The sequence below is a fragment of the Campylobacter sp. US55 genome, from assembly GCF_004378955.1.
Classification (GTDB): domain Bacteria; phylum Campylobacterota; class Campylobacteria; order Campylobacterales; family Campylobacteraceae; genus Campylobacter_D; species Campylobacter_D jejuni.
The window spans coordinates 1-187,203 of record NZ_RYYF01000002.1 but is presented as its reverse complement, the minus strand read 5'-3'; the positions used below and the strand labels follow the sequence as shown (position 1 = coordinate 187,203).

187 protein-coding genes, 13 tRNA genes and 2 pseudogenes are annotated in these 187,203 nt (G+C 31.3%); 113 read left to right on the top strand and 89 right to left on the bottom strand.

Features of this window, described 5'->3' with window-relative positions:
- Positions 1-201 precede the first annotated feature (201 nt).
- The 3 genes from ELQ07_RS02625 to ELQ07_RS02615 all read right to left on the bottom strand — a co-directional run bounded on the left by ELQ07_RS02625 (position 202) and on the right by ELQ07_RS02615 (position 4,523).
- Positions 202-1,233 carry a type II asparaginase gene (locus tag ELQ07_RS02625; protein WP_257841180.1) on the bottom strand — a complete coding sequence of 344 codons (1,032 nt, stop codon included), beginning with the start codon at positions 1,231-1,233 and terminating at the stop codon, positions 202-204.
- A 100-nt stretch (positions 1,234-1,333) separates the two neighbouring features.
- Positions 1,334-2,905, bottom strand: a complete 1,572-nt coding sequence (gene recJ / locus ELQ07_RS02620; RefSeq protein ID WP_134224683.1) for a single-stranded-DNA-specific exonuclease RecJ — start codon at positions 2,903-2,905, stop codon at positions 1,334-1,336.
- The gene (locus ELQ07_RS02615; protein ID WP_002934195.1) at positions 2,892-4,523 is read right to left on the bottom strand and encodes a CTP synthase; all 1,632 of its coding nucleotides are present in this window, start codon (positions 4,521-4,523) and stop codon (positions 2,892-2,894) included. Before ELQ07_RS02615 ends, recJ begins: the two co-directional genes overlap by 14 nt.
- 119 nt (positions 4,524-4,642) lie before the next feature.
- Between ELQ07_RS02615 and thyX the strand changes: the two genes are divergently transcribed.
- Both thyX and ELQ07_RS02605 read left to right on the top strand, forming a co-directional pair.
- Positions 4,643-5,266, top strand: a complete 624-nt coding sequence (thyX, locus tag ELQ07_RS02610) for an FAD-dependent thymidylate synthase (protein WP_002860160.1) — start codon at positions 4,643-4,645, stop codon at positions 5,264-5,266.
- Positions 5,267-5,385: 119 nt separating this feature from the next.
- Positions 5,386-6,771: a cation:dicarboxylase symporter family transporter gene (locus ELQ07_RS02605; RefSeq protein ID WP_134224682.1), complete on the top strand. Its 1,386-nt coding sequence runs from the start codon at positions 5,386-5,388 to the stop codon at positions 6,769-6,771.
- Positions 6,772-6,809: 38 nt separating this feature from the next.
- On the opposite strand, the gene ELQ07_RS02600 is transcribed toward ELQ07_RS02605, so the two are convergent.
- Positions 6,810-9,179 (bottom strand): ribonucleoside-diphosphate reductase subunit alpha, encoded by a 2,370-nt coding sequence (locus tag ELQ07_RS02600; protein ID WP_134224681.1) that lies wholly within the window; start codon positions 9,177-9,179, stop codon positions 6,810-6,812.
- 15 nt (positions 9,180-9,194) lie between these two features.
- Positions 9,195-10,523, bottom strand: coding sequence for an adenylosuccinate lyase (purB, locus tag ELQ07_RS02595; RefSeq protein WP_044261804.1), 1,329 nt, complete (start codon positions 10,521-10,523; stop codon positions 9,195-9,197).
- A gap of 77 nt (positions 10,524-10,600) precedes the next feature.
- Here purB and ELQ07_RS02590 point away from each other — a divergent pair, with 77 nt between their 5' ends.
- The 6 genes from ELQ07_RS02590 (at position 10,601) to dsbI (ending at position 17,075) form a co-directional block, all read left to right on the top strand.
- Positions 10,601-11,503 carry an RluA family pseudouridine synthase gene (locus tag ELQ07_RS02590; protein WP_070316625.1) on the top strand — a complete coding sequence of 301 codons (903 nt, stop codon included), beginning with the start codon at positions 10,601-10,603 and terminating at the stop codon, positions 11,501-11,503.
- A 113-nt stretch (positions 11,504-11,616) separates the two neighbouring features.
- Positions 11,617-12,483, top strand: coding sequence for a fumarylacetoacetate hydrolase family protein (locus ELQ07_RS02585; RefSeq protein ID WP_070316624.1), 867 nt, complete (start codon positions 11,617-11,619; stop codon positions 12,481-12,483).
- 97 nt (positions 12,484-12,580) lie between these two features.
- Positions 12,581-13,495, top strand: a complete 915-nt coding sequence (locus ELQ07_RS02580; RefSeq protein WP_070316623.1) for a cytochrome-c peroxidase — start codon at positions 12,581-12,583, stop codon at positions 13,493-13,495.
- A complete protein-coding gene (locus tag ELQ07_RS02575) occupies positions 13,485-15,263 on the top strand; it encodes a methyl-accepting chemotaxis protein (RefSeq protein WP_070316622.1) in 1,779 nt (592 codons plus the stop codon). Before ELQ07_RS02580 ends, ELQ07_RS02575 begins: the two co-directional genes overlap by 11 nt.
- A 106-nt stretch (positions 15,264-15,369) precedes the next feature.
- Positions 15,370-15,537, top strand: a complete 168-nt coding sequence (gene dba, locus ELQ07_RS02570) for a disulfide bond formation protein Dba (RefSeq protein ID WP_002779270.1) — start codon at positions 15,370-15,372, stop codon at positions 15,535-15,537.
- An 11-nt stretch (positions 15,538-15,548) separates the two neighbouring features.
- The gene (gene dsbI / locus ELQ07_RS02565; RefSeq protein ID WP_070316621.1) at positions 15,549-17,075 is read left to right on the top strand and encodes a disulfide bond formation protein DsbI; all 1,527 of its coding nucleotides are present in this window, start codon (positions 15,549-15,551) and stop codon (positions 17,073-17,075) included.
- Between the two features lie 19 nt (positions 17,076-17,094).
- On the opposite strand, the gene ELQ07_RS02560 is transcribed toward dsbI, so the two are convergent.
- Positions 17,095-17,523 (bottom strand): GNAT family N-acetyltransferase, encoded by a 429-nt coding sequence (locus ELQ07_RS02560; RefSeq protein ID WP_002837854.1) that lies wholly within the window; start codon positions 17,521-17,523, stop codon positions 17,095-17,097.
- 2 nt (positions 17,524-17,525) lie between these two features.
- Positions 17,526-18,212, bottom strand: coding sequence for a 7-cyano-7-deazaguanine synthase QueC (gene queC / locus ELQ07_RS02555; RefSeq protein WP_070316620.1), 687 nt, complete (start codon positions 18,210-18,212; stop codon positions 17,526-17,528).
- 76 nt (positions 18,213-18,288) lie between these two features.
- On the opposite strand from queC, the gene ELQ07_RS02550 reads away from it, so the two are divergent.
- Both ELQ07_RS02550 and ELQ07_RS02545 read left to right on the top strand, forming a co-directional pair.
- Complete coding sequence (locus tag ELQ07_RS02550) at positions 18,289-19,515, top strand: HD domain-containing protein (RefSeq protein WP_052859121.1); 1,227 nt, start codon at positions 18,289-18,291, stop codon at positions 19,513-19,515.
- A gap of 91 nt (positions 19,516-19,606) precedes the next feature.
- Positions 19,607-20,131, top strand: a complete 525-nt coding sequence (locus tag ELQ07_RS02545; RefSeq protein ID WP_070316619.1) for a YagU family protein — start codon at positions 19,607-19,609, stop codon at positions 20,129-20,131.
- Between the two features lie 11 nt (positions 20,132-20,142).
- Here ELQ07_RS02545 and ilvD read toward each other — a convergent pair whose 3' ends face one another.
- The gene (gene ilvD / locus ELQ07_RS02540; protein ID WP_134224680.1) at positions 20,143-21,819 is read right to left on the bottom strand and encodes a dihydroxy-acid dehydratase; all 1,677 of its coding nucleotides are present in this window, start codon (positions 21,817-21,819) and stop codon (positions 20,143-20,145) included.
- A gap of 159 nt (positions 21,820-21,978) precedes the next feature.
- On the opposite strand from ilvD, the gene ELQ07_RS02535 reads away from it, so the two are divergent.
- From ELQ07_RS02535 to ELQ07_RS02525, 3 genes are all read left to right on the top strand, one after another.
- Positions 21,979-22,626 carry a ferritin family protein gene (locus ELQ07_RS02535; RefSeq protein WP_002855562.1) on the top strand — a complete coding sequence of 216 codons (648 nt, stop codon included), beginning with the start codon at positions 21,979-21,981 and terminating at the stop codon, positions 22,624-22,626.
- Positions 22,627-22,690: 64 nt separating this feature from the next.
- Positions 22,691-22,930, top strand: coding sequence for a ComEA family DNA-binding protein (locus ELQ07_RS02530; RefSeq protein ID WP_002855574.1), 240 nt, complete (start codon positions 22,691-22,693; stop codon positions 22,928-22,930).
- Positions 22,931-22,963: 33 nt separating this feature from the next.
- Positions 22,964-23,539 (top strand): ribonuclease HII, encoded by a 576-nt coding sequence (locus tag ELQ07_RS02525; RefSeq protein WP_134224679.1) that lies wholly within the window; start codon positions 22,964-22,966, stop codon positions 23,537-23,539.
- Here the strand turns inward: ELQ07_RS02525 and ELQ07_RS02520 are convergent, their stop codons facing one another.
- The 3 genes from ELQ07_RS02520 to ELQ07_RS02510 all read right to left on the bottom strand — a co-directional run bounded on the left by ELQ07_RS02520 (position 23,540) and on the right by ELQ07_RS02510 (position 30,927).
- Positions 23,540-24,985 carry a glutamate synthase subunit beta gene (locus ELQ07_RS02520; RefSeq protein WP_134224678.1) on the bottom strand — a complete coding sequence of 482 codons (1,446 nt, stop codon included), beginning with the start codon at positions 24,983-24,985 and terminating at the stop codon, positions 23,540-23,542.
- A gap of 10 nt (positions 24,986-24,995) precedes the next feature.
- The gene (gene gltB, locus ELQ07_RS02515) at positions 24,996-29,486 is read right to left on the bottom strand and encodes a glutamate synthase large subunit (protein ID WP_002877914.1); all 4,491 of its coding nucleotides are present in this window, start codon (positions 29,484-29,486) and stop codon (positions 24,996-24,998) included.
- A gap of 133 nt (positions 29,487-29,619) precedes the next feature.
- On the bottom strand, positions 29,620-30,927 hold the full coding sequence (locus tag ELQ07_RS02510; RefSeq protein WP_134224677.1) for a Na+/H+ antiporter family protein: 1,308 nt from the start codon (positions 30,925-30,927) through the stop codon (positions 29,620-29,622).
- Between the two features lie 203 nt (positions 30,928-31,130).
- Here ELQ07_RS02510 and ELQ07_RS02505 point away from each other — a divergent pair, with 203 nt between their 5' ends.
- Complete coding sequence (locus ELQ07_RS02505; RefSeq protein ID WP_134224676.1) at positions 31,131-32,369, top strand: sulfite oxidase; 1,239 nt, start codon at positions 31,131-31,133, stop codon at positions 32,367-32,369.
- A 2-nt stretch (positions 32,370-32,371) separates the two neighbouring features.
- Positions 32,372-32,713, top strand: a complete 342-nt coding sequence (locus tag ELQ07_RS02500; protein ID WP_134224675.1) for a monoheme cytochrome C — start codon at positions 32,372-32,374, stop codon at positions 32,711-32,713.
- A gap of 26 nt (positions 32,714-32,739) precedes the next feature.
- Here the strand turns inward: ELQ07_RS02500 and gyrB are convergent, their stop codons facing one another.
- From gyrB to dnaA, 3 genes are all read right to left on the bottom strand, one after another.
- The gene (gyrB, locus tag ELQ07_RS02495; protein ID WP_002866804.1) at positions 32,740-35,049 is read right to left on the bottom strand and encodes a DNA topoisomerase (ATP-hydrolyzing) subunit B; all 2,310 of its coding nucleotides are present in this window, start codon (positions 35,047-35,049) and stop codon (positions 32,740-32,742) included.
- 28 nt (positions 35,050-35,077) lie between these two features.
- On the bottom strand, positions 35,078-36,145 hold the full coding sequence (gene dnaN / locus ELQ07_RS02490) for a DNA polymerase III subunit beta (protein ID WP_134224674.1): 1,068 nt from the start codon (positions 36,143-36,145) through the stop codon (positions 35,078-35,080).
- A gap of 159 nt (positions 36,146-36,304) precedes the next feature.
- Positions 36,305-37,627 carry a chromosomal replication initiator protein DnaA gene (gene dnaA, locus ELQ07_RS02485; protein WP_088303444.1) on the bottom strand — a complete coding sequence of 441 codons (1,323 nt, stop codon included), beginning with the start codon at positions 37,625-37,627 and terminating at the stop codon, positions 36,305-36,307.
- Positions 37,628-37,722: 95 nt separating this feature from the next.
- Here dnaA and ruvC point away from each other — a divergent pair, with 95 nt between their 5' ends.
- The 4 genes from ruvC to ELQ07_RS02460 all read left to right on the top strand — a co-directional run bounded on the left by ruvC (position 37,723) and on the right by ELQ07_RS02460 (position 42,394).
- Positions 37,723-38,205 (top strand): crossover junction endodeoxyribonuclease RuvC, encoded by a 483-nt coding sequence (gene ruvC, locus ELQ07_RS02480; protein WP_011050020.1) that lies wholly within the window; start codon positions 37,723-37,725, stop codon positions 38,203-38,205.
- A 198-nt stretch (positions 38,206-38,403) separates the two neighbouring features.
- Positions 38,404-40,977: a flagellar hook protein FlgE gene (flgE, locus tag ELQ07_RS02475; RefSeq protein WP_088303443.1), complete on the top strand. Its 2,574-nt coding sequence runs from the start codon at positions 38,404-38,406 to the stop codon at positions 40,975-40,977.
- Between the two features lie 245 nt (positions 40,978-41,222).
- Positions 41,223-41,606, top strand: a complete 384-nt coding sequence (gene queF / locus ELQ07_RS02465; RefSeq protein ID WP_088303442.1) for a preQ(1) synthase — start codon at positions 41,223-41,225, stop codon at positions 41,604-41,606.
- Positions 41,607-41,746: 140 nt separating this feature from the next.
- Positions 41,747-42,394 carry an outer membrane beta-barrel protein gene (locus ELQ07_RS02460; RefSeq protein ID WP_088303441.1) on the top strand — a complete coding sequence of 216 codons (648 nt, stop codon included), beginning with the start codon at positions 41,747-41,749 and terminating at the stop codon, positions 42,392-42,394.
- Between the two features lie 27 nt (positions 42,395-42,421).
- Here the strand turns inward: ELQ07_RS02460 and ELQ07_RS02455 are convergent, their stop codons facing one another.
- Positions 42,422-43,051 (bottom strand): hypothetical protein, encoded by a 630-nt coding sequence (locus tag ELQ07_RS02455; protein ID WP_052785408.1) that lies wholly within the window; start codon positions 43,049-43,051, stop codon positions 42,422-42,424.
- A 320-nt stretch (positions 43,052-43,371) separates the two neighbouring features.
- Here ELQ07_RS02455 and leuA point away from each other — a divergent pair, with 320 nt between their 5' ends.
- Genes leuA through leuD form a run of 4 tightly spaced genes read left to right on the top strand, consistent with a single transcriptional unit; the run spans position 43,372 to position 47,983 of the window.
- Entirely contained in the window at positions 43,372-44,907 is a 1,536-nt protein-coding gene (leuA, locus tag ELQ07_RS02450) for a 2-isopropylmalate synthase (protein WP_070316609.1), read from the top strand.
- The gene (gene leuB, locus ELQ07_RS02445; protein ID WP_134224673.1) at positions 44,904-45,980 is read left to right on the top strand and encodes a 3-isopropylmalate dehydrogenase; all 1,077 of its coding nucleotides are present in this window, start codon (positions 44,904-44,906) and stop codon (positions 45,978-45,980) included. Before leuA ends, leuB begins: the two co-directional genes overlap by 4 nt.
- Positions 45,967-47,379, top strand: a complete 1,413-nt coding sequence (leuC, locus tag ELQ07_RS02440; RefSeq protein WP_075888397.1) for a 3-isopropylmalate dehydratase large subunit — start codon at positions 45,967-45,969, stop codon at positions 47,377-47,379. The genes leuB and leuC overlap by 14 nt, the downstream gene beginning before the upstream one ends.
- A 1-nt stretch (position 47,380) precedes the next feature.
- Positions 47,381-47,983: a 3-isopropylmalate dehydratase small subunit gene (gene leuD / locus ELQ07_RS02435; protein WP_052785404.1), complete on the top strand. Its 603-nt coding sequence runs from the start codon at positions 47,381-47,383 to the stop codon at positions 47,981-47,983.
- Here the strand turns inward: leuD and ELQ07_RS02430 are convergent.
- The 5 genes from ELQ07_RS02430 to ELQ07_RS02410 all read right to left on the bottom strand — a co-directional run bounded on the left by ELQ07_RS02430 (position 47,963) and on the right by ELQ07_RS02410 (position 49,972).
- A complete protein-coding gene (locus ELQ07_RS02430) occupies positions 47,963-48,493 on the bottom strand; it encodes a GNAT family N-acetyltransferase (RefSeq protein ID WP_070316608.1) in 531 nt (176 codons plus the stop codon). The genes leuD and ELQ07_RS02430 overlap by 21 nt on opposite strands.
- Positions 48,494-48,520: 27 nt before the next feature.
- Positions 48,521-48,596: transfer RNA gene (locus ELQ07_RS02425), tRNA-Val, on the bottom strand.
- 3 nt (positions 48,597-48,599) lie between these two features.
- A tRNA-Ala gene (locus ELQ07_RS02420) sits at positions 48,600-48,675 on the bottom strand.
- Between the two features lie 139 nt (positions 48,676-48,814).
- A complete protein-coding gene (locus ELQ07_RS02415) occupies positions 48,815-49,771 on the bottom strand; it encodes a glycosyl transferase family 90 (RefSeq protein WP_070300166.1) in 957 nt (318 codons plus the stop codon).
- A 113-nt stretch (positions 49,772-49,884) separates the two neighbouring features.
- A tRNA-Ser gene (locus tag ELQ07_RS02410) sits at positions 49,885-49,972 on the bottom strand.
- A gap of 134 nt (positions 49,973-50,106) precedes the next feature.
- Here ELQ07_RS02410 and ELQ07_RS02405 point away from each other — a divergent pair.
- A tRNA-Met gene (locus ELQ07_RS02405) sits at positions 50,107-50,183 on the top strand.
- 13 nt (positions 50,184-50,196) lie between these two features.
- Here the strand turns inward: ELQ07_RS02405 and ELQ07_RS02400 are convergent.
- Genes ELQ07_RS02400 through ELQ07_RS02390 form a run of 3 tightly spaced genes read right to left on the bottom strand, consistent with a single transcriptional unit; the run spans position 50,197 to position 51,921 of the window.
- Positions 50,197-50,295, bottom strand: coding sequence for a hypothetical protein (locus ELQ07_RS02400; RefSeq protein WP_070240248.1), 99 nt, complete (start codon positions 50,293-50,295; stop codon positions 50,197-50,199).
- On the bottom strand, positions 50,292-51,362 hold the full coding sequence (gene rlmN, locus ELQ07_RS02395) for a 23S rRNA (adenine(2503)-C(2))-methyltransferase RlmN (RefSeq protein ID WP_134224672.1): 1,071 nt from the start codon (positions 51,360-51,362) through the stop codon (positions 50,292-50,294). The genes ELQ07_RS02400 and rlmN overlap by 4 nt, the downstream gene beginning before the upstream one ends.
- A gap of 22 nt (positions 51,363-51,384) precedes the next feature.
- Positions 51,385-51,921 carry a purine-nucleoside phosphorylase gene (locus tag ELQ07_RS02390; RefSeq protein WP_134224671.1) on the bottom strand — a complete coding sequence of 179 codons (537 nt, stop codon included), beginning with the start codon at positions 51,919-51,921 and terminating at the stop codon, positions 51,385-51,387.
- Between the two features lie 80 nt (positions 51,922-52,001).
- Here ELQ07_RS02390 and rsmA point away from each other — a divergent pair, with 80 nt between their 5' ends.
- From rsmA to ELQ07_RS02260, 26 genes are all read left to right on the top strand, one after another.
- A complete protein-coding gene (rsmA, locus tag ELQ07_RS02385; RefSeq protein ID WP_002937496.1) occupies positions 52,002-52,802 on the top strand; it encodes a 16S rRNA (adenine(1518)-N(6)/adenine(1519)-N(6))-dimethyltransferase RsmA in 801 nt (266 codons plus the stop codon).
- Positions 52,771-54,765, top strand: coding sequence for a ribonuclease J (locus ELQ07_RS02380; RefSeq protein WP_134224670.1), 1,995 nt, complete (start codon positions 52,771-52,773; stop codon positions 54,763-54,765). Before rsmA ends, ELQ07_RS02380 begins: the two co-directional genes overlap by 32 nt.
- Positions 54,766-54,800: 35 nt before the next feature.
- Positions 54,801-55,562: a pseudouridine synthase gene (locus ELQ07_RS02375; protein ID WP_002853086.1), complete on the top strand. Its 762-nt coding sequence runs from the start codon at positions 54,801-54,803 to the stop codon at positions 55,560-55,562.
- Between the two features lie 197 nt (positions 55,563-55,759).
- Complete coding sequence (gene rpsJ / locus ELQ07_RS02370; protein WP_002779353.1) at positions 55,760-56,071, top strand: 30S ribosomal protein S10; 312 nt, start codon at positions 55,760-55,762, stop codon at positions 56,069-56,071.
- 9 nt (positions 56,072-56,080) lie between these two features.
- The gene (gene rplC, locus ELQ07_RS02365; protein ID WP_002779987.1) at positions 56,081-56,656 is read left to right on the top strand and encodes a 50S ribosomal protein L3; all 576 of its coding nucleotides are present in this window, start codon (positions 56,081-56,083) and stop codon (positions 56,654-56,656) included.
- Positions 56,653-57,267 (top strand): 50S ribosomal protein L4, encoded by a 615-nt coding sequence (rplD, locus tag ELQ07_RS02360; RefSeq protein ID WP_057033979.1) that lies wholly within the window; start codon positions 56,653-56,655, stop codon positions 57,265-57,267. The genes rplC and rplD overlap by 4 nt, the downstream gene beginning before the upstream one ends.
- 2 nt (positions 57,268-57,269) lie before the next feature.
- The gene (locus tag ELQ07_RS02355) at positions 57,270-57,551 is read left to right on the top strand and encodes a 50S ribosomal protein L23 (RefSeq protein WP_002856384.1); all 282 of its coding nucleotides are present in this window, start codon (positions 57,270-57,272) and stop codon (positions 57,549-57,551) included.
- 1 nt (position 57,552) lies between these two features.
- Positions 57,553-58,383 carry a 50S ribosomal protein L2 gene (gene rplB, locus ELQ07_RS02350; RefSeq protein WP_002825501.1) on the top strand — a complete coding sequence of 277 codons (831 nt, stop codon included), beginning with the start codon at positions 57,553-57,555 and terminating at the stop codon, positions 58,381-58,383.
- 1 nt (position 58,384) lies between these two features.
- Positions 58,385-58,666, top strand: coding sequence for a 30S ribosomal protein S19 (gene rpsS, locus ELQ07_RS02345; protein ID WP_002851509.1), 282 nt, complete (start codon positions 58,385-58,387; stop codon positions 58,664-58,666).
- Positions 58,667-58,676: 10 nt separating this feature from the next.
- Entirely contained in the window at positions 58,677-59,120 is a 444-nt protein-coding gene (gene rplV / locus ELQ07_RS02340; protein WP_057033978.1) for a 50S ribosomal protein L22, read from the top strand.
- Positions 59,120-59,821 (top strand): 30S ribosomal protein S3, encoded by a 702-nt coding sequence (gene rpsC, locus ELQ07_RS02335; protein WP_002851138.1) that lies wholly within the window; start codon positions 59,120-59,122, stop codon positions 59,819-59,821. The genes rplV and rpsC overlap by 1 nt, the downstream gene beginning before the upstream one ends.
- Before the next feature lie 2 nt (positions 59,822-59,823).
- Complete coding sequence (rplP, locus tag ELQ07_RS02330) at positions 59,824-60,249, top strand: 50S ribosomal protein L16 (protein WP_002779441.1); 426 nt, start codon at positions 59,824-59,826, stop codon at positions 60,247-60,249.
- Positions 60,236-60,421: a 50S ribosomal protein L29 gene (rpmC, locus tag ELQ07_RS02325; RefSeq protein ID WP_002851566.1), complete on the top strand. Its 186-nt coding sequence runs from the start codon at positions 60,236-60,238 to the stop codon at positions 60,419-60,421. Before rplP ends, rpmC begins: the two co-directional genes overlap by 14 nt.
- Before the next feature lie 9 nt (positions 60,422-60,430).
- Entirely contained in the window at positions 60,431-60,682 is a 252-nt protein-coding gene (rpsQ, locus tag ELQ07_RS02320) for a 30S ribosomal protein S17 (RefSeq protein ID WP_002851549.1), read from the top strand.
- A complete protein-coding gene (gene rplN, locus ELQ07_RS02315) occupies positions 60,682-61,050 on the top strand; it encodes a 50S ribosomal protein L14 (protein WP_002779438.1) in 369 nt (122 codons plus the stop codon). Before rpsQ ends, rplN begins: the two co-directional genes overlap by 1 nt.
- Complete coding sequence (rplX, locus tag ELQ07_RS02310) at positions 61,050-61,283, top strand: 50S ribosomal protein L24 (protein ID WP_002779437.1); 234 nt, start codon at positions 61,050-61,052, stop codon at positions 61,281-61,283. The genes rplN and rplX overlap by 1 nt, the downstream gene beginning before the upstream one ends.
- A gap of 3 nt (positions 61,284-61,286) precedes the next feature.
- Positions 61,287-61,832, top strand: a complete 546-nt coding sequence (gene rplE / locus ELQ07_RS02305; RefSeq protein WP_002851453.1) for a 50S ribosomal protein L5 — start codon at positions 61,287-61,289, stop codon at positions 61,830-61,832.
- 1 nt (position 61,833) lies between these two features.
- The gene (locus ELQ07_RS02300) at positions 61,834-62,019 is read left to right on the top strand and encodes a type Z 30S ribosomal protein S14 (RefSeq protein ID WP_002851478.1); all 186 of its coding nucleotides are present in this window, start codon (positions 61,834-61,836) and stop codon (positions 62,017-62,019) included.
- A gap of 9 nt (positions 62,020-62,028) precedes the next feature.
- On the top strand, positions 62,029-62,424 hold the full coding sequence (gene rpsH, locus ELQ07_RS02295) for a 30S ribosomal protein S8 (protein ID WP_002851353.1): 396 nt from the start codon (positions 62,029-62,031) through the stop codon (positions 62,422-62,424).
- 78 nt (positions 62,425-62,502) lie between these two features.
- On the top strand, positions 62,503-63,039 hold the full coding sequence (gene rplF / locus ELQ07_RS02290) for a 50S ribosomal protein L6 (protein WP_057033977.1): 537 nt from the start codon (positions 62,503-62,505) through the stop codon (positions 63,037-63,039).
- A 9-nt stretch (positions 63,040-63,048) separates the two neighbouring features.
- Positions 63,049-63,405, top strand: coding sequence for a 50S ribosomal protein L18 (gene rplR / locus ELQ07_RS02285; RefSeq protein ID WP_002785535.1), 357 nt, complete (start codon positions 63,049-63,051; stop codon positions 63,403-63,405).
- Between the two features lie 11 nt (positions 63,406-63,416).
- The gene (gene rpsE / locus ELQ07_RS02280) at positions 63,417-63,860 is read left to right on the top strand and encodes a 30S ribosomal protein S5 (RefSeq protein WP_052777998.1); all 444 of its coding nucleotides are present in this window, start codon (positions 63,417-63,419) and stop codon (positions 63,858-63,860) included.
- A gap of 4 nt (positions 63,861-63,864) precedes the next feature.
- Positions 63,865-64,257 carry a 50S ribosomal protein L15 gene (gene rplO, locus ELQ07_RS02275; RefSeq protein WP_002922071.1) on the top strand — a complete coding sequence of 131 codons (393 nt, stop codon included), beginning with the start codon at positions 63,865-63,867 and terminating at the stop codon, positions 64,255-64,257.
- Positions 64,257-65,522, top strand: a complete 1,266-nt coding sequence (secY, locus tag ELQ07_RS02270) for a preprotein translocase subunit SecY (RefSeq protein WP_134224669.1) — start codon at positions 64,257-64,259, stop codon at positions 65,520-65,522. The genes rplO and secY overlap by 1 nt, the downstream gene beginning before the upstream one ends.
- 190 nt (positions 65,523-65,712) lie before the next feature.
- Positions 65,713-66,966 (top strand): MFS transporter, encoded by a 1,254-nt coding sequence (locus tag ELQ07_RS02265; protein WP_070316603.1) that lies wholly within the window; start codon positions 65,713-65,715, stop codon positions 66,964-66,966.
- Positions 66,950-68,962 carry a CocE/NonD family hydrolase gene (locus ELQ07_RS02260; protein ID WP_134224668.1) on the top strand — a complete coding sequence of 671 codons (2,013 nt, stop codon included), beginning with the start codon at positions 66,950-66,952 and terminating at the stop codon, positions 68,960-68,962. The genes ELQ07_RS02265 and ELQ07_RS02260 overlap by 17 nt, the downstream gene beginning before the upstream one ends.
- Positions 68,963-69,020: 58 nt before the next feature.
- On the opposite strand, the gene ELQ07_RS02255 is transcribed toward ELQ07_RS02260, so the two are convergent.
- A complete protein-coding gene (locus ELQ07_RS02255; protein WP_070316601.1) occupies positions 69,021-70,292 on the bottom strand; it encodes an MFS transporter in 1,272 nt (423 codons plus the stop codon).
- 194 nt (positions 70,293-70,486) lie between these two features.
- Here ELQ07_RS02255 and topA point away from each other — a divergent pair, with 194 nt between their 5' ends.
- The 6 genes from topA to ELQ07_RS02225 all read left to right on the top strand — a co-directional run bounded on the left by topA (position 70,487) and on the right by ELQ07_RS02225 (position 77,620).
- A complete protein-coding gene (gene topA / locus ELQ07_RS02250) occupies positions 70,487-72,589 on the top strand; it encodes a type I DNA topoisomerase (protein WP_134224667.1) in 2,103 nt (700 codons plus the stop codon).
- A 1-nt stretch (position 72,590) separates the two neighbouring features.
- Complete coding sequence (locus ELQ07_RS02245) at positions 72,591-73,427, top strand: biotin synthase (protein ID WP_134224666.1); 837 nt, start codon at positions 72,591-72,593, stop codon at positions 73,425-73,427.
- Positions 73,408-74,583, top strand: a complete 1,176-nt coding sequence (locus ELQ07_RS02240) for a cation:proton antiporter (RefSeq protein ID WP_070300798.1) — start codon at positions 73,408-73,410, stop codon at positions 74,581-74,583. The genes ELQ07_RS02245 and ELQ07_RS02240 overlap by 20 nt, the downstream gene beginning before the upstream one ends.
- A gap of 113 nt (positions 74,584-74,696) precedes the next feature.
- The gene (locus ELQ07_RS02235) at positions 74,697-75,965 is read left to right on the top strand and encodes a citrate synthase (RefSeq protein WP_070316600.1); all 1,269 of its coding nucleotides are present in this window, start codon (positions 74,697-74,699) and stop codon (positions 75,963-75,965) included.
- 80 nt (positions 75,966-76,045) lie between these two features.
- Positions 76,046-76,810: a 3'(2'),5'-bisphosphate nucleotidase CysQ gene (locus ELQ07_RS02230; RefSeq protein WP_044306343.1), complete on the top strand. Its 765-nt coding sequence runs from the start codon at positions 76,046-76,048 to the stop codon at positions 76,808-76,810.
- Positions 76,811-76,849: 39 nt separating this feature from the next.
- A complete protein-coding gene (locus ELQ07_RS02225) occupies positions 76,850-77,620 on the top strand; it encodes a hypothetical protein (RefSeq protein WP_079862121.1) in 771 nt (256 codons plus the stop codon).
- Positions 77,621-77,643: 23 nt separating this feature from the next.
- Here the strand turns inward: ELQ07_RS02225 and ELQ07_RS02220 are convergent, their stop codons facing one another.
- Genes ELQ07_RS02220 through ELQ07_RS02210 form a run of 3 tightly spaced genes read right to left on the bottom strand, consistent with a single transcriptional unit; the run spans position 77,644 to position 79,558 of the window.
- Positions 77,644-78,420, bottom strand: a complete 777-nt coding sequence (locus ELQ07_RS02220; protein WP_070316598.1) for a UDP-N-acetylmuramate dehydrogenase — start codon at positions 78,418-78,420, stop codon at positions 77,644-77,646.
- Positions 78,417-78,686, bottom strand: a complete 270-nt coding sequence (gene fliQ, locus ELQ07_RS02215) for a flagellar biosynthesis protein FliQ (RefSeq protein ID WP_002851290.1) — start codon at positions 78,684-78,686, stop codon at positions 78,417-78,419. Before fliQ ends, ELQ07_RS02220 begins: the two co-directional genes overlap by 4 nt.
- 11 nt (positions 78,687-78,697) lie before the next feature.
- Positions 78,698-79,558: a menaquinone biosynthesis family protein gene (locus tag ELQ07_RS02210; protein ID WP_052794989.1), complete on the bottom strand. Its 861-nt coding sequence runs from the start codon at positions 79,556-79,558 to the stop codon at positions 78,698-78,700.
- A gap of 106 nt (positions 79,559-79,664) precedes the next feature.
- Here ELQ07_RS02210 and recA point away from each other — a divergent pair, with 106 nt between their 5' ends.
- From recA to ELQ07_RS02150, 12 genes and pseudogenes are all read left to right on the top strand, one after another.
- On the top strand, positions 79,665-80,696 hold the full coding sequence (gene recA / locus ELQ07_RS02205; protein ID WP_002851424.1) for a recombinase RecA: 1,032 nt from the start codon (positions 79,665-79,667) through the stop codon (positions 80,694-80,696).
- A complete protein-coding gene (gene eno / locus ELQ07_RS02200; RefSeq protein ID WP_134224665.1) occupies positions 80,696-81,940 on the top strand; it encodes a phosphopyruvate hydratase in 1,245 nt (414 codons plus the stop codon). The genes recA and eno overlap by 1 nt, the downstream gene beginning before the upstream one ends.
- 65 nt (positions 81,941-82,005) lie before the next feature.
- Positions 82,006-82,209, top strand: coding sequence for a hypothetical protein (locus tag ELQ07_RS02195; RefSeq protein ID WP_002839177.1), 204 nt, complete (start codon positions 82,006-82,008; stop codon positions 82,207-82,209).
- Positions 82,199-82,861, top strand: a complete 663-nt coding sequence (gene cgpA, locus ELQ07_RS02190; protein ID WP_052794987.1) for a glycoprotein CgpA — start codon at positions 82,199-82,201, stop codon at positions 82,859-82,861. Before ELQ07_RS02195 ends, cgpA begins: the two co-directional genes overlap by 11 nt.
- Positions 82,861-83,709, top strand: a complete 849-nt coding sequence (locus ELQ07_RS02185; RefSeq protein WP_134224664.1) for a DNA ligase — start codon at positions 82,861-82,863, stop codon at positions 83,707-83,709. Before cgpA ends, ELQ07_RS02185 begins: the two co-directional genes overlap by 1 nt.
- Positions 83,710-83,751: 42 nt before the next feature.
- Positions 83,752-83,829, top strand: a tRNA-Pro gene (locus tag ELQ07_RS02180).
- Between the two features lie 24 nt (positions 83,830-83,853).
- Positions 83,854-83,930: transfer RNA gene (locus ELQ07_RS02175), tRNA-His, on the top strand.
- A 4-nt stretch (positions 83,931-83,934) separates the two neighbouring features.
- Positions 83,935-84,011 (top strand) — tRNA-Arg (locus ELQ07_RS02170).
- A gap of 14 nt (positions 84,012-84,025) precedes the next feature.
- A tRNA-Arg gene (locus tag ELQ07_RS02165) sits at positions 84,026-84,102 on the top strand.
- 5 nt (positions 84,103-84,107) lie between these two features.
- A tRNA-Leu gene (locus ELQ07_RS02160) sits at positions 84,108-84,192 on the top strand.
- Between the two features lie 83 nt (positions 84,193-84,275).
- Positions 84,276-84,723, top strand: a pseudogene (locus ELQ07_RS02155) (hypothetical protein).
- 279 nt (positions 84,724-85,002) lie between these two features.
- The gene (locus ELQ07_RS02150; RefSeq protein ID WP_002858990.1) at positions 85,003-85,440 is read left to right on the top strand and encodes a DUF411 domain-containing protein; all 438 of its coding nucleotides are present in this window, start codon (positions 85,003-85,005) and stop codon (positions 85,438-85,440) included.
- A gap of 9 nt (positions 85,441-85,449) precedes the next feature.
- On the opposite strand, the gene traF is transcribed toward ELQ07_RS02150, so the two are convergent.
- The 9 genes from traF to ELQ07_RS08210 form a co-directional block, all read right to left on the bottom strand.
- Positions 85,450-85,953, bottom strand: a complete 504-nt coding sequence (gene traF, locus ELQ07_RS02145) for a conjugal transfer protein TraF (RefSeq protein ID WP_134224663.1) — start codon at positions 85,951-85,953, stop codon at positions 85,450-85,452.
- Complete coding sequence (locus ELQ07_RS02140) at positions 85,914-86,402, bottom strand: TlpA disulfide reductase family protein (RefSeq protein WP_070316595.1); 489 nt, start codon at positions 86,400-86,402, stop codon at positions 85,914-85,916. Before ELQ07_RS02140 ends, traF begins: the two co-directional genes overlap by 40 nt.
- Positions 86,399-87,052 (bottom strand): ABC transporter ATP-binding protein, encoded by a 654-nt coding sequence (locus ELQ07_RS02135; RefSeq protein WP_079862120.1) that lies wholly within the window; start codon positions 87,050-87,052, stop codon positions 86,399-86,401. Before ELQ07_RS02135 ends, ELQ07_RS02140 begins: the two co-directional genes overlap by 4 nt.
- The gene (locus ELQ07_RS02130; RefSeq protein WP_096702751.1) at positions 87,049-88,167 is read right to left on the bottom strand and encodes an FtsX-like permease family protein; all 1,119 of its coding nucleotides are present in this window, start codon (positions 88,165-88,167) and stop codon (positions 87,049-87,051) included. The genes ELQ07_RS02135 and ELQ07_RS02130 overlap by 4 nt, the downstream gene beginning before the upstream one ends.
- Positions 88,157-89,446, bottom strand: coding sequence for an ABC transporter permease (locus ELQ07_RS02125; protein ID WP_096702749.1), 1,290 nt, complete (start codon positions 89,444-89,446; stop codon positions 88,157-88,159). Before ELQ07_RS02125 ends, ELQ07_RS02130 begins: the two co-directional genes overlap by 11 nt.
- Positions 89,436-90,839: a Fe-S-containing protein gene (locus ELQ07_RS02120; protein WP_070316591.1), complete on the bottom strand. Its 1,404-nt coding sequence runs from the start codon at positions 90,837-90,839 to the stop codon at positions 89,436-89,438. The genes ELQ07_RS02125 and ELQ07_RS02120 overlap by 11 nt, the downstream gene beginning before the upstream one ends.
- An 82-nt stretch (positions 90,840-90,921) precedes the next feature.
- Positions 90,922-91,461: an iron transporter gene (locus ELQ07_RS02115; protein WP_002778842.1), complete on the bottom strand. Its 540-nt coding sequence runs from the start codon at positions 91,459-91,461 to the stop codon at positions 90,922-90,924.
- Positions 91,458-93,548 carry an FTR1 family protein gene (locus ELQ07_RS02110; protein WP_134224662.1) on the bottom strand — a complete coding sequence of 697 codons (2,091 nt, stop codon included), beginning with the start codon at positions 93,546-93,548 and terminating at the stop codon, positions 91,458-91,460. The genes ELQ07_RS02115 and ELQ07_RS02110 overlap by 4 nt, the downstream gene beginning before the upstream one ends.
- Before the next feature lie 347 nt (positions 93,549-93,895).
- Positions 93,896-94,066, bottom strand: coding sequence for a hypothetical protein (locus ELQ07_RS08210; protein ID WP_166738573.1), 171 nt, complete (start codon positions 94,064-94,066; stop codon positions 93,896-93,898).
- A gap of 330 nt (positions 94,067-94,396) precedes the next feature.
- Here ELQ07_RS08210 and ELQ07_RS02105 point away from each other — a divergent pair, with 330 nt between their 5' ends.
- The 6 genes from ELQ07_RS02105 to map all read left to right on the top strand — a co-directional run bounded on the left by ELQ07_RS02105 (position 94,397) and on the right by map (position 99,018).
- The gene (locus ELQ07_RS02105) at positions 94,397-94,579 is read left to right on the top strand and encodes a YjfB family protein (RefSeq protein WP_002856010.1); all 183 of its coding nucleotides are present in this window, start codon (positions 94,397-94,399) and stop codon (positions 94,577-94,579) included.
- Positions 94,580-94,720: 141 nt separating this feature from the next.
- Positions 94,721-95,869, top strand: coding sequence for a Na+/H+ antiporter NhaA (nhaA, locus tag ELQ07_RS02100; RefSeq protein ID WP_070300797.1), 1,149 nt, complete (start codon positions 94,721-94,723; stop codon positions 95,867-95,869).
- On the top strand, positions 95,866-97,035 hold the full coding sequence (gene nhaA, locus ELQ07_RS02095; protein WP_038816441.1) for a Na+/H+ antiporter NhaA: 1,170 nt from the start codon (positions 95,866-95,868) through the stop codon (positions 97,033-97,035). The genes nhaA (ELQ07_RS02100) and nhaA (ELQ07_RS02095) overlap by 4 nt, the downstream gene beginning before the upstream one ends.
- Positions 97,036-97,043: 8 nt before the next feature.
- Positions 97,044-97,505, top strand: a complete 462-nt coding sequence (locus tag ELQ07_RS02090) for a C40 family peptidase (protein WP_070316587.1) — start codon at positions 97,044-97,046, stop codon at positions 97,503-97,505.
- A 1-nt stretch (position 97,506) separates the two neighbouring features.
- Positions 97,507-98,250 carry a glutamate racemase gene (gene murI / locus ELQ07_RS02085; RefSeq protein WP_004298135.1) on the top strand — a complete coding sequence of 248 codons (744 nt, stop codon included), beginning with the start codon at positions 97,507-97,509 and terminating at the stop codon, positions 98,248-98,250.
- Between the two features lie 9 nt (positions 98,251-98,259).
- Positions 98,260-99,018: a type I methionyl aminopeptidase gene (map, locus tag ELQ07_RS02080; protein WP_002868878.1), complete on the top strand. Its 759-nt coding sequence runs from the start codon at positions 98,260-98,262 to the stop codon at positions 99,016-99,018.
- 369 nt (positions 99,019-99,387) lie between these two features.
- On the opposite strand, the gene ELQ07_RS02075 is transcribed toward map, so the two are convergent.
- From ELQ07_RS02075 to dnaG, 13 genes are all read right to left on the bottom strand, one after another.
- Positions 99,388-99,888: a flagellar FLiS export co-chaperone gene (locus ELQ07_RS02075; RefSeq protein ID WP_002871263.1), complete on the bottom strand. Its 501-nt coding sequence runs from the start codon at positions 99,886-99,888 to the stop codon at positions 99,388-99,390.
- Between the two features lie 55 nt (positions 99,889-99,943).
- Entirely contained in the window at positions 99,944-100,543 is a 600-nt protein-coding gene (locus ELQ07_RS02070) for an ABC-type transport auxiliary lipoprotein family protein (RefSeq protein WP_070316585.1), read from the bottom strand.
- Positions 100,543-101,433, bottom strand: a complete 891-nt coding sequence (locus ELQ07_RS02065) for an MlaD family protein (RefSeq protein WP_070316584.1) — start codon at positions 101,431-101,433, stop codon at positions 100,543-100,545. Before ELQ07_RS02065 ends, ELQ07_RS02070 begins: the two co-directional genes overlap by 1 nt.
- Positions 101,434-101,435: 2 nt before the next feature.
- Complete coding sequence (locus tag ELQ07_RS02060; protein ID WP_070300793.1) at positions 101,436-102,158, bottom strand: ATP-binding cassette domain-containing protein; 723 nt, start codon at positions 102,156-102,158, stop codon at positions 101,436-101,438.
- Complete coding sequence (locus ELQ07_RS02055; RefSeq protein WP_070316583.1) at positions 102,159-103,268, bottom strand: MlaE family lipid ABC transporter permease subunit; 1,110 nt, start codon at positions 103,266-103,268, stop codon at positions 102,159-102,161.
- A gap of 1 nt (position 103,269) precedes the next feature.
- Entirely contained in the window at positions 103,270-105,168 is a 1,899-nt protein-coding gene (tkt, locus tag ELQ07_RS02050) for a transketolase (protein WP_134224661.1), read from the bottom strand.
- 9 nt (positions 105,169-105,177) lie between these two features.
- Positions 105,178-106,023, bottom strand: a complete 846-nt coding sequence (locus ELQ07_RS02045; RefSeq protein WP_134224660.1) for a polyprenyl synthetase family protein — start codon at positions 106,021-106,023, stop codon at positions 105,178-105,180.
- On the bottom strand, positions 106,020-107,114 hold the full coding sequence (locus ELQ07_RS02040) for a PDZ domain-containing protein (RefSeq protein ID WP_134224659.1): 1,095 nt from the start codon (positions 107,112-107,114) through the stop codon (positions 106,020-106,022). The genes ELQ07_RS02045 and ELQ07_RS02040 overlap by 4 nt, the downstream gene beginning before the upstream one ends.
- Positions 107,111-107,422 carry a YbaB/EbfC family nucleoid-associated protein gene (locus tag ELQ07_RS02035; protein ID WP_002851172.1) on the bottom strand — a complete coding sequence of 104 codons (312 nt, stop codon included), beginning with the start codon at positions 107,420-107,422 and terminating at the stop codon, positions 107,111-107,113. The genes ELQ07_RS02040 and ELQ07_RS02035 overlap by 4 nt, the downstream gene beginning before the upstream one ends.
- 3 nt (positions 107,423-107,425) lie before the next feature.
- Positions 107,426-108,709, bottom strand: a complete 1,284-nt coding sequence (locus ELQ07_RS02030) for a UDP-N-acetylmuramoyl-L-alanyl-D-glutamate--2,6-diaminopimelate ligase (RefSeq protein ID WP_070316580.1) — start codon at positions 108,707-108,709, stop codon at positions 107,426-107,428.
- Positions 108,693-109,244 (bottom strand): hypothetical protein, encoded by a 552-nt coding sequence (locus ELQ07_RS02025; protein WP_002855727.1) that lies wholly within the window; start codon positions 109,242-109,244, stop codon positions 108,693-108,695. The genes ELQ07_RS02030 and ELQ07_RS02025 overlap by 17 nt, the downstream gene beginning before the upstream one ends.
- Positions 109,231-109,503 (bottom strand): NifU family protein, encoded by a 273-nt coding sequence (locus ELQ07_RS02020; RefSeq protein ID WP_002871253.1) that lies wholly within the window; start codon positions 109,501-109,503, stop codon positions 109,231-109,233. Before ELQ07_RS02020 ends, ELQ07_RS02025 begins: the two co-directional genes overlap by 14 nt.
- 81 nt (positions 109,504-109,584) lie before the next feature.
- Positions 109,585-111,402 (bottom strand): DNA primase, encoded by a 1,818-nt coding sequence (dnaG, locus tag ELQ07_RS02015; protein ID WP_070316579.1) that lies wholly within the window; start codon positions 111,400-111,402, stop codon positions 109,585-109,587.
- Between the two features lie 69 nt (positions 111,403-111,471).
- On the opposite strand from dnaG, the gene ELQ07_RS02010 reads away from it, so the two are divergent.
- The 6 genes from ELQ07_RS02010 (at position 111,472) to ELQ07_RS01985 (ending at position 122,061) form a co-directional block, all read left to right on the top strand.
- Entirely contained in the window at positions 111,472-112,458 is a 987-nt protein-coding gene (locus tag ELQ07_RS02010) for a CDC27 family protein (RefSeq protein ID WP_070316578.1), read from the top strand.
- Entirely contained in the window at positions 112,445-112,885 is a 441-nt protein-coding gene (gene rnhA / locus ELQ07_RS02005; RefSeq protein ID WP_002851277.1) for a ribonuclease HI, read from the top strand. The genes ELQ07_RS02010 and rnhA overlap by 14 nt, the downstream gene beginning before the upstream one ends.
- Positions 112,872-113,546, top strand: a complete 675-nt coding sequence (gene rnc / locus ELQ07_RS02000) for a ribonuclease III (RefSeq protein WP_070307044.1) — start codon at positions 112,872-112,874, stop codon at positions 113,544-113,546. Before rnhA ends, rnc begins: the two co-directional genes overlap by 14 nt.
- On the top strand, positions 113,546-114,634 hold the full coding sequence (gene aroC / locus ELQ07_RS01995) for a chorismate synthase (protein WP_070316577.1): 1,089 nt from the start codon (positions 113,546-113,548) through the stop codon (positions 114,632-114,634). Before rnc ends, aroC begins: the two co-directional genes overlap by 1 nt.
- Positions 114,635-114,823: 189 nt before the next feature.
- Positions 114,824-120,400 (top strand): hemagglutinin repeat-containing protein, encoded by a 5,577-nt coding sequence (locus tag ELQ07_RS08420; RefSeq protein ID WP_134224658.1) that lies wholly within the window; start codon positions 114,824-114,826, stop codon positions 120,398-120,400.
- A gap of 8 nt (positions 120,401-120,408) precedes the next feature.
- On the top strand, positions 120,409-122,061 hold the full coding sequence (locus ELQ07_RS01985) for a ShlB/FhaC/HecB family hemolysin secretion/activation protein (RefSeq protein ID WP_079862118.1): 1,653 nt from the start codon (positions 120,409-120,411) through the stop codon (positions 122,059-122,061).
- Positions 122,062-122,063: 2 nt separating this feature from the next.
- On the opposite strand, the gene ELQ07_RS01980 is transcribed toward ELQ07_RS01985, so the two are convergent.
- Positions 122,064-123,047, bottom strand: coding sequence for an MnmA/TRMU family protein (locus ELQ07_RS01980; RefSeq protein ID WP_134224657.1), 984 nt, complete (start codon positions 123,045-123,047; stop codon positions 122,064-122,066).
- A gap of 119 nt (positions 123,048-123,166) precedes the next feature.
- Between ELQ07_RS01980 and ELQ07_RS01975 the strand changes: the two are divergent.
- Together ELQ07_RS01975 and ELQ07_RS01970 are read left to right on the top strand one after the other, a co-directional pair.
- Positions 123,167-123,363: pseudogene (locus ELQ07_RS01975) on the top strand (hypothetical protein).
- A gap of 53 nt (positions 123,364-123,416) precedes the next feature.
- On the top strand, positions 123,417-124,295 hold the full coding sequence (locus ELQ07_RS01970; protein ID WP_134224656.1) for a hypothetical protein: 879 nt from the start codon (positions 123,417-123,419) through the stop codon (positions 124,293-124,295).
- Between the two features lie 19 nt (positions 124,296-124,314).
- On the opposite strand, the gene ELQ07_RS01965 is transcribed toward ELQ07_RS01970, so the two are convergent.
- Genes ELQ07_RS01965 through exbB form a run of 3 tightly spaced genes read right to left on the bottom strand, consistent with a single transcriptional unit; the run spans position 124,315 to position 125,802 of the window.
- Complete coding sequence (locus ELQ07_RS01965; RefSeq protein ID WP_070316573.1) at positions 124,315-124,998, bottom strand: energy transducer TonB; 684 nt, start codon at positions 124,996-124,998, stop codon at positions 124,315-124,317.
- The gene (exbD, locus tag ELQ07_RS01960; protein ID WP_002851470.1) at positions 124,995-125,384 is read right to left on the bottom strand and encodes a TonB system transport protein ExbD; all 390 of its coding nucleotides are present in this window, start codon (positions 125,382-125,384) and stop codon (positions 124,995-124,997) included. The genes ELQ07_RS01965 and exbD overlap by 4 nt, the downstream gene beginning before the upstream one ends.
- Entirely contained in the window at positions 125,377-125,802 is a 426-nt protein-coding gene (exbB, locus tag ELQ07_RS01955; RefSeq protein ID WP_070316572.1) for a TonB-system energizer ExbB, read from the bottom strand. The genes exbD and exbB overlap by 8 nt, the downstream gene beginning before the upstream one ends.
- 159 nt (positions 125,803-125,961) lie before the next feature.
- Here exbB and ELQ07_RS01950 point away from each other — a divergent pair, with 159 nt between their 5' ends.
- The 4 genes from ELQ07_RS01950 to ELQ07_RS01935 all read left to right on the top strand — a co-directional run bounded on the left by ELQ07_RS01950 (position 125,962) and on the right by ELQ07_RS01935 (position 130,076).
- Positions 125,962-126,705, top strand: a complete 744-nt coding sequence (locus ELQ07_RS01950; protein ID WP_044306321.1) for a DUF4261 domain-containing protein — start codon at positions 125,962-125,964, stop codon at positions 126,703-126,705.
- Positions 126,706-126,769: 64 nt separating this feature from the next.
- Positions 126,770-127,186 carry a PepSY-like domain-containing protein gene (locus ELQ07_RS01945; RefSeq protein WP_002856602.1) on the top strand — a complete coding sequence of 139 codons (417 nt, stop codon included), beginning with the start codon at positions 126,770-126,772 and terminating at the stop codon, positions 127,184-127,186.
- Positions 127,187-127,446: 260 nt separating this feature from the next.
- Positions 127,447-128,697 carry a serine/threonine protein kinase gene (locus tag ELQ07_RS01940; RefSeq protein WP_070316570.1) on the top strand — a complete coding sequence of 417 codons (1,251 nt, stop codon included), beginning with the start codon at positions 127,447-127,449 and terminating at the stop codon, positions 128,695-128,697.
- 14 nt (positions 128,698-128,711) lie between these two features.
- The gene (locus tag ELQ07_RS01935; RefSeq protein WP_134224655.1) at positions 128,712-130,076 is read left to right on the top strand and encodes an L-serine ammonia-lyase; all 1,365 of its coding nucleotides are present in this window, start codon (positions 128,712-128,714) and stop codon (positions 130,074-130,076) included.
- 8 nt (positions 130,077-130,084) lie between these two features.
- Here ELQ07_RS01935 and ELQ07_RS01930 read toward each other — a convergent pair whose 3' ends face one another.
- The 7 genes from ELQ07_RS01930 to ELQ07_RS01900 all read right to left on the bottom strand — a co-directional run bounded on the left by ELQ07_RS01930 (position 130,085) and on the right by ELQ07_RS01900 (position 132,997).
- Entirely contained in the window at positions 130,085-130,606 is a 522-nt protein-coding gene (locus ELQ07_RS01930; RefSeq protein WP_134224654.1) for a hypothetical protein, read from the bottom strand.
- Positions 130,587-131,597 carry a bifunctional diaminohydroxyphosphoribosylaminopyrimidine deaminase/5-amino-6-(5-phosphoribosylamino)uracil reductase RibD gene (gene ribD, locus ELQ07_RS01925; protein ID WP_096702731.1) on the bottom strand — a complete coding sequence of 337 codons (1,011 nt, stop codon included), beginning with the start codon at positions 131,595-131,597 and terminating at the stop codon, positions 130,587-130,589. Before ribD ends, ELQ07_RS01930 begins: the two co-directional genes overlap by 20 nt.
- Positions 131,598-131,799: 202 nt before the next feature.
- A tRNA-Ser gene (locus tag ELQ07_RS01920) sits at positions 131,800-131,887 on the bottom strand.
- Positions 131,888-131,908: 21 nt separating this feature from the next.
- A tRNA-Cys gene (locus tag ELQ07_RS01915) sits at positions 131,909-131,982 on the bottom strand.
- An 18-nt stretch (positions 131,983-132,000) separates the two neighbouring features.
- Positions 132,001-132,089, bottom strand: a tRNA-Leu gene (locus tag ELQ07_RS01910).
- Positions 132,090-132,098: 9 nt separating this feature from the next.
- Positions 132,099-132,173 (bottom strand) — tRNA-Gly (locus tag ELQ07_RS01905).
- Positions 132,174-132,244: 71 nt separating this feature from the next.
- Positions 132,245-132,997 (bottom strand): hypothetical protein, encoded by a 753-nt coding sequence (locus tag ELQ07_RS01900; protein WP_134224653.1) that lies wholly within the window; start codon positions 132,995-132,997, stop codon positions 132,245-132,247.
- 73 nt (positions 132,998-133,070) lie between these two features.
- On the opposite strand from ELQ07_RS01900, the gene mutY reads away from it, so the two are divergent.
- On the top strand, positions 133,071-134,090 hold the full coding sequence (gene mutY, locus ELQ07_RS01895; RefSeq protein ID WP_052858794.1) for an A/G-specific adenine glycosylase: 1,020 nt from the start codon (positions 133,071-133,073) through the stop codon (positions 134,088-134,090).
- Here mutY and ELQ07_RS01890 read toward each other — a convergent pair.
- Positions 134,076-135,335, bottom strand: a complete 1,260-nt coding sequence (locus ELQ07_RS01890; RefSeq protein WP_134224652.1) for an MFS transporter — start codon at positions 135,333-135,335, stop codon at positions 134,076-134,078. The genes mutY and ELQ07_RS01890 overlap by 15 nt on opposite strands.
- 165 nt (positions 135,336-135,500) lie before the next feature.
- Between ELQ07_RS01890 and ELQ07_RS01885 the strand changes: the two genes are divergently transcribed.
- The gene (locus ELQ07_RS01885; RefSeq protein ID WP_208357099.1) at positions 135,501-136,358 is read left to right on the top strand and encodes a radical SAM/SPASM domain-containing protein; all 858 of its coding nucleotides are present in this window, start codon (positions 135,501-135,503) and stop codon (positions 136,356-136,358) included.
- On the opposite strand, the gene ELQ07_RS01880 is transcribed toward ELQ07_RS01885, so the two are convergent.
- From ELQ07_RS01880 to ELQ07_RS01865, 4 genes are read right to left on the bottom strand one after another with little or no spacing between them, the layout of a single operon-like run.
- A complete protein-coding gene (locus ELQ07_RS01880; RefSeq protein ID WP_070241013.1) occupies positions 136,355-137,161 on the bottom strand; it encodes an ABC transporter substrate-binding protein in 807 nt (268 codons plus the stop codon). The two genes, ELQ07_RS01885 and ELQ07_RS01880, sit on opposite strands and share 4 nt — an antisense overlap.
- Complete coding sequence (locus ELQ07_RS01875; protein WP_134224651.1) at positions 137,158-137,934, bottom strand: ABC transporter ATP-binding protein; 777 nt, start codon at positions 137,932-137,934, stop codon at positions 137,158-137,160. The genes ELQ07_RS01880 and ELQ07_RS01875 overlap by 4 nt, the downstream gene beginning before the upstream one ends.
- Entirely contained in the window at positions 137,934-138,920 is a 987-nt protein-coding gene (locus tag ELQ07_RS01870) for an iron ABC transporter permease (protein ID WP_134224684.1), read from the bottom strand. Before ELQ07_RS01870 ends, ELQ07_RS01875 begins: the two co-directional genes overlap by 1 nt.
- Positions 138,895-141,018, bottom strand: coding sequence for a TonB-dependent receptor (locus ELQ07_RS01865; RefSeq protein WP_134224650.1), 2,124 nt, complete (start codon positions 141,016-141,018; stop codon positions 138,895-138,897). Before ELQ07_RS01865 ends, ELQ07_RS01870 begins: the two co-directional genes overlap by 26 nt.
- A 193-nt stretch (positions 141,019-141,211) precedes the next feature.
- Here ELQ07_RS01865 and ELQ07_RS01860 point away from each other — a divergent pair, with 193 nt between their 5' ends.
- On the top strand, positions 141,212-141,967 hold the full coding sequence (locus tag ELQ07_RS01860) for a HugZ family heme oxygenase (protein ID WP_052793662.1): 756 nt from the start codon (positions 141,212-141,214) through the stop codon (positions 141,965-141,967).
- Between the two features lie 12 nt (positions 141,968-141,979).
- Here the strand turns inward: ELQ07_RS01860 and prfA are convergent, their stop codons facing one another.
- From prfA to ELQ07_RS01830, 6 genes are all read right to left on the bottom strand, one after another.
- Entirely contained in the window at positions 141,980-143,047 is a 1,068-nt protein-coding gene (prfA, locus tag ELQ07_RS01855) for a peptide chain release factor 1 (RefSeq protein ID WP_002858952.1), read from the bottom strand.
- Between the two features lie 18 nt (positions 143,048-143,065).
- Positions 143,066-143,329, bottom strand: coding sequence for a 30S ribosomal protein S20 (gene rpsT / locus ELQ07_RS01850; RefSeq protein ID WP_002856547.1), 264 nt, complete (start codon positions 143,327-143,329; stop codon positions 143,066-143,068).
- 78 nt (positions 143,330-143,407) lie between these two features.
- Positions 143,408-143,908 (bottom strand): phosphatidylglycerophosphatase A, encoded by a 501-nt coding sequence (locus tag ELQ07_RS01845; RefSeq protein ID WP_002858951.1) that lies wholly within the window; start codon positions 143,906-143,908, stop codon positions 143,408-143,410.
- Positions 143,909-143,912: 4 nt separating this feature from the next.
- Positions 143,913-145,073, bottom strand: coding sequence for a sulfate adenylyltransferase (locus ELQ07_RS01840; protein WP_096702725.1), 1,161 nt, complete (start codon positions 145,071-145,073; stop codon positions 143,913-143,915).
- Positions 145,051-145,938: a response regulator gene (locus ELQ07_RS01835; protein WP_002862251.1), complete on the bottom strand. Its 888-nt coding sequence runs from the start codon at positions 145,936-145,938 to the stop codon at positions 145,051-145,053. The genes ELQ07_RS01840 and ELQ07_RS01835 overlap by 23 nt, the downstream gene beginning before the upstream one ends.
- Positions 145,935-147,050, bottom strand: coding sequence for a bifunctional 2-C-methyl-D-erythritol 4-phosphate cytidylyltransferase/2-C-methyl-D-erythritol 2,4-cyclodiphosphate synthase (locus tag ELQ07_RS01830; protein WP_002877789.1), 1,116 nt, complete (start codon positions 147,048-147,050; stop codon positions 145,935-145,937). Before ELQ07_RS01830 ends, ELQ07_RS01835 begins: the two co-directional genes overlap by 4 nt.
- Positions 147,051-147,172: 122 nt before the next feature.
- On the opposite strand from ELQ07_RS01830, the gene ELQ07_RS01825 reads away from it, so the two are divergent.
- Together ELQ07_RS01825 and ELQ07_RS01820 are read left to right on the top strand one after the other, a co-directional pair.
- Complete coding sequence (locus ELQ07_RS01825; protein ID WP_038816157.1) at positions 147,173-148,279, top strand: Mrp/NBP35 family ATP-binding protein; 1,107 nt, start codon at positions 147,173-147,175, stop codon at positions 148,277-148,279.
- 25 nt (positions 148,280-148,304) lie between these two features.
- On the top strand, positions 148,305-149,465 hold the full coding sequence (locus tag ELQ07_RS01820; RefSeq protein ID WP_002866583.1) for a 2,3,4,5-tetrahydropyridine-2,6-carboxylate N-succinyltransferase: 1,161 nt from the start codon (positions 148,305-148,307) through the stop codon (positions 149,463-149,465).
- A gap of 23 nt (positions 149,466-149,488) precedes the next feature.
- Here ELQ07_RS01820 and hisIE read toward each other — a convergent pair whose 3' ends face one another.
- From hisIE to ELQ07_RS01740, 16 genes are all read right to left on the bottom strand, one after another.
- The gene (gene hisIE / locus ELQ07_RS01815) at positions 149,489-150,112 is read right to left on the bottom strand and encodes a bifunctional phosphoribosyl-AMP cyclohydrolase/phosphoribosyl-ATP diphosphatase HisIE (RefSeq protein ID WP_096702721.1); all 624 of its coding nucleotides are present in this window, start codon (positions 150,110-150,112) and stop codon (positions 149,489-149,491) included.
- Position 150,113: 1 nt separating this feature from the next.
- Positions 150,114-150,881: an imidazole glycerol phosphate synthase subunit HisF gene (gene hisF, locus ELQ07_RS01810; protein WP_044778665.1), complete on the bottom strand. Its 768-nt coding sequence runs from the start codon at positions 150,879-150,881 to the stop codon at positions 150,114-150,116.
- Entirely contained in the window at positions 150,882-151,838 is a 957-nt protein-coding gene (locus tag ELQ07_RS01805) for a COG2958 family protein (RefSeq protein ID WP_002851346.1), read from the bottom strand.
- Positions 151,823-152,554 (bottom strand): 1-(5-phosphoribosyl)-5-[(5-phosphoribosylamino)methylideneamino]imidazole-4-carboxamide isomerase, encoded by a 732-nt coding sequence (hisA, locus tag ELQ07_RS01800; protein ID WP_096702719.1) that lies wholly within the window; start codon positions 152,552-152,554, stop codon positions 151,823-151,825. The genes ELQ07_RS01805 and hisA overlap by 16 nt, the downstream gene beginning before the upstream one ends.
- A complete protein-coding gene (hisH, locus tag ELQ07_RS01795; protein WP_002862245.1) occupies positions 152,551-153,138 on the bottom strand; it encodes an imidazole glycerol phosphate synthase subunit HisH in 588 nt (195 codons plus the stop codon). Before hisH ends, hisA begins: the two co-directional genes overlap by 4 nt.
- Positions 153,135-154,193: a bifunctional histidinol-phosphatase/imidazoleglycerol-phosphate dehydratase HisB gene (hisB, locus tag ELQ07_RS01790; protein ID WP_134224649.1), complete on the bottom strand. Its 1,059-nt coding sequence runs from the start codon at positions 154,191-154,193 to the stop codon at positions 153,135-153,137. The genes hisH and hisB overlap by 4 nt, the downstream gene beginning before the upstream one ends.
- Positions 154,190-155,476, bottom strand: a complete 1,287-nt coding sequence (gene hisD / locus ELQ07_RS01785) for a histidinol dehydrogenase (RefSeq protein ID WP_134224648.1) — start codon at positions 155,474-155,476, stop codon at positions 154,190-154,192. Before hisD ends, hisB begins: the two co-directional genes overlap by 4 nt.
- A gap of 7 nt (positions 155,477-155,483) precedes the next feature.
- Positions 155,484-156,383: an ATP phosphoribosyltransferase gene (gene hisG / locus ELQ07_RS01780; protein WP_134224647.1), complete on the bottom strand. Its 900-nt coding sequence runs from the start codon at positions 156,381-156,383 to the stop codon at positions 155,484-155,486.
- A gap of 171 nt (positions 156,384-156,554) precedes the next feature.
- Positions 156,555-156,908 carry a 50S ribosomal protein L17 gene (gene rplQ / locus ELQ07_RS01775; protein ID WP_002851332.1) on the bottom strand — a complete coding sequence of 118 codons (354 nt, stop codon included), beginning with the start codon at positions 156,906-156,908 and terminating at the stop codon, positions 156,555-156,557.
- Between the two features lie 3 nt (positions 156,909-156,911).
- Positions 156,912-157,925, bottom strand: a complete 1,014-nt coding sequence (locus ELQ07_RS01770; RefSeq protein ID WP_002932419.1) for a DNA-directed RNA polymerase subunit alpha — start codon at positions 157,923-157,925, stop codon at positions 156,912-156,914.
- Positions 157,926-157,937: 12 nt separating this feature from the next.
- Entirely contained in the window at positions 157,938-158,564 is a 627-nt protein-coding gene (gene rpsD / locus ELQ07_RS01765; RefSeq protein WP_002856574.1) for a 30S ribosomal protein S4, read from the bottom strand.
- Between the two features lie 27 nt (positions 158,565-158,591).
- Positions 158,592-158,984: a 30S ribosomal protein S11 gene (gene rpsK / locus ELQ07_RS01760; protein WP_002779544.1), complete on the bottom strand. Its 393-nt coding sequence runs from the start codon at positions 158,982-158,984 to the stop codon at positions 158,592-158,594.
- A 9-nt stretch (positions 158,985-158,993) separates the two neighbouring features.
- Positions 158,994-159,359 carry a 30S ribosomal protein S13 gene (gene rpsM / locus ELQ07_RS01755; protein ID WP_002800121.1) on the bottom strand — a complete coding sequence of 122 codons (366 nt, stop codon included), beginning with the start codon at positions 159,357-159,359 and terminating at the stop codon, positions 158,994-158,996.
- 2 nt (positions 159,360-159,361) lie between these two features.
- Positions 159,362-159,475, bottom strand: coding sequence for a 50S ribosomal protein L36 (gene rpmJ, locus ELQ07_RS01750; protein ID WP_002781429.1), 114 nt, complete (start codon positions 159,473-159,475; stop codon positions 159,362-159,364).
- A gap of 171 nt (positions 159,476-159,646) precedes the next feature.
- Entirely contained in the window at positions 159,647-159,865 is a 219-nt protein-coding gene (gene infA, locus ELQ07_RS01745) for a translation initiation factor IF-1 (protein ID WP_002781436.1), read from the bottom strand.
- A gap of 87 nt (positions 159,866-159,952) precedes the next feature.
- A complete protein-coding gene (locus ELQ07_RS01740) occupies positions 159,953-160,750 on the bottom strand; it encodes an MBL fold metallo-hydrolase (protein WP_134224646.1) in 798 nt (265 codons plus the stop codon).
- An 87-nt stretch (positions 160,751-160,837) separates the two neighbouring features.
- On the opposite strand from ELQ07_RS01740, the gene ELQ07_RS01735 reads away from it, so the two are divergent.
- Both ELQ07_RS01735 and ELQ07_RS01730 read left to right on the top strand, forming a co-directional pair.
- Entirely contained in the window at positions 160,838-162,133 is a 1,296-nt protein-coding gene (locus tag ELQ07_RS01735; RefSeq protein WP_134224645.1) for an MFS transporter, read from the top strand.
- Between the two features lie 49 nt (positions 162,134-162,182).
- Positions 162,183-163,814 carry a multidrug ABC transporter permease/ATP-binding protein gene (locus ELQ07_RS01730; RefSeq protein ID WP_057042598.1) on the top strand — a complete coding sequence of 544 codons (1,632 nt, stop codon included), beginning with the start codon at positions 162,183-162,185 and terminating at the stop codon, positions 163,812-163,814.
- 19 nt (positions 163,815-163,833) lie between these two features.
- On the opposite strand, the gene cgb is transcribed toward ELQ07_RS01730, so the two are convergent.
- The gene (gene cgb / locus ELQ07_RS01725; protein ID WP_057042597.1) at positions 163,834-164,256 is read right to left on the bottom strand and encodes a single-domain globin Cgb; all 423 of its coding nucleotides are present in this window, start codon (positions 164,254-164,256) and stop codon (positions 163,834-163,836) included.
- 91 nt (positions 164,257-164,347) lie between these two features.
- Positions 164,348-166,411, bottom strand: coding sequence for a Cache 3/Cache 2 fusion domain-containing protein (locus ELQ07_RS01720; protein WP_070316550.1), 2,064 nt, complete (start codon positions 166,409-166,411; stop codon positions 164,348-164,350).
- A 172-nt stretch (positions 166,412-166,583) separates the two neighbouring features.
- Between ELQ07_RS01720 and ELQ07_RS01715 the strand changes: the two genes are divergently transcribed.
- From ELQ07_RS01715 to ELQ07_RS01620, 20 genes are all read left to right on the top strand, one after another.
- Positions 166,584-168,119 (top strand): ABC transporter substrate-binding protein, encoded by a 1,536-nt coding sequence (locus ELQ07_RS01715; protein WP_070316549.1) that lies wholly within the window; start codon positions 166,584-166,586, stop codon positions 168,117-168,119.
- Positions 168,119-169,063 (top strand): ABC transporter permease, encoded by a 945-nt coding sequence (locus tag ELQ07_RS01710; protein ID WP_096702717.1) that lies wholly within the window; start codon positions 168,119-168,121, stop codon positions 169,061-169,063. Before ELQ07_RS01715 ends, ELQ07_RS01710 begins: the two co-directional genes overlap by 1 nt.
- Complete coding sequence (locus ELQ07_RS01705; protein ID WP_079862115.1) at positions 169,050-169,844, top strand: ABC transporter permease; 795 nt, start codon at positions 169,050-169,052, stop codon at positions 169,842-169,844. Before ELQ07_RS01710 ends, ELQ07_RS01705 begins: the two co-directional genes overlap by 14 nt.
- Positions 169,841-170,551 carry an ATP-binding cassette domain-containing protein gene (locus tag ELQ07_RS01700; protein WP_057042635.1) on the top strand — a complete coding sequence of 237 codons (711 nt, stop codon included), beginning with the start codon at positions 169,841-169,843 and terminating at the stop codon, positions 170,549-170,551. Before ELQ07_RS01705 ends, ELQ07_RS01700 begins: the two co-directional genes overlap by 4 nt.
- Positions 170,544-171,209 carry an ATP-binding cassette domain-containing protein gene (locus ELQ07_RS01695; protein ID WP_134224644.1) on the top strand — a complete coding sequence of 222 codons (666 nt, stop codon included), beginning with the start codon at positions 170,544-170,546 and terminating at the stop codon, positions 171,207-171,209. The genes ELQ07_RS01700 and ELQ07_RS01695 overlap by 8 nt, the downstream gene beginning before the upstream one ends.
- A 112-nt stretch (positions 171,210-171,321) precedes the next feature.
- A complete protein-coding gene (locus ELQ07_RS01690; RefSeq protein WP_002824972.1) occupies positions 171,322-171,711 on the top strand; it encodes an NAD(P)H-quinone oxidoreductase subunit 3 in 390 nt (129 codons plus the stop codon).
- Positions 171,693-172,196: an NADH-quinone oxidoreductase subunit B gene (locus ELQ07_RS01685; protein WP_002851253.1), complete on the top strand. Its 504-nt coding sequence runs from the start codon at positions 171,693-171,695 to the stop codon at positions 172,194-172,196. The genes ELQ07_RS01690 and ELQ07_RS01685 overlap by 19 nt, the downstream gene beginning before the upstream one ends.
- Positions 172,193-172,987 carry an NADH-quinone oxidoreductase subunit C gene (locus tag ELQ07_RS01680; RefSeq protein ID WP_134224643.1) on the top strand — a complete coding sequence of 265 codons (795 nt, stop codon included), beginning with the start codon at positions 172,193-172,195 and terminating at the stop codon, positions 172,985-172,987. Before ELQ07_RS01685 ends, ELQ07_RS01680 begins: the two co-directional genes overlap by 4 nt.
- Position 172,988: 1 nt before the next feature.
- Complete coding sequence (gene nuoD / locus ELQ07_RS01675) at positions 172,989-174,215, top strand: NADH dehydrogenase (quinone) subunit D (protein ID WP_002862216.1); 1,227 nt, start codon at positions 172,989-172,991, stop codon at positions 174,213-174,215.
- Positions 174,212-174,439: an NADH-ubiquinone oxidoreductase subunit E family protein gene (locus ELQ07_RS01670; protein ID WP_052834354.1), complete on the top strand. Its 228-nt coding sequence runs from the start codon at positions 174,212-174,214 to the stop codon at positions 174,437-174,439. Before nuoD ends, ELQ07_RS01670 begins: the two co-directional genes overlap by 4 nt.
- On the top strand, positions 174,436-175,128 hold the full coding sequence (locus ELQ07_RS01665) for a hypothetical protein (protein ID WP_057042639.1): 693 nt from the start codon (positions 174,436-174,438) through the stop codon (positions 175,126-175,128). Before ELQ07_RS01670 ends, ELQ07_RS01665 begins: the two co-directional genes overlap by 4 nt.
- Positions 175,125-177,587 carry an NADH-quinone oxidoreductase subunit G gene (locus ELQ07_RS01660; RefSeq protein WP_070300787.1) on the top strand — a complete coding sequence of 821 codons (2,463 nt, stop codon included), beginning with the start codon at positions 175,125-175,127 and terminating at the stop codon, positions 177,585-177,587. Before ELQ07_RS01665 ends, ELQ07_RS01660 begins: the two co-directional genes overlap by 4 nt.
- Positions 177,580-178,578, top strand: coding sequence for an NADH-quinone oxidoreductase subunit NuoH (gene nuoH / locus ELQ07_RS01655; RefSeq protein WP_002866861.1), 999 nt, complete (start codon positions 177,580-177,582; stop codon positions 178,576-178,578). Before ELQ07_RS01660 ends, nuoH begins: the two co-directional genes overlap by 8 nt.
- A 9-nt stretch (positions 178,579-178,587) precedes the next feature.
- The gene (nuoI, locus tag ELQ07_RS01650) at positions 178,588-179,229 is read left to right on the top strand and encodes an NADH-quinone oxidoreductase subunit NuoI (protein WP_002873772.1); all 642 of its coding nucleotides are present in this window, start codon (positions 178,588-178,590) and stop codon (positions 179,227-179,229) included.
- Complete coding sequence (locus ELQ07_RS01645) at positions 179,226-179,744, top strand: NADH-quinone oxidoreductase subunit J (RefSeq protein ID WP_002856161.1); 519 nt, start codon at positions 179,226-179,228, stop codon at positions 179,742-179,744. Before nuoI ends, ELQ07_RS01645 begins: the two co-directional genes overlap by 4 nt.
- Positions 179,741-180,037 carry an NADH-quinone oxidoreductase subunit NuoK gene (nuoK, locus tag ELQ07_RS01640; protein WP_002851490.1) on the top strand — a complete coding sequence of 99 codons (297 nt, stop codon included), beginning with the start codon at positions 179,741-179,743 and terminating at the stop codon, positions 180,035-180,037. Before ELQ07_RS01645 ends, nuoK begins: the two co-directional genes overlap by 4 nt.
- A 1-nt stretch (position 180,038) precedes the next feature.
- The gene (gene nuoL, locus ELQ07_RS01635; RefSeq protein ID WP_057034799.1) at positions 180,039-181,829 is read left to right on the top strand and encodes an NADH-quinone oxidoreductase subunit L; all 1,791 of its coding nucleotides are present in this window, start codon (positions 180,039-180,041) and stop codon (positions 181,827-181,829) included.
- Between the two features lies 1 nt (position 181,830).
- Positions 181,831-183,318 carry an NADH-quinone oxidoreductase subunit M gene (locus tag ELQ07_RS01630; RefSeq protein ID WP_057034800.1) on the top strand — a complete coding sequence of 496 codons (1,488 nt, stop codon included), beginning with the start codon at positions 181,831-181,833 and terminating at the stop codon, positions 183,316-183,318.
- Positions 183,308-184,696, top strand: a complete 1,389-nt coding sequence (locus ELQ07_RS01625) for an NADH-quinone oxidoreductase subunit N (protein ID WP_070316543.1) — start codon at positions 183,308-183,310, stop codon at positions 184,694-184,696. The genes ELQ07_RS01630 and ELQ07_RS01625 overlap by 11 nt, the downstream gene beginning before the upstream one ends.
- Before the next feature lie 21 nt (positions 184,697-184,717).
- Entirely contained in the window at positions 184,718-187,084 is a 2,367-nt protein-coding gene (locus ELQ07_RS01620; protein ID WP_134224642.1) for a flagellar protein, read from the top strand.
- The last annotated feature ends 119 nt before the right edge of the window (positions 187,085-187,203 follow it).

Below are 187,203 nucleotides of genomic sequence, written 5' to 3'. Positions count from 1 at the left end.
AAAGTATAACCAATTAAACTTAAAAGGGGATTAAATAAAGGATTAAATAGTATAAATATTTGTGTAAGTATTTATATAAGTATAATGGGGGCTATATTTTAATGATAATAAAAAATGCAAGATATAATATACTATTATTAGGATTAAAAGGCTTGACTTAGGGAAGATAATTTCCCTAAGTTTTAGAAATATTTAAAAATTTTAATATTTTAAAAAATACTCTTGAATTTTTTTAGGATCACTTGTTTTTGTAAGCGCTAACATAAGTAAAACTCTTGCTTTTTGAGGATTCAAATCTTCAGCACTAATAAAACCTAATTTTTCATCTGAATCACTCACAGCAACACGACCTGCTACAACCCTTGAACTTACAACAACATCAAGTCCTTTTTTCATAAGCTCTTTTAAAACATTTTTTTGATCTTCATGTATACTTCCTGCACCACTTCCTGCAACAACTATACCTTTAGTTCCATGTTCAAATAAAGCTTTTGCAGCGACACCACTACCATCATTTGAATAGCTATAAAGAATATCTACTTTTGGCAAACTTGCGAGTTTGCTTACATCAAAAGGAGCGTTTTTTGTATGAGCTTTAATAACATTATTATAGAAAAAGACTTTACCATCTACTATATAACCCAAATCCCCAAAATCAGGAGAAGAGAAAGCATCAACATTTAAACTATGGGTTTTTACCACGCCTCTAGCACTTAAAATTTTATCATTCATAGCTACCATAACACCCTTGCCCTTAGACTCTTTATCAGCAGCTAATGCTACAGCATTGTAAAGATTTTTTGGCCCATCTGCACTTATAGCAGTTGATGGACGCATAGCGCCAACTAAAACTACAGGCTTATCGCTTTTAATGGTTAAATTTAAAAAATAAGCAGTTTCTTCCATGGTGTCAGTACCATGAGTTATAACCACACCATCCACCCCTTCGGCAAAAAGCTTATTGATTTCTTTAGCGAGCTTTAGCCAAATTTCATCACGCATATTTGAACTATCAATATTTGCTATTTGTTCCCCACTAATATTAGCTAAATCTTGAATTTGTGGAACCGCTTTGATTAAAACATCTACGCCAACAACTCCAGCCGTATAACCTGTTGTGGCAACAGCACTATCAATAGAACCTGCTATCGTTCCACCTGTTGCTAAAATAGCAATCTTTGGTTTAGCTTCTGCCATACATGCTCCTATAGATAAAAATACTAATACACACAATAGTAACTTTTTCACAATTCTCCCCTTATTTTGTTAAAATTCGTTTCATTAATGAAACCTATATAATATTAATAAATAATAAATAAAAATTTTATAAATTTTATAAAATTTCTTTAATAATAAATTGTGGAGTTACTAATCCTCTAAATTCATTCTTAGAAATACTTCCAAGCAAAGAAATATTTTGATTCAATTCTGGCTCTTTATCAAAATTAAAAAATAAAGCTTCTATGGTTTTATTTTCCTTGGTTAAAATAAGCTTTAAGTGTTTTTCATCTTTACCTAGAAGTTTTTTATTTTTTACACAAAGATTTTCTAAAACAAAAAAAGGTCGTGGATTTTTATGTCCAAAAGGTTCAAAAGATTCTAAAATTTCAAGCATTTCAAAATCAATTTCACTAGGTTCTAAGATTCCTAAAATTTCATCTGTATCCAAAAATTCACTTTCAGAAATTTGCGAACATTCTTTTTTGATTTTATTTTTAAATTGTTCAAAATTTTCAGAGTTTAAACTGATTCCAGCAGCACCTTTATGACCACCATAATTGCTTAATATAGAATTTGTCTTAGAAATTAAAGCTAAAATATCAATCTTGCCAACACTTCTTGCGCTACCTTTTAAGTGTTCTTCATTTTGAGAAAATACAAAAGCAGGTTTATTAAAATGTTTAGCTAAACGACTTGCCACAATCCCTAAAACCCCTTCATGCCAATTTAAACCCGATACCACAATACAAGAATCGTTTTCATCGATTTGATTTAAACTATCTTCAAAAAGCTGTTTTTCTTCATCTTTACGACTTTCATTAAAACTAACAATTTGCTCTAGATATTCTAAAGCTTTATTAAAATCTTTAGTGTGTAAAAATTCATAAGAAATACTTGCATCATCCATTCTTCCAGCACTATTTATAAGCGGAGCAATTAAAAATCCTATATTATCAAGGGCAAATTTATCCTTTTGATAATAATGCTTAATAGCCCGAAAAGCAGCTCTTTTAGATTTGTTAATATGATCTATACCACGCCTTACTAAAGCACGATTTAAATCTCTAAGCTCCATCATATCTGCAATAATTGCAATCGCCAAAAGTTCTAAAAATTTACTCATATCGTATTTAAGCTTGCAAACTTCTTTTAAAGCTGCTATCAAATACCATGCCACTTGAGCTCCACAAATTTCAATTTCTGGAAAATCACAATCTTTTTGCTTTGGATTGATAATGGCAAAAGCATCAGGTAAAACATCTTGAGGCATATGATGATCAGTGATAATCAAATCTATATTTTTTTCTTTACAGAGTTTGGCTGCTTCAAGAGCAGCTATTCCATTATCTACTGTTATTATTAAATTCACATCAAGTTCGTTGATAATCTCAGCATTTAATCCATATCCATCTTTAAAACGATTTGGAATTCTTACTATATAATCAAAACCTATATCATCGAAAAATTCTGCCATAATAACACAAGAAATGATTCCATCAACATCATAATCCCCTACTATGGCGACTTTCTCATTTTTTTCTACAGCTTCTTTGATGCGATTAGCTGCTTTATATGCATCCTTTAAACAGCATGGCAAAGGCAGATCGCAAAGTTTGGTATGCAAATCTTTTTCAAAGCGTGAAGCCAAATTTTTTTTAATTTCATTTTTATTAATTATCTTCATAGTTTATAGCTGCCTTGATAAAACCGTAAATCACAGGATTAACATGCTCAAGTCTTGATGTAAATTCTGGATGAAACTGCACAGCCAAGAAAAAAGGATGACAGTTAAGCTCAACCGCTTCGATCAATCCTTTGCTTTCACCACTTACAATCAAACCGTGTTTTTCAAAATCTGCTCTATATTTTGGATTTGCTTCATAACGGTGGCGGTGGCGTTCTTTTACACTTTTTGCTTCATTATAAACCTTAGCCAAAAGGGATTTTTCCTTAATATCGCATTTATAAGCTCCTAAACGCATAGTTCCGCCTAAAGGAGTTTTTGCAGTACGAATTTGTTTTTCTCCATTTGTATCCATAAATTCATCAATCAAATAAACCACAGGATTTTGGCATTTCTCATCAAATTCACTTGAATTTGCATCTTTAAGTTTTAATACATTTCTAGCAAATTCCACCAAAGCAAGCTGCATACCCAAACAAATTCCTAAAAAAGGAATTTTATTTTCTCTTGCGTATTGAATGGCTTTTATCTTACCTTCTACACCACGATATCCAAATCCCCCTGCAACTAAAATTCCACTCACATCTTTAAATACTTCAGCACTTTCCATATTTTCAAGTTTTTCACTATCTACCCATTTTAACTCCACTTTAGTATCTAGAGCTGCACCTGCGTGTATAATAGCTTCAGTAAGGCTTTTATAGCTTTCTTTTAAATCCACATATTTGCCTACAAAAGCGATTTTAACTTCATTGCTTGGAGCTATAACTCTTTTTACCAAAGAGTCCCAATTTTCCATATTAGGTTTTAAATTTTTCAAATCCAAAATTTCAGCAATAGGACTTAAAATATCTTGCTTTAAAAAATTAAGTGGAATTTGATAAATACTAGCCGCATCAACACTTTCTATTACACAATTTTTTTCCACCCCACAAGAAATAGCAATTTTATCTTTTAAATCTCTATCAAGAGCTTTTTCACTACGACAAATAATCATATCAGGACTAATACCTATGCGTCTTAACTCGCCTACACTATGTTGAGTTGGCTTTGTTTTTAATTCCCCTGCAGCCTTGATAAAAGGCACTAGAGTAAGATGAATATTCATAGCATTATTTTTACCCACTTCCAAACGCAAAGCACGAATAGCTTCTAAAAAAGGCAAACCTTCTATATCCCCAACAGTTCCGCCTATTTCAACGATGAGTATATCTTTGCCTTCTCCTGCTTTTTTAATGCGATCTTTGATTTCTCCTACTATATGAGGGATAACTTGAATGGTTTTGCCAAGATATTCTCCACGCCTTTCTTTTTCAATCACACTTTGATAAACGCGTCCTGTAGTAAAGTTATTATCTTGAGATAAACTCTCATCCAAAAAACGCTCATAATGCCCCAAATCAAGATCCGTTTCTGCTCCATCATCAGTTACAAAAACTTCCCCATGCTCAAAAGGACTCATAGTGCCCGGATCGACATTGATATAAGGATCAGCTTTTAAAATACTCACTTTAAGCCCTGAATTTTTTAAAAGTGTTGCGATAGAAGCAGCGGCTATTCCTTTACCTAAAGAACTTAAAACTCCACCTGTTACAAAAATATATTTTGTTTGTTTCATTGATAATAAGCCTTATTTTTTTATCTAATTATAACTTGATAAAACTTTTTATTTCATTAGAATTTTAAGTAAAAAATGCAAGAATTACAAAAAATATTTTTATCAAAAAAGGAATAAGCATGCAAATCACTTTACTTTTTCACACTCCATTATCTGTTTGTTCTCATGCAACAAGAACTTGTTGGCAAAGCTTTGAAAAAGGCGATTGCGGTGGCGAAAAAGATAAAGAACTTATCGATCGCGTGGGCAATAAATTCAAACACGCTTCAACCTTAGAACATCTAAACTATACTTTTTATATACAAGGAATTTCAAGAGCTTGTTTACAAGAAGTTGCAAGACACCGTCACACTAGTCCTAGTGTAAAAAGCACGCGTTATACCTTAAAAGAACTTCGCAATGAAGGTGAGTTTAAAATAGGAGATTTTGAAAATGCAAGCCGTTATCTTGTGCTTTGTGGTAATGAAGAGGTTGATAACGCAAGCATTAAAGCCTTAGAAAATTTACGCACTATTTTACAAAAAAGTATTAGCCTAGATATAGCCAAATACTGCTTACCAGAAAGCTATAAAACCGAACTTACACTAACGATTAATGCAAGAAGTTTACAAAATTTTATATCTTTGCGTAGTTCAAAATCAGCTCTTTGGGAGATTAGAAATTTAGCAAATGCTTTATTTGAAGCCTTACCACAAGAACACAAATTTATATTTGAACATTGCCTACATAAAGATATAGAATAAATCATACTAATTTTATCTTATTTAAAATATTTTTATGCTACTATTTATAAAATCAAGCTTTATGCAAGTATATTTTCATATACCTTGTGCTTGATTATAGTTTCTTATAAGGACTTTTTATGAATAAACAATTTTTTCAAGATTTTCTAATGCTTTCACAAGCTCATACTATAGCTACTCTTGCTATACTTTGTGTTGTTTTTTACGCATTAAAAAAAATGCGGGATATAAAAATCAATTTTTCTCTTCGCATGCTATTTGCGCTTTTAATGGGTTTGGGGTTTGGTTTTGCTTTGCAATATTTGGCAAATTTTCCAGATGCTGAAGAAGCAAGCAATATTCTTTGGTATAGTGAAACAAAACATTGGTTTGCATTTGTAAGTTCTGTTTTTGTAGCTTTTATAAAAATGCTAGTTGTTCCTCTTGTAAGCATTTGCATTATAAAAGTAATTATAGAAATTGATAAAAATATCAAAATATCTTCCTTACTTGGAATAAGTCTTTTTTGGATACTCTTTAGCACAGCCATAGCTGCAACCTTGGGTATATTTTTAGGTTATAGTTTTGATTTAGGAAGTAATTTTGCTATACATGAAGGAGATAAACAAATTCGCGAAATTCAAACTTTTTCAAATATTATACTAGGGCTAATACCTAGCAACATCATTACAGCTATTGATAAAGAAAATATTATAGCTATTGTCATTTTTTCTTTTTTTATAGGAATTAGCGCTAAAAAAATTTCTAAAAAAGAAGAGTATGAACAAGCCTTTAAAAGTTTTCATAATTTTATCCTAACCTTTTATAATATTATGATGAACATGACTGCTACAGTTATTAGATTTATGCCTTATGCTGTAGTTTGTATGATGGCTAATGTGCTTTTAAGCAATGGTTTTGAAGCTATCAAAACAGCTGGACTTTTTATAATGCTTATTTATATGGCTATGTTTATAATGTTTGGGGTGCATTTTTTGCTTCTTGCTTCACAAGGGTTAAACCCTATAAAATATGCAAAAAAAGCCTTTCCTGTATGGTTATTTGCATTTAGCTCAAGATCTTCTTTAGGCACTTTGCCTATGACCACTTCAACTTTGCAAAATAAATTTGGAGTTAATTCAGCTATAGCTAATTTTGTAGCATCTATAGGTACAACAACAGGACTTAATGGTTGTGCGGGATATTTTCCAGCTTTAGCGGCAGTTTTTGTAGCTTTTGCTACACATACACATATTGATTTTACATTTGCTTTAATGATAGTTTTGGTAGCTGTTATTGGATCCTTGGGTATAGCTGGGGTACCTGGAAGTGCAACTATGGCAGCTTCTATTATGCTAGCAGGGATTGGATTTGGTAATAATTTTGTCATGCTAAGTTTGATTTTAGCCATAGATCCTGTTATAGATATGGCAAGAACAGCAAGCAATGTCTCAGGAGCTATGACTTCGGCACTTTGTACTGCAAAAAACCTAAAAGCTCTAGATAAAGAAATTTACAATTCTTAATCTTTTAAAACCCAATGCTTTTCATTGGGTTTTAGTATTTATTGGCAACCTTCACATTCTATGCTACGATCTGCAACATTGACTTTTTCACTATCAGGGCTTTCACTTCTTAAATAATAAGTAGATTTTACTCCAAGCTCCCAAGCAAGTTGATAAATTTCATTTAAATATCCCCCACTTGCTTTATCAAGTGATAAAAAGATATTTAAACTCTGCCCTTGATCGATCCATTTACCACGCACAGCAGCAGCCTTTACAAGAATTTTTTGATCAAGTTCGTAGGCTGGAGTATAGTATTGCCAAGTATCAAGGCTTAAATTTGGCACAACAACAGGTATCATACCACTTAAATTTTGTTCAAACCACTTTCTTTTGTAAACAGGTTCTATAGTCTGCGTAGTACCCACCAAGATAGAAATAGAAGAAGTAGGTGCAATGGCCATCAAATAACCATTTCTCATACCATCTTTTTTAACTTTTTCTCTAAGTTTAACCCAGTCGCATTCACTTTGATCAAATAAGCCTTCTCTTAAAGTTAAAGCTTTAGCCTTAGGACTTGCTACATCAATAGGAAAAATCCCCTTGCTCCAATTTGATCCTTCAAAATCTTCATAAGAACCTTTTTCAAGAGCTAAATTTGAACTCGCATTAATAGCCTCAAAGCTAATTTGCTCCATAATCTCATCGATTTTATTTAAATGCTCATCGCTTCCCCAATGAATCTTAGCCTCAGCAAGCATTTGTGCTTCACCCATGACTCCAAGACCTATGGCGCGAGATTTTAAATTTGTATCTTTTACTTTTCTATGAGGATAAAAATTTAAATCAATTACATTATCAAGCATACGAATAGCCGTTGGCACAACACGCTCTATATCTTCTTTAGTATACACTTTGCTAAGATTTATACTTGCTAAATTACAAACGGCTGTTTTTCCATCATTTTTATATTTTTCCACTATATAAACTTTATTACCATTAATACTATCTAAAGTTGAGATTTTTTTGGCTGGTTTTTCATATCCCCCATCGATCACAATCTTTTGCTCTTCATCAAAATGAAGCTCATCTCCATTTTCAAAAACTACTTTAATTTGATAATAATTTGGCTCGGTATTTTGAAAAATTTCAGTACATAAATTTGAACTTCTAATAATTCCTACATGAGCATTTGGATTTGCTCTATTAGCACTATCTTTAAAACATAAAAATGGCAAGCCTGTTTCAAAATAATTTAGTAAAATTTTCTTCCAAAGCTCTTTGGCTTCTACAATTTCTTTTACAATGCTTTCATCTTTTTCGTATTCTTCATAGCGTTTTTCAAAAGCCTCACCATACAAATCGCATAAATCTGCTGTATCTGCAGGATCAAAAAGAGTCCATTTATCATTAGCCCTTACTCTTTTCATGAAAAGATCATTAATCCATAAAGCAGGGAAAAGTTCATGTGCACGGCGTCTTTCTTCACCTGAATTTTTACGCAAATCGATAAAATCACTTATATCCATGTGCCAAGGTTCTATATAAACGGCTATAGCTCCTTTTCTAGTTCCTAGTTGATCTACTGCTACGGCAATATCGTTGGTAATTTTCAAGAAAGGTATAATCCCTCCTGCAGCATTTTTATGCCCATCTATGCTTCCACCCATAGCACGCACTTTAGACCAATCCCAACCTATGCCGCCACCAAATTTAGAAAGCAAAGCCATTTCTTGGTAAGAATCAAAAATACCTTCAATATTATCAGGAGTTGAACCTATATAACAAGAACTAAGCTGATGGCGTGTTGTTCTTGCATTAGATAAAGTCGGAGTTGCAAGCATGAGTTCAAATTTAGAAATTAAATCATAAAATTTCTTCGCCCATTCTTGAGGATTAAATTCATTCTGCGCTAAAAACATCGCAATGGCCATAAACATTTGTTGAGGAAGTTCTATAGGCATACCTTTACTATCTTTAATCAAGTATCTATCATATAAAGTTTTAATACCAAGATAAGTAAATTGCATATCGCGTTCAGGTTTAATATAAGCATTTAAATCATCTAAATCATATTTTTCTTTAAGACCAAGTAAAATTCTTCCTTCTTTTTCACCCTTTTGAAAATACTCACGCAAATGATTATAGCGATTCATACCATTAACTTTTTTATATAAATCAAATAAAAAAAGTCTAGCTGCAACAAAGGTCCAATTTGGACAATCAATATCTATCTTATCTACTGCAGTTTTAATTAAAGTTTTTTGAATTTCTTCAGTTGAAATTCCATCACGAAATTGAATCTTTGCATCAAGTTCAAGTTCGCTTAAATTCACACCTTCTAAATCTTTTACAGCATCAGAGGTGCATTTTTTGATCTTAGAAACATCCAATTCTTCTGTACGACCATTTCTTTTAATAACTTTCATTGCCTTCCTTGCTTTTTATTTAAATGTTCTTTTAAAAATTGCATCAACATTTTTTGTATAGTAGTTATAATCGAAACATTTTCTTACATCCTCTTCACTCAAACTTTTTCTTAAATCTTCATCACTTAAAAGCGCTAACAAAAACAAACTTTCATTTTTTTCATTGATAGCAGCCTTGCCATTTTGCAAATCTGCCCAAACTTTCATAGCGTTTCTTTGAACTATTTTATAAGCTTCTTCACGACTAATGCCTTTAAATGGAAGTTCTAAAAGCACCCTTCCTGAAAATACAAGTCCGCCTGTAAGATTTAAATTTTTCATCATATTTTCAGGATAAACCAAAAGCTTATCAATCAAATTTGTAAGACGCATAAGCATAAAATCAGCCGTGATAAAAGCATCAGGCAAAATAAATCTTTCAACACTAGAATGAGATATATCTCTTTCATGCCAAAGTGCGACATTTTCTAAAGCTGGAGTTACAAAAGATCTAAGCACACGACAAAGCCCTGTGATATTTTCACTTAAAACAGGATTTCTTTTATGTGGCATAGCTGAACTTCCTTTTTGTCCTACACTAAAATACTCTTCAGCCTCATAAACTTCAGTTCTTTGAAAATGTCTTATGGCTACAGCGATTTGCTCACAACTTGAAGCTAAAATCGCAATAGCAGAAATAACCTGAGCATAACGATCTCTTTGGATCACTTGATTTGAAACAGGAGCGGCCTTAAGACCTAAATTTTTACAAACTTCTTCTTCAAATTCTAAAGGAGCATGAGCAAAATTTCCCATTGCACCGCTGATTTTTCCATAGCTTATCACTTCTTTTGCATGTTCTAAAAGCTCTTTTGCATGCGAAATTTCATCATACCAAATAGCTAGCACCAAACCAAAAGTAATAGGTTCTCCATGAATTCCATGACTTCTTCCTACCATTAAGGTGTTTTTATGCTCCAAAGCACGCTTTTTGATCGCTTCTAAAAGCAAAGAAACATCTTCTAAAATAAGCTCCAAACTCTCTTTTATCTGTAAAGCAACAGCTGTATCTATACAATCAGAACTTGTCATTGCATAATGCACAAAACGACTCTCTTCTCCCAAACTTTCACTTACACTTGTAAGAAAAGCTATAACATCATGTTTTGTGGTTTTTTCTATTTCATCTATTCTTGCAATATCAAATTTTGCATTTTTAAGAATTTTTTCGCAGTCTGTGTCATTAATGAGACCGAGTTTATTCCAAGCTTTTACAGCGGCTAATTCTACTTTCAGCCACGCATCGTATTTTGCTTGCATGTCCCATTTTTTAGCCATGATTTCTCTGCTATATCTTTCAACCATCTTTGAAACCTTTTTAGCTATAATTTTATATTTTAAAAAACAGAAATTATATCAAATTATCCTAAGAAAGTTATTAAATGGCCTACATAAAAATAAAACTCTCAAACAATGGAAAAAAGGCGTTTCAAGTCCTTATGGAAAATTTAAAAATTAGCATAAATGAAGCACAAAAACTCATAGACAAAAAAAGGCTTTTTTGTGATGGAATTTTAGTAGAAGAAAAGAATAAAATTTTAAATGGTTTAGTAGAGCTTATAGTCTATGAAAACAATCCCAAAGGAGTAGAAATTGTCTTTGAAAATGAAGACTTTGCCATACTTGAAAAAGAAAGTGGGATCTTAAGCCATCCAAATGGTAGACATTGTAAATACAGTCTTAGTGATGAAATTTGGCATCTTTGGGGAAAAGAAGCTTGCGTAGCACACAGGCTCGATAAAGAAACGAGCGGACTTATACTTATAGCCAAAAATAAAAAAGCTCAAATTGATCTTAAAAGCTTGTTTGAAAAAAAACTAGTTCAAAAAGAATACCTTGCTCTAGCTCATGGAAAAATAGAAGAAAATTTTATAGTTGATAAAGCTATAAATTTAACTAAAAACTACGATGATATAAAAACAAGAATGCAAATTTGCAAAGAAGGAAAACAAGCTATCACTGAATTTGAAATTTTAGAATACTTTCCTAAAATCAACGCTACTCTTTTACTTTGTAAACCCTTAACAGGCAGACAACATCAAATAAGAGTACATTTGCATTATAAAAATCATACCATTTTAGGCGATCCACTATATGGGCTTAGCAAAAAACAAATCGAAAGTATTTTAGATGAAAAATTAAATCCTAAAGAACGCTTAAAACTTACAGGTGCCTTGCGTTTGTGTTTGCATTCTTATCGTTTGAAATTTCAATATAAAAATCAAAATTTTGATATCAACTCAAAAATAAACATAAAAGAAATTTTCAACAATTCCATAAAATAAAATGATGTTTCACTACGCTACAATCAATCACTTTTTTACCAAATTTTAAAACAAAAAAATAATTCTTGCTAAAACTTTAAGTATAATTAAATAAAAAAAAGCGAGATTTTCCAATGAAATTTGTTAATTTTATACAGGGTCAAAAACACAATCTAGGAGTACTAAATTCTAGTGGAAAAATTGTAAGTTTTACTGATCTTGGCATTGAAACTAACGATATGAATGAATTTATTATCTATTTTGATAAATTTAAACACAAGCTTACAGACTTGGATTCTAAAATAGCCTATGAAATTCCAAAAGAAAATTATCTAGCCCCTATTATAGAACCTCGTCAAGATATTATATGTCTTGGGATTAATTTTTTAGATCATGCCAAAGAATCTGCCAAATTTAAGGGTGAAAAATTTGAAGAAAGAGAATATCCTGTATATTTTGGAAAACGCTGCAATCAAGCCACACCACCTTTTGGTGATATACCTTTACATGCAGATGTAACTTCTCAGCTTGATTACGAATGTGAGCTTGCATTTATTTTAAGTAAAGATGCTTATAAAATCAAAGCTAAAGATGCAAAAGATTATATCTTTGGTTATACTATTATCAATGAAATTTCAGCTCGCGAACTTCAAAAACGCCACAAACAATTCTACCGAGCAAAAAGTCTTGAAGGCAGCACTATAATGGGACCTTATATCACAAGCGTAGAAGAAATTTCTTACCCTCCTAAGCTCCAACTTCAAAGCTATGTCAATGATGAACTACGCCAAAATTCTAACACCCAATTGTTTATTTTTGATATTGCTTATGTCTTAGAAGAACTTAGCACGGGCATGCTTTTAAAAGCTGGAAGTATTATATCTATGGGAACTCCTAGTGGAGTAGGCATGGGGTTAAATCCACCTACTTTTTTAAAATCAGGAGATAAAGTACGTTGTGTCATAGAAAATTTAGGAGAACTTTGCAATAAAATAAAATAAAAAAACTTTAAATAAAAAATATCAATTATTAAACAATTTGCTAAAATTAAAGTATAATGACATTCTTAGAAATTTAAACTTAAGGTAGAAATTTGTTATGAAAAAAATAATAATAATTTTATGTTTATCTTATGCAAATATAGTCTTTGCAGTAGATATGATAACCCCTATTCCAAATTCCATCTCTTATGATAAAGAAAAAGCTAAACTTGGAAAAAGTCTTTATATGGATAAAAGTTTATCCAAAGATGGAAAAGTTTCGTGCAATACTTGCCATAGACTTGATCAACACGGCGTTGATGGACTTGAATTTTCAATAGGAACTGATAATCAACTTGATAAACCCTTTAACACTCCTACAACTTTTAACTCTGTATTTAATTTTGTGCAATTTTGGAATGGTAGAGCCAAAGATTTAGCAGAACAAGCAAAAGTGCCTTTTTTTAATCCAAAAGAAATGGGACTAAGTCCTGAACTTCTTTTGCAAAAAGTTAATTCTAATGAGGATTATGTAAAAACTTTTAAAAAACTTTATGGAGAAGTTACGGTAGAAAACATAGCTCTTGCAGTTGCTGAATTTGAAAAAACCTTAATCACTCCAAATTCTCCTTTTGATCGCTATCTTAACGGAGATCAAAATGCTATTTCAGCTCAAGCTAAAAAAGGTTATAAAGATTTTAAAGCTAATGGCTGCATTTCTTGCCATCAAGGTCAAAATATAGGTGGAAATATGTTTCAAAAAATCGGTATTTTTGAAGAATACCCAAATCAAGAAGATTTAGGACGCTATGAAATCACAAAAAGAGAAGTTGATAAAATGGTATTTAAGGTTCCTAGTTTAAGAAATATAGCCAAAACTGCGCCTTATTTTCATGATGGTTCTATACCTACTTTAGATGCTTGTGTTCAGTTTATGGCTTACTATCAACTAGGAAAATTTTTAGATCAAGAAACAGTTGATAATATAGTTGCATTCTTAGAAAGCTTAACAGGAGAATATCATGACAAATAAAAAAAGTTCATTTTTGATAAAATTTATTATTTTATCTACGCTAGTTTTAGCTTTCATTCTTGTTTTATTAGGTATTATTTTTAATAACTACTCCTCATCTAAAGATAATAAAAACTTGATAAACACAGTTCAGCAGCTACAAATTTCAGATGAAAAAATCAATTTCGTTTTTCAAAATAGTTTTAATTTTATTAACTATGATCCAAGTGTTCAGGCAATAAAAAAAATGCAAGAAAACTTTAAAAAGCTTAAAAATTTTGGGATTGACATAAGTAAAGCAGAAGAAATTTTTAATGCCAAACTAATCCAGCTTAATTATTTCAAATCTGCAAATTCCATAGCGGTAAATTCAAAACTTTACTTGTTTGAATTGGCTAAAAATTATTTTGAAGAATTAGAACAAAACCATGAAACAAATAAAAACAACTATAAAACAATGAACTCTATGTTAAGCGTTCTTTCAACTGAAAGTATTTTGCAAAAAACAACACTCAATCAACTCAACAGTCTTATGAAAGAAATCAAAAACGATACAAAAAGTGAAAATTTACAACTTTTTTTAAAACACTATAAAATGATTGTAAAACAAATTTCTGTTATGCAAGATAATTCTTCTATTTATGAGAATAATTCTCTTATGAAAGAGTTAAAACAACTTAACACTTTCACCCAAAATGCTATAGAGCAGTCCAATTTATTTAAATTTTATATCGCTTTAACAGTGTTTGGAATTACTATCATATTATTTGTATTTTTTATTTTATTAACACTAAAAAAAGTCATCATGCCAATTCATACTTTAGAAAAATTAAGCGCTAATTTAGCTAGTAAAGAAGCCAATCTACACTCTCGTTTAAATATAGATCCAAAAAGCGAGCTTGGACAAAGCGCTCAATATATTAATTCATTTATTTCCACCGTTCAAAACTCAATCATAGAAGCCATAGAAAACGCCAAATCAAGTCATCAAAATTCACAAAAGCTCAAAAATAATTCCATGATGCTTGAAAACAGTTCTAATTCACAACATGAACAAATTCAAGGCGTTAAAGAAATCACCTATGTCTTAGATGATCATATCAATCTTGCGGGAAATTTAGCACAAGAAAGCATAGAAAATATGCAAGATATGCACATACTGATGGATAAGGTAGAACTTACTCTATCTGAACTTGTAAATTTAATAAATGAAAATAATAAAAAAGAACAAAATATAGTAGCCAATATGGACAATCTAACCCAAAGTGCAGATAATATCATAGAAATTACAAGTTCTATTAGAGATATAGCCGATCAAACCAATCTACTTGCTTTGAATGCAGCTATTGAAGCTGCAAGAGCGGGCGAACATGGACGGGGTTTTGCAGTTGTTGCTGATGAAGTAGGTCAACTTGCCGATAAAACAAGCAAATCTCTTTTAAATATCAATGCTACTGTTAATGCTATAGTCCAACAAATCAATGACAACAAAGCCTTGATGGATCTTATCCATGATTCTATGAAAGAAACCTCTTTAAAAACCAATGATTTACAACAAGAACTTGTAAATTCTATGCATAAACTAGAAAGTTCTATAGAATCAACCCAAACCATGAAAGATAAAAGTATGGAAGTAAAAGATAGAATGCTTATCCTAGGAACAAGCATAGACAAGGTTAATGAGCTTGCAAATTCTGTTAAAGATTTATCATGCGAAATCAATAACATCTCTCAAAATGTTCTAAATGGTGCGTCTAAACTCTCTGAAAAATTAAGTAGATTTCAGTAACTTTTTTCGTGTTAATTTAAATTAACACGAAATTTTAATAAAAAATTTATTTTTAATTTATGTTTTTAAAGTAAAATTAACAGTTTTTATTTCATAAGGAGATACTATGGAGTTTCTTGAACTTTTATTAGTTTTAATCGCCTTGATACTGATTATCAAAAAACCAGAAAAAGAAAATTTGGCTTTTGGTTTGGTAATGGTAGCTTGGCTTTTAATGGTTTTTTTCTATGTTGGCCACAAAACAGGCGCACTATTAACAATAATGAATCTGTAAGGAAGGGCTAAATGAACGAAATCAATAAAACAAAAAATTTCTACACACTAATGTGTTTAGCAGGCTTTTTGATCATACTCTTGCCTGTAGGTATCGCAAATTTTGTATTTGGTTATATGTTGGGCGATAGTCCTTGCACGCTTTGCTGGGGACAAAGAGAAGCAATGATCTTTATTGGTGTGATGGCACTTTTCATTGTTCGTTATGGCATGAAAGGTAAATACCTTGCTGCTCTTTTAATCATGACAGCAATAGGGCTTTATCAATCTTTTGCTCACTATGGTAATCACGCTCATAGAGATTTAGATCAAGGTTTTGGTTTAGCAGTTTTTGGTATCCATACTTATTTTTGGGCCGAAGTGGTATTTTGGGCTGTTGTATTGCTTTTAGGTGTGATTTTTGCTTTTGCTCCTAAATTTAATGCTTTTGAATTAGAATTAAACGGAGAAAAATTTAGAAAATATACGAAATTTTCTCTCGCAGCTGTAGTTATCAGTGCGATTGTAGTAGCTTCAAATGTTTTCCAAGCTTTTGTAAGCACAGGAATTCCTCCTTATGTAGGACAAGGCGATCCTGTAAGATTTAGCTTAAATCCAAAATACATCATTTGGAGTAAAGAAGGTTGGAATGGTTTGTGGCAAAATATTTCTTTCTTAGGAAAACGCGATGTTAAAGCTCCTGATTATGCTTTTGCACCTGCAAGTGAAAAACTTGGCATAAAATTTGATAATGATATCAACAATGCTCCATTTGCAAAAATCAATGATGAACTTAAAATCACAAATGAACAAACCATAAATTTTAATAAAGCAATCAATACTCTTGATTATATCAACAATGAATTTGTAATAAGCTCTAAATGGGATGTGGCTTTCTTAGATAATAATTTTAGCGTTAAAGAAGGTTTTGAACTTGATCCTTATTTTTCAGCTTCTATTGATCCAATCATTGGTATCATACCTTATATGAATGATAAATTCATTCTTATGGGCTCAAACAAATCTTTCTTAAGATTTGCAAAAAATCCTAATGCAAGTGAAGAAGATATCGCTAAACAATACGCTGATTTTGCAAAAGGCAATGATAAATTTAAAGGCCAAGGAGAAGGTTTAGGTCGTGGAAGACTTGATACTGTAAGAGCGAAATTTAACCATGTAGCAAGCATGACTACAGATGGAAATTATCTTTATCTTGCAACTGTTCCAAACAACAAAGACGCTAAAACTTTTGTAATCTCTAAAGTTTCTTTAAAAGATCGTGTTCTTTCAGGAGAATTTACTCCAAAAGCAAATCTTAAAGAAGGTAAAACTTTAGGCGATCTTTATGTAACTTCTATGACTTTTAAAGATGGAGAAATTTATGCACTTAGCAAAAACCACAATGTGATTGCCGTAATTAATCCAGTTAAAGAAGAAGTAGTAAAAACCATCGCTTTCCCAAGCTCTATCACTAATGCTAGAAGCATTTTCTTTAAAGATGGAAAAATCAACATTCTTTCTTATCAAGATGGAGCAAACAAACTTTATACTCTAAACTAAAAAATAAAAGCCCTAATTTCTAGGGCTTTTGCATTTTGAGCAAAGTAAAACCGAAATTATCTTTGTATTCTCCTACTTTTTCAAACCCAAATTTTTGATAAAATTTTAAAGCATTTGGATTGTCAAGATTAACTTCTACTTTCTTGATCTTAAAATCATCTAAAGCTTTTTGCAAAAGCTTGGAACCAATTTTTTTACGGAAATATTCTGGTTTAACAAAAAGCATTTGAATACACTCTTCATCTGCCCCTAAAAATCCTACAAATTCATCATTTTCATAAGCAAATAAAAAGTTTAAATCTTTAAAATCGGCATTTTGTAAATATTCTTTGATGGTCTGAAAATTTTTTTCATCCAAAAAATCATGCGTTGCCTTAACACTTTGCTCCCAAATTTCTAAAAGTCCTTTGGTTTGTTCTTGATTTAAATTTTCATAATGTTTTATCATTTTCACAATGCTTTATATTTTTTATATTTAATCTTATCTTTAACCCCTGCTTTTTCAAAACCTCTTAAACGAAGCAAACAGCTATCACACTCCCCGCAAGCTTCATCTTCACTCTCATAACAAGACCAAGTAAGTTCTAAAGGCACATTTTCTTTTAAGGCTAGTTCTACAATTTTAGCTTTGTTCAGTCTAACAAGCGGAGTTTTTATACAAACTTTAAAATTCTTACTCGTGCCTTCATTGATAAATTCTTGTGCTTTTTGTATAAACTCATCAGTACAGTCAGGATAACCACTGCCATCTTCTTCTACCACCCCTATAAAAATACTCTCACAATTTTCCTTTTCAGCCAAAGATCCTGCTATGCTTAAGAAAATTCCATTGCGAAAAGGCACATAGGTGATAGGTGGGGTATCACTTATGCAAAGCTCATTTTTAGGAATGTCTATACTTTTATCGGTTAAGGCATTACCCCCTATATCTTTGATAAAACTCACATCTAAAATATAAGATTTTTCTACTTTTAAAGCCCTGCAAATTTGTTTAAAGCATTCTTTTTCTTTTTCTTGAGTGCGTTGTTCATAGTCAAAATGCAAAGCGATGATTTCATAACCTTCTTTTTTGGCTAGATAAGCACACAAAGTACTATCCATACCGCCACTTATGATACAAAGTGCTTTTTTACTCATTTTTATCCTTAAATCTGCTATAATTTCGCAATTTTAACGAAAATTTTTAAATTTAAATTGCAAAAAAGGCAAAAGCATGGTAAACATAAAACTCATAGAACACATTTTTAAAGCCGCTTCTATCAGTCGTTGGAATGATTATCCAAGAATGGCAAATTTAGTGGAACTTGACAAACAAGCTCATAAATTCATCATTGCATATTTTATCGCTAAAATGGAAAAAGATGTGGATATGAGAGTGATTATAGAAGGGGGAATTTTTGAGTTTTTAAGTCGTGTGGTAGTAACTGATATACGCCCTGATGTGTATCATGAAATCGTGCGTCAAAAAAAAGCTGAAGTTAATGCTTGGGTTTTAAGCAAAATCGAACCTATGATAGAAGATATAGAAGAAGGAGAGTTTTTAAAGCGTTTTGAAGCGTATTTAAACGGCAATGCTTATGCTAAAGAAAGACTTATCTTAAAAGCAGCTTCGTATTTTGCTACAAGATGGGAATTTAACATAGTTTATCAAACCTCAGCTTTTTTAAATGATATTGATGAGATTAAAAACAAAGTTGAAGAAGAATTAGAAGATTACTATGAACTTATAGGAGCTAGAAAAATCGCTTTAAATCAAAAAATTGCAAAAATTATTGATCTTAGCGGAAGACTTCGCTTTCAAAAGCGTTGGGCTCAAACTCCACGCATACCAGAAACTGCAGTTTTAGGACATATGCTTGTGGTGGCGATTTTGGGATATTTTTACTCACTAAAAATCAAGGCTTGCGATAAAAGACTTGAGAATAATTTTTATTGTGCTTTATTTCATGATTTACCAGAGTCTTTAACGCGTGATATTATAAGCCCTGTAAAATACGGCATTGATGGGCTTCATGATATCATAAATGATTATGAAATGAAACTTATTAATGAAAGAATTTTACCCTTTGTACCTGAGGGTTTAAGGGCTGAGTTTTCTTATATTTTAGGCATTAGAGAAGGTAGAAACGATGAGTCAAATTTTGTAAAAAATGAGTTTGAAAATCGCACCTATAAAAATGCTAAAATAGAACTTTGCAGCGGAAGTTTAAGTTCTTTTAATGAAAATGAATTTGGTGCTATAGATGGTAAGGCGCTTAAATACTGCGATAAAATTGCTGCTTATATAGAAGCAGGACTTAGTATAAGCTATGGTGTAAAGTCTAAAGAACTTGAAAGTGGTTTTTTAGGAATGCATGAGTTTTTTAAAGAAAATCCTACTATAGATGGGGTGAATTTTTTTGAAATTTGTGAAAGTTTAAGAGAGTATTTTAAAATTTAAATAAGATTTTTATACTCCTATTTTCAATATATTTTAAATAAAAATATTATAAATTCAAATTTTATTTTGTATAAAATATAAAGGAGTTATTATGAAAAAATACTTTCAAAAGCGCTATACTTTAGCCTTTTTTATAGGTATATTAGCGGGTATTTTCGGAGCTATTGTTAAATGGGGTTGGGAAGTACCTTTTCCTCCAAGAAATCCCAATGTTTTTTGGCCAGTAGATGCCTTAGAACGCGTTACTCCGCCTAAAATTTTTCTAGAACAACTAGGCTTGCCTACTGATTGGACTTATATGTTTTCAGGTATGCAAATGCCTTTGTCAATTTTTATAGTGCATGTCGGTTTTTCTATTGTTTTTGGAGTGGCTTATTGTATGATAGCAGAAAAATGGCGCCGTATTACTATGTGGCAAGGTGCAGTTTTTGGATTTTTTGTTTATCTTTTTGCCCATGTTATTGTAATGCCTTTAATTGCAGAAGTTCCACCACTTTCTGAAATTCCTTTTGATGAACACCTGTCTGAAATTTTTGGCCATATTGTTTGGCTGTGGGGTATGGAAATAGTTCGTAGAGATATAAGAAATCGTATAACTAAAGAAATAGAAGAATGAAAGGTTTCCTTTCATTCCATATCTAAAACTGCACCTTTACTAGCATTGCTGACAAGTTTTTGATACATTCTAAGCCATCTTGAAGGCACTTCTTTTTGAGGTAATACAAATTCTTTTTTGCGTTTAGCGATTTCTTCTTCGCTTAAATTTGCATGGATGGTATAAGCATCTACATCAATTTCTATTTCATCTCCATCTTTTAAAAGTCCTATAAGACCACCTTCAGCTGCTTCAGGGGAAATATGACCCACGCTTAAACCCCTTGTAGCCCCGCTAAAACGACCATCAGTGATTAAAGCCACATCAGCACCCAAACCCATACCCATTAAAAGTGAAGTAGGGCTTAACATTTCTTGCATACCAGGACCCCCTTTTGGACCTTCATAGCGTATTACACAAACATTTCCTTTTTGTACCTTGCCTTTGATAATGCCTTTAATAGCTTCATCTTGAGAGTTAAAACAAACAGCTTTGCCTTTAAATTTTCTTTCTCCGATTATTCCTGCGGTTTTTATAACACAACCTTGCTCAGCTAAATTTCCAAACAAAATAGCAAGCCCACCTACTTTTGAGTAAGCATTATCTACTTTACGAATGATATTTTCATCTTTGATTTTGGCATTTTTTAAGCGTTCTTTGAGACTTTCTCCTGTGATAGTCAGTGCATCAAGTTCTAAAATATGTCCTTGTCTGCTTGAAATTTCAGCCATAACTGCACTCACACCACCTGCTTTGTGGACATCATCCATATAAACACTATTTAGCGATGGGGCTATTTTTGCTATGTGTGCAACTTTACTTGAGATGAAATTTAAATCTTTAATATCTAGTGCCACCCCTGCTTCACGCGAAATGGCAAGCATGTGTAAAACAGTATTGCTACTTCCACCCATTGCCATATCTACTACCATGGCATTACGCACGGCTTTTTGAGTGATGATATTGCGAATTTTAAAACGCTCATCTAAGGCGATTTCACAAATACGACGCGCTGCTTTTCTTAAAAGCTCTTCTCTTTCTTTGCTTAAGGCTAAGATGGTTCCATTACCTTCTAGTGCTATACCCATAGCTTCGCACAAGGTATTCATGGAATTTGCTGTAAACATTCCCGAGCAAGATCCACCACTTGGACAGGCTGAACATTCTATATCTTTAAATTCTTCTTCGCTAATTTTTTTGGCTTCATAAGCTCCTACAGCTTCAAAAACAGAGCTAAGACTGATCTTTTCTCCTTTTTTGGTTACTCCTGAAGCCATAGGCCCACCACTTACAAAAATGGTTGGAACATTAACCCTTAAAGCTCCCATTAACATACCAGGAGTGATTTTATCGCAGTTTGGGATACAGATTAAAGCATCAAGTTGATGAGCATTCATCACCGTTTCAATAGAATTTGCGATGATTTCACGACTTGGTAAAGAATAAAGCATACCTTCATGCCCCATAGCTATACCATCATCTACACCTATGGTATTAAACTCAAAAGGCACACAACCATTTTTGCGTATCTCATCTTTAATGATTTTAGCATAATCATTTAAAAAATAATGCCCTGGGATTATGTCTATATAGCTATTTGCTACACCTATAAAAGGTTTGTCAAAATCTTCATCTTTCAAACCACAAGCACGAAGTAAAGAACGATTAGGCGCTTTTAAATGTCCTTTTTTTATCGCATCGCTTCTCATTGTAACTCCTGATAATAATTTTTTAAAATTATATTTAGCAAAGCTTAATTTTTGTGAAATTTATTTTGATATACATTTTCATAAATGATAAAAATTATTAATTGACAAAAATATTTTTTTATAATACAATGCTTTTTGATAATCAAAAAAGGAGTCAAAATGAGACAATATGAAACCTATAAATGCCAAAAATGTGGCAATGAAGTAGAAGTTCAAAATGTAGGTGGCGGTAAGCTTAGCTGTTGTGGTGAAGAAATGAAATGTATCACTACAGATTTAACTGCAGTAAATTTGATGAAAGCTTTTGCAGGTGAATCTATGGCAAGAAACAAATACGATTTGTTTGCTGATGTGGCTGAAGAAGAAGGTTGGCACGCGGTTGCTAGACATTTTAGAGAAGCAGCTGAAAATGAAAAATGGCATGCAAGAGCAGAATTTAAAGCTTATCATGAAATCGTTGATGGCAAACCTTTAGAAGTAACTACTAAAAACCTAGTAAGTGCTGCAGAAGGTGAAAACTATGAACACACAACTATGTATCCAAATTTTGCAAAAATCGCTGAAGATGAAGGTAAAAAGGCTATAGCAAGATTATTTACAGCTATTGGTAAAGTAGAAATCGAACACGAAAGAGAATATCTAGCACTTAAAAAAATGCTTGAAGAAGAAGAATTTTTTAATAGCGAAGTAGAAGAATTATGGGTTTGTGAAGTGTGTGGACATATACATCGTGGCAAAAAAGCTCCAGCAGCCTGTCCTTTATGTAAAGCACCAAAAGAGTATTTTAAACGCGAATTTTTGGGTTAAGTTAAGAAATTCTTATCCTTTTTAAGATAATATTATAATTATTTTTTAATAAAAGGATAAGAAAATGAAAAAATTACTATTTTTATTTTTTGCTTTAACGGCTTTTCTCTTTGGTGCTGTAAATATCAACACTGCAACACTAAAAGAATTAAAAAGTTTAAATGGTATTGGCGAAGCTAAGGCTAAAGCGATTTTAGAATACCGCAAAGAAGCAAATTTTACAAGTATTGATGATCTTAAAAAAGTTAAAGGCATAGGTGATAAGCTTTTTGAAAAAATCAAAAATGATATCACAGTAGAATAAAAGGGCATTTTTGCCCTTCTTTTTAGAAAAATTTTGAAAACTTTATTTGACACAAAAGAACTTTTAAACGAATTTGATATAAATTTAATCGGTATTGATGAAGCAGGACGCGGTGCTTTAGCAGGTCCTATGATGATGGCGGCTTGTAAACTGAACAAAAAACTTGATGGGTTGTGCGATTCTAAAAAACTAAGCGAAAAAAAACGCGAAGAACTTTATGAAATCATCATCAAAAATTCAAATTATCTCATACTTTCTTTTTCTTCAGAACAAATCGACGCACTAGGCTTAAGCACTTGTTTAAAAACAGGCTTAAAGCTTATAAAAAAGCATTTTAAAGCAGAAAATAACTTCTTATATGATGGAAACACCAACCTAGGCATAAACGGAATAAAAACACAAATCAAAGCCGATGCTAGCATTTTGCAAGTAAGTGCAGCTAGCATACTTGCAAAAGTTAGTAAAGATAGGGCGATGAATTTCTTAGCTAAAGACTTTCCTTGTTATGAATTTGAAAAAAACAAAGCCTACGGCACAAAAGCTCATAAAGAACTTATAGCTAAATTTGGAATTTGCAAACTCCACCGAAAAAGTTTTAAACTTTTATGATTATTTTGCTAAATTTTGATGCAAACTCAAAGCACATTCTATACCATCTTTTATAGCCCAAACAACTAAAGATTGTCCTTTTCTAGCATCTCCACAAGCAAAGATTTTTTTATGAGTGGTTTGGAAATTTTCTGTGCTTATGTTGTTTTTCTCATCTAATTTCACTCCAAAATTTTTAGAAATAGCTTCTTCGCACCCGCTAAAACCCATAGCTAAAAGTACTAAATCCGCTTTATAAGTTTTTTTAGAATTTGAAATTTCGACATTTATAGCTTTGCCTTCTTTAAACTCGCGTTTTAAATCATTTGCTTCAACACCTTCTACATGAGTTTTTCCTAAAAATTTCTTTGTCATTTTTTGATATTCCCTAGGATCTTTGCCATATACACCAATGGCTTCTTCTAAACCATAATCAGTAGTAAAAATGTCAGCTTTTAAAGGCCAAGGATTGTTTTGGCCTCTTTGCAAAGGTCTTTTTGGACTTCTTTCAAAACGCACTATAGATTTAGCTCCTTGTCTTGTCGCTACAGCGATACAATCCACACTTGTATCCCCGCTTCCTATAACCAAGACATTTTTACCTTTGGCCGTATCTGCACCCTTGCCTGTTTTTAACAAAGTTTTGGTATTTTGCGTTAAAAAATCAAGAGCAAATTCAACCCCTTTTAGTTTTCTACCTTCTATATCAAGATCTATAGGCTTACTTGCTCCTGTACAAAGTACCAAAGCATCAAATTCTTTTAGAAGTTTTGAAACCTTATCTTTGCTGTCTATATTTTCATTCACTTTAAATTCAATCCCACTTTTTTTAAGCAAATCCACCCGTCTTTGAACTATACTTTTATCAAGCTTCATATCAGGGATGCCATACATCAAAAGTCCGCCTATTTTATCGCTTCTTTCAAAAACACTCACTTTATAACCTAGTGAATTTAAAGTATTAGCACAAGCAAGCCCAGCAGGCCCACTTCCTATGATAGCGATTTTTTTGCCATTGTATTGCTTAGGTTTATTTACTCTTACTAAATTTTCCTTAAAAGCATTTTCTATGATGGATAATTCATTATTTTTTATGCTCACACTAACACCATTTATCGCACACACACAAGAATCCTCACAAGGAGCAGGGCAAACACGACCGGTAAATTCAGGAAAAGGATTGGTAAGATCAAGTCTTTCATAAGCTTCTTCCCATAAAGAACGATAAATAAGATCGTTCCATTCAGGAATGAGATTATTTAAAGGACAGCCCACATCTTTTCCTTCGCTCATCACACCCGTATGACAAAAGGCCACACCACAATCCATACATCGTCCGCCTTGAATTTCTTGTTCTTTTTTATCCAAAGGTATAGTAAATTCTTTGAAATTTAAAACCCTTTCCTTAGGAGCAATTTTTTTAAAATCCATTCTTTTAAAGTCTAAAAAACCTCTTGCATTTCCCATTTTTTACTCCTTATTTTTGTGTGATTTTCAAAAATGCTGCTAAATTTGGATCTTTTTCATTTTTACAAAGATCAAGCATTTTTAACATCTTTTCATAATCTCTTGGCATGACTTTAAAAAAGTCTTTTTTATCGAATTTTTCTAAGATATCTTTAGCCTTTTTAGAATCTGTATAAGCGATATGTTTTTCTATCACAGCTTTTAATTCTTTTTCATCCTTAGCATTAAGATCTTTAATATCCACAAGCTCGGTATTTACATGAGCTTCATTGTGTCTTCCAAAGATATAAACAACGCCCCCACTCATACCAGCAGCGAAATTCGCACCCACATCTCCAAGAACTACAACTTGCCCACCTGTCATATATTCACAACCATGCACGCCTGTTCCTAAAACCACAGCCAAAGCTCCTGAATTTCTTACACAAAATCTTTCCCCTGCTATACCATCTAAATACACTTCGCCTTTTGTAGCTCCGTATAAACAAGCATTTCCTGCGATGATATTTTCTTCAGGTGAAAAAGTGGCTTCATTTGAAATTTTTGCTATGATTTTACCACCACTTAAACCCTTGCCTAAATAATCATTGCTATCGCCTATAATCTCAAGTTTAATACCCTTTAACAAAAACGCTCCAAAGCTATTGCCTGCATTGCCTATAGCTTTGATATGGATACTATCCTCATCTAAAGCATCTTTTCCATAAGTTTTTAAAATTTCACTTGAAAGCATAGTCGCAAAAGTACGGCTTTGATTTCCTACTTCTAAAGAAAGTTTGATAGGCTCTTTTTTCTCCACAGCATTTTTACAAAGCGGAAGTAAAATTCTATAATCAATCGTTTTTTCAAGCTTGTTATCTTTATAGTCTTTAAAATGCACAGCGGTTCTATTATAAGTAGGCAAGGATTTTAAAATTTTATCCAAATTTAGCTTTCCTGCTTTACCTTGCACACTTTTTTGGCGGAGTTTATCCACACGACCTATCATATCATCTAGGCGTTCAAAACCAAGCCTTGCCATGTATTCTCTAAGCTCCTCAGCTATAAAATACATAAAATTAATCACATCATCTACTTTGCCTTTGAAGCGATCTCTAAGTTCTGTATCTTGAGTGGCTATACCAAAAGGACAGGTATTTAGATGACAAACTCTCATCATCGTACAACCTAAAACAATCAAAGGCGCGGTTGCAAAACCAAATTCTTCAGCTCCTAAAAGTGCCGCTATGGCTAAATCACGCCCATTCATAAGCTTTCCATCAGTTTCTAATCTTACCCTATCTCTAAGCTTATTTAAAATCAAAGTTTGATGTGTTTCAGCCAAACCTAACTCCCAAGGAATTCCTGCATGCGGTATAGAGGTTCTAGGACTTGCACCCGTACCTCCATCATAACCTGAAACAAGGATTAAATTCGCTCCTGCCTTAGCCACACCTGCAGCAACCGTTCCTATGCCATTTTCGCTTACAAGTTTTACTGAAATTTTAGCGTCTTTGTTAGCATTTTTTAGGTCATAAATAAGTTGAGCCAAATCTTCTATAGAATAAATATCATGATGAGGAGGTGGGGAAATAAGCGTCACACCTGCAGTAGAATGTCTAGCCTTAGCTATCCAAGGATAGACTTTAAAGCCCATTAATTGTCCGCCTTCTCCTGGTTTTGCGCCTTGAGCGACTTTGATTTGAATTTCTTTTGCATGACTTAAGTAGTTTAAATCCACGCCAAAACGCCCACTTGCTACTTGCTTAATGGCTGAGTTTTTATCCACACCCTCTTTGATTTCATAGCGTTCTTCATCCTCGCCACCTTCACCTGAATTTGATTTAGCACCTATTTTATTCATAGCTTGTGCTAAACACTCGTGTGCTTCTTTGGAAATAGAACCATAACTCATCGCCCCTGTTCTAAAGCGTTTAACTATACTTTCTACACTTTCAACCTTATCTATACTGATAGCTTCACTAAAATCAAATTCCATCAAAGAACGCAAATTAACTTGTTTTTCATCTACTAAAGCCGAGTATTTTTTAAAGCTTTTATAGTCTTTGTTGCGACAGGCTTGCTGAAGATTAAAAATCACAAGCGGATCGATTAAATGTTCTTCTTTAGCACTTCTAAAACCATGAATTCCTTTAGAATCTAAAGCCTTATGTGTATCATTAAAAGCATGTTTGTGTAAAGCAATGAGTTCTTTTTCAAAATCTTCTAAATCCATACCTTCAATGCGTGAAGTTGTAGAAGTGAAGTATTTATCAATCACCTTAGAGCTTAAACCCAGACATTCAAAAAGTGCAGAGCCATTATAACTTTGCAAGGTAGAAACCCCCATTTTAGAAGCAATTTTGACTATACCACTTGAACTTGCCTTGATGAAATTTTCTACCGCCTTTTCATAACTTAAATTTAAATCTTTATTGGCAATGAGTTTTTGTATGCTCTCATAAACCAAATAAGGATTAATAACAGTCGCACCATAACCTAAAAGACATGCAAAATGATGAATTTCTCTAGGTTCACCACTTTCGATGATAAGACTTGTGTGTGTTCTTAAATTTTTTCTTACTAGATGATTATGCACTCCAGAAACAGCAAGCAAAGCGGGGATATAAGCGTTTTTTTCATCCACTCCTTTATCGCTTAAAATGATAATAGAAACACCTTTTTTAACCTCATCTTCTATCTTAACGCAAAGCTCATCTAAAGCCTTTTCTAAAGTTTTTTTAGAATAATCATAAAGTATAGAAAATTCTTTAACTTGAAATTTATTTAAAGCCTTAACTTCAAAAAGTTCTTCATTGCTTATCACAGGCAGGGCTATTTTTACGCGTTTTGCATTGTTTTCATCGGGTTTTAATAAATTGCCTTCGCTTCCTAGATAAATCCTTGTAGAAGTAACGATCTCTTCTCTTATGGCATCAAGAGGAGGATTAGTTACTTGTGCAAAAAGTTGTTTAAAATAATTATACAAAGGTTGATAAGTTTTAGAAAGTATAGCCAAAGGAGTATCTACACCCATAGCTGCTATAGCTTCTTTGCCATTTTGAGCCATAGCAGCCACACTCATTTTAAGCTCATCATAACTCCAACCAAAAGCTTTTTGGAGTTTTAAAACCTCATCTTCTTTTAAAAACTGATGTTTATAAACTCCGCTTTTTTGTTTTTCAAGTTCAACTAAATTTTTAAGCCATTTTTTATAAGGCTTAGCATTAGCATAATGCTCTTTGATTTCATTATCAGCTATAACCCTACCTCTTGCTGTATCAACGAGTAAAAGTTTTCCAGGTTCTAAGCGTTTTTTAGCTTTGATATTTTTTTCATCAAGTTTTAAAGCCCCTGTTTCACTTGAAAGTATGAGCATATCATCTTTTGTAAGATAATACCTTGAAGGACGAAAACCATTTCTATCCAAACTCGCCCCCATAATCACTCCATCAGTAAAAACTATAGCAGCAGGTCCATCCCAAGGCTCCATCAATAAAGAATGATATTCATAAAAAGCACGCTTTTTGCTTTCCATATTTTCATTTTTATGCCAAGGTTCTGGCACCATCATCATAAAAGCTTCTTCTAAAGTGCGACCATTTAGAGCTAAAAATTCTAAAGTATTATCAAACATTGCAGAATCACTGCTAGGTTTAGCTATAATGGGAAAAATTTCATCTAAATTTTCAAAATACTCACTTTGCATCAAGCCTTCTCTAGCTCTTATGCTATCAACATTTCCGCGTATGGTATTAATCTCTCCATTATGCACCATATAGCGGTTTGGATGTGCTCTTTCCCAACTTGGAAAGGTATTAGTCGAAAAGCGAGAATGCACCAAAGCGATGGCTGATTTCATATTGACATCTTTAAAATCAAGATAAAAATCGCTCAATTGAGTTGAAAGAAGCATTCCTTTATAAACTATGGTGCGTGAAGAAAAACTTGAAAAATAAAATTTTGGCACATTAATAGCTCTTTTTTCTATAAGGCGACGCGTACTATAAAGCACTCTTTCAAACTCAAGTCCTGCACTTATTTTACTTGGTTTTTTCACAAAGGCTTGTAAAAAATAAGGCATAGCTTTTAAAGCACTTGCACCTATATCGCTAGGATTAAAAGGCACTTCTCTAAAACCTAAAAATTCAAGTTTTTTATCCTTTAAACCTTGTAAAAATATCTCTTTTGCTTCTTCTTTTGCATCAGTATTGGGTGATAAAAACATCTGTGCTACGGCATAATCACCCTTTTTAGGAAGTTCAAAACCCAATTCTTGAGTTTTAAAAAAATCATGTGGAATTTGGATCAAAATCCCCGCCCCATCACCTGAATTTTCTTCAGCTCCTGCACCACCTCGGTGCTCAAGATTCATCAAAATTTCTAAAGCATCACAAATAACCTTATAAGAAGCAATACCGCGTATATTAGCAACTGCAGCGATACCACAGGCATCGTGTTCGTTCTTTGGGTGATATAAACCTATGCTTTGATTATTTTCTAGGATATTTTCTAAATCCATTTTGCTCTCCTTATAAGACTGATTTAAATTTTGTTAGCTTTATAAGGATTATAGCATATATTTTTTTAAAATCGATATAATTTTTATCTTAAAAATAAATAAATTAAAAAATATTTTAATAGATTTGCAAAAATTATAAAAACATGGCGATAATACTACCTAAAATCAATAATGGGCCATTATAAAAAATAAAAGTTGGTATGCAAGTATCTTTAATGTGATCGTGTTGTTTATCAGCATTTAATCCTACAGTAGTTCCCATGGTTGTTTCACTGGCTGGACTTCCTGCATCTCCTAAAGCTCCTGCTACCCCTAAGATAAATATAATAAGTGCTGTACTAAAACCAAGTTCCAAACAAATAGGACAAAAAAGCGTAGCTATGATAGGTATAGTTCCAAAAGAAGTACCTATACCCATAGTGATGATAAGTCCTATTAAAAGCATGAAAAATACTGCTAAAAATTTACTTTGCTCCATCCAAGGAACGACTGAATTTACAAGATCTACTACTGATCCACTTTCTTTTAAAACTTCTCCATATCCTGCAGCAACAAGGATAACAAAAGCTATAAAACCCATCATTTTAAGCCCATCATCAAAAACTTCATTGACTTTTGAAAATTCAACTCCACCCAAAATAACCATTAAAACAAAACCCAAAAGCCCTGATAAAGGTAAATTCATAGTCAAAATTTGCAAAATTAAAGTTAAAACAAGCCCAACTAAAACGCCCCATTCCTTACGCGTCATTTCAAGATTTTCTAAATCCACTTTAGCAATTTCTACTTCTTGATACTCTCTTGGCTTACGATAAAACACAAAAAGCGCTAGAAAAAGTCCTGCTATCATACAAATAGCAGCAAAATACATAGTATTTGTAACATCATTTAAAGATACACTTACATTATTTGCATTTAAATTATCTTTTAAAAGATCTTGAAAAGTAAGCCCAAAACCTACTGGCAAAACCATATAAGGTGTAGTAAGGCCAAAAGTTAAAGCACAAGCAACCGCTCTACGATCAATTTTAAGTTTATTAAAAAGACTTAAAAGAGGTGGAATCAACAAAGGTATAAAAGCCACATGAATAGGAATTAAATTTTGAGAAAAACAAGAAATCAAAGCTATAGACAAAAGCAATAAATATTTTTTATGAGATATAAAATGACTTACTATCTTGATCAAATATGCAGTTAAATTTGTCTTTGAAATCGCTGCAGCAATGGCCCCTAAGAGTATATAGCTAAGAGCTGTTTTTAAATTTTCTTTCATTCCGCTTATAAGTATATTCATAGTATCTACGAGTTCAAGATGAGAAAATACACCTGCAACAAGAGCTGAGATCAAAAGACTCAAAAGCACATTAAAACGAAACAAACAAAGTAAAGTCATCAAAACAACACTGATAATGATAGGATTAGTAAGTAAAGTCAAAATCATTCCTTAAATAATTTTAAAAATTTAATTGTAGAAAAAACTTAGTTAAAATGTAATAAAACTCGAACATATAATGATTTTATTTTAATATGCAAAATTATAAAAATAATTAATTTTTTTAATCAAAAAGATTAATATAATCAATTATTTAAATTCCTAAAATTTATAATAAAATAAAAAAATCATAAAAATATAAGGATATTTCAATGAAACAAAACAATCAAAAAGAAGATCGCAGAGATTTCTTAAAAAATATAGGATTTGGTTTGCTTGGTATCAGCGTATTGTCAAATTTTTCTTTTGAGAATTTTTTAGGAAGTAAGGCTTTGGCAAAAGAATTGCATGATTTTAAAATAGAAGGTAAAAAAGATCTTATCTACCATGGCGAAAAACCATTAACAGCAGAAACTGAAATTTATGCTCTTGATTCTGATTTTACCAAACCTGAAAATTTCTTTGTTAGAAATAATGGCTTACCACCAAGCCTAGAAACGATAAAGGAAAGACTTCATAAAGGTTGGACTTTAGAAATCGATGGAGAAAGCATTATCAATAAAAAATCTTACACCATAGAAGATTTAAAAAAGAAATTTAAAACCTATACTTATGCCTTAACAGTTGAATGCGGTGGAAATGGTAGATCCGAAGTTATACCTAGCACAAAAGGAACTCAATGGGGTTATGGTGCAGTAGCTTGCGGTAGATGGACAGGAGTACGTTTAAAAGATATTTTAAAAGATTGTGGCATCAAAAATGATGCGGTTTATATCGGATATTATGGCATAGATACAAAATTAAATGGTGAAGAAACTTCACCTATTAGTAGAGGAGTTCCTATTTCTAAAGCTTTACAAGATGAAACTCTAATAGCTTGGGCTTATGAAGGCAAAGATATTCCTTTAGTCAATGGCTATCCACTTAGACTTGTTTGTGGTGGTTACCCTGCAAGTACAAGCGGTAAATGGCTTTATAAAATTTCAGTAAGAAATAAAATTCACGATGGTGAAAAAATGGAAGGTTCTTATAAAGTTCCTGTAAATCCGGTAAAACCAGGAGATTTTAACTATAAAGGCGAGATGAAAATCATAGAATCAATGCCTATAAGATCTGTAATTACTAATATCAAAAATGGTTCTGAAATAAAAGCAAATAAAAAATTTGAAGTTAGAGGTAAAGCTTGGGCTGGAGAACTTGAAGTTAGTGAAGTTTATGTAAGCAATGATTATGGCGTAACATGGACTAAAGCAAAGGTAGAAAAACCATTAAATAGATTAGCATGGCAAAAATGGAGTGCTCAAATATCAATACCAACAAAAGGATATTATGAAATTTGGGCAAGAGCTATCGATAGTCAAGGTAACAGTCAACCTATGGTTTTAGCACAGTGGAATCCAGGAGGATATATCAATAATGCATGCCATAGAGTTAATGTTTATGGAGTTTAAGTATGAAAAAAATTATATTGATCTTAGCATTGTTTTTTAGTGCAAGTTGGGCTCAAAATCTTGAAATTAACCCTGATACAGGATTGATTATCGATCCTGATTCACCTTTAGTGGAAGCAAATTGTTTAGCTTGTCATGGATCCAATCTCATTACCAATATGCATGCAAGTAGAAAAGCTTGGTTAGCAGCTATAAGATGGATGCAAGATAGTGAAGGACTTTGGGAAATAGAACCTGAAGATGAAGAAAAAATTTTAAATTATCTTGAAAAATATTATGGAGAAAAATACGATACAAGAAGAAGAATTCCTCTAGCTATACTCTTACAAAACAAAACTCATTGAAGAAATGATTTCTTCAATGATAAATTTTACACATCTAAATGCTTTACATCTTTAGCGTGTGCTTGGATATAATCGCGTCTTGGTTCAACCTCATCACCCATAAAGAGATTAAAGGTATCATTTGCACTTTGTGCATCTTCAATAGTGATTTTTAAAAGTCTTCTTACGCTTGGATCCATTGTGGTTTCCCAAAGTTGCTCAGGATTCATTTCCCCTAAACCTTTATAGCGTTGTATAGTAGCACCTTTTTTAGCATTGGTTTCAACATCTTCAAGAACTTCTAAAATATCTTTATCAAATTCCAAACCTCTATCTTTAATCTTATCAAAAATATAACTTGCTTCTTCATATAGTGGATGAGTGAAAAGTTCTTCATTGATCACAAGTTCTTCTAAGCCATTTTGAGTTTGAACGAAAGCTCGAATTTCATTTTCGTTGATATAATGATTTAAGATATTGTGTCCTTGTGTTTCTAAAAATTGTTTGATTACACTAAATAATTCTTCATTATTTCCTTTAACTAAATTTGAATTTTCTATCATATAGCGTATCACAGAAATCACATTAAAACGCTTTTCAAGATCTTTTAAAATCGCACGATAAGCTGCGACGATTTTTAAATAATCTTTTAAATCATTCATTCCTATACCTTCATAGTTTAAACCTTCTATTCCCGTTTCTATCAGGTATTCGCTCAAAGCTTTTTCATCTTTTAAATAAATTTGCTTTTTAGCTTTTTTATAAAGATATAAAGGTGGTTGTGCTAGATAAATATGTCCATTTGCCACAAGTTCATTCATAAAACGGAAGAAGAAAGTTAAAAGCAAGGTTTGTATATGAGATCCATCAACATCCGCATCTGTCATGATGATGATTTTATGATATCTAAGTTTTGAAAGATCAAAATCTTCACCTATACCACAGCCAAAAGCGGTAATCATATTTTGAATTTGCTCAGATTTTAAAATTTTATCCAGTCTTGCTTTTTCAACATTTAAAATTTTACCACGCAAAGGCAGTATAGCTTGGAAAGATCTTTCTCTACCTTGTTTTGCAGAACCTCCTGCAGAATCCCCTTCCACAAGATAAATTTCACTTTCACTTGGATCTTTACTTTGACAATCAGCTAATTTCCCTGGTAAAGTTCCTACGCTTAAACTTTCTTTTTTACGCGTTAATTCTCTAGCTTTTTTCGCTGCTTCTCTTCCGCGTGCTGCCATTAAGGCTTTGTTCATTATAGCTTTAGCTTCGATAGGATTTTCTTCAAAATATTTAGTCAAATACTCAAAACTTGCTTTTGAAACTATAGGACGCACATAAGTTGAACCAAGTTTTCCTTTGGTTTGTCCTTCAAATTGTGGTTCAGGCACCTTTACACTCACAACAGCGATCAAACCTTCACGCACATCTTCACCCGTGATTTTATTATCCTTTTCTCTAGCACTTGCATTTGCTTCTATATAGTTACTTATCACACGAGTTAAGCCCATTCTAAAACCAGCTTCGTGTGTTCCACCATCTGGAGTTTTGATATTATTTACAAAAGAGAGTAAATTTTCACTATAAGTATCATTGTAAAGCAAAGCTACTTCAACATTCACATCTTCTTCATCTACGCTAAAGAAAATTGCTTTAGTTAAAGCTTCTTTTTTATTTAAGTCTGTAACAAACTGAGAAATTCCACCTTCAAAGTGAAAACTTTCATGTTTGCCTACGCGGTTATCTTTAAAATTTATAGTGATTTTTGGATTTAAGTATGCAAGTTCACGAAATCTTTTAGCCAAAATTTCATAATCAAATTCAGTCACTTCAAAAATTTGATCATCAGGCCAAAATTCTATAGTTGTTCCTGTTTTTTTACTTTTTCCTATTACACCAAATTCACTGATAACTTTACCTTCTGAAAATTCTTGACGATAAATTTCTCCATTTCTTTCAACTGTAGCTACAAGTTTTTTAGAAAGTGCATTTACAACAGAAACCCCAACACCGTGCAAACCGCCTGAAACTTTGTAAGTATCTTTATCGAATTTTCCCCCTGCATGAAGGACAGTTAAAACAACAGTTAAAGTTGGCATATTTTCAGTTGGGTGCATATCAACGGGAATACCACGACCATTATCACTAACTATACAGCTTCCTTCAGTAGTGATTTCTACATCTATAGTATCACAATGTCCTGCCATAGCTTCATCGATAGAATTATCCACAACTTCATAAATCATATGATGAAGTCCGCCTATGTTTGTATCTCCTATATACATACCTGGGCGTTTTCTAACAGCTTCTAGGCCTTTTAGGACTTTAATATTACTTGCACCGTAATTTTCTTGCATATTTTTCCTTTATCTTTTACTTGTTTTATTATAAAACCATAGGCATGATAATCATTGATAGTCCTTGGGATTTGACTATAAATGCTGAATTAGGTTCATTTATACTTAAAGTGAATTTTTCTTCTTCTATAGAAGTTAAGAAATCAAGTAAATATTTGATTTTTATAGTAAGATTAAATTCTTCACTTACTCCTGTTTGAATTTCAAGCTCTGTTTTTGCTTCCATATTGTCTAAACTTATACCTTCAAAGATAATTTTATCTTTGTTAAAATGAAGTTTCATTTTTTCAGTTACAACGCTGATTTTTTTAAGACTATCTATAAAATCTTCAGTTGAAAAGCTGAGCTCTTGTTTGAAAGTTTTTGGTATAACTTTTTCATAATCTGGAAATTTATCGTTAATAAGTTTTGTAAAGAATTCAAAGTTTTCATTTTTAGCGATGAGCATATTTTGATCATAAAAAATTTCTATTTTTTCATAGAAAAGTTTTTGCATTTCCATGATAGCCTTTTTAGGGATACTAAAACTAAATTCTTGATTATTTGCTTTTTCTAAAGTATAGATTGCAAGGCGTTTTGTATCAGTTCCTACGAAGTTAATTTTATCTGTTTTTATATCTAAAAATGCACCATTTAAGGAGTATTTTGGGTTGTTTGTATCAATACTTGGTAATATCTTTTTAAGAGAACGACTTAAGTCACTTGAATCAATGTCAAATTGGTTTTTTCCTTCTGTATTTGGAAAATTTGGAAAATCTTCATGGTTAAACATAGGAAGTTTATATTTTGTGCTTTTTTGTCTTATAAATAAGAAATTATCAATGGTTTCTAAAACAACTTCTTCATTGTTTAAGCTTTTAATAACATCTGCAATACTTTTTGCGTTTGCAGTAGCAAAACCACTTGATTCTACGCGGATTTTTTTTATCTTATAGTTGATACCTATTTCATAATCACTAGCTCTAATAAGAAGTTTATCTTCATCAGCATGAAAAAAAAGATGAGAAGTAATGGTGCTTGAATCTTTTTTTTCTACATAAGCATTACATAAAATCACTGCAGATTCTAAAGTATTTTTATTGATACTTAACTTCATTTTTTCTCCTTGGTTTATTTTAATTTTAAATTCGTTGTAATAATAAGCTTGTTGAAATTGTGAAATTCTTCAAAGCAAAATAATCAAATTTGTATTTTATCATACTTTGCTTAATTTCTTTTTTTCACACCCTAGAATTTATTTTTCACATCCTTTCACTTAACTTTGACTTTTAACAAGAATTTTGTTTTTAAGTTCTTCGATTTTTGCTTTTAAAGAAGCATCATTTTCTATCATTTCTGTGATTTTTTTAACATTATGTGAAATAGCTGTATGATCTTTCATTTCAAAATAATTTGCAAGTTGTGGCATAGTCAAAGCTGTAAGTATCCTAGCTAGGTAAATCACAATGCGTCTTGCTGTGACTATATTTTGAGTTTTTTTATTGGATTTCACATCACTTGGTTTGATGTTAAATTCCTTACATACCAAAGATAAAATGTCATCTATAGTGATATTTTCTTTCTTTTCTTTGATATGATCTTTCATCACACTTTTGGCAAGTTCGAGTGTGATTTCTTGTCCTAGTATGGTTGCATAAGCATTTAAACTTATAATGATACCTTCGATTTCTCTTATATTATCCCCTAAAGAAGTGGCGATATAGTTTATGATATCATTAGAAAGATTGATATCATTAAATTCACATTTTTTTCTTATGATGGCTATTTTTGTATCTAGTTGAGGTGGAGTTATATCAGCTATGATCCCATGTGCAAAACGACTTTTTAAGCGTTCGGTTATACCTTTTAGCATGTTGGGTGGATTGTCTGAAGTCATGATGATTTGTCCATCGTTATTTTTGATTTCATTAAATATAAAGAAAAATTCTTCTTGAATTTTATCGGTTTTTCCTAAAAACTGCACATCATCTATAAGCAAAACATCGCAGTTTCTATACTTTTCATGAAATTTATCTAAAGAGCCATTTTTTAAATTTGAAGTAAAATCATTGATAAAATTTTCACTTGTAGCGTAAATGACTTTTTTTCCCATTTCTAAGCTTGCATTTCCAACTGCTTGAAGTAAATGTGTTTTTCCAAGTCCTGTAGGCCCATAAACAAAGATAGGATTATAAAGTTTTCCAAGCTTGTCTTTATGTGTTATAGCTTTACATGCTCCATAAGCGTATTTGTTAGAATCCCCCACAACAAAACTTTCAAAAGTAAAAGAAGGATTTAAAATCGTGCTTTGTGCCTTTATATGAGCTATGTCGATTTTTGTGCTTTTGTTGCTTTGCTTAGCACTTTGTGCTTGTATGTTTATGATAGCTTTATTTCCGCTTTGCACTTCATAAAAATGCGCGATTTTTTTGCCGTATTTTGTTTGTATGAATTTAGCCATGAGTTCATTTGGAGCGTTAAAAACCAAAAGATCTGCTTTGCTTTGCTTTTCGTTGAATTTTAAATTTGATAGATAGTTTTCGTATTCGTTTTCGCTTAATTCTTTTTTTAAATTTTCAAGTATTTGACTTGGATTCATAATCTCTCTTTAAATTTTGCATAATGTATAAATTTTATCTTAAATTTCATAAAAAAAGGTTAAAATCCGCTTTTGTATTTTATTTTTCAAAAGGTATGAATTTGAAAATTTTAGGTATAGATCCAGGTTCGAGAAATTGCGGTTATGCTATCATAGAAGCCAACAAAGGAAAAAACATTCTCATAGAAGCAGGACTTATAAAGATAAAGCCAAGCACTTTACAGTATCAAATCACAGAGCTTTGTGAGGGTTTGGATTTAATTTTTAAAAACCATTCTTTTGATGAGGTAGCCATAGAAGATATCTTTTTTGCTTACAATCCAAAAACCGTTTTAAAACTCGCACAATTTCGCGGAGCCCTATCTTTAAAAATTCTTCAAATTCATGGAGACTTTGCAGAATACACTCCCTTACAAGTGAAAAAAGCCGTTACAGGAAAAGCCAAAGCAACCAAAGAACAAGTTGCTTTTATGGTAAAAAGGCTTTTAGGACTTAGTAAAGATATCAAGCCTTTAGATATCACAGATGCGATTGCAGTGGCTTTAACTCATGCGGCAAATTTGAGAGTTAGGGTATGATTTTGGTAATTTTCATTACATAAAAGCCTAAAGCTCCATAAACTCCTAAAATACCTTTAAATTTTTTCTATAAATTTTTAAAAAATTCATAAAAAATTTCAAAAGTTGGAACAGAACTTGCTTATAAATCTCATATAAACGCAAAAATTTCTAAATAAAGCGTTAAAATTTAAAGCAATATTTTATAAAGGATTTAAGATGATGAGATCACTTTGGTCTGGCGTAAGCGGACTACAAGCACATCAAGTTGCGATGGATGTTGAAGGTAATAACATTTCAAATGTTAATACCACTGGTTTTAAATACTCTCGTGCAGATTTTGGAACTATGTTTAGCCAAACAGTAAAAATCGCTACAGCACCAACTGACGGAAGAGGTGGATCAAACCCACTTCAAATCGGTCTTGGCGTTTCAGTAAGTTCTACAACAAGAATTCACTCTCAAGGTTCAGTTCAAACTACAGATAAAAACACTGACGTTGCTATCAATGGTGATGGTTTTTTTATGGTAAGTGATGATGGCGGACTTACAAACTATCTTACAAGAAGCGGAGACTTTAAGCTTGATGCTTACGGAAATTTTGTAAATAATGCAGGCTTTGTGGTTCAAGGATGGAATATCAACTGGGATGATCAAACCATAGATAGTTCAAGAAGTCCACAAAATATTTTCATCGATCCAGGTATGCACATCCCTGCAGCAAAATCAACCGAAGTGGCTATAAAAGCAAATTTAAATAGCGGTTTAAATATTGGCACTTCTAGTACAAATTTATACGGGCTTGACTCTGTTCATGGTTGGAATACGAAAACTAATAGAGCCGAAGATGAAAATGACACAGGAACTACTCAGTTTTATACTACTTCTAAAAACTCAGTAGAAGTAACAGAAAAAGGTGTGGATGCGGGAGCACTTTTTAATGCTAGTGGAACAGGACTTAATCTAAGAGATGGGCAAGGAATTTGGGTTTCATACGCAGATGCAAAATATTCAACCAATAAAGTAGGTGTAAGTGCTTTTGATTCAAATTTACAACAAAATCAAACAGCAGCTTTTTGGGGAAATGCAGATCAAAAAGTAACTTTAGACATTACTTTAAATGGTGTAAGAATTACAAATAATGAAATTCAAAGTATAGATGAAGCTATAGCTTATATCAATACTTTTACTGCCCCAACTGATACTAGAGATGGAACTGGGGTAAAAGCGGTTAAAAATTCTGATGGCAGTGGTATAGAATTTGTCAATACAAATTCTGATGGCACTACAGACAATATGAAAAATATAAATCTTGTAGTCGCTTCTACTAATACAGCGGGAGAACTTTGGAATGCTAAATGGAGTGCACAAGAACAAAAATTTACTTTTAATCAAAATGATCCTGCAATAACAAAAAATAATACTTCTTTATGGACAGCTACAAATATAACCGGTACTCCAAATGGTAATACAGCTATAACATTAACGGGTAAAGATAGAGTTGAAGTTATTACAGCACATAAGTATATCTATAGTTCAAATCCTGTGAATATAGGTCCTATGTATAATCCAGATGGTGGTCCTTCTTTCATTGATAATGATAATAATGCTACAACTAGACCAACTGATCCTGCTTCAGGAGCTTACTATGATGCGGTAAATGGCGGACTTTTAAATACAAATGCAAGGACTTTTAGAACTACAGAGGATTTAAGAGAACTTTTGCAAAGAGATGCTAGATATGGGGTGGATTATGATGGGAGTGGAGATTTTGCAGTAGCAGATATTAATCAAAGTGTAAAAGTAGTTGTAAATTCAAGCGGACATTTTGCTATCTCTAATGCTAATGAAACATCAACTGTTCCAGGAAATGCAATTAATAATGTTACAAATAATACTACAACAAATCCAAAAACAATGAGTTTTAATATTACGGCTTATTCTAATAAAGAAGGTACTGTAAGCACCAATGATGCTTTTACAGCCATCTTTAAAGCTTGGGATGGTCCTTTAACAGTAGGTGGATCGATCAAAGAAAGCGAGCAACTTAAACTTTCAGCTTTTTCAGCAGGACTTGAAATTTATGATTCTTTAGGTTCAAAACATACTTTAGAAGTGCAGTTTGTCAAACAAAGCACCACTCAAGATGGGGGTAATGAATGGCAAATGATTATCCGTGTGCCAGAACCTGCAGAGATCAACACTACAGGCGAAGGTCCTACGAACATCATCGTGGGTAGTGCAAGATTTAATAATGATGGATCTTTGGCAAGTTATACACCAAAAACTATAAACTTTTCGCCAAACAATGGTGCCGCACCAAATCAACAAATCAAACTTTCTTTTGGAACAAGTGGAAGCAATGACGGCCTTGTAAGCTCAAACTCTGCTTCAACTCTAACAGGACAAGCAACTGATGGTTATACTTCAGGAAACTTAAAACCTGATGCTATCCGCGTTGATGATAAAGGAAATATCTTAGGTGAATTTACCAATGGTAAAACTTTTGCTGTAGCAAAAATCGCAATGGCTTCAGTAGCAAACAACTCAGGCCTTGAAGAAATCGGCGGAAACCTTTTTAAAGTTACTGCAAATAGTGGTAATATTGTAGTAGGTGAAGCAGGAACAGGGGGTCGTGGTGAGATGAAAACCTCAGCTCTTGAAATGTCAAATGTGGATTTGAGCCGTTCTTTAACAGAACTTATCATTATCCAAAGGGGTTATCAAGCAAATTCAAAAACCATTTCAACCAGTGATCAAATGCTTCAAACCTTGATCCAGCTTAAACAATAATTTAAGCTTAGCATTCTATAAAATATTGTTTTTTGCTCCCTTAAAGGGAGCAAGCCTTGCTTTACAAGCCTATCTTGGTAGTCTTGTAATACTAGGCTTAGGCTTGAACTGCCTTCAATTTATTGCTAACTCACTCTTGCTAGGGGTGAGTTGCAATAAAATTGCATTTTCTTATCTGTATCATAATCGTTTTAAAAACTTATTTTGTTATAATTTTTGCTTGAATTTAAATTTAAGGAAAATCTATGCGTTATGGTGAAAAAGAAATCAAAGAATTTGATGTAGAAAATATGGAAATTTGGCCAAATGATGCGAAAAATGACTATATCATTAAAATCACTTTGCCTGAATTTATGTGTTGTTGTCCGCGTTCGGGCTATCCTGACTTTGCAACGATTTATCTTGAGTATATGCCTGATAAATTTGTGGTTGAGCTTAAGGCGATAAAGCTTTATATCAATACTTTTATGTATAGAAATGTTTCACATGAAGCAAGCATCAATGAAATTTATGATACTTTAAAAGATAAATTAAAACCAAAATGGATTAAAGTTGTGGGGGATTTTAACCCGCGTGGAAATGTGCATACGGTAATAGAATGTCGTAGTGATATAGTTGTTCCAAAATAATATTTGAGTAAAATATTCACATATTTTTATGTAAAGATTAAATATTTTATAAAAAGATCTTATTTAATCTTTGAAGAATATATAATATAAAAAGATCTAAATTTTTTAGATCGAATTTTATTAATATAAGGAGTTAGGTTATGAATAAAAAATTATTAAGCATTGTCGCAAGTGCTACTTTGTTTTCAAATTTGGCTTTAGCAGATGAGAATTCTGGTTTTTTTATAGGTGCTGATGCAGCTTTTTTACATACTAAAGTAAAAAGCGATCTTAAACATAATGGGAGTAAAAGTTCAGTGATCAATGGAGATATGATAGAAAATATTCCAGTTTTAGATTTGAAAATAGGATATCGTTTAAATCAACTTCATAGAATTTATTTTCTTTATGCTAATTCTGATGACTTTGATGATTTTATTACAACTCCTCAGTTTAATATAGAAGCTGATTTTTCTATAAATAAATTTTTATTAGGTTATGATTTTACTCCAGAACTTTTTGAAAAAACAAGAGGAGTTTTAGGTGTGTATTCTGGTTATGCAAGAACAGATATTGATTTAAAAACTTCGCGTTTATCTTTATCTAAAAAATTTGATGGTTTTGTTTATGGAGTTAAAGCAGGTGCTATATATGAGCTAACTGAACACAATGAAATAGAACTAGGTGTTAAAGCTGAACAAATAAGATATAATTCTAGAAATTTTTATGAAAATAGCATCGGATCAAATTTTTATGATCCTAAACAAACAAACTATAGTATTTATTTAGGATATGCTTATAAATTTTAAAAAAATGCAACTTTAAGTTGCATTTTATCAACCTCCACCGATAAAGTATTTTTCAACATCATCAAGTAATTTTTCACAAATTTGAGAATCTGTGCTTTTTTCTACTATAAGATTTATATAAGTTTTAGTATCTCTAAAGCTTCCTGCTGATTTTGAATTTTCGCGAGTGAGTTTTTGAGTATCTCTAGTGTATTCTATATTGATGTTAAATTTTAGTGCAGCACTTGCTTCACCTAAATTCGTTTTTACTACTACATTCATTTTAGAAGCTTTAGCGAGTGTAGCTTGGGTTTTATTTATGATTTCTTTAAAGCGTTGGCAAGATCGTATGAGCGTAGCAATAAATTTGTTATCAAGTCCCTCATAAGCTACTTTGAGTTTGTTTTTGATATCTTTTGTACTTTCCTTTTCAGGGGCGACAAAAACCATGTAAAAACCGTTTTTTATAGCTACATTGTCTGTTTTTACATCGCGTCCACTTGACATAACTTTAACATAAATGGCATTATCAAGATAAACACGATCTACCATAGGGCCATAAATTTCGTATTCTTTTTTTCGGACTATGACTTCACGGGCTAGCATATTTAATTTTACATTGGCTTCGTGAATAACAGGTTCCATTTCTTTTTTAATCTCTAAGAGTTCTTTTAACATCAACATCCTTTTTGTTACTTAAAATTACAATTATATCAATAATTTTCTTAATTTAAGAATTTTACAAATACATTTACTAAAAATATGATACATTAAGGATTGATTTTAAACAAAGGAGGAAAAGATGAAACAAATTTTTGAAATTTCAAATTCAGTCCAACAAAAAAGTAAAGATACTTTTAATCTACTACTGCAACTCTCACTCTAAAACTCAATTTTATTTTTAATCATATTTTATATTTTTAAGTTTTTATCATTGTTTGTCAAGTTTTTGAATTTTTTAAATTCATTTAGTCTGTTTGGTTTTAAAGGATTAAATCATGAAAGATAATAAAATCATAATCTTTGATACCACTTTGCGTGATGGAGAACAAGCTTTAGGCAGTTCTTTGGGTATCAATCAAAAATTACAAATTGCTTTAGCGCTTGAAAATTTAGGCGTAGATGTGATAGAAGCAGGTTTTCCGGTATCTTCACAAGGGGATTTTAAAGCGGTGCAAAATATCGCTTCTAAGGTTAAAAATTCAACCATTTGTGCACTTTCTAGGGCATTGGATAAAGATATAGATATGGCTTATGAAGCTTTAAAAGTGGCAAAGCATTTTAGAATTCATACTTTTATAGCCACTTCGACTTTACATATACAAGATAAATTAAAAAAAGATTTTGATGAAATTTTGTCTATGGCAAAAAGAGCGATTATAAGAGCAAGATCTTATACTGATGATGTAGAATTTTCATGTGAAGATGCAGGAAGAACTCCTATAGACAATCTTTGTTTTATGGTAGAAAATGCGATAAAAGCAGGCGCTAAAACCATAAATATCCCAGATACTGTGGGCTATACCTTGCCAAGTGAATTTGCTAATATCATCAAAATTTTATTTAACAAAGTGTCAAATATAGACAAAGCTATCATTTCTGTGCATTGTCACAATGACTTAGGTATGGCAACGGGCAATAGTTTAAGTGCTATTTTACAAGGTGCAAGACAGATAGAGTGCACTATAAATGGACTTGGCGAAAGGGCGGGCAATTGCGCTTTAGAAGAAGTGGTTATGGCGATAAGAACTAGGAAAGATTATTTAAAAGGTTTTTATACTGATATTAAATGTGAAAATATCTCTAAAACTTCAAAATTAGTTTCAGCTATCACTAATGAAAGCATACCTTCGCATAAAGCTATAGTTGGTAGCAATGCGTTTTCTCATAGTTCAGGCATTCATCAAGATGGAGTGCTTAAAAATAGGCAAACTTACGAGATCATAAGCCCTAGTGCCATAGGAATTCATGAAAATCGTATGTTAATGACGGCAAGAAGCGGGAGGGCTATGATAAAAACTTGCCTTGAAAATTTAGGCTATGATGAAAATGCTTATAATTTAGATGATGTTTATGAGCGTTTTTTACGCCTTGCGGATAAAAAGGGTCAAGTGTATGATTATGATTTAGAAGCTTTGATGTTTTTAAGCTATGAAAATGAAGAAGAAAATGAATTTATACTTGAAAAATTAAGCGTGATTAGTGGCAATATCCCAACCGCTTGTGTTTGTATGCGTATTAAAGAAGAGCTAAAAACTGAAGTTTGCACAGGAAATGGTCCTGTTGAAGCAGTTTTTAACTGCATTACTAGGATAACAAATTTAAAGCCCGTACTAAAAGCTTATAGTATCAATGCAAAAAGTTCAGGGGTAGATGCTCAAGGACAAGTGGATGTGGATTTGGAATTTAAAGGGAGACAATTCCATGGAAAAGGACTTTCAACAGATGTTATAGAAGCTTCAGCACAAGCTTTTGTGAGTGCTTATAATGCGATTTATCGCTCTTTAAAAGTAGAAGAAAGGAAAATGGCATGAAAACTTATAAAGTAGCTGTCCTAGCAGGAGATGGCATAGGGCCTTTGGTAATGAAAGAAGCTTTAAAAATTTTAACTTTTATCGCACAAAAATACAATTTTAATTTTGAATTTAACGAAGCTAAAATAGGTGGTGCAAGTATAGATGCTTATGGAGTGGCTTTAAGTGATGAAACTTTAAAGCTTTGTGAGCAAAGTGATGCGATTTTATTTGGTTCTGTGGGTGGGCCTAAGTGGGATAATTTGCCCATAGATCAAAGACCTGAAAGAGCCTCGCTTTTGCCTTTAAGAAAGCATTTTAATTTGTTTGCAAATTTGCGTCCTTGTAAAATTTATGAAAGTTTAACTCATGTTTCACCTTTAAAAAATGAGATTATCCAAAAAGGAGTGGATATTTTATGTGTTAGAGAACTTACAGGTGGGATTTATTTTGGTAAGCAAGATTTAGGCAAAGAAAGTGCGTATGATACTGAAATTTACACTAAAAAAGAGATAGAAAGGATAGCTCATATCGCTTTTGAAAGTGCAAAAATAAGAAAGAAAAAAGTACATTTAATCGATAAGGCGAATGTTTTAGCAAGTTCTATTTTGTGGCGAGAAGTGGTGGCAAATGTTGCAAAAGATTATCAAGATATAAACTTAGAGTACATATATGTGGATAATGCTGCGATGCAGATTGTAAAAAATCCTAGCATTTTTGATGTTATGCTTTGTTCAAATCTTTTTGGTGATATTTTGAGTGATGAGTTAGCTGCTATTAATGGATCTTTAGGTTTGTTAAGTTCAGCAAGTTTAAATGATAAAGGTTTTGGACTTTATGAGCCAGCAGGTGGAAGTGCACCTGATATAGCTCATTTAAATATAGCCAATCCCATAGCTCAAATTTTAAGTGCAGCTTTAATGTTAAAGTATAGTTTCAAAGAAGAACAAGCCGCACAGGATATAGAAAATGCTATATCTTTAGCATTGAAACAAGGAAAAATGACTAAGGATTTAAATGCTAAGTCGTATTTAAATACCGATGAAATGGGGGATTATATTTTAGAAATTTTAAAGGAGAATAACAATGGCTAAAACTTTATATGAAAAAGTCTTTGATGCTCATGTGGTTTATGAAGGCAAAAACGAACTTCCTATACTTTATATCGATAGACATTTAATCCATGAAGTAACAAGCCCTCAAGCATTTTCAGGACTTAAAATGGCTAAGCGTAGAATGGCAAGAGCGGATTTAACTTTGGCTACTATAGATCATGATGTTTCAACTAAAAGTGTAGATTTAAATGCTTGCTCTGATATGGCAAAAGAGCAAATTACAACTTTGATGCAAAATACTAAGGAATTTGGAGTAAGACTTTTAGGACTTGGAGATAAAAATCAAGGCATAGTTCATATAGTAAGCCCTGAGCTTGGCTTTACTTTACCTGGGGTTACTTTAGTTTGCGGGGATTCTCATACAGCAACTCATGGAGCTTTTGGAGCTTTAGCTTTTGGTATAGGCACAAGTGAAGTAGAACATGTCATGGCAACGCAAACTTTAAAACAAGCCAAACTTAAAACTATGAAAATCGAATGTAAAGGGCAGTTTCAAAAAGGCGTTTATGCTAAGGATTTGATTTTATATTTGATCGCACAATACGGCACGGCAAAAGGCACAGGCTATGCTATAGAATTTTGCGGAGAACTTATAAAAAATTTAAGCATGGAAGCTAGAATGACTCTTTGTAATATGGCTATAGAATTTGGAGCGAAAGTAGGTATGATAGCTCCTGATGAGATCACTTTTGAGTATATTAAGGGAAAGGAATTTACACCTAAAGGAGAAGAATTTCAAAAGCATTGTGAGTATTGGAAGAGTTTAAGAAGTGATGAAGGAGCAAAATATGATGAGAGTATTACTCTAGATGTAAGCAAGATAAAACCACAAATTAGCTATGGAACAAATCCTTCGCAAGTGATTGGCATAGATGAAAAAATTCCAAAAATAAGCGATTTTAAAAATCAAAGTGAGCAAAAATCTTTGCTTGATGCTTTATCTTATGTAAATTTAGAGCAAGATCAAGTTATAGAAGGGGTAAAAATCGACATTGTATTTATAGGATCTTGCACAAATGGGCGCTTAGAAGATCTTAAAATAGCCGCTGATATCTTAAAAGGGCATAAAATTCATAAAAATGTTAAAGCTTTAATCGTGCCTGGTTCAATGCAAGTAAGAAAAGAAGCTGAAAATTTAGGACTTGATAAGATTTTTATCGAGGCAGGGTGTGAGTGGAGATATGCAGGGTGTTCTATGTGTCTAGGCATGAATGATGACAAGGCAAATTCAGGTCAAAGAGTTGCTTCAACTTCAAATCGTAACTTTGTAGGCAGACAAGGTAAAGGTTCTATCACTCATTTGATGAGTCCTGCAAGTGCGGCAGCTTGTGCCATAGAAGGTGTTATTTGTGATAATAGAAAGTATTTAGGAGTCTAATATGCAAAAATTTATTATACATAAAGGTATAGCTTGTCCTTTAGAATATGCCAATATAGACACAGATCAAATTATACCTAAGCAATTTTTACTTGCAGTGTCTAAGCAAGGTTTTGGTAAGCATTTGTTCCATGATTTGCGCTATTTGGATGATAAAGAAAGTGTTTTAAATATGGATTTTAATCTTAACAAAGAAGAATATCAAAATAGTTCTATTTTGGTAAGTTTTGAAAATTTTGGTAGTGGATCTTCAAGAGAGCATGCGCCTTGGGCTTTGGTTGATTATGGTATTAGAGCTATTATCGCACCTTCTTTTGCAGATATTTTTAAAAACAATGCCTTAGGAAATGGTTTGCTTACCATAGAACTTGCTAAAGATGAGGTTGTGGGAATAGTTGATGAGTTAAAAAAATCTCAAGATAAAAATATAGAAATTTCTTTGTTGGAAAAAAGAGTAATTTTTAAAGATAAGATTTTTTCTTTTGATTTAGATGATTTTCGCAGAATTTGTCTTTTGGAAGGACTTGATAATATAGCTTTGACTTTAAAACATGAAGCACAAATCAAAGCCTATGAAAAAAACTCAAAAAGCTTTTTGGTTTAGAATTTTTTCATAAGCTAAAAAAGGATCTTGGTAATTAGGTATGTCAAAGTTTCCACAAAAATTAAAATCAAGCTTTTTAAAAAGCGAATTCATAGGAAAATTTTTACTATGAGTATCTGCTCTTAAACTTGCCTTGTGATTTTCCAAGGCAAAATTTTTGCAAAAATTTAAAAGTTTTTGTGCCACGCCTTTGCCTTTTGCATTTTGTTTGACGGCTAAACGGTGTAGATAAAAGGCTTTATCATCATAATTTTTGTTAAAAATAACTTGTTTGTAAAATTCAGGTTCAAATTTTTCATTGATGCAGATAAAGCCTAAAATTTCATCATTTTCTTTAAACACATAAAGTTCTTGTGCTTGTATATCTTCTTGAAAAACTATTTCATTGGGATAATTCTCATCCCATTGGTGAAAATTCATAGCTTTCATAGCATTTAAAGCATCTTTTGTGATTTCAAGTATAGAATTTAAATCTTTATGGACGGCTTTTTGTATGATAGTGTTTTGCATGATAATCCTTTGTATAAGGAAGGGTGATGGTGGCTCCGATTGGACTTGAACCAACGGCCACTACCATGTCAAGGTAGTGCTCTACCAGCTGAGCTACGGAACCATATGGTGGAGCATAGCGGGTTCGAACCGCTGACCCCAACGCTGCCAGCGTTGTGCTCTCCCAGCTGAGCTAATGCCCCTTTATAAGTCTGAGATTTTATCGCAATATTACTTGTTTTTGGCTGAAAACTAAAATCAAATTTTTAATTTATGATGTAATATATGTATAAAAAGATTTATTTTTTATGAAAAATTAGAGAATTAATGAGAGTAATTTTACTATTTGATTAATTCTAAAATATCTCTTTTTTTGTTAAGTTCAAGTTGTCTAGAATAATAAAAATATTTGGTCAAAACCAAAATTCCTATATGGAATTCTTTTTTCTTATCTAAAAATTTCTTAATATATTGATGAGCATTATTAATAATTTCCAATGCATCTTTTGGGCGACTTTTAAAATATTCAATTACTGCTGACAAATTCTCATTATCAATCAAAGCAAAGTGATAATTTGGTTTTAAAGTTCCTTCCATAAACCAAGTTTCGCAAGTTATTTTTGGAGCTAAAACTAAAGAATTAGAATTCATAGCCCATTTTAAGTTGCTTGCTACATCGTTACCCTCTAAAGAAATTATAAATTTATATTTCATTTGTTCTTTTTTGTTTAAAAAGTTTTTTTTCCATTGGCTAGGTTGTTTTGAAGTATCTCCTATATCGCAAAAAGTTCTACTAAAATAAGAATCAAAAAATTCTTTTCTATGTTTTTGATATACTGCTCCTCTAAATATTGCTATATCCTTTTTATTTTCATAGTTTATGTTATCTTTTAAAAAGCAAAAGTGCCTATTTTTATCAAGTTTTAATAAAATATTATTTATATTATTTTCCAAAGATCTCGATTTGCAAATAGTTGCTTCTTTAAAAGTATATCTTACATCGCCAAATTCTTTATTCCATAAAAATTCATCTTTAAAGTATTTACTGATTTCATAAGCATCAAAAGCATAAGAGGTGCTTTTAAAAGGAAATTTTCCTATTTTTTCCTTTGCTGTAGGTGTAAAAAATTCATTTATTTGATTATAATATTTAACTCGAGCTTGTATTTCTTCTAAGTCTTTAATATTGTATTTTAAAATATCATTAAAAATTTTATCTAAATTTATTTGAAAAAAATATCTTGGTATAAAAGATATTCCTATTCCTTTTAAATTCATCAAAAGTCTTGATTGTAGCATTATAAAAAACCTGATAAATAAAATTTTTAAAATTTTATCAAAAATTTAAGAATTTATAAACAATAAAATAACTTTTGACAAAACAATAATATTTTAAATATTAAAAATAAGAATGGCAGACAGGAAGGGATTCGAACCCTCGAAAGCTTGCACTTTACACGCGTTCCAGGCGTGCTCCTTCAACCGCTCGGACACCTGTCTATGAAATAAAGAATTCATTATATCTATAAAAGCTTTAAAAATAAAGAAATTTTTTAAATATTGAAAATAAAATTATTTTTTAAAAAATCAGAAAATTTTTAGTAAAAAGTAGTATAATTATATTTTTATTTTTAGTCAGGGTAGCTCAGCTGGTTAGAGCGCTGGTCTCATAAGCCGGAGGTCGGGAGTTCAAGTCTCCCCCTTGACACCATTAAGTGTAATAATTATTTTTTTTCTTTTGTTACTACAAAAACAATTCCACCAAAACCTATAATCACAACAGCTGTTATAAAAACGATTTCGAAAATATCTAGTATTGTCATTGTTCTTTTGCCCTTTCTTTAAGCTGTCCACAAGCAGCTGAGATATCAAGTCCTTTACTTTCTCTTATAGTGCAAGTTACACCTTTATTGCTGAGTAAATCTTGGAATTTAATCGCATTTTCTAAACTAGGACGTTTATATAAACTTCCTTCATGTGGATTAAAGAGTATTAAATTTACTTTAGCTTTAATGCCATTTAAAAGTTTAACTAATTCTTTGGCGTGTTCAAGCTTATCATTGATACCATCGATCAAAAGATATTCAAACATTATTCTTTTTCTTTGATCTATAGGAAATTCACGCACCGCATCCATAATCGCAGCGATATTATAAGCTTTATTGATAGGCATGAGTTCGGTTCGAAGCTCGTCATTAACCGCATGTAATGATATAGCAAGTAAAACACCTAAATTCATTTGACCTAATTCTTTGATTTGTTTTGCCAAACCGCTAGTACTGATGGTTTGACGGCGAGGACTTATGGCAAGCCCATCATTTTGTGCTAAAATTTTTACCGCTTTAGAAACATTTTTAAGATTATCCAAAGGCTCGCCCATACCCATATATACTATATTTACACGGTGTTCATAAGGGATATTATTTTGTTTTTTGATCCATAAAATTTGTCCGACTATCTCCCCTGCACTTAAATTTCTTTTCAAACCACCCTTGGCAGTAAGACAAAAACTACATCCACTTTTACAACCCACTTGAGAAGAAACACAGATAGTGTATCTTGCATGAGAAATTCTTTTGCCTTCTGCATCTATTTTTTCTTCTTTCATAGGCAAAAGCACACTTTCTACCCTTAAACCATCAACGAGTTCAAAAAGATATTTTATACTTCCATCTTTACTTTGCTCATTTTTAACACATTTTACAGGGGAAAAATGAAAATTTTGCGCAAGTTCTAAACGCAAATCTTTTGGCAAACTTGACATATTGGAAAAATTATTGGCATATTTTTGATAAATCCATTGATAAATTTGTTTCACGCGAAACATCGGTTTGATTTTTTCTCCTAATTCTTCAGGTAAAAAATCTAAAATATTAACAAGCTCTTTCAAAATTATTTTCCTTTTTGAATTTTTAAATATAATGATATTTTTTTAAGTATTCTTCTAATTTTTCTTTTGCCTTTTGATGATTTTTTATAAAATCTTCGTGAGCGTTTTCATTGCAAAAATTTGTTGCACACAAAATACACTCTGCATCAATATTTAAATTTTTAGCTACACTTAAAACAGAAAAGGCTTCCATATTTTCTGCAAAAAAATCTAATTTCGAAAATTCTTTTGCTGCTTTTGAATTTTGACAAATATAATTTGAAGAATTGATCTTGATTGTTTCACGAGAAACATTTTCTTTTTCTAAACAAATTTCATATTTTGCAGGAGTATAAAAAGCATGTGAAATTTTAGAAAATTCTACATTAAAAGCGTGTGAACTTTTGTAAATTTCTAAAATTTTACCCTTATCGTAAAGCCCACAAGTTCCTATAAATATAAGTTTTGATGGTTTTTCTTTGAAGCAAAGTTGACTCAAATGAAAAGCTGATTCAACCAAACCTATACCTATAGCTTTTGCAAAAGAAAAATTTTCATTTCCACCCGCACAAACAATCATTTTGATCCTTATGAAATTTTACAAAAAATAATTCTACCTAAAAAGACTTAATTAAGAATTTTTAGATAAAATTATTTCTTATGGTTAAAGCAAAAAAACAATACGGACAAAATTTTTTAATCGATAAAAGCGTATTAGCAAAAATCATCCAAGCCATACCCAAAGAGATGAACAATATCATTGAGATTGGGCCTGGCTTAGGTGATTTAACGCAAGAACTTTTAAAAATTTCTCAAGTAAAAGCTTATGAAATCGATAATGATCTCATACCTATTTTAAAAAAGAAATTTCAAAAAGAACTTGAATGTGGAAAATTTAACTTGATCCATCAAGACGCAAGCGAAGCTTTTAATCCTAGTCTTGATGAAAAACCATATTTTTTGGTTGCAAATTTGCCTTATTATGTTGCAAGTCACATTATATTAAAAGCCTTAGAAGATAAAAATTGTCTAGGGCTTATTGTAATGGTGCAAAAAGAAATGGCTGAAAAATTCTGCGCTAAAGAAGGAAATAGTGAGTTTTCTTCCTTAGGTGTTTTAAGTGCAATGATTTGCGAAAGAAAAATGCTTTTTGATGTTGATCCACAATGTTTTAATCCTCCACCAAAAGTTATGTCAGCGGTGATGAGTTTGATTAAAACTAAGGATTTTGATGAACTTTGCGAAATAGAAAATTTCAAAAATTTTCTAAAAGACTGTTTTAAAGCTCCTAGAAAACAACTCTTAGGAAATTTAAAAACATATAAAGCAAAAGTTTTAGAAGTTTTAAGCACTCTTGGCTTAAAAGAAAACATCAGACCACATGAAATTTGCGTTGATTCATACCTTAAAATTTATGACAAATTAAAGGATGAATATGGACGAAAACAAAGAGATAAATAAAAACGAACAAAATCCGAACTCAAATTCAAAAAACAATAAACGCTATAAATATAAAAATCGCAGAAAAAAATTAGCCGATTCTTTGCAAAATGAAAATGATACTCCAAAAATTGATCAAAATTCCAACAAGGAAATTTCTGAAAACTCAGAGAATAAAACTGAGAAAAAAAAGAAAAAAAATCGCAATCTTCCTTCAAAACTCACAGGTAATGAAGATTGGCAAATCGCTCTTGCAGAATGTATAGAAGCTAACCGTGTTTCACATGAAAACCGCTTACACCCTTTAAAATATAATAATTCTAGCGAACATAAAATCTGCATCACTCCTTTAGGGGGTTTAGGAGAAATTGGTGGAAATATCAGTGTTTTTGAAACCAATAAAGATGCAATTATAGTAGATATAGGTATGAGTTTTCCTGATGGAACTATGCATGGGGTAGATATTATCATCCCTGATTTTGACTATGTAAGAAAAATTAAAGATAAAATTCGTGGTATAGTAATTACCCATGCGCACGAAGATCATATCGGTGCGGTGCCTTATTTTTTTAAAGAATTTCAATTTCCTATCTACGCTACACCTTTGGCTTTAGGGATGATTTCAAACAAATTTGAAGAACATGGCTTAAAAGCAGAACGCAAATGGTTTCGCCCTGTAGAAAAACGCAAAGTTTATGAAATAGGTGAATTTGATATAGAGTGGATCCACATCACACATTCTATCATTGATGCTTCAGCACTTGCGATCAAAACAAAAGCAGGAACTATCATCCACACAGGTGATTTTAAAATCGATCAAACCCCAATCGATGGCTATCCAACAGACTTAGGACGTTTGGCACATTATGGAGAAGAAGGAGTTTTATGTCTTTTAAGTGATAGTACAAATTCTTATAAAGAAGGTTATACAAAAAGTGAAAGCTCTGTAGGACCAACTTTTGATCAAATTTTTGCGCGTACTAAGGGTAGGGTGATTATGAGTACTTTTAGTTCTAATATCCACCGTGTTTATCAAGCTATCACTTATGGTTTAAAATACGGCAGAAAAGTTTGTGTTATCGGACGTTCTATGGAAAGAAATCTTTATACCACTATGGAATTAGGCTATATTAAACTTGATAGAAAAATTTTCATCGATGCTGATGAAGTAAGCAAATATAAAGACAATGAAGTGCTTATCGTAACTACAGGAAGTCAAGGCGAAACCATGAGTGCGCTTTATAGAATGGCAACTGATGAGCATAAATTTATAAAGATTAAGCCTACAGATCAAGTAATCATTTCAGCTAAAGCTATACCAGGAAATGAAGCAAGCGTTTCTGCAGTACTTGACTATCTTTTAAAAGCAGGGGCTAAAGTAGCGTATCAAGAATTTAGCGAAATTCATGTAAGCGGACACGCTAGCATAGAAGAGCAAAAGCTTATGCTAACCCTTACTAAGCCTAAATTTTTCTTGCCAGTTCATGGAGAATACAATCACATCACTAAACACAAAGAAACAGCGATGAAGTGCGGTATCCCAGAAAGAAATATCTATCTTATGAGCGATGGCGATCAAGTAGAACTTTGCCAAAAATATGTCAAACGCATAAAAACCGTAAAAACAGGTAAAGTTTTTGTGGATAATCAAATCAACAAACAAATCGCCGATGATGTAGTTATAGATCGTCAAAAACTTGCAGATAGTGGTATAGTGGTTATTATCGCACAAATTGACAAAGCCACAAAAACACTGATCAACAAACCAAGAGTATTTAGCTATGGGCTAGTAGCTGACAAACACGATCATGCTTTTAGCAAAGATATGGCTGAAGTTTTAGGACAATTTTTCATCAATGTTAAAGATGAAGTGCTCAATGATCCAAGATTTTTAGAAAATCAAATCCGCCAAGTTTTAAGAAAACACATCTTTAGAAAGATTAAAAAATACCCAACCATAGTTCCAACTATTTTTGTAATGTAAAAAAGGGCAAAAACGCCCTTTTTAAGGAAGATCAAATGAGAATTAATAAATTTATATCCCATAACACCCGCTATTCACGCCGTGAAGCTGATGAGCTTATCAAACAAGGCTTAGTAAAAATAAACAACAAAATTGCCCTTTTAAGCGATGAAGTTAAATTTGATGATAAAGTCTTTGTTAAAGGTAAAAGAGTACAAAAAAGAACGCAATTTAGCGTGATAATCTACCATAAACAAAAAGGTGAAATTGTCAGTAAAAAAGACGATCGTGGAAGAAAAACTATATACGATACCTTGCCAAGACAATTTAGTACTTGGCTTAGCGTAGGTAGGCTGGATTATGCAAGTGAAGGCTTACTTTTGCTTACAGACTCTCCTGTGATTGCCGATGCTTTAATGCATAGCGATTTAGAAAGAGAATACTACCTTAAAGTTAAAGGCACGGTGAGCAAACAAGTCATCGAAGCCATGCAAAATGGACTTGAGATTAAAAATGAAAAAAAAGGCGCACATGCAAAAACTAAAATTACCTCTATGAGTTTTGCTCCTTTTATAGACTTTGAAATTTTTGGATCAAGCGGAGGCTATACCAAGCTTAGAGTGGTTATAAATGAAGGTAAAAATAGAGAGCTTAGACGCTTTTTTGGACATTTTGATCTTGAAGTCATGGATCTTAAGCGTGTTGCTTTTGGGGCCTTAGATCTTGGTATGTTAAAGGCAGGAAAACATCGTTATTTAGAAAATGGCGAATATGAAAAATTAAGAGATTTTTTAAAATTTAATGAAATAAGATATTGACCATTATATATAAAAATTTAAAAAATAATGATAATTTTTAAATTCTAAAAATTCTATTTTTATCCTTTTTAAAAGGAAAATAATAGAAAAATTTCATCAAATTCCTTGACTTTGAAAACAAGATTTTATATACTCTCATTTCAATTTTTATAAATTGGTTAGTTTTTAACTAACGAGTTCTTTTTAAAGGAAATATTATGGAAAGAATTAGGCTTAAGCTAAAAGCTTATGACCATCGAGTACTAGACAGAACAGTTGCAGCAATCGTAGAAGCTGTTAAAAGAACAGGTGCGGATATCAGAGGTCCGATACCAATGCCTACTAAAATCAAACGCTATACAGTTTTAAAATCTCCACACATTAACAAAGATTCTCGTGAGCAGTTTGAAATAAGAATTCACGCGCGTATGCTAGATATAGTAGCAGCGACTCCAGATACAGTTGATTCTTTAACTAAGCTTGATTTAGCGCCAGAAGTAAGCGTTGAAGTAAGAGCTATGGGTAAGTAAGGATAAGATATGGAATATATTGTAGAAAAAATCGGAATGAGCAGAACAATTACTAATCCAAGTATCGCTGTAACTTTACTAAGAGTTGTAAATGCAAAAGTATGTGAAGTTGAAGGCGGAAAGGCTTTAGTAGCATATCCAAAAGGCAAAGCAAGTAATAAATGTGTCGCAGGACAACAAAAAAAGTATAATCTTTCTGCAGAATACAATAGATTTGCGACTTTAGAAGTAGCAAATACTGAAGCAGGAGATTTAGATGAAACTCCATTAAATGAAGCAAAAATTTTAAAAGTAAGCTTTAACACTAAAGGTAGAGGTTATAGCGGTGTTATGAAAAGACATAACTTCGCAGGGGGTCCAGCAAGTCATGGTTCGAGATTTCATAGACGCCACGGATCTATTGGTAATAGAGAATGGCCAGGTCGTGTTCAACCAGGTATGAAAATGGCAGGACATTATGGAAATACTAAAGTAACCGTTAAAAACGAAGTTGTATCTTATGATGCTGAAAACAAAATTTTAGTAGTTAAGGGTGCAGTACCAGGTTATAATGGTGCTATGGGTAAAATAAGGATTGCAAAATGAGTAAAGTAGTTGTTTTAAATGATAAATTAGAAAAAGCAGGTGAACTTGATTTACCTTCAAAATATGCGGAAGTAAATCCACACAATCTTTACTTATATGTAAAATCTTACCTTGCAAGTTTAAGAGCAAATACAGCTCATACTAAAGGTAGAAGTGATGTAAGTGGTGGTGGTAAAAAACCTTGGAGACAAAAAGGTCGTGGCGGTGCTAGAGCGGGTTCAACAAGAACTAACGTTTGGGTAGGCGGTGCGGTTGCTTTTGGTCCAACAAATGAAAGAAACTACTTCCAAAAAGTAAATAAAAAACAAAAAAGATTGGCGCTTGAAAGAGCTTTAGCAGATAAAGCAGCTAAGGGTGCGTTATTTGCTACTGATTCTTTAGCTATTGAAAGTGGCAAAACAAAAGATGCAAACGCTGTGATTAAAAAACTTGGCGTCAAAGATGCTTTAATCGTTAAAGATTTACTAGATGAAAAAACACTTTTAGCTTACAGAAATTTAGCAAATTGCTATGTAGTTGATGTAAGCGAAGTAAATGCTTATTTAGTATCTGTATTTAATGCTGTTATCATAGAAAAATCAGCGTTAGAATCTATTACAAAAGAGGGATAATTATGGCAGATATTACTGATATAAAGACTATACTTTACACAGAAAAAAGTTTGAATTTGCAAGAGCAAGGTGTCGTAGTTATTCAAACTTCACCAAAGATGACTAAAACAGGCTTAAAAGCGGTTTTAAAAGAGTATTTTGGTGTAACTCCAAAAAGCATCAATTCTTTAAGAATGGATGGAAAAGTTAAGCGTTTTAGAGGTCGTTTAGGTCAAAGAAACGATTACAAAAAATTCTATGTTAAGCTACCTGAAGGTGTTAGCTTAGAAAATACGGAGGCTTAAGATGGCAATTAAAACTTATAAACCATATACTCCAAGTAGAAGATATATCACAGGTTTAAGTTCTGAAGATATTACAGCTAAACCAAGTGTACGCTCACTACTTGTTAAACTTCCAGCACACGCAGGTCGTAACAGCTATGGAAGAATTACAAGTCGTCATAAAGAAGCAGGTGCTAAAAAACTTTATAGAATTATTGATTTTAAACGTCGTAAATTCGGTATAGAAGGCAAAGTAGAAGCAATCGAGTATGATCCATATAGAAATTGTAGAATTGCTTTGATTGCTTATAAAGATGGGGAAAAAAGATATATTCTTCAACCACGTGGATTAAGCGTTGGAGATATTGTTGCAGCTGCTGAAAGCGGACTTGATATTAAACCAGGTAATGCAATGAAACTTAAAAATATTCCTGTGGGTACTATTGTTCATAATGTTGAGTTAAAGCCAGGTAAAGGCGGTCAAATGATCCGTTCTGCAGGTGCTTACGCACAACTTATGGGTAAAGAAGAAAAATATGTTATTTTAAGACTTGCAAGTGGCGAAATGAGACAAGTTTTAGCTGAATGTATGGCAAGTATCGGTGAAGTTGGAAATGAAGAATGGGCTAACGTAACTATCGGTAAAGCAGGTAGAAATCGCCATAGAGGTATCCGCCCGCAAACTCGTGGTTCTGCAATGAACCCAGTAGATCACCCGCACGGTGGGGGTGAAGGTAAGAAAAATTCAGGCCGTCATCCAGTAACTCCATGGGGTAAACCAACCAAAGGTGCGAAAACTCGTCGTAAAAAAGCTAGCGATAAGCTAATAATTTCAAGAAGAAAAGGAAAGTAAGATGGCTAGATCACTAAAAAAAGGTCCTTTTGTTGATGATCATGTAATGAAAAAAGTCATCGCTGCTAAAAAGGCTAATGATAATAAACCAATTAAAACTTGGTCAAGAAGAAGCACAATTACTCCTGATATGATAGGACTTACATTTAATGTTCATAATGGTAAAAGCTTCATTCCAGTTTATATTACTGAAAATCACATCGGTTATAAACTTGGTGAATTTGCTCCAACACGCACATTTAAAGGGCATAAAGGCTCTGTGCAAAAAAAAATTGGTAAGTAAGGGATAAGATATGAGTAAAGCATTAATTAAATTCATAAGATTATCTCCAACTAAAGCAAGATTGATTGCTAGAGAAGTTCAGGGGATGAATGCAGAATTAGCTATGGCTAGTTTAAAATTTATGCCAAATAAAGGTGCAAAATACATCGCAAATGCAATTTCAAGTGCAGTAGCAAATGGTGGCTTTGAAGCAAACGAAGTGGTTGTAAAAAGTTGTCGTGTTGACGCAGCTGCGGTATTAAAAAGATTTAGACCAAGAGCTAGAGGAAGTGCAAGTCGTATTAGAAAGCCAACTTCACATATTTTAGTAGAAGTGGCAAAAGCAGAAGTGAAAGCTGAAGAGAAAAAAACAGTAGCTAAAAAAGCTCCAGCAGCTAAAAAGACTACTACAACAAAAGCTCCAGCTAAAAAAACAACAAGCGCTAAAAAAGCAACAGCAAAAAAGGAAAGCTAATGGGACAAAAAGTTAATCCAATTGGTCTAAGACTAGGAATCAATAGAAACTGGGAATCAAGATGGTTTCCAACTAAAGCAAATTTAGTAGAAAATATCGGTGAAGATTACAAAATCAGAGCTTTCTTAAAAAGAAAACTTTATTATGCAGGAATTAGCCAAATTTTAGTAGAAAGAACTGCTAAAAAACTTCGCGTTACTGTAGTTGCTGCAAGACCAGGTATCATCATCGGTAAAAAAGGTAGTGATGTTGATAATTTAAGAAAAGAATTGCAAGATTTAATCGGTAAAGATGTAAATATCAATATCAAAGAAGAAAGAAAAGCAGGAGCTTCAGCTCAACTTGCTGCTGAAAGTGTTGCAACTCAACTTGAAAAAAGAATTGCTTTTAGAAGAGCGATGAAAAAAGTAATTCAAGGTGCGCAAAAAGCAGGTGCTAAAGGGATTAAAGTTTCAGTTTCTGGTCGTTTAGGCGGTGCTGAAATGGCAAGAACAGAATGGTATCTTGAAGGACGCGTTCCACTTCATACTTTAAGAGCAAAAATCGATTATGGTTTTGCAGAAGCTAGAACTACTTATGGAAACATAGGGGTTAAAGTATGGATCTTTAAAGGTGAAGTATTACACAAAGGTATGCAACCTGAAAAAACTGAAGAAAGTGCTCCAGCTAAAAAGCCAAGACGCACAAGAAGGGGTAAATAATCATGTTAATGCCAAAAAGAACTAAATATCGCAAAATGATGAAAGGGCGTAACAGAGGTTATGCTAATCGTGGAACAGAATTTACTTTTGGTGAATTTGCATTAAAAGCAACTGAAGCAGGACGCATTAACTCACGCCAAATTGAAGCAGCGCGTATCGCTTTAACTCGTTTTGTTAAAAGACAAGGAAAAACTTGGATTAGAGTTTTCCCAGATAAGCCTTTGACAAAAAAACCTTTAGAAACTCGTATGGGTAAAGGTAAAGGTGCTGTTGAAGAATGGGTAATGAATATCAAGCCAGGTCGTATCATTTATGAAATGGCAGGAGTAAGCGAAGAAATGGCAAGAGAAGCATTGACTTTAGCTATGCATAAACTTCCATTTAAAACTAAGTTTGTTACAAGAGAGAGCCAAAATGAAATATACTGAGATTAAAGATAAAACAGCAGCTGAGCTTGCAACAATGCTAAAAGAAAAAAAGGTGCTTTTATTCACTTTAAAACAAAAGCTAAAAACAATGCAACTTACTAATCCAAAAGAGATTAGCCAAGTAAAAAAAGACATTGCTAGAATAAATACAGCAATTAACGCTTTAAGATAAGGATAGAAAATGGCATTTAAAAGAGAAATTCAAGGCGTTGTTGTTAAAATCGCTGGTGAAAAAACCGCAAGTGTTTTGGTTGAAAGAAAAGTGGTTCATCCAAGATATAGAAAAATTGTTAAACGCTTTAAAAAATATCTAATTCATGATGAGAGAAATGAAGTTAAAGTGGGTGATACTGTTGTTGCAGTAGAATGCAGACCACTTTCAAAAAGAAAATCATTTCGCTTAAAATCTGTATTAGCTACAGGAGTTGAGTAATGATTCAAAGTTTTACAAGACTTGCAGTTGCTGATAATAGCGGTGCAAAAGAATTAATGTGTATCAAGGTTTTAGGGGGTAGCAAAAGAAGATACGCTACCGTAGGTGATGTAATCGTTGCATCTGTTAAAAAAGCTTTACCAAATGGAAAAGTTAAAAAAGGTCAAGTGGTAAAAGCGGTTATCGTTAGAACTAAAAAAGAAATTCATAGAGATAATGGTTCTTTGATTCGTTTTGATGAAAACGCTGCAGTTATTCTTGATAACAAAAGAGAGCCTATCGGAACTCGTATCTTTGGGCCAGTGGGCAGAGAAGTTAGATATGGTGGCTTTATGAAAATCGTTTCACTAGCACCGGAGGTATTATAATGGCGGTTAAATTAAAAATCAAAAAAGGTGATAGCGTTAAGGTTATCACAGGTGATGATAAAGGTAAAACAGGTAAAGTTTTAGCGGTATATCCAAAAACACTTAAAGTGGTAGTTGAAGGATGTAAAATCGCTAAAAAAGCTATTAAGCCGAGTGAGAAAAACCCAAATGGTGGTTTTATCAATAAAGAAATGCCAATGGATATTTCCAATGTGGCAAAAGTTCAGGAGTAAGCGATGATGAGATTAAAAGAAAAATACAATCAAAGCATTAAACCTGCATTGGTTAAAGAATTTGATATCAAAAATCCTATGCTTATCCCTGTGATCGAAAAAGTAGTTATCAGCGTAGGTGCTGGTGAGTTGGCTAAAGATCAAAAAGTATTGCAAAATGTTGCAGATACTATTTCTTTAATTGCAGGACAAAAGGCTGTGATTACTAAAGCTAAAAAATCAGTTGCAGGATTTAAAGTTCGCGAAGGTTTTCCTGTGGGTGTAATGGTAACTTTAAGAAAAGAAAATATGTATGCTTTTCTTGATAAATTAATTTCTATTGCTTTGCCAAGGGTGAAAGACTTTAGAGGTTTAAGTAGAGATGGTTTTGATGGACGCGGAAACTACAACTTCGGTCTTGATGAGCAGTTGATGTTCCCAGAAGTGGAGTATGATAAAATTTTAAGAACTCATGGTATGAACATTTCTATAGTTACAACAGCACAAAATGATAAACAGGCACAAAAGTTATTAGAACTTATCGGTGTGCCATTTACAAAAGGAAAGTAAGATGGCTAAAAAATCAATGATTGCAAAAGCGGCACGCAAGCCTAAATTTAAAGTTAGAGCTTATACAAGATGCCAAATTTGTGGGCGTCCGCATTCGGTTTATAGAGATTTTGGAATTTGCAGAGTTTGCTTAAGAAAAATGGGTAACGAAGGTTTGATTCCAGGTCTTAAGAAAGCAAGTTGGTAAGGATAAAATATGATAAATGATATTATTTCAGATTCACTCACTCGTATCAGAAATGCAGGAATGAGAAAGCTTGAAACAACCAAGCTTTTACATTCTAAAGTTGTAGAAGCTTTAGTTGGAATTTTTCAAGCTAAGGGCTATATTGAGAGTTTTAATGTTATTGAAGAAGATAAAAAGAAATTTATCAATGTAGTTTTAAAATACGATGAAAAAGGTAAGAGTGTTATCAATGAGCTTAAAAGAATTTCTAAGCCTGGTCGTCGTGTTTATAAAGGTAAAGATGAAATCAAGCGTTTTAAAAATGGTTATGGTACTATCGTAGTTAGCACAAGTCATGGTGTTTTAGCTAATGATGAAGCTTATAAAGCAGGTGTTGGCGGCGAAATTTTATGTACCATTTGGTAAAAAATCTGCTTTTTATGGCATTGGGTATCCATTCTTTTAAAAAAGTAGAAATATCCTAGACAAATAAAAAGGAAAAATATGTCTCGTATAGGTAAACAACCGATTGCTATTCCAGCAGGAGTAGAAGTAAAATTAGAAGGAAATTTGCTTAAATTTAAAAAAGGAAATTTGGCAAAAGAACTTGATACTAAAGCAAATGTAAATGTTGAGATTAAAGATAATAATATTCTTTTTTCTCCAAAAGGTGAAGACAGACAAAGTAGAGCTTATTGGGGAACTTACAGAGCTTTAGCTTACAATATCGTTGTAGGTTTAACTCAAGGTTTTTCAAAAACTCTTGAAATCAATGGAGTTGGTTATAAAGCAGCTTTAAAAGGTAAAGTTTTAGAACTAAGCCTTGGTTTTTCTCATCCTATTAATTATGATATTCCAGAAGGAATTGAAATTGTAGTGGATAAAAATACTATTGCAGTTAAAGGAAGTGATAAACAAGTTGTAGGTCAAGTTGCTGCTCAAATTCGTGAATTTAGACTGCCAGAGCCATATAAAGGAAAAGGCGTTAAGTATTCTGATGAACGCATTATCCGCAAAGCTGGTAAGACATCTAAGAAGTAAGGGTAGAATATGAGAGCAAATGTATTAAAAAGAAAACTAACTTTAAGAATCAAAAGAAAAAAAAGAATTAGAGCGAAAATTTCAGGTTGTGAAAATTTTCCAAGAATTTCTGTATTTAAATCAAACAGAACTCTATATATCCAAGCGATTGATGATGTAAAAGCTGTAACTTTAGCAGCAGTTGATGGACGCAAACTTGGCGTTAAAGCAAATAAAGAAGGTGCTAAAAAAATCGCTGCTGAATTTGCTAAAACTTTAAAAGCTAAAAAGATAGAACAAGCTGTTTTTGATAGAAATGGTTATGTATATCATGGTGTTATCGCAGCATTGGCTGAATCTTTAAGAGAAAATGGCATTAGGCTATAAGGGGTAAATCGATGGAAAAATATAATAGAGAAGAATTTGAAGAAGTAATCGTCGATATCGGCAGAGTTACTAAGGTTGTTAAAGGTGGTAGAAGATTTAGATTTACTGCTTTAGTTATCATTGGAAACCGCAAAGGTTTAGTAGGTGTTGGTTATGGTAAGGCTAAGGAAGTTCCAGATGCTATCCGTAAAGCTGTTGATGATGCGTTTAAAAATATCGTTGAAGTTAAAACTAAAGGCTCAACTATCGCTCACGATGTAGAGGTAAAATATAACGCAAGTAGAATTTTACTTAAACCAGCTAGTGAAGGTACAGGAGTTATCGCAGGTGGTTCTACACGCCCTATCGTGGAACTTGCAGGTATTAAAGACATCTTAACCAAGTCTTTGGGTTCAAATAATTCAGCTAATGTGGTTCGTGCTACAATCAAAGCTTTAACAATGTTAAAAGGATAAGAAGATGAATTTAACAAAAGCAGCGGGTTCAACGCATAAAACTAAAAGAATTGGCCGTGGTCAAGGTTCTGGCATGGGTAAGACTGCTACTAAAGGGGGTAAAGGTCAAACTGCTAGAAAAGGTTATAATGAAAAAAGAGGTTTTGAAGGGGGTCAACAACCACTTCAAAGAAGACTACCAAAAGTAGGTTTTACTTCTAAAATTCAAAAACCTTATGTGATCAATGTTGAAAAAATCACAGCTATAAAAGAGCTTAGTGAAATTACATTTGAGAGCATTAAAAGTGTTCACAAAATTTCAAAGTCTGTGAATAAAATCAAATTAATTGGTGCAAGTGCAAAAGACTTAGTATCAAAAATCAAAGACGAGAATATTAGCGTCACCGGATCAAAATAATGAATAGAGCATTGACGAATAAGATTTTAATCACCTTAGCATTTTTGTTTGCTTATAGGGTTCTGGCTTATGTGCCAGTTCCTGGCGTCAATGCTGATGTGATTGCGGAATTTTTTAATAACAATCAAAACAATGCTTTGGGTTTATTTAATGTTTTTAGTGGTGGAGCGGCTGAACGCTTTTCTATCATTTCTTTAGGTATTATGCCTTATATTACTGCTTCTATTATTATGGAGCTTCTTGCAGCAACTTTTCCAAATATCGGTAAGATGAAAAAAGAGCGTGATAGTATGCAAAAATATATGCAAATTATCCGTTATGCGACTATTGTGATTACTTTGGTTCAAAGTATAGGCGTTGCTATAGGCTTGCAAAGCTTACATGGTCGTGGTGGTGCAGGGGCTATAATGGTGGAAGATTTAAGTATGTTTATCGCACTTTGTGCTATTTCTATGCTTGCAGGAACTATGCTTTTAATGTGGCTTGGTGAACAAATCACACAAAGAGGTATAGGAAATGGTATTTCTTTAATCATTTTTGCAGGTATTGTTTCAGGTATTCCAAGAGCGATTTCAGGAACTGTAGGGCAAATCAATTCAGGCGAGATGAATTTCTTAACCGCTTTTGCAATTTTTGCTTTGATTTTAATCACCATAGGCGTGATTATTTATGTAGAACTTGGAGAAAGAAGAATTCCTATTTCTTATTCTCGTAAAGTTGTAATGCAAAATCAAAACAAACGTATTATGAATTATATTCCTATTAAACTCAATCTTAGTGGGGTTATTCCACCGATTTTTGCTAGTGCGATTTTGATGTTTCCAACAACGATTTTACAAACTAGTACAAATCCTTATCTACAAGCTATTAATGACTTTTTAAATCCAAATGGTTATTTGTTTCATGTTTTAACTTTCTTGTTTGTGATTTTCTTTGCTTATTTTTATGCTTCTATCGTATTTAATGCTAAAGATATAGCAGAAAATTTGAAAAAACAAGGTGGTTTTATCCCTGGAATTCGTCCAGGTGAAGGAACTTCAAGTTATCTTAACGAAGTAGCTTCTCGTTTAACTTTATCAGGTTCTATTTATTTAGGGCTTGTTGCAACCTTACCTTGGGTTTTGGTGAAATTTATGGGTGTGCCTTTTCATTTTGGCGGTACTTCTGTACTTATTGTAGTTCAAGTAGCACTTGATACGATGAGAAAAATTGAAGCTCAAATTTATATGAGTAAATACCAAACTTTAAGTGCGGTAGGTTTGTAATATATTTCAACAAGGGTAATTTTCCTTGTTGAAATAATTTTTTTATTTTATTCTTTTTCTTGTATGTTTTATTTTTATCAAATGTGTAAATAATCTACAAAAATTTAAATTAGCTTTTAAAATTTTTCTAATTTTTTTAAAAAATACTAAAAATATGTAATACTAAAATTAGATTTGTTTAGGAGCAGCCATGAAGAATACTTTAAAAAAGAATTTTTTCACTTTGATTTTGCTTTCTTTTTGTGGCTCTATTATTTATGGTTTGCCTTATTTTAGAAAGTATTATTATGATGATTATATGGCTTTGTATCATTTAGATAATTTTCAAATGGGTTTATTAGGTAGTGCTTATGGTTTGTTAGGACTTTTTTCTTATGCTTTGGGTGGATATTTAGCAGATCGTTTTGCTCCTAAGAAGCTTTTGATCTTTTCTTTGGTGGCTACAGGATGTGGGGGTTTGCTTCATCTTTATTTTACTTCGCTTAAGGCTCTTATGATTATTTATGGGCTTTGGGGTATTACTTCGCTTCTTACTTTTTGGCCTTCTTTGATGAAAATCATACGCACTTTAGCCAGCGAGCAAGAGCAAGCAAGAGCTTATGGGGTCTTTGAAGGGGGTCGTGGTGTGGTTAGCGCTATACATTTAGCTATTGCTACGGCTATTTTTGGCTATTTTCAAACCAAGGCTTTAGCTTCTAAGGGTATAGAGATGATTATCATTTTTTATTCTTTAGCTCCTATAATTAGTGCAGTGATTTTGTTTTTTCTTTTAAAAGAGAGTAAGCATGAGAAAAGTGAAAATTTAAAATGGAGTGATTTTTTATCTCTTATTAAAAATCCTGCTTTATGGCTTGTGGTGGCCATCACTTTTTGTACTTATTTTTTCAATATGAGTTTTTATTATTTTACCCCTTATGCGAGTAATGTTATAGGCACTTCTGCTGTATTTGCAGCTATTTTAGCGGTTTTAGCCTCTTATATACGCCCCATTGCTTCTATAGTAGGTGGTTTTGTAGCTGATGGTTTTGGAAAGGCTAAGGTTATGTTAGTGGGTTTTGTAACTATGGGACTTGGAGTGGTGCTTTTAATGTTTAGTGCTTATTGGGGTGGTTTTATACAAATGGTGGCTTTAACCTTAGCTTGTGTGATTGTTTATGTGGCTATGTATTCTAATTTTAGTATTTATTATTCTTTATTAAGCGAGGGTAAAATTCCTGTACATTTAGCTGGTATGGCCATAGGTATAGTTTCTACTTTTGGATATTTGCCTGAAGTTTTTGCACCTGTTTTAGCCGGAGATTTGCTTGATAAATATCAAGGAGTAAAGGGTTTTCATATCTATTTTAGTATCATGATTGCTATGGCTATTATGGGTGCTATTTTTTGTTTGCTTTGGATAAAAAAATACAATAAAAAAGGAAAAAAATATGAAGAAAATAATTAAAGATTTTAAATTTAAAGTGAAAGTGATAGAAAATATTTGGATCACTTTAAAAGATGGCACAAGGCTTTCTTCTAGAATTTGGCTTCCACAAACCGATGAAAAACTTCCTGCTATTTTAGAATACATTCCTTATAGAAAAAATGATGGTACAAGAACAAGAGATGAACCTATGCATGGCTATTTTGCAGGCAATGGTTATGTTGTTGTAAGAGTGGATATGAGAGGCAGCGGGGAATCTGATGGACTCTTAAGAGATGAGTATTTAAAGCAAGAACAAGATGATGCCTTAGAGCTTATAGAATGGATAGTCAAACAAGAATGGTGCAATGGCAAAGTAGGCATGATGGGTAAGTCTTGGGGTGGTTTTAATTCTTTACAAGTGGCTGCTAGAAGACCTAAGAATTTAAAAGCCATTATAGTAGTGGGTTTTACCGATGATAGATATAACGAAGACATACATTATAAAGGCGGGTGCTTACTCAATGATAATTTTTGGTGGGGCAATATCATGCTTGCTTATCAAGCCCGTTTTGTAGATCCAAAAATCGATCCAAATGGAAGAGAGAAATGGCTTCATAGACTTGAAAATATGCCTTTATGGCCTGCTTTATGGATGGAACATAATTTAAAGGATAAGTATTGGAAACATGGCTCGGTGAGTGAAAATTATGAGGATATACAAGTACCTGTTTTTGCTTTAGATGGATGGGCTGATTCTTATACCAATCCTGTTTTTACTCTCATGCAAGGTTTAAAGGTTCCAAGAAAAGCCATTATAGGCCCTTGGGCTCATGTTTATCCGCACGATGGTTTTCCGGCTCCTGCTATGGGATTTTTACAAGAAGCTTTAAAATGGTGGGATAAATGGCTAAAAGATGAAGATAATGATGTTCTTGATTGTCCTATGATACAAGCTTATATAGAAGATCCTTTAAAACCTAGTTCTAAAGTGAGTGAGGTTAAAGGGCGTTTTGTGGGATTAGAAAGTTATCCTAGTAAGGATATAAATTATCATACCTATTTTTTAAATCCTTATAGACTCACTCAAGAAAAAAGCAAGCAAAGCATTAAGATTAATACCCCACAAAATCATGGACTTTTAGCTGGAGAGTGGATGGGAGCAGCCGTTTTGGGAGAAAGTCCTGCAGATCAAAGATTAGATGATGGTTTAGCTGTGGTTTTTGAAAGTGAAATTTTGCAAGATGAGCTTGATGTTTTAGGTTATCCTTTGTTAAAAGTGAAATTAAATAGCGATAAGCCTAAAGCTATGCTTTTTGCACAACTTAGTGAAGTAAGGGAGGATGGCTTTGTACAAAGGGTGAGCTATGGGGTTTTAAATTTAGCCTTAAATAAAGAAAGAAGTGAATTTACACCCTTAATAAAAAATGAATGGATCCAAAGAGAACTAAGGCTTGATTGTTGTGGGCATCGTTTTGCTAAGGGATCTAAGATAAGACTTTCTTTGGCTACAACCTTTTGGCCTATGTTTTGGCCTATGCCTGAAAATGTGACCTTGACTTTGGATTTAAATGAATGCGATTTTGCTTTACCTGTTTTTAGTGGCAAGGATAGCAATAAAGTGAATTTAGAAGCTCAAAGCGCTCCTTTAACTCCTCTTGCTTTGCTTAAAGAAGGTAGGGTAGATAGGAGTATAACTTATGATATTTTAAGCGATACTTACACTTGTATAACCGATGGAGTGGGTGGAGTTTTTGGCGAAGGTGTTTATAGATTTGATGAGATTGATGTTTTAGTAGAACACAATCTTAAAAGAGAGCTAGTCCTTCAAAATGAAGATCCTCTAAGTGCTAAATACACTATCACTCAAAAGATGAAAATTGGTAGGGAAAATTGTATGATGGATGCTGATATTATTCTTACTCAAACCAGTGATAAGGAGTATTTTTATATCAAGGGTAAAATGCAGGTTAAGGAAAATGAAAAACTTGTCTTTGATAAAAATTATAATTATAAAACTCTAAGAAAGAGTTTGTAAATCCTAGATAATTAAACCTAAATTTATCAGGTTTAATTAAAAATTATGAAGAATATAATTAATTTATCCTAGGTTTTTGCTTTAAAAATAAAAACACAATGCACACTATAAAAATTACTATTGACCATATTAAAAAAGCATCTACAAGACCCATTTGTCTAACGATGGGTTGAGAGATAATAGGACTTAAAAATTGTCCTAAAAATATACAACTTGCTAAAATTCCATAAGCCCTAGCGCGAGCATTTTCAGGACAGATTGAAAAAAGATAAGCCGTATTATTTACAAGCATAATACCTCCACCCATTCCAAGCAAAGCTAAGGTGATTAAAACTGTGAAAAAGCTATCTACTAAAAAAAGCAGCAAAAAAGAACAAGATACGATAAAAAGAGTTAAAACATAGATAGTTTTAATACTTAAGAATTTTATAATATATCTATAGCTTAGAGAGAAAAAACCATAACATAGTGCAGATACAGACATCGAAATACCTATATATTTAGGATCCAATCCTAAATGTTCTTCTATATAGTAAGGAAGTTGAGTTGGCGAAATATAATAAACTACCATGATAAAAAAACCTATAAAATAGATAGGGAAAAATTGCCAATAATTTGTTTTTGCTTCTATTTTTGTATGATTATAGAATTTAAATTTTCTAGGTTCAAAAAGATAAATGATAGCCATTAAGGTAATTAAAATTCCAAGTCCATATACTAAAAAAGGATAACGCCAAGAATAACTCGAAACAAATCCTGCAATAGAAATAAAAACAGCACCCCCTACCGCACAAAAAAATCCTTGAAGACTTAAAGCATTTTCTCTGCGATTAAAGCCACCACGACTATAATAATCTCCAAGTAAAGCCGAAGCACCTGTCATTATAAAAGCAGTTGCCATACCAAAAATAGCTCTTGAAGTCAGTATAGCATAAATATCATTTAAGAAAAAGCCACTTACTCCAGAAATAGTCCAAACCACCATAGCTGGAAGAATGAATTTTAATTTGCCAAATTTATCCATTAAAATACCAGCAAATGGAGATAAAATGACAACAAAAATAGCAGGGATGGTTAAAACTAAGCGAACAAGTATATCAAGATGGGCTAATGTGAAACTTGAAGCAAGAGTAGCGCCACTTTGGGTTAAAAGTTCTTCAAAATGTCTGTTGATAGCAGGCAGAGCAGATGAAATGACCACACTTCCTAGCATAGTCATAGCGGCCATAGAAAACACAGCCGCTTTAAATCCGGACTTTTCAGTAATTTGAATTATTTTTTTATCCATTTTCGTGTCATTTGGATGAAATTTATAAGTTTTGCCATTCATAATTTTTGCCTTTTTTGTTTTATTATACTCTAAAAATTATGGTTTGTATTTAAAATTACTTAAAATTATATTTTATTTATTTTGTTATGATAGTTTTGTTTTTAAAATATTTTAGCTTGATTAAAATATATTTTATAAGTAGAATTTTAAATATTTTTAGCTAAATTCAGCTTTTTATTTAACAAGGGTGCAAAATGAAGAAAAATTTAATCATAGTAGAATCTCCTGCAAAAGCTAAAACCATAGGAAATTTTTTGGGAAAAGATTATGAAGTTATCGCTTCTAAAGGACATATTAGAGATTTGCCTAAATCAAGCTTCGGGATTAAAATAGAAGATGATGAATTTATCCCTGAGTATAGAATCACAAGTGATCATAGCGCCTTAGTTAAAGAACTTAAAAGCAAAGCCAAAGATGCCAAAGAAGTTTATCTTGCAACGGATGAGGATAGAGAAGGAGAGGCTATAGCCTACCATATTGCAAAAGCTATAGGAAAAGATGAAAACACCTTACCACGTATTGTTTTTCATGAAATCACTAAAAACGCTATAGAAAATGCTTTAAAAAATCCAAGAAAATTAGATATGCACTCTGTAAATGCTCAGCAAACTAGACGCCTTTTAGATCGCATTGTAGGATATAAACTCAGCCCCTTATTGGGACAAAAAATTCAAAGAGGGCTTAGCGCAGGGCGTGTTCAAAGTGCGGCTTTAAAGATCATAGTCGATCGTGAAAAAGAAATTCGTGCCTTTGTACCCCTAGAATACTTTAGTATAGATATGATTTTTCAAAAAGATTTAGATGCAGAACTGGTTGAGTTTGACAAAGCTAAGATAGAAAAACTTACCATTGCCAACAAAGATCGTGCTAAGCTTATACTAGAGGCTTGTAAAAATGAAGCTTATGTTATAAGCGACATTGAAAGCAAAGAAAGAAAAATCGCTCCACCGCCTCCTTTTATGACTTCAACCTTGCAACAAAGTGCTAGCAATCGCCTTGGTTTTAACCCTAAAAAAACCATGATGATAGCTCAAAAACTCTATGAGGGAGTAAATACCCATGAAGGCGTGATGGGGGTTATTACCTACATGAGAACCGATAGTTTAAATTTAGCCAAAGAAGCTATAGAAAATGCAAGAAAATTCATACAAGCAAATTTTGGCAAAGACTATCTTCCAAGCAAAGCAAATGTATACACTACAAAAGCCAAAGGTGCTCAAGAAGCTCATGAAGCTATACGCCCTACAAATTTAAGTTTTGCTCCAGAAATTGCGGCCAAATTTTTGGACAAAGATGAGCTAAAACTTTACACACTCATTTATAATCGCTTTTTAGCCTGTCAGATGAACCCTGCTATTTCTCAAACTCAAAATGTATTTGCAAAAAATGATAGAGCAGTTTTTAAAATAAGCGGTAGAAAAATCCTTTTTAATGGATATTATAAAGTTTATGGTGATATGGATAAGGATAAAATTTTACCAAATTTTAAAATAGGTGAAAATTTAAAAATACAAAATTTAGAAATGAACTCGCATTTTACCGAACCACCTTCAAGGTATTCAGAAGCAGGACTTGTAAAAAAACTTGAAAGTTTAGGCATAGGTCGTCCTTCTACCTATGCGCCAACCATTTCTATACTTACAAGCCGTGATTATGTAAAAATAGATAAAAAACAACTCATTCCTAGCGATGTTGCTTTTAATGTAACCGAAGTGCTTGAAAAAAATTTTAGCGATATAGTAGATAGTAAATTTACTTCAAACCTTGAAAATACCTTAGATGAAATCGCAGAAGATAAGGCAGACTGGCAAGAAACTTTAAAAGAATTTTACTATCCTTTTATGAGAAAAATCGAAGAAGGAAAAACAAAAATTGCTAGTCAAAAAACTGTCACAAAACTAGGTGAAAGTTGTCCTGATTGCGGCGGGGAACTTGCTATTAGAAAAGGGCGTTTTGGAGAATTTGTAGCGTGTTTAAATTTCCCAAAATGCAAGTATTCAAGAAATTTAAAAAGTGAAAGTAAAAATGAAAGCGAAGATACTGCCGCAAAAGCTAAAGCTAATGGTACAGGTATTACTTGTCCAAGTTGTCAAAAAGGTGAAATCGTAGAACGCTTTTCAAAACGCGGTAAATTTTATGGCTGTAGTGCTTATCCAAAATGCAATTTTATAAGCAAATACAAACCAAGTGAAGAAAAATGCGAAGAGTGTGGCGAAACTTTAGTGATAAAAGAGCTTAAAAAAGGTACATTCTTAGAATGCTTAAAGTGCAAAATCAAAAAAGAAATGAAGGATTAGAATGCAAATCATGCTTTGTGCTATTTCAAATATAGCGAGTGGAAATTGTTCAGAAGACTGTAAATACTGTACCCAAAGTGCCCATGTAAAAACAGATATTCAAAAATATCGTCGCAAAGAACTTTCACAAATCGTTTTAGAAGCGAAAATGGCAAAGAAAAATGAAGCCTTGGGTTTTTGTTTGGTTACAGCAGGACTTGGGCTTGATGATGAAAAGCTTGAGTATGTTTGTGAGGCTGCTAAGGCTGTGCAAAAAGAAGTGCCTAATTTGCTTTTAATTGCCTGTAATGGTATGGCAAGCGTGGAACAACTCAAAGAACTTAAAAAAGCAGGAATTTTTTCTTATAATCACAATCTTGAAACTTCTAAGGAATTTTTTCCACAAATTTGCACCACTCATACTTGGGAAAGTAGATTTCAAACCAATTTAAACGCTAAAGAATCAGGACTTATGCTTTGTTGTGGTGGAATTTATGGTATGGGTGAGAGTGAAGAAGATAGGCTAAGTTTTAGAAAATCTTTGCAAGAATTACAGCCTTTTTCAACGCCTATTAATTTTTTTATAGCCAATGAAAATTTAAAACTACAAGTTCCAAGACTTAGTGCTGATGAAGCTTTAAAAATCGTGCGTGACACCAAAGAGGCTTTACCGCAAAGCGTGGTAATGGTAGCAGGTGGGCGTGAAGTGGTATTGCAAGAAAGGCAGTATGAAATTTTTCAAGCAGGTGCTGGGGCTATTGTTATAGGGGATTATTTAACCACTAAAGGTGAAGAACCAAGTCAAGATATAGTAAAATTAAAAGAAATGGGATTTACTTTTGCATCAGAGTGTCATTGATCCGCAAGGTTTAATTGATCTAAAAATTCTTATTGTTATAGCTTTATGCTTACTTTTTTCTCCGCATATTGCAAAAATTTTACGCTTGCCTCTTTCAGCTACTGAAATTATTTTAGGGGCAATAATAGCATATTTTGGTTTCATAGGAAAAAGTGAAAATTTTGCACTTTTAGCCAATGTAGGTTTTTATTATCTAATGTTTATAGCGGGCATGGAGGTAAATTTAAGAGCCTTTTTTAATATGGATAAAGAAGTTGTCAAAAAAAGTTTTTTTTATATTTTTTTACTTTACGCTTTATCTTCTCTTATAGTATGGATTTTTGGACTTTCTTTAGTATTTGTTATCATTATACCTGTGATGAGTGTAGGGCTTTTATCTTTGCTTTTTAAGGATTTTGGAAAAGAGTGTTATTGGCTAAATATTGCTATGATAGTGGCTACTTTAGCTGAGGTGATTTCTATTGTGCTTTTGACTATAGCGGGAGCTTTTTTGCGCGAAGGAACAGATATTATTGATGTAGCGCAAAGTATTTTATATCTTAATATCTTTTTGGGGCTTTGTTTACTCGGATTTAAAATGCTTGGTGTGCTTTTTTGGTGGTATCCTCAGCTTAAAGTTGTGCTTATGCCATGGGAAGATAAAAATGAAAAAGATATAAGATTTTGTATGGCCATTTTTATACTGATCATTGTTGCTATGGTTATTACAAAACTTGAAATCGTTCTTGGTTCTTTTATAGCAGGTTCATTTATAGCTACTTTTTTTGATCATAAAAAAGATCTTGAGCACAAGCTTTCTACTTTTGGACACGGGTTTTTGATCCCTATTTTTTTTATCCATATAGGTTCAACCTTTGATCTTAAAATGATTTTAGATTATAAAATCGTTTTACAAGCATTTTTACTTATGTTTGTTATGGTGGGTTTAAGAATTTTATGTGCAAGTGTTTTTTTAAAAAGAATTGGTTTTAAAAATATGATTTTATTTGGTCTTAGTCATTCTATGCCTTTAACCTTGCTTATAGCAACAGCTACTTTGGGTTATTCGGGCAAGGTTATTGATGAGAAGCTTTATTCAGCACTTATTTTAACAGCGTTATTTGAGGCTATTATTGTTATGAGTATGATTAAATTTCTTTCTAATTCTAAAAAATGAAAGTTACTTTTTTACTCAAAAAAGCAAACAAAATCTTAAAAATTTAATAATAAAAAACTCATAATCGTCCTTTTTTGTTAGAATTAATAAAAGCAACAATAAAAGGAGCGAAAATGTCAAATTCCGTTACTATAACCGATAATAGAAATGGAAAAAGCTATGAATTTCCTATATATGATGGTACAACTGGGCCAAGCGTTGTAGATATGTCAAGTTTTTATAAACAAACAGGAATGTTTTCTTATGATGAGGGCTTGACTTCTACAGCTACTTGTAAATCAAAAATCACTTATATTGATGGAGAAAACGGGATCTTAATGCACCGTGGCTATCCTATAGAGTGGCTTGCTGAAAACAAACTTTATTTAGATGTGGTTCATCTTTTACTTTATAAAGAACTACCCGATGCTACGCGTCTTGAAGCGTTTCGTTATGAAATGAAAAAACGTTCTTTTATCCATGAAGGTATGCATCGTCTTTTTGATTCTTTCCCTGATAATGCTCATCCTATGGCAGTTTTACAAGGTGCTGTTTCATCGCTTAGTGCTTTTTATCCTGATCATTTAAACATGAATGTAAAAGAAGAATATATGGAAATGGCAGCTAGAATAGTCGCTAAAATCCCTACTATAGTCGCCACCGCTTATAGATATAAACATGGCTTTCCTATGGCTTATCCAAATTTAGATCGTGGTTTTACAGAAAATTTCTTATATATGCTAAGAACCTATCCTTACGATCATGTGGAGCTTAAACCTATAGAAGTAAAAGCACTTGATACAGTTTTTATGCTTCATGCAGATCATGAGCAAAATGCTTCAACTTCAACGGTTCGTGCTGTGGGTTCAACTCATGCTCATCCTTATGCCTGTATAGCAGCAGGTATTGGTGCACTTTGGGGTCATGCACATGGTGGAGCTAATGAAGGTGTTATTAGAATGCTTGAGCAAATAGGTAGTGTTGATAGGGTAGATGAATTCATTAAAAGAGCTAAAGATAAAAATGATCCTTTCCGCTTGATGGGCTTTGGGCATAGGGTTTATAAAAATTTTGACCCTAGAGCAAAAGTGCTTAAAAAACTTCGTGATCAACTTATTGATGAGTTGGATATTGATACCAATCTTATTAAAGTAGCAACTCGTATAGAAGAGATTGCTTTAAGTGATGATTATTTTGTTCAAAGAGGGTTATATCCGAATGTTGATTTTCATAGCGGACTTATTTTAAAAGCCTTAGGTATTCCAAATGAAATGTTTGCTACTTTATTTGTTATAGGGCGCACCCCAGGATGGATAGCTCAGTGGATAGAACAAAAAGAGCAAGAAAGTCTTAAAATAGTCCGTCCAAGACAACTTTATTTGGGTGAAACTAGTAAAGTTTAATTAAAATTTTTGTGGAAATTAAAAATTCCACAAAATCTTCTTGTATAATTTTAAAAAATCTTATAGAAAGTCTTATAATCATGCTTAATCTTGATAAATTTTTAGAAATTGCTATAAATGCTAGCAATCAAGCTTCTAAAGCTATTTTAGAAGAGAGAAAAAATTTCAAAACTTGGGAAAAAGAAGATAAAAGCCCGCTTACATCAGCAGATCTTGCTTCTAATAAAATTCTAAATGATATTTTAGGTTCTACGGATATTAAAATTTTATCAGAAGAAAAATTACTCAGCAAAGAAGAGTGTGAAGAATTAAAAACTTTTTGGCTTATCGATCCTCTTGATGGAACAAGTGGTTTTTTAAAAGGCAGTGATGAATTTTGCGTTATGATAAGTTTGGTTCATGACAATCGCCCTGTTTTATCGCTTATACAAAATCCATCAAAAGGTGATATATTCTATGCTCATGCAAAAACCAAGGTTTATAAAAACGATAAACCTTTGCAAATTGACCAGCAAGAATACGAGAAAAATAAATATAAAGCCTTATTGAGTGTTAATCATCTTAGCAAAGAAGATGAAGACTTTGCAAAAGAGTATCAACTAGAAGCTATTAATATAGGCTCTGGATTGAAATTTTGTGCTATTTTAGAGGCTAGGGCAGGAGTTTATAAAAGATTTGAAAAGCTTAATATTTGGGATATTGTAGCAGGAGATTTTTTGATTAATCAAAATGGAGGATTTATGGGCGATTTTTCTAAAAAATACATTTTATATAACCCTTTAAATTATAAATCCAGTCCTTTTATTTGTGTTTCATCTAGGAATTTTTTACAAGATTTTTTATAAAATAAAGAGTATAATTTTATATTTAAATAGTTTATAAGGATGAAGATGAGGTATTGTTTCATTTTGTTTTTAAGTTTAGTTTTAAGTTCTAATCTTTTAGCGAATAATTTTTCTCAGAAAAAGGTTATTAAAATTGAAAAAAGCGCAGATAGCTTTGAAGTAATAGATCTAAATCAAAATGTTGCAAATCCAAATTTAAATCAACAAAAAGCATTGTTTGATAGTTCTACTTTAATTGAAAAAAAATCGCAAATCACCAAAGATAAGGATATTGATTTTGCTATTGTATTAACTTCTAGGAAAAATTTTGGTTATTTTTTAGATGGTTTTAGGGTGAGTGATAAGGAATTTTCTACATTATTTGCTAAAAATTTGATTCAAAGTTTAAAGCTTAATTGGGTTAATTCTGTTGCAAATGGTATTTATCAAAGTCCTAAAACTTTGTCATATTTTAGCCCTAAAGATGCAAAACTTATAAATGTAAGTCCTTTTTTAACACAAGAAAAAGATAAGGCTAAAATGTATGCTAAATTTACAGATTATGTTGTGGTGGTAAATTTGCAAGATTTTTATGTAAATATTACAAATTATTTTATCACAACTAGTAAAGAGGGTGTGGCTAATGTTAATTTTAAAATTATTTCTACAAGGAATGGAAAAATTCTTGCAGCAAAAAATGCAGAATTAAATTTGACATTAAAAGATCAAGATGCAAAACAAAATTATCAAGATATTGTAAATCAAATGCCAAAAATGTTAGCTAGTGTTATAGATAATGAAATAAAAAAATTAAAATCAACTATCAATTAATTTAAAGATATATTGAAAAATTTTTAGATAATAATCACTTCATTTTCTAAGTTTATGCCAAATTCTTCAAAGACTTTTTTTCTAGCCAATTCGATAAGAAAAAACGCATCTTCAAAACTTGCATTTTTTTTATTGATTAAAAAATTTGCGTGTTTATCGCTTAACATAGCATCTCCTTTACTAAAGCCTTTAAGCCCTACAGCTTCGATTAAACGTCCTGCAAAGTCGTTTTTTGGATTTTTAAAGATAGAGCCAAAGCTTGCTCCACTAGGTTGGTTGCTTCTTGCATTTTTTAAAGCTTCATCTTTAAGGGTATCAAAGCCAAAATTTAGTTTAAATTCAGCCCAAAAAAAAGGCATATTTAAAGGACAAAAACGATAATCAAAATTTATATTTTCTCTTAGAATTTCGCCTTGAGAAGTAGCAATTTTGATTAAATTTTGACTGATGCACTCTCCTTTAAGCCCTGCATTCATTTTCAAAAGCCCACCAAGTGTGCCAGGAATTTTGCTTAAATACTCAAAACCCTTAAGATTATTTTCTTTAGCAAAGCGATACATTTTGCTTGATTTTGTTTTGCAGCCTATGCGAAGATGTATAAAATCTTTATTTTGATCTAAAATTTGTATAAAATCAAAACCATCTCCTAAAATTCCTATATTTTTAGGTTTTGGGCTAACTAAAAGGTTGTTTGCACCACCTATTAAAAAACCATCAAAATCACAAATTTGATCCAAAACTAAAACTTCAAATTCATTTCCTATACGCACAGAAGAGTATTTTTTAAAATCAATGATCATTTGATAAAAGTTGGAATTTGATTTAGTATATTCTCAGTAAAATCAATCATAGTCGTAGTCATCCAAGGCATTAAAAAGATTAAAATAACCACAACCAAGATGATTTTAGGAACAAAAGAAAGTGTCATTTCATTAATCTGTGTAGTTGCTTGAAAAATACTGATTACAAGCCCTGCAATAAGTCCTGCTAAAAGCATAGGCAAGGAAAGTAAAAGTGTGATTTTAAAGGTTTGTACTCCAAGAGCAACTAAGGTACTTTCGTCCATTTTTATCCTTTTTAAGAATTTCTAGCTTCTTCGTATTCGCTAGGGATAAGATAATCATTTACATGTATGATTTTATCATAAAATTTATAATCATATCCTAGTTTAAAAAGCGTATCTACAGCTAAAAGTTGAGTTTGATTCATGCTAATAGAGTTTTTATTGGCATATAAATTAAGATAAGTATTAAGTTTTTCTTCATTAACACGGATAAGTTTTCTTTCCATAAGCATGGGGGCTAAAATTTTACGATTTGCATCGGCAATTTTTACAGCATTGGTTAAATCTCTTTCGATCTTAATCGCATCGCTTAAAGGCAAAGAGCGACGCAAAGCCATTCCACCTAAAGGTAAAGGTAAATTTTCTTTAGCAAATTCAAGCCATATATCCCAAAGTTCTGCTTCTACACAAAGACTTTGATCAAATTCTAAAATGCTTTCATGGATCAAAACTCCTGCATCTACTTCACCACTTAAAACTGCATTTTCAATGTCTAAAAAATTCTTATAAATAATTCTTGCTTCAGGATATTTTATACGAAAAATTAAAGCATTGGTGGTATTTGCTCCACTTAAAGCAACTTTAAAATTTCTTTTTAAATGTGTATCTTTTTTTTTGATAAGCTTTGGTCCATAACCTTCGCCAAAACTTACTGCTGTGCGTAAAAGAGCGTATTCAGAAGCGATTAAAGGATAAAGTCCAAAAGAAATAGCCGTAGCATCAAATTCATTTTTCAAAGCAAATTCATTTAAAGTTTGTATATCTAAAGCTGTATTTTCATAAGCAAAATCATTCCCTATCCATCCAAATTTAATAGCCATATACATAAAAATATCATCAGCATCAGGAGAATGTGCGATAGTGATTTTTTTCATCTTTAATTTCCTTTAAATCTTTGCTTTAATTCTAGCAAAATAAATTGTTATTTAATTTTATTTTGTTAGAATTCTAACTAAAAATTTAGAATTTTTAAGGAAAGTTATGGATGATAATAAAAGAAAATCCCTAGACGCTGCCCTAAAAAGTTTAGATAAAACCTTTGGAAAAGGTACTATCTTAAGACTAGGGGATAAAGAAGTCGAGCAAATCGATAGCATAGGCACAGGTTCAGTTGGGCTTGATCTTGCTTTAGGTATAGGCGGTGTTCCAAAAGGAAGAATTATAGAAATTTATGGGCCTGAAAGTTCAGGTAAAACCACTCTAACTTTACATATTATCGCAGAATGCCAAAAAGCAGGTGGAGTTTGTGCTTTTATCGATGCAGAACATGCGCTTGATGTAAAATATGCTAAAAATTTAGGTGTAAATACAGATGATTTGTATGTTTCTCAACCTGATTTTGGAGAACAAGCCTTAGAAATTGTAGAAACTATAGCAAGAAGTGGTGCAGTAGATCTTATCGTAGTAGATAGCGTTGCAGCACTTACCCCAAAAGCAGAAATTGAAGGCGATATGGGCGATCAACATGTAGGGCTTCAAGCAAGACTTATGTCTCAAGCTCTAAGAAAACTTACAGGTATAGTTCATAAAATGAATACCACGGTGATTTTTATCAACCAAATTCGTATGAAAATTGGTGCTATGGGCTATGGTACTCCTGAAACTACAACAGGTGGAAATGCATTAAAATTTTATGCTTCTGTGCGTTTAGATGTTAGAAAAGTAGCAACCTTAAAACAAAACGAAGAACCTATAGGAAACCGCGTTAAAGTAAAAGTAGTTAAAAATAAAGTTGCTCCTCCATTCAGACAAGCTGAATTTGATGTGATGTTTGGAGAGGGTTTAAGTCGTGAAGGTGAATTGATCGATTATGGTGTAAAACTTGATATCGTAGATAAAAGTGGTGCGTGGTTTTCTTATAAAGATAAAAAACTTGGACAAGGTAGAGAAAACTCAAAAGCTTTCTTAAAAGAAAACCCTGAAATTGCAGATGAAATCACAAAAGCAATTCAAAATTCTATGGGAATAGAAGGTATGATCAGCGGTAGCGAAGATGACGAAGGAGAGGAATAATGTTAGTAATTGAAGATGTTAGAGCCTATGAAGTTCTTGATAGTAGAGGAAATCCAACCGTAAAAGCCGAAGTTACGCTAAGCGATGGAAGTGTAGGTGCGGCCATAGTTCCAAGTGGTGCAAGTACAGGTTCAAAAGAAGCTTTAGAATTGCGTGATAATGATGAAAGATTTGGCGGAAAAGGCGTTTTAAAAGCTGTTGCAAATGTCAATGAGACCATTGCAGATGAAATTTTAGGACTAGATGCTTTTAATCAAACTCAACTTGATGATACTTTGCGTGAGCTTGATGGAACAAATAATTACTCAAATTTAGGTGCAAATGCGACTTTAGGCGTATCTATGGCAACAGCTCGTGCGGCTGCGGCTGCTTTGGGAATGCCTTTGTATCGTTACTTAGGTGGTGCAAATGCGAGCATTTTACCCGTGCCAATGTGTAATATCATAAATGGCGGTGCTCATGCAAACAACAATGTAGATTTTCAAGAATTTATGATCATGCCTTTTGGTTTTACTAGCTTTAAAGAAGCTTTGCGTTCAGTTTGTGAAATTTATGCGATATTAAAAAAAGAACTCGCAAATTCTGGACATTCTACGGCTTTAGGTGATGAAGGCGGTTTTGCTCCAAATTTAGCTAACAACACAGAACCTATCGATCTTTTAATGACTTGTATCAAAAAAGCAGGTTATGAAAATCGTGTAAAAATCGCTCTTGATGTGGCAAGTACAGAATTTTTCAAAGATGGCAAATATCACATGGAAGGCAAGGCTTTTTCAAGCGAGGATTTGATCGAATGCTATGTAGAACTTTGTGCAAAATATCCAATTTGCAGTATCGAAGATGGCTTAGCTGAAAATGACTTTGAAGGTTGGATAAAGCTTACTAAAAAATTGGGCAATAAAATTCAGCTTGTAGGCGATGATTTATTTGTAACTAATGAAGATATTTTAAGAGAAGGCATCATCAAAAAAATGGCAAATGCTGTGCTTATTAAACCAAATCAAATCGGAACTATTACCCAAACTATGAGAACTGTGCGTTTAGCGCAAAGAAATAACTATAAATGTGTGATGAGTCATAGAAGTGGAGAAAGTGAAGATGCTTTTATAGCAGATTTTGCTGTGGCTTTAAATACAGGACAAATCAAAACAGGAGCCCTAGCAAGAGGTGAAAGAACCGCAAAATACAATCGCTTGCTTGAAATTGAACTTGAAAGCGATGAATACTTAGGAGAAAAGCTCTGAGCGATTTACTTAAAGAATACGACGAAAGCACAAGAAAAAAAAGTTTTTATACCCATGTTATAAAAATGATTTTTTGGGCTTTTCTTGTTGTAATTGGAGCGATTTATTTTGGCAATATGTTTTTTGGGCAGTATTCTTTAGACACTTTATTAAGCTTAGAAAATACCAAAGAAGAGCTTAATAAAAAGATTATTTTGCTCAAAGAACAAAATGCTAAAGCACAAAAAGATTATTTTGAATTAAAAGGATTATACCCAAATGAAAACTAGAATTTTGGCAATATTTTTTATTTTTACCTCTCTTTTATATGCTGATGAAAATCCTTTCAAGGCAGATCAAAATATAACCTTGGTTGCTCCACCTGAATTTCAAAAAGAGGAAGTTAAATTTAATTCTAGTGCAAGAATTTTAAAAAGCATCACTTTTAATTATATCAATTTAGACGGAAGTGAAGATAAGATCGATTTAGATGTCAATAAAAGTATTGATTGGCACGATACTTATACTATATCAAGATTTAAAAGCCCTGATCCTTCAAAAGTACTTGATGTTTCAGTTACTATACCTGAAAAAAATAGCTCTAAACAAGAATCAAACTCAACAGCCAATGTTGAAATACCTTTACAGGTTGCAAAGATTTATGATTTTATTTCTTACGCGGTTTATAAAAACAAAATAAAACTTAACACTAGTGATGAAATGATCACAGATTTTTCAGTAGGAAATCCAAGTAAAATCGTTATAGATTTTAGATCTAATTTGATTAGCCCTACAAAAAACATACGCCTTAGCAATTCTATTTTTAAACGCATAGACTTTGGATCTCATAAAGGATATTATCGACTTGTAATATATCTTGATGGAACTTATAATTATAATATTCAAAAAGATGCAACTGGATATATGATTAATCTGCTTTGATGAGATTTATTTTTTTAATATGTTGTGCTTGTTTAGTTTTTGCTAATGAAATTTTACTTCTTAACAAATTCGATAAGCAAGATTTTAATTCTAAAGATTTTAATGCTTATTTGATGAGCGAAAAACTTGATGGGGTGCGTGGAATTTGGGATGGAAAATATCTAAAAACTCGCCAAAATTACCAAATAAAAACTCCTGACTTTTTTACAAAAAATTTCCCTCCTTTTGCTATTGATGGTGAGCTTTGGATAGCAAGAAATAAATTTGATGAAATTTCAGCTTTAATTCGTACTGGCGATAGCAATTTGACCTTATGGAAGGAAGTAACTTATAATATTTTTGATGTGCCAAATGCTTGTGAAGAATTTCAAATTTCTACTTGCACTCTTAAAAATCGTCTGGCTGTTTTAGAAGAGTATTTACAAAAATATCCTAGTGCCTATATAAAAATTATTCCTCAAATTCCAGTTGAAAATCAAAATAATTTAAATCAATTTTACAAAAGCATTATAAAAAATCAAGGAGAAGGTATTGTTATACGCAAAAATTTAAGTCCTTATGAAAAAGGCAGAAGTAAAAATGCTATGAAATTAAAACCCTATGACGATGCAGAATGTGAGTTGGTAGGATTTCGCAAGGGCAAGGGTAAATTTGAAAATCAAGTAGGTGCCTTACTTTGTAAAATGCCTAATGGACAAATCATTAAAATAGGCAGTGGTTTAAAAGATGAAGATAGAAAAAATCCTCCAAAAATTGGTAGTATTGTGACTTATAAATTTAATGGATTGACCAAAAATTCCTTACCTCGCTTTCCGGTTTTTTTAAGAATAAGAGATGAAAATCCTTGACTTTAAAATTATTTTGTGATAAAATATTTCCTTTTATTTATTCGGGGTGTAGCGCAGTCTGGTTAGCGCACTTGGTTTGGGACCAAGGGGCCGAAGGTTCGAATCCTTTCACCCCGACCATTTTTTATAAATTTATACAAAATGGTGAGTGTAGCTCAGTCGGTTAGAGCATCAGATTGTGGTCCTGAGGGTCGTGGGTTCAATTCCCATCACTCACCCCACTAAGCGCTCGTAGCTCAACTGGATAGAGCGACAGACTTCGGATCTGTAGGTTATGGGTTCGATTCCTATCGGGCGCACCACCAAGATTTTATATGCGTTCATAGCTCAGCTGGATAGAGCAACGGCCTTCTAAGCCGTAGGTCAGAGGTTCGAATCCTCTTGGGCGTACCACTTTAGCGGATGTGGTGAAATTGGCAGACACGCCAGACTTAGGATCTGGTGCAGCAATGCGTGAAGGTTCAAGTCCTTTCATCCGCACCACTTACTTTTATCATTTTCAAACAAGAGTTGATTTCTCATAAATTTTTATTTCATTTTAAAATTTCTTATGATTGTTAGATGAAATGCAAAAATTAGGTTTAGCTTTGGCAGCTTTAGTTGCTTTAAGTGTTTCAGCATTTGCAGGTGTTATTGCTATACATGATTCTAATTTAGTTAAAGTATCAGGAGGAGATGATGCCTATGCAAAAATAGCTTTAGAAGATGCTAAAGAAGAAATGAAAAATCAATTTAACACTGATAACTTAGAGATTTATGCTATAGAAAGTATCAAAAAAGATGATCCAGAACAATATAATGTTATTCAAAGGGGCAGTTTTAAAGTAATGAAACAAAGGATAGCAAAAGGAAAGACTGTCTATTATAATGAATTCTTTCTTAGTTGTAGATAGAAAAACAAATTGGGCTGCTGAATGGGATATTGAATGTGATCATCTTGATAGACCTATAAAATTAAGCAATGATGTTAATTGTCGTTCTGATATCTCTTCAAAGCGCTATAATTTCAAATAATACTTGAAAGCTCTATTATTTTAGAGCTTTCACACCATAAAGGTTTTGATTATAAAAAACATAGTATAAAATATATCTAAATTTTAAGCTTTTTAAGTTAAAAATTTCTAGTTTTTTTAAATCGTTTTATCTTTTATATCTTTGCTGTAAAGACAAAATCAGCACTCATTAAAATCTTTTCTTGATTAAATTTTTGTAAATTCATTTTTAGTGTTAAAAATGTGATGATATTAACTTTATAAAAGTATTATTATATATTTTTTACTTAGGATAGCAATTATGAAAAAAACAATTTTAACCATTCTTTTTTTACTCACTCTTACGCAGGCTAAGGAAATACAAGTTTATGAAAGTCCTACTTGTGGCTGTTGTGATCTTTGGGCTGATTATATGAAAGCTAAGGGTTATGAGGTTAGTGTTCATAAAACCAATGATTTTCTTAAAATCAAAGAAAAAATGGGTATAAAAGATGAATATCAAAGTTGCCATACAGGTGTGATCGAAGGCTATGCTATTGAAGGGCATGTTCCTGAAAGTGCTATAGCATGGTTGCTTGAAAACAAACCTAAAGATGTTATAGGAATTTCAGCTCCTGGCATGCCGCAAGGAAGCCCAGGAATGGAACAAGGTTATAGTGAAAAATATCCTGTAATTTTGATGAAAAAAGATGGAAGCTATGAGCTTTATGGATATTTTATAGGAGATAAAAAGCTTTAAAGTAAATTTTTAGCTTTTTACTTTTTTGATTTCTTTTTCAAGTATGCTATAAGGAGTTAAGCCTATGAATTTTTCATCCATTTTTCCTTCTTTGAAAAAACTAAGCACAGGTACTCCATATATTTCCCCAATGGCACTTGAAAGGTATTTAGCTGCTCTTTTTTCATAAAACATTGCTAAATTAGATAAACCTTTTTCATCAGCCCAAGTTTTTGCATCATTTGCATCATTTACATCACCTAAAACCACAAAGATACTAAAATCATAATTTTTAGCCAAATTCTGTAAAATAGGAATTTGTTCTTTACAAACTCCGCAATCTTTTGTGAAGAATACTAAGGCAAAATTTTGCGCTTTATCATTTAGTTTTAGGCTTTTTTCAAAACCATTGTAGGCAAAATTATAGGTTTTATCACTATTTAAAGCTTTAAAATTTTCTCCACTATCACAAGCTACAAAAAATAAAGCTATGATTAAAGCAAAGAAATAAGCTTGGATTCGAAAAATTCCCATGGTTTTTCTCCTAAAATTCTATCTTTTATCATCCCATCTTTAATGATGATGGTAGTAGGGGTTGCAAACACAGCGTAACGATCATTGGTGATTTTAAGATCGTCTTTTAAAACTTTTACATTTTTAAAGTCAAATTGTTCGGCTAAAACCTTAACCACATTGGCATTATCGATGGAATTTATAGCATAAACACTGATTTTATTGGGGTGATTTTGTATGAATTCATCTAAAGAAGGGAGTTCTTTTAAGCAAGAAGGGCAGCCATTTTGAAAAAAGACTAAGATTTTTAAACTTGTGTTATCATCAGCAAGTTTTACAGCTTTTCCTAAGGTATCTTTAGCTGAAATTTCAGCGCTTTTTTCTCCAACTTTTCCAGTATCTTTTGAATTTTCAAAAGAACAAGCATTGAGCAAAAACAAAATGCTTAAGATTAAAAGGCTTTTTTTCATTTTAACACCCCATGTTGTAAGATAAGGGTTCGATCTGCGAATTTAGCCAAATCAGGATTGTGTGTGATTAAAACTATGGTTTTGCCTTCATTTTTTAATTTTTGCAAGGTTTGAAGAACGATTTGTTCATTGGCTTCATCTAAATTTCCTGTGGGTTCATCTGCGAGTAAAAGCTCTGGGTTGTTGATTAAAGCTCTTGCTATGCAAACTCTTTGTTGTTCCCCGCCACTTAATTGGCTAGGTAAATGAGTGAGTCTATGCGAAAGTCCTGCTTTTTCAAGAACCATTTTGGCATCTTCTTCATCTACGCTTGAGTGATAATACTGAGAGAGCATAACATTTTCTAAAGCGTTAAGATAGGGGATAAGATGAAATTGTTGAAAGACAAGCCCTATTTTTTCACGACGCAAGGTGATTTTTTGCTCCTCATCCATTTGCTCTAGGTTTTCATTGTCTAAGATATACTCTCCAGAGCTTGGAGTATCCATGAGTGATAGTATGTTTAAAAGCGTTGATTTTCCACTTCCTGATGGACCCATGATGGCAAGCCATTCTCCTTCATAGACGCTTAAGTTGATATTGTTTAAGGCTTTAACTTTGCCAAATTCTTTATTTAAGTTGTTTATTTTAATAAGTTCTTTTTTCATCATTCACCTTTCAAATTTTCACACACATTGATTTTTAATGCTCTTTTTATAGGAAAAAATGCAGCCAAAAAGGCAAAAATCAAAGAAATGATTAAGGCTATAAAAACAGCTATAAATCTAAAATCAATACTAGAATTAAAAATCAAATAACCAAAGACATTGGCTAAAAATATCCCACAAAAAGCTCCGATTAAACTAGCAAAAAAACTTACTATAAAGCATTCACTAGCAAAAAGTTTAAAAATTTCACTTTTTTTCGCACCCAAGGCTAAACGCAGTGCGATTTCTTTTTTGCGAGAAAATATAATAGAGCTTAAGGTCGTATTAACGCTAGTAGTGACTATGATCAATACTACAAGTATGATTAAAAACATTAAAGCTTTGATTTTTCCAAGCACTAAACCTTCACTTAAGGATACTGAAGATATAGGTTTTGCATCGATGAATTCATTGCTGATTGCTTGTGTTTTGGCTTTAACTTCATCAAAATTTCCATAAACTACAGCATTAGCATAGTTAATACCGGCTCTATCGCTTAAATTTTGCACCACGCTTAAAGGAGCTAAAACAATGCTATCAAATTCATCATTGCTTGAAAGTATGCCTTTTATGGTAAGTTTTGTGCTTTTTCCGTTGCTTGGATTGTAAATTTGAAGTTCATTGCCTGTTTTTAGTCCTAGTTGCTTGGCTAAATTAACCCCTAAAAAGGCTGAATTTTCATCAAAATCATTTAGAGAAAAGCTTCCTTCTTTAACTTCTAAAAAAGGTTTAGTGATTTTTAAAGCCCTAAAATCAGTGCCTAAAACCACTCCGCTTGTACTGCCTAAATTTAAAAAATCATACAAAAAAGGAGTTAAAGCTCTAGCCTTTAATTTTTCTTTTACTTTTTCATACTCAGCATTGGAGATAAAATTTTCATCCTGCTTAGGACTTATCATTACATTTGCTCCATAAGCTTTTAATTCTTTAGAAAGTTTGGTGTCAATATCAAAATAAATATTTAAAAAAGCTGAGCAAGTAAGTGCTCCTATAAAAACACTTAAAACTATAATAAAAAGTCTTTGATAAGAAAAGCTAATGCTTTTAAAAAGTTCATTAAGGAAAAACTTATCTACCATAAAGCACTCCTGCGGCTGAAAGTTGTGTGATATTTTTGATAGGAAGCAAGCAACCTAGCAAGGCAATAAGTCCTGCAAAAATAAAGCTTAAAGGTAAAGCTACAAAGGCTATATCAATAAAATATCCAAAAATACTAAGACTGATGATTTGAGAAAGTGCTGTGCCAAAAATAAATCCAAATAAAGCAGCAAATAAAGCTACGATTAAATTTTCACTAGCAAAGATGAGATAAATTTGAAAAGTATTAGCACCAAGCACTTTTAAAAGTCCTATTTCTTTTTTTCTACGATGAATTTCAGAACTCATCAGACTTGAAATCGCAATACTTGCAACAATAAGACAAATAATACAAGTAATGCCCATTAAGGATTGGATCTTTTTAACCACCAAGCTTTGAGCATCGCTTATAGCATTTAGAGCTTTTGCATCAGCACCTGGTAAGCCATCGCTAATTTGACTAGCGATTGAGCCTACATAAGCTGAGCAATACCATTTGTCATATTCTAACTGATCTAATTTTTCTTCGCCCATGCGACGCACTTTTTCAGAAAGGGCTGATTCAGGTATGGTAAAAGCTCTTACTTCTGCACTTGAGTAAAGCCCTTGTTTGTTGAGTAAATCTTGAGCTAAATTTAAAGGAGTGATGATTTTATTTGACATTTTAGGATTGGCATGAAGTAAAATGCCTACGATTTTTGCTTCTTTGCTTTGATTGTTTTCTCCTATGAGTTTGATAGTATCTCCTAATTTTAGTTTATTGTTTTTAGCAAAGTCTTCGCCTAGCATGATTTCATTGCTATCATCTTTTGCCCATTCTCCTTGGACTGCTAAATAAGGATAAAGACTTTTTATACCTGTGATATAATCATCATCATCTTTAATTTTTATGGCTTTTTGAAAGTAAGTGCCATAAATAAGTGCTTTTTGCTGGGAGTTTTCAATTGCGATTTTACCTTCTAAAAAAGGAGCAAGTGCGGTGATGTTGTTACGCCAATAAATGTCTTTAATCATATATAAATTTTTTTCTTCTAGGTAGTTTTTGTTTTTTAAGGGTTCATAAAGTTCATTACCTATTTCTATACTAAGACTTGAGCCTTTGGGTAAAACAAGGATATTAGAGCCATAGCTTTTGAGTTGTTTAGTTACTTCATCGCCTATACTTAGGGTAATATTTAGCATAGTAGAGAGCAAAAGCGTGGCTAAAAAACAAGTAAGAAAGGCTAAAAATTTTTGAATTTTGTTTTTAAATATAGAGTTAAAAATCATTTTAGCCAACATCGTTTCTCCTTTGGATTAAAAATTGGGCTTCGTTTTCTTCTACATATTTTATAGGATCTTTTTTAAATTCTTCATAGTTGTTTTGATTTGAAAAATAATAAGTAATCCCTTTATAGCTATAAGAAAAAGGAGCTTGGGTGTTTATAACCTTTGTTTTTGATACAGGATCTTGCACTTCAATTTCCTTGATTTGACTAAAATAATTAGATCCTGCTATTACATCTTTAACATCTATGGTGATTTTTTTACCATCGTATTCGTATTTGAGTGGGATAGGATTGCAACCCCCGCTTTTGCCTACACTAGGTAAGAAAATACGCACATTGCAAGAAATGCAAATGAGTTGTCCATCTTTTTTGATATAGCCCATATCTCCACAAATCATACAAGCATCAAAAACAGCTACAGGAGAATCCCTATCTTCTCTTTTGTTGATAAGAAAAAACCTTATCACCTTGCCTTCAGCACTGATATAAGCAAAGCGGTGGAGTTTGTTGTCCCTTAAAAGAGCTATATCAAAGATAAATTTGCCATTCTTATCGGGTAAAATTTCTTTAGGCTCATCTATGGTTAAAGGCTTAGAGCTTACCATAAAAAAGTATAAAATAATGCAAAAACTTATAACACAGGAGATAAAAACACTGGAAAAATAACGATTAATAAGACTTGTTTTAGCTTCGTTTTTGCGATAATTTATATCTAAAATTTGTTTTTTGCTTATATTTTTTTTGCGAATTTTTAAGCTTAAGAATGCTAAAAAAGCGATGAAAATTAAATAAACATAAATTCCAAAAACACCAAAATAATTACTTTTTCCTACAAAACTCACCAAAAAAGTATGAGTTTCTATGATGGAATTTCGCATTAAAGTAAGCAAGATATTGGCTAGAGCTTTATCGCTTTCCATAAGGATAAGCAGTAAAAACAGCATAAAGCTTGTTTTTTGATTAAAATTTTTTTGCCATTTTAAAAAGAAGAAAATCAAAATACAAACAAGCAAGGCTAAAGCAATAAAACCTAAAGAACTTATACCTTCGCTATCGATTAAAGAGCTAGTAAAAATAGGGAAATCTTGACTTAAAAAATAATAATGCAAAGCGGTGCAAAAACTTAAAATTCCCAATAAAATAAAATTTAAAATTTCAATTTTTTTCCAAAAATAAAATATAAAGCTTACTAGCAATAAACCTATAAAAACAAAATCAAAATTAAAGATTAAATTTTCGGTTTTTAAAAATTGTGCCGCGATAAAAAAAGCAAAATATCCAAACAAAAAGCCCAAAAAAACTACTAAAAAACTTTTAAAAATATATTTTTTATCAGGAGTGATAAAGGCCATTAAAATACTTAGCGGTAAAACACTGATAAGAAAATGCACAAAATATATACTCATAATTTACTCTTTAAACATTGTTATTTTAATTTTTCAAATAAAAATAAAAATATTTAAACACTCGGAAAATCCGAGCGTAAAATCATTTTGGCGTGCCTGTGTATTTGAATTTATAATCTACTTTAAAAGGTTCAAACCACTTGCCCACGCCTGTTTCTTCATCAACATGGCGTCCAAAACCTTGTTTTTCTGGATTTGAGATATAAAAAGTAAGTTCATAATTTCCTACGCCAAAGCCACCTTTTTTATCTTTTTCCATAGCGATATTTGCGCCATAGTGAGGACCATCATCAGCCACCATAGGCATCAAAGTTCCGCGTTTAATTGCACCTGTGTCGGTATTTTTAAGTTCATAAGCTATGGTTAAATAAGGCATCCAAAAACCTTCTGGAAAACCATTTGGATTGTTTTTAAGTGCGTGAATGTCAGCTTCTAGGTGAATATCTGCTAAAGATGCAGCTAAATCAATACCTCTTGGCTCCATTTCAATAGGTTGTAAATAAACAGCGGCTATTTCCATGCCATTAAGTTCTTTTGGATCGCCGATTGGCACTTCGCCTGCAAATAAATTTGTACTAATAACCGCAGCTGCAGCAACTACTGATAAAACTTTTTTTATCATGATTTTACTCCTTTTTTTGAAATTTGTTTTGTTATCAAAATGCCAATAATTAGCATGATCAAAACTATAAATTGAGGGATTAAAGTCTCATAGTAAGGATAAATTCCAAGCCATAAAATCGGTTCAAAATTCATAGGTATAAGACTAGGAATGATGATTTTTCCTTCTATGAGTTCAGCTATGCCTTTGCCTGTAAAAACAAAAACCATGTAAAAAATAATGTAAGAAGTGATATAGAAAAATTGTTTTACAGGTATGCGAATGGCTCCTGCTTTTAAAAGAAAATATAAAACAATAAGTATTAAAATTCCAAGTCCAAGCCCGCCAAAAACAGCACTAAAATCAGTGCTTGTTTTAGCATCAAAAAGCAAGGCTTGATAAAAAAGCACAGTTTCTGCACCTTCTCTATAAACAGCTAAAAATACGGTGATCCAAAGGGTTTTTGCACTATTGTTTGATATGGCATCTATAGCACCTTGTTTGATAAAGCTTGTCCATTTTTTATTTTGTGCGTTTGAAAGTAACCAAAAGCCCACATAAAAGAGTAGCAATACGGCTATAAGCATGGTAATACCCTCTATAAGCTCTCTACTTTGTCCCGCATTTTCTTTAAATAGCCAAGAAACTCCAAAAGCGGTAACAAAACTTAAAATCACTCCTGTAAAAAGAGCACTATAGGCGATATTTAGACGATTTTTATTACCACTTTGCACAAGATAAGAAACAATGGCTACAACGATAATCAAAGCTTCCAAGCCTTCACGCAAAATAATACCTAAAGCCCATATAAACAGCGAATAAGGAGTAGAATCTTGAATTTTATCCACACTGCTTGCTATGAGTTGTTCTAAGTCATTAAAAGTAGCTTCAAGCTCTTTTTTATCTGCACTTGCTTTAATCAGTGCCACACCTTTGGAAAATAAACTTTCTATTTTAAGTTTTAAGCCACTATCTACAGCACCGATTTTATTTTCCATACCGCTTGCTTCAAAAATATCTAGATAAATTCCTTGTAAATCATCTACTATAGAAGCACTAAAGCCATCATAATTTTTTAAAATTTCATCTAAAGCAAGTTTGATATCATTAGAAACTTTGGTATAATCTTTGCCTTTTGCTTCATCATTAAAGCCTGAAATTTGCAAACTTGAAAGTTCTGAATTTGGAATTTGTAAGAAAACATCAAAAATTTGTTCTTCTATGTTATCTAAGCCATCTCTTAAGCCTTTTTCATCTATTTTTGCATCGTTGATTTGGCGTATAAGGGTGCGTATGGCTTGTTGAATTTTTTGATCGTTTCCTGCTTTGGTAAATTTATTTACTAAAATTTCTACTTTGGTATTGCGATAATCACTAAATAAGGCATCATTTAAAAAATCTTTACTAGCTTGGTAGTTTTTTTCTTTAAAAGCATTAGCTGCCTGTGAAAATTTGGTAGAGATATTATCTAGTATAAATTGCAATCTTGCGTCCATTGCAGCGGCAGCTTGTAAATCAGCGCTTGCATTATCATCTGTAAGTTTGCTTGTGTCGTCGTTTGCAGGTATAGGAGCTTGGGTGGTTAAAGAACTTTGTGCTAAATCTTTTTTATCCACGCCCATCATTTGTGCGATTAAAGCTTCTGCATCAGCTTCGCGTTTGGCATTGGCTTCTAGGCTTGATTTTTCAGCTTTAGTCTTATCATAGTTTGTATCGCTTGCTTCTGCTTTTAAACGATATCCATTTTGTAAAATAGGGGCTACTTCATCAAGATCATAATAAAGGCTATCCACTAAAGCATTAATTTGTGTTAAAGGAGCTTCATCTTTATACATACGACGCAAATTTACAAATTTACGCTCCATGGTGATGGCTTTTCTTCCTATGTTTCTTCCTATAGGGCCTTCCATATTTTCAAAATGTTGAAAATACGCATCTTCGCTAAGCTTTTTAGCACCTAGATTATCACCCTTTTTGTAAGTTTCTATGCTTTGTTTTAGCATGTCTTTGATAAGATTTGCTTCATTAATATAATCATCTACTCTAGCAAAAGCTGAGCTTGATAAAAAAATACTTATAATTAAAAATATAATTTTAAAAATTTTCATTATCATTATCCTTAGTTTTTGATAAAAATAATATTTATTATCAAAATAAATAATGGCTAGTATAATATTAAAAATCTTAAATAGAACTAAAAAATAAGCTTTTGTATCGATAATATTTTTTATTAATTGTATTTAAGATATATTTTAATAAATTTTTAAATATATCTTATTTTTGTGATTTAATATGGGTTGTTTTTAAGTATCGCAAGGTTTTCTTTTAAGCTATGCACTTTGGGATATTGTTTTTGCATTTTTAATTTTTCCTTTTTTGATGTTTTAAAAGCTTAATAAAAATCAAAAAATCATTTATTGTATTCTTCAAGGAGATGGTTATAGCATATTTTAGATTAAGCAGATATATCCAAAAGTTTATCTTTTTTGTTGGTATCCGTGTTTGTAGAATTGCTATTATCTTTATTTGCTTCTTCTTTCTCAGCTTTAGCTTCTACTTTTTCTTTTTTTTCTTGAAATTTTAAATTTGTATCTACTATTCCCCTACAAGGTGTATTAAGTAACATTAGCAAACTCCTATATAATTGCAATAGCTTTTTAAGTTGTAATTTTTGATTATATTATAAATCGTATAAATAAGATAAAACTTAAATTTATTGAAGTAAAATTTTATCTATTTCATTTGCTTCTAAAAGTATCAACTATTTATATTTTGCTTATTGTTTCATAGTGTAAAAATTTTTAAAATAGGATTTTATCTTAAAAAATTTATGATTTTTAATTTCAGATATTGGTTTCCTTGAAAAATTTTAAAAAGTTTAGTAAAAAATATTAAGTTTTAAAAATATCATCCGATTTAAATAAAGTCTTAAGACTCAATCTAAAAGGAGGATGATATGGTTTCAGATGTTTCTATGGGTAATGCTAATTTAATGACTGCTGTTAATACTTCAGTTTTGAAAAAATCTATGGACACAAACGAGGCATTGATGAATGAACTCATCGAAGGTATGGAAGGTGTCTCTCAAGCCTCCGCTCCACAAGTTTCTAGCTCTAGTGGTTTGGATATTTACGCTTAAATATCTTAAGAATAAGCTTAAGAACTTGTTGGTATCTTGAGCTTGTTTTTTTAAATAATTATTTCTTTAGTATTTTTTCGTTATAATTTTGCCATTTTATTTATCGTATTAAATTTTTATAATATTTATTTAGGAGCAAGGATGCAAATGATAAAGAAGATGGTTTTAAGTGAAACTTTCCCTGGTATTTTGCTTATATTTTTTACATTTTTAGCCTTATTATGTAAAAATTCTTCTTTAAGTGTTATTTATACAGATTTTTTTCATGCTAATTTTACAGTAGGATTTGATCATTTTCAAATTTCAAAGTCGTTGGATTTATGGATAAATGATGGTTTGATAGCTATATTTTTTCTATGTATAGGGCTTGAGTTAAAATATGAAATTTTACGCGGACAGCTTAAAAATATAAGAGCTGTATCTTTACCTATATTTGGAGCTTTGGGGGGTATGATTACTCCTGCTTTAATTTTTGCTGCTATTAATTATTCCCATGGTTTTGCTATGAAAGGTTGGGCAATACCTACAGCAACCGATATAGCTTTTGCAGTGGGTATTTTGATGCTTTTAGGAAATAAAATTCCTACAAGTTTAAAGCTTTTTTTACTTTCTTTAGCTATTTTTGATGATTTGGGCGCTATTGTTATCATTGCTTTATTTTATACAGATCAGCTTTCAGCTTTGGCGATTATTATTTGTTTGTTTTGTATATTTGCTCTACTTTTGTTAAATTATTATCACATCACCCATCTTTCTTTGTATGTGTTAGTAGGTGTTGTATTGTGGATAGCTATGCTTAAAAGTGGAGTACATGCGACTTTGGCTGGTGTGATCATTTCTTTATTTATACCGCTTGATACAAAAAATAAAAAACCTTATTTGCATGAAGTTCTTAAGGATTTAAATCCTTGGGTGGTTTATTTTATCTTGCCTTTATTTGCTTTTGCTAATGCTGGGATTGATATCCGAGATATGCATCTTGGTTCGGTATTTTCGCCTGTAAGTCTTGGAATTATTCTAGGATTATTTTTAGGAAAGCAACTAGGTGTTTTTACTTTTTGTTTTATTGCTATCAAACTTAAGCTTGCAAAACTACCTGAAAATATTAAATATGGAAAATTTTATGGTATATGTATTTTAACAGGCATTGGTTTTACGATGAGTTTGTTTATTGATGGTTTGGCTTATAAAAATAGTGATATTTTTGAACATGCGGATAAACTTGCTATTTTAATAGCTAGTTTTTTAAGTGCCATTGTTGGTTTTATTTATCTTAAGATTGTTAAATGAATAATATAGTACATAAATTAAAAACTTTAGTTTTAAACGAGGCTTTTGGTGGTGTTTTACTTATAGTTTGTACTTTGCTTGCTTTGCTTGTGCAAAATGGATCTTTTAGCGAACATTATCGAGAATTTCTAAATTTAAAAGTCGGATTTAGCGTAGGTGAATTTGAGCTTAATAAGCCTTTTTTACTTTGGATAAATGATGGGCTTATATCTATATTTTTCTTTGCTATAGGGCTTGAGCTTAAGAAGGAATTTTTGCACGGGGATTTTAAAAATCCTAAAAATATTGTTTTACCTTTTATGGCTGCTTTAGGAGGTATACTTATACCTGCGATGTTGTTTGCTTTGGTAAATATAGGAGATGCTTATACTTTAAAAGGTTGGGCTATACCTACAGCTACAGATACAGCGTTTGCCTTAGCGATTTTAATGATGTGTGGCAAGCATATTCCATCAAGTTTAAAAATTTTCTTACTTTCTTTGGCTATTTTTGATGATGTGGGTGCTATTTTAATTATAGCTATTTTTTATACGACAAAATTATCAATAGTTGCTTTTGTCGTTGCAGGAATTGCTATTTTGGCAATGCTTGTTTTAAATATTTTAGGAATAACAAGAAAGTCTTTTTATTTTATTTGCTCAGTTATTCTTTGGATTAGTGTTTTAAAAAGTGGTGTGCATGCAACTTTAGCTGGAATCATAACAGCATTTTTTATACCGATGCAAACTAAAAATGGAGAAGCATTTTTAGAAGAAATCTATGAAAGTCTAAAATTTTGGCTCGCTTTTGTTATCTTGCCTTTATTTGCTTTTGCTAACGCTGGAGTAAATTTATCCAATATCGATATAGGAGCAATTTTTTCAGGTGTAAGTATAGGTATTTTCTTGGGGCTTTTTGTGGGTAAACAAGTGGGTGTATTTTTGTTTTCTTATTTGGCAATCCGTTTTAAATTTGCAGCCTTGCCCCAAGGTTCAAATTTGAAACAACTTTATGGGGTTTGTATACTTACAGGAATTGGTTTTACAATGAGTTTGTTTATCGATGGCTTGGCGTATGAAGTTAGCGATATTTTTAATTATGCAGATAATTTAGCTATTCTCATAGCTTCATTTTGTTCTGGGATTTGGGGTTTTATTTATCTTAAATTCTTTGCTGCTCGATCTTAAGGGGATTGATGAGGCATATTTTTTTCATCATCACGATTATATTCTTTATAAGCGGATGTAGTTTTTATCAGAATTTAAACTATACTCGTCCAATTTATAATACAAATAAAGAAACAAAACTTAAGACTATAGCACATGAATGGAAAAAAACTCCTTATGTTTTAGGTGGAATTACTAAAAAAGGTGCTGATTGTTCAGGATTTACACAGAGTGCATTAGCTCAGCTTAATATACGCATACCTCGCACCACAAAAACTCAATTAGGTTCTGGGAGAAAAGTTTCTAAATCAAAATTGCAAACAGGAGATTTGGTATTTTTTAAGACAGGTAGAGGGCCAAATGGTATGCATGTTGGTATTTATATGAGCAAGGGAAAATTTATACATTTATCTACTAAAGGTGGAGTAAAAGAAGTCGAGCTAAATAGTTCTTATTGGAAGGCTCGTTATATAGGAGCAAGAAGGTATTAAAGTGAAAATAGGTGTATTTGATAGCGGGGTAGGGGGGCTTAGCGTTTTAAAATCTCTTTATGAAGCTAGACTTTTTGATGAAATTATCTATTATGGAGATACCGCAAGAGTTCCTTATGGAGTAAAAGATAAAGATACTATTATAAAGTTCTGTCTTGAAGCATTGGAATTTTTTGAACAATTTCAAATTGATATGCTTATCATTGCATGTAATACTGCTAGTGCTTATGCTTTAGATGCTTTAAGGACAAAAGCACATTTTCCAGTATATGGTGTAATTGATGCAGGGGTTGAAGCAACGATAAAAGCTTTGCATGATAAAAATAAAGAAATTTTAGTCATTGCAACAAAAGCAACCATTAAATCAGAAGAATACCAAAAGCGTTTATTATCCCAAGGATATACAAATATAAATGCTTTAGCTACAGGGCTTTTTGTGCCTATGGTTGAAGAAGGTATTTTTGAAGGAGATTTTTTGCAAAGTGCTATGGAGTATTATTTTAAAAATATCACAACTCCAGATGCTTTGATACTCGCTTGCACTCATTTCCCTTTACTAGGTCGTTCTTTAAGTAAGTATTTTGGCGATAAAACAAAATTAATTCATTCAGGAGATGCCATAGTTGAATTTCTTAAAGAAAGAGAAAATATAGATTTGAAAAATCATAAAGCAAGATTACATTTTTATGCTTCAAGCGATGTTGAATCTTTAAAAAATACTGCTAAAATTTGGCTAAATTTATAAGGAAATAAAATGATAGAATTGAAAAAACCAGATGAAATAGAAAAATTAAGAATAGCAAATCAAATTGTAGCAAAAACTTTAAATTTTTTAGAGAATGAAATTAAAATAGGAATGAGCTTAAAACAAATTGATAAAATGGCAGAAGATTATATTTTAAGCCTTGGCGCCAAGCCATCATTTAAGGGACTTTATGGTTTTCCAGGTGCCATTTGCACATCTTTAAATCAAGTTTGTATCCATGGAATTCCAGATGATAAAATTATCAAAGAGGGTGATATTTTAGGTCTTGATGTGGGAAGTTTGATTGATGGGTATTATGGGGATGCAGCAAGAACTATTGCTATAGGAGAAGTTTCACCCACTGATAAAGCTTTAATCTCTTGTGCTAAAGATGCGTTATATCATGCTATAGATATTATTCGTGATGGAATGCGTTTTAAGGAACTTTCAGCTGCTTTAGGCGAATTTATCCATGCAAGAGGTTTTGTCCCGCTTCGTGGATATTGCGGGCATGGTATAGGACGAAAGCCCCATGGAGAGCCTGAAATTTTAAACTATTTAGAAAAAGGTGCGAGTGCAAAAAGTGGCCCTAAAATTAAAAATGGAATGGTGTTTTGCATAGAGCCTATGATATGCCAAAAAGATGGAACACCAAAGCATTATAATGGAAAATGGGATGCTGGAAGTATTGATGGGCTGAATGCGGCTCATTATGAACATTGTGTTGCCGTGATTAATGGGCGTGCTGAAATTCTTTCTATGATATGATATTAAATTATAAAATAATATTTTTTTCTTAAAATTCTAAAAATTTAAAATTTTTTAAATAATATTGTAGTAATATTCTTTAATAATTTAAGTTACTAAATAATATTTTTATCATATATTAAGTGTTATTAGAATAAAGTGCCACATTGTATTAAACTAAAACATAAATATGGTTAGATAATTTAATAATTTTTATTAAATTATCTAAATATTTATTTTAGTTTAAAGAGATCTTTTAAGATCTCGTTTGGGTTAGGCTATTTCCCTCCCCCTTTTTATTCGTAGCCTAACTCTCTTTTAAGAGTTTGGAAAATCTCTTTAAGCTAAAATATATTATATTTGCTTAAAGAGAACAAACGATTACTATTCTTATTTAAATAAATTTTTAAAATCCATTGTAGAGTTATAAATTCCAGCATTATCCATAGTTTCGCCCATAGTAATTGCGGTTGCTAATTCTGATAGAATGATTTTTATTTCATCTCTTTTATCTTGTATATAGGCCAATACACCTTCATAATTACTTGTTTGAAGAATTAAAAGCGGATTAGCAATTTCAAATTCAAAAAGTTTTTTACCAACATAAACATTGAAAATATTTCCAAAAAGGGCTGTTCCCATGAAAGAGCAGTTTTGTATAAGTTGTGATGCTGTGGCATCAAGAGTTCTTTTTTGCATATCATCTGAATTTTCATCTATTCTTTCTAGAATGCTTTTTTCTATTTTTTTTAAAGACATATCAAGTACTTGAAGTGCTCCTATAAAATCATTTGCATCATTGATTTGAGAGCAAATTTGATTTGCTTTAAATTCATTCACGCTTTGAATTTCGCCTAAGTGTTTTTTAAATATATCTAAATCACTTTTCATTGTTTACCTTTCAAAAATATTGCTAAATATTTAAAAAGCAAAAAGTGTTCCTAAATTAGGATAAGTTAGAATTTACCCAAAAAACAATCTCATTGCCAATTTTATTCAAGGCTTTTTGAAAAGCATCATAAGTAGAGCGGATATCTTTTTTTTCTATTTTTTCTTTAGTATTGAAAATTTTATGAGCTATTATTTGATTGTTTTCAAGATTTATGAAATTTACGCTTATAGAAATTTGAGCGTAGTTTTCATTGTTATTAAGAATTTGCTCAAAAGAGTTAATCCTGCTTTCAAGAGCATAATCCGCGCTTAAAGAGCTTGTTGAAGAAAGTAAGGTTGTAAAAATATTGCTTTGTTCAAATTTTGACAAAATTAAAAAAGAATAAAGATTGCTTGGCAAATCTCCCCAGAAATAATGTGCGTATTTGTTGCTAAAACCATTATCTATATAAACAATAGCTCGCGAGTTTAAATACAAAGGTGCATTTGCATTGCGAATTTTAAGAATTTTACTGGTTTTTTTAAAAAAAATATTTGAGTCTATTCCTTCGTCTTTTAATATGATATTTTCATTTTTATTGATGGTTTCGTGTCTTAAAGAGCATCCGCATAACATAAAAATAAAAGTCAAAATATAGAATAATTGCTTTAGCATTATTTTTCTCCTGGTCCTAGTTTAGGTTTGGTTTCTTTAAAAATCAAATCAGCAGGGCTGTTTTGTAAATTTTCTATTAGAATATTGCTTTCAATTAAAACTCGTTTAAAAAGCTCTAAATTTTGCATCAAAGATGCTTTAATATCATCATAAGTGTTTAATTTTTCATCAGCTTTTTTTATGAATTTTTTTAAAATCATCGTACTTTCTTTTATGTCTTTAAGACTGGAGTTGAAATTTTGTGCACTAAGGCTTATATTATCAGCCATTTTTCCTATTTTTAAACTTGCGTTTGAAAGATTAAGGCTTAAATTTTTAGAATTAGCGTTTAAATTTGCACTTAATTCTGCTAGATTTTGCAAAAGGATTTCTAGATTTTTAAGATTTTTTTCGCTTAAAAGTTCTTTTGATTTATCATCGGCCGTTTTAACCAAAGAAAAAATATGTTCACTTTGTCTGTCTATGGTTGCTAAAAAACTTTCTTTAAAAGGAATGACTGGAAGTTTTCCGTGGATAGATACTAGATCTTTACTATTTTTACTTCCGCCTTGAAGTTGGACAAATTTAAGTCCTGTGATACCTTGAAGTTGCAAAGTAGCAAAAGTATCTTCTTTTATAGGCGTGTTATTTTTGACCTTGATGCGTATGTTAACGCCGAGTTCATCTTGATTGTAAATGCTGATTTCTTCTACGCTACCTACTTCCACACCCAAAAGCCTTACAGGTGCTTTTATGCCAAGTCCTGCAACGGATTCTTGTGTGTGAATTTCATAATACTTAAAACTTTCTTCTTTAGAGTATCCACCAAGCCAAAGTATGAAACCAAGGCTTGCAAAAAATACTCCAAAAACAAAAAGTCCTACAAAAAAATAATTTGCTCTATTTTCCACTTTTACTCCATAAATCTTTTAAAAAGTCGTTCATTTTGCAGGCGTAATTCTTCATAAGTACCGCAAAATCCAACTTTTTTATTTTCTAAAATGATAAAGCGATCGAGTAAATTTTTCATACTTTCTTTATCATGTGTAACCAAAATGATATTTAAATCAAAACTTTTTTTTAACTCTAAAACCAAATCGTCAAATTCACGACTACTATGAGGGTCAAGTCCTGAAGTAGGTTCATCTAAAAAAAGCAATTTACTATCAAGTGCTAAAGCTCTAGCAATTGCCACTCTTTTTTGCATACCGCCACTAAGTTCGCTTGGAAATTGTTTTAAAACACTTTCGTTTAAGCCTACCATTTTTAGCTTCATTAAAACCAGTTCTTGTATGCTATTTTCATCTAAATGAGTGTATTCTTTTAAAGGAATGGCGATATTTTCATAAACATTAAAAAAGCTAAAAAGTGCAGCAAACTGAAAAACCACACCCCATTTTTTACGCAAAGTAAGTCCATCTTCTTCGTTGATATTTTTAAGTTTATAGCCTAAAATTTCATATTCTCCACCATCAAAATGTTCAAGCATAAGCATTTGTTTTAAAAGGACGGATTTTCCACTTCCGCTACCTCCTAAAATACCAAAAATTTCGTTTTTTTTGATTTCAAAACTTACGCCATTATGGACAATTTTTTCTCCAAATTTTGTAATGATATTTTGTGCTTTAATAACCATTTAAATTCCTGCAGAAGTTAAAATAACGGAGAATAAAGCATCAAAAGCTATCACCCAAAAAATAGCATTTACAACGCTTTTTGTTGTATAAATTCCTATGCTTTGTGTAGTATTTTTTACCTCAAAACCACGAAAACAAGCAATAAGTCCTATTAAAAATCCAAAAATAGGTGCTTTTGCAAGTCCTATAAAGATATGTTTTATATCGACAGCTTCTCTAAAGCGTCTTAAAAATTCGACAAAAGAAATATCAAGATTTAATTTTGCAACCATCATTCCACCTATAATACTGATTGCATCGCTAACGGCAACGATTAAAGGCATGGCCACTACCAAAGCCATGACACGTGGAATAATAATAAATTCAAAAGAGCGAAAACCCATAGTATTCATAGCTGCAATTTCATCAGTAATTTTCATCACTCCAATTTGTGCGGTATAAGAACTTGCGCTTCTTCCTGCGATCACTATGGCAGCGATTAAAGGTGCAAGTTCTCTAGTGGCTGAAATTCCCATCAAATCCACTATGAAAATATTGGCTCCAAATTGTGCGAGTTGATAAGCAGCCTGATAGGCTAAAACCACTCCTACTAAAAGAGCAGTTAAAATAACTATAGGCAAGGCTTTAAAAGCAGAATTTTCTATATGATATAAAAAAGCAATAAAGCGAAAATTTTTAGGATTTTTAAGGCATAAAAAAAGACTTGTGAAAAAAGCTCCTGTAAAATTGATGAATTTTCTTAAAATTTTTAAAAGTTCTAAACTTAATTTTCCAAGATCGATAAAGTATTCACTGAAATTTTTATGTGATTTTTTTGTTTTGCTTAGTCTTTGGTAGTTTTTTTCACAAAGTTCAAAAAGGGTTTGAAAGCTTGAATTTAAGCCTTCTTTGGTGATTTTAATATTTTTATCTTTAAGATCATTTTCCAAAGCAAGGAAAAATCTCACTCCAGCGGTATCGATTGCTTTTAGATCTTTAAAATCAAAAATCACTTCCTTGCTTTGAATCAAAGCTAAAAAATCTTTTATTTTTAACTTATAAATGCTTGTTTTATCCCAAATTCCAAAGATAAAAAGAGTGTTATTTTGAAATTTGAAATTTGTATTCATTTTATTTGCTAAGGATAAAATTTACAAGCTTTGAAACGCTAAATCCAAAGTGTTCAAACACATCTTTGTCTTTACCACTTTCTCCAAAACTTTCTATGCCATACACTTTGTGGCAAAATTTATAAAGTTCATTAGAATGCGCTGCTTCAACGCCTATAACTTCACCTTTTAACAATCTTTCTTGATAAGCTTTATCTTGTTTTTCAAAAAGTTCAAAACAAGGCATGGAAACAACATTACAAGCAAAACCTTGTTTTTCAAGTTCGTTTGCACTTTCTAAACAAAGCCAAACTTCACTTCCACTTGCTAAAAGTGTAAAATTAGCATCTTTGCTTTCTTTGAGTAAATACGCTCCATTTTTTACATCTCCAAAAATAGGTTCATTTAGAGCTTTGAGTTTTTGGCGTGAAAGCACAAAAGCACTCGGTATATCAGCATTTAGGGCTATTTGCCAAGCTTTGACATTTTCTACCCCATCAGCAGGCCTAAAGGTTAAAAAATTTGGCATAGCTCTAAAAGTGCTAAGTTGTTCTATAGGCTGGTGTGTTGGGCCATCTTCGCCCACGCCTATGCTGTCGTGTGTGAAAATAAAAAAATGTTTGATTTTCATTAGGGCTGCTATTCTTGCGGCAGGTTTTAAGTACTCACTAAAGATGAAAAAAGTTGCCGAAAATGGTAAGAAAATTCCATATCTTGCAAAAGCATTGTTAATCGCTGCCATAGCGTGTTCTCTGATACCAAAATGGATATTTTTACCTTTTACAAAGTCTCCCATACCGTGAAGTTCTGTTTTATTTGAAGGGCCTAAATCCGCACTTCCACCTAAAAATCCTTCTAAATTTTTAGCTAAAACATTTAAAATTTCACCATTGCTATCTCTTGTCGCAAGATCTTTTCCTTTAAAATCAGGATAAGCTATCTTGCTAAAATCAGGGTTTAATAGCCTTTCTAAAAGTTCTTTTTTACCACTTTTTTCAAGCTTATCTTTCCATTTTGCTTCTTCTAAATCCCCAAGTTCTACAGCACTTTCAAAGCGGATTTTGCTTGCTTGTGGGATATGAAAACTGATATTTGGATCAAAACCTGCTTGTTCTTTGGCTTTTTTAATCACTTCTTCACCCAAAGGTGCGCCATGGCTTTTATGACTGCCTTCAAGCTCTCCTGCACCCTTTGCTATAGTTGTTTTTGCGATGATAAGACAAGGTTTTGTGGATTTTTTAGCTTGTTCTAAGGCTTTATTAATTTCTTCATAATCATGTCCATTTATACTTAAAACTTCAAATCCTTGTGCTTCAAAACGCATTTTTACATTTTCATTAAAGGCTAAACCTACATCGCCTTCTATGGAGATATTGTTGCTATCATAAATGAGTATGAAGTTATCAAGTTTGTGAAGTCCTGCTAAAGAACAAGCTTCATAAGAAATGCCTTCTTGTAAATCTCCATCTCCGCAAAGACAATAAATTTTATGATCGATTAAATTGCTACCTAGTAAATTTTGTGCTTTTTTTGCCGCCATAGCAAAGCCTACAGCATTGGCAACGCCTTGTCCTAAAGGACCTGTAGCGATTTCTACTCCAAGAGTTGAAATTTCAGGGTGTCCTGGGGTTTTAGAATGAAGTTGGCGGAAATTTTTAAGATCTTCTAAGCTTAAATCATAGCCACTTAAATGTAAAAAACTATAAAGCAAAGCACTTGCATGTCCGCCTGAAAATACAAGTCTATCACGGTTTAGCCAAGTGGGATTTTTAGGATTGTATTTTAAATGATAACTTAAAACACTTAAAATATCTGCTAAGCCCAAAGGTGCACCTGGGTGTCCTGAGTTTGCTTTTTGCACCATATCGGCACTTAAAAATCTTAGAGTATTTGCCTGTTCTTGTAAAATTTGAATGTCCATTTTTTACCTTTATAAGTATTGAATTATTAAATTTTGTATCATTTGTGCGAGTTTTTCATTGAGTTTTTTTAAATCTTGTTCGCATTCACTAAGAAGATTTTCTTTTGTTTTTATAGCTTGTTCAAGTCCAAGCAAATTGACAAAAGAATTTTTATGAATATCGTTATTAGTAGGCTTTCCGCTTTGTTCTTGACTTGTGGTTACATCGATAATATCATCATTGATTTGAAAAATCAGTCCTAATTTCAAACCAAGTTTGTAAATTTGATTGCTTTCTTCGTTGTTAAGTTCGCAAATTTCACAACCCATTTTTAAAGCTGCAGCGATTAATCTTGCGGTTTTGTGTGTATGTAAAAACTCAAGTTCATTTAAACTCAGTCTTTTGTCTTCAAAGAAACAATCAATAGCTTGTCCTATGACCATTCCATTAAGTCCTGCATTAAAGGCAAGGGTTTTGATGAGTTTGATTTTGATTTCATCTTTTAAATGAGCATGACTTAGAACTAAAAAAGCTTCAGTGTTTAAAGCATCGCCCGCTAAGATGGCTGTAGTTTCATCGTAGCTTTTGTGTAAGGTTGGAATTCCTCGTCTAAAATCCGCATTATCCATAGCGGGTAAATCATCGTGTATGAGTGAATAAGTATGGATAAATTCCAAAGCTAAAGCCACATCTAAAGCTTGATTTAAAAGTTCAGGTTTATTGCTTTGTACTACGCTTAAAAGCAATTGTGCACGAAAATGCTTTCCTCCTGCTTTTAGCATAAGAGCTAAAGCTTCATTAAAAAAAGGATGAAAGCTTTCGACTTTAGGTAGATTTTTTTCTAAGTGATGGATAAAAAGTTCTTTTAAATTCACTTAGTAAGCCTTATGAAAAATTGAAATTTACCATCGCCACCTGAGTTGGCATTTCCGCCTAGTTCATTGTTGAAATTTGATAAAGGTAATTTAGTACTTTTGCGTTCAATTAAGATGCTAAAGTCATTACCAGCGCTTAAAATATTTTGTAATTCTTTAAAATTATTTAAAATAATATTATTAACGCGTAAAATTTTATCTCCTACCATAAATCCTGCATTTGATGCTTTTGATTTTGGATCTATTTTAGTTACAACAAGACTAGTATTAACCGTTAAACCAAGATTGCTTGTGAAATTTGTAATTTTTGGTTTTGGTTTAGAATCAGGAAGATTAAATTTGCTCAAATCTTTTGCAAAAACTTCAGTAGAAATATTTAAATCCATATTATCACGCAACACTTGAAAATAAAGAGTGCTTCCGCGATCTGCAAAAAGAATTTTTTCATTGAGTTTTCTTAAATCATTGGCGGGCAAGCCATCAACACTTATAACTTGATCGTTGATTAAAAATTGTGGATTTTTTCTTGCATTGTTAACATAAATTTTATTTTCTCGAACAACAAAATCAACGCCAATATCCCCCCAATAAACATCGTTATATTTCATAAAATGTTTTAAATAGCGATTGCCTATAAAAGAGCTATTATTTAAAGCAATCCCCATCATTTCACAGCATGGAGTCCCTAAAAGTCCTATTTTAGAATTAAAATCAAGTTGATCTTTTTCATCAATATTTTGAGCTAAATACTTAATATGCCCTATATAAGGTTTATTAGGATCCCAAATTCCAACCCAATCATTACGAGTAAGTTTTTCTTCATCACCCATAGGAGTAGGGATTAGGCTAAAGTCAGTTCTTACAAGATATAAATTTAAAAATGGATCGTATTTTACATATTTGTTAAGCTTAGTATTAGGCTGTTTTAACACAGCAAGTAAATTTTCACTGAGTGCAAAAGCTGGCATTCCTTCATAGTTGAGCATGCTTGCCTTATTTCTTTCATAACCTGCTAAAAAATCTTCAAATTTAGGTCTTTCTATACCAAAAGACAAAGTAAAAAGCATGCAAATAATTAAAATTTTTTTCATAATTTCATACCTCCAAAACCGCCTAAAACATCATTCGCCATACTTGAGCGATTTTGCGCAACCATGGCTAAAACATCATTAATTGCAGAAATAAGTAAAATTTGCAAGGACTCTTTATCTTCAAGTAAAGAATCATCAATGCTAACATCGATAATCTCGCCTTTTCCATTAGCGCTTACTTTAACAAGTCCTGCTCCACTTTTGGCGCTAAATTCACGATTTGCAAGTTCTAGTTCTATATTTTTTGCTTTTTCTTGAACTTGATTTAAAAGTTCACCCATTTTAGAAAAATCCATATTTTCAAACATTGATTATCCTTGATTTTTTAAAATTTCATTAACAACTACTTTATCACTAAAAGGATATTTTATCCCTTTAATTTCTTGAGTAGTTTCATCACCTTTGCCTAAAATAACGACTAAATCGTCATTTTCTTTTAGTTCTAAAGCTTTTTTTATGGCTTCTTTTCTATCTTCTATCGTTAAAACTTTTTCTTTTTTAGCAAAGCCTGATAAAATTTCTTCCATGATGGTTTTTGGTTCTTCGCTACGTGGATTATCACTTGTAATGATAGCAATTTTTGCAAAATGTTCGACGATTTTTCCCATTAAAGGGCGTTTGGTTTTATCTCTATCTCCACCTGCTCCAAAAACAACGATGAGTTTTTTATTTTTAAGAGTGTCAAGTACTTTTTCAATGCCATCAGGCGTATGAGCAAAATCCACGATCACACCTTTTGCTACTTGTTCTACTCTACCACAAACCCCGCCAAATCCACTGATAGCTTTTTCCAAGTCTTTTAAATCAGGCTTTACGAGTTCATTCACACAAGCACTAGCAACTAGAAGATTGTAAAGATTAAAAAGTCCTAGCAAGGGCGAGTCTATGTGAAAAGTTTGATTTTTATTTGTTACAATAGCACTAATGCCTTCTTCTAAAGAATAAGCTTTGATTTGATATAAAGCAGGATTTTCTATGCCGTAAGTAAAAGCGTTACGCACATTAAATTTAATAGCCAAAGCATCTTTGTTGATAAATTTTAAACTCTCATCGGTAAAAAAAAGTTCTTTTGCTTCTTTGTAATTTTCAAAAGCACCGTGAAAATCTAAATGATCTTGAGTGATATTGGTAAAAATTTTAGCAACAAATTTTAAGCCTTCGATACGGTTTTGAACGAGTGCGTGTGAGCTTACTTCCATGATGAAAAAATCACATTTTTTTTGAGTGGCTATTTGTAGGTACTCTAAGGTTTTAAGAATAGGGGAGGTGGTTAAGGATTTTTCATCAATTTGTTCATCGTTGATAAAAGCTCCTCTTGTCCCGCAAAGCCCGCATTTATAACCTAAATCCAATAAGATAGAATAAATCGCTGCTGCGGTTGTGGTTTTGCCATTGGTTCCTGTGATTCCTATGATTTGAATCTTTTTATCGATTTTTAAAAGTTTTTTACACTCATTTACATCGATGATTTTTGCACCTTTTTCTAAGGCTTGAGCGTGAAATTTAGCATTTTGTGTGGTTTGTAAAAAAAAGCATTCTTTTTCACACTCTAAGGTATTATCTGTAATGAATGAATTTTCAAGTTTTAATTTCACTTTTAAATCCTATGAGTTTTTCTTGGAGTTTGATAAATCTATCATTTGCCCAAAAATGAGGCATAACATTTTCTATATAATTTAAAGTCATATCTTTATAGCCATTATCAAGTAATTTTTCCAAAAAATCTAAAAAATCATCACGATTATCAATAACTAATTTAGTGCTATTAATGATATTTTCAAAACTTTTTTGAAAGCCAAGTTCTTCTTCGCTTTTTAAAAAATCTTGATAATTTAACGCATGCCCATCTTCAAATTCGTTTTCCTGTTTGTTTTCTTGTTTTTTAAATTCAATTGTACTTAAAATTTCTTCTAAGTCTTTATCAATGCTAGAGATTTTGTAATGTTCTATATAAAAATCAAAAAGTAAAGAAGCTTCTTTAGGAGATTTTAAAGCAAGATCGCAAAGGCAGATAAAATTTAGCAAGCGTTTATTTTTGCGTTTTTCATAAGCCATAGAAAAATACATTTTTGCAGTTTTAAAATCTTTCTTGTAAAAATGTTCAATTCCAAGTTTTTTATAATTTTGCAAATTCGTCTGCTCCGCCGTTTAAATTGATTATAGTGATTTCTGGATGAATATCAATCTTAAGTTGCCTTTCAAGACCGTATTTTAGCGTTGTTCCACTCGATGCACAGCCTTTACAAGCTCCTATTAAATGGATATAAACGATCCCATTTTTAATTCCTAAAAATTCAAGCCCTCCGCCATCACGCTCAAGCATAGGCAAGCTCTTTTCTAAACTTGCTTTAACAGGATTTATAAGCTCTTCATCACTAAAAGGCATCATAATTTATCCTTAAAAATTTTTATATACTTTAGCGTGATTGTGTTTAAAAAAAGGTAAATTAAGGCTTGAAATTTAAATAAATTAAAAAGGTTCGTCACTATCTTGTACGCTAAATTCTAAATCATAAGCTGTAAAGTTTTTGTTACCAAAAATTCCATTTAAGTTTCTAAATGATTGTTGCAGAATTTCTTCGTTTTTTTCATATTTTAAGAAGCTTAAATATTCTTTTAAAAAATTATTTAATTCTTCGGTATTTAAATTTTTAATTAAAAGATTTAAATTTTTATCAATAAGCGTAAAAAGTTGTTTTTTTAATGCGAGTGTAGAATTTTTAATTTTTATATTGTTTAAAAAAGCTAAATTAACCTTGCAAACACCTAACAAGAATTCACTATAGTTTAAATTTTTTCGAATATTTTTACTTTCAAATTCTCTAATATCACTATCTTCATAACCTTTTTTTTCTAAAATTTTATCCAATAAAATCTTATGCTTAAAGCAAACACTATCACTAATTTGCTTAAAATCGTTACATATATCTGGATACTGTTTTAAAAAAGCTATAAGTTCTAATTCTGCAATGTGAATTTTTTCTTTAGGAAAATTGTATTTATTTTGAGAAATTAAAGGGGTTTGTATGGTTTTTTTTGAATTTTGTGATAAGATAATAAATTTTTCATCTACTTTTAATAAATTTGAAACTAAACTAGTGTAAGAATTTGCCACTAAAGGTTCAAGATTAAAGGTGAATTTTTGTATAGTTTCTAAAGCTTTTTGTCTATCAAGAGCAGAAATTATGGAATGGGTGGATATTAAGCGCCTGATATAAAATTCGCCAAGCTCTATTCCTTCATCGAGTATATTATGGAGTTTTGTGCTTTCATTTTTTGCTACGAGCTCGGCAGGATCTTTTCCGCCTTGCAAAATTGCCACTTTACCGTCTATTTTGTTTGTGCTCAATAAAAATGCAGATCGTGTCGCAGCTTTTAATCCTGCTTCATCATTATCAAAACATAAGATTACTTTTGCTTCATAACGACGAATTAAAGGTAGATGATGTTCGGTTAATGCTGTTCCAAGAACTGCTACAGCATTGTTAAACCCTGCTTTGTGAAAAGCTATTGCATCCATGTAACCTTCACATACTATTATTTCTTTTTTTTTGGCTATATTTTCTTTAGCGATGTTAAAAGCATAAAAAATTCTACTTTTATCAAAAAGTATATTTTGAGGTGAATTTACATACTTTGCCGGTACATTGGGATTTAAAGTACGCCCTCCAAACCCTACCAATAAGTCTTTATGATCGTAGATTGGAAAGGTGATACGCCATATAAAACTTGCGTAAAATTCATTATTTTCATCTTTTTTTAAAGCTCCAACACTCACAGCATCTTCTAAAGGAATTTTTTGATTTTGCAATAATCTTATACTATCTTCACTTGCTCCTGCAAAACCTAATTCGAATTTGGCTATATCTTTGTCATTTAAAGCTCTTTGGTAAAGATAGGTTAAAACTTCTTTGTGGTGTTTGAGATTATCTTTAAAATACGCATTTAAGCTTGGTAGTATAGACTTTAGCTCTTTTTTATTTTCTTGTTTTTCTTTTGTATAACTCAAAGTAAAATTACTGAGGCTTGCAACTTTTTCAACTGCATCGGAAAAACTTAATTTTTCATAATCCATTACAAATTTAAAGGCATCTCCACCAGCTTTGCAAGCAAAACAATGATAAAAACCTTTGGTAGGATTGATATGCATAGACGGGTTTTTATCTGCATGGAAAGGACAGATACACACAAAACTAGAGCCTTGTTTTTTTACTTCAATATAATTTTCTATAATATCGACAATATTAAGTCTTTGGGATAAATTTTCTATACTTTCTTTAGTTATCATTTTACAAACCTTGTTAAAATTATACAAAGATTTGGCTATAATTTGGCATAAAATTTTTAGAGCGAGACTATGGATTTTTTCTTTGTAGAATACAGAGACCCTTTAGTAGGGCTTATAATTTTAACCATTTTAGTATTTGTTGTAGCTGTTGCAAATTATATTTGGAAAATATTTGCTAGCAAAGATGAAGAACAAAAGCTTGAAAAATTTATAAAAAAATTTGAAATGGATAACGTTCATAAAGAGTTGTTAAGAAATAGTAGCTTGAGTTTTGGAAATTTAAGTTTTTTGGCCGAAATTTTTACTAAAAGCGGGGAATTTGAAAAAGCAACTCAAATTTATTTGATTGCTCTTGAAAAATGTAAAGATAAACAAGAAAGAGAATTTATTTTCCTTTCTTTAGCAAAAGTTTATTTTAAAGCAGGATTTTTAGAGCGTGCAAAAGAAGTTTTATTACAAGCCTTAAAACTGCGTCCAAGAAATATACAAGCCTTAAAACTTTTAAAAATTGTTTATTTAAAACTTCATTCTTATAAAGAAAATTTAGAACTTTTAGAATGTCTTTTTGAGCTTAATGAAGATGTACAAAAAGAGTATGATTTTATCAAAGCTTTAGAACTTTGTACTTTTAATATCACTGATGAACAAAAAAAGAAAAAACTTTTAGAATTTAAAATAGAAGATAATCCTATGTTAGGGCGTTTAGTTTTTGAAAAATATCATATGTTTTTAGGACAAAATTTTTTTGATATTTGTGATTTGCTTTATAGAGAAAATGAAGCGTTTAATTTAGAAAATCAAGATTTTTTAGAATTCTTTTATGCTTTGGGTAAAATTTCAAAGCATGATGATACGCATCAGTTTGTTTTTAAAAATTCTAATTTTAAAATGTTAAAAATTTTAAAAGATAATTCTTTTAATGCGGGGTTGGAATTTTCATATCGTTGTTCTGAGTGTAAAAATGTTATACCTTTGTTTTTTTATCATTGTCCTGTTTGTTATGAGTTTAATACTTGTAAAATTATTTATGAAGTGAAAAACAATGAAACACATTGAAATTTATACAGATGGCTCATGTCTTAATAATCCAGGTTTTGGCGGATGGGCTTATATTTTGCGTTATAAGGAGTATCAAAAGGAAGGTTTTGGAGCTGAGGCTAATACCACTAACAATAGAATGGAGCTAATGGCAATTATTGAATCTTTGAAGGCTTTAAAAGAGCCTTGTGAAATTTCGCTTTTTACAGATTCTAACCTAATGGTTCAAAGTATTAATGAATGGCTAGAAGGATGGATAAAAAAGGATTTTAAAGGTAAAAAAAATATAGATTTATGGAAGGAATATATTAAAGTGGCAAAATCTCATAAGATTAAGGCTTTTTGGGTAAAAGCACATAATGGACATTTGGAAAATGAAAGGTGTGATACATTGGCGCGCGAAGCTGCTTTGAAAATTGCAAGGGAAAATGATGAAAAACATTGAAAAACTAGAGCAGAGTTTAACTTATAAATTTAAAGATAAAAATCTTCTTATACATGCTTTAACCCATAAAAGTTTTAAAAAATCTTACAACAACGAACGCCTGGAATTTTTAGGTGATGCCGTGCTTGATTTAGTTGTGGGTGAATACCTTTTTCATAAATTCGCCAAAGATGCCGAAGGAGATTTATCTAAGCTTAGAGCGGCTTTAGTGAATGAAAAGTCTTTTGCAAAAATTGCAAATAGTTTAAATTTGGGCGATTTTATTTTTATGAGTGTTGCTGAAGAAAACAATGGAGGAAAAGAAAAGCCTTCTATACTTTCAGATGCGTTAGAAGCCATTATAGGTGCTATACATTTAGAAGCCGGGTTTGAGTTTGCAAAAACTATTGCTTTAAGGCTTATAGAAAAAAATTTCCCTCAAATTGATGCAAAAATTCTTATAAAAGATTATAAAACAAAATTACAAGAGATTACACAGGGAAAAATCGGACAAACTCCGCAGTATGAAACAGTGCGTGCTTTTGGTCCTGATCATTTAAAGCAATTTGAAATTGCTTTAATGCTTGATGGTAAAGAACTTGCAAGAGCTATTGCAGGAAGTAAAAAAGAAGCACAACAAATGGCAGCAAAAATTGCACTTGAGAAATTAGGAGCTTTATAGTGAATACATTTGGTACGAGATTGAAATTTACAAGTTTTGGTGAGTCTCATGGTGTGGCTGTTGGATGTATTATTGATGGAATGCCTGCTGGAGTTAAATTTGATGAAGAATTTTTACAAAATGAGCTTGATAAACGCAAAGGCGGAAGTAAATTTGCAACACCAAGAAAAGAAAGTGATAAAGCTCAGGTTTTAAGCGGGGTTTTTGAAGGATATACAACGGGTCATCCCATAGCTATAGTAGTTTTTAATGAAAATGCTCATTCTAAGGATTATGATAATTTAAAAGATCTATTTCGTCCTGCTCATGCGGATTTTACTTATTTTTATAAATATGGCATAAGAGATTATAGGGGTGGGGGTAGATCAAGTGCTAGGGAAAGTGTTGCTAGAGTGGCTGGTGGTGCAGTTGCAGCGATGCTTTTGCGTGAATTTGGCATTTGTATTCAAAGTGGTGTTTTTGGAGTAGGAACTTTTGTATCAAATTTGAAAGAAGAAGAATTTGATTTTGAATTTGCTAATAAAAGTGAAATTTTTTGCCTTGATCCAAAACTAGAAAGTGACTTTAAAAATGAAATTTTAAATGCTAGAAATTCAAAAGATAGTGTAGGTGCTGCTGTTTTTACAAAAGTTAGTGGTATGCTTGTGGGACTTGGAGAGGTTCTTTATGATAAGTTGGACTCTAAATTAGCTCATGCTTTAATGGGAGTTAATGCTGTTAAAGCAGTCGAAATAGGCGAAGGTATTAATGCAAGCAAAATGCGCGGATCGTGTAATAATGATGCTTTAAAAGATGGAAAGTTTTTAAGCAATCATAGCGGAGGAATTTTAGGAGGAATTTCAAATGGAGAAAATCTTATTTTAAAAACTTATTTTAAACCTACTCCTTCTATTTTTGCCAAGCAAGAAAGTATAGATAAATTTGGCAATAATTTGGAATTTGAACTCAAAGGTAGGCATGATCCTTGTGTAGGTGTTAGAGGAAGTGTTGTAGCTAGTGCTATGGTGCGTTTAGTTTTGGCTGATTGTTTGCTTTTGAATGCGAGTGCGAATTTAAACAATTTAAAAAATGCTTATGGATTAAAATAAAAAAGCCCATTTTCATGGGCTTGATTGCAATATTTTGAAAAGATTCATTGTAATATCGTCTATTTTTTAAGATTTTTTATTAAATGTGTAAAAAAAGAATGAAATTTATTTTTTTAATTTAAAAATATTGATAAAAATTACTATATTTAGTATAAAATAATTAAAATATTATTTTTTTAGGAGGGGTTTATGGAATTCAATAAAAAGAAAATTGTTCGTTTATCGTTAAATTTAACGCTTCTTAGTGCTTTATTTCCTTGCGTATTACTATCAGCAGATTTACGTCAAAGAAATGGCAATATTATTGTTTCAAGAACCACTGATATGGTAAAATCTAGCAATAATACAGATGTAATTAATATTAAAAATCCAAATAAAAATGGGGTTTCGCATAATCAATTTGAAGATTTTAATGTTAAAGATGGGGTTATTTTTAATAATAGCTTAATTGATGGCAATTCTCAAATTGGTGGATGGGTAAATAAAAATCCTAATTTAAAACAAAATGCCAATACTATTATTAATGAAATTTTAAGTAAACAAGCTTCTAATATTAATGGTCCTGTTGAGGTATTTGGAAAAAGTGCTAATTTAATTTTTGCCAATGAAAATGGTTTTAGTGTTAATGGAGCAACTTTTTTGAATACTAAAGGAGTTACTCTTAGTGCTGGTAAATTTAATGAAGATTTTACAACAGAAACAACAAGCAATGGTAGAATAGATATTGGAGAAAAAGGCGTTGCAGTTGATGGAGATTATTTCAATGTAATTAGTCGTAGCATAGGTATTGCCGGTAATATTGCTCATTATCAAGCAGGAAAATACTTATCTAATATTAATTTTATAGCTGGATTTAATAAAGTAGATTTAAGCAATAGTAATATTCCTAACATTCTTGCTTCAAGACAAACAAATGATAAAATTGATTATGGAATTGATGGTAGGAATTTAGGTTCTATGTATGCAAATACAGTTACCTTTGTTAGCACAGAAGAGGGTGTTGGTGTAAGACACACCGGGATTATAAGAGGTCTTAAAGATATTATTGTCAAAGTCAATGGCAAGGCAGAATTTCAAGCTCTTGGCGTAAATCAAGGAGGAAGTATTGATGTAAATGCTAGAGATATTACAACTTCTTTGATTGACGCAGATAATATGAGATTAAATGCTGATGGAAAAATCATTAATGAGGGATTATATAGAGGTAAAAATATCAAAATTGATGCTCAAGATTTTGAAAATGCAAAACAAACTCATTTTAATAAAGAGACTAAGGATGTATTTAAAACTAATGTAGAAAATTCACAAATTGATACTGATAATTTAGATTTGCATACTAAAAATAAAACGGCCAATTTTGGTTCTATAAATACTTTAGGTGATGCGAAAATCAATACAGGATCTTTTGAAAACCAAGGTAAAATTTCGGCAAATAAAGATGTATATTTAACTTTAAACAATGATGATTTTGCTAATCAGGGAAAAATTTTTAGTCAAAATAATATTTATTTACAAGCTAATAAAAATTTAACCCTCAATAACGGTAATTTATATGCAAAAAATTTACTTGATATTAAAAGTTTGGGTGATTTATATATTAATTCAAAGCTTGAAAATTCTTCTTCAATAGGACTTGAGGCAAAAGATATTTTTAATAAAGATCTTGTTGCTAGTGGAAAGGATTTAACTCTTAATGCGAGAGGGAGTATAATCAATGATGGATATTTCTTGGCACGCAATGATTTGAAAGCAACTGCTTCGCATATTACCAATAATTCTACTTTTAATAGTTTAAATAATGCTTATTTAAATGCCGATATTATTGATAATAATGGTTTGATTGTCGCTAACAAAGACATTAACATTGAAGTAAAAGAATTGAATAATAATGCAAGTTTAACAGGCTCTATTCAAAGCTCTGATGAAAAAATTAAAGGTAATGGTTGGGCTAATTATGGTGATACACTTTTTAAACGTTGGAATATGGAAGTTGGAATTGATAATTTAAAGTATCTTAATAATTTAGATGCTAAACAAGCTTCTATTCAAGCAGGTGGGAATGTCAATATCAATACTACTTCAAAAAATAAATCAGCACAAATTAATAATAGTGGTAAAATTATAGCTCAAGGTAATATTGTTTCTTATGGAAATATTAATAATAAATCTTTAAGTCAAGATCTTAATATAGAAGATGTTTTATCTCATGTTAAACTAGATGGTTTTTTTGCTAAAGAGTATTTAGGATCTTGGAATACTAACTGGACTGATTATTTTACCAAAGGCGGTAGCTTGCTTGACGCTTTAAAATACTTTGCAAGTAATAAATTAAAAGATCATCAACGAGAATCTGCTTGGAATGCTCTTAAAGATGCTGCTGCTCATAATGAGACTTTGCATTTATATTTTTCTTTATTGTTTGGCAGTGACTATGCTTCAAAAAGATTTGTTCCAGACCCAAGTCAATGGAATCATGATGCTAAAATTGTTTTTAAAGCAAAATCTGAAGCTTTAATAGCATCTAATGGAAAATTAAATTTAAATTCTAAAGAATTTAATCAAGGTTTGGTAAGTTCTTTTGATGAGAATTCTGCTTTGATAAAATCTCATTTAGAAGATGTAATAAATAATAAAGATTTAGCTTCGCAACTGATACCAGATATTGCTAATTCTGGATTGTTTCATTTTACAAATACGAAAAATGGAAATATTTCTTATCAGTATACATCAGATTCTGTAGCAGTGGATGCAGATAAGTATTTTGGATTTAAAGATGTTGCAAAAGAATTTAAAGATAAAAATTTAGATGATGCTACTGTTGTAGGGGATTCTTTCTTTCAAAATCAACTTATTAAAAATATGTATGCAAAATTGGGTATGCATGGTGCTTTAAGTGATGAAGATATTAAACTACTTCTTGAAAATGGGGTAAAATACGCTAATGGGCATGGTTTGAAACTAGGCCAAGGATTGGGTAAAAATCAAACGACTGATGATGATATGATTTTATTTGAAAAAGTTGATAGAGATGGAAAAACAGTCTTTGTTCCTAAATTTTATTTTTCTCATAAAACTTTAGAGGCAAATAAAGGTGGAGTAAATATTGTTGGAAAAAATGGAGTTGATATAAATACAGATAAATTCGATTCTTCATTAGGTAATATTGCTTCGGAAGGTACGGTTAATATCAATGTTAATGATAAAATGAATTTACATAGTTCAAGCGTAAGTGGAAAAAATGTTAATATCCAAGGTAATGAAGTTAATATAGATACGCTTTTGGGTGTTGATGAAAAAGGTTCTCACAGCTCCATCAATAAAGGTCAAATCAGTGGAAAAGATACTATTGTTATTAGTGCCAACCAGGATGTAAATGTTAAAAATAGCAATGTTGTGGCAGATTCTGAAAATTCTAAAATTACTTTACATTCCAAAGATGGAAATATTAATATAAGTAATGATTATGCTAATTCATCATCTTTTAAAAATACTAATACAGATGTTGAAAATACTAATGCTTTGCAGACAACAGATAAAGTTTTAAGCTCAAATTTTAAAGCAGGTAATATAGATATTATGTCTAATAAAGATATTAATATAGTAGGTAGTAATGTAGATGCAAATCATGAAATTAATATTAAGGGTAATGATGTTAATATAAAAGATGCTCATGAAAAATCTAATGTTACTTTTGATGGAATACGATATGGAACAGCATCTATCTCTTATGAAAAAGGTAATTCAGAAATTACTAAATCGATTGGTAGTAATTTGAATTCAAAAGGAGATATTAAAATTGATGCTAAAAATAATATAAATGTTGTAGGTTCTAATGTTAAAGCTGAAAATTCAGTTAATTTAAATGGAGAAAATATTAATATAAAAAATGGAGAAAATAAAATTTCTTCTTCTTTAGATTCTTCAACTCTTAGTGGATTAGGATATAGATATGATTCTGTAAGTAGTGACAGCTCTTTGGCTTCTTCATCTAATGTTGAAGCAGGTAATTTAAATTTACATGCAAAAAATAAAGCAACTATTACAGGAAGTCATTTAGACGGTAAAGATATTAACATACATGCTAACGAGGTTGATTTTGTAGCAGCAAAGAATCAAAATCACATGCAAAGTAATTCTTCAGCTATAGGATTCTTTGGTGATGCTAATATAGGATTAGGTGGACATGAAGTCGTCGCAAAATATAGTTTTACAGATCAAATATCCGGTGCTGGTCAAACATATGATGGTAATTTTAGAGGATCTAGTACTTTAGGTTCTTCTGAAATAGGAATAGAATTTGCTAAAACTCAAAAAACAGAAGATGAATCTTCTTATCTTTCTAGTTCGGTTAAAGGAACAAATATCAATATTGAAGCAGATGACACTTTGGATATAGGTGGAGGTAACTTTGAAGCAGATAAAGATATTAACTTAAAAGGAGGGGAGATTAAAAGCACTAAGTATGAAAATACTAAAACTGAAGATAGTACAAGATTTGGTATTTATAGCAAAGAAAAACTTGAAGCAGGTGGTTTAGCAGTATCTGCTCTTAATCAGGGGATTGGTAATCTTAGTAATGATAAAGGGTCAAATTATGTGGTACCAACAGTTCAAGCTCTTTCAAATACTCTTGGTGTGTTTCATGATAATATTGCAGAAGCAAGCTCCGGCGAAAGTATAGGTTTTACGTTTGAGAAAGAACATGAGCAAAGTTCTAAAGAAAATACCACCCATGTTAAAGCAGGAGGTAAATTAAATATAGAAAGTACAAAAGGAGATATCATTTTAAATGGGACTGATGCTAAGGCAGATGAAATTAATATCAAAGCAAAAGATAATTTTATAACTAATGCTGCAAAATCAAGCTCTTCTTCTTCAGGTGTTTCTTTTGAAATGGAAATGGGTAATAAAAGAGTAGCAGGATATAATGTTTTTGATGGAGGAACCGCTGGAGGTGAAATTGAGTTTTCTGCTGGAGGATCACGTTTTAAACAAGATGAAGCTAAATATTATAATTCTAATTTTGATACAAATAATGTTAAGATTACTACAGGAAAAGACACCACATTAAATGGTGCTAATATAAAAGCTTCTAATAACATTGATTTAAATATAGATGGAGATTTAAATGTTAATTCTTTAAAGGATCAATTTCATTCAGAACAACATAGTGGTTCCTTGGGTGGATCTGTAGGATTAGATTTATCGTCAAATCATGTTATTTCAGGAGAATTTTCAGGGACAATTGGTATAGGATATGCTAAAACTGATAACCAAGCTGTAGAAACTCAAAGTGGTATTAGTGCCGGTAATGAGTTAAATGGTCGTGTGAATGGAGATTTATCATTGGAAGGAGGAATTTTAAATTCTGATGTTAAAAAAGGAAATTTATCGCTTGGTGGAAAAGTTACAGGGTCTAATATAGATGTTCATGAAAAAAGCGATGGAGCTAATGTTGCATTAACTGTAGCGACAGAGCATGTTTATAAAGGTAATATTGATTTAAATGATCATATTGATAGGACAGGCAAAATTAACTCTGCAATGAATATCAATATTAATGATAAAAAGGATTATGACTTGAGTCAAAATACTCAAAATACTCAAAATACTCAAGATCATTCTTGGAGTGGTGGAACTATGAATATTGGGATTTTTACTCATAAAATAAAAGATGGGGTGGATCATTTTATTCATGCTGGTTCCGATTCTCATCTTGATCACACATCAAACTCAGAACCAATTTTTAATCAAAATGATAAATAAGGTTATGAGTGCGATTTGTTAAAATTGTATTTTTGCTTATGAGTCATCTTTGTTTATTGCAGGCAGATGACTCTACAAAAATGTTTAATTTACTAGATAAAAGACAACAGCAATTGCATATACAAAAAGAATTTAATGAGTTAGAAAAAAAGCAACAGAAAAAAGAAGATGAGTATTCAAAAAATGAAGATTTTGAGTCTCAAATTTATATTTTTAAACAAATTCGATTTAAAAAAAATGATAAGCTTACTATGCAAGCTGAAAGTATTTTAAAAAGATACATAAACAAACCCTTAAGAGTTGGTGATATTTATAATATAGTTAAAGAGCTTACCAATTTTATTATTTCAAAAGGTTATTCAACCTCTAGTGTAACTATTGATGAAATAGATTGGCAACATGATATACTTTTTCTTGATTTAGAATACGGTTTTGTAGGAGAGATATATCTTAATGGAGATAATAATACAACAAGATTAGATTTTGGTATGCCTTTGAAAAAGGGTGATAAATTTAACATTTATGATTTGGATACAGGAATAGAAAATCTAAATAATGGTGCAAGAGATGTTAAAATTGCTGTAAAAGCTAATGAAAATTATGGTTATTCTGACATATTTGTTAATCTTGAACCAAAGTTACCTGATTTGATATTAGATTTTGATAATAGCGGTTCTAAGGCTAAAGGAGAATACAAAGCTAGCACATATCTTTCTTTAAGTAATGTTTTCAATCTAAATGATTCTATACGATTTGGTTTTATTAAAGGATTATTGAAAAATATGAGTCAAAATCGAGAAAATGTTTATATATTAAGCTATAACTTACCTATACAAAGTTATCAATTATCGTATTCTTTACAATATAGTGATAATAGAAATTTGATAGCAGGATATGATGATTCTTTTATAAACAATAAAGATACAAGTTTAAGACATAAAATTATGTTAAAAAAAATTTTACATCGTACAAACAAAGATAAATTTTCAATTTATGTTAATGTAAATATTAAAGATGATATTAATGAAATTAATAATTTTCGCTTAGAGAGTTCAAGTGGTAGATATTCAAATATTGTTAGTGGTGTTGAGTATTCAACAGTAGCATTTAGCGGATTTTTATTTGTAAATCTGGAATATGAAAAAGGAATTCCATTTTTAGGTTCTAAAAGGGACTCTAGAGATTCTTTATATAAAATTGAATTTAATAAAGTAAATTTTAATTTAAGTTATCAAAAAAATTTTTATATAAATGATGATATAGCATTTTTATATCAAAATAGTTTTGGTGCAAGTTATTCTAATGAACCATTGTTATATTCTAATAAATTTTTAATAGGTGATGAATATACGGTTAGAGGATTTAAGGAAAGTTCTGCTGCTCTTGATTATGGAATGTATAGTAATAATACAGTTTATTTGCAATTTTTAAATGCTTCTAAATATTTAAGAAAGCTAGAGCCTTTTATTGGAATAGATATGGGTTATGGTAGAGATTATCTGTTGCCCAATAAAGACTTTTTAGCTGGAGTTGCTTTTGGATTTAGATATAATTTAAATCATTTTTCTTTAAATTTAACAGCTTCGAAAGCTATACATAAATCTTCTAATATGCCAAGCGAAACAATTCCTATTTATCTTAGAGCCTCTGTATCTTTTTAGTTTTAAGAAATAAAAAATGGACTAATTTCTTTTTTGTCTTCAAAGGCTAAGTTTTTATAAATTCGGTTTTTAAATTTAAGTTCATAACTTTTTCCTGTTTCGTGTTTAGTATAGGTAAGGGCTATTTTTAAGGCAAGTTCTAAGTCTTTTTCTGAAATTTTTTCATCTACCAAAGAGTAAGCTCCGATTAAACCCCCAAGTTCTATTACTTCATATTTAGGAGTTTTTAAACCTTTTAAAAGAGTATTTTCAAGTTCATTTCTACCTATGATCATTTTAGCTCCATTGGGCAATCTTAAATGACGACCATATTTTAAAAGTTGTGCGTCATTAACCTGCATATCTTTGTCAAATTCTATGAAATCTCGAATTTTTTTAGCAAAACTATCAAGAGTTAGCAAACAACCTCCACCTGGGCTTTCAAAGTCTTCCAAACCAAACTTAGCTGCAAGTTCAAGTTGTCTTTTGCGACTTCTTCCGCTAATATCTTCGAGTTTTTCTCTATCTACCCAACCTTCTCTTTCGGGTTTGGTTAGAGGTAGGTTTTTTGCACACATAGGACGCAAGATTAAATCTTCTTCATCAAGGGCAAGTTTTTTAACTTTTGTCATCGCATCACTTCTTTGACTCATAGGGCGTTGTCCTAAAACTTCTCCTGTGATGATAAAACTTGCATTTTCTTCTTTTAACATAGCAAGAGCAGTTTTAAACATAAAAGCATGACAATCTATACAAGGATTAAAATGTTTGCCATAGCCATATTGTGGATTAAAAAGCACCTCTTGAAGATAGGAGTTTCTTACATCTATCATTTCAAAATCTGCACCTACCATTGCCGCACGCTTTTTCATGATTTCGCTTTTATCGCTTGTGCTTCCAAAACCTATATTGATATTTAGAGCTTTAACTTCTATGCCTTGTGTAGTGATGAGTTTCATTGCAAGCATGCTATCAAGCCCACCGCTAAAAAGAGCTAATGCTTTCATTTATGTTCCTTTTTTAAAAAATAATTTTGTTAGTATAAATAAATTTGATTTTTTGCCGATATCAAATTTGTAATTGTATCAAATAATTTTAAGATTACAATTATTTTTGGAAGTTTACTATGAGAAAATTACTCTCTGTTGCACTAGTGCTTGCTTTATTGGTTCTTTTGCTTATGGCAAAACTGAGAATAATAAAAGCCCACAAGTTAGAAGTTCTTGCGTTGATTATGAAATAAGATTGAAACGATGCAATTCTTTGCCTACTCAATATCAAAGACAAATGTGTCGTTTGGGCTTATTTGCAGCTTGTAAATAAAATAAACAAGTCCAAGTTAAATGCTTGGGCTTTAAAATTTCTAAGGAGTTATTATGGATAAATTAACAATCAATGATTTTAATGTTTCTTTACCAAGTTCTCAAAATGTTACAAATCGTAAAGAAATTTTAGAATTAAAAAAAGAAGATCAAGATAAAATTCCCGTGCAAGATCTTTCGAGTTTAAATAGCGATGGTGTTAAGGTTGTTTTTGAAAATAAGCAAGGTGAACTTATAGCTTTAAATTTAAGTGATGAAAATTATAGTAGTTTACAAAAAAATTTCGGTTCTTATACGAATTATGTTGCTAGAAATGATGGTAGTATAAGGCTTAATAGCGAAGCAAACCAATTTGTTTCAAATTGGTTTGAAAGTGTAAAAGATAATTTTGGTTCTTTAAATTCAAATTTAAACAATAAACAACAAAGTGTAAAATTAAATTTTAATACAAATACCCTTCAACAAAGTATGCAAAATTTAGGCTTTAAAACAAGCGATGAAAAAATATCTGATGATGCAAATATAGAAGAAAAATTAAATTTTTTTATTGATAAAGATGTAAATAAAGATGGTAAAGTTGATGATAGTGATGTTAAAGAACCTAGTATGAGAGAAATTTTAAGCGACATTAAAGAAGCATCAGGTGGTGGAGCTAATGCTATGAAAACCATAGATCCGCAAAAAATCAATAAAAAAGATGATAAGGAAAATAATATCAAAGAAAAAGAAGACGAAGATTTGCTTCAAAAAGCCCAAGAAAAAGGTTTAAGTGCTTTAAGTGCTGATGAGCAGGCAAAGCTTGAGGCTAGCAATCCTGAAGAATTTGAAAAATTGAAGCAAAAATCTTTGCAAGAATTAAGTCAGAATTTAAGTAAAGATTTTAAAAATAAAATTGAAAATCAAGAAGCACAAATTGTAGATAAGAGAGTGTAGCTTTTATAAAATTATAATTTTACCCTCTTAAGATTTTAAAATCATATATAATAGGTAGTGTAATTCTTAAATCTCCATTATACTGCGGAAAATTTAAAGAAGCTTTTCTTATGCTTTCTAAAGCACTTTTATCTAACAAATCATATCCTGAGCTTTCGATGATTTTTAAATCTGCTAAAGTTTTGTTTTCTTTCCATAAAAATTCTACTTTTACAGTTCCTTGCATACGCATTTTTTTTGCTTGCCTTGGATAAAATTGTGCTTGTTGTATAGCTTTTTGGATTTCTTTTAATACAGGGTGATTATCTTTTCCTTGTGTTAATTGGGTGATCTTAGGTTTGACATTTATATCAGTTGTTTTTGCAAAAGGTTTAACTTCTTGAGTTGGCGCTATAGGGGTTTTATTTGGCATTGGGTGTGGAGGTGTTTTTTTTACCTTTTTTTGAATTTTTTCAGGAGTTTTTTTAATAACTTTTGGCTGAGGTTTTGGTTTGATAGGTTCTATAATGGATTCTGTTGGTTTGGCCTCATTTGTTGGATTAGTTTGGGTAAATTGTTTTATTGCCAAAGAAAAAGAATCTTCGTTTTTAATTTCCATTTTAAAAAAATCATTTGAGTGAAAAATGACAAAAAGCAAAGGTATAAAGACTATAAAAGTTATATAAGAAGCTTGGTATTTATGATTTAAAAATAAAGTTTTCATTTGTTTTTCTCAGTAAGAATCTGAAAATTTTCATGTTCTTTGGCTTTTAAAAAATCTATAATTTTTACAAAGCTTTCAAATTTAGCATTTTTATCGCTTTTTAGTTCTACTATAGTTTTTTTATCAAGTGAAAAAATAGCATTTTGAACTTCATTTAAATCAGCTAATTTATCATTTAAATAAAAAGTATTTTTTTCGTCTATGGTTATAAGAAGTTTTTTTTCATTATTGCTTATATTGGTAGCATTTTCACTTGAAGGAAGTGAGATTTGAATTTTTCCATGCGCAATAAAGGTTGAAATACTAAGTACTATAGCAAGCAAAACAAGCATAATATCTATAAATGGAACTATATTTAAACCTTCATTTTTTGGTAGTTTAAGCATTTTTATTTGCCTTATAAGCATTGCTTAAGAGGGAAACTTTTCTAAGTAGAGCATTATAAGCTATTAAAGCAGGAATAGCAACCAAAAGTCCTAAGGCTGTAGCTTTAAGAGCTAAAGAAAGTCCTACGACTATAGATTTGACATCTATATTACCCGCCAATCCCATTTCGTAAAATGTAACCATTATGCCTATTACAGTGCCTAAAAGTCCTATATAGGGGGCATTGGAATAGATGATATATATAGTGGTTAAATTTTCGCTAATCGCATCATCAAATTGCTCTTGATTCTCATAATTTTTAAAGTTAATTTTTCTAAAAAATAGCATTCTTTCTACGACACACCAAAAAGCTATAAATGCCATAATTCCTAGAATTAAAAAGATAATTAAATCGATGTAATCTTTTAGAAATTCCACATTTTTCTCCAAAATATACTTATAAATTTTAAAAGATTATACTATATAGAAAATAAATTTATAATTAATATCAATTATCATAATTTTTAAGAAATTCTTGTTTATAATTTTTATTTTTATTTAGGTTATAATTTACAAAAATTTATATAGGGTTTTAATATGACTATAGATTTAAATCACAATTTTACCTCTTTTGTTCTTCTTGATGAAGTTGATTTTAATTTTTCGGAGTTAAAAAGCATTTTAGAAGATAAATTTAATATAAAAATAGCTGATGAAAATTTTACCAAAGAGGGAGTGATTTTTTCACATGAAAATATGTTGATTACTTTAAATTTGATTAAAAATCCTATACCTAATCACGAAGCAGAATACTATGCAAATTTTAATTTTATGTGGAAAGATGCCTTAGAGCAAACTAAAAAACATAAAGCTCACCTTCTTATAGCGGTGCTAAGTCAAGATCAAAGCAAATTAGAACAAGCTAAAATGTTTACGAAAATTGCAGCTTTATGTTTGGATAATAAACATGCTTTAGGTTTTTATACAGGTGCAGTTGTTCTAGAACCCAGTTTTTATATAGAAAATGCAAAAATGTTAGATGATAATCGCTTACCGGTATATAATTGGATATATGTTAGTGTTTATCCTAGTGAAAATGGAGTCAATGCTTATACTTATGGGCTTAGAAATTTTGATAAATTAGAACTTGAAGTTTGTGATTTAAACATAGAAGAAAAAGAACTTTTCTTTTGTATTTATGATATTGTTTTACATATTTTAACTTATGATATTAATCTAAAAGATAAAGATATTTTAAAATTTGAAGATGGAAAAGAAATAAAATTTATAAAAAGTCAAGGTATAAGTGTTGAGAACGAAAGCTTGAAAATTATTTTTTAAGTTTCACATTCACTTCACAGTTTTGAGTTAAACTTTCGCCAACCAAAACACAAAAGGAGAAATTATGAAAGCAAAATTAACTTTACTTGCTTTGTTGGGCGCTACGGTGCTTTTAGCTAAAGATATGGTTGTTCCTGCTAGCGAACTTCCAAATAATGCCAAAGAATTTATTTCTAAAAATTTTAAAACTGCTCAAATTGGTTTAGTGAAAAAAGATATAGATTCTTATGATGTAATTTTAAATGATGGAACTGAAATTGATTTTATGATCAATGGAGATTGGAAAGAAGTTGATGGAAAATACAAGGCTTTGCCACATACTATTTTACCTAGTGTTATGAAAAAAGTAAGCGCAACTCAACCAAATGCTCAAATTCTTGAAATAGATAAAGAAATTAATGGTTATAAATTTAAGTTTAATAATAACATGAAAGTTTATACGGATATGCAAGGAAATGTCCTAGGTCAAAAATTAGATTAATTTTTGAAAATTTAACTCCCTTAGAAAATTTGATGCAAAAATTTGGAAGCATAGTCTTCCAAATTTTTATTTTTTGATTGCAAAACCCAAAATATATTTAGTTTTAAAATAATACTTTATTGATACAAGTGATTGTTTTTTTATAAAATTAAATTTACAAAATGTTACATAAGATTTAAAATATTTTTTAAAAAAAATAATTATTTATAAATATTTTGCTAAAATAAAAGAGATACAATCTTATAATTTAAGGAAGAATAATGAATACTCCTAAATGGACTAGTCACGATACAAGGTGGGTTTTATCTCTTTTTGGAACAGCTATTGGAGCCGGCGTACTTTTGTTACCTATTAGTGCTGGGCTTGGTGGATTGATACCTTTGCTAGTTATACTTGTTTTAGCTTTTCCTATGACTTACTTAGCTCATAGAAATTTATGTCGCTTTGTGCTTTCAAGTTCTAATCCAAAAGATGATATTACTTTTGTTGCAGAAAGTTATTTTGGCAAGGGTGGTGGATTTTTAATTACGCTTTTGTATTTTTTTGCTATTTTGCCCATTTTATTGGTTTATAGTGCTAATCTTACAACAACTTTACTTGAATTTTTAGTCAATCAGTTTAATTTCAATGCAGATCTTACTCATGCTGCTCGTTGGTGGGTGAGTTTTTTGATTGTTGGAGTTTTGGTTTTGATTTCTATTCTTGGTGAGAATGTTGTGACAAAAGCAATGAGTTTTCTTGTTTTTCCTTTTATTATATTTTTATTTATTTTTTCATTGCTGTTAATTCCACAATGGAATTCATCATTATTTACAAATGCCGATTTTTCTGTAATTTCAACAAGTAATTTTTGGGTTACTTTATGGCTTGTTGTTCCTGTGATGGTATTTAGTTTTAATCACTCTCCTATTATTTCTTCGCTTGCTTGTTATTGTAAAAAAGAATATGGTGATTATGCTGAACCTCGCGCTAGAAAAATTATTTCTTTGGCAATTATTCTTATGGTTTTTGTTGTAATGTTTTTTGTTTTTTCTTGTGCTTTAACTTTTACACCAGAAGATTTTGCATCAGCAAAAGATCAAAATATCAATATTCTTACCTTTATAGCAAATAAATTTCCTGAAGTTTCTTTGCTGACTTATGTTGGGCCTATTGTTGCACTTGTGGCCATTAGTAAAAGTTTCTTAGGACATTATCTTGGTTCTCAAGAGGGCTTAAATGGTATTTTATATAAAGCAAGTAATGGTAAAATTCAAGGTAAATTCGCTCAAACTTTAACAGCGATCATTACCTTTGCTATCGCTTGGTTTGTTGCGTATAAAAATCCAAGTGTTATAGGAATTATTGAGGCTATTGGTGGTCCTGTTTTGGCTATTTTGCTTTTCTTAATGCCGCTTTATTGTATTTATCGTTTTGATATTTTGGCAAGATTTCGTAATAAATTTTTAGATCTTTTTATTTTGGTAATGGGAATAGTTGCAATTTCTGCTGCAATTCACAATCTTTTATAAATTAAGGATAAAAAATGAGTAATTTAAGCATTTTTAAAATAGGTGTTGGCCCTTCTTCTTCTCATACTTTAGGGCCTATGCTTGCTGGAAATTTATTTTGTAAAAAAGTTGCTAAAAAGCTCGATGAAATTGATAGAGTTGAAGTCACTCTTTACGGTTCTTTGTCATTAACAGGTAAAGGACACTTGAGTGATAAGGCTGTAATTTGGGGGTTAAATGGCCTAGAAGCTAAAAATTTAAGTGCGGCAATACAAGATGAAGCAAATAAAAATGCTATTGAAAATGCTCAAATTGATTTTTGTGGCGAGAAAAAACTTTGTTTTAATTATGAAAAAGATTTGATATTTTCCAAAGATTTTTTACCTTTGCATGAGAATGGTATGAAGATTAAAGCTTATGATTGCAAAGGTGTGTTAATTGATGAAGAAACTTATTATTCTGTAGGTGGAGGCTTTGTTTTAACAGCTGCACAATTAGAAAAAAAAGGTAAAAATTCCAACCAAAATAAAAAGAAAAAACTAGATATAGAGCTTAACAATGCAAAAGAAGCTTTAGAACTTTGCGATAAAAGAGATTGGGATTTAGCAGAGCTTTCTTATCGTTATGAATTGCAATTTCACACTAAAGAGGAAATTCGAGCTTATTGTCTTGAAATTTGGGAAGTGATGCAAGAAGTGTATTATAATGGCACACATCCAAATGAAGATTATTTGCCTGGAAAACTTCATTTAAAACGTAGAGCCAAAGGGCTTAAAGAAAGAGTGGCGATGACAGCTGATCCTATGGGCATTATAGATTTTATTTCTTTATATGCTATTGCGATTGCTGAAGAAAATGCTAGCGGAGCAAAGGTTGTAACCGCACCAACAAATGGAGCATGTGCTGTTATCCCTGCTGTTATGCTTTATCTTAAAAATCATACTATAGGCTTTAGTGATGAAAAGGCTATAGAGTTTTTATTAACAGCAATGCTTATAGGTTCTTTTTATAAGAAAAATGCAAGTATTAGCGGAGCAGAAGCAGGCTGTCAAGCAGAAATTGGTAGTGCTAGTTCTATGGCAGCTGCGGCTATGGCAACAGTTTTAGGAGCTAATGCTTTTAAAGCATGCAACGCTGCTGAAATGGCAATGGAGCATCATCTAGGTTTAACTTGCGATCCAGTTGCAGGACTTGTGCAAATTCCTTGTATAGAAAGAAATGCCTTTGGAGCTATTAAGGCTATAAGTGCTGCTAGAATGGCAATGACACGTAAATCTACTCCCATGGTAAGCCTTGATGATGTTATAGAAACCATGTACGAAACAGGAAAAGATATGAATTATAAATACAAAGAAACTTCTTTAGGTGGTCTTGCTACAAATTTAAAAACAGTATGCTAAAGTATTTTTTACACTTTAGTGTATTTTTTCATTCTTTGACTTAAAAATTCTTTCATTTCTTCTTTGGAAAAACTTTTAAGAATACGAATTTGCTTAAAAAGCAAGCCAAGATTGATTGCTCCCATCACTAAAAGTAATAAGCAAATCATTAAAAAAACAAGATCTATGGCTCCAAATTCATTAATCATAGCCAAACTTGCAAAAAATACACTCGCTAATAATAAAAAAAATAAAAGCAATATTTGTTTTAATTTTGCTTCATTAAAATTATCACAATTTTGAGTAAAATTTCTAAAAAGTATGATCTTTTTACCCAAATTTGAAACTAAAATTTCATCATTTTCTTTAAATAAGTCTTCTTTTAAACTTTGATAAAAAAAGATTTCATTGTTTAAATTTAAATCATCTTTGTAGCTTGATAAGGTGTAGTTTTTGTAAAAAAAGGATTTTAATTCATTTGTCTTTTCTATTTTAAATAATCTTAAATCATTTCTTGCATAAAAAAATCCACTAAAGTTCATAAATGCCATAAGTATCACTCCCTAAAAAATTCCTATAAAGTGGCTTGAAATTTAAAGGTATTGTAACATTTTTTTCATCATTTAAACTTGAACTTTGGAAAATCAAAAACATATCTATTTCATCTTTAAAGATTTCTAGAAAATTTTCTCCACCCTCATACATTAAAAATTTTGCTTCACTTGGAATTTGGGTATAAATTTGGCGGTTTGGAACTTTAAATAAAGGGATATTTTTATCAAAATTATCTATATTTTGACGGCTTAAGATACAAAGATTAGGCGCTTTTGCTTTGCAAAGCCTAGCATCTAGTATAGGATGATCTTTTCTTATGGTTTCTCCACCGACTACAAGCAAATCAATCACCGCTCTAATTTTATGTGCATAAGCGCGACTTAGCTCATTGCTTACGATTTTGCCAAAAGGCGAGCCATTCATAGAAAGGGCTAATTTAAAAAGTTTAAATTGCCCTTTTTGCCATTTTAAAAAAGGTTTTAAAAGTTTTTTTCCTTCTTCTTTAAGTATGTCAAATTCAACCTCTATGCCTTGTTTTTTTAAAAATTCAGCCCCACCACTTGCGATTTTATTTCCATCTTTAACGCTGATGAAAATTTTTTTAAAACCTAGCTCGCTAAAGAGTTTTGCACAAGGAGGCGTTTTTCCTTGATGAGAGCAAGGCTCAAGTGTGACAAAAGCTATGCTATCTTTAAATACACCTTGATGGTTTTTGCAAATAAACTCATGTAAGGCGTTTGCTTCTTTAGGCAATGAAATTTCAGGTCTTAAGCTTTTAAAAGCATGAGTTATGGCATTAAGTTCTGCATGAGCTAATCCAGCTTTTTCATGAGCTTTTATGGCTAAAATTTTTCCATTTTTATCTAAGATTACACAGCCTACAGCCGGATTTGGATAGGTTAAAAACTGATATTTCCAAGCCTCATTTAAGGCTAAATTCATATAAAATTCTTTCATTTGCCTACCTTGTATTTTAAAATTTGACATATTTTTAAAATTTTATATTTTTGTTTTAAGATAACAAATTCTAAATTTTCCATTTGTATTTCTTATTTTTAGTTATATTAGTCATAGTTTTTCTAAGTTTTTTAGGATATAACAAAAATAGTAAGACCGAAGTATTATTTTTCATTTGTAGTATCCTTTATAATTTCAGGAATGATATAATTGATAAACTAGAAAGTCTTGGTGGCCGGGAGAAAGGGATTCGAACCCCTGGAGGTGTGACCCTCAACGGTTTTCAAGACCGCCGCTTTCGACCACTCAGCCATCTCCCGATAAAGTAAAGTTTTGCCTTTTGGAGGCGACATCCGGATTCGAACCGGAGATCAAGGCTTTGCAGGCCCATGCCTTACCGCTTGGCTATGTCGCCCTGATAATGTTGAAAAAGTGGTGCCCGAGGCCGGACTTGAACCGGCACGGAAGAAAAATTCCGAGGGATTTTAAGTCCCTTGTGTCTACCAATTCCACCACCCGGGCGGGTGATTATGGAGCGGGAAACGAGATTCGAACTCGCGACCCCAACCTTGGCAAGGTTGTGCTCTACCCCTGAGCTATTCCCGCATAAATTTCTGAAAGAATTGAAGATAAAAGTATAGCAAAATAAACTTAAAAGGAGTTTATTTTGCCTTAAGTTATTTGCAAATAAATAAAGCTTTCGCGCTTAAAATTTGTTCTTTTTCGCTGATAATTGGAGATGAAAGTTCTATATTGCTAGATTTCGCATTTAACATTCTAGGTGCGATATTGGCATTTGTATTTACTTGTAAATTTTTCAATACACAAGTTTTATTAAGATCTAAAGAGTAAGTTTTTTCATATTCGTATGATGTTTTTAAAAGCTCTTTGTAGAGATTTTCTTTGTTGTTGTTTAGTGTATCTTTTGAAAATCTTGTTTGTATGGCTGGTGTTGAAACGCTGATGAAATTATTTTTAGCTATGATAGAATTGATGTCATTTAAAAGCTTGTTAAAATCTGCAAGTCGGTTTTCTTTAAATTCACATTCTAAATTCGCATCAAATCTTTGACCTTTTGGGGTTTGTATACCATCTTTATAGGAAAAATTAGGCTCTAAAGAAAAACTTCCTCCGCTACAAAAATTTTCTTTTTTTGAGCGTTCTAAAATTTGATTGAAAGTATTTGTGATTTCGGCTTTTTCACTATTGTCTAATGTGATTTTTGAGCTTAAATTTTCATTTGCCCAAAAATTAATATTTGCATATAAAATATCGGGTTTTAGTGTATTGCTTACTTCTATATTTCTTGAAAAATATAAATCATGATTAGAGTCTTTTTTGCCTAAAAATTCTACATTAAAAACTACTCCTGCAACAAAAAGTAATAAACATAAAAAACCTACGCCTAAACCTTTAAAAAAAGCTAACATTTAATATCCTTAATAATTTAATTTGAGCTAATTTTAGCAAAAAATTTTAAAATTTTTTGTTATACTTTCATTTATGCAAAAAAAAGAGCTTGAAAAACTGCAAGAAAATTTACTTCTTTGGTATGAAAAAAATGGACGCAAAACTTTGCCTTGGCGTAATTTACAAAGTCAAAATTGTGATGAAAATTTAAAGCATATTGATAGAGCTTATGGGGTTTATATCAGCGAAATTATGCTTCAACAAACTCAAGTTAAATCAGTTTTAGAAAGGTTTTATTTTCCCTTTTTGCAAAAATTTCCTACTTTGCAAAGTTTAGCTAAAGCCAATGAAAATGAGCTTTTAAAGGCTTGGCAAGGGCTTGGTTACTATACTCGTGCTAGAAATTTAAAAAAGGTGGCCTTAGAATGCGTGGATAAGTTTGGAGCTAAATTGCCCAAAGAAGTTGAGGAACTAAAAAAACTAAGCGGTATAGGAGCTTATACAGCAGGTGCTATAGCTTGTTTTGGCTATGATCAAAAGGTTTCTTTTGTTGATGGTAATATACGCCGTGTGCTTTCTCGTCTTTTTGCTTTGGAAAATCCTAGTATGAAAGAACTTGAAAAAAGAGCTAAAGAGCTTTTAAATATAAATCATGCCTTTGATCATAACCAAGCTTTGCTTGATATAGGAGCATTGGTTTGTGTGAGTAAAAATGCAAAGTGTGGAATTTGTCCTTTGTATGATTTTTGTCAAGGCAAATTTCATACAGAGCTTTATCCAAGAGCTAAAAAAATACTTTATCAAAGTGTAAATTTAAATCTTTTTTTGTTTGAATTTAATAAAAAATTTGCCATAGGGCAAAGTCAAGATAAGCTTTATAAGGGTATGTATAATTTTCCTTTTTTTAAAGAAGGAGAGTATAAACTTTCTAAAGATATGAGTTTTGTAGGGGAGTTTAAGCACAGCTATACTAAGTATAAACTTAATATCAAGGTTTATCATCAAATTTTAAACAATGAAAATAAAAATTATGAATTTCAAACCTTAAAAGAGTTAGAAAGTACCGCACTTTCAGCACTTTCTTTAAAAGCGTTAAAATTAATTAAGCTCTGATTTTTTAGGCAAGCATAAAGTAGCTATAAGCATGATGATTGTAAAAATAGCTATATATATAAAAAAGCCATTTTCTATACCTGCATTTTTAAATTGCAAAGCAACCCAAGGAGCAGATCCTCCAAAAACAGCATTTGAAATAGCATAACCCAAACCTGTCCCTAAAGCCCTTACATGTTCAGGAAAAAGTTTTGCTTTAAAAATCCCGGCAACTGAAGTATAAAAACTTAAAATAACAAACAATAATACTACTAACATAAATGTCAAAGAAGGATTATTTTGCACGTTATTGGCTATAAGTGAAAAAATAGGATAAATTCCTACCAATGCCAAAATACAAAATACAATTAAAGAACGTTTGTGACCTATTTTATCTCCTATATATCCAAAAAGAGGTTGAATGATCATTAGTATAAATAAAGCACCTAAAAAAAGATTATTAACAAGCATTTTATCCATACCCGTATTTTCCATAAAAGTTTTAGTATAAGTTGTAATAGTATAAAAAGCTAAAGAACCCCCAGAAGTAACCCCAAGCACCATTAAAAAAGATTTCCAAGATTTGCATAATGCTTTTAAAGTACCACGATCTTCATGCTGGTGAAGTTTTGTAGCACTTTCATTCATCATTTTTCTTACAAAAAGCGAGCCTAGTGCTAAAATTCCACCTATTACAAAAAGTATTCTCCAAGCGTAATCTTTCATATCATCAATACTAAAAAATAAAAACATTATGCTAGTGCTTGCAACGGCCAAAAGTTGACCACCTATTAGGGTTACATACTGAAAAGATGAGTAAAAACCGCGTTTTCCTTCTGTAGCAAGTTCTGAAAGATAAGTAGCTGCTATGCCATACTCCCCACCTACACTAAGACCTTGAATGAGTCTTGCTATTAAAAGTAAGATAATAGCAAGATCGCCCACTGTATCTTTGCTTGGCAAGGCTGCTATCATAAAAGAGCCCAAAGCCATTAAAACCACTGATATAACCATAGATTTCTTACGACCTACTTTATCAGCTAAAGAGCCAAAAAGCCAAGAGCCTATAGGACGCATAAAAAATCCTGCTGCAAAAACCCCAAAGGCATTGATTTGCTGGATAACAGGATTATCTGAAGTTGAAAAAGTATGAGCAAAATAAGTTGCTGTAAAAGCATAGATATAAAAGTCAAACCACTCTACTAAATTTCCACTACTTGCAGCAATAATAGAGCGAATTTTTTTTGTGCGAGTAAGCTCTTGCATAAACCCTTCCTTAATTTTAGATTTTTATTTAAGTATAGTGTGATTTTTGCTTAATATATTTAAAAATAAAGAAGAGAAATAAAAAAGATAAAAATATTGATAAAAATGTTACATATTTTAATAAATTTCATAAATTTTGGTAAAATGTTTACTCTAGGAAATATAATGAAATTTAAAAAAATATATATAGAATTAAGCGATATTTGTGGTTTAAAATGCGATTTTTGCCCTTCTCAAAAAGGAATTCGCGGGGTAATGAGTGAAGAAAAATTTCAAAACTTAGCTTATGAAATTTCTAATAAAGCTGAGCTTTTTACCTTTCATCTTTTGGGTGATCCTTTGCTTTTGCCTAATTTTGAAAATTATCTAAAAATCGCAAAAGGTGAAGCTATGAAACTTGAAATTACTACAAGTGGCTTTTATCTAAATTCTAAAAATCAAGCTTTATTGTTAGGGTATGAGAATATCCATCAAATCAATATTTCTTTAATGTCTTTTTTAAGTCAAAGCAAAATTTCTTTAGAACAGTATTTTAAGCCTATTTTAGAACTTTGCAAAAAGCATTTAGAGCAAAAAAGCCTTTCTTTTATCAATCTAAGACTTTGGAATTTAGATGCTAATTTTAAAGCACCTAAGTCAAATTTAAAAATTTATGAGTTTTTAGCCAAAGAATTTGAAGTTAAGATCGATACAAACTTAAGTAAAAATCGCTTGCAAAGACATATTTTGCTTCATCAAAATAAACTTTTTAAATGGCCAAATTTAAAAGATGAACCCCTTTATAAAAAAGGAAAATGTCATGCTTTAAAAGAGCAAATTGGGATTTTAAGTGATGGAAGTTTAGTGCCTTGCTGTTTGGATACTAAAGCAGATATTAACTTGGGAAATGTTTTTGAAAATAACTTTGATAAGCTTTTTAAATCACCGCGTATAAAGATGATGAAAAAAGCTTTTAAAGAAGATGAACGCATAGAAAAGCTTTGTCAAACTTGCGAATTTTTTAAAGCAAGATTGGGTGATTAAAAATTGTTATTTTCTAGCTTTGTTTTAAATTCTTGAATTCTATCTATTATCTTAGGACTAAGACGTAATAATATATGTGTATCTTTGTTAAAATAAATACTCCCTGTTTTAACTGCTTTGGTATTTTTCAATAAAGCATTTGTATCCAAAAGATTGTTTTTAGCATTAATTCCAAGAATGAGTATGTCTGGATTTTGTTTCAGTATATATTCTGCTGATATAACAGGTCTTGAAATTTGACTTTGCGGACTTAAATTTTTAATCCCTATAAGTCTTAAAATATCAGCTATTAAAGAATTATTATTAAAGGCCATTAAAGGGTTGCTAGAATAAAGATAAATCGCACTTTTATTTAGGGGTTTATCGCTTAATTTTTTTAAATTTTGGGTAAATTCTTGTTTTAAAAGCTCTGCTTCTTTTTCTTTTTTGGTGATTTGGCCTAAGGTTGTGATATTTTTTGTTATATCTTCTAAACGCTCGGCTTTTAAATTGATACTTTTGATACCAAAATTTTTAAGTCCTTCTTCTAAATTTAAAGAATAAGAGCTTAAAATCACCAAACTTGGTTTTAATGCTACTATTTTTTCAAGTGAAGGATTTGAAAAAGTGCCTACACTTGTAAGTTTTGAGGTTTGATCTTTAGGATAGATATTTGAGTGTTGTAAAGTGGCAATGCCTACGATTTGATCTTCAGCCTTAAGCATAAAAAGGGTTTCTATGCTTGCAGGATCAAGCACTACAAGGCGTTCTTTTGCATTTAGTGTGATTAAAAATAAACTCATAATAATTAAAATTTTTTTCATTTTTTCTCCTTTAAAGCTAAAATATAAGGTTTAGAATTTTTATAAATAATCTCGCAGTTTAAATCATAAATTTCTTTTAAAATTTCTTGAGTAAAAAGCTCTTTGCTCGTTCCAAAATACTTTATTTCCCCTTCTTTTAAAAAAAGGATTTTATCGCAAAACATGGAAGCTAAATTTAAATCATGCAAGATAGCAACAACGGCTATATTTTTTTCTTTAACTAGTTTTTCGCAAAGAGTTAAAAGCTCTATAGCATAGTTTAAATCAAGGGCTGAAGTAGGTTCATCTAAAAAAAGAATTTTTGGCTTTTTAAGCAAAGCTCTTGCTAAAAGCATTCTTTGAAATTCACCTCCGCTTAAAGAAAGTATACTTCTTTCTAGAAAATTTTCAAGTCTTAAATCCTTAGCAAATTCTTTAATTTCTAAAATATCTTCTTTGGAATAAGAACTAAAAGCGTGTTTTAAATTCGCATATTTGCTCATTAAAAGCACATCGATGACTTTTAAAGGGGTGTTTAATTCTGATTTTTGAGGTACAAAACCACAAATTTTGGCAAATTCTTTAAGAGAAAAATCCTTGATATTTGTATTAAAAAGACTTATTTCTCCTTTATTTGGACTTAAATTTTTAAGTATAAGTTTTAAAAGAGTGCTTTTGCCTGAGCCATTTGGCCCTAAAATTCCTACAAAAGCCTGATTTTTAAGTTCTAAATGAATGTTTTTTAGTAAATTTTTTTGGTGATAAGCAAAGCTTAAATCATGTATTTTTAGCATTATAAAAATCTCCTAGCGCTTAAAGCCAAGTATAAAAAAATAGGAGCTCCAAAAAATGCAGTTAGGATTCCAATCGGAATTTGTACAGGGGCTAAAAGAGTTCTTGCTAAAGTATCACAAATAAGTAAAAATAATCCTCCAAATGCTGTACATAAAGGGATAACTAAGGCATTATCATAATTTTTAAGCAAAAGTCTTATAGTATGAGGAATGATGAGTCCAACAAAGCCTATAAGTCCGCTAAAAGCAACCGCAAAAGATACAGCCAAGGATGAGACAATGAGTAAATTTATTTTTAATTTTTGAGCATTTACCCCTAAATTTCTAGCTTCATCATCTCCGCTTAAAAGTATGTTTAATTCGTTTTTATGAGCGTAAAAATAAAACAAACAAAAAATTAAAGGCAAGATTAAAATTCCCACACGAAACCAAGAAGCATTGCCTATATTTCCCATAAGCCAAGCGACTATTTTAAAAGAATCCTCGCCTATAAGATAGGTGAAAAAAGAAGTAAAAGCCCCTAAAAAAGATGAAGCTGCTATGCCGATAATGAGTAAAGTCGCTATAGAAGCCTTAGAAGAAATTTTAAAAACTCCTAGGGCAAAAAAGGCAGAGCAAACAAAACCTAAAATTCCATAATAATAATCATTCAATTTTAACAAATACGCCAAAACCGCTCCAAAGGTTGCCGCAGAAGCTATACCTATGATATAAGGATCGGCTATAGGATTTGAAAATACATTTTGAGTGATAGCCCCACTACTAGCTAAAAGCATACCGATTAAAATCGCCATTATAATGCGTGGTAAGCGTCCATCTATGATGATTTGTCTTAAAATTTCATCTCGGCTAAAGATATATGAAAAAAGTTCTTTTGGGTTTAAATTCTCATCTCCTAAGCAAAGTGCTGTAAAAGAAGCGATTATATAAGCTGCTACAAGCCCTATAATCACTAAAATTTTAGAATGCGTATTTAAATTCAACATAGTAGTTTCTGCCATTCCCAGCTAGGTATTGATCATTTATACTGTCTTGGTATGTGTAGTATCTTTTATCGAAAAGATTGCGAATTCCTGCTAAAATTTGTAATTTTTTATAATTATATTTCATGCCAATATCTGTTAAAAAATAATCCCTTATCCAAGAATTTTTAGACATTTTTCCTGTATTTTCATCTATAATTCCACCATCTTTTGCTCTAGAAAAATAGGTTAAATCAATAAAATTTGAGAAATTTTTATTCCAAGCGTATTCGAGCCCAGCTGTGGCTTTGATTTTTGAAACATAAGGAATTCTCATGCCGTCATTAACGCCTTTAGAAATTTTAGCATCAAGATAAGTTAGACTTTCTCTAAAGATTAAATCATCATCTAAAAAATTTTGACTCAGGCTTAATTCTACTCCTAAACGGCGAGTTTGATCTATATTATAATATTGCCAAAATCCTCCACCTGTTGCGTGAGGGTTTCCAAGATAAGAAATTTCATCTTTGCTTTGGGTGTAAAATAAAGTTAGATTAAAGCCGTAAAAATCCCACCAAAAATCATCAATTCCTAGTTCAAAAGTATCAAAGATCTCAGGATTTAAATTTGCAGAATAATACTTTTGTGAATCTTTATCCTTATTCACAAATTGTGCTGGACTTGGAGAGACAAAACCTCTTTCGTATTTGATATAAAGCTTTCCTGTGTCTGAGTATTTAAAATTTGGAGTAATTTCAAAGGCGAAGTTATGACTTGTATCATCGGTTGAAAAAAGCTCTGGAGTGCTTGGTCTAGGAACGCTTGATATAATCATATTGCTAGTGTAATTTCTATTTGTGTCATAAAGACTATATTCATATCTTGCTCCACCTGAAATACTAAAAATATCGTTAAATTCATGAGAATCAAGAGCGAAAATAGAATGGCTTTGTTTAGTCATATCCATAAGCGTTGTCATAGTATGACTCATTTGAAACCTAGGGCTATTTACATCATAATGAATAATGCTTGTTCTTTTTGCATCATGGTTTGCAAATTCATAACCAAAAATAAAATAAGAATTATTTGCATAATTTAGCTTGTTTTTTAAACTTACCCCTGTAAGTGTGTCTTCAAAACCACTTCCATTTTGATATACAGGAAGATTCATATCTCTATAACTCATTGTAGAAACATCTTTTAGATAATTGATCTTTTGATTTTGCCAAAAAGCTTCTAGGTTAAATTCCCATATATCATCAAAATAGTAATGATAATCCAAAGAAATTTCAGGGCGATTGATTTGTGTGATATTGTCACTATTGCCTTTTTGAGTTGGATCGCTTTGAGCTTGTGCTTTTGTTAGATAGCCACTGCTGGTATTTTTGCTTTTAAAATAATTATAACCCAAAGTTAAATCGCTATTATCATTGATATCAATATAGGTTTTTGTGTTAATAAAATAACCTTTTTCATTATAACCTTCTTGATATCCATCAAGGTTAAAACTTTGTATATCAAAGCTAAAAGCTAAATTTTCATTTATTTGTTTGGCACCATTGATACCTAAATTTCCACCTAGTCCACCATGATCATAAGCACTGCTTTTTAAATTTATAGCAAAAGCATCTGATTTTTGTTTTTTTGTAATGATATTAATCACACCCCCTCTAGTACCACTTCCATAAAGCACAGACCCACCTCCAGGTATGATTTCTATGCGTTCTACATTATCTAAATTGATACTATCTAGCGGGGTTACACCATGGGAATTATCAAGAACATTAATAGCACGCCCATCGATCATAACTTTTACAGCTATATTGGATTTATCTCCTTGTCCACGCATATCTATATTGCGTCCAAGTCCAAAATTTACAAAGCTAATACCCGAAATTCTTTCTAAGGCTTGTTCTAAGGAAACATAACCTTTATTTTGCAGATCTTTGCCTTCTATGCTGATTACATTGCGTAAATTTGAGTCTGCATCTTGCTCAAAACCTGTTGCACTAACAACAACTTTTTGTAATTTAATAGCTTCATTTGATTCTTGCGCATTTAAATTAGTTATTAGCAATAATGCAAATAAAGATAACTTAAAAGCTTTTTTATTTGGATGCAAATTTTACTCCTTAAATAAAATAAATAATGATAATTTATATCATAATAATTTAGAATGAAATTTATCCTTTATTAACTTAATTTAGTATAAATTTTTGTTAAAATAGATAATTTGTATATTTTAAGTGCTTTTTAATTTGATAATTGATACCATTTTTTTTAATATTTTATTTTAAAATCAAGAAAGGATAAAAATGAATTTTCAAAGCATTATTTCTCATATGAATGATCATCATAAATCAAATTTAGTTGATCTTTGTAAAAAATTTGGTGGTATTGAGCAAGTGCAAGATGTTTTTCTAAAAAGTGTTGATTTTAATGGCTTGGATCTTGTTTACAATGATAAAGAAAATTTACGAGTGGAATTTCCTAAAAAAGCCGATGAAAACACAATTAAAGATACTATAATATCCCTTTGCATGAGTGCAAAGAGTGAGCAAAATTTTAGTGGTGTAGAAAAAGAATTAAATGAATTTATGCTAAGTTTTAATTCTGTAGCTTTGGCAACTTTAAATACAAATGGAGAAGTTGTTTGCTCGTATGCACCTTTTGTAAGCACAGAATGGGGAAATTATATTTATATAAGTGAAGTAAGTGAACATTTTAACAACATCAAAGTAAATCCAAACAATATGGAAATAATGTTTTTAGAGGATGAGAGTAAAGCTGCTTCTGTGATACTTCGCAAAAGATTGCGCTATAGAGTAAATGCAAGCTTTTTAGAGAGAGGTGAAAGATTTGATCAAATTTATGATGAGTTTGAAAAACAAACCGGAGGAGAAGGAGGCATTAAAACTATACGCAAGATGCTTGATTTTCATCTAGTAAAGCTTGAATTTAAAAAAGGACGCTTTGTAAAAGGTTTTGGTCAAGCTTATGATATAGAAAATGGAAATGTTGCACATGTAGGTGCTAGTGGAAATCCACATAAATTCCCACATAAGCATTAATTTGTATAAAACTTATAAATTTTGTTCTTGTAAAGCTTGGGCTTGATGATGAGTGATTAAAGGTTCTATGATTTCATCAAAAAGCCCATCTTGCATAATGGCATCTAAGCGATATAAAGTAAGATTTATTCTATGATCGCTGATACGATTTTGTGGAAAATTGTAAGTGCGAATGCGTTCGCTTCTATCTCCGCTTCCTACTTGTGATTTTCTTGCTTCACTTTCTTTTGCTAGTCTTTCACTTTCTTGCATTTCATAAAGCCTTGCTTTTAGGACTTTCATCGCACTTTCTTTATTTTTGTGTTGGCTTTTTCCATCTTGATTGACTACAACTATACCTGTGGGGATATGAGTGATACGAACAGCTGAATCAGTAGTATTTACACTTTGTCCACCATGTCCTGAAGATCGCATAACATCAACTTTAAGATCGTTTGGATTGATTTCGATTTCTATATCATCAACTTCTGGCATTACTGCCACGGTGATAGCAGAAGTATGCACGCGTCCTTGGGATTCTGTTTGAGGAACTCTTTGAACACGGTGCGTTCCACCTTCATATTTAAGTCTTGAATAAGCCCCTGTTCCTTTAACAAGCATGATGATTTCTTTAAATCCACCTACACTTCCTTCACTAGAGCTTACAATCTCAAGTTTATAGCCGCGATTTTCAGCATATCTTGCATAAGCTTTTACAAGATCTCCTACAAATAAAGATGCCTCATCGCCACCTGTACCTGCACGAATTTCAAGAAAAATATTTCTTTCATCATTTGGATCCTTAGGAAGAAGTAAAATTTTAATCTCTTCTTCAAGTTTTGGTTTTAATTCTTCTAAAGTTTTTAGTTCTTCTTTTGCAAGTTCCCCAAGTTCTGGATCGTTTAGCAAAGCTTTATTTTCTTCTATATTGTCTAAAGTTTTTAAATACTCTTTAGCTTTTAAAACGATAGGTTCTAAATTTTTTTGTTCTTTAGAGAGTGTAGTCATTTTACTGATATCGTTGAGTATATCAGAACTGCTAAGAAGAGAATTTAACTCTTCAAAGCGTTTTAAAAAAGGATCTAGTTTGCTAGCTAACATTAAAAACTATATAGAAAATTATGCGATTTTATTTACTAAAAGGGCTAAGCGGCTTACACGGCGAGAAGCAGTTTGTTTTTTAATGAAACCGCGACTTACCATAGCATGAATGCTTTTATTAGCTACTTTTAAAGCTTCATTAGCAGCATTTTTATCTCCATTTGCTGCAGCTTCTCTTACGGCTTTAGTTATATTTTTAAGTCTTGTTCTATAGAATCTATTTCTTTCTGTTTTTTTAATAGTTTGTCTTGCTCTTTTTTCAGCAGATTTATGGTTTGCCATTTATATTTTCCTTTTTTGAAATTAAAGACTAAATTATATAAGAATAAAATTTAAAATTTAATTAATTTAAGCAAAATTTCAAAATAAATCCTTTAAATTTATATCCCAAAAAACTAAATTAAATTTAAGTAAAAATCCATAAATTACCGCACTTAAAAGTCCAGCAAACAATCCTGCTAGCATATCATCAAGCATTACACCTAGTCCGCCTTTGACTTTTTTATCTATCTTGCCAATAATAGAAGGTTTTGTAATGTCAAAGAGTCTAAATAAAACAAAAGCCAAAATAAAATTGACTATCGAGTTTTCAACACTTGCTGCAATAGCACAAGCAAGAAAAACCCCAGCAACTTCATCGATAACTATGTGTTTGTCATCGTGAATTCCTGTTTTTTTTTCATAATCATCTATAACACGAATACTTGCAACAAAAATTAAAATACTTAGTAAAAACAAAGTATTAATTCCGAGATATTTAAGTATAAAAAAAGCAGGTATTAAAGCAGCGATAGTACCAAAAGTCCCACTTGCCTTTTTTATAGAACCTGAATAAAAAAAAGTTAAAAATAATTTTTGCATTTTGTTACACCATATAAGACATTTGATGAATTTCTAAAAGTTTTTGATAAAATTCTTCATCATTTTTGTATTCTAAAATTCCATCAGTTGGAAAAAGCTCATTATAAATTTTTTGCATATTTTTTAATCTATTTGGAAAAAGAGAAGTTAAAATAACACTAGATACTTCCTTGCGCATGAAAATTGCTGGAGGAATGATACCCGCTCTTAGTAAATCTTTTAAAGACTGAGAATTATAGTGCAAATGGTGATGACAACCATGAGGGCAAGATCTTGTGCTAACAATCATGCGACATTGATCGCAAAATACAAATTCAGGCAAAACAATCACTTCTATGCCATAATCCTTGGAAAAATCATCAAGTATGGTTTTTGGTTGATTATCATCATAAAACATTCCAAGTCCTGTATGATTTTGTCCTACTACTAGTTTGGTACAACCTAGACTTTTTGCGATAATGCTTTCTAAACCAGGATTTAAATGAGCGTGAAAAATATTAATATTTTTTAATGGAAAAATGAAAATTCTATCCGGTGGAAGATAGTTTTGAATAAATTTTTTCAAATAAGCTTCTTTAAGTTCGAATTCAAACCCATTTGCATCAAAAGATTCTACAAGAAAAATTACAACTAAATCTGCTTTATCAATAGTCCAACGAAACATTCTTTCATGGGCACGATGCAAAGGATCAAAACTTGAAACTATAGCGGTAATTTTTTGTGCATTAAGATTGTTTTTGATTTGTTGAAAATTTTCTTTTATTTTTTTAATTTGAGAATTGTAAATTTCTATTTTTCCACTTATACAAGTTGTTCCCATATCTTCCAAAGAGCAAGTGTTAGGACTGAAAATATCAGAAAAATTTTTATTATTTTTAAATCGGCTTTTAAAATCTATATGTCCTACTACTTTTTCGTCTAGTATGAGATCGATTCTATCGCCAGATTTTATATCATTTAGTGCTTCTTCAGCATTTTTTGGCGCAAAGCTTAAGGGATAGGGAAAACTTTCTCCTTTAAATTTTCCTGATTTAATGATTTCATTGACTTCTTTTTCATTCATTAAATGAGTGCAAGCACCTAGCAAACCTTCTTTAATAAGTGACAAGATACCAAATTCATTTTGATCTATGGTAATGTTTTTATTTTTTCTTGCTGATTTCATATTTCTTCCTTTTTTCCCATAAAGATTTACGTGAAATGCCTAATTTTTTTGAAAGATCAGTATCAGGAAATATATTTTGGTAATTTATAATAACATATTTTACATACTCATCTATGGTTAAAATTTCATTGCTATCGATATTTTTTTCATTATCATTTAAATTAATGCAGTTTATTTTTAAATCATCTGTATTTGAATTGGTATGCAAAATAACATTTTTGTTTTGTATAAAATCTAGGAGTTTTTCCTTTTCTGCTGCTTTTAATGCTTGAAAGTTACTCAAAAATAAGAGATTGTTTTCTGTGGGAAGTTTCATAACTTTTTCAACTGAATTTGTAGATGTTAAATCAATAAAAGAAAGAGTAATGTCACATTCATTTGCATAATTAAAAACAAAAGCATCAGCACTGCTTTGCTTGTTGGATTTTAATATCAATGGAAGTTTTAATTTTTTATAATTATACTCTGGAATTTTGATTGTTTCTAATCTTGATTTGATGTAGCTTTGATAAGCTTTATTAAGGATTGAAAGTTTTCTAAAATCTTGATAATGCTTTATTTTTCTAATCAGCTCTTCTATCATAAAGGGTTTTTGAATATAATCACTAGCACCTAATTTCAAAGGATTTGAAACTGTATCTGTACTTATATAAGAAATAAGCAAAATAATAATACTATGTTTAAACTGACCTACGGCTTTTAGAAAGTTATTAGTATTTGTAGAAAGCAGTACAATATCATAGTATTTTTCACCATTGTATTCATCAAACGAGTTGATAATTTCACAGCTATATCCAGCATCGCTTAGTTTAATGCTAATGCTTTGTGCTAGATAAATTTCATTTTCAATAATTAAAACTTTCATAATCTTGTCCAATCAAAATATTTTAAATTTACACTACTAAGCACCGCCATACCTTCTTTTCTTCCAATAAAACCCAATTTTTCCGTTGTTGTGGCTTTAACATTGATTCTAAATTCATCTAAATCTAAAGTATGAGCTATATTGCTTTGCATAGCTTGTTTAAAGTCTTTAAGTTTAGGGCTTTGTGCCATGACGCAAATGTCTATATTAATGAGTTCAAAACCTACTTCTCTGACTTTATCATAAGCCTGTTTTAAAAGCTCCATGGAGTTGGCATTTTTAAATTTCATATCAGTATCAGGATAAAGCTCTCCTATATCTCCAAGTCCTGCAGCACCTAAAATCGCATCGGTTAAAGAGTGAGCTAAAACATCTCCATCGCTGTGTGCTTTAAGCCCCATAGTAGGATGAATTTGCACTCCTGCTAAAAGCAAAGGGCGATTCTCTCCAAATTCATGCACATCAAAACCATTGCCAGTAAAAATTTCAAAGCTAGGTGTAGGCAAATCAAGCTTTTTAAGATCTTCTTTAAAGGTTAGTTTTCTTGCATTTTCTTCACCTTCAACAAACCAAATTTTTCCACCCATTGCAGCTATAGCTGTGCTATCATCTGTAAATTCTAGGTTTTGATCCAAGGCTTTTTTAAGCAATTTGGTTTTAGAAATTTGCGGGGTTTGAATGAGTTTGATTTTTTCTCTTTGCAAGGCTTCATTGTCAAAAAGTGTTGTATCTGCAACTTTTAAAGCAGGGGTAATACAATCTGCTTTATCTAAATTTTCAATCAAACGATCAAACAAATTTTTACTCACCAATACCCTTGCTACATCACTTACCATAACAAATTCGCTATCTATGAGCTCTAAGGCTTTTTTTAAGGATTCTGCTCTGGTATCACCACCTTCTATGAATTCATAGTTTTTAGTAAATTTTTTCATATAAGTGATATTACTAGAGGTAACAACTATTTTTTTAAAAGGATAAAAAGAGCTTAAATTTTTTGTTGCATAAAGCCAAAGAGGGTCATTTCCAAGTCGTAAAAATTGTTTTTTTACCTTTGTGTTAAAACGAGTAGAATTTCCAGCTGCTAACATAATGAGGCTAATTTCACTCATTTTTTCATTCCTCTTTTTAATATTGTTGGTTTTTATAATGTTACCATATTATACACTTATAAAAAGCTAAATTTTATCATTTTATTAGTAAAATTTATTTTTTTAAAAGACAAGGAAAAAATATGAAAGAACAAATTTTAGAGAAATTAAAAACTGTAAAATATCCTGGTTTTGAAAAGGATATAGTGAGTTTTAACTTTGTAAAAGATATTAAAATTCAAGATGATGGTGTATTTATTGATATAGAAATCGTTTCAGCAAATCCTGAAGTAGCTAATGAAATTCGTAAAAATGCTATTGAAGCTTTATCGAGTTTGGCTTTAAAAAATATTGAACTTAATATCATTACTCCAAAAATTCCTGAAGAAAAAAGCAATTCAAGAAGTGGAAAAAATATCGCTCCACAAGTAAAAAATTTCATCATGGTTTCAAGTGGAAAAGGTGGTGTGGGCAAATCTACAACTACAGTAAATTTAGCAATTTCCATGGCTAAAATGGGAAAAAGAGTAGGGATTTTAGATGCAGATATTTATGGGCCAAATATTCCAAGAATGCTAGGCGAAACCAAAACTCAGCCTGAAGTAGTAGGGCAGAGATTAAAGCCTATTTTAACTCATGGTGTTTATATGATGAGTATGGGGGTTTTGATCGAAGAGGGTCAAGGTCTTATGTGGCGTGGAGCTATGATTATGAAAGCAATCGAGCAACTTTTAGCCGATGTGATTTGGCCTGAACTTGATGTATTGTTTTTGGATATGCCTCCAGGAACAGGCGATGCGCAAATTACTTCTGCACAAAGTATTCCTATTACTGCAGGAGTTTGTGTAAGCACACCTCAAACCGTATCTTTAGATGATAGTAAAAGAGCTTTAGATATGTTTAATAAGCTTCACATTCCTATAGCGGGTGTGATTGAAAATATGAGTGGATTTTTATGCCCTGATAATGGTAAAGAGTATGATATTTTTGGCAAAGGAACGGCTGAGGATATGGCAAAAGCCTATAAAAGTGAAGTTTTAGCACAAATTCCTATAGAAATGATAGTAAGAGAAGGTGGAGATGAAGGCAAGCCTGTGAGTTTTTATCACCCTGAAAGTGTGAGTTCAAAGCGTTATTTAATGGCAGCTGAAAAAATTTGGAGCTTTATAGAAAAGATTAACAATGAAGGTGGTGCGGATAATTCTGCTATACAACCTGTGATGAATGGAAAAAGTGCGTGTTCGCATTAAAAATTAAGTGGATAAGGAAAAGAAAATGATTAATACTAAAGAAGATTTTTTACTTTTAATCAAACAAATCGAGCAAAAAAGTGGCTATAAAAAACCTAAAGCTTTTGGTATAGCAAGGCTTGATAGAGGACAGTTAAATAAAAATAAAATCTTACAAGCAAGTTTTGCTTTGATTAATTATGAGCAAAATTTTGGCTCAGCGGCAATCATGCTTGAAGCTTTTATGCAAAGGGGTGTGGAGATTGATTTTAATGCGAGCGAGTTTGTGCAAACTTTAAAATTAGAAGATATTGATTTTGCACTTTCTTGTTTTAAACCTTTTTTAGAAGAAGAAGGGCATCAAAATATTGATTTATTAAAGATTATCAAAGATAAATTTAAAGACGATGAGTTTGCTTTTGTTTGTCTTTTTGAAGATAAAGAACCTTTAAGTGTAGAAAGTGTTTATCTAAAACTTTATTTGCTTTCTACTAAAAAAGTACCTTTAAGAAGTATTAATCTAAATGGAGCTTTTGGACTTTTAAGCAATGTAGCTTGGAGCGATGATAAACCTATCGAGCTTGAGTATTTAAGAGCAAATGAAATGCGTTTAAAAATGAGCAATCAATATCCAAAAATCGATTTTGTTGATAAATTTCCAAGATTTTTAGCGCATATTATCCCTGAGGATAATACAAGAATTTTAGAAAGTTCCAAAGTAAGAATGGGTGCATCTTTAGCAGCAGGAACAACCATCATGCCAGGGGCAAGTTATGTGAATTTTAATGCAGGTACAACAGGAGCTTGTATGGTTGAAGGGCGTATTAGTTCAAGTGCTATAGTAGGAGAAGGTTCTGATGTAGGTGGCGGAGCTTCGATTTTAGGTGTTTTAAGTGGAACAAGTGGTAATGCTATAAGCGTAGGCAAGGCTTGTCTTTTAGGGGCTAATTCAGTGACAGGAATTCCTTTAGGGGATAATTGTATAGTTGATGCAGGTATTGCGGTGCTAGAAGGAACGAAATTTTTACTCAAAGATGCCGAAGAACTTGCTAAACTTAATCCTTATTTTAATTTTGATAAAGAAATTTACAAAGGCTTAGAGCTTAAAGGTTTAAATGGACTACATTTCCGTCAAGATTCTATAAGTGGTGCTATGATAGTAGCTTTAAATAAAAAAGCAGTCAAACTTAACGAAGCCTTGCATTGATATAAATTCATTTACATAAAGCTTTAAGCTTTATGCCTTTCTTTCAACTTTGAAATCACATCTGAGAAACTAAGATTTGCATCTGCAAGTAAAACACTTAAATGATACATTAAATCCGCTGCTTCACAAATAAGCTCTTCTTTATCTTTTACTGTCGCTGCTAAAGCTGTTTCTACGCCTTCTTCACCAACTTTTTGTGCGATGCGTTTTGTGCCACTTTTGAAAAGTTTTGCTGTATAAGAAGTATTTTCATCGGCATTTTTGCGTGCATTAATAAGTTTTTCAAGTCTGGCTAGAAAAACAAAATCCGCATTTTTAGAAATTTTTTCAAAACAAGAAATATCGCCCGTATGACAAGTAGGCCCTACAGGATTTGCTAAAATTAAAAGCGTGTCATTATCACAATCTAAGCTTAAATCTACGATATTTAAGAAATTTCCACTTTCTTCACCCTTCATCCAAAGACGCTGTTTTGTGCGTGAAAAAAAGACTACTTTGCCACTTTCTAAGCTTTTTTCTAAGGCTTCATTATTCATAAAGCCTAGCATTAAAATTTCACAAGTTTTTGCATCTTGGATGATGACAGGTAAAAGATGATCCACTTTTTGCCAAGCAATTTTTTCATTAAGTTCTTTGAAATTTTGCATATTATATCCTTATACTTAAACCTTGATTTTTAAGATAAATTTTTAATTCTTTAATGTCTATAAGTTTTTGATGAAAAACAGAAGCAGCTAAAGCCCCATCTATACCCAGTTTAAAAGCTTCTAAAAAATGCTCCATTTTTCCCGCTCCCCCACTTGCGATCAAAGGTACTTTACAAATTTTATATACAGCTTCTAATTGTTCTAAATCATAGCCATTTTTAACACCATCTTGATTCATCATATTTAAAACAATTTCGCCTGCACCTAGATCTTGCACTTCTTTAACCCATTCTAAAGTGCTTTTTCCACTATGCTTGCTTGTTTTTTCATCGCCTGTGTATTGAAATACTTTTAAATTTCCATTTTCATCTTTGAAGCTATCAATCCCTACTACTACGCATTGCACGCCAAAGCTTTTAGCAAGGCGTGTGATTAGGCTTGGATCATTTAAAGCAGGAGAATTGATAGAAATTTTATCTGCCCCATTAGCCAAAAGTTCAGCTGCATCTTCTTCGCTTTTAATACCCCCTGCAACACAAAAAGGAATATTGATATTTTTTGCTACTTCACTTACCCATTCTCTTGATATGCGTTCTTTTCTAGCACTTGCAGCAATATCATAAAAAACAAGCTCATCAATACCATTTTGAGAATAATACTTGGCAAGTTCTATGATATCTCCCATATCTTTATGGTTTTTAAATTGTGTTCCTTTTACTACTCTGCCATCTTTGACATCTAAACATGCAATTATGCGTTTTGTAAGCATTTATTTCTCCAAAATACATTTTTCTTTAAGATATTTTTCCATTTCTTCATCGCTTTTAATTTCATCAAAATTAGCTTGAATTTTTGCTTCTTTCCCCACTTTAATTTGTTTGTTTATATCATCAATAAATTCTTTAAAATTTGGATTTTTATTAATCAGCATATTTAGTGTTTGAATATCAAGTTCTTTTTCTTTTGCACTAATTAAAATTTGAGAATTTGAAATATCTTTTTCAAGTTTTATCACTCCTATGCCAAAACTTTGATTTAAGCGTCTTAACTCGCTTAAAACCTCGCTATCAATTTCTTGTAAAACAACCAAATAGCCCTCATTTGCCCAACTAGAATTGCTTACAGCTTGAAAATAGCATTCTTTTAAATTTGAAAAATTTAAAGCAATTTTAAGTTCAAAAGAAAAAAGTTTATAGCTGTTTTGTTTGATATTTTCTAAAAGTGTTATGGTTTCTTTTTCATAATCATCATAAGGAAAATAAACCCCTACAATATCAGGATAATTCCACTTATCTTCCCCACCTTTACCCTTTTTGCTTTGTTCGTGATAAATTGTTTTGCAATTTAAATTAAAATCTAAATTTTCATATAAAAATTTTACAAGCAAGGGGTGTAAATCTCTTTCATGAAATTTATTTTTTTCTTGTTTTTCGTTAGTAATTTCATTTTTATTATCAAGCTTTAAAAGTTCATTTTCTCTTTCTTTTAGCCAAAAAGTTGTAGGTTTTTGAGAAGCTTTGATAAATAAAGAATTGTGTTGCAATTCTTTTATATCAACATATATCCTAGCCCCTAAAGTAGCAATTGGAGTTTGTCCTATGCTAGAAAGCTTTTTATCTAAGCCTTGTTCAAGAGCTTTTTGCCAAATTTCATTAACACTTAAAGGTCTGTCACTTTGTTTTAAAATTTCTAAAGTAAGTTCTTTGTAGCTTAATTTGCTAGACATCTTATCCCTTCTTCTACGCTAAAAACTCCGTCTAATAAAGCTTTTCCTACGATAACCCCACTACAAATTCCTTTTAAGTTTTCAAGGTCTTTTAAGCTCGCTACTCCACCACTTGCCTGAATGCAAATATTAGGAAAAATTTCATGGATAAGTTTGTAAAGTCTTGCATTTACTCCTTGCATGGTGCCATCTTTTGAAATATCTGTGCAAAGTATGTGTTTTAAGCCTTTATTGCTATAAAAATCTAAAACTTCCATAAGCTTTTTATCACTTGCTTCTTGCCAAGCATTTACAGCCACAACATAATCTTCTTTTAAAATCGTATCTAAGGCTAAAACTATAGCTTCACTACCAAATTCTTTTAAAATTTCAAGACATAAAGTCGCATCTTTAATCGCCATAGATCCTATCACTACTCTTTTTACTCCACAATCAAGCAAAGCTTTAACTTCTTCTTTAGAGCGTATGCCTCCACCTACTTGTAAATTGACACTGACTTCTTTAGCTAATTTTTTTATCAAAGCAAGTTGTCTTTTGCTAGGATCTTTTGCACCTGTAAGATCTACAAGATGAAGTTCTTTCGCTCCTGCTTTTTCGTATTCTTTGAATTTTTCCAAGGGATTGTATTTATATACTTTTTTTTGTTCGTAATCCCCTTTTACAAGACGCACCACTTCGCCATCTATAAGATCGAGTGCGGGTATGATTTGAGTCATCCTATATCCTTAATAAAATTTGAAATTAAAATTTCCCCCGCCTCGCTACTTCTTTCAGGGTGAAATTGTACCCCGTAAAAATTATCTTTCATTACACTTGCGCTAAATTTTTGCGAATACTCACAATCTGCTATAGTGTATTCCCCAAGTCCTACACAATAACTATGCACAAAATAAAAATAAGCTCCTTCTAAGCCTTTAAACAAAGCATGAGAGCTATGAACTTGATTCCATCCCATATGTGGAAAAGTAAAGCCTTCTTTAGCTTTAAATTTTTGAGTTGTAAAATCTATGAGTTTTAAGGTTTCTTGATTTAATTCTTCGGAAAAATTTCCTAAAATTTGCATACCTAAACAAATACCAAGCAAAGGTTTTTTGGTATTTTTAATAAAATCAATAAGATTAAATTGTTCTAAATTTTTCATCGCTTCTTTTGCGGTACCCACTCCAGGTAAAAAAAGCTTATCCGCACTTTCAAGCTCTTTTAAATCCCTGCTGATAGTTGCATTAAAACCTAATCTATCCAGACAAAATTTCAAAGATGCCAAATTCGCACAGGCTGTATCGATGATGATGATTTTCATATCACTCCTTTAGAGCTGGCTAAATTTTCACTTTCTATTTTCACTGCCATTTTCAAAGCTTTTGCAAAGGCTTTAAAAAGCCCCTCGGCTTTATGATGATCATTTTTGCCTTTAACTTTTAAATGCAAACTTATACCCATAGCATAGCCTAAAGAATAAAAAAAGTGCTCGATCATTTCTGTGCTTAAAGCCCCTAAATGAGATTTTTTAAATTTGGCTTTATAGACTAAATGAGGACGATTGCAAAAATCCATCGCACAACTTGCCAAACACTCATCCATAGGTAAAGCAAAACCATATCTTGCAATGCCGATTTTATCCCCTAAGGCTTTTTTGATACAAGCTCCAAGTGCTAAGGCTACATCTTCAACGCTATGATGCTCATCGATTTCTAAATCCCCTTTGCAAGAAATTTCAAGCCCTATGCCTCCATGTACAGCGATTTGCTCTAACATGTGATCAAAAAAATCAATGCCTGTTTTAATGCTAATCTTATCCCCATTTAAGCACACTTTCACTTTTATATCTGTTTCTTTAGTAGTTCTTTGATAACTCGCGCTTCTAAAAGAACTTAAAATTTCATTTTCTATTTCTTTCCAAGAAAGTTCGCCGTATTTTAAACCACGCACGCCTAAATTTGAAGCCAAGATCATATCACTCTCACGATCTCCGATAACAAAACTTTGTTCTTTATCGTAAAGTTCGTGTTTGATATACTCTTCTAACATAGCGGTTTTAGGTTTTCTACAAGCACAATTTTCATTTTCAAAATGCGGACAAATAAAAATATCTTGAAATTCTATACCGCAACTTTTTAAAATATCAAGCATTTTTTCATGAGCAATTTCAAAATTTTCCTTTGGAAAACTTGGCGTTCCAAGACCATCTTGATTGCTTACCATGACAAATTTAAATCCAAATTTTTTTAGTTTTAAAAGAGTAGGTATAGCATCTTTTTCAAAACGCAATTTTTCAAGAGTATCGATTTGAAAATCGCTTTTTGGCTCCTCTATTAAAGTGCCATCTCTATCTATAAAAAGGATTTTTTGACTCATTTTAAGCTCTCTAAACGAAAAGTTACTGCATTTTTGTGTGCGTCTAAATGCTCATTTTGCGCTAAAATTTCAACACTTTTACCCAAAGCTAAAAAGCCTTCTTTGCTTAGCTCTTGAACGGTCATTCTTTTACTAAAATCTGCCAAACCTAAACTAGAATGCGTTTTAGTAAGTCCATAAGTAGGTAAAACATGATTTGTTCCACTTGCATAATCACCCATAGACTCCGGAGAATAAGCTCCTAAAAATACTGATCCTGCGTGTTTTACACCTTTTAAAAGTTCTCGTGGATTTTGAGTTTGTATGATCAAATGTTCAGGGGCATAAAGATTTGAAATTTCTAAGGCTTGATTTAAATCTTTAGCTATGATAATGCGTGAATTAGCAATGCTTTTGCTTGCAAGTTCTTTACGAGGTAAAAGTTCTAATTGACTTTGGACTTCATCACTTGTTTTTTGAGCAAAATCTTGACTTAAACACACCAAAATCACTTGAGAATCTGCACCATGTTCAGCTTGTGAAAGCAAATCACTAGCTACAAATTTTTCATTAGCCAAATCATCAGCTATTACTAAAACTTCACTAGGTCCTGCTTGCATATCAATAGCTGCTCCATTTATATCGCTACTTACTTGGCGTTTTGCTTCGGTTACAAAGGCATTTCCTGGGCCAAAAATTTTATCCACCTTTAAAACACTTTGCGTACCGTAAGCTAAAGCCGCTATAGCTCCTGCACCACCCATTTGATAAATTTCATCCACGCCGCAAAGCTTAGCACAAAAAAGCACAGCATCATTGATTTTTGCAGGACTTGCTAAAACGATTTTTTCACAACCTGCAATTTTTGCAGGAATAGCTAGCATTAAAACCGTTGAAAACAAAGGTGCTAAACCCCCTGGTATGTAAAGTCCTACTTTTTCTATAGGACGTGTTAAAACTTCACATTTAACGCCTTTTGTAGTTTCAAGAGCGATTTCATGTGGGATTTGAGCTTCGTGGAATTTTTTGATATTTTCATAAGCTACTAAAATAGCTTCTTGTAAATCTTTATCCAAACGATTACTTGCTTGAGTAATTTCTTCTTGAGTGATTTTAATCTCTGAAATTTCAGCCTTATCAAATTTTAAAGCTTGTTCTATCAAAGCTTGATCGCCTTTTTCTTGCACTTCTTTAATAATGGAGCTTACTATTTTTGAAATTTCATCTTTCGCACTTATAGCAGGGCGTTTTAATGCTTCTTCTTTTTGTTTTTCATCTAAATTATCATATACTAAAATTTGCATTTTTTACTCACTTTAACATTTTTTCTATAGGCAGAACTAAAATCGAACTCGCACCTTCTTCTTTTAAAGCCTCCATGGTTTCCCAAAAAAGATTTTCTTTACTTACCATATGTAAAGCTACATTTTTTTCATCGTGTGCTAGAGGTAAGATAGTCGGTCTTTCAACTCCTGGAAGTAGGGCTTGAATTTTATCAAGTTTTTCTTTTGGAGCATGAAGCATAATGTATTTAGATTCTCTTGCTTGCATTACTCCTGCTACACGCAACATAATTTTATCCACTAAGGCTTGTTTTTCTTTACTTAAAGCATTTTCTTTTTGAATTAAACAAGCACGAGATTCATAAATGACTTTAACTTCTTTAAGATTATTTGCTTGTAAAGTTGCCCCGCTTGAAACAAGATCGCAAATCGCATCGGCTAAATTTGCCCTAGGGGCTACTTCAACAGAACCTGTAAGCATACAATTTTTATAATTAATCCCATTTTCTTTCATAAAACGCTTTAAAAGTTGTGGATAAGAAGTAGCTATCCTTAAGCCTTCAAAATCTTTCAAATTTTGAAATTTATTTTCTTGAGGTAAGGCAAGAGAAAGACGGCAATATCCAAAATCTAGCTTTTTTAAAAGCTTATAGCTTGGATTTTCTCCTAAAGACTGGCGTTTAAGTTCATTTTCTTCTAAAACATTTTCCCCTATAATGCCTAAATCTACAACCCCATCAAAAATAAGCCCAGGGATATCATCATCTCTAACGCGTAAAATATCTATGGGTAAATTTGTAGAAAAAGCGATCAAACTTTGTTCATGGATATGCATTTTAACACCACATTCTGAAAGAAGCTCTATGGATTCTTTTGAAAGTCTACCTGATTTTTGTATCGCAATGCGTAAACGAGTGTTTTCTTGCATAACATATCCTTGAAATAAAAATTAAAAACTTATATTAGCATAAGTAGTTGAATTTTTAGCAAGGGTTTTAGAAAATAAATAAATTTAATTTTATTTAAAATAATTATTTAAAACTTTTTATTTTTAGGATATTTAATTAAAGTATTAATCCTAGCAAAAGCTAGGATTTGATTAAGCTACAAATTCGATGAAAGCCATTTCAGCAGCATCACCACGGCGAATTCTTGTTTTGATGATTCTTGTATATCCACCATTGCGATCTTTGAATTTTGGAGCAATTTCAGTTACTAATTTATTAGTAGCGTTTTTATCTTGCAATGAAGCAAAAACTGCTCTATGAGCGTTAAAATCTCCAAGTCTTGCTCTAGTAATCAATCTTTCTACATAACCTCTTAATTCTTTAGCTTTTGGTAGAGTAGTTTCAATTTTTCCGCTATTTACTAAAGCTATAGTTAAATTTTTTAATAAGGCAGCACGATGAGATGAAGTTCTGCCAAGTTTTCTATATCCATGTTTATGTCTCATTCTTTATCCTTCGTTTTGTGCTTTTAATTCTGCGATTTTATTTTTAAGTATTTCTTTATTATCGCTAAGCTTAGAAGTTCCCACAGGAAAACCTATGCTTTCCATGATGTTTTTAATTTCATCAAGAGATTTTTTACCTAAATTCTTAAGTCCTGCAAGTTCACTTACACTCATCAAAGCAAGCTCGCCTATGTAAACTACTCCTGCTTTTTCAAGACAATTATAACTTCTAGCACTTAAATTTAAATCTGTAATGTTTTGCAATAATTTAGTATTTTCTAACTCATTGCTTGTTGCTTGATTTTTAATTACGCTTCTAACATTGGTAATTTTATCAAATACTGATAATTGTTTATACATAGCTTCTAGAGCATTTTGAAAAGCTTCATTTGGAGTGATTTGTCCATCAGTTGTTACGGTTAAAACCACTTTTTCATAATCAGGATTATCTTCAAATAAAACTTTTTCAATATCATAAGTTGCTTCTCTTACGGGTGTAAAGAAAGCATCTAAAGCTATAAATTTAGGATCATTTAAAAGCTCTTTAATTTCTTCGCTTGGTACATAGCCAATACCTTTTTCAACGATCAATGTGAATTTGAGTTCAGCATCTTCGTTGATTGTTGCTAGATAGGCGTCTTTATTTACTACTTCTACTTGATCATTATTTAGATCTTTGCCGTAAATTTCTTTTGAGCCTTTAAAGCTAAATTCTACTATTTCTTTATTTGATTCGCCTTTAATTTTAAAGCGTAGTTTTTTTAGATTAATGATAAAAAGTGCTACATCTTCAAGCATACCACGCATGCTATCAAATTCATGAGCTACGCCATCAATATGGATCGCAGTTGGAGCATATCCTATGGTGCTAGTGTAAAGCAAACGGCGTAAAGGATGGGCTAGGGTGATTCCATAGCCGATCTCAAAAGGCCAAGCACTGATTTTAGCCACAGTATCACTAATGTTTTCTATTGTAAATTCTGTTGGCGTATAAGCAGATGTTGTAATATTTCTCATATTTAGCCCCTATTACTTAGAGTAAAGCTCAACGATAAATCTTTCCTCAACCGGAATGACAACTTCTTCTCTCTCAGGTTTTCTTGTGAAAATTCCAAATCTCTTATCTTTTTCAACATCAACCCAAGCAACGATTCCAGTTTGTGCTGTAAGTTCGATAGCTCTTGTTATTTGTGGATTGTTTTTGCTTTTTTCGATAATTTCGATTTTAGCACCTGCTTCTACTCTAAAGCTAGGAATATCCACTCTTTTACCATTTACTAAAACATGTCCATGTGTTACAAGTTGTCTTGCAAAACGACGTGTTGTAGCAAAACCCATTCTATATACCACATTGTCTAATCTTTGTTCTAAAAGCTGGATAAGTAATACCCCTGTATTTCCTTCTCTTCTTGCTGCTTCAGCAAATAAACGACGGAATTGCTTTTCGCTTACTCCATACATAAATTTAGCTTTTTGTTTTTCTCTTAATTGAAGTCCATACTCACTAATTTTACCTTTTCTTGCTCCGTGTTGTCCTGGTGCATAAGGGCGTTTATCTAGTGCACTTTTGCCAGCTAGTCTTCTTTCTCCTTTTAATGCTAAGCTAACACCAAAGCGTCTTTCTAATTTTTCTACTGGTCCTCTATATCTTGCCATAATATTCTCCTAAATTTTTCTTATATCTTAGACACGACGACGCTTAGGCGGTCTGCAACCATTGTGAGCTAATGGAGTGATATCTTTTAAGAAAGTTACTTTGATTCCTTCCATAGCACCTACACTCTTAACAGCAGTTTCTCTACCGCTTCCTGGTCCTTGTACTTTAATGCCTACTTCTTTAATTCCGTGTTCTTTTGCTTTATTTAAAGCGTCTTCTACTGCTTGTTGTGCCGCATAAGGAGTTGATTTTTTAGAACCTTTAAATCCTAAACCACCTGCACTACTCCAAGCGATAGCATTTCCCATTTCATCAGTTACTGTAACCATAGTATTGTTAAAAGTCGCACTGATATAAACAATACCTTTTGCTATATTTTTTTTAACTACTTTTTTCTTTACGATTTTTCTTTTTGCCATGATTTATCCTTATGATTTTGCACCAACAGTTTTTCTCTTACCTTTTCTAGTTCTTGCGTTTGTTTTTGTTTTTTGTCCGCGAACTGGTAAGCCTTTTCTGTGTCTTAAGCCTCTAAAGCTTCCTAAATCCATAAGTGCTTTAATATCCATAGCAACTTGTTTTCTCAAGTCCCCTTCAACCATATAGTTTTCTTGAATTTCTTTACGGATAGCTGCTGCTTCATCTTCACTTAACTCATGAACTCTTTTATCATAAGAAATTCCTACTTTATCTAGAATTTTTCTTGAAGTGAAAAGTCCTATACCATAAATATAGGTTAGTCCATACTCAATTCTTTTTTTCTTTGGTAAATCCACACCTGCAATACGAGCCATGTTTATCCTTGTCTTTGTTTATGTTTTGGATTTTCGCAAATAATGCGAACCACGCCTTTACGGCGAACTACTTTGCACTTGTCGCACATCTTTTTAACCGATGGTCTCACTTTCATGAGCGTCTCCTTGAATGAATTCCACTTGATTTACGACTACATCAGGTTTTATGAATAACCAACTATTTTCAAAATAAGTGGTGGATTTTAAAAATACTTCTTCATATAGTTCGATGTAATTTGTCGCAAAAACTCTAATTTTATCTAAAATTAGCTTTTAAATAACTTAGATTATTTATATCTAAAAGTTATACGCCCTTTATCAAGGCTATAAGGTGTAAGTTCTACTTTTACTTTATCACCTGGCATTATTCTTATATAATGCATACGCATTTTTCCTGCAATATGACATAAAATTACATGTTTGTTGTCAAGTTCAACCTTGAAATTTGCATTAGGCAATGCTTCAAGTACGGTGCCATCAATTTCGATTACATCATCTTTTGCCAAAATTTTCTCCTTTCATGAAATAAAAAGGCTATAATTTTAGCAAAAATTATTAAAATTTTTACTTAATTTTTAGTAATTTTTAAGTAATTAATCTAAAAATTTAGGCTCAATAAAAGGCGCATGAGTCCCTATAACTTTGAGTTTTCTTTCTTTAAATTCTTTAAGTAGTTTTTCCCTTGTTTGTATAGCCTCATTTTGATCTATATCAAATTTTATAGCGATTTTAGGTTTTGGGATTTGTATATCATAAAGATGAAGTAAATCTCCCCAAAAGACTATTTTATCATCAATTATGATAGCATTTTGACCTGGGGTATGTCCATAAGCAGGTATGGCTTTAATGCCTGAATTTTGAAAGATCAAATCTTTAGAGTGGTTAATAAATTCTATATTTTTAAGTTTAAGCAAGGTGTTTTTAATTTCTTGTCTATCGCTTTTGATCCAAAAATCATATTCTTTTTTATCGATTAAAATTTGAGCTTTTGGAAAAAGATTTTCTTCGCTCATTAAAGCTCCTATATGATCAGGATGCGCGTGTGTTAGGATAATATGAGTGATATCTTTAAAATCGGTTTTGTGGGTATGCAATTTTTCTTTTAATGTGTCAATAGTATCTAAAAACCCTGTGTCTATTAAAGCATTAAAATTTGGATTTTTTATTAGAGCAATATTATGCTCATTTCTTTTGATTTTTGTGCGAGTTTTTCCTATAAAATTCTTATCTTCATCGCTTTGTGGCACTAAAAAAGAAAATAATAAATTTAAAAATTCATCATCAGATTGTTTAAGTGAGATTATATGGGTTTGATTTGAACTTTTGCTTGTGGTTTTTTCTTCTAAAAAATAAAGATTGGTTTTTAAAAGAGTGATTATAAAATTAAACATATTTATCCTTAAATTTTTTAGATAATATTTTGGAAATGATTATAGTATAATAAAAACAATGTTTTTAAAATTTAAGGTAATTAATCAATGAAAAAATCAAAATTTGGAACAAAGGAAATTAAGATCTTAGGACTTTCTTCACTAGGAGGAACTTTAGAATTTTATGATTTTATTATTTTTGTATTTTTTGCTGAATATATAGCCAATGTATTTTTTCCTAAAGATATGAGTGAATTTTGGGCTTTATTAAATACTTATGGAGCATTTGCAGCTGGATATTTAGCACGTCCTTTAGGTGGTATAGTTATGGCACATTTTGGAGATAAATTTGGGCGTAAAAATATGTTTATGCTAAGTATTTTACTAATGGTTCTTCCTACCTTTGTCTTAACTTTTATTCCAGGTTATGAAACTCTTGGGTTTTTAGCTCCTGTTTTATTGATACTTATAAGAATTTTTCAAGGCATAGCTATAGGTGGAGAATTGCCTGGAGCTTGGGTTTTTGTAAGAGAACATTGTCAAGAAAAACAAAAAGCTTTCTTTTTAAGCTGTTTAAATTCAGCTATGGCTTTAGGAATTTTGTTAGGAAGTATAGTATTTTTAATCATTAATACTTTTTTTAGTATAGAAGAAATTGCTGCTTATGCATGGCGTATTGCTTTTTTTGTAGGTGGAATTTTTGGGATTATTTCTATTTATTTGCGTAGATTTTTGCAAGAAACTCCTGTTTTTAAACAAATGAAAAAAGAATCATCACTTAGTTCTTTTCCACTTAGAGATTTATTTAAAGAAAAGGATATTGTAAAAAATTTATTTTCATCAATGATGATGACTTGGGTTTTAACAGGTTGTGTTATTGTGCTTGTTTTATTGATGCCTAAATTTATGCCTAGTATTTTAAATTTAAGTGGGGTTGAAGGAAGTTATTTACAGATATTAGGAATTTTGGGAATAGCTTTAGGCGGGGCTTTTATGGGTTATCTTGTAGATAAATTTGGTTTATTTAAAATTTGCATTTTCTTTTCTTTAACTTTTGTATTTTTTTCTTTTTTATATTTTTATACTTTATATGAGCTTAAAAATTTGGTTTTGGTGTGTATTTTGTATTCGATTGTTTGTTTTTTAGGTGGGATTAATGTGTTTGCGCCTATTTTAATGAGTGAAGTTTTTAGAGCTAAAATAAGATTTTCAGGAATTTCTTTTTCTTATAATATTGCTTATGCAATTTCAGGCAGTATTACTCCGCAACTCGTTTTTTGGCTTAATACACTTGCGAGTAAAAATGAAAATCCATTTTTATATGGTATGAGTATATATATGATTTTTTTAGCGTTATTGGCTATTTGTGCTGTTTTTATAGTAAAAGATAAAATAAAATTTTGATAATCACTCTTAAAATGTTATAATTAAAATTATATTTTGGAGTTTATAAATGCCTTTTATTATGGAATTACTTAAGCAAAATAAATTAAAGTTGATTTCTTTTTTGCTTTTTTCTTTTATTACAAGTGCTGTTGGAGTTTTAACTCTTGTTTTTATCAATGATTATTTGCTTAAAAATGCACAAAACATTCCTATTTTTTATTTTATTGTTTTGCTTTTGATATTTTTTATAAGTTCTACCATAGTTGAACTTGGACTTAGTATTTTTGGACAAAATTTTATTTTTAAAATGCAAAGGCGCGTAGTAAAGCAGATCTTAGACACCCCTTTGTTAAGAGTGGCTAAAGTAGGTAAGGCTAGAATTTTAGCTTCTTTGGGAAGTGATGTGAGAAATATATCTTTTGGGCTTTTAAGATTGCCTGATTTTTTACAATCAAGTATATTGATTTTATGCACTAGTGTTTATTTATGTTATCTTTCACCACAAATTTTTGCTTTGTGTGTGATATGGATTATGGTTATTTTTATTACTAATAATTTTTTGATGATGAAAGTATATCAGTATTTTCGAAAGGCAAGGGAAAATGACGATGCTTTGCAAAATAATTACCAAAATATATTAGATGGACATAAAGAACTTTTGATCAATCGTGACAGAGCCAAGCTTTACTATGAAGATGAATTTGAAAATAATGCAAGATTGAAAAAGAAAAATAGTACTTTAGGCAATCTTTTTAACAATCTCTCAAACAACTGGACAAATGTAACTCTTTTGGCTTTAGTGGGTGTAGAGTTTTACTTAGCTTTAAAATTTGAATGGGCAAGTGTTGCAGATGCTACAACTATAGCTCTTTCTATTTTGTTTTTACGAACCCCTTTAGTATCTATGATAGGATCTTTTCCTACTTTGCTTTTGGCAAAAATCGCTTTAGATAAGATCGCAAAATTGGAATTAGATGATTATATAGAAGGTTTTAAAAAAACACATTATATTAGTGAATGGAAAAAAATTTCTTTTAGAAATACTCAATTTGCTTATGAAGAAAATTTTCACTTAAATCCTGTAAATATAGAACTTAAAAAAGGTGAATTGGTATTTTTAATAGGTAAAAATGGAAGTGGTAAATCCACTTTTTGTATGCTTTTGACAGGACTTTTTAAGCCAAGCAAAGGCGGAATTTATGTTGATGATACGCTTATAGATGATAAAAAGTTAGATGAGTATAGATCTCTTATTTCTGCCGTTTTTAGCGATTTTCATCTTTTTACTAAAACCTTAAATAAAGAAAATTTTGCAAGCGAAGAAAAAATTGCTTTTTGGTTGGAGTTTTTAGAACTTAAAGATAAAACAAGTGTTAAAGATAATGAACTGACCTTAACCAAACTTTCTACAGGGCAAAAAAAGCGTTTAGCTATGCTTATAGCCTTGCTTGAAGAAAGGGATATTTTAGTGCTTGATGAATGGGCGGCTGATCAAGATCCTGTTTTTAGAAGATTTTTTTATAAAAAACTTTTACCTTTGCTAAAAGAGCAAGGTAAAACAATCTTTGCTATCACACATGATGATGCATATTTTGATAGTGCTGATAGAATTTTCTTGGCTCAAAATGGTGAAATCAGCGAATTAAAGGGTGAGAATATAAAGGAATTAGCTAAAAATTTAGTAGAAAAATTTGATTAAAGCCCAAAATGGGCTTGTATTATTTATCATAGAGCTTTTTTTCTATATCGATATAAAATTCAGCAATTTTTTCATAAGCAACTTCCCAAGCTTTAAGAGTGGCTTCATCAGGATTTAAAAGATTTTTAATAGCCTTTAAAAGGCAGGCTCCAACTATAGGATAATGCTCTTCTTTAACCCCTAAATTAACATGAGTTATGGCAACTTTATCAACAAAGCTTCTCATATTTTCTAAATTTTCTATATTTTTAGCTGCCATTAAAATCGCCATCGCTAAAGCTTTTGGTTGTTCTCCTGAAATTTGTTTTTCCATATTAAACATAGGTTTTACCTCAGGATAATCATTAAACATTATTTTATAAAACTCATTAGTTAAATCCTCTCCATTTTTTTGCAAAATAGGCACACAATCTTTGATGATTTGAATTTGTTCTTTTGTCATAATTTCTCCTTTTTAATGTAAAAGAGATATTTTATATCTTAAAAAGGAGAAAAAAATTGATTTAAGTTAAATTTACACTAAAAACATGAAATTAGAATTGTTTTTTGTGTACATCTTCAAGTATGTTTGAAGAAATATCGTTTATTTTTTTAGCTATACTATCAGCATTATTGGCTATTTTAAGATTATCATCCGTAACACTTCCTATTTGATCTACTGCTATATTGATTTGAGAAATACTTTCTGATTGTTTTTTTATATCCATAGCTACATCAGTTATGGTTTGAACAAGTAAATTAATATTAGCTTCTATTTCAGATAAGGAACTTTGAGTTCTTTCAGCTAATTTTCTAACTTCATCAGCCACAACAGCAAATCCTCTACCATGTTCTCCAGCACGAGCTGCTTCAATAGCAGCATTTAAAGCTAGAAGATTAGTTTGTTCTGCTATATCTGTTATAATATCTATAATATTTTTTATATCTTGGGTTTGAGAAATCATTGTTTCTGTTTCACTTGTGACATTGCTCATAGAGTTAGTGATCTCTTCTATGCTACTAGAAGATTTTTTTAGGGAAGAAGCTTGTTTATTTACTCCTTCTTGAAGTTTGCTAATCGCATCTTCTAGTAAAATACTTTGATTTGAAAGTTCATTAGCAAATTCTTTTGAAGTTGTAAGCATAGATTTAATTTCAGCTCCTAAAGCATTAGCAACAACTTCAATTTTTCCATAAGTGTGTTCAATTTTACTTCTAAAATCAAGATTAGCGTAGTTATCAAAAACTTTTATAATTTCATTAATATCTCCACCTATATTTTTCTTTAAAGTATTAAGCATTTGATTTAAAACTATTTTTAATTCTTTAAGTTGTGGACTAGCAGGATCTATATCAAGTTTAATATTTAAATTCCCTTTTTCGATTTGTTTGGCAATTTTAGTGGATTTATCTATAGCTTGAAAATCCAAGTTTAAAATTTTTTGAGTTTTAATTATAGCTTGATTGACAGCCTTTGATAATTTTCCTATTTCGTCGTTATTTTTTTCTTTTTTAAGCAAAGGAAGGTAATCTATTTCGTGGCTAACATAGGCTAAAAAATCAAAAATAGTTTGAGATACATTGTATAATCTTTCTAATATAAGTTTTTTTAATACAATAAGAGTAGATATCATAATAACTATAAATAAAATGATTATACTTGTAATAATAATTTTAGTTAAGACAGAATCATTTTTGGTAAAATCTTTGATAAAAGCTTCGCTAATGATATATAAATCTAAAGCATCATTATAGCTAGAATAAGATTCAAAATTTTCACCATATTTTTCAAATTTTACAATACCGTTTTTAGGAGGTTGTTTATAATATTCAACTTGACTTGGTTTCTGATTTTTATAACCTATCACAAAAATATCTTTTTTAGGATCTATAACTATATTATTTCCATTTTTTCCTATTTTAACATCCTCTAAACTATTTTGTATAAGTTTATAAATTTGGTCCATTGTGCTAACTACGGCAATAACACCTATAATTTCTTTTTTGGAATTTTTTATAGGTTTATAAATTGTAATGTAATCTTTTCCATATAAAGAAATTCTACCATAAAAATCATTTCCTTTTGAAACAGATACATAAGCAGGAGAATCATGTTCCAAAGTTGTACCTACAACACTTTCTTCATCTTCATTTTTTAGCGATGAAGCTATTCTTATAAAATCATTGTTATATTTTACAAATATTGTTACTTCACCATTAGTTGAATTTTTAAAAGCCGAAATATAATCAGTTCCATTAGCTAACTTACCTCCATTATAGGTTAAATTAGGAATATTTATGATTCTGTTATTTGCAAAAAGATTGGTTTGACCACTTATAGCGAAAGTTTCTTTATTTTCATCAGAAAAGCCAAAATATCTTTTTAGGGTATTATCAAAATAATGCAGTAAAGTTTCTCCATCTTTTTGAATAATTTGATTTAAGAAATTATTTATAATTCTATTTTCTTGTCTTAATGTATCATATAAAGTTTTTTCTGTAAAATTTGACATAATAGTTATAAGACCTATAAAAAATATAGTTGCTAATGTAAAAATTAGCATAATATTTAAGCTCAAAAATTTTTTACCTAATGAAGCATTTTTTAAATTAAACATAACTTACTCCTTAAATATAAATTTTTGTAACATTAATGATCTAGGATATATTTTATCTTTTTAAAATTTAATTTTTTTTAATTATTATATTTTTTGATTATAAATCCCCTATAGGGGCTTGTTATTAAAACATTTTTAATATATAATTCTAATCATTTTAAAAAGGTTTTTTATGTTGAGATTTTTAATTTTTGTATTGTTACTTTTTGTAAATTTAGAAGCAAAAATCCCAAAAGATACACTTATTGTAGCGGTTGAAAATGAAATCGCAAGGATAAATCCTGCTTATAGCGAGGATCACGATGCAGTGATTAATCTTGTATTTTCAGGGCTTACGCGTTTTGATGAAAATATGAGTTTAAAGCCTGATTTGGCTAAGTCTTGGGATGTTAGTAAAGATGGACTTGTTTATGATATTTTTTTAAGAGATGATGTTTTATGGCATGATGGAGTCAAATTTAGCGCTGATGATGTGAAATTTAGCATAGAAGCCTTTAAAAATCCTAAAAATAATTCTTCTGTTTATGTCAATTTTGAAGACATTAAAAGTGTGGAAATTTTAAATCCTTCTCATGTAAAAATCACACTTTTTAAACCTTATCCTGCATTTTTAGATGCTTTAAGTATAGGAATGCTTCCTAAACATTTGCTTGAAAATGAGAATTTAAACACAAGCTCTTTTAATCAAAATCCTATAGGTACAGGTCCTTATAAATTTGTAAAATGGAAAAAAGGTGAATATGTTGAATTTAAAGCTAATGAAGATTTTTATCTTGATAAGGTAAAAACTCCAAGACTTATTATAAAACACATTTTTGATCCTTCTATAGCTAGTGCCCAGCTTAAAAATGGCAAGATAGATGCAGCTTTAATCGATGTTTCTTTGCTAAATATTTTTAAAAATGATGAAAATTTTGAAATTTTACGCGAAAAATCAGCTGATTATCGAGCTTTAATGTTTAATTTTGATAATGAGTTTTTAAAAGATTTAAAAGTAAGACAAGCCTTAAATTACGCAGTTGATAAAGAAAGTATAGTAAAAAATCTTTTACATGATTATGCTTTTGTAGCCAATCACCCTTTAGAGCGTTCTTGGGCAAATTCTAAGAATTTTAAAATTTACAAATATGATCCTAAAAAAGCCGAGGACTTGCTTGTAAGTGCAGGTTTTAAGAAAAATAAAGATGGAAATTTTGAAAAAGATGGGAAAATTTTAGAATTTGAAATTTGGGCGATGAGCAATGATCCTTTAAGGGTAAGTTTAGCTGGAATTTTGCAAAGCGAATTTAGAAAAATAGGAGTTGTAAGCAAGGTGGTGGCTAAACCTGCTGGAAGTTTTGATTATTCTAAAGTAGATAGTTTTTTAATAGGCTGGGGAAGTCCTTTAGATCCTGATTTTCACACTTTTAGGGTATTTGAAAGTTCGCAAGATAGTGCTTTAAATGATGAGGGTTGGAATTTTGGACATTATCATGATAAAAAAGTGGATATAGCCTTGCAAAAAGCAAGAAATACTTCAAATTTAGAAGAGAGAAAAAAATATTATAAAGATTTTATAGATGCTTTATATGAAAATCCTCCTTTTATTTTTTTAGCCTATCTTGATTTTGCTTTGGTTTATAATAAAGATTTAAAAGGTATCAAAACAAGGACTTTAGGTCATCACGGAGTGGGTTTTACTTGGAATGTTTATGAGTGGAGTAAATAGTGCTAAAACGCTTAGTTTTTAGTATTTTCATAGCATTTTTTAGCACTTTTTTATGTTTTGTTTTACTCCATTTTAGCAAAGGTAGTATAGCTTATGCTAATGGAGTTAATTCACAAAGTAAAGAATTTATTCAAAGAATAGAACAAAATTTAGGGCTTGATAAGCCTTTGTTAGAGCAGTATAAAATTTGGCTTTTTAGGGCTTTAAAAGGAGATTTAGGAGTTTCTTTTTTAAGTGGAGAAAGTGTTTTAAAGCTTATAAAAGAAAGAATTTTTAATACTTTTATTTTGGGTTTTGGTGCCTTAATGCTTTTATTTTTACTCAGCGTTTTTTTGGCACTTTTGGGATATTATTATAAAGAAAGTTTTATAGATAAAATCATCACTTTTTTAGCTTTTAATTTTTTTGCTTTACCTCCTTTTGTTTTGGCTTTATTGTTTGTTTTGATTTTTGGAATTTTTTGGAAAATTTTGCCTGTTATGGGAAGTAGTGATATAGGCTTTGAAGATGATTTTTTAAATCGTTTAGAGCATTTGATTTTGCCTGTTTTGGTGCTCGTTTTATCACATTTGGCGTTATTTTTAAGGATTGCTAGAAATTTTATCAATGAAAGTTTTTCTCAAATTTTTATTCAAAATTTATACGCTAGGGCTTTGAGGGAGAAAGATATTTATTTTTTAGTTTTGAAATATTCTTTAAGCCCTATTGTGGCTTATTTTGGGGGAAGTGCTTTAAGTTTTATGATGGGAACTTATGTGGTAGAAAGTGTCTTTGCTTACGAGGGACTTGGGTCTTTACTTTTTAAAAGTATTATTTTTAAAGATTATCCTGTTGTACTTGCGCTTATATTTTTTAGTGTTTTACTTGCAGCATTTTTTACATTTTTAAGTGATATTGTAGCTAGGATTTTAAATCCTAGATTAAGAAGGCTTGATTTTGTTTAAATTTCTTATCATTCTTGCGCCTTTAATTTTTTTGTTTTTATGCGCCTTGTTTGCACCTTTTTTGGCTCCTTTTGATATTTTAAGTACTCATTTAGAAAATTTGCATCAAGCTCCTAATTTTACTTATATTTTAGGGACTGATTTTTTAAGCAGGGATTTGTTTTCTCGTTTGCTTTTTGCTTTGAGAAATTCTTTGCTTATAGGTGTTGGTGGATCTTTATTGTCTATTATCTTTGCTTTGTGTTATTTGTTTTTAGCGCGATGTTTTTTTTATGTTTTTTGGATGCGTATTTTAGAGTTTTTTTTAGCCTTGCCTGCTTTTTTACTTATGATGTTTTTTCAAAGTATGATAACTTCTGATGTGTTTTTGATGATTTTTTTAATCGCTTTAATTCATTGGTGTTTCATAGCAAGAATTATAGAAAGTGAATTAAAAAGACTTGAAAATTTAGATTTTTACAAAGCAAATATAGTGCTTGGAAGAACTAAATTTAGAGCTTTTTTTAAAGATTTAATACCTGCTTTAAAAACACTGATTTTTACACTTTTTATATTTAATATCGTTCATGCTATAGCCACAGAAGCTACTTTGAGTTTTTTTGGACTGGGTTTAGGATTTGAAATTCCAACTTTAGGTACTCTTTTGAGTGAGTCTTCAAAAGCAGTTTTTATGGGTGCTTGGTGGATGATACTTTTTCCACTTTTAAGCTTGCTTTTGTTGTTTTTACCTCTTTTATGGTTGGGTAATTTTTTACAAAAAATTTGGGGTATAAGATCTTGAAGGTAAGAAATTTAAATATCAGTTTGAAGAATAATTTATTGCTTAAGGATATTAATTTAGATATAAAAACAGGCAAAACTTTAATGATACTAGGACAAAGTGGAGTGGGCAAAAGTTTGTTAGGAAAAGCTTTGGTAAGACTTTTAGATTCTAATTTCACAATAAGTTTTGATGAATTAAGTTTTCATAATTCTTGTATTTTTAATTTTAACAAAGAAGAACTTAGAGATTTTCGTTCTAATGTAGCACTTGTTTTGCAAGATGCAGAGCTTAGTCTTTATCCTTATTTGGATATTGGAAATTTATGTCATCTTGTTTTAAAAACTCATACAAAATTAAAACAAAAAGAAAGAAAAGATTACGCTTTTTCTTATTTTCAAAAATTAGGATTTGAAAATCTTGATCGTTTGTGGCATTCTTATGCTAATGAATTAAGTTTGGGTATGGCAAGAAGGGTGAGCCTAGCTTTGGCATTATTAAATCAACCCCAAATTTTAATTTGTGATGAAATCACAGCTTCTTTGGATAAAGAAAACGCTTCTAAGATTATATCGATTTTAGAAGAATTAAAAAATAACACAGCCTTAGTTTGCATCACTCATGATTTAAATTTGGTAAATTCTTTAGCAGACGAAATTCTTATGCTAGAAAAAAATAGTTCAAATTTATATAGCTTAGATGAGTTTTTAAGGTATTATAATGCTTAAAGTTTGTAATTTAAGTAAGTTTTATGAGCTTAAAAAGCATTGGTATTTAAAAAAAGAAAGACATATTATTTTTGATAATATCAATTTTTCTTTAAATGAAAATGACAATTTAATAATTTTAGGTAAAAGTGGTGCAGGTAAAAGTACATTAGCTAGAATTCTTTGTTTTTTAGAAGATCCAAGTGAGGGTGAGGTATGGTATGAAAATCTTAACTTACACAAGCTTGATAAAAACAAACAAAGACTTTTAAGAAACCAAATTCAATATTGCTTTCAAGATCAAAAAATGGCTTTAAACCCTTATAAAAAAATCAAAAATCTCATACAAGATGGTTTGGAAAATTTTAATTTACAAAAGAATGGTGACTTGATTTTAGAATTTTTTGATTTTTTTAGTCTAAAAAAACAAATTTTAGAACAAAAACCCTATGAGTTAAGCGGAGGAGAAGCCACGCGTGTAGGTCTTATCCGTGCTTTGGTTTTAAATCCTAAATTGTTGATTTTAGATGAAATTACTTCAGCGCTTGATATTAAAACTTCTAAAGAAATTTTAACTTTTTTATATGACTATCAGCAAAAAAATAATATTTCTTATATATTTATAACCCATCAAAGTGATCTTTTTTATAAATTTAATCATAAAAAATTAAAACTTTAAAAAATATTTTTTAATATAAGTTTCAATATAGAAAGTTTAGAGTAAAATAAAGAAAAGTGTAAATTTAATTTTTGTTGTGGAGTGATTAAAGTGCTTTAAAAAAGGAGAATAAATGTCTCATATAGATGCTTCGCATCCTTATTTTGGTATTTTTTTAATGCTAGTACTTGCTAGTGTTATTTTTTTTGGACTGGTTTTTTTAGCTTCAAAAATCGGTAATAATTTTGCCGCAAAAAATCGCAAAAAATTAGGACTTGGAATTTATGAATGCGGTCCTATTCCTGTTAAACAAGCTAACAAGATTAACTCTCAATTTTTCATCATCGCCTTAATCTTCATACTTTTGGATATAGAAGTTGTGTTTTTATTTCCTTGGGCTTTGATTTTTAAAGATTTAGGTTGGTTTGGACTTTTAGAAGTTTTTGTTTTTATCGTACTTTTAGGAGTTGGATTTTTATATGCTTATAAAAAAGGAGCGTTTGCATGGCAGAGCATCAAGTAAATTATGCAAGTGGTTTGCCCGTAGTTTTAACTAGCGTTGATAAACTAGTTCAATGGGGTAGGAGTAATTCTTTATGGGCTTTATCTTATGGACTTGCCTGTTGTGCGATTGAGATGATGGCGGCTGGGGGTTCAAGATATGATTTTGATAGATTTGGAACGATTTTTAGAGCTTCACCACGCCATAGTGAAGTGATGATTATCGCAGGAACTTTATGTAAAAAGCACGCTGAATTTACAAGAAGACTTTATGATCAAATGCCTGATCCTAAATGGGTGATTTCTATGGGAAGTTGTGCTAATACAGGCGGTATGTTTAATACTTATTCTACTGTTCAAGGAGTGGATAGAATCATACCTGTAGATATTTATGTGCCAGGCTGTGCTCCACGCCCAGAAAGTTTTCAGTTTGCTTTGATGATTTTGCAAAAAAAGATTCGCAAAGAAAAAGCAAGTCGCAAGATCGCACCTAAAAGGTTGATATGATGAGAAAGTATAGCGATAAAAAAAATGCTCAAACTCAAAATTACTACAAAGATAGATTTTATCACGCACCACACACTGTAAAATCTGATGTTAATGAAAGTGTTTTTAAAGATGATTTTGAAGTTTTAAAAACTCAAGTAGAAATTTTAAATTCCTTTGTAGAGCTTGATTTTTGGGTAATAGAAATCAAAAAAGAAGACAACGTTAAAACCTTGCAAATGCTTAAAACTTTAGGTTATTTAAGTTTTACAGAAGCAAGTGCTATTGATTTTATAGCAGATAAAAATGGTTTTGAAGTGTTTTATCAGCTTTTAAATTTAGAAAAAAAATTAAGAGTGAGAATAAAAACTTTTGTAGGCGTAAAAGAGCGTTTGCAAAGCGTGGCTTATGTTTTTAAAGGAGCAAATTGGAGTGAGAGAGAAATTTATGATATGTTTGGAATTTTCATCATAAATCATCCCAATTTAAAACGCATTTTAATGCCTGATGATTGGTTTGGACATCCGCTTTTAAAAACTTATCCTTTAAAGGGCGATGAGTTTGCAAGATGGTATGAGATTGATAAAATTTTTGGCAAAGAATACCGCGAAGTAGTGGGCGAAGAACAAAGAGATTCTGGTTTTGTTGATGATAAAGATACGCTAAATTTTGCAAGACTTTATCATGAAGTGCCAAAAGGTGGTCAAAAGAAGGAAATTTCCTTTAAACAAGAATATCAAGAAGATGAAGGCGTGGCTTTTGTAAAAAAAGTAAAACGCGATGAAGCAAAAATTTTAGAGAAAAGGCGTTAAAATGCAAATTCCTAGCAAGTTAAAACCTTATTATGAAAATATAGCTTTTGAGCAAGAAGACTCAAAAATGATTATCAATTTAGGCCCTCAACACCCTTCAGCACATGGAAATTTACGTCTTATTTTAGAACTTGATGGAGAGCAAGTTGTAAAAGCGCGTCCTTGTATAGGTTATATGCATCGTGGTATGGAAAAAATGGCTGAAAATATGATTTATCAAGAATTTATTCCTACTACTGATAGAATGGACTATATCGCTGCTTCAGCAAATAATTATGCTTATTGTGCGGCGGTCGAAAAACTTTGTGGTTTAGAAATTCCACGTCGTGCAGCAGTCATACGCATGATACTTTTAGAATTAAACCGTATCGCATCACATTTGCTTTGGCTTGCCACTCATGCACTTGATATTGGTGCGATGAGTGTGTTTTTATACTGCTTTAGAGAACGAGAATATGTTTTGGATTTGATAGAAAAGTATTGCGGTGCAAGACTTACGCATTCTTCTATGAGAATAGGCGGGGTTATGCTTGATTTACCTGAGAATTATTTAGAAGAAATGCTTGCATTTTGCGATAAATTTCCAAATGATTTAAAAGATTATGAAGATCTTTTAGATGATAATAGAATTTGGCGTTTAAGAACTGAAAATGTAGGTGTGGTTACTAAAGAACAAGCCTTAAATTGGGGTTGTACGGGTGTGATGTTAAGGGGAAGCGGTATAAAATACGATATACGCAAAGAAGAGCCTTATTTGCTTTATAATGAAGTTGAATTTGGTGTGCCTTATGCTACACAAGGGGATTCTTATGCAAGATATAAAGTTTATATGCAAGAATTTCGTGAAAGTTTGAAAATCCTTAGACAATGTGCCACGCTTTATAAAGATACTCCGCCTGAAATTTTAGCTACGCATCCTGAGTATGTAAGTGCTTCAAAGGAACAAATTTTAACGCAGAATTATTCTTTAATGCAGCATTTTGTTTTAATCACTCAAGGCTTAAAACCTCCTAAAGGCGAAGTTTATGTGCCTACTGAAAGTCCAAAAGGTGAGCTTGGCTTTTTTATCCATAGTGATGGCACAGGAAGACCTTATCGTTTAAAGGCTAGAACACCTAGTTATTGGCATTGTGCGTTTTTTGAAGAAATGCTTGTAGGTACTTATTTAGCTGATGTTGTAGCCATTATGGGTAATGTAAATATAGTTTTAGGTGAGATAGATCGATGAGAAGAGTAGATTTAAGAAAAAGCAAAGAACTTTTTGAAGATTTAGCACAAATCATAAAAGAAGCAAAACAAGGCGAGGTTTTAGTGGTGCTTTTTGAAATCGGCGATTTTTCTCCTGTTGAAAAAAGTTTTTCTTTTATAAAAGAACAAGGCTGTGAGCTTTTAAATTCTTTGAAATTTAATCAAGTAGATTGGACTATTGTTATAAAAAAGGAGAGAGTATGATTTATGATAATGCTCTTTGTTTTTTAGATATGCTAAGCCTTAAAAACAAAAATTTATGTGAAAAAATAGGTGTAAATAGCATTAATATTTCTTGTTTGGAAGATAAAAATTTAAAAGCTAAATTTTATAAATGTGAAATTGCAAGTTTGAGTTTTGTTTTGGCTTTGCTTTGTAAATTAAGCGATGAAGGACAATTTAGCGATTTAGATGAGGGATATTTAAGTGCTGAATCTTGTTTTGGAGAGGAAGAAGCAGGTGAAGTGCTTGCTTTTTTAAAAGAGGCTAAGTATTTAATTATAGATAAAAATATCCATTCTTACAAAGATAGCGAAAATATCAAATATTTTTTGAATTTCTTAAGCGTAAAATATGAATTAAAGATTTTAGATAGCGATGAAGAAGAATGCGATTTTAAAAAGGCCAAATTAAACACCCTAAAAGAATTAGATAATTATGACGGTTTAGTGCTTTTTAGAGTAAATTTACAAGATAAAAATTTACATTGTTCAAAGCAATTTTTACAAATTGCAAAATGCAAAGATCAAAGTGAAGTTGAAATTTTGGCTAAAGATTTTAGTCTTAAAGCCAAGCTTTGTTTAGATGAAAATTTACAAGGCACCATAGCTTTTTTAAATTATGAAAACAATGGTTTTGATTTTATTCCAATTCGCATAAAGGAAGCAAAATGACAGTTAAGATTAATGGTATAGATTGCGCCTTTGAAGAAGGCGAATATATTTTAAATATAGCAAGAAGAAATGATATTTTTATTCCAGCGATTTGCTATCTTTCAGGCTGTAGTCCTACTTTGGCTTGTCGTATGTGTATGGTTGAAGCTGATGGTAAAAAGGTATATTCTTGTAATACTAAAGCAAAAGAGGGTATGGTTGTAGAAAGTGATTTACAAAATCTTTGGGATGAAAGAAATGAGATCATGCAAGCTTATTGTATCAATCATCCTTTAGAATGTGGAGTTTGCGATAAATCAGGCGAGTGTGAATTGCAAAATTTCACTCATAAAAGCCGTGTAAATGTTCAAAAGCATTGGATTAAAGACACACATAAACCACATAAACATTGGGGAATGATTAATTACGATCCCGCACTTTGCATAGTATGTGAGCGTTGCATTACAGTTTGTAAGGATAAAATCGGAGAAAGTGCTTTAAAGACTGTTCCTCGTGGCGGAGATAGTGTGGATAATAGCTTTAAAGAGAGCATGGGAAAAGATGCTTATGCGATTTGGACTAAATTTCAAAAAAGTTTGATAGGCCCTGCAAATGGTGATACGCTTGATTGTTCATTTTGTGGAGAATGTACAAGTGTGTGTCCAACAGGAGCTTTGATAGGTTCGAAATTTCAATACACTTCAAATATTTGGGAACTTAAAAAAATCCCTGCTTCAAATCCGCATTCAAGCGATTGTGAGTTGATGTATTATGATATTAAGCAAAGCGGCATTAGTAATCAAAAAGAAAAAATTTATCGTGTGAGTAATGATTTTGCCTTTGCGAGTTTAAATAAGGCTGCAAGATTTGCTTTTGATACGCAAAATGAGGCGGATAAAGATGAAAAAGCCTTTGAAGAACTTGTGAAACTTTTTGAGAAAAATGAAATTAAAAACATTAAATTTAATAGTTTTATTACCAATGAAGAAGCTTTGATTTTACAAAATTTAAAAAAGAAATTTAATCTTTCTTTGATCAATGAAGAAGCTTTGAAATTTAAAGAATTTTTACAAGAATTTATCGCTAATTCTGGCGAGTTTTATAGTGCTAATACTCAAGATATAACAAAAAGTGATTTTTTGGTTGTGGCTGGAACGCTTTTAAGATATGATGCTCCAACGCTTAGCTATAAAATCAATAATGCCTTAGTGATGAATAAAGGCTCAGGGCTTTATTTTCATCCTATGGAAGATGTGGGTATAGCAAAATATTCCAAAAATTTTATCTCACACATTCATAAAAGTGGCGATGAAGAGCAAATTTTATATTTTTTACTTCAAAAATTTAGTCAAGATGAAGGTATTAAAACTCATTTAGCAGAGTTTTTTGTTAGTGAAAATAAAGAAATAGAAGAAAGTATCAACGAAGAAGTTGTAGAACAAGTTATAGAAAAAGATGAAGAAGGCAATGAAATCCAAAAAGAAGTAAAAAAAGTCATACCTAAAAAAGTGAAAAAAATCATAGAAGTGCAACGTTCTGTTTTTGCTAAAAATTTAGGTATAGATGAAGATAAATTAGAAGATTTATTGCTTAAAAAAGCAAATTTTACTCTTGTTATAGGGAGTGATTTTTATTTTCATAAAAATGCGAAAAAACTTGCTAAATTACTTGCTTTGATTCAAAATACTACTCCTTTTAAAGTCTTTTTAAATCCTACGCATACTAATACCTTAGGTGTGGCTATGATTTGTGATTTGGATAAAAATACACAAGAAGGCAAGACTTTAGGCTACAATGAAAAAGGTGATTTTAGTTTTTCTTATGAAGAGCATGCAAATTTAGCTAGTGCGAGTTTAAATCAGCAAGAAGGAACTTTTTTAAATTATGATAAAAGAGTGGTGCCAACTAACGCTGCTTTAGAATTTAAGGGATATTTTTTAAATGATTTGGCTAATGCTTTAGGTTTTGATGAGGAATATACTATAAATTATACTAAGAGACTCCCTATAAATAAAGGTTTTTCTCCGATTGATTTTGATCATTTAGATAATTTTTATACCAATGCAGGTGATTGTAAAAGGGGATATGAGCTTAATTTAGAATGTTTTAAACAAGTTGCTAAAAAAGAATTCATCTCTCCAAATTTTGAAAATTTAAACCCAAAAGAAGATGAAATTTTGCTTTATAGTGCTAATCCTAGCTATCAATTTGGTAGATTTTCAAATCGTGCTAGTGCGATTAATGAGGTGATTTTTTTAGGTGTAAGTGAAAATTTAGCTAAAGAGAAAAATTTAAAAGATAAAGATCTTGTAAAACTTAAAATAAAAGATAAAGAATTAAGCCTTAGCGTGCGTGTGGATAAGGATATAAAAAATGGAGCTTTCTTGCCGTATTTCGATGAAAAACTTGATACGCTAAGCTTTTTTGATGAAAGATTTGTTGTGGCGAATTTAGAAAAATTAGGAGCAAACCATGAGTGATTTTGCTTTTTTTGCTTTAGAGGCTTTAATTAAATGTATTATTATCATTGCAATATTTGCGAGTTTAGCAGGTCTTGCAACTTATGCTGAAAGAAAGGTTTTAGCTTATTTTCAAAGACGTATAGGGCCTGATATGGTAGGGCCTTTTGGGCTTATTCAACTTGTAGCTGATATGATAAAACTTTTTACTAAAGAAGATATAATCCCTTCAAATTCGCAAAAATTTATTTTTGCTATAGCACCTTTAATTTCTGCTATTTGTGCTTTTGTTTCTTTAGCAGCTATTCCTATGCTACCTGAATTTACTTTATTTGGAAGGGTGATTCAGCCTATAGTGGCAGATATTAATGTAGCTTTGCTTTTTGTCATTGGTACTTCAGGACTTTGCTTTTATGCGGTGTTTTTGGGTGGACTTGCAAGTAATAATAAATGGTCGATTTTAGGGGCTGCAAGAGGGCTTGTAGCAATTATTTCCTATGAAAGCGTAGGAGCTTTAGCTTTGATTGCTATTGTAATGCTTGTAGGTTCTTTTTCTTTGGTGGATATTAACAATTATCAAAGCGATGGATTTTTTTCTTGGCTTATTTTTAAACAGCCCTTGGCTTTTGTGCTTTTTATAATTGCTTTATTTATAGAGACTAATAGAACTCCGCTTTGTTTGACGGAAAATGATGCTGAAATTGTAGCGGGTTATGGAACGGAGTATTCGGGTTTAAGATGGGGTATGTTTTTCATAGGTGAATATGCTTCTATGATAGCTGGAGCTATTTTGGTAACTCTTTTGTTTTTAGGGGGTTTTAATAGCTTTTGGATTATTCCTGGTTGGATTATGATGATAGTAAAATCAAGTTTTATTTTCTTTTGGTATTTTTGGGCAAGAGCTGCTTTTCCGCAATTGCGTCCAGATCAAGTGATGAAAATGTGCTATTTAATCTTAATCCCTTTAGCGGTTTTAAACCTTTTAATCACTGCTTTGGCAGTTCTTTTATAGGAGTTTGATATGAAAAATTATTATTTAGTAGATGAGAAAAGAAAAACTCCTGTTAGTACTTGGGAAAAAATTTCACAAGCTTTGCGTAGAAGCGTTAAACTAGAGCTTTTTGTAGGACTTTTTGTGATGATGAGAGAATTACTTAAGAGAAATAATAGCGCTACGATTAAATATCCTTTTGAAAAGGTAAAGCTTGATAATCGTTACCGTGCTGTTCATCGTTTGATGCGTTTTATAGAAAGCGAAAATGAAAGATGTATAGGTTGTGGGCTTTGCGAAAAAATTTGCATTAGTAATTGTATCAGAATGGAAACTTCTTTAGATGAAAATGGGCGTAAAAAAGTAGGAAATTATAGTATTAATTTAGGGCGTTGTATTTATTGTGGTTTTTGTGCTGAGGTTTGTCCTGAACTTGCTATAGTACATGGCACAGAGTATGAAAATGCGGCCGAGCAAAGGTCTTATTTTGGTTACAAGCAAGATTTTTTAACTCCTATTGATAAGCTTAAAAATCAAGTTGAATTTGAAGGAGCAGGAAGCCTTAGAAAAGATGCTGATTTACTGGTGGTAAAAACACCAAATTATTACGATGTGATGATTGAAAGAGCCTTAGAAAATCAAAATACACAAGAGCAAGGAGAAAATAAATGATAGAAAATTTGGCTTTTGTATTTTTTAGTGTAGTGGTTTTAGGCTTTTTTGGCATTGCGGTTTTAAGTAAAAATATGCTTTATTCTCTTTCGGCTTTAGCGGGCGGAATGGTGTTTTTATCGGGATTTTATTTTTTACTTGATGCAGAGTTTTTAGGTGTGATACAAATTATTGTTTATAGTGGAGCTGTGCTTGGACTTTATAGTTTTGCGATGATGTTTTTTGATGCTTCTAAAGAATTTAAAGAACAACTTAAAGCTAAAAAAAGTTTTTTTACTTTGGTGGTTTTAAGTGCAATTTTACTTTTGGCCATGCTTATAGGTTTTAAATACCAAAATATCAGCACGGATTTACCTTTAAATGATCCTGCTTTGTTTGATTTCAATAAACAACTGGCTTTAGCGATTTTTTCAAAATATCTTTTAGCTTTTGAGTTTATAGCTATTTTGCTTTTGATCGCTTTAGTTTGTGCTATCACTCTTACTCATAAAGAGCTTACAAAGGAAAAACAATGATAGAAAAGTATTTTTTCGTTGCTATTTTAATGTTTGTCATAGGGCTTGTAGGGATTTTAAAAAGACAAAATCTCATTATGCTTTTTATTTCGAGTGAAATTTTATTAAATAGTGCTAATTTAGCCTTAGTAGCAGCTTCTAAAATGCACAATGATTTAAATGGACAGGTTTTTGCGCTTTTTATCATGGGTGTAGCCGCTTGTGAAGTAGCTGTTGGCGTAGCTTTGTGTGTGCTTTGGTATAGAAGAAAAGGCACTTTGGAATTAAAAAGCTTAAAAGAAGTGGAGGCTTAGTATGCAAAATTTAGCTTTGATTTCTCTTTTTAGTCCTTTTGTAGCTTTTTTGTTTGCAAGCTGTTTTGCTTTGAGTGAGAAAAAACAATTTGTAGGGATAATTTGTTCACTTTTAGTAGCTTTAAGTGCTTTTTGTTCTTTGTATTTGCTTTTTTGCAATGAAGCTTTTAATGTGAGTTTGTTTGAATGGTTTGCTGGAGTAAATTTTGGCTTTGATATAGATGCCATTTCGCTTACTATGATGAGTGTTGTAGGTATTGTAGCTACTTGTGTGCATTTTTATAGTATTTTTTATATGGCTCATGATGAAGGTTTTAATAAATTTTTTGCTTATTTGGGGCTTTTTGTCTTTTCTATGCTTTTTTTAGTCATGAGTGATAATTTTTTAGGACTTTTTGTAGGTTGGGAAGGTGTTGGGCTTTGCTCTTGGTTGCTCATAGGTTTTTGGTATAAAAATGATACTTATTCTTTTGCGGCTAATGAAGCTTTTATTATGAATCGTATTGCGGATTTGGGTATGCTTTTGGGAATTTTTTGGCTTTATTTACAAGCAGGAACTTTAAAATATGATGAAGTTTTTTCCATGGCACAAAGCCTAGATCACAACGCTTTGATCTTAATCGCAACTTGTTTATTTATAGGGGCTATGGGAAAATCTGCACAATTTCCTTTTCACACTTGGCTTGCTGATGCTATGGCAGGGCCAACTCCTGTTTCTGCATTAATCCATGCAGCAACCATGGTAACAGCGGGGGTTTATTTGGTAATTCGTGCGAGCACGCTTTATGATTTAGTTCCTGAGGTTTCTTATATTATTGCCTTACTTGGAGCTTTTGTAGCGATTTTTGCAGCCTCTATGGCTTTGGTGGCTAGGGATTTAAAACGCATTATTGCTTATTCTACCTTATCGCAACTTGGATATATGTTTGTGGCTGCAGGACTTGGGGCTTATGGTATAGCTTTATTTCACTTAGCTACACATGCTTTTTTTAAATCTTTACTTTTTTTAGGTGCTGGAAATGTAATGCATGCTATGAATGATAAATTAGACATTAAAAAAATGGGTGGACTTTTTAAACCTTTAAAATTTACAGCTATTTTGATGTGTATAGGATCTTTAGCTTTAGCAGGAATTTATCCTTTTGCAGGATTTTTCTCTAAAGATTTGATTTTAGGATATTCTTTTATTTCTTTTCACCATGGTATTTTTTTAGTGCTCTTAATCGCAGCTTTTTTAACAGCATTTTATAGCTTTAGACTTTTAATGTTGGTATTTTTTACCCCTGTAAGACACAATGAACATCCACATGAAGCAAGCAAAATCGCACTTTTGGCTATGAGTCCTTTGATGGTTTTAGCTATTATTGCAGGATTTTTTGAACATAGTTTTTTTGAATATTTAAGCACAAAATTAGTTTTTATTGATGCACAAAATCAAATTGTAATGATTTGTGCGAGTGTAGCAGCTATTTTGGGTGTAATTTTGGCTATTTTTGCTTATAAAAATTCTTGGTTTAAAGAAAGTATTGAAGAAAATAAAATTCACAAACTTTTAAGTAATGATTATTTTATTCCTCAATTCTATCATCAATTTATCGTTTCAAAATATGAAAGTTTATGTGCGATTTTAAAGCATTGTGATCTTTATATTTTTGATAGAATAGTTGAAAAAATTGCTTTGTATTCTCAAAATATTTCACAAAAAATGATTATGCCAAATAGCTTAAACTTAATGCTTAGATTTTTGGTGGCAGCTTTTGTGATTTTGTTGATTTTGGTATGGATGGTGTAAAATGCTAAATTATTTGATATTTTTTCCTTTAATTTCTGCTTTTGTGGTTTTGCTTTTAAATCGTGGGGGTGTTAAGGTTTTTAGCGTTGTTGTAAGTTTTATGATTTTGGCTTTAAATTTGGATATTTTTGCGGATTTTTTACAAGGGGTAAGCTTTGATTATAATCTCTCTTTTAAAATTTTGAAATTTTTTAGCTTTCACGTAGGAGTAGACAGTATCGCACTTATATTGATGCTTTTAAGTTCTTTGATGATATTTTTAAGCTTTTTATTTTTAAAGCTGGAACAAAAAGCACTTGTATCTTGTATATTCTTTTTAGAATTTGCTATTATGGGACTTTTTAGTGCAAAAGATGGTTTGTTATTTTATGTTTTTTGGGAATTTTCTCTTTTGCCTTTGCTTTATATTATGGGAGTTTATGGTAAAGATTTTAGAGCAGGGGTGAAATTTTTTATCTATGCTTTTGCGGGTTCAATTTTAATGCTTGTGGCATTGATTTATCAAGCTTATTTAAATTATCAACTTTTAAACATCTTCACTTTTGACTTAGAAATTTGGAAAAATAATGCCTCGGCGGTAAATTTTATAGAGCAACTTTTACTTTTTGGAGCATTTTTTATCGCTTTTGCTATCAAAGCTCCTTTATTTCCACTTCATACTTGGGCACCTAAGGTTTATGCAAATTCGCCTGTTCTTGTTTCTGTAATGCTTGTAGTTTTTAAAATGGCTCCTTTTGGATTTTTGCTTTTTTGTTTACCGCTTTTTCCAGATGCGAGTGTGTATTTTATGCCTTTAATTGTAGCTTTATGTATAGTGAGTATCGTTTATAATGCTTTAATTGCTTATAGGGCAGAAAATATTAAAGAATTGATCGCTTATAGTTCTATTTCACATCTTGGTGTGATGATTTTGGGAATTTTTTCTTTAAATGCTTTGGGTATTAGCGGTGCGGTTTTTTATATGTTTGCACATGGTATTGTAACGGGAGCTTTATTTTTAATGGTTGAACTTTTATATCAAAGATATCATACTTATGATATTTCTTTTTATCATTCTTTGGCTAAAAAAGCACCTTTATTTTCAATTTTCTTTATGTTAATTTTACTCGCAAGCGTTTCTTTGCCTTTAACTGTTTCTTTTGTGGGAGAGTTTTTAATTCTTTTAGGTATAGCAAAGATTAATTTGCTTTATGCTTTGTTGGCAGGTTTGGTGATTATTTTAGGAGCGATTTATATGTTCGCAGTATTTAGAAAAATATTTTTCATACAAAAACAAAGCTTTATAGAGAGTTTTTCTTTACGTTTTAGAGAAATAGTAGCTCTTGTGTGTATTGTAGTAATGATTTTTGGACTAGGGCTTATGCCAAATATACTTTTAAAGCCGATACAAAAAGATGTGGATAATCTTATAAAAACAATGAATATTAGAGCTGTTGAGCAAAATACTTTAGATTTTTTATCCAAAATAGGAGAGGCAAATGTTAAATAATTTTTTAAATTTAGAACTTTTAAATATAAGCTTATCTTATCCATTTTTATTTTTAATTATAACTGCAATAGTTCTTTTGCTTTGCTCTGGTTTTTGGAAATTTCATCGATCGTTTTATATCGGTATAAGTTCTTTATCTTTAATTGTAAGTGTTTTTTTGATTTTGAATAATGCAAATGCTCAAGGTTTAGAAGCAAAAGCTTTTTTGGCCACTTTAAATAATGATATTGTTTCATTTTATGCTTCTTTGGTGATTTTGTGTTTTTCATTTTTATATCTTTTTATGCAAAAAGAAGAAAATCAAGGTGAATTTTATGCTTTATTTTTATTTATGATTGCATCTTTGCTGTTGATGGTTTCAAGCTCAAATTTAGTACTTATTTTTATAGGACTTGAAAGTTCTTCTTTGGCACTTTATACTTTAATAGCAATGCGTGGAAGTGATAATGCTATTTCAAGTGCGATAAAATACTTTAGTGTAGCGGCTGTAGGAGCTGGGTTTTTTGTTATGGCTGTAGCTTTTATTTATTTAAAAACAGGAACTTTAGATTTATCTGCTAATTTAGCGTTAAAAAATGAGTTTCAAAAAGATCCCATGCTTTTGGGTGCTGGAGTGATGATTTTTGTTCTTTGTGCAATCAAGCTTTCTTTGGCGCCTTTTCATTTTTGGCTTAAAGATGTGTATTATGCAGCACATACAAATTTGGTTGCTTTTATTTCAGTTGTGCCAAAAGTTGCCATGTTGGTTGTGGTTATTCGTTTGTTTGATTTTTTAAATAATACAGGTTTTGAATATATCATAATAGTTCTAGCGATTTTTTCTATGTTTATAGGCGCTTTTGCGGCTCTAAGTCAAAACAATATCAAAAAAATGTTCGCTTATAGTTCTGTAGTACATTCTTCTTTGGTTTTGGTAGCTTGCATTCCTTTATTAAAAGAACAAAATTTTGATGGAATTTTGCTTGCTATTTTTGGATATTGGACTTTATTTGCTTTTGCAAATTATGCTGTATTTATGATTTTAAGCAATTATGAGAATAATTCTTATGAGAGTTTAAATGGGCTTTTGGTTAAAAAACCTTTAATTGCTTTTTGTTTGAGCATTAGTGTGCTTTCTTTAGCAGGTATCCCGCCTTTTGGAGTATTTTGGGGTAAATTTATGATTTTAAATACAGCAATTTTAAATGGATATTGGTATTTGGCGCTTTTTGTGGCTTTATCTTCTGTTATTATGCTTTATGCGTATTTAAAAATTTTAATTCATGCTTTATTTATGAGAAATGATAGGGTTCATAGTATTAAGTTTAGTTTTATACAAAATTTTATTTTAGCTTTTTGTGTTTGTGTAAGCACTTTTGCTATATTGTTAATGTTATAAGAGTTTTGCTATAATTATTTTATGAGAATATTATTTTTAATTTTATTAAGTTTTTTAAATGCTTTTGCTTTTGAGCTTGTTTTAAACACGGGTCGTGAAAATAATCAAGCTTTTGCAGTTTTACATGCGAGTAATGATTTAGAATTTACATGTCAAAAATTTATTACCGAAGCAAAAGTTCATTTTGAATGTGATATTGCAGGTATGGTTGATAATAAATTAAAAGATCAGAGTTTTTCTGCTTTTGATTTAAAATTTATACAAGAAGCTCAAAAAATTAAAATGATCATTTTGCCAAAAATACAAGCAAGAATGTTTGACACTTCTCAAAATATTTATATAGATAAAGAACTTAGTTCATCAAGTTCGTATAAAAGCAAAGCTTTTACTTTTATTTTTACACCAGAACTAGCACGCGTTAAAGACTATGATGGACTTGATTTTAATATCAATTTTCCACATGAGAGCTTGCCTTATGTTGGAGCTTTGGATTTAAATTCTGATCCTGTTGTCATCCCTCAAAGTGCAGATATCAATACTTATTTACGCATTAAAAAAGAATATGATAAGGCTAATTACAATCAAGTGGTGATTGATGCACAAAATGCTATCAATAGATATCGTGGCAGTATTTTTACTAGTGAATTTATACTATATAAATTAAGAGCTCAAAATAAACTTTACACCCAAGATCCAAGTATGCGTGATCAACAAATTTTAGAAAAGATGATTGATGATGCTAAAAATTGGACGCGTACTTTTACAAGTGATAAAAATTTTTCAGAAGTTTTACATATAATGTTAAGAACTTATATCGCTTTAGCTCAGCGTGCTGATGTAGAGTATACAATGTCGATTTTGGATAATGAACAACCCAATAATTATTTTACTCAGTTATCTAGGCTTGATTATGCAGACTATATTTATAATTTAAATGAAAAAGAAAAAGCTGTAAATATTTATGAAAATACTTATTTTAATACAAAAAATTTAGATTTAGCTGCAAGAGCAGCTATGAGTTTGGCAAAGAATTTGCTTTCAAATGAGCAGGTAAATAAAGCTATAGAATATATTAATACCATTTTAAAAGCCAATCCTGAATATTTTGGAAAAGATATTCCAAGATCTTTAGAGCTTGCTAAATTATTTAATCAAAAAGGACAATTTGATATAAGTGCAAGTATTTATGAAGATGCCTTTGCTAAAATGTCAAAACTTGATCCGAGTTATGAAGAAACTTTAAAAGACTTAGCCTTGGTTTTATCGCATACTAACAGACCTAGTGATGCTAAAAAATACCTTGATTTATATATGGATGATTATTTAGATGGTAAGTATTTAGATGAAATTAAAAAAGCAAGTGACGAGGTATTTTTTGCTTTAGGCGATAATAATGCAAGTTTTTTGCATCAACGTTATACAGATTTAATGAAGCAATATGCAAATAAAGATGAGAATATTGCAAATAAAGCTTTAGATGAAGATGTTGCACTTTATTATAAAGAGGGAAATTTTAGTGCGATTTTAGCTTATAAAGATCTTATAGAAAGTAAAAAAATTCCAAATGCCACTCAATTTTTAGAGAAAGCAGCCATTAATGATTTAAAAAATGCGATAAAAGCTGATAATTGTATCAATGCTGCAAATATTTTTATGCGTTTTAGTGCTTATGATATAGGTCAGAAAATTGAGAATAAAAAACAAATGTTAGCTTGTCTTATTAGAACTTCTAATGTTGAACAAGCGCTTGATTATATAGATAAAAATTATAATGAAGATTCTATATTTTATGGTCTTCAAAAAGCATCTATTCTTTTTGACAATAAACAATATCCTCAGGTTATCAAAATTTCTAAAGATATAGCTAATTCTAGAATTTTAAAAAGCGACGATGAGAATTTTAAGGCTTATTATTTACAATTTTTATCTTTATTGCGTTTAAATGACTACAATCAAGCCATTAAAATTTTGCAAATTTTAGAAAGTTTTCCAATGAATTTTAGTATAGTAGAAGCCTATGATGCTTTACTTTCTTATGCTAATGATCATAATATGCAAACAACCATTTTAACTTACGCACCTAAGGCTATTGACTATCAAAATTTTAAAGGTATAAATCTTTTTAGTCCTAATTTAGAATTTATGTATCTTGATACTTTGGCTAAAATCAATAAAAATGAAGAAAGTTTAGCTGTTTTAACAGATTTGCTTAAATTAAAACTTTCAGATGAAGATAGAGCAAGAGCTTTATATATCCAAGCTTTAACTTATGAAAGAATGCAAAATATACAAGCTGAAAAAGAAAGTTTAAAACAATGTCTTGAAATCAAAGGTGTTTCAAATTGGCAGAATTTATGCAAGAGTAAAAATCAAATTTTAAATCAATAAGTAAATTTAGAGATAACTAGCTTTTTAGCTAGTTATCTAAGGTTAAAACCTCTTCTTCTTAACATCTTCTAAGATATTATTAGCTATATCACTTACTGTACTAGAAATAATAGCTGATT

Excerpts from the sequence above, each read along its gene's own strand:
- recJ (WP_134224683.1), bottom strand. The coding sequence starts at position 2,905 with ATGAAGATAATTAATAAAAATGAAATTAAAAAAAATTTGGCTTCACGC.
- ELQ07_RS02615 (WP_002934195.1), bottom strand. The coding sequence starts at position 4,523 with ATGAAACAAACAAAATATATTTTTGTAACAGGTGGAGTTTTAAGTTCT.
- thyX (WP_002860160.1), top strand. The coding sequence starts at position 4,643 with ATGCAAATCACTTTACTTTTTCACACTCCATTATCTGTTTGTTCTCAT.
- ELQ07_RS02605 (WP_134224682.1), top strand. The coding sequence starts at position 5,386 with ATGAATAAACAATTTTTTCAAGATTTTCTAATGCTTTCACAAGCTCAT.
- ELQ07_RS02600 (WP_134224681.1), bottom strand. The coding sequence starts at position 9,179 with ATGAAAGTTATTAAAAGAAATGGTCGTACAGAAGAATTGGATGTTTCT.
- purB (WP_044261804.1), bottom strand. The coding sequence starts at position 10,523 with ATGGTTGAAAGATATAGCAGAGAAATCATGGCTAAAAAATGGGACATG.
- ELQ07_RS02590 (WP_070316625.1), top strand. The coding sequence starts at position 10,601 with ATGGCCTACATAAAAATAAAACTCTCAAACAATGGAAAAAAGGCGTTT.
- ELQ07_RS02585 (WP_070316624.1), top strand. The coding sequence starts at position 11,617 with ATGAAATTTGTTAATTTTATACAGGGTCAAAAACACAATCTAGGAGTA.
- ELQ07_RS02580 (WP_070316623.1), top strand. The coding sequence starts at position 12,581 with ATGAAAAAAATAATAATAATTTTATGTTTATCTTATGCAAATATAGTC.
- ELQ07_RS02575 (WP_070316622.1), top strand. The coding sequence starts at position 13,485 with ATGACAAATAAAAAAAGTTCATTTTTGATAAAATTTATTATTTTATCT.
- dba (WP_002779270.1), top strand. The coding sequence starts at position 15,370 with ATGGAGTTTCTTGAACTTTTATTAGTTTTAATCGCCTTGATACTGATT.
- dsbI (WP_070316621.1), top strand. The coding sequence starts at position 15,549 with ATGAACGAAATCAATAAAACAAAAAATTTCTACACACTAATGTGTTTA.
- ELQ07_RS02560 (WP_002837854.1), bottom strand. The coding sequence starts at position 17,523 with ATGATAAAACATTATGAAAATTTAAATCAAGAACAAACCAAAGGACTT.
- queC (WP_070316620.1), bottom strand. The coding sequence starts at position 18,212 with ATGAGTAAAAAAGCACTTTGTATCATAAGTGGCGGTATGGATAGTACT.
- ELQ07_RS02550 (WP_052859121.1), top strand. The coding sequence starts at position 18,289 with ATGGTAAACATAAAACTCATAGAACACATTTTTAAAGCCGCTTCTATC.
- ELQ07_RS02545 (WP_070316619.1), top strand. The coding sequence starts at position 19,607 with ATGAAAAAATACTTTCAAAAGCGCTATACTTTAGCCTTTTTTATAGGT.
- ilvD (WP_134224680.1), bottom strand. The coding sequence starts at position 21,819 with ATGAGAAGCGATGCGATAAAAAAAGGACATTTAAAAGCGCCTAATCGT.
- ELQ07_RS02535 (WP_002855562.1), top strand. The coding sequence starts at position 21,979 with ATGAGACAATATGAAACCTATAAATGCCAAAAATGTGGCAATGAAGTA.
- ELQ07_RS02530 (WP_002855574.1), top strand. The coding sequence starts at position 22,691 with ATGAAAAAATTACTATTTTTATTTTTTGCTTTAACGGCTTTTCTCTTT.
- ELQ07_RS02520 (WP_134224678.1), bottom strand. The coding sequence starts at position 24,985 with ATGGGAAATGCAAGAGGTTTTTTAGACTTTAAAAGAATGGATTTTAAA.
- gltB (WP_002877914.1), bottom strand. The coding sequence starts at position 29,486 with ATGGATTTAGAAAATATCCTAGAAAATAATCAAAGCATAGGTTTATAT.
- ELQ07_RS02510 (WP_134224677.1), bottom strand. The coding sequence starts at position 30,927 with ATGATTTTGACTTTACTTACTAATCCTATCATTATCAGTGTTGTTTTG.
- ELQ07_RS02505 (WP_134224676.1), top strand. The coding sequence starts at position 31,131 with ATGAAACAAAACAATCAAAAAGAAGATCGCAGAGATTTCTTAAAAAAT.
- ELQ07_RS02500 (WP_134224675.1), top strand. The coding sequence starts at position 32,372 with ATGAAAAAAATTATATTGATCTTAGCATTGTTTTTTAGTGCAAGTTGG.
- gyrB (WP_002866804.1), bottom strand. The coding sequence starts at position 35,049 with ATGCAAGAAAATTACGGTGCAAGTAATATTAAAGTCCTAAAAGGCCTA.
- dnaN (WP_134224674.1), bottom strand. The coding sequence starts at position 36,145 with ATGAAGTTAAGTATCAATAAAAATACTTTAGAATCTGCAGTGATTTTA.
- dnaA (WP_088303444.1), bottom strand. The coding sequence starts at position 37,627 with ATGAATCCAAGTCAAATACTTGAAAATTTAAAAAAAGAATTAAGCGAA.
- ruvC (WP_011050020.1), top strand. The coding sequence starts at position 37,723 with ATGAATTTGAAAATTTTAGGTATAGATCCAGGTTCGAGAAATTGCGGT.
- flgE (WP_088303443.1), top strand. The coding sequence starts at position 38,404 with ATGATGAGATCACTTTGGTCTGGCGTAAGCGGACTACAAGCACATCAA.
- queF (WP_088303442.1), top strand. The coding sequence starts at position 41,223 with ATGCGTTATGGTGAAAAAGAAATCAAAGAATTTGATGTAGAAAATATG.
- ELQ07_RS02460 (WP_088303441.1), top strand. The coding sequence starts at position 41,747 with ATGAATAAAAAATTATTAAGCATTGTCGCAAGTGCTACTTTGTTTTCA.
- ELQ07_RS02455 (WP_052785408.1), bottom strand. The coding sequence starts at position 43,051 with ATGTTAAAAGAACTCTTAGAGATTAAAAAAGAAATGGAACCTGTTATT.
- leuA (WP_070316609.1), top strand. The coding sequence starts at position 43,372 with ATGAAAGATAATAAAATCATAATCTTTGATACCACTTTGCGTGATGGA.
- leuB (WP_134224673.1), top strand. The coding sequence starts at position 44,904 with ATGAAAACTTATAAAGTAGCTGTCCTAGCAGGAGATGGCATAGGGCCT.
- leuD (WP_052785404.1), top strand. The coding sequence starts at position 47,381 with ATGCAAAAATTTATTATACATAAAGGTATAGCTTGTCCTTTAGAATAT.
- ELQ07_RS02430 (WP_070316608.1), bottom strand. The coding sequence starts at position 48,493 with ATGCAAAACACTATCATACAAAAAGCCGTCCATAAAGATTTAAATTCT.
- ELQ07_RS02415 (WP_070300166.1), bottom strand. The coding sequence starts at position 49,771 with ATGCTACAATCAAGACTTTTGATGAATTTAAAAGGAATAGGAATATCT.
- ELQ07_RS02400 (WP_070240248.1), bottom strand. The coding sequence starts at position 50,295 with ATGACAATACTAGATATTTTCGAAATCGTTTTTATAACAGCTGTTGTG.
- ELQ07_RS02390 (WP_134224671.1), bottom strand. The coding sequence starts at position 51,921 with ATGATTGTTTGTGCGGGTGGAAATGAAAATTTTTCTTTTGCAAAAGCT.
- rsmA (WP_002937496.1), top strand. The coding sequence starts at position 52,002 with ATGGTTAAAGCAAAAAAACAATACGGACAAAATTTTTTAATCGATAAA.
- ELQ07_RS02380 (WP_134224670.1), top strand. The coding sequence starts at position 52,771 with ATGAATATGGACGAAAACAAAGAGATAAATAAAAACGAACAAAATCCG.
- ELQ07_RS02375 (WP_002853086.1), top strand. The coding sequence starts at position 54,801 with ATGAGAATTAATAAATTTATATCCCATAACACCCGCTATTCACGCCGT.
- rpsJ (WP_002779353.1), top strand. The coding sequence starts at position 55,760 with ATGGAAAGAATTAGGCTTAAGCTAAAAGCTTATGACCATCGAGTACTA.
- rplC (WP_002779987.1), top strand. The coding sequence starts at position 56,081 with ATGGAATATATTGTAGAAAAAATCGGAATGAGCAGAACAATTACTAAT.
- rplD (WP_057033979.1), top strand. The coding sequence starts at position 56,653 with ATGAGTAAAGTAGTTGTTTTAAATGATAAATTAGAAAAAGCAGGTGAA.
- ELQ07_RS02355 (WP_002856384.1), top strand. The coding sequence starts at position 57,270 with ATGGCAGATATTACTGATATAAAGACTATACTTTACACAGAAAAAAGT.
- rplB (WP_002825501.1), top strand. The coding sequence starts at position 57,553 with ATGGCAATTAAAACTTATAAACCATATACTCCAAGTAGAAGATATATC.
- rpsS (WP_002851509.1), top strand. The coding sequence starts at position 58,385 with ATGGCTAGATCACTAAAAAAAGGTCCTTTTGTTGATGATCATGTAATG.
- rplV (WP_057033978.1), top strand. The coding sequence starts at position 58,677 with ATGAGTAAAGCATTAATTAAATTCATAAGATTATCTCCAACTAAAGCA.
- rpsC (WP_002851138.1), top strand. The coding sequence starts at position 59,120 with ATGGGACAAAAAGTTAATCCAATTGGTCTAAGACTAGGAATCAATAGA.
- rplP (WP_002779441.1), top strand. The coding sequence starts at position 59,824 with ATGTTAATGCCAAAAAGAACTAAATATCGCAAAATGATGAAAGGGCGT.
- rpmC (WP_002851566.1), top strand. The coding sequence starts at position 60,236 with ATGAAATATACTGAGATTAAAGATAAAACAGCAGCTGAGCTTGCAACA.
- rpsQ (WP_002851549.1), top strand. The coding sequence starts at position 60,431 with ATGGCATTTAAAAGAGAAATTCAAGGCGTTGTTGTTAAAATCGCTGGT.
- rplN (WP_002779438.1), top strand. The coding sequence starts at position 60,682 with ATGATTCAAAGTTTTACAAGACTTGCAGTTGCTGATAATAGCGGTGCA.
- rplX (WP_002779437.1), top strand. The coding sequence starts at position 61,050 with ATGGCGGTTAAATTAAAAATCAAAAAAGGTGATAGCGTTAAGGTTATC.
- rplE (WP_002851453.1), top strand. The coding sequence starts at position 61,287 with ATGATGAGATTAAAAGAAAAATACAATCAAAGCATTAAACCTGCATTG.
- ELQ07_RS02300 (WP_002851478.1), top strand. The coding sequence starts at position 61,834 with ATGGCTAAAAAATCAATGATTGCAAAAGCGGCACGCAAGCCTAAATTT.
- rpsH (WP_002851353.1), top strand. The coding sequence starts at position 62,029 with ATGATAAATGATATTATTTCAGATTCACTCACTCGTATCAGAAATGCA.
- rplF (WP_057033977.1), top strand. The coding sequence starts at position 62,503 with ATGTCTCGTATAGGTAAACAACCGATTGCTATTCCAGCAGGAGTAGAA.
- rplR (WP_002785535.1), top strand. The coding sequence starts at position 63,049 with ATGAGAGCAAATGTATTAAAAAGAAAACTAACTTTAAGAATCAAAAGA.
- rpsE (WP_052777998.1), top strand. The coding sequence starts at position 63,417 with ATGGAAAAATATAATAGAGAAGAATTTGAAGAAGTAATCGTCGATATC.
- rplO (WP_002922071.1), top strand. The coding sequence starts at position 63,865 with ATGAATTTAACAAAAGCAGCGGGTTCAACGCATAAAACTAAAAGAATT.
- secY (WP_134224669.1), top strand. The coding sequence starts at position 64,257 with ATGAATAGAGCATTGACGAATAAGATTTTAATCACCTTAGCATTTTTG.
- ELQ07_RS02265 (WP_070316603.1), top strand. The coding sequence starts at position 65,713 with ATGAAGAATACTTTAAAAAAGAATTTTTTCACTTTGATTTTGCTTTCT.
- ELQ07_RS02260 (WP_134224668.1), top strand. The coding sequence starts at position 66,950 with ATGAAGAAAATAATTAAAGATTTTAAATTTAAAGTGAAAGTGATAGAA.
- ELQ07_RS02255 (WP_070316601.1), bottom strand. The coding sequence starts at position 70,292 with ATGAATGGCAAAACTTATAAATTTCATCCAAATGACACGAAAATGGAT.
- topA (WP_134224667.1), top strand. The coding sequence starts at position 70,487 with ATGAAGAAAAATTTAATCATAGTAGAATCTCCTGCAAAAGCTAAAACC.
- ELQ07_RS02245 (WP_134224666.1), top strand. The coding sequence starts at position 72,591 with ATGCAAATCATGCTTTGTGCTATTTCAAATATAGCGAGTGGAAATTGT.
- ELQ07_RS02235 (WP_070316600.1), top strand. The coding sequence starts at position 74,697 with ATGTCAAATTCCGTTACTATAACCGATAATAGAAATGGAAAAAGCTAT.
- ELQ07_RS02230 (WP_044306343.1), top strand. The coding sequence starts at position 76,046 with ATGCTTAATCTTGATAAATTTTTAGAAATTGCTATAAATGCTAGCAAT.
- ELQ07_RS02225 (WP_079862121.1), top strand. The coding sequence starts at position 76,850 with ATGAAGATGAGGTATTGTTTCATTTTGTTTTTAAGTTTAGTTTTAAGT.
- ELQ07_RS02220 (WP_070316598.1), bottom strand. The coding sequence starts at position 78,420 with ATGATCATTGATTTTAAAAAATACTCTTCTGTGCGTATAGGAAATGAA.
- fliQ (WP_002851290.1), bottom strand. The coding sequence starts at position 78,686 with ATGGACGAAAGTACCTTAGTTGCTCTTGGAGTACAAACCTTTAAAATC.
- ELQ07_RS02210 (WP_052794989.1), bottom strand. The coding sequence starts at position 79,558 with ATGAAAAAAATCACTATCGCACATTCTCCTGATGCTGATGATATTTTT.
- recA (WP_002851424.1), top strand. The coding sequence starts at position 79,665 with ATGGATGATAATAAAAGAAAATCCCTAGACGCTGCCCTAAAAAGTTTA.
- eno (WP_134224665.1), top strand. The coding sequence starts at position 80,696 with ATGTTAGTAATTGAAGATGTTAGAGCCTATGAAGTTCTTGATAGTAGA.
- ELQ07_RS02195 (WP_002839177.1), top strand. The coding sequence starts at position 82,006 with ATGATTTTTTGGGCTTTTCTTGTTGTAATTGGAGCGATTTATTTTGGC.
- cgpA (WP_052794987.1), top strand. The coding sequence starts at position 82,199 with ATGAAAACTAGAATTTTGGCAATATTTTTTATTTTTACCTCTCTTTTA.
- ELQ07_RS02185 (WP_134224664.1), top strand. The coding sequence starts at position 82,861 with ATGAGATTTATTTTTTTAATATGTTGTGCTTGTTTAGTTTTTGCTAAT.
- ELQ07_RS02150 (WP_002858990.1), top strand. The coding sequence starts at position 85,003 with ATGAAAAAAACAATTTTAACCATTCTTTTTTTACTCACTCTTACGCAG.
- traF (WP_134224663.1), bottom strand. The coding sequence starts at position 85,953 with ATGGGAATTTTTCGAATCCAAGCTTATTTCTTTGCTTTAATCATAGCT.
- ELQ07_RS02140 (WP_070316595.1), bottom strand. The coding sequence starts at position 86,402 with ATGAAAAAAAGCCTTTTAATCTTAAGCATTTTGTTTTTGCTCAATGCT.
- ELQ07_RS02135 (WP_079862120.1), bottom strand. The coding sequence starts at position 87,052 with ATGATGAAAAAAGAACTTATTAAAATAAACAACTTAAATAAAGAATTT.
- ELQ07_RS02130 (WP_096702751.1), bottom strand. The coding sequence starts at position 88,167 with ATGGTAGATAAGTTTTTCCTTAATGAACTTTTTAAAAGCATTAGCTTT.
- ELQ07_RS02125 (WP_096702749.1), bottom strand. The coding sequence starts at position 89,446 with ATGTTGGCTAAAATGATTTTTAACTCTATATTTAAAAACAAAATTCAA.
- ELQ07_RS02120 (WP_070316591.1), bottom strand. The coding sequence starts at position 90,839 with ATGAGTATATATTTTGTGCATTTTCTTATCAGTGTTTTACCGCTAAGT.
- ELQ07_RS02115 (WP_002778842.1), bottom strand. The coding sequence starts at position 91,461 with ATGATAAAAAAAGTTTTATCAGTAGTTGCTGCAGCTGCGGTTATTAGT.
- ELQ07_RS02110 (WP_134224662.1), bottom strand. The coding sequence starts at position 93,548 with ATGAAAATTTTTAAAATTATATTTTTAATTATAAGTATTTTTTTATCA.
- ELQ07_RS08210 (WP_166738573.1), bottom strand. The coding sequence starts at position 94,066 with ATGTTACTTAATACACCTTGTAGGGGAATAGTAGATACAAATTTAAAA.
- ELQ07_RS02105 (WP_002856010.1), top strand. The coding sequence starts at position 94,397 with ATGGTTTCAGATGTTTCTATGGGTAATGCTAATTTAATGACTGCTGTT.
- nhaA (WP_070300797.1), top strand. The coding sequence starts at position 94,721 with ATGCAAATGATAAAGAAGATGGTTTTAAGTGAAACTTTCCCTGGTATT.
- nhaA (WP_038816441.1), top strand. The coding sequence starts at position 95,866 with ATGAATAATATAGTACATAAATTAAAAACTTTAGTTTTAAACGAGGCT.
- ELQ07_RS02090 (WP_070316587.1), top strand. The coding sequence starts at position 97,044 with ATGAGGCATATTTTTTTCATCATCACGATTATATTCTTTATAAGCGGA.
- map (WP_002868878.1), top strand. The coding sequence starts at position 98,260 with ATGATAGAATTGAAAAAACCAGATGAAATAGAAAAATTAAGAATAGCA.
- ELQ07_RS02075 (WP_002871263.1), bottom strand. The coding sequence starts at position 99,888 with ATGAAAAGTGATTTAGATATATTTAAAAAACACTTAGGCGAAATTCAA.
- ELQ07_RS02070 (WP_070316585.1), bottom strand. The coding sequence starts at position 100,543 with ATGCTAAAGCAATTATTCTATATTTTGACTTTTATTTTTATGTTATGC.
- ELQ07_RS02060 (WP_070300793.1), bottom strand. The coding sequence starts at position 102,158 with ATGGTTATTAAAGCACAAAATATCATTACAAAATTTGGAGAAAAAATT.
- ELQ07_RS02055 (WP_070316583.1), bottom strand. The coding sequence starts at position 103,268 with ATGAATACAAATTTCAAATTTCAAAATAACACTCTTTTTATCTTTGGA.
- tkt (WP_134224661.1), bottom strand. The coding sequence starts at position 105,168 with ATGGACATTCAAATTTTACAAGAACAGGCAAATACTCTAAGATTTTTA.
- ELQ07_RS02040 (WP_134224659.1), bottom strand. The coding sequence starts at position 107,114 with ATGAAAAAAATTTTAATTATTTGCATGCTTTTTACTTTGTCTTTTGGT.
- ELQ07_RS02035 (WP_002851172.1), bottom strand. The coding sequence starts at position 107,422 with ATGTTTGAAAATATGGATTTTTCTAAAATGGGTGAACTTTTAAATCAA.
- ELQ07_RS02020 (WP_002871253.1), bottom strand. The coding sequence starts at position 109,503 with ATGATGCCTTTTAGTGATGAAGAGCTTATAAATCCTGTTAAAGCAAGT.
- dnaG (WP_070316579.1), bottom strand. The coding sequence starts at position 111,402 with ATGATAACTAAAGAAAGTATAGAAAATTTATCCCAAAGACTTAATATT.
- ELQ07_RS02010 (WP_070316578.1), top strand. The coding sequence starts at position 111,472 with ATGGATTTTTTCTTTGTAGAATACAGAGACCCTTTAGTAGGGCTTATA.
- rnhA (WP_002851277.1), top strand. The coding sequence starts at position 112,445 with ATGAAACACATTGAAATTTATACAGATGGCTCATGTCTTAATAATCCA.
- rnc (WP_070307044.1), top strand. The coding sequence starts at position 112,872 with ATGAAAAACATTGAAAAACTAGAGCAGAGTTTAACTTATAAATTTAAA.
- ELQ07_RS08420 (WP_134224658.1), top strand. The coding sequence starts at position 114,824 with ATGGAATTCAATAAAAAGAAAATTGTTCGTTTATCGTTAAATTTAACG.
- ELQ07_RS01980 (WP_134224657.1), bottom strand. The coding sequence starts at position 123,047 with ATGAAAGCATTAGCTCTTTTTAGCGGTGGGCTTGATAGCATGCTTGCA.
- ELQ07_RS01970 (WP_134224656.1), top strand. The coding sequence starts at position 123,417 with ATGGATAAATTAACAATCAATGATTTTAATGTTTCTTTACCAAGTTCT.
- ELQ07_RS01965 (WP_070316573.1), bottom strand. The coding sequence starts at position 124,998 with ATGAAAACTTTATTTTTAAATCATAAATACCAAGCTTCTTATATAACT.
- exbD (WP_002851470.1), bottom strand. The coding sequence starts at position 125,384 with ATGCTTAAACTACCAAAAAATGAAGGTTTAAATATAGTTCCATTTATA.
- ELQ07_RS01950 (WP_044306321.1), top strand. The coding sequence starts at position 125,962 with ATGACTATAGATTTAAATCACAATTTTACCTCTTTTGTTCTTCTTGAT.
- ELQ07_RS01945 (WP_002856602.1), top strand. The coding sequence starts at position 126,770 with ATGAAAGCAAAATTAACTTTACTTGCTTTGTTGGGCGCTACGGTGCTT.
- ELQ07_RS01940 (WP_070316570.1), top strand. The coding sequence starts at position 127,447 with ATGAATACTCCTAAATGGACTAGTCACGATACAAGGTGGGTTTTATCT.
- ELQ07_RS01935 (WP_134224655.1), top strand. The coding sequence starts at position 128,712 with ATGAGTAATTTAAGCATTTTTAAAATAGGTGTTGGCCCTTCTTCTTCT.
- ELQ07_RS01930 (WP_134224654.1), bottom strand. The coding sequence starts at position 130,606 with ATGGCATTTATGAACTTTAGTGGATTTTTTTATGCAAGAAATGATTTA.
- ribD (WP_096702731.1), bottom strand. The coding sequence starts at position 131,597 with ATGTCAAATTTTAAAATACAAGGTAGGCAAATGAAAGAATTTTATATG.
- ELQ07_RS01900 (WP_134224653.1), bottom strand. The coding sequence starts at position 132,997 with ATGTTAGCTTTTTTTAAAGGTTTAGGCGTAGGTTTTTTATGTTTATTA.
- mutY (WP_052858794.1), top strand. The coding sequence starts at position 133,071 with ATGCAAAAAAAAGAGCTTGAAAAACTGCAAGAAAATTTACTTCTTTGG.
- ELQ07_RS01890 (WP_134224652.1), bottom strand. The coding sequence starts at position 135,335 with ATGCAAGAGCTTACTCGCACAAAAAAAATTCGCTCTATTATTGCTGCA.
- ELQ07_RS01885 (WP_208357099.1), top strand. The coding sequence starts at position 135,501 with ATGAAATTTAAAAAAATATATATAGAATTAAGCGATATTTGTGGTTTA.
- ELQ07_RS01880 (WP_070241013.1), bottom strand. The coding sequence starts at position 137,161 with ATGAAAAAAATTTTAATTATTATGAGTTTATTTTTAATCACACTAAAT.
- ELQ07_RS01875 (WP_134224651.1), bottom strand. The coding sequence starts at position 137,934 with ATGCTAAAAATACATGATTTAAGCTTTGCTTATCACCAAAAAAATTTA.
- ELQ07_RS01870 (WP_134224684.1), bottom strand. The coding sequence starts at position 138,920 with ATGTTGAATTTAAATACGCATTCTAAAATTTTAGTGATTATAGGGCTT.
- ELQ07_RS01860 (WP_052793662.1), top strand. The coding sequence starts at position 141,212 with ATGAATTTTCAAAGCATTATTTCTCATATGAATGATCATCATAAATCA.
- prfA (WP_002858952.1), bottom strand. The coding sequence starts at position 143,047 with ATGTTAGCTAGCAAACTAGATCCTTTTTTAAAACGCTTTGAAGAGTTA.
- rpsT (WP_002856547.1), bottom strand. The coding sequence starts at position 143,329 with ATGGCAAACCATAAATCTGCTGAAAAAAGAGCAAGACAAACTATTAAA.
- ELQ07_RS01845 (WP_002858951.1), bottom strand. The coding sequence starts at position 143,908 with ATGCAAAAATTATTTTTAACTTTTTTTTATTCAGGTTCTATAAAAAAG.
- ELQ07_RS01840 (WP_096702725.1), bottom strand. The coding sequence starts at position 145,073 with ATGAAATCAGCAAGAAAAAATAAAAACATTACCATAGATCAAAATGAA.
- ELQ07_RS01835 (WP_002862251.1), bottom strand. The coding sequence starts at position 145,938 with ATGAAAGTTTTAATTATTGAAAATGAAATTTATCTAGCACAAAGCATT.
- ELQ07_RS01830 (WP_002877789.1), bottom strand. The coding sequence starts at position 147,050 with ATGAGTGAAATTAGCCTCATTATGTTAGCAGCTGGAAATTCTACTCGT.
- ELQ07_RS01825 (WP_038816157.1), top strand. The coding sequence starts at position 147,173 with ATGAAAGAACAAATTTTAGAGAAATTAAAAACTGTAAAATATCCTGGT.
- ELQ07_RS01820 (WP_002866583.1), top strand. The coding sequence starts at position 148,305 with ATGATTAATACTAAAGAAGATTTTTTACTTTTAATCAAACAAATCGAG.
- hisIE (WP_096702721.1), bottom strand. The coding sequence starts at position 150,112 with ATGCAAAATTTCAAAGAACTTAATGAAAAAATTGCTTGGCAAAAAGTG.
- hisF (WP_044778665.1), bottom strand. The coding sequence starts at position 150,881 with ATGCTTACAAAACGCATAATTGCATGTTTAGATGTCAAAGATGGCAGA.
- ELQ07_RS01805 (WP_002851346.1), bottom strand. The coding sequence starts at position 151,838 with ATGTCTAGCAAATTAAGCTACAAAGAACTTACTTTAGAAATTTTAAAA.
- hisA (WP_096702719.1), bottom strand. The coding sequence starts at position 152,554 with ATGACTCAAATCATACCCGCACTCGATCTTATAGATGGCGAAGTGGTG.
- hisH (WP_002862245.1), bottom strand. The coding sequence starts at position 153,138 with ATGAAAATCATCATCATCGATACAGCCTGTGCGAATTTGGCATCTTTG.
- hisB (WP_134224649.1), bottom strand. The coding sequence starts at position 154,193 with ATGAGTCAAAAAATCCTTTTTATAGATAGAGATGGCACTTTAATAGAG.
- hisD (WP_134224648.1), bottom strand. The coding sequence starts at position 155,476 with ATGCAAATTTTAGTATATGATAATTTAGATGAAAAACAAAAAGAAGAA.
- hisG (WP_134224647.1), bottom strand. The coding sequence starts at position 156,383 with ATGCAAGAAAACACTCGTTTACGCATTGCGATACAAAAATCAGGTAGA.
- rplQ (WP_002851332.1), bottom strand. The coding sequence starts at position 156,908 with ATGAGACATAAACATGGATATAGAAAACTTGGCAGAACTTCATCTCAT.
- ELQ07_RS01770 (WP_002932419.1), bottom strand. The coding sequence starts at position 157,925 with ATGAGAAATATTACAACATCTGCTTATACGCCAACAGAATTTACAATA.
- rpsD (WP_002856574.1), bottom strand. The coding sequence starts at position 158,564 with ATGGCAAGATATAGAGGACCAGTAGAAAAATTAGAAAGACGCTTTGGT.
- rpsK (WP_002779544.1), bottom strand. The coding sequence starts at position 158,984 with ATGGCAAAAAGAAAAATCGTAAAGAAAAAAGTAGTTAAAAAAAATATA.
- rpsM (WP_002800121.1), bottom strand. The coding sequence starts at position 159,359 with ATGGCTCGTATTGCAGGTGTGGATTTACCAAAGAAAAAAAGAATTGAG.
- rpmJ (WP_002781429.1), bottom strand. The coding sequence starts at position 159,475 with ATGAAAGTGAGACCATCGGTTAAAAAGATGTGCGACAAGTGCAAAGTA.
- ELQ07_RS01740 (WP_134224646.1), bottom strand. The coding sequence starts at position 160,750 with ATGTTTAATTTTATAATCACTCTTTTAAAAACCAATCTTTATTTTTTA.
- ELQ07_RS01735 (WP_134224645.1), top strand. The coding sequence starts at position 160,838 with ATGAAAAAATCAAAATTTGGAACAAAGGAAATTAAGATCTTAGGACTT.
- ELQ07_RS01730 (WP_057042598.1), top strand. The coding sequence starts at position 162,183 with ATGCCTTTTATTATGGAATTACTTAAGCAAAATAAATTAAAGTTGATT.
- cgb (WP_057042597.1), bottom strand. The coding sequence starts at position 164,256 with ATGACAAAAGAACAAATTCAAATCATCAAAGATTGTGTGCCTATTTTG.
- ELQ07_RS01720 (WP_070316550.1), bottom strand. The coding sequence starts at position 166,411 with ATGTTTAATTTAAAAAATGCTTCATTAGGTAAAAAATTTTTGAGCTTA.
- ELQ07_RS01715 (WP_070316549.1), top strand. The coding sequence starts at position 166,584 with ATGTTGAGATTTTTAATTTTTGTATTGTTACTTTTTGTAAATTTAGAA.
- ELQ07_RS01695 (WP_134224644.1), top strand. The coding sequence starts at position 170,544 with ATGCTTAAAGTTTGTAATTTAAGTAAGTTTTATGAGCTTAAAAAGCAT.
- ELQ07_RS01690 (WP_002824972.1), top strand. The coding sequence starts at position 171,322 with ATGTCTCATATAGATGCTTCGCATCCTTATTTTGGTATTTTTTTAATG.
- ELQ07_RS01685 (WP_002851253.1), top strand. The coding sequence starts at position 171,693 with ATGGCAGAGCATCAAGTAAATTATGCAAGTGGTTTGCCCGTAGTTTTA.
- ELQ07_RS01680 (WP_134224643.1), top strand. The coding sequence starts at position 172,193 with ATGATGAGAAAGTATAGCGATAAAAAAAATGCTCAAACTCAAAATTAC.
- nuoD (WP_002862216.1), top strand. The coding sequence starts at position 172,989 with ATGCAAATTCCTAGCAAGTTAAAACCTTATTATGAAAATATAGCTTTT.
- ELQ07_RS01670 (WP_052834354.1), top strand. The coding sequence starts at position 174,212 with ATGAGAAGAGTAGATTTAAGAAAAAGCAAAGAACTTTTTGAAGATTTA.
- ELQ07_RS01665 (WP_057042639.1), top strand. The coding sequence starts at position 174,436 with ATGATTTATGATAATGCTCTTTGTTTTTTAGATATGCTAAGCCTTAAA.
- ELQ07_RS01660 (WP_070300787.1), top strand. The coding sequence starts at position 175,125 with ATGACAGTTAAGATTAATGGTATAGATTGCGCCTTTGAAGAAGGCGAA.
- nuoH (WP_002866861.1), top strand. The coding sequence starts at position 177,580 with ATGAGTGATTTTGCTTTTTTTGCTTTAGAGGCTTTAATTAAATGTATT.
- nuoI (WP_002873772.1), top strand. The coding sequence starts at position 178,588 with ATGAAAAATTATTATTTAGTAGATGAGAAAAGAAAAACTCCTGTTAGT.
- ELQ07_RS01645 (WP_002856161.1), top strand. The coding sequence starts at position 179,226 with ATGATAGAAAATTTGGCTTTTGTATTTTTTAGTGTAGTGGTTTTAGGC.
- nuoK (WP_002851490.1), top strand. The coding sequence starts at position 179,741 with ATGATAGAAAAGTATTTTTTCGTTGCTATTTTAATGTTTGTCATAGGG.
- nuoL (WP_057034799.1), top strand. The coding sequence starts at position 180,039 with ATGCAAAATTTAGCTTTGATTTCTCTTTTTAGTCCTTTTGTAGCTTTT.
- ELQ07_RS01630 (WP_057034800.1), top strand. The coding sequence starts at position 181,831 with ATGCTAAATTATTTGATATTTTTTCCTTTAATTTCTGCTTTTGTGGTT.
- ELQ07_RS01625 (WP_070316543.1), top strand. The coding sequence starts at position 183,308 with ATGTTAAATAATTTTTTAAATTTAGAACTTTTAAATATAAGCTTATCT.
- ELQ07_RS01620 (WP_134224642.1), top strand. The coding sequence starts at position 184,718 with ATGAGAATATTATTTTTAATTTTATTAAGTTTTTTAAATGCTTTTGCT.